The 224,991-nt window shown below is 69.1% G+C and carries 219 protein-coding genes, 1 tRNA gene, 1 pseudogene and 3 riboswitches (2 of these 224 running past the window's edge); of the genes and pseudogenes, 76 read left to right on the forward strand and 145 right to left on the reverse strand.

Annotation, left to right across the window (positions count from 1 at the left end; genetic code table 11):
• Together ACFYRU_RS23935 and ACFYRU_RS23940 are read right to left on the reverse strand one after the other, a co-directional pair.
• Window positions 1-524, reverse strand: partial view of a hypothetical protein gene (locus ACFYRU_RS23935; RefSeq protein ID WP_387662482.1) — the 5' portion only. The gene continues 283 nt to the left of window position 1, outside the view; 524 of the gene's 807 nt are visible here — the first part of the coding sequence; it begins with the start codon at window positions 522-524; its stop codon lies beyond the left edge, outside the window.
• Entirely contained in the window at window positions 521-907 is a 387-nt protein-coding gene (locus tag ACFYRU_RS23940) for a VOC family protein (protein ID WP_387662484.1), read from the reverse strand. The genes ACFYRU_RS23935 and ACFYRU_RS23940 overlap by 4 nt, the downstream gene beginning before the upstream one ends.
• 57 nt (window positions 908-964) lie before the next feature.
• Here ACFYRU_RS23940 and ACFYRU_RS23945 point away from each other — a divergent pair, with 57 nt between their 5' ends.
• The gene (locus ACFYRU_RS23945) at window positions 965-1,465 is read left to right on the forward strand and encodes a GNAT family N-acetyltransferase (protein ID WP_387662485.1); all 501 of its coding nucleotides are present in this window, start codon (window positions 965-967) and stop codon (window positions 1,463-1,465) included.
• Here ACFYRU_RS23945 and ACFYRU_RS23950 read toward each other — a convergent pair.
• Both ACFYRU_RS23950 and ACFYRU_RS23955 read right to left on the reverse strand, forming a co-directional pair.
• On the reverse strand, window positions 1,462-3,045 hold the full coding sequence (locus ACFYRU_RS23950) for a DNA polymerase Y family protein (protein ID WP_387662487.1): 1,584 nt from the start codon (window positions 3,043-3,045) through the stop codon (window positions 1,462-1,464). The genes ACFYRU_RS23945 and ACFYRU_RS23950 overlap by 4 nt on opposite strands.
• Before the next feature lie 136 nt (window positions 3,046-3,181).
• Window positions 3,182-4,066 carry a hypothetical protein gene (locus tag ACFYRU_RS23955; RefSeq protein WP_387662489.1) on the reverse strand — a complete coding sequence of 295 codons (885 nt, stop codon included), beginning with the start codon at window positions 4,064-4,066 and terminating at the stop codon, window positions 3,182-3,184.
• A gap of 76 nt (window positions 4,067-4,142) precedes the next feature.
• Here ACFYRU_RS23955 and ACFYRU_RS23960 point away from each other — a divergent pair, with 76 nt between their 5' ends.
• From ACFYRU_RS23960 to ACFYRU_RS24020, 13 genes are all read left to right on the forward strand, one after another.
• On the forward strand, window positions 4,143-4,664 hold the full coding sequence (locus ACFYRU_RS23960) for a hypothetical protein (protein ID WP_387662491.1): 522 nt from the start codon (window positions 4,143-4,145) through the stop codon (window positions 4,662-4,664).
• Between the two features lie 46 nt (window positions 4,665-4,710).
• Complete coding sequence (locus ACFYRU_RS23965) at window positions 4,711-6,204, forward strand: recombinase family protein (RefSeq protein WP_387662493.1); 1,494 nt, start codon at window positions 4,711-4,713, stop codon at window positions 6,202-6,204.
• On the forward strand, window positions 6,201-6,572 hold the full coding sequence (locus ACFYRU_RS23970) for a hypothetical protein (RefSeq protein ID WP_387662495.1): 372 nt from the start codon (window positions 6,201-6,203) through the stop codon (window positions 6,570-6,572). The genes ACFYRU_RS23965 and ACFYRU_RS23970 overlap by 4 nt, the downstream gene beginning before the upstream one ends.
• Before the next feature lie 92 nt (window positions 6,573-6,664).
• Window positions 6,665-6,916, forward strand: coding sequence for a hypothetical protein (locus ACFYRU_RS23975; RefSeq protein WP_387662497.1), 252 nt, complete (start codon window positions 6,665-6,667; stop codon window positions 6,914-6,916).
• Entirely contained in the window at window positions 6,917-7,264 is a 348-nt protein-coding gene (locus tag ACFYRU_RS23980; protein ID WP_387662499.1) for a hypothetical protein, read from the forward strand.
• A complete protein-coding gene (locus ACFYRU_RS23985) occupies window positions 7,261-7,476 on the forward strand; it encodes a hypothetical protein (protein ID WP_387662501.1) in 216 nt (71 codons plus the stop codon). The genes ACFYRU_RS23980 and ACFYRU_RS23985 overlap by 4 nt, the downstream gene beginning before the upstream one ends.
• 38 nt (window positions 7,477-7,514) lie before the next feature.
• Window positions 7,515-8,012, forward strand: a complete 498-nt coding sequence (locus ACFYRU_RS23990; protein ID WP_387662502.1) for a hypothetical protein — start codon at window positions 7,515-7,517, stop codon at window positions 8,010-8,012.
• Window positions 7,991-8,161: a hypothetical protein gene (locus tag ACFYRU_RS23995; protein ID WP_387662504.1), complete on the forward strand. Its 171-nt coding sequence runs from the start codon at window positions 7,991-7,993 to the stop codon at window positions 8,159-8,161. The genes ACFYRU_RS23990 and ACFYRU_RS23995 overlap by 22 nt, the downstream gene beginning before the upstream one ends.
• Window positions 8,162-8,270: 109 nt before the next feature.
• Window positions 8,271-8,621, forward strand: a complete 351-nt coding sequence (locus tag ACFYRU_RS24000; protein WP_387662506.1) for a P27 family phage terminase small subunit — start codon at window positions 8,271-8,273, stop codon at window positions 8,619-8,621.
• A gap of 145 nt (window positions 8,622-8,766) precedes the next feature.
• On the forward strand, window positions 8,767-8,973 hold the full coding sequence (locus ACFYRU_RS24005) for a hypothetical protein (RefSeq protein WP_387662507.1): 207 nt from the start codon (window positions 8,767-8,769) through the stop codon (window positions 8,971-8,973).
• A gap of 247 nt (window positions 8,974-9,220) precedes the next feature.
• Window positions 9,221-9,745, forward strand: a complete 525-nt coding sequence (locus ACFYRU_RS24010) for a hypothetical protein (protein WP_387662508.1) — start codon at window positions 9,221-9,223, stop codon at window positions 9,743-9,745.
• A gap of 212 nt (window positions 9,746-9,957) precedes the next feature.
• Window positions 9,958-10,305 carry a hypothetical protein gene (locus ACFYRU_RS24015; protein ID WP_387662510.1) on the forward strand — a complete coding sequence of 116 codons (348 nt, stop codon included), beginning with the start codon at window positions 9,958-9,960 and terminating at the stop codon, window positions 10,303-10,305.
• A 145-nt stretch (window positions 10,306-10,450) separates the two neighbouring features.
• Window positions 10,451-13,591 (forward strand): hypothetical protein, encoded by a 3,141-nt coding sequence (locus ACFYRU_RS24020; protein WP_387662512.1) that lies wholly within the window; start codon window positions 10,451-10,453, stop codon window positions 13,589-13,591.
• 78 nt (window positions 13,592-13,669) lie between these two features.
• Here the strand turns inward: ACFYRU_RS24020 and ACFYRU_RS24025 are convergent, their stop codons facing one another.
• The 3 genes from ACFYRU_RS24025 to ACFYRU_RS24035 form a co-directional block, all read right to left on the reverse strand.
• Window positions 13,670-13,936: a hypothetical protein gene (locus tag ACFYRU_RS24025; RefSeq protein WP_387662513.1), complete on the reverse strand. Its 267-nt coding sequence runs from the start codon at window positions 13,934-13,936 to the stop codon at window positions 13,670-13,672.
• A gap of 149 nt (window positions 13,937-14,085) precedes the next feature.
• A complete protein-coding gene (locus ACFYRU_RS24030; RefSeq protein WP_387662515.1) occupies window positions 14,086-14,247 on the reverse strand; it encodes a hypothetical protein in 162 nt (53 codons plus the stop codon).
• Complete coding sequence (locus tag ACFYRU_RS24035; protein WP_387662517.1) at window positions 14,244-14,507, reverse strand: hypothetical protein; 264 nt, start codon at window positions 14,505-14,507, stop codon at window positions 14,244-14,246. The genes ACFYRU_RS24030 and ACFYRU_RS24035 overlap by 4 nt, the downstream gene beginning before the upstream one ends.
• 86 nt (window positions 14,508-14,593) lie before the next feature.
• Between ACFYRU_RS24035 and ACFYRU_RS24040 the strand changes: the two genes are divergently transcribed.
• Together ACFYRU_RS24040 and ACFYRU_RS24045 are read left to right on the forward strand one after the other, a co-directional pair.
• Window positions 14,594-15,058: a PPOX class F420-dependent oxidoreductase gene (locus ACFYRU_RS24040; protein ID WP_387662519.1), complete on the forward strand. Its 465-nt coding sequence runs from the start codon at window positions 14,594-14,596 to the stop codon at window positions 15,056-15,058.
• On the forward strand, window positions 15,058-15,786 hold the full coding sequence (locus ACFYRU_RS24045) for a PIG-L deacetylase family protein (RefSeq protein ID WP_387662520.1): 729 nt from the start codon (window positions 15,058-15,060) through the stop codon (window positions 15,784-15,786). The genes ACFYRU_RS24040 and ACFYRU_RS24045 overlap by 1 nt, the downstream gene beginning before the upstream one ends.
• Here the strand turns inward: ACFYRU_RS24045 and ACFYRU_RS24050 are convergent.
• From ACFYRU_RS24050 to ACFYRU_RS24110, 13 genes are all read right to left on the reverse strand, one after another.
• Complete coding sequence (locus tag ACFYRU_RS24050) at window positions 15,749-16,441, reverse strand: GntR family transcriptional regulator (protein ID WP_387662522.1); 693 nt, start codon at window positions 16,439-16,441, stop codon at window positions 15,749-15,751. The genes ACFYRU_RS24045 and ACFYRU_RS24050 overlap by 38 nt on opposite strands.
• A gap of 104 nt (window positions 16,442-16,545) precedes the next feature.
• Complete coding sequence (locus ACFYRU_RS24055) at window positions 16,546-17,448, reverse strand: alcohol dehydrogenase catalytic domain-containing protein (protein ID WP_387662523.1); 903 nt, start codon at window positions 17,446-17,448, stop codon at window positions 16,546-16,548.
• Window positions 17,449-17,554: 106 nt separating this feature from the next.
• Window positions 17,555-18,454, reverse strand: coding sequence for an amidohydrolase family protein (locus ACFYRU_RS24060; RefSeq protein WP_387662525.1), 900 nt, complete (start codon window positions 18,452-18,454; stop codon window positions 17,555-17,557).
• A 1-nt stretch (window position 18,455) separates the two neighbouring features.
• On the reverse strand, window positions 18,456-18,845 hold the full coding sequence (locus tag ACFYRU_RS24065) for a cupin domain-containing protein (RefSeq protein WP_387662527.1): 390 nt from the start codon (window positions 18,843-18,845) through the stop codon (window positions 18,456-18,458).
• Window positions 18,842-20,401, reverse strand: a complete 1,560-nt coding sequence (locus ACFYRU_RS24070; protein ID WP_387662529.1) for an FAD-dependent monooxygenase — start codon at window positions 20,399-20,401, stop codon at window positions 18,842-18,844. Before ACFYRU_RS24070 ends, ACFYRU_RS24065 begins: the two co-directional genes overlap by 4 nt.
• Window positions 20,402-20,404: 3 nt before the next feature.
• Window positions 20,405-21,130, reverse strand: coding sequence for an SDR family NAD(P)-dependent oxidoreductase (locus tag ACFYRU_RS24075; RefSeq protein ID WP_387662531.1), 726 nt, complete (start codon window positions 21,128-21,130; stop codon window positions 20,405-20,407).
• Window positions 21,127-21,825, reverse strand: a complete 699-nt coding sequence (locus ACFYRU_RS24080; RefSeq protein WP_387662533.1) for a GntR family transcriptional regulator — start codon at window positions 21,823-21,825, stop codon at window positions 21,127-21,129. Before ACFYRU_RS24080 ends, ACFYRU_RS24075 begins: the two co-directional genes overlap by 4 nt.
• Window positions 21,822-22,655: a fumarylacetoacetate hydrolase family protein gene (locus ACFYRU_RS24085; protein ID WP_387662534.1), complete on the reverse strand. Its 834-nt coding sequence runs from the start codon at window positions 22,653-22,655 to the stop codon at window positions 21,822-21,824. Before ACFYRU_RS24085 ends, ACFYRU_RS24080 begins: the two co-directional genes overlap by 4 nt.
• 40 nt (window positions 22,656-22,695) lie before the next feature.
• Complete coding sequence (locus ACFYRU_RS24090; protein ID WP_387662536.1) at window positions 22,696-23,091, reverse strand: RidA family protein; 396 nt, start codon at window positions 23,089-23,091, stop codon at window positions 22,696-22,698.
• Window positions 23,091-24,179, reverse strand: a complete 1,089-nt coding sequence (locus ACFYRU_RS24095; RefSeq protein ID WP_387662538.1) for an Ldh family oxidoreductase — start codon at window positions 24,177-24,179, stop codon at window positions 23,091-23,093. The genes ACFYRU_RS24090 and ACFYRU_RS24095 overlap by 1 nt, the downstream gene beginning before the upstream one ends.
• Window positions 24,176-24,955 (reverse strand): ABC transporter permease, encoded by a 780-nt coding sequence (locus ACFYRU_RS24100; protein ID WP_387662539.1) that lies wholly within the window; start codon window positions 24,953-24,955, stop codon window positions 24,176-24,178. The genes ACFYRU_RS24095 and ACFYRU_RS24100 overlap by 4 nt, the downstream gene beginning before the upstream one ends.
• Window positions 24,952-25,770 (reverse strand): ABC transporter ATP-binding protein, encoded by an 819-nt coding sequence (locus tag ACFYRU_RS24105; RefSeq protein WP_387662540.1) that lies wholly within the window; start codon window positions 25,768-25,770, stop codon window positions 24,952-24,954. Before ACFYRU_RS24105 ends, ACFYRU_RS24100 begins: the two co-directional genes overlap by 4 nt.
• A gap of 33 nt (window positions 25,771-25,803) precedes the next feature.
• Window positions 25,804-26,826, reverse strand: coding sequence for an ABC transporter substrate-binding protein (locus tag ACFYRU_RS24110; protein WP_387662541.1), 1,023 nt, complete (start codon window positions 26,824-26,826; stop codon window positions 25,804-25,806).
• A gap of 372 nt (window positions 26,827-27,198) precedes the next feature.
• Between ACFYRU_RS24110 and ACFYRU_RS24115 the strand changes: the two genes are divergently transcribed.
• Both ACFYRU_RS24115 and ACFYRU_RS24120 read left to right on the forward strand, forming a co-directional pair.
• A complete protein-coding gene (locus ACFYRU_RS24115; protein ID WP_387662543.1) occupies window positions 27,199-28,467 on the forward strand; it encodes a sensor histidine kinase in 1,269 nt (422 codons plus the stop codon).
• Between the two features lies 1 nt (window position 28,468).
• Window positions 28,469-29,119, forward strand: coding sequence for a response regulator (locus tag ACFYRU_RS24120; RefSeq protein ID WP_387662545.1), 651 nt, complete (start codon window positions 28,469-28,471; stop codon window positions 29,117-29,119).
• Here the strand turns inward: ACFYRU_RS24120 and ACFYRU_RS24125 are convergent.
• Entirely contained in the window at window positions 29,116-29,664 is a 549-nt protein-coding gene (locus ACFYRU_RS24125) for a MarR family winged helix-turn-helix transcriptional regulator (protein WP_387662547.1), read from the reverse strand. The genes ACFYRU_RS24120 and ACFYRU_RS24125 overlap by 4 nt on opposite strands.
• Before the next feature lie 127 nt (window positions 29,665-29,791).
• On the opposite strand from ACFYRU_RS24125, the gene ACFYRU_RS24130 reads away from it, so the two are divergent.
• A complete protein-coding gene (locus tag ACFYRU_RS24130; protein WP_387662549.1) occupies window positions 29,792-30,457 on the forward strand; it encodes an FMN-dependent NADH-azoreductase in 666 nt (221 codons plus the stop codon).
• Between the two features lie 35 nt (window positions 30,458-30,492).
• Here ACFYRU_RS24130 and ACFYRU_RS24135 read toward each other — a convergent pair whose 3' ends face one another.
• The 11 genes from ACFYRU_RS24135 to ACFYRU_RS24185 all read right to left on the reverse strand — a co-directional run bounded on the left by ACFYRU_RS24135 (window position 30,493) and on the right by ACFYRU_RS24185 (window position 42,023).
• A complete protein-coding gene (locus ACFYRU_RS24135; protein ID WP_387662550.1) occupies window positions 30,493-31,323 on the reverse strand; it encodes a putative RNA methyltransferase in 831 nt (276 codons plus the stop codon).
• A gap of 5 nt (window positions 31,324-31,328) precedes the next feature.
• Complete coding sequence (locus tag ACFYRU_RS24140) at window positions 31,329-32,201, reverse strand: ABC transporter permease (RefSeq protein ID WP_387662551.1); 873 nt, start codon at window positions 32,199-32,201, stop codon at window positions 31,329-31,331.
• Window positions 32,188-33,123 carry an ATP-binding cassette domain-containing protein gene (locus ACFYRU_RS24145; protein WP_387662552.1) on the reverse strand — a complete coding sequence of 312 codons (936 nt, stop codon included), beginning with the start codon at window positions 33,121-33,123 and terminating at the stop codon, window positions 32,188-32,190. Before ACFYRU_RS24145 ends, ACFYRU_RS24140 begins: the two co-directional genes overlap by 14 nt.
• An 8-nt stretch (window positions 33,124-33,131) precedes the next feature.
• Complete coding sequence (locus ACFYRU_RS24150; RefSeq protein ID WP_387662554.1) at window positions 33,132-34,196, reverse strand: outer membrane lipoprotein carrier protein LolA; 1,065 nt, start codon at window positions 34,194-34,196, stop codon at window positions 33,132-33,134.
• Window positions 34,197-34,373: 177 nt separating this feature from the next.
• Window positions 34,374-34,970 carry a hypothetical protein gene (locus ACFYRU_RS24155; protein ID WP_387662556.1) on the reverse strand — a complete coding sequence of 199 codons (597 nt, stop codon included), beginning with the start codon at window positions 34,968-34,970 and terminating at the stop codon, window positions 34,374-34,376.
• Window positions 34,967-36,310 (reverse strand): 5,6-dimethylbenzimidazole synthase, encoded by a 1,344-nt coding sequence (bluB, locus tag ACFYRU_RS24160; RefSeq protein ID WP_387662558.1) that lies wholly within the window; start codon window positions 36,308-36,310, stop codon window positions 34,967-34,969. Before bluB ends, ACFYRU_RS24155 begins: the two co-directional genes overlap by 4 nt.
• On the reverse strand, window positions 36,307-37,761 hold the full coding sequence (locus tag ACFYRU_RS24165) for a cobyrinate a,c-diamide synthase (RefSeq protein ID WP_387662560.1): 1,455 nt from the start codon (window positions 37,759-37,761) through the stop codon (window positions 36,307-36,309). Before ACFYRU_RS24165 ends, bluB begins: the two co-directional genes overlap by 4 nt.
• Window positions 37,758-38,372 carry a cob(I)yrinic acid a,c-diamide adenosyltransferase gene (gene cobO, locus ACFYRU_RS24170; protein ID WP_387662562.1) on the reverse strand — a complete coding sequence of 205 codons (615 nt, stop codon included), beginning with the start codon at window positions 38,370-38,372 and terminating at the stop codon, window positions 37,758-37,760. The genes ACFYRU_RS24165 and cobO overlap by 4 nt, the downstream gene beginning before the upstream one ends.
• A complete protein-coding gene (locus tag ACFYRU_RS24175; RefSeq protein WP_387662564.1) occupies window positions 38,372-40,351 on the reverse strand; it encodes a putative cobaltochelatase in 1,980 nt (659 codons plus the stop codon). The genes cobO and ACFYRU_RS24175 overlap by 1 nt, the downstream gene beginning before the upstream one ends.
• 92 nt (window positions 40,352-40,443) lie before the next feature.
• Window positions 40,444-40,511, reverse strand: a riboswitch (cobalamin riboswitch).
• Between the two features lie 57 nt (window positions 40,512-40,568).
• Window positions 40,569-41,267, reverse strand: a complete 699-nt coding sequence (locus tag ACFYRU_RS24180) for a FadR/GntR family transcriptional regulator (RefSeq protein WP_387662565.1) — start codon at window positions 41,265-41,267, stop codon at window positions 40,569-40,571.
• 54 nt (window positions 41,268-41,321) lie between these two features.
• Entirely contained in the window at window positions 41,322-42,023 is a 702-nt protein-coding gene (locus tag ACFYRU_RS24185) for a FadR/GntR family transcriptional regulator (protein ID WP_387662567.1), read from the reverse strand.
• A gap of 131 nt (window positions 42,024-42,154) precedes the next feature.
• On the opposite strand from ACFYRU_RS24185, the gene ACFYRU_RS24190 reads away from it, so the two are divergent.
• From ACFYRU_RS24190 to ACFYRU_RS24210, 5 genes are read left to right on the forward strand one after another with little or no spacing between them, the layout of a single operon-like run.
• Window positions 42,155-43,768 (forward strand): ABC transporter substrate-binding protein, encoded by a 1,614-nt coding sequence (locus tag ACFYRU_RS24190; RefSeq protein ID WP_387662568.1) that lies wholly within the window; start codon window positions 42,155-42,157, stop codon window positions 43,766-43,768.
• 3 nt (window positions 43,769-43,771) lie between these two features.
• Window positions 43,772-44,731 carry an ABC transporter permease gene (locus ACFYRU_RS24195; RefSeq protein WP_387662570.1) on the forward strand — a complete coding sequence of 320 codons (960 nt, stop codon included), beginning with the start codon at window positions 43,772-43,774 and terminating at the stop codon, window positions 44,729-44,731.
• Complete coding sequence (locus ACFYRU_RS24200) at window positions 44,731-46,680, forward strand: dipeptide/oligopeptide/nickel ABC transporter permease/ATP-binding protein (RefSeq protein WP_387662572.1); 1,950 nt, start codon at window positions 44,731-44,733, stop codon at window positions 46,678-46,680. Before ACFYRU_RS24195 ends, ACFYRU_RS24200 begins: the two co-directional genes overlap by 1 nt.
• A complete protein-coding gene (locus tag ACFYRU_RS24205) occupies window positions 46,677-47,696 on the forward strand; it encodes an oligopeptide/dipeptide ABC transporter ATP-binding protein (protein ID WP_387662573.1) in 1,020 nt (339 codons plus the stop codon). Before ACFYRU_RS24200 ends, ACFYRU_RS24205 begins: the two co-directional genes overlap by 4 nt.
• A complete protein-coding gene (locus tag ACFYRU_RS24210; protein ID WP_387662575.1) occupies window positions 47,693-48,634 on the forward strand; it encodes a dihydrodipicolinate synthase family protein in 942 nt (313 codons plus the stop codon). The genes ACFYRU_RS24205 and ACFYRU_RS24210 overlap by 4 nt, the downstream gene beginning before the upstream one ends.
• Here ACFYRU_RS24210 and surE read toward each other — a convergent pair.
• The 6 genes from surE to ACFYRU_RS24240 form a co-directional block, all read right to left on the reverse strand.
• Complete coding sequence (gene surE, locus ACFYRU_RS24215) at window positions 48,624-49,127, reverse strand: 5'/3'-nucleotidase SurE (RefSeq protein WP_387662576.1); 504 nt, start codon at window positions 49,125-49,127, stop codon at window positions 48,624-48,626. The two genes, ACFYRU_RS24210 and surE, sit on opposite strands and share 11 nt — an antisense overlap.
• Window positions 49,076-49,369, reverse strand: coding sequence for a 5'/3'-nucleotidase SurE (locus ACFYRU_RS24220; RefSeq protein WP_387662578.1), 294 nt, complete (start codon window positions 49,367-49,369; stop codon window positions 49,076-49,078). Before ACFYRU_RS24220 ends, surE begins: the two co-directional genes overlap by 52 nt.
• A gap of 12 nt (window positions 49,370-49,381) precedes the next feature.
• On the reverse strand, window positions 49,382-53,077 hold the full coding sequence (cobN, locus tag ACFYRU_RS24225) for a cobaltochelatase subunit CobN (protein ID WP_387662580.1): 3,696 nt from the start codon (window positions 53,075-53,077) through the stop codon (window positions 49,382-49,384).
• A 54-nt stretch (window positions 53,078-53,131) separates the two neighbouring features.
• Window positions 53,132-53,200: riboswitch (cobalamin riboswitch) on the reverse strand.
• A 26-nt stretch (window positions 53,201-53,226) separates the two neighbouring features.
• Window positions 53,227-54,195 carry a DUF3500 domain-containing protein gene (locus ACFYRU_RS24230; RefSeq protein ID WP_387662582.1) on the reverse strand — a complete coding sequence of 323 codons (969 nt, stop codon included), beginning with the start codon at window positions 54,193-54,195 and terminating at the stop codon, window positions 53,227-53,229.
• A 36-nt stretch (window positions 54,196-54,231) separates the two neighbouring features.
• Window positions 54,232-54,915 (reverse strand): phosphoglycerate mutase family protein, encoded by a 684-nt coding sequence (locus ACFYRU_RS24235; RefSeq protein ID WP_387662584.1) that lies wholly within the window; start codon window positions 54,913-54,915, stop codon window positions 54,232-54,234.
• Window positions 54,906-55,898, reverse strand: a complete 993-nt coding sequence (locus ACFYRU_RS24240; RefSeq protein ID WP_387662585.1) for a cobalamin biosynthesis protein — start codon at window positions 55,896-55,898, stop codon at window positions 54,906-54,908. Before ACFYRU_RS24240 ends, ACFYRU_RS24235 begins: the two co-directional genes overlap by 10 nt.
• 43 nt (window positions 55,899-55,941) lie before the next feature.
• Between ACFYRU_RS24240 and ACFYRU_RS24245 the strand changes: the two genes are divergently transcribed.
• The 3 genes from ACFYRU_RS24245 to ACFYRU_RS24255 are packed head-to-tail and all read left to right on the forward strand — an operon-like array spanning window position 55,942 to window position 58,693.
• Window positions 55,942-56,769, forward strand: a complete 828-nt coding sequence (locus ACFYRU_RS24245) for a serine hydrolase (protein ID WP_387662587.1) — start codon at window positions 55,942-55,944, stop codon at window positions 56,767-56,769.
• On the forward strand, window positions 56,766-57,830 hold the full coding sequence (locus ACFYRU_RS24250; protein WP_387662589.1) for a mandelate racemase/muconate lactonizing enzyme family protein: 1,065 nt from the start codon (window positions 56,766-56,768) through the stop codon (window positions 57,828-57,830). The genes ACFYRU_RS24245 and ACFYRU_RS24250 overlap by 4 nt, the downstream gene beginning before the upstream one ends.
• Window positions 57,827-58,693 (forward strand): C40 family peptidase, encoded by an 867-nt coding sequence (locus ACFYRU_RS24255; protein WP_387662590.1) that lies wholly within the window; start codon window positions 57,827-57,829, stop codon window positions 58,691-58,693. The genes ACFYRU_RS24250 and ACFYRU_RS24255 overlap by 4 nt, the downstream gene beginning before the upstream one ends.
• A 50-nt stretch (window positions 58,694-58,743) precedes the next feature.
• Here ACFYRU_RS24255 and ACFYRU_RS24260 read toward each other — a convergent pair whose 3' ends face one another.
• The 8 genes from ACFYRU_RS24260 to coaE form a co-directional block, all read right to left on the reverse strand.
• Window positions 58,744-59,748, reverse strand: coding sequence for a TerC family protein (locus ACFYRU_RS24260; protein WP_387662592.1), 1,005 nt, complete (start codon window positions 59,746-59,748; stop codon window positions 58,744-58,746).
• A 354-nt stretch (window positions 59,749-60,102) separates the two neighbouring features.
• Window positions 60,103-60,471, reverse strand: coding sequence for a VOC family protein (locus tag ACFYRU_RS24265; protein WP_387662594.1), 369 nt, complete (start codon window positions 60,469-60,471; stop codon window positions 60,103-60,105).
• Between the two features lie 171 nt (window positions 60,472-60,642).
• Window positions 60,643-62,745: an excinuclease ABC subunit UvrB gene (gene uvrB, locus ACFYRU_RS24270; protein ID WP_387662596.1), complete on the reverse strand. Its 2,103-nt coding sequence runs from the start codon at window positions 62,743-62,745 to the stop codon at window positions 60,643-60,645.
• A gap of 47 nt (window positions 62,746-62,792) precedes the next feature.
• Window positions 62,793-63,557 (reverse strand): hypothetical protein, encoded by a 765-nt coding sequence (locus tag ACFYRU_RS24275; RefSeq protein WP_387662597.1) that lies wholly within the window; start codon window positions 63,555-63,557, stop codon window positions 62,793-62,795.
• Window positions 63,558-63,586: 29 nt separating this feature from the next.
• Window positions 63,587-64,483, reverse strand: coding sequence for a hypothetical protein (locus tag ACFYRU_RS24280; protein WP_387662599.1), 897 nt, complete (start codon window positions 64,481-64,483; stop codon window positions 63,587-63,589).
• Window positions 64,480-65,514 carry a PT domain-containing protein gene (locus ACFYRU_RS24285; RefSeq protein WP_387662601.1) on the reverse strand — a complete coding sequence of 345 codons (1,035 nt, stop codon included), beginning with the start codon at window positions 65,512-65,514 and terminating at the stop codon, window positions 64,480-64,482. Before ACFYRU_RS24285 ends, ACFYRU_RS24280 begins: the two co-directional genes overlap by 4 nt.
• Window positions 65,511-66,665, reverse strand: a complete 1,155-nt coding sequence (locus ACFYRU_RS24290; protein WP_387662603.1) for a PrsW family glutamic-type intramembrane protease — start codon at window positions 66,663-66,665, stop codon at window positions 65,511-65,513. The genes ACFYRU_RS24285 and ACFYRU_RS24290 overlap by 4 nt, the downstream gene beginning before the upstream one ends.
• 168 nt (window positions 66,666-66,833) lie before the next feature.
• Complete coding sequence (gene coaE / locus ACFYRU_RS24295; protein WP_387662604.1) at window positions 66,834-67,451, reverse strand: dephospho-CoA kinase; 618 nt, start codon at window positions 67,449-67,451, stop codon at window positions 66,834-66,836.
• 84 nt (window positions 67,452-67,535) lie between these two features.
• Here coaE and ACFYRU_RS24300 point away from each other — a divergent pair, with 84 nt between their 5' ends.
• Window positions 67,536-68,129: a hypothetical protein gene (locus tag ACFYRU_RS24300; RefSeq protein WP_387662606.1), complete on the forward strand. Its 594-nt coding sequence runs from the start codon at window positions 67,536-67,538 to the stop codon at window positions 68,127-68,129.
• Window positions 68,130-68,184: 55 nt separating this feature from the next.
• Here the strand turns inward: ACFYRU_RS24300 and rpsA are convergent, their stop codons facing one another.
• Together rpsA and ACFYRU_RS24310 are read right to left on the reverse strand one after the other, a co-directional pair.
• Window positions 68,185-69,663: a 30S ribosomal protein S1 gene (rpsA, locus tag ACFYRU_RS24305; RefSeq protein WP_131293342.1), complete on the reverse strand. Its 1,479-nt coding sequence runs from the start codon at window positions 69,661-69,663 to the stop codon at window positions 68,185-68,187.
• A 251-nt stretch (window positions 69,664-69,914) separates the two neighbouring features.
• Window positions 69,915-70,781, reverse strand: a complete 867-nt coding sequence (locus ACFYRU_RS24310) for a phosphotransferase family protein (RefSeq protein WP_387662608.1) — start codon at window positions 70,779-70,781, stop codon at window positions 69,915-69,917.
• A 24-nt stretch (window positions 70,782-70,805) separates the two neighbouring features.
• On the opposite strand from ACFYRU_RS24310, the gene ACFYRU_RS24315 reads away from it, so the two are divergent.
• Both ACFYRU_RS24315 and ACFYRU_RS24320 read left to right on the forward strand, forming a co-directional pair.
• A complete protein-coding gene (locus ACFYRU_RS24315) occupies window positions 70,806-71,597 on the forward strand; it encodes a class I SAM-dependent methyltransferase (protein ID WP_387662610.1) in 792 nt (263 codons plus the stop codon).
• Window positions 71,594-72,637: an acyltransferase family protein gene (locus ACFYRU_RS24320; RefSeq protein ID WP_387662611.1), complete on the forward strand. Its 1,044-nt coding sequence runs from the start codon at window positions 71,594-71,596 to the stop codon at window positions 72,635-72,637. Before ACFYRU_RS24315 ends, ACFYRU_RS24320 begins: the two co-directional genes overlap by 4 nt.
• On the opposite strand, the gene ACFYRU_RS24325 is transcribed toward ACFYRU_RS24320, so the two are convergent.
• On the reverse strand, window positions 72,544-75,222 hold the full coding sequence (locus ACFYRU_RS24325; RefSeq protein ID WP_387662612.1) for an alpha-(1->3)-arabinofuranosyltransferase family protein: 2,679 nt from the start codon (window positions 75,220-75,222) through the stop codon (window positions 72,544-72,546). The genes ACFYRU_RS24320 and ACFYRU_RS24325 overlap by 94 nt on opposite strands.
• Before the next feature lie 103 nt (window positions 75,223-75,325).
• Between ACFYRU_RS24325 and ACFYRU_RS24330 the strand changes: the two genes are divergently transcribed.
• Complete coding sequence (locus tag ACFYRU_RS24330) at window positions 75,326-76,597, forward strand: polysaccharide biosynthesis protein (protein WP_387662614.1); 1,272 nt, start codon at window positions 75,326-75,328, stop codon at window positions 76,595-76,597.
• On the opposite strand, the gene ACFYRU_RS24335 is transcribed toward ACFYRU_RS24330, so the two are convergent.
• Genes ACFYRU_RS24335 through ACFYRU_RS24345 form a run of 3 tightly spaced genes read right to left on the reverse strand, consistent with a single transcriptional unit; the run spans window position 76,584 to window position 80,204 of the window.
• Window positions 76,584-77,555 carry an ABC transporter permease gene (locus ACFYRU_RS24335; RefSeq protein ID WP_387662616.1) on the reverse strand — a complete coding sequence of 324 codons (972 nt, stop codon included), beginning with the start codon at window positions 77,553-77,555 and terminating at the stop codon, window positions 76,584-76,586. The two genes, ACFYRU_RS24330 and ACFYRU_RS24335, sit on opposite strands and share 14 nt — an antisense overlap.
• Window positions 77,556-77,559: 4 nt before the next feature.
• Window positions 77,560-78,456 (reverse strand): carbohydrate ABC transporter permease, encoded by an 897-nt coding sequence (locus ACFYRU_RS24340; protein WP_387662618.1) that lies wholly within the window; start codon window positions 78,454-78,456, stop codon window positions 77,560-77,562.
• On the reverse strand, window positions 78,453-80,204 hold the full coding sequence (locus ACFYRU_RS24345) for a hypothetical protein (protein WP_387662619.1): 1,752 nt from the start codon (window positions 80,202-80,204) through the stop codon (window positions 78,453-78,455). Before ACFYRU_RS24345 ends, ACFYRU_RS24340 begins: the two co-directional genes overlap by 4 nt.
• Before the next feature lie 239 nt (window positions 80,205-80,443).
• Between ACFYRU_RS24345 and ACFYRU_RS24350 the strand changes: the two genes are divergently transcribed.
• Window positions 80,444-80,920: an NUDIX domain-containing protein gene (locus tag ACFYRU_RS24350; protein ID WP_387662621.1), complete on the forward strand. Its 477-nt coding sequence runs from the start codon at window positions 80,444-80,446 to the stop codon at window positions 80,918-80,920.
• Here ACFYRU_RS24350 and polA read toward each other — a convergent pair.
• The gene (polA, locus tag ACFYRU_RS24355; protein WP_387662623.1) at window positions 80,917-83,640 is read right to left on the reverse strand and encodes a DNA polymerase I; all 2,724 of its coding nucleotides are present in this window, start codon (window positions 83,638-83,640) and stop codon (window positions 80,917-80,919) included. The two genes, ACFYRU_RS24350 and polA, sit on opposite strands and share 4 nt — an antisense overlap.
• 47 nt (window positions 83,641-83,687) lie before the next feature.
• Here polA and ACFYRU_RS24360 point away from each other — a divergent pair, with 47 nt between their 5' ends.
• Window positions 83,688-84,116, forward strand: coding sequence for a hotdog fold thioesterase (locus ACFYRU_RS24360; RefSeq protein WP_387662625.1), 429 nt, complete (start codon window positions 83,688-83,690; stop codon window positions 84,114-84,116).
• On the opposite strand, the gene ACFYRU_RS24365 is transcribed toward ACFYRU_RS24360, so the two are convergent.
• Window positions 84,079-84,669, reverse strand: coding sequence for a GNAT family N-acetyltransferase (locus ACFYRU_RS24365; protein WP_387662626.1), 591 nt, complete (start codon window positions 84,667-84,669; stop codon window positions 84,079-84,081). The genes ACFYRU_RS24360 and ACFYRU_RS24365 overlap by 38 nt on opposite strands.
• A gap of 115 nt (window positions 84,670-84,784) precedes the next feature.
• Between ACFYRU_RS24365 and ACFYRU_RS24370 the strand changes: the two genes are divergently transcribed.
• Window positions 84,785-85,525, forward strand: a complete 741-nt coding sequence (locus ACFYRU_RS24370) for a DUF554 domain-containing protein (RefSeq protein WP_387662628.1) — start codon at window positions 84,785-84,787, stop codon at window positions 85,523-85,525.
• A gap of 19 nt (window positions 85,526-85,544) precedes the next feature.
• Here ACFYRU_RS24370 and ACFYRU_RS24375 read toward each other — a convergent pair whose 3' ends face one another.
• The 7 genes and pseudogenes from ACFYRU_RS24375 to ACFYRU_RS24405 all read right to left on the reverse strand — a co-directional run bounded on the left by ACFYRU_RS24375 (window position 85,545) and on the right by ACFYRU_RS24405 (window position 92,472).
• Complete coding sequence (locus ACFYRU_RS24375) at window positions 85,545-86,261, reverse strand: ABC transporter ATP-binding protein (RefSeq protein ID WP_387662630.1); 717 nt, start codon at window positions 86,259-86,261, stop codon at window positions 85,545-85,547.
• A complete protein-coding gene (locus tag ACFYRU_RS24380) occupies window positions 86,261-87,205 on the reverse strand; it encodes an ABC transporter ATP-binding protein (protein ID WP_387662632.1) in 945 nt (314 codons plus the stop codon). The genes ACFYRU_RS24375 and ACFYRU_RS24380 overlap by 1 nt, the downstream gene beginning before the upstream one ends.
• Window positions 87,202-88,917, reverse strand: a complete 1,716-nt coding sequence (locus ACFYRU_RS24385; RefSeq protein WP_387662634.1) for a branched-chain amino acid ABC transporter permease — start codon at window positions 88,915-88,917, stop codon at window positions 87,202-87,204. Before ACFYRU_RS24385 ends, ACFYRU_RS24380 begins: the two co-directional genes overlap by 4 nt.
• Window positions 88,914-89,618 (reverse strand): branched-chain amino acid ABC transporter permease, encoded by a 705-nt coding sequence (locus tag ACFYRU_RS24390; RefSeq protein ID WP_387662948.1) that lies wholly within the window; start codon window positions 89,616-89,618, stop codon window positions 88,914-88,916. The genes ACFYRU_RS24385 and ACFYRU_RS24390 overlap by 4 nt, the downstream gene beginning before the upstream one ends.
• A 273-nt stretch (window positions 89,619-89,891) precedes the next feature.
• Window positions 89,892-90,230 (reverse strand): annotated as a pseudogene (locus ACFYRU_RS24395) (branched-chain amino acid ABC transporter permease); the annotation flags it as partial.
• 84 nt (window positions 90,231-90,314) lie between these two features.
• Entirely contained in the window at window positions 90,315-91,544 is a 1,230-nt protein-coding gene (locus tag ACFYRU_RS24400) for a branched-chain amino acid ABC transporter substrate-binding protein (RefSeq protein ID WP_387662636.1), read from the reverse strand.
• 337 nt (window positions 91,545-91,881) lie between these two features.
• Window positions 91,882-92,472, reverse strand: coding sequence for an ANTAR domain-containing response regulator (locus tag ACFYRU_RS24405; RefSeq protein WP_387662949.1), 591 nt, complete (start codon window positions 92,470-92,472; stop codon window positions 91,882-91,884).
• Between the two features lie 67 nt (window positions 92,473-92,539).
• Between ACFYRU_RS24405 and ACFYRU_RS24410 the strand changes: the two genes are divergently transcribed.
• A tRNA-Leu gene (locus ACFYRU_RS24410) sits at window positions 92,540-92,615 on the forward strand.
• A 226-nt stretch (window positions 92,616-92,841) separates the two neighbouring features.
• Here the strand turns inward: ACFYRU_RS24410 and ACFYRU_RS24415 are convergent.
• Window positions 92,842-93,825 (reverse strand): integrase core domain-containing protein, encoded by a 984-nt coding sequence (locus ACFYRU_RS24415; protein ID WP_387662638.1) that lies wholly within the window; start codon window positions 93,823-93,825, stop codon window positions 92,842-92,844.
• 458 nt (window positions 93,826-94,283) lie between these two features.
• Complete coding sequence (locus tag ACFYRU_RS24420) at window positions 94,284-96,485, reverse strand: hypothetical protein (protein WP_387662639.1); 2,202 nt, start codon at window positions 96,483-96,485, stop codon at window positions 94,284-94,286.
• 817 nt (window positions 96,486-97,302) lie between these two features.
• Between ACFYRU_RS24420 and ACFYRU_RS24425 the strand changes: the two genes are divergently transcribed.
• Window positions 97,303-97,581, forward strand: coding sequence for a hypothetical protein (locus ACFYRU_RS24425; protein WP_387662641.1), 279 nt, complete (start codon window positions 97,303-97,305; stop codon window positions 97,579-97,581).
• A 329-nt stretch (window positions 97,582-97,910) separates the two neighbouring features.
• Here ACFYRU_RS24425 and pyk read toward each other — a convergent pair whose 3' ends face one another.
• The 4 genes from pyk to gltB all read right to left on the reverse strand — a co-directional run bounded on the left by pyk (window position 97,911) and on the right by gltB (window position 107,108).
• Complete coding sequence (gene pyk, locus ACFYRU_RS24430; RefSeq protein ID WP_387662643.1) at window positions 97,911-99,362, reverse strand: pyruvate kinase; 1,452 nt, start codon at window positions 99,360-99,362, stop codon at window positions 97,911-97,913.
• 99 nt (window positions 99,363-99,461) lie between these two features.
• Window positions 99,462-101,012, reverse strand: coding sequence for a metallophosphoesterase (locus ACFYRU_RS24435; protein ID WP_387662645.1), 1,551 nt, complete (start codon window positions 101,010-101,012; stop codon window positions 99,462-99,464).
• Window positions 101,013-101,103: 91 nt separating this feature from the next.
• The gene (locus ACFYRU_RS24440; protein ID WP_387662647.1) at window positions 101,104-102,570 is read right to left on the reverse strand and encodes a glutamate synthase subunit beta; all 1,467 of its coding nucleotides are present in this window, start codon (window positions 102,568-102,570) and stop codon (window positions 101,104-101,106) included.
• Window positions 102,570-107,108 carry a glutamate synthase large subunit gene (gene gltB / locus ACFYRU_RS24445; protein ID WP_387662648.1) on the reverse strand — a complete coding sequence of 1,513 codons (4,539 nt, stop codon included), beginning with the start codon at window positions 107,106-107,108 and terminating at the stop codon, window positions 102,570-102,572. The genes ACFYRU_RS24440 and gltB overlap by 1 nt, the downstream gene beginning before the upstream one ends.
• Before the next feature lie 242 nt (window positions 107,109-107,350).
• Between gltB and ACFYRU_RS24450 the strand changes: the two genes are divergently transcribed.
• Complete coding sequence (locus tag ACFYRU_RS24450; protein ID WP_387662650.1) at window positions 107,351-108,154, forward strand: phosphotransferase; 804 nt, start codon at window positions 107,351-107,353, stop codon at window positions 108,152-108,154.
• Window positions 108,155-108,190: 36 nt separating this feature from the next.
• Window positions 108,191-109,060: a phosphotransferase gene (locus ACFYRU_RS24455; RefSeq protein ID WP_387662652.1), complete on the forward strand. Its 870-nt coding sequence runs from the start codon at window positions 108,191-108,193 to the stop codon at window positions 109,058-109,060.
• A gap of 28 nt (window positions 109,061-109,088) precedes the next feature.
• Here ACFYRU_RS24455 and ACFYRU_RS24460 read toward each other — a convergent pair whose 3' ends face one another.
• Window positions 109,089-109,259: a hypothetical protein gene (locus ACFYRU_RS24460; RefSeq protein ID WP_387662653.1), complete on the reverse strand. Its 171-nt coding sequence runs from the start codon at window positions 109,257-109,259 to the stop codon at window positions 109,089-109,091.
• A gap of 26 nt (window positions 109,260-109,285) precedes the next feature.
• On the opposite strand from ACFYRU_RS24460, the gene ACFYRU_RS24465 reads away from it, so the two are divergent.
• Window positions 109,286-110,308, forward strand: coding sequence for a 1-aminocyclopropane-1-carboxylate deaminase (locus ACFYRU_RS24465; RefSeq protein ID WP_387662655.1), 1,023 nt, complete (start codon window positions 109,286-109,288; stop codon window positions 110,306-110,308).
• Here ACFYRU_RS24465 and ACFYRU_RS24470 read toward each other — a convergent pair whose 3' ends face one another.
• The 13 genes from ACFYRU_RS24470 to hisI all read right to left on the reverse strand — a co-directional run bounded on the left by ACFYRU_RS24470 (window position 110,309) and on the right by hisI (window position 120,400).
• Window positions 110,309-111,073 (reverse strand): hypothetical protein, encoded by a 765-nt coding sequence (locus ACFYRU_RS24470; protein WP_387662656.1) that lies wholly within the window; start codon window positions 111,071-111,073, stop codon window positions 110,309-110,311.
• Window positions 111,074-111,143: 70 nt separating this feature from the next.
• On the reverse strand, window positions 111,144-111,869 hold the full coding sequence (locus tag ACFYRU_RS24475; RefSeq protein WP_387662658.1) for a VIT1/CCC1 transporter family protein: 726 nt from the start codon (window positions 111,867-111,869) through the stop codon (window positions 111,144-111,146).
• Window positions 111,866-112,921: a prolipoprotein diacylglyceryl transferase gene (lgt, locus tag ACFYRU_RS24480; RefSeq protein WP_387662660.1), complete on the reverse strand. Its 1,056-nt coding sequence runs from the start codon at window positions 112,919-112,921 to the stop codon at window positions 111,866-111,868. Before lgt ends, ACFYRU_RS24475 begins: the two co-directional genes overlap by 4 nt.
• Window positions 112,922-112,982: 61 nt before the next feature.
• On the reverse strand, window positions 112,983-113,678 hold the full coding sequence (locus ACFYRU_RS24485) for a DsbA family protein (RefSeq protein ID WP_387662662.1): 696 nt from the start codon (window positions 113,676-113,678) through the stop codon (window positions 112,983-112,985).
• Complete coding sequence (locus ACFYRU_RS24490) at window positions 113,675-114,145, reverse strand: DoxX family protein (RefSeq protein ID WP_387662664.1); 471 nt, start codon at window positions 114,143-114,145, stop codon at window positions 113,675-113,677. Before ACFYRU_RS24490 ends, ACFYRU_RS24485 begins: the two co-directional genes overlap by 4 nt.
• Window positions 114,142-114,798, reverse strand: a complete 657-nt coding sequence (locus ACFYRU_RS24495; protein WP_387662666.1) for an SCO family protein — start codon at window positions 114,796-114,798, stop codon at window positions 114,142-114,144. Before ACFYRU_RS24495 ends, ACFYRU_RS24490 begins: the two co-directional genes overlap by 4 nt.
• Before the next feature lie 7 nt (window positions 114,799-114,805).
• Window positions 114,806-115,627, reverse strand: a complete 822-nt coding sequence (trpA, locus tag ACFYRU_RS24500) for a tryptophan synthase subunit alpha (RefSeq protein ID WP_387662668.1) — start codon at window positions 115,625-115,627, stop codon at window positions 114,806-114,808.
• The gene (gene trpB / locus ACFYRU_RS24505; protein WP_387662670.1) at window positions 115,624-116,832 is read right to left on the reverse strand and encodes a tryptophan synthase subunit beta; all 1,209 of its coding nucleotides are present in this window, start codon (window positions 116,830-116,832) and stop codon (window positions 115,624-115,626) included. Before trpB ends, trpA begins: the two co-directional genes overlap by 4 nt.
• Window positions 116,833-116,912: 80 nt before the next feature.
• Window positions 116,913-117,719, reverse strand: a complete 807-nt coding sequence (gene trpC, locus ACFYRU_RS24510; RefSeq protein ID WP_141862110.1) for an indole-3-glycerol phosphate synthase TrpC — start codon at window positions 117,717-117,719, stop codon at window positions 116,913-116,915.
• A 13-nt stretch (window positions 117,720-117,732) separates the two neighbouring features.
• Complete coding sequence (locus ACFYRU_RS24515; protein WP_387662672.1) at window positions 117,733-117,978, reverse strand: HGxxPAAW family protein; 246 nt, start codon at window positions 117,976-117,978, stop codon at window positions 117,733-117,735.
• 67 nt (window positions 117,979-118,045) lie between these two features.
• Window positions 118,046-118,576 carry a Trp biosynthesis-associated membrane protein gene (locus ACFYRU_RS24520; RefSeq protein ID WP_387662673.1) on the reverse strand — a complete coding sequence of 177 codons (531 nt, stop codon included), beginning with the start codon at window positions 118,574-118,576 and terminating at the stop codon, window positions 118,046-118,048.
• 7 nt (window positions 118,577-118,583) lie between these two features.
• Window positions 118,584-120,074 (reverse strand): anthranilate synthase component I, encoded by a 1,491-nt coding sequence (locus tag ACFYRU_RS24525; protein WP_387662674.1) that lies wholly within the window; start codon window positions 120,072-120,074, stop codon window positions 118,584-118,586.
• Complete coding sequence (gene hisI / locus ACFYRU_RS24530) at window positions 120,071-120,400, reverse strand: phosphoribosyl-AMP cyclohydrolase (protein ID WP_387662676.1); 330 nt, start codon at window positions 120,398-120,400, stop codon at window positions 120,071-120,073. Before hisI ends, ACFYRU_RS24525 begins: the two co-directional genes overlap by 4 nt.
• Before the next feature lie 106 nt (window positions 120,401-120,506).
• Here hisI and ACFYRU_RS24535 point away from each other — a divergent pair, with 106 nt between their 5' ends.
• Both ACFYRU_RS24535 and ACFYRU_RS24540 read left to right on the forward strand, forming a co-directional pair.
• Window positions 120,507-120,641 carry a hypothetical protein gene (locus ACFYRU_RS24535; RefSeq protein ID WP_387662677.1) on the forward strand — a complete coding sequence of 45 codons (135 nt, stop codon included), beginning with the start codon at window positions 120,507-120,509 and terminating at the stop codon, window positions 120,639-120,641.
• A 12-nt stretch (window positions 120,642-120,653) separates the two neighbouring features.
• On the forward strand, window positions 120,654-121,766 hold the full coding sequence (locus ACFYRU_RS24540) for a dipeptidase (protein ID WP_387662679.1): 1,113 nt from the start codon (window positions 120,654-120,656) through the stop codon (window positions 121,764-121,766).
• Here ACFYRU_RS24540 and ACFYRU_RS24545 read toward each other — a convergent pair.
• Window positions 121,763-122,617, reverse strand: a complete 855-nt coding sequence (locus tag ACFYRU_RS24545; RefSeq protein ID WP_387662681.1) for a GNAT family N-acetyltransferase — start codon at window positions 122,615-122,617, stop codon at window positions 121,763-121,765. The two genes, ACFYRU_RS24540 and ACFYRU_RS24545, sit on opposite strands and share 4 nt — an antisense overlap.
• Before the next feature lie 104 nt (window positions 122,618-122,721).
• Between ACFYRU_RS24545 and ACFYRU_RS24550 the strand changes: the two genes are divergently transcribed.
• Window positions 122,722-123,036 carry a Fe-S cluster assembly protein HesB gene (locus ACFYRU_RS24550; RefSeq protein WP_130379542.1) on the forward strand — a complete coding sequence of 105 codons (315 nt, stop codon included), beginning with the start codon at window positions 122,722-122,724 and terminating at the stop codon, window positions 123,034-123,036.
• A 105-nt stretch (window positions 123,037-123,141) separates the two neighbouring features.
• Here the strand turns inward: ACFYRU_RS24550 and ACFYRU_RS24555 are convergent, their stop codons facing one another.
• Window positions 123,142-124,938 (reverse strand): ABC transporter ATP-binding protein, encoded by a 1,797-nt coding sequence (locus ACFYRU_RS24555; RefSeq protein ID WP_387662683.1) that lies wholly within the window; start codon window positions 124,936-124,938, stop codon window positions 123,142-123,144.
• Entirely contained in the window at window positions 124,935-126,704 is a 1,770-nt protein-coding gene (locus ACFYRU_RS24560; protein ID WP_387662685.1) for an ABC transporter ATP-binding protein, read from the reverse strand. Before ACFYRU_RS24560 ends, ACFYRU_RS24555 begins: the two co-directional genes overlap by 4 nt.
• A 148-nt stretch (window positions 126,705-126,852) precedes the next feature.
• Here ACFYRU_RS24560 and ACFYRU_RS24565 point away from each other — a divergent pair, with 148 nt between their 5' ends.
• Window positions 126,853-127,494, forward strand: a complete 642-nt coding sequence (locus ACFYRU_RS24565) for a TIGR03085 family metal-binding protein (protein WP_387662686.1) — start codon at window positions 126,853-126,855, stop codon at window positions 127,492-127,494.
• Here ACFYRU_RS24565 and ACFYRU_RS24570 read toward each other — a convergent pair.
• The 4 genes from ACFYRU_RS24570 to ACFYRU_RS24585 form a co-directional block, all read right to left on the reverse strand.
• A complete protein-coding gene (locus ACFYRU_RS24570) occupies window positions 127,480-128,067 on the reverse strand; it encodes a DedA family protein (RefSeq protein ID WP_387662687.1) in 588 nt (195 codons plus the stop codon). The genes ACFYRU_RS24565 and ACFYRU_RS24570 overlap by 15 nt on opposite strands.
• Entirely contained in the window at window positions 128,064-128,822 is a 759-nt protein-coding gene (locus tag ACFYRU_RS24575) for an MBL fold metallo-hydrolase (RefSeq protein ID WP_387662950.1), read from the reverse strand. Before ACFYRU_RS24575 ends, ACFYRU_RS24570 begins: the two co-directional genes overlap by 4 nt.
• Window positions 128,823-128,830: 8 nt before the next feature.
• Entirely contained in the window at window positions 128,831-130,936 is a 2,106-nt protein-coding gene (locus ACFYRU_RS24580) for an alkaline phosphatase family protein (protein ID WP_387662689.1), read from the reverse strand.
• A 66-nt stretch (window positions 130,937-131,002) separates the two neighbouring features.
• Window positions 131,003-132,298 (reverse strand): family 43 glycosylhydrolase, encoded by a 1,296-nt coding sequence (locus ACFYRU_RS24585; protein ID WP_387662690.1) that lies wholly within the window; start codon window positions 132,296-132,298, stop codon window positions 131,003-131,005.
• 148 nt (window positions 132,299-132,446) lie between these two features.
• Between ACFYRU_RS24585 and dacB the strand changes: the two genes are divergently transcribed.
• From dacB to ACFYRU_RS24600, 3 genes are read left to right on the forward strand one after another with little or no spacing between them, the layout of a single operon-like run.
• Entirely contained in the window at window positions 132,447-134,015 is a 1,569-nt protein-coding gene (dacB, locus tag ACFYRU_RS24590; protein ID WP_387662692.1) for a D-alanyl-D-alanine carboxypeptidase/D-alanyl-D-alanine-endopeptidase, read from the forward strand.
• Window positions 134,016-134,059: 44 nt separating this feature from the next.
• On the forward strand, window positions 134,060-135,010 hold the full coding sequence (locus ACFYRU_RS24595; RefSeq protein ID WP_387662694.1) for a GNAT family N-acetyltransferase: 951 nt from the start codon (window positions 134,060-134,062) through the stop codon (window positions 135,008-135,010).
• 8 nt (window positions 135,011-135,018) lie between these two features.
• Entirely contained in the window at window positions 135,019-136,038 is a 1,020-nt protein-coding gene (locus ACFYRU_RS24600; RefSeq protein ID WP_387662696.1) for a GNAT family N-acetyltransferase, read from the forward strand.
• Here ACFYRU_RS24600 and ACFYRU_RS24605 read toward each other — a convergent pair.
• Window positions 135,986-136,615, reverse strand: a complete 630-nt coding sequence (locus ACFYRU_RS24605; RefSeq protein WP_387662698.1) for a hypothetical protein — start codon at window positions 136,613-136,615, stop codon at window positions 135,986-135,988. The two genes, ACFYRU_RS24600 and ACFYRU_RS24605, sit on opposite strands and share 53 nt — an antisense overlap.
• A 76-nt stretch (window positions 136,616-136,691) precedes the next feature.
• Here ACFYRU_RS24605 and ACFYRU_RS24610 point away from each other — a divergent pair, with 76 nt between their 5' ends.
• Window positions 136,692-137,294, forward strand: a complete 603-nt coding sequence (locus ACFYRU_RS24610; protein WP_387662700.1) for an ArsR/SmtB family transcription factor — start codon at window positions 136,692-136,694, stop codon at window positions 137,292-137,294.
• Window positions 137,291-138,544 (forward strand): MFS transporter, encoded by a 1,254-nt coding sequence (locus tag ACFYRU_RS24615; protein WP_387662702.1) that lies wholly within the window; start codon window positions 137,291-137,293, stop codon window positions 138,542-138,544. Before ACFYRU_RS24610 ends, ACFYRU_RS24615 begins: the two co-directional genes overlap by 4 nt.
• Here ACFYRU_RS24615 and ACFYRU_RS24620 read toward each other — a convergent pair.
• The 9 genes from ACFYRU_RS24620 to priA form a co-directional block, all read right to left on the reverse strand.
• On the reverse strand, window positions 138,541-140,136 hold the full coding sequence (locus ACFYRU_RS24620; RefSeq protein WP_387662704.1) for an MDR family MFS transporter: 1,596 nt from the start codon (window positions 140,134-140,136) through the stop codon (window positions 138,541-138,543). The genes ACFYRU_RS24615 and ACFYRU_RS24620 overlap by 4 nt on opposite strands.
• The gene (locus ACFYRU_RS24625; protein WP_387662706.1) at window positions 140,136-140,645 is read right to left on the reverse strand and encodes a MarR family winged helix-turn-helix transcriptional regulator; all 510 of its coding nucleotides are present in this window, start codon (window positions 140,643-140,645) and stop codon (window positions 140,136-140,138) included. The genes ACFYRU_RS24620 and ACFYRU_RS24625 overlap by 1 nt, the downstream gene beginning before the upstream one ends.
• Before the next feature lie 80 nt (window positions 140,646-140,725).
• Entirely contained in the window at window positions 140,726-141,175 is a 450-nt protein-coding gene (locus ACFYRU_RS24630) for a MarR family winged helix-turn-helix transcriptional regulator (RefSeq protein WP_387662951.1), read from the reverse strand.
• 2 nt (window positions 141,176-141,177) lie between these two features.
• Window positions 141,178-141,939, reverse strand: coding sequence for an imidazole glycerol phosphate synthase subunit HisF (hisF, locus tag ACFYRU_RS24635; protein ID WP_387662708.1), 762 nt, complete (start codon window positions 141,937-141,939; stop codon window positions 141,178-141,180).
• An 88-nt stretch (window positions 141,940-142,027) separates the two neighbouring features.
• Window positions 142,028-142,960 carry a lysophospholipid acyltransferase family protein gene (locus ACFYRU_RS24640; RefSeq protein WP_387662710.1) on the reverse strand — a complete coding sequence of 311 codons (933 nt, stop codon included), beginning with the start codon at window positions 142,958-142,960 and terminating at the stop codon, window positions 142,028-142,030.
• A complete protein-coding gene (locus tag ACFYRU_RS24645) occupies window positions 142,960-144,513 on the reverse strand; it encodes a lactate racemase domain-containing protein (protein WP_387662712.1) in 1,554 nt (517 codons plus the stop codon). Before ACFYRU_RS24645 ends, ACFYRU_RS24640 begins: the two co-directional genes overlap by 1 nt.
• Window positions 144,514-144,574: 61 nt before the next feature.
• On the reverse strand, window positions 144,575-145,774 hold the full coding sequence (locus ACFYRU_RS24650; protein WP_387662714.1) for a zinc-binding dehydrogenase: 1,200 nt from the start codon (window positions 145,772-145,774) through the stop codon (window positions 144,575-144,577).
• Window positions 145,771-148,074, reverse strand: coding sequence for an HAD-IB family hydrolase (locus tag ACFYRU_RS24655; protein WP_387662716.1), 2,304 nt, complete (start codon window positions 148,072-148,074; stop codon window positions 145,771-145,773). Before ACFYRU_RS24655 ends, ACFYRU_RS24650 begins: the two co-directional genes overlap by 4 nt.
• Complete coding sequence (gene priA, locus ACFYRU_RS24660) at window positions 148,071-148,808, reverse strand: bifunctional 1-(5-phosphoribosyl)-5-((5-phosphoribosylamino)methylideneamino)imidazole-4-carboxamide isomerase/phosphoribosylanthranilate isomerase PriA (protein ID WP_387662718.1); 738 nt, start codon at window positions 148,806-148,808, stop codon at window positions 148,071-148,073. Before priA ends, ACFYRU_RS24655 begins: the two co-directional genes overlap by 4 nt.
• Before the next feature lie 121 nt (window positions 148,809-148,929).
• Between priA and ACFYRU_RS24665 the strand changes: the two genes are divergently transcribed.
• Entirely contained in the window at window positions 148,930-150,042 is a 1,113-nt protein-coding gene (locus ACFYRU_RS24665; protein ID WP_387662719.1) for a cytochrome P450, read from the forward strand.
• A 104-nt stretch (window positions 150,043-150,146) separates the two neighbouring features.
• Here the strand turns inward: ACFYRU_RS24665 and ACFYRU_RS24670 are convergent, their stop codons facing one another.
• Window positions 150,147-150,923 (reverse strand): sulfite exporter TauE/SafE family protein, encoded by a 777-nt coding sequence (locus ACFYRU_RS24670; protein ID WP_387662720.1) that lies wholly within the window; start codon window positions 150,921-150,923, stop codon window positions 150,147-150,149.
• 92 nt (window positions 150,924-151,015) lie between these two features.
• On the opposite strand from ACFYRU_RS24670, the gene ACFYRU_RS24675 reads away from it, so the two are divergent.
• The 3 genes from ACFYRU_RS24675 to ACFYRU_RS24685 are packed head-to-tail and all read left to right on the forward strand — an operon-like array spanning window position 151,016 to window position 153,439.
• A complete protein-coding gene (locus ACFYRU_RS24675; RefSeq protein ID WP_387662721.1) occupies window positions 151,016-151,816 on the forward strand; it encodes a hypothetical protein in 801 nt (266 codons plus the stop codon).
• Window positions 151,817-151,841: 25 nt separating this feature from the next.
• Window positions 151,842-152,231, forward strand: coding sequence for a YciI family protein (locus tag ACFYRU_RS24680; protein WP_387662722.1), 390 nt, complete (start codon window positions 151,842-151,844; stop codon window positions 152,229-152,231).
• Window positions 152,228-153,439: an RNA polymerase sigma factor gene (locus ACFYRU_RS24685; protein ID WP_387662724.1), complete on the forward strand. Its 1,212-nt coding sequence runs from the start codon at window positions 152,228-152,230 to the stop codon at window positions 153,437-153,439. The genes ACFYRU_RS24680 and ACFYRU_RS24685 overlap by 4 nt, the downstream gene beginning before the upstream one ends.
• Here ACFYRU_RS24685 and ACFYRU_RS24690 read toward each other — a convergent pair.
• A complete protein-coding gene (locus ACFYRU_RS24690) occupies window positions 153,403-154,758 on the reverse strand; it encodes an FAD-binding oxidoreductase (RefSeq protein WP_387662726.1) in 1,356 nt (451 codons plus the stop codon). The genes ACFYRU_RS24685 and ACFYRU_RS24690 overlap by 37 nt on opposite strands.
• A 153-nt stretch (window positions 154,759-154,911) precedes the next feature.
• Here ACFYRU_RS24690 and ACFYRU_RS24695 point away from each other — a divergent pair, with 153 nt between their 5' ends.
• A complete protein-coding gene (locus ACFYRU_RS24695) occupies window positions 154,912-156,042 on the forward strand; it encodes a DUF11 domain-containing protein (RefSeq protein ID WP_387662728.1) in 1,131 nt (376 codons plus the stop codon).
• A 162-nt stretch (window positions 156,043-156,204) separates the two neighbouring features.
• On the opposite strand, the gene ACFYRU_RS24700 is transcribed toward ACFYRU_RS24695, so the two are convergent.
• The 6 genes from ACFYRU_RS24700 to ACFYRU_RS24725 form a co-directional block, all read right to left on the reverse strand.
• Window positions 156,205-157,968 (reverse strand): proline--tRNA ligase, encoded by a 1,764-nt coding sequence (locus ACFYRU_RS24700; protein WP_387662730.1) that lies wholly within the window; start codon window positions 157,966-157,968, stop codon window positions 156,205-156,207.
• 106 nt (window positions 157,969-158,074) lie between these two features.
• Window positions 158,075-159,121, reverse strand: coding sequence for a M14 family zinc carboxypeptidase (locus ACFYRU_RS24705; RefSeq protein ID WP_387662732.1), 1,047 nt, complete (start codon window positions 159,119-159,121; stop codon window positions 158,075-158,077).
• An 88-nt stretch (window positions 159,122-159,209) separates the two neighbouring features.
• Window positions 159,210-160,034, reverse strand: a complete 825-nt coding sequence (locus ACFYRU_RS24710; RefSeq protein ID WP_387662734.1) for a GNAT family N-acetyltransferase — start codon at window positions 160,032-160,034, stop codon at window positions 159,210-159,212.
• Between the two features lie 48 nt (window positions 160,035-160,082).
• The gene (locus ACFYRU_RS24715; protein ID WP_387662736.1) at window positions 160,083-161,342 is read right to left on the reverse strand and encodes an MFS transporter; all 1,260 of its coding nucleotides are present in this window, start codon (window positions 161,340-161,342) and stop codon (window positions 160,083-160,085) included.
• Between the two features lie 40 nt (window positions 161,343-161,382).
• A complete protein-coding gene (locus tag ACFYRU_RS24720) occupies window positions 161,383-162,015 on the reverse strand; it encodes a VOC family protein (protein ID WP_387662738.1) in 633 nt (210 codons plus the stop codon).
• Window positions 162,012-162,176, reverse strand: coding sequence for a CopG family transcriptional regulator (locus ACFYRU_RS24725; protein ID WP_387662739.1), 165 nt, complete (start codon window positions 162,174-162,176; stop codon window positions 162,012-162,014). The genes ACFYRU_RS24720 and ACFYRU_RS24725 overlap by 4 nt, the downstream gene beginning before the upstream one ends.
• A gap of 52 nt (window positions 162,177-162,228) precedes the next feature.
• Here ACFYRU_RS24725 and ACFYRU_RS24730 point away from each other — a divergent pair, with 52 nt between their 5' ends.
• Window positions 162,229-162,591 carry a VOC family protein gene (locus tag ACFYRU_RS24730; RefSeq protein WP_387662741.1) on the forward strand — a complete coding sequence of 121 codons (363 nt, stop codon included), beginning with the start codon at window positions 162,229-162,231 and terminating at the stop codon, window positions 162,589-162,591.
• A gap of 37 nt (window positions 162,592-162,628) precedes the next feature.
• The gene (locus tag ACFYRU_RS24735) at window positions 162,629-163,006 is read left to right on the forward strand and encodes a nuclear transport factor 2 family protein (RefSeq protein WP_387662743.1); all 378 of its coding nucleotides are present in this window, start codon (window positions 162,629-162,631) and stop codon (window positions 163,004-163,006) included.
• Here ACFYRU_RS24735 and trxA read toward each other — a convergent pair.
• The 7 genes from trxA to ACFYRU_RS24770 are packed head-to-tail and all read right to left on the reverse strand — an operon-like array spanning window position 162,989 to window position 168,869.
• Window positions 162,989-163,324, reverse strand: a complete 336-nt coding sequence (trxA, locus tag ACFYRU_RS24740; RefSeq protein WP_387662745.1) for a thioredoxin — start codon at window positions 163,322-163,324, stop codon at window positions 162,989-162,991. The two genes, ACFYRU_RS24735 and trxA, sit on opposite strands and share 18 nt — an antisense overlap.
• Window positions 163,321-163,686, reverse strand: a complete 366-nt coding sequence (locus tag ACFYRU_RS24745) for a MerR family transcriptional regulator (protein WP_387662747.1) — start codon at window positions 163,684-163,686, stop codon at window positions 163,321-163,323. The genes trxA and ACFYRU_RS24745 overlap by 4 nt, the downstream gene beginning before the upstream one ends.
• A 54-nt stretch (window positions 163,687-163,740) precedes the next feature.
• Window positions 163,741-164,289, reverse strand: coding sequence for a nucleosidase (locus tag ACFYRU_RS24750; RefSeq protein ID WP_387662749.1), 549 nt, complete (start codon window positions 164,287-164,289; stop codon window positions 163,741-163,743).
• A gap of 38 nt (window positions 164,290-164,327) precedes the next feature.
• A complete protein-coding gene (gene ispG / locus ACFYRU_RS24755) occupies window positions 164,328-165,470 on the reverse strand; it encodes a flavodoxin-dependent (E)-4-hydroxy-3-methylbut-2-enyl-diphosphate synthase (RefSeq protein ID WP_387662751.1) in 1,143 nt (380 codons plus the stop codon).
• A gap of 7 nt (window positions 165,471-165,477) precedes the next feature.
• Window positions 165,478-166,785, reverse strand: a complete 1,308-nt coding sequence (locus ACFYRU_RS24760) for a M50 family metallopeptidase (protein ID WP_387662753.1) — start codon at window positions 166,783-166,785, stop codon at window positions 165,478-165,480.
• The gene (dxr, locus tag ACFYRU_RS24765; protein WP_387662755.1) at window positions 166,782-167,993 is read right to left on the reverse strand and encodes a 1-deoxy-D-xylulose-5-phosphate reductoisomerase; all 1,212 of its coding nucleotides are present in this window, start codon (window positions 167,991-167,993) and stop codon (window positions 166,782-166,784) included. The genes ACFYRU_RS24760 and dxr overlap by 4 nt, the downstream gene beginning before the upstream one ends.
• A 42-nt stretch (window positions 167,994-168,035) precedes the next feature.
• Window positions 168,036-168,869, reverse strand: coding sequence for an FHA domain-containing protein (locus ACFYRU_RS24770; protein WP_387662757.1), 834 nt, complete (start codon window positions 168,867-168,869; stop codon window positions 168,036-168,038).
• Window positions 168,870-168,957: 88 nt separating this feature from the next.
• Here ACFYRU_RS24770 and ACFYRU_RS24775 point away from each other — a divergent pair, with 88 nt between their 5' ends.
• The 4 genes from ACFYRU_RS24775 (at window position 168,958) to ACFYRU_RS24790 (ending at window position 171,843) form a co-directional block, all read left to right on the forward strand.
• Window positions 168,958-169,650: a type 1 glutamine amidotransferase gene (locus ACFYRU_RS24775; RefSeq protein WP_387662758.1), complete on the forward strand. Its 693-nt coding sequence runs from the start codon at window positions 168,958-168,960 to the stop codon at window positions 169,648-169,650.
• Between the two features lie 37 nt (window positions 169,651-169,687).
• Window positions 169,688-170,263: a DUF1707 domain-containing protein gene (locus tag ACFYRU_RS24780; RefSeq protein WP_387662760.1), complete on the forward strand. Its 576-nt coding sequence runs from the start codon at window positions 169,688-169,690 to the stop codon at window positions 170,261-170,263.
• Window positions 170,264-170,308: 45 nt separating this feature from the next.
• Complete coding sequence (locus tag ACFYRU_RS24785; RefSeq protein ID WP_387662762.1) at window positions 170,309-171,472, forward strand: acyl-CoA dehydrogenase family protein; 1,164 nt, start codon at window positions 170,309-170,311, stop codon at window positions 171,470-171,472.
• 68 nt (window positions 171,473-171,540) lie between these two features.
• A complete protein-coding gene (locus ACFYRU_RS24790; RefSeq protein ID WP_387662764.1) occupies window positions 171,541-171,843 on the forward strand; it encodes a DUF6458 family protein in 303 nt (100 codons plus the stop codon).
• On the opposite strand, the gene ACFYRU_RS24795 is transcribed toward ACFYRU_RS24790, so the two are convergent.
• Window positions 171,822-172,313, reverse strand: coding sequence for a GNAT family N-acetyltransferase (locus ACFYRU_RS24795; protein WP_387662765.1), 492 nt, complete (start codon window positions 172,311-172,313; stop codon window positions 171,822-171,824). The genes ACFYRU_RS24790 and ACFYRU_RS24795 overlap by 22 nt on opposite strands.
• A 45-nt stretch (window positions 172,314-172,358) precedes the next feature.
• Between ACFYRU_RS24795 and ACFYRU_RS24800 the strand changes: the two genes are divergently transcribed.
• Window positions 172,359-172,793, forward strand: coding sequence for a group II truncated hemoglobin (locus tag ACFYRU_RS24800; protein WP_387662766.1), 435 nt, complete (start codon window positions 172,359-172,361; stop codon window positions 172,791-172,793).
• 3 nt (window positions 172,794-172,796) lie between these two features.
• Here the strand turns inward: ACFYRU_RS24800 and rny are convergent, their stop codons facing one another.
• From rny to recA, 7 genes are all read right to left on the reverse strand, one after another.
• Entirely contained in the window at window positions 172,797-174,437 is a 1,641-nt protein-coding gene (rny, locus tag ACFYRU_RS24805; RefSeq protein WP_387662768.1) for a ribonuclease Y, read from the reverse strand.
• A 549-nt stretch (window positions 174,438-174,986) separates the two neighbouring features.
• Complete coding sequence (locus ACFYRU_RS24810) at window positions 174,987-175,475, reverse strand: hypothetical protein (protein WP_387662770.1); 489 nt, start codon at window positions 175,473-175,475, stop codon at window positions 174,987-174,989.
• Between the two features lie 216 nt (window positions 175,476-175,691).
• Complete coding sequence (locus tag ACFYRU_RS24815; RefSeq protein ID WP_387662772.1) at window positions 175,692-176,036, reverse strand: antitoxin; 345 nt, start codon at window positions 176,034-176,036, stop codon at window positions 175,692-175,694.
• Window positions 176,037-176,192: 156 nt separating this feature from the next.
• Window positions 176,193-176,585 (reverse strand): MmcQ/YjbR family DNA-binding protein, encoded by a 393-nt coding sequence (locus ACFYRU_RS24820; RefSeq protein ID WP_387662774.1) that lies wholly within the window; start codon window positions 176,583-176,585, stop codon window positions 176,193-176,195.
• A 365-nt stretch (window positions 176,586-176,950) separates the two neighbouring features.
• Complete coding sequence (locus ACFYRU_RS24825; protein ID WP_387662776.1) at window positions 176,951-177,445, reverse strand: regulatory protein RecX; 495 nt, start codon at window positions 177,443-177,445, stop codon at window positions 176,951-176,953.
• Between the two features lie 341 nt (window positions 177,446-177,786).
• Window positions 177,787-178,299, reverse strand: coding sequence for a hypothetical protein (locus tag ACFYRU_RS24830; protein WP_387662778.1), 513 nt, complete (start codon window positions 178,297-178,299; stop codon window positions 177,787-177,789).
• A gap of 761 nt (window positions 178,300-179,060) precedes the next feature.
• Window positions 179,061-180,134, reverse strand: a complete 1,074-nt coding sequence (gene recA, locus ACFYRU_RS24835; protein ID WP_387662780.1) for a recombinase RecA — start codon at window positions 180,132-180,134, stop codon at window positions 179,061-179,063.
• Window positions 180,135-180,383: 249 nt separating this feature from the next.
• On the opposite strand from recA, the gene ACFYRU_RS24840 reads away from it, so the two are divergent.
• Both ACFYRU_RS24840 and ACFYRU_RS24845 read left to right on the forward strand, forming a co-directional pair.
• Window positions 180,384-181,175, forward strand: coding sequence for a hypothetical protein (locus tag ACFYRU_RS24840; RefSeq protein WP_387662782.1), 792 nt, complete (start codon window positions 180,384-180,386; stop codon window positions 181,173-181,175).
• Window positions 181,176-181,215: 40 nt separating this feature from the next.
• Window positions 181,216-181,776 carry a GrpB family protein gene (locus ACFYRU_RS24845; RefSeq protein ID WP_387662784.1) on the forward strand — a complete coding sequence of 187 codons (561 nt, stop codon included), beginning with the start codon at window positions 181,216-181,218 and terminating at the stop codon, window positions 181,774-181,776.
• A gap of 32 nt (window positions 181,777-181,808) precedes the next feature.
• Here the strand turns inward: ACFYRU_RS24845 and ACFYRU_RS24850 are convergent, their stop codons facing one another.
• Together ACFYRU_RS24850 and ACFYRU_RS24855 are read right to left on the reverse strand one after the other, a co-directional pair.
• Window positions 181,809-182,003, reverse strand: a complete 195-nt coding sequence (locus ACFYRU_RS24850) for a DUF3046 domain-containing protein (RefSeq protein WP_387662786.1) — start codon at window positions 182,001-182,003, stop codon at window positions 181,809-181,811.
• A complete protein-coding gene (locus tag ACFYRU_RS24855) occupies window positions 182,000-183,184 on the reverse strand; it encodes an LppM family (lipo)protein (RefSeq protein ID WP_387662788.1) in 1,185 nt (394 codons plus the stop codon). The genes ACFYRU_RS24850 and ACFYRU_RS24855 overlap by 4 nt, the downstream gene beginning before the upstream one ends.
• A 121-nt stretch (window positions 183,185-183,305) precedes the next feature.
• On the opposite strand from ACFYRU_RS24855, the gene ACFYRU_RS24860 reads away from it, so the two are divergent.
• From ACFYRU_RS24860 to ACFYRU_RS24870, 3 genes are all read left to right on the forward strand, one after another.
• A complete protein-coding gene (locus ACFYRU_RS24860; RefSeq protein WP_387662790.1) occupies window positions 183,306-187,940 on the forward strand; it encodes an ATP-dependent helicase in 4,635 nt (1,544 codons plus the stop codon).
• A 4-nt stretch (window positions 187,941-187,944) separates the two neighbouring features.
• Complete coding sequence (locus tag ACFYRU_RS24865; RefSeq protein WP_387662792.1) at window positions 187,945-188,730, forward strand: Fpg/Nei family DNA glycosylase; 786 nt, start codon at window positions 187,945-187,947, stop codon at window positions 188,728-188,730.
• Between the two features lie 100 nt (window positions 188,731-188,830).
• A complete protein-coding gene (locus ACFYRU_RS24870; RefSeq protein ID WP_387662793.1) occupies window positions 188,831-189,292 on the forward strand; it encodes a DUF4262 domain-containing protein in 462 nt (153 codons plus the stop codon).
• Between the two features lie 8 nt (window positions 189,293-189,300).
• Here the strand turns inward: ACFYRU_RS24870 and ACFYRU_RS24875 are convergent, their stop codons facing one another.
• Complete coding sequence (locus ACFYRU_RS24875; RefSeq protein WP_167213467.1) at window positions 189,301-189,591, reverse strand: helix-turn-helix domain-containing protein; 291 nt, start codon at window positions 189,589-189,591, stop codon at window positions 189,301-189,303.
• 163 nt (window positions 189,592-189,754) lie between these two features.
• On the reverse strand, window positions 189,755-190,249 hold the full coding sequence (locus ACFYRU_RS24880; RefSeq protein WP_387662795.1) for a CinA family protein: 495 nt from the start codon (window positions 190,247-190,249) through the stop codon (window positions 189,755-189,757).
• A 182-nt stretch (window positions 190,250-190,431) separates the two neighbouring features.
• Here ACFYRU_RS24880 and ACFYRU_RS24885 point away from each other — a divergent pair, with 182 nt between their 5' ends.
• A complete protein-coding gene (locus tag ACFYRU_RS24885) occupies window positions 190,432-191,553 on the forward strand; it encodes a DUF2332 domain-containing protein (RefSeq protein ID WP_387662797.1) in 1,122 nt (373 codons plus the stop codon).
• A gap of 385 nt (window positions 191,554-191,938) precedes the next feature.
• Here the strand turns inward: ACFYRU_RS24885 and pgsA are convergent, their stop codons facing one another.
• The 7 genes from pgsA to ACFYRU_RS24920 form a co-directional block, all read right to left on the reverse strand.
• Window positions 191,939-192,562 (reverse strand): CDP-diacylglycerol--glycerol-3-phosphate 3-phosphatidyltransferase, encoded by a 624-nt coding sequence (gene pgsA / locus ACFYRU_RS24890; RefSeq protein WP_387662798.1) that lies wholly within the window; start codon window positions 192,560-192,562, stop codon window positions 191,939-191,941.
• Window positions 192,559-194,505, reverse strand: a complete 1,947-nt coding sequence (locus ACFYRU_RS24895; RefSeq protein WP_387662800.1) for a radical SAM protein — start codon at window positions 194,503-194,505, stop codon at window positions 192,559-192,561. Before ACFYRU_RS24895 ends, pgsA begins: the two co-directional genes overlap by 4 nt.
• Before the next feature lie 365 nt (window positions 194,506-194,870).
• Window positions 194,871-195,620, reverse strand: a complete 750-nt coding sequence (locus ACFYRU_RS24900; protein ID WP_387662802.1) for a RodZ domain-containing protein — start codon at window positions 195,618-195,620, stop codon at window positions 194,871-194,873.
• A gap of 126 nt (window positions 195,621-195,746) precedes the next feature.
• The gene (locus ACFYRU_RS24905) at window positions 195,747-196,313 is read right to left on the reverse strand and encodes a hypothetical protein (RefSeq protein ID WP_387662803.1); all 567 of its coding nucleotides are present in this window, start codon (window positions 196,311-196,313) and stop codon (window positions 195,747-195,749) included.
• A 4-nt stretch (window positions 196,314-196,317) separates the two neighbouring features.
• On the reverse strand, window positions 196,318-198,732 hold the full coding sequence (locus ACFYRU_RS24910) for a DNA translocase FtsK 4TM domain-containing protein (protein WP_387662953.1): 2,415 nt from the start codon (window positions 198,730-198,732) through the stop codon (window positions 196,318-196,320).
• A 249-nt stretch (window positions 198,733-198,981) separates the two neighbouring features.
• A complete protein-coding gene (locus ACFYRU_RS24915) occupies window positions 198,982-199,749 on the reverse strand; it encodes a DUF4184 family protein (RefSeq protein ID WP_387662805.1) in 768 nt (255 codons plus the stop codon).
• A gap of 3 nt (window positions 199,750-199,752) precedes the next feature.
• Complete coding sequence (locus ACFYRU_RS24920) at window positions 199,753-200,283, reverse strand: DinB family protein (RefSeq protein WP_387662807.1); 531 nt, start codon at window positions 200,281-200,283, stop codon at window positions 199,753-199,755.
• Window positions 200,284-200,392: 109 nt separating this feature from the next.
• A riboswitch (SAM riboswitch) is annotated at window positions 200,393-200,506 on the forward strand.
• 16 nt (window positions 200,507-200,522) lie between these two features.
• Here ACFYRU_RS24920 and ACFYRU_RS24925 point away from each other — a divergent pair.
• Window positions 200,523-201,887 carry an aminotransferase class V-fold PLP-dependent enzyme gene (locus ACFYRU_RS24925; RefSeq protein ID WP_387662809.1) on the forward strand — a complete coding sequence of 455 codons (1,365 nt, stop codon included), beginning with the start codon at window positions 200,523-200,525 and terminating at the stop codon, window positions 201,885-201,887.
• Between the two features lie 10 nt (window positions 201,888-201,897).
• On the opposite strand, the gene ACFYRU_RS24930 is transcribed toward ACFYRU_RS24925, so the two are convergent.
• A complete protein-coding gene (locus tag ACFYRU_RS24930) occupies window positions 201,898-203,946 on the reverse strand; it encodes a prolyl oligopeptidase family protein (RefSeq protein WP_387662810.1) in 2,049 nt (682 codons plus the stop codon).
• A gap of 37 nt (window positions 203,947-203,983) precedes the next feature.
• Between ACFYRU_RS24930 and ACFYRU_RS24935 the strand changes: the two genes are divergently transcribed.
• Genes ACFYRU_RS24935 through ACFYRU_RS24945 form a run of 3 tightly spaced genes read left to right on the forward strand, consistent with a single transcriptional unit; the run spans window position 203,984 to window position 207,289 of the window.
• On the forward strand, window positions 203,984-205,822 hold the full coding sequence (locus tag ACFYRU_RS24935; protein WP_387662812.1) for a LuxR C-terminal-related transcriptional regulator: 1,839 nt from the start codon (window positions 203,984-203,986) through the stop codon (window positions 205,820-205,822).
• A gap of 49 nt (window positions 205,823-205,871) precedes the next feature.
• Entirely contained in the window at window positions 205,872-206,606 is a 735-nt protein-coding gene (locus tag ACFYRU_RS24940; RefSeq protein WP_387662814.1) for a disulfide bond formation protein DsbA, read from the forward strand.
• Window positions 206,603-207,289 carry a maleylpyruvate isomerase family mycothiol-dependent enzyme gene (locus ACFYRU_RS24945; RefSeq protein ID WP_387662816.1) on the forward strand — a complete coding sequence of 229 codons (687 nt, stop codon included), beginning with the start codon at window positions 206,603-206,605 and terminating at the stop codon, window positions 207,287-207,289. The genes ACFYRU_RS24940 and ACFYRU_RS24945 overlap by 4 nt, the downstream gene beginning before the upstream one ends.
• A gap of 18 nt (window positions 207,290-207,307) precedes the next feature.
• Here the strand turns inward: ACFYRU_RS24945 and ACFYRU_RS24950 are convergent, their stop codons facing one another.
• Complete coding sequence (locus ACFYRU_RS24950; RefSeq protein ID WP_387662818.1) at window positions 207,308-208,825, reverse strand: alkaline phosphatase D family protein; 1,518 nt, start codon at window positions 208,823-208,825, stop codon at window positions 207,308-207,310.
• 109 nt (window positions 208,826-208,934) lie between these two features.
• On the opposite strand from ACFYRU_RS24950, the gene ACFYRU_RS24955 reads away from it, so the two are divergent.
• Window positions 208,935-209,981 (forward strand): fatty acid desaturase family protein, encoded by a 1,047-nt coding sequence (locus tag ACFYRU_RS24955; protein ID WP_387662819.1) that lies wholly within the window; start codon window positions 208,935-208,937, stop codon window positions 209,979-209,981.
• Between the two features lie 10 nt (window positions 209,982-209,991).
• Complete coding sequence (locus ACFYRU_RS24960; protein WP_387662820.1) at window positions 209,992-210,843, forward strand: hypothetical protein; 852 nt, start codon at window positions 209,992-209,994, stop codon at window positions 210,841-210,843.
• On the opposite strand, the gene ACFYRU_RS24965 is transcribed toward ACFYRU_RS24960, so the two are convergent.
• The 4 genes from ACFYRU_RS24965 to ACFYRU_RS24980 form a co-directional block, all read right to left on the reverse strand.
• A complete protein-coding gene (locus ACFYRU_RS24965) occupies window positions 210,797-211,828 on the reverse strand; it encodes a LacI family DNA-binding transcriptional regulator (RefSeq protein WP_387662822.1) in 1,032 nt (343 codons plus the stop codon). The two genes, ACFYRU_RS24960 and ACFYRU_RS24965, sit on opposite strands and share 47 nt — an antisense overlap.
• Window positions 211,829-211,864: 36 nt before the next feature.
• The gene (locus ACFYRU_RS24970) at window positions 211,865-213,559 is read right to left on the reverse strand and encodes a ribonuclease J (protein WP_387662824.1); all 1,695 of its coding nucleotides are present in this window, start codon (window positions 213,557-213,559) and stop codon (window positions 211,865-211,867) included.
• Window positions 213,556-214,482 (reverse strand): 4-hydroxy-tetrahydrodipicolinate synthase, encoded by a 927-nt coding sequence (gene dapA / locus ACFYRU_RS24975; RefSeq protein ID WP_387662826.1) that lies wholly within the window; start codon window positions 214,480-214,482, stop codon window positions 213,556-213,558. Before dapA ends, ACFYRU_RS24970 begins: the two co-directional genes overlap by 4 nt.
• A gap of 196 nt (window positions 214,483-214,678) precedes the next feature.
• Window positions 214,679-215,497 (reverse strand): metal-dependent hydrolase, encoded by an 819-nt coding sequence (locus tag ACFYRU_RS24980; protein ID WP_387662828.1) that lies wholly within the window; start codon window positions 215,495-215,497, stop codon window positions 214,679-214,681.
• Window positions 215,498-215,668: 171 nt separating this feature from the next.
• Here ACFYRU_RS24980 and argG point away from each other — a divergent pair, with 171 nt between their 5' ends.
• Window positions 215,669-217,102, forward strand: a complete 1,434-nt coding sequence (argG, locus tag ACFYRU_RS24985; protein ID WP_387662830.1) for an argininosuccinate synthase — start codon at window positions 215,669-215,671, stop codon at window positions 217,100-217,102.
• Window positions 217,103-217,172: 70 nt separating this feature from the next.
• Here the strand turns inward: argG and ACFYRU_RS24990 are convergent, their stop codons facing one another.
• The 6 genes from ACFYRU_RS24990 to paaA are packed head-to-tail and all read right to left on the reverse strand — an operon-like array spanning window position 217,173 to window position 221,353.
• On the reverse strand, window positions 217,173-217,784 hold the full coding sequence (locus ACFYRU_RS24990) for a hypothetical protein (RefSeq protein ID WP_387662832.1): 612 nt from the start codon (window positions 217,782-217,784) through the stop codon (window positions 217,173-217,175).
• A gap of 27 nt (window positions 217,785-217,811) precedes the next feature.
• Window positions 217,812-218,897, reverse strand: coding sequence for a 1,2-phenylacetyl-CoA epoxidase subunit PaaE (gene paaE / locus ACFYRU_RS24995; protein WP_387662834.1), 1,086 nt, complete (start codon window positions 218,895-218,897; stop codon window positions 217,812-217,814).
• Window positions 218,897-219,430: a 1,2-phenylacetyl-CoA epoxidase subunit PaaD gene (gene paaD / locus ACFYRU_RS25000; RefSeq protein WP_387662836.1), complete on the reverse strand. Its 534-nt coding sequence runs from the start codon at window positions 219,428-219,430 to the stop codon at window positions 218,897-218,899. Before paaD ends, paaE begins: the two co-directional genes overlap by 1 nt.
• Entirely contained in the window at window positions 219,427-220,161 is a 735-nt protein-coding gene (gene paaC, locus ACFYRU_RS25005) for a 1,2-phenylacetyl-CoA epoxidase subunit PaaC (protein ID WP_387662837.1), read from the reverse strand. Before paaC ends, paaD begins: the two co-directional genes overlap by 4 nt.
• A complete protein-coding gene (gene paaB, locus ACFYRU_RS25010) occupies window positions 220,158-220,439 on the reverse strand; it encodes a 1,2-phenylacetyl-CoA epoxidase subunit PaaB (protein WP_387662839.1) in 282 nt (93 codons plus the stop codon). Before paaB ends, paaC begins: the two co-directional genes overlap by 4 nt.
• On the reverse strand, window positions 220,436-221,353 hold the full coding sequence (gene paaA / locus ACFYRU_RS25015) for a 1,2-phenylacetyl-CoA epoxidase subunit PaaA (protein ID WP_387662841.1): 918 nt from the start codon (window positions 221,351-221,353) through the stop codon (window positions 220,436-220,438). The genes paaB and paaA overlap by 4 nt, the downstream gene beginning before the upstream one ends.
• A gap of 165 nt (window positions 221,354-221,518) precedes the next feature.
• Here paaA and ACFYRU_RS25020 point away from each other — a divergent pair, with 165 nt between their 5' ends.
• Window positions 221,519-222,715 carry a DUF418 domain-containing protein gene (locus tag ACFYRU_RS25020; RefSeq protein ID WP_387662843.1) on the forward strand — a complete coding sequence of 399 codons (1,197 nt, stop codon included), beginning with the start codon at window positions 221,519-221,521 and terminating at the stop codon, window positions 222,713-222,715.
• 18 nt (window positions 222,716-222,733) lie between these two features.
• Window positions 222,734-223,336, forward strand: coding sequence for a GNAT family N-acetyltransferase (locus ACFYRU_RS25025; protein ID WP_387662845.1), 603 nt, complete (start codon window positions 222,734-222,736; stop codon window positions 223,334-223,336).
• Window positions 223,337-223,433: 97 nt separating this feature from the next.
• Here the strand turns inward: ACFYRU_RS25025 and ACFYRU_RS25030 are convergent, their stop codons facing one another.
• The gene (locus tag ACFYRU_RS25030; RefSeq protein WP_387662847.1) at window positions 223,434-224,018 is read right to left on the reverse strand and encodes a TetR/AcrR family transcriptional regulator; all 585 of its coding nucleotides are present in this window, start codon (window positions 224,016-224,018) and stop codon (window positions 223,434-223,436) included.
• Window positions 224,019-224,105: 87 nt separating this feature from the next.
• Here ACFYRU_RS25030 and ACFYRU_RS25035 point away from each other — a divergent pair, with 87 nt between their 5' ends.
• On the forward strand, window positions 224,106-224,991 hold the 5' portion of the coding sequence (locus ACFYRU_RS25035; protein ID WP_387662849.1) for a Gfo/Idh/MocA family protein. It continues 203 nt past the right edge of the window; 886 of the gene's 1,089 nt are visible here — the first part of the coding sequence; the start codon lies at window positions 224,106-224,108; its stop codon lies off the right edge, out of view.

The following is a 224,991-nucleotide window of genomic DNA, read 5'->3' on the forward strand; positions in this document are numbered from 1 at the left end:
TCGGCGAGCGAGTACTGCGGGAAGAGTTCGGCGGTCAGCGCCGTCGCGAAGCCCTCGCTGTAGACGTCCTGCCCGAGCGGTCCTTGGTCGGGCCATGGGAGTTCGGGGAGCGGTGCTTGCAGGGCGTGGGCGATCTCGTGCGCGGCGAGGATCTCCGCGGCACGTTCGTCCGGGATCAGCTCGACGGCAAGATAGAGCGTGCCGTCGGCGACCCAGCCGTTCGAGGTGGCGAGGCCGACCATCGCGACGCCGTTGATGTCGACGTGGGTTGCGTCGAGGAGCGGTACGACGCGGGCGGCCGCCTCCTCGATCCAGCGGGCGGCGTGGGGTGCGTTGGCGCGGATGCGGTCGGCGTACCGCTCGTACGCCGCGAACGCCTTCTCCCGTTGGGCCGGCTGTACCGTTCGCCCGGATCGGGTCAGGTCGTTGAGGACCTCCGGGTGCTTCGCGACGTACCCGTCCCAGTCACCGCCCGCCCGGTACTCGAGGAACGCCGGCACGAGGTCCCGGACGGTAACGGTCATTCGCCCTCCCAGACGGTTGCGTGTTGTTCGAAGTGCTGCGGGTCACTGTGGACCGGGATGACGCAGAGCAGGTGGCCACCCGGAGCACGGAGGGTGTGGCAGCCCTGCCAGTCGGCGAGCTCGACGGCGCCGAGACCGGTCAGGCGCGCGACCTCGGCGGGGACGTCGTCGGTCTCGATGTCGAGGTGGTAGCGGGCTTCGCCGTCGATCGCCTGTATCGCGGTCACGTAGCCGGGGACCGCGTCGTGCAGGCTGACGAACTGCGGCTCGCCCTCGGGGGACGACGTACGTACGCCGAGCGCCTTCGACCAGAACGTGGTGGCGGCCGCCACGTCGTCCCGGTGGGTGTCGATCAGGAACGTGGACACACGGCTGCGATGCATGACTGCAAACCTAGTTCCGGACGGTGGTCGTCCGGTACTGGGTTTACCGTGCTGACCATGCAGGTGATCGAGGAGACACAGGTGCGCGTCGTACCGGCCAACGAGGCTCCGTGGGAGGACCTGCAGGCGGTCTTCGGTACGGCGGACGCGGGGCAGTGCACCAGTGGTCTGATCGCGTACGTCGACGGCGAACCGGCCGGGTGGGCCGCGGTCGAGCCACGGACGGCGTACCCGAAGCTGCGGACGTCGCGGATCCCGTGGGCCGACCGCACCGAGGACAAGGACGACGAGCAGGTCTGGTCGGTGACCTGCATGGTCGTCCGCAAGGGCTTCCGCGGCCGCGGCCTCACCTACCACCTGGCCCGCGCCACGATCGACCACGCCCGCACCCGCGGCGCCCGCGCGCTGGAGGCGTACCCGATGCGCACCCAGCCCGGCAAGACCATCACCTGGGGCGAACTCCACGTCGGCCCCCACCAGGCCTTCGAAGAAGCCGGCTTCCACCAACTGACCCACCCCACCATCCGCCGCACCGTAATGCGCATCGACTTCTCCTAGTCGTACGTCGCCTGGGCCTGCCAGGTGTTGCGGGTGAGGGTGAAGAGCCAGGCGCGGGTGTCGGCGGTCTGGAACTGGAAGCGGGCCTGGCGGGACTCGGTGGCCGGGTCCCACCAGCGTTCCGCGGTCAGCCAGGGGCCGGCCCAGGAGCTGATCGGGTACAGCTTGTTGCTGTCGGCAACTTGAACGCCGGCGCCCCGGGCCGGTTGGAGCGCGAACGCGCTGGGCGCACCGGACAGCTCGCCGCGGGCGGTGACCGAGACCAGGGTGCCGTCGGCGGCGAACACCTTCGCCGGGATCGGCTCCGGGAAGATCGTGGTCGGCGCCAGCGCCGGCCAGCGTTTCGGATCGGGGCCGGTGACCGCTCCCGGCCACGGCTGGTCCAGAGGCCGGGCCGGTACCGCCGGGTCGCCCCACGGGATCAGTGTCTGCCGCTCGGCGAACCCGCGCCCGCCGCCGATCACCACCGACACGACCGCGCCGTGGCCGAGCATGCTCTGCACCCGCGACAGCGCCCGGTGGATCCGCTCGTCCGGACCGCCGCCCCACAACCCGTCGGCATGTGCCCCGACCGGATCCGCCTGGTCCGGGACCAGCCGGATCCGGACCACCGGTGAGGTCAACTCGCTGGTCGCCGTCCCGCTGCCCTGGAGCTGCCAGCGGACCCGGTCGACCACGTCCGCCGCGGTGAACCAGCGCGGGTGCAGCCACTCCCGCTCGTGCACCCGGCCGGACTCGGTGCCGACCTCGACCCGCAGCGTCGTACACACCAGGCCGAGCTCGGTCAGCCGGACGATCAGCTCGTCGGCGATCGAACGGACCGCGAACGCGACCTGGTCGACCCGGTCCACGGACGGCTCGAAGTCGAGCGTCCGGGTGAGCTCCGGCGGGATCTCCCGGCCGGTCACCGGGCGGTCGTCGCGGCCGCGGGCCAGCCGGTGCGCGAACGCGCCGTCCGGGCCGAACCGGGTCAGCACCTCGGTCGCCGGCAGCGCGGCGAACGCGCCGAGCGTCCGCAGGCCCAGCCGGCGCAGCAGGTCCGTGAGCGTCGGCTGCTCGAGGAGGTCGATCGACAGCGGCGCGAGGAACCGCGGCGAACCGCTGGGCGGCACCACGTGCACCCGGGTCCGCGCGGAACTCACCCGGGCCGCCTGCTCCGCGGCGAACGGGCCGTCCGCGATCCCGATCCGGCTGCCCTGCACGTCGTACGTCTCCAGGCGGTCGAGGAGCTTCTCCGCGGCCGCCTCCTCGCTGCCGTAGAACCGGGCCGGGCCGCGGGCCTTCAACGCGCACATCCCCGGGCGGATCACCTGCACGCCGGGCGTGATCGCCTCCAGGCAGGAGATCACCGGGTCGAACGCGCGGGCGTCGAGCACCGGGTCGTACTTCAGCACGACCAGCTCCGGGCACCGCGACTGCGCGTCCCGGGCCCGCTGCCCGCGGCGCACCCCTTCGGCTCGCGCGGTCGCGGAGGTGGCGAGCACCTTGCCCTTCTCCAGCACGGCGATCGGCTCCTCCGGCGCCCGCCCGCTCGCCCCCGCGGCCGCCACCACCGGCCAGTCCGGCACCCAGATCACCATCGTCCGAGTCAGCCCCCGCCCACCCACCGTCAACCACCACCCCAGCTCGCGCCACCACCCCAGCTCGCGCCACCACCCCAGCTCGCGCCACCACCCCAGCTCGCGCCACCACCCCAGCTCGCGCCACCACCCCAGCTCACCCCACTGCTCCGATCTGCTCGGGCCACTCGTCTGCCAGGGATGGTTCCTCCCAGCTCGTGGGGCGCTCTGCCCACTGTCCCGAGCGGACTGTTTCCACTCGCTCGTCCCCAGCGACCGTCCGGCTCTCGAGCAGGTCGGCGGTGCGGATCTCGCCGTCCGCTGCCGGCAGCCAGAGCTCGTGCTTGCGGGGGTGGACGGCGGCGCGCCGGCCCGAGACGGCGACCGTCGCCCGGCGCGCAGTGAGCAGGCCCTCACCGTCGCCCAGACCGCTCCAGCTGCTGCTCTCGATCTCGAAGCGGGCCTCGCTGCCCGGCCAGGACCCGTACGCGATCAGCATCGCGCCGCGGGTCCGGAGCCGGGCCGCGAGCCGGGACGCCTCCCCCGGTGTCACCTCACCGGGCGGCCGGACCACGACCACGGTCAGCGCGTCCACCAGCGCCGCGACGACGCTCAGCCACTCCCGCCCCGGATCCGGCACCAGCACCAGCCGCTCCAGGTCCACCCCGAGCCCGCGCGCCGCCTCGGCCCCGAACGACGGCACCCCGACGACACCGCACCAGGCCCCGTCCGCGGACGGCCCGGCCATCAACGCCATCACCAGCGCCGCACTGCCACGCACCGAGTACGCCGAGCCGCCGCGCAGCCCCGCGCCGGCCAGCAACTCCCGCACCGCCGGATGCGTCGGCAGCTCCCGCTCCACCTCCGCCGTGTCCAGCGCCTGCTGCACCCGCGCCACCGAAAGCACCCGGCCACCACCCAGGGCAGGCCGCACCTCCGCCGACTCCTCCGCGGCGGCTTTCTGGGCTTTGGCCTGGGCGAGGAGCGTGCGGGCCTGGTCGAGTGCTGTGACTCGACTTCCGGCCGCCTCGGTCCCCGTCATAACTCCATGTTCGAACACCTGTTCGAACATGTCAATCCGGTCGTCCACAGGCCCCCGGCTGGCTAGAGTCCGGGGCATGCGACGCACCGATCACCCTCGGTTCAACACCGCCGTACGGCAGGTCGAGGACAGTATCGACGCCGCCTGGGACAGTTTCCGCGCGGCGTCCGGCGTACCCCCGGAGCAGGCCCGCGAGCTGGCCGAGATCGTCCTGCAGGACACCTCCGAGTTCGACTGGCGGGTCGTCGACGGCGCGCTGAAGCAGCTCACCTGCCCGGACTGCGGCGCCCAGCTCGGCGCGGGCGACCTCGGCTGCCCGGGCTGCGACCGCGCGAACGGTTTCCGGTTCGCGGCCCGGGAGACCGACCGCCCCGGCGTACCGCCCGGGAACGAGCACGCGATCCGGGTGTCCTCGGCCGTCGCCCGTACCCGCCACCGGTACACCCCACGCGCCCGCGCCGGGTACGAACTGCTCCTCCCCGGCCTGCTCGACGGCGCGCTCCCCACGACCGCACAGGCCCAGCGCGCCAAGCACCTGATCAACCAGCTCACCGACGAAGAACTGGAACACCTCGTCGACCCGGCCGACATAGGGTGAGAGGCATGCCAATGAAAACCTTCCGCTGACCTGTACAGTACATGCCATGGTGGAGAACGCAACACCCCTCCGCGCCGGCGTCTATGGTCGCGAGAGCAAGGGCAAGCAGAAGTCGGTGGACGACCAGGTCCTCCTCGGCCTCCAAGCGATCGAGGATCGGCCCGACTGGGTATTCGCCGGGCAGTACGACGACGGCTCGTCGGCAAGCCGGTTCGCGACGAAGGCCCGCAAGGACTGGGCGCGGCTCGCCGCGGACCTGGCGGCCGGTCTGCTCGACGTGCTGGTCGTCTGGGAGGTGACGCGTAGCAGCCGGGTCCTCGCGGACGGGGCCATCTGGCTTGACCTGTGCCGGGACAACGGCGTGCTGATCTACGTGCTGTCCGAGGAGGAGCTGTTCGCTCCACGCAAGACCCGCCACTACGACGCACTCGCGAGAGAGCTGCTGAAGGGCGTCACTGAGTCGAACACGATCTCAGACCGCGTGAAGCGTGGCGTACGGCTCGCCGCGGCACGCAAGGAGGGCGCGATCCCCCACGGCAAGGTCCCGTACGGCTTCCTCCGCCAGCTGCGGAACCCGAACACCGTGCTGCGTCCGGACAACATGCCATGGGACGAGTTCCTGGTGCAGCTGCCCGACCCTGTGACGGCGCCTGTGGTGGTCGACCTGTTCCGCAGGATCGGCAGGTCCGAGCCGATCATCCACATCATCAGGGACCTGACCGAGCGTGGTATTCCTGGACCACGCGGCGGCAGGTGGCACGCGGGCACGCTCCGGGCCTTGATCCGGAACAAGGCCTACATGGGTAAGCGCGACCACGAGGGGAAGACGTACAACGGCGTGTGGCCTGGGCTCGTGACCGAGCTCGAGTGGCATGCCGCCAACCGTGTTCTCAACGACCCTGACCGGCGTACCTCGAAGCCGGGGCAGAAGAAGTGGCTCCTGTCGTACACCAGCGCTCATGCGAAGTGCGGAGGCGCCATGTACGCGGTGCCGGCGCGCGAAGGCAGGACCACGAAGTACGTCTGCTACGTCAACGGCTGCACGGGCATCGGGCAGTGGGAACTCGACGAGTTCGTGACTCGGCTCATCGAGAGAAGGCTTCTGCGCGACGACGCTCGAGACCTCTTGGTTCGCGGCGACACGGAGGGGCAGGAGGCGGCCGAGCATCTGGCCGCTCTTGAGCAGCGCCTCGACGAGTGGCGCCGGTCCGGTGCTCGCGGCGAGACCTCACCGGCGTCGCTCGCGCTCATCGAGAGCGAGCTCTCACCGCAGATCGAGGCCGCGAAGCTCCGGCGATCATCGGTGGCCGTACCGGCCGCCCTGGTCGACCTGGTGAACGCGGACAACTTCCGGACGGCATGGGAGCAACTGCCGGTCACGGGCCAGCGTGAGGTGGTCCAGATCCTGTTCGAGGAGATCCGCATCGGGCCGAGCACGACCAACCTTGGCCGCTGGTCAACCGACGATGACCGCCTGCAGGCCACGGCCGATCGAGTCACGATCGTATGGCGGGGCGAACCGGAAGGCGGGGCAGCATGAGCGACCCCAACGCGTACGGCAAGCTCTCCTACGGCCGTACGACACCGGGCGAGCGGCAGGCTCGAGTTCGGAAGAACCCTGAGCTTCAAGCGATCCCGGCGAAGGATCGGCTACTGACGATCAACTGCTCTGCCACTCGCGGCAACCAGCCGTTCCTGCTCGCCGTCGTCACGTGGGATGAAGTCCTGACCGACTGGTCCGCGAATGGCACGCAGCTGCCTGCGGCAGGGCGAAATCACATCAGGTGCGGCTGCGCCGCGGTCTCGCACGAGATCGACCTCAGCAAGGTGTACGAGGCCTTGGACCGGTTGCGACACCAGTCACAGAAGGCGCGTGTCGTTGACGTGGAAGCGTTCCTATACCGCTAAGGTTTAGGGCAACTCGATACGAGCCCACCGGTACAGTTCAGCCGACCGACGCTAGGGCAGCGCTAACCCCTTGAAAGTGGGGTGGCTGCAGCATGTCGAGTCTTTCCAAGCCTCGCCGTCAGGCACGGGCCAAGGTCGGGTCCGCCGCCGCGTTGCTCGCGAAGAACCCTGATGATCCTGAGCTCGCGCAGGTCGTCGAGGAACGTCGTCGTGAGTACCAGGTCGTCACGCTCGAGGAGCACATCAGGTCTGTCGTTGACCAGGCTCCGCCGTTGACCGCGTCCCAGCGAGACAAACTAGCCGCGCTGCTCCGTCCTTCGTACGACGGACCGGAGGCGGCCTAGATGGAAACCACAAAGAGAATCCGCCCGGCCACCAACCGAGCGGACTCCAGGAACTTCAGCACCACAACCGAGATCAGCGTACCGCTCAACACCACCGGAACCGTGCTAGTGGACCTTCGGCGCGTAGCGGACGACCGCCTCCGTCATCTCGTCGCTGATCTCGAGTCCGCCCCGGACGGCGCGCGGGTGGTGGTGCTCATCGGCGACCGCTGGCTCGTCGACTACGAGGCGGCCGCGGACCTTCGGCGGTACGCCGAGCGACTGTACGTGGACGTACAGGGCACCGCGCGGGCGGTGGCTCGCTGGCTGCAGGTGATCCGTACCGGGCACGCCGGGTGGTCCGTGTGACCCCGCAGACCTTCATCTGGGCGGCCGTCGATCAGGAACGTGATCTCGCGCTGCTGACCGGCCGCGGCGTCGGCGGACTGCTGGCGGACGCCGGCATCACCAAGCGCTGGTCGGCGTCCGGCAAGGGGTATGTCGTCACGCTACCTGAGCTGTCGGATATCGCCTGCTGGTGTACCGAAGAGCGCATTCCATACCGCGAGCGTGCGAGATGAGACCGCGGCTTGATCGCCGTCCCCGATGGAAGGCCGCGGTGTACGCCAAGCGCCCCGGCATGACTGACGGGTGTCGGGTGTTGCTGCTGCGGCTGCTCGACGACATGGGGCCTGACGGCATCGTGTCCATCCCGCGCAGCAAGCTGGCCGCCGAGCTCGGAGTGGCACCGCCGCGTATCAGTGAGCGTGTCAAGCTGGCGCGCGCGCTGGGGTTCCTGGACATCGTGCGGCGTGCCAGACCGAAGGTGACTGCGGTCTATCAGGCCACGATCCCAAGCCCTGCTAGAGGTACGGAATCTGTACCTCAGACATGGAACGACGGTTACCTCTCAGAGGTACGCCCAGCAGTACCTGTCACAGGTACGGAATCCGTACCCCTGTCCACGGTGTCAGAGGTACGCATGTACCCCACCCAAGTAGTAGGCACCTTGGCTGCCGAACCTGGCACTTCGCCACGTGGCGAAAAGCGCAGCGACAAAGGCGACATCGACAACTACGTGTACGACGACGACGCATGGCTGAACGGAACGAGATGAACGAGCAGCAAGCGCAGTGGCGCAAGGCACTCGCCGAAGCAGCAGCACAACGACGCCGCCGTGGTGGCCGTCGACGCAGCGATCAGTACACCAAGGCGCAAGGCGTGAGATGGGTGCCGCCGGCAACTGACCAGCAGGCGACGCAATGACAAGTCGTAATCAGATGGTCGCTTTTTGTGACCGGGACCGCCCTGACCCGCCTGTCATCTCTTTCCTCCCCGTACGTCCAACCACTTCCGGAAATCACTAGGAGTAACCATGGATGAGACACCCCCGCCGCCTGGCTGTGGCACGGTCGGCGCGCGGCTGTGGACTGCGGTTATCGACGAGTTCGATCCGTCGGAGACCGAGCTTGTCGTGCTCGCCGCGGCCTGCCGCTGTGCGGATACGGTCGCTGAGTTGCAGGCCACGGTCGATGCCGAGGGTCTGGTCATGGAGACGAGACTCGGCGAGAAGAAGATCCATCCCGCTCTGGTCGAGTTGCGTTCGCAATCGCTGACCTTGGCGCGCTTGCTGGCGGTTCTGGGGCTTCCGGCGGCCGCTGTGGACGAGGACATGTCGTTGCCGCGGGCACGCCGTCCGCGGGGTGTCTACGGGCGTGAGTCGTGAGGCGCCGGGGCGTGGGTCCTGAGGTCCCTGACGAGGTGCTGGACGAGTACGTGCCGGGGTCCGGTCTGCGTGAGTTCTGCCGGCGGCACGGGGTGTCTGTGCTGGCGCTGCTGCGCGCGTCTGCGGACAGGAAGCGGGGCCGGCGATGAAGCGCCGTAGGCCGCCGAGGCCGCAGGGTGCGCCACCGGACCACCTGTTGCGCTACGACCCGGCCGATTGGCCTGGTGGCTGCCATCCGACGTGTCAGTTCTGGGCGGCGTGGGATGTGTGGCACGCCGAGCATCCGGAGTACGAGGGTCTGGCCGAGATCGAGAACCCGCCGGACTGCGCCTGGCATGAGGAACTGATCTGATGACGCCGGATCTGCGGGTCGGCAGGGCGATCCTGCTGCTGCGCTGGTTGGTCCGTGAGATGGCGCGGGAAGGGTCGAATCTTTCCCACGTCCCGGGAGAGGTCGCCGACGCGCTACTGAGGCAGGACGGCAACTGCTCCTTGTGCGGTGGACCTTTGCCTCTCCCCGTGGGTCGTGGTCGGCCAAGGTCACGATGCCTGGACTGCTCACCGCGCCGTAAATCCACCGTAAATAAGAGGATCGCAGCATGAAGCACGAACCGCGAGTCACATTGGCCGAGCTCGGCCTGGAGCGGATGGCCGCCGCCGAGATCAAGGCCTGGTCGGGATTGACCAGCGTCGAGGTGCTGCCGGACTTCCTGGACAGGCCGAGCGTCTCACTGGAGGCGGCGTACGCAATCGCCGAGAAGCGCCGTGCGGCCGAGCGGGCGTATGCCGAGTCCGAGCAGCGCCGTCGGGTTGAGCATGCGGACGCGGTGAAGGCGCTCCAGAAGCGTGTTAATGACGAGTTCGACCGTGCTCGGAAGACGTTCGCGGCCGAGCATGCCGGTCAGCCGTGGTTCGGCGGCGCCGACGAGGCGGCGGGAGCAGCAGTGAACTGGGGCTTGGAGCAGGCCCGTGCGGCCTGGGCCACGGCACCGGCCGAGATCCGCGACGAAGTGCAGACCGTCACGTATGACTCAGCCGGGGCGACCGAAACTATCCCGCTGAATTGGTCGTTGCCATTGGCAACGATCAACGAATACGCGGCGAGGGCCGCGCGGAAGCGCTAGGAGGCAGCGATCGGCGATGTAGAAACGGCGGCACAGCGCCACGGTGGGGACTTTCCGGCGGGCTGGGGTGAGCCTCCGGGCACCCGGTTCAGTGAGGAGCGTGCCGCCTGGGTCCGTTCCAAGGTGAAGACCCACCAGGTCGAACAATGGCTGACCCGCGGCGGCAACGCGCGGGCGGCGTTGGCCGTCGTGCGGGCGCTGCGGGAGGATTCATGACTGCCATCGCCACCGGCGCAGTATTCACCGGCACCATCACCGCAGCCGGTAACACCGCGACCGCGTCGGTTCAGCCGTTCGGCAACGTCGGCGGTCCCGTGTACGCGGCCGTCGCCATCACCGCCGTGTCGGGTACGACTCCGACCCTGGTGCCGAAACTGCAGTTCTCCGTCGACGGCACGACCTGGCTCGCCGCCAACAGCGACGAGACTTTCCCGACCTTGTCGGCGGTGGGTGTCACGCTGCTGACGGTGCCTTCGCGCGCCATCTACGCGCGTGTGTCCTGGGCGCTGCCGGGCGGTACGTCTCCGAGCTTCACGACCGCGGTTGCGATCTGGAGCTGATGATCTTGTCCGGGTTCGGCGTCAACGTCGCCCCTCGCGGTTCTTCTCCATTCGCCGCGGATAGGGCCGAAGGCGGCCCAAAGGCCAGTCGAGTGGCCGGCCGACCTGCGCCGACCCGGGCAAACCCTTCATGGAAGGACTGCCGATGAGCTCGACCCTCGCCATCGACATCGTTGCCCGTGGCGCCGACAGCACGGCGGCGCAGTTCGCGAAGGTTGCTGCCGCGTCGGACAAGGCGGGTTCTTCGATGAAGAAGAACTCGAAGATCTCCGCCGAGGCCGCGAAGGCTTCTGACGCGTTGACGAAGGCACACAACGCCGAGTCGAACGCACTGGACAAGGTCCAAGTGGCCGAGGCGCGTCTTGCTGATGTGCGCAGCAACGCGAAGGCAAAGGCGGCGCAGGTTGTTGCTGCGGAGAAGGGTCTCAGCAAGGCGCGCCGTGAGGCCGCCATCGCCGGCGATGCGACGCTGAAGGCGTCGAAAAGCCTCGGGGACGTCCTCGACAACGAGGCCAAGAAGGCGGGACCTGCTGCGCTGCGGGCCGTCAAGTCGATTGCGCGCTGGCTGGGCGCCGGGGCCAAGGACTTCGAGAAGGCCGGCCAGGAAGGCGGCGAACTCTTCAGTTCCGGCTTGCAGGGCGCCTTGAAGACTCCGGTGGTCGGTCCGGCGCTGATTGCCGGCATCATCGCCACCGTAGAGGCTGCCGCAGTCCCTGCGGGTGCGGTCGTTGCCTCCGGCCTCGTTGCGGGTGCAGGCGCGGGGCTGTCCGCGATCGGGCTGAAGTTCGCGGCCGAGTCGCAGGTCGTGAAGCAGGTTTGGTCCAAGACGGCTTCCGACCTCGGCGCGTCGATGCGCACCATCTCGAAGCCATTCGAGGCATCGCTCGTAGCGATGAGCATGGTCGCCCGCCGGACCTTCGCGACCTTCAAGCCAGAGCTGGCCGCAGCCTTCAAGACCCTGGGTCCGGCGCTGGCCGGTTTCGGCGATCAACTGGGGCGCGCGCTCGGCAAACTGGCCCCGGCGATCCAGCCGCTAGCAGGCGCTTTCAAGGCTGTGCTCGGCGCATTGGGTCCGGCACTGAACGACGTGTTCGGGAAGCTGTCGACGAGCTTGATCAAGCTGAGTGACTCGGTGCAGAAAAGCCCGACCGCGCTGGCCGACTTCGCCCGTGCCGCCGGGAACATCGTCGGTGACCTGCTGCACCTGGTCACGTCACTGAACGATGCCGACGCGGCGTTCAAGCGGCTCACCGGTATCTCGGCGGTGACGGCGGCGATGGGATTCCTGCGTGGCGCGGTCCAGTTGGTGATCGGTCCGCTCGATCTGCTGTCGCAGGGGCTCGGCAAGGTTGCGGACGGCATCAAGTGGGCGATCGATCGCCAGTTCCCCGGACAGGCCAAGTCGGCGGCCACATCCACCACGACGTTCGCTAGCGCGCTGTTCACCACCGCCGCCGCGATCAAGGCCGCCACCGGACCCTCCGCGGTGCTGGCCACAACGTTCGCACGCCAGAGCGCCGCGACCGACCGGCTGATCGGCGGACTGAACCGGATGTCCGGTCTGCTGCTGACGCTGTCGGGTGCTCAGGTCGACTACGCACAGGCGGTCGCTGACGCGACGGCGGCCGTCAAGGCGAACGGCAAGACACACGATCTCCTGACCCAGAAGGGCCGCGACAATCAGCGGTCACTGCTCGCGGTGGCCCAGGCGGCAGGCGCCCAGCGTGACGCGATGCTCAAGGCCGGTGACGGCAACGTCAGGGCAGCCCAAGCCGCGACGACGGGGCGTGCCGCGTTCATCAAGCTTGCGACCCAGATGGGCTACACGATCCCGCAGGCGCGTGCGATGGCGGCCAGCATGATCGCCATTCCAAGCGTGACGCGGACCGCGAAGCTGCAGGCGAACAAGGCCGACCTCGAGGCCAAGCTGAAGTCCGCCAAGGCGCAACTCGCGGATCCGCACCTGACGGCGACGAAGCAGGCGCAGCTCAAGGCCAGGATCGCGGACCTTGAGGCGGGGATCGCGAAGGCGAAGGCCGCGCTGGCGTCGGTACCGGCGAGCAAAACGACGACGATCACCATCACCACGGTCTACAGCACCAAGGGCGTCAACCTCACGAACCCGTCAAGTGTCGGCCGCCGTGCCTCTGGTGGCCCTGTGAGCGCCGGGAAGCCGTATGTGGTGGGTGAGCACGGCCCGGAGCTGATCGTGCCCAGGAAGGCCGGTTACGTCCTAACTGCGCGCGCTACACGCCAGATCCGTACAGAACTCAGCCACGGCTTCGCGAGTGCCGGTGCTGCGGGTACCGCGAGCGACATCGCTCGGGAGTCCGCCGTTGTCGCCGCGATGATCAAGGCCGTCACCGGTGGCGACAAGAAGCTCGCCAACGCGCTGGCCGCCGGCACGAAGCGGCTCGAGGTCTACGCCAACCTGCGCGCCAAGGTCGCCGGACAGCTGGCGGCGGCACGCGACAGGCTCGCCGCTGCCGTACAGGTGCGCGACGATTTCAAGAAGCAGATCACCGATGCCGCGATGAGCTTCAACAACATCGCGGGTGTGCAGGCTCCGGAGGGTGGGCAACTCACCGCATCCGGGATCATCGCGCAGATGACCGAGAACCTGCGCAGGACCCAGCAGTTCGCGGCCAACCTCGCTCAGCTCAAGAAACGCGGACTCAACAACACGACGTACCAGCAGATCGCCGAGGCAGGTGTCGAGCAGGGTGGCGGCATCGCTGCGGCGCTGCTGTCCGGCAACGCCAACACCTTCAACACGATCAACCGGTTGCAGTCGAACATCAGCAGCGCCGCTGCGGGCCTGGGAGACGCCACCTCGAAGAACTTGTACCAGGCAGGCGTGAACGGCGCTCAGGGCCTCGTGAACGGCCTCCTGGCCAAGACCAAGGCGCTCGACGCGGCGTCCGCGAAACTGGCCGCCCAGATCGTCACCAGGATCAAGCACGACCTCGGCATCCACTCGCCGTCCAAGGTGCTCGGCTGGCACGGCTCAATGGCGACACTCGGGTTCGCCGGTGGCATGGTCCGCGAGCTGCCCACCGTCGGCAAGGCTGCTGCACAACTCGCGAACACGGCGCTACCGGGATCACGGATGCAGCGGCGAGGCGGAGTTCCTGGTGCCGGTGTCGGCGCCGGTGCGATGGTGATCCAGAACGTCACCATCAACATCGACGGCGCGAAGAACCCCATGACCACCGCCGTCGAGGTCCAGCAGGCGCTGCTACGGCTGAAGCGCCTCAATGGTGGTCGGCCGCTCGGGTTCGACTGATCCCCCCCGACCTACACGCATGAGACGGCCCCCGTGGCGGTATACCAGGGGGGCCGTCTCATGCGTGTAGTGATCCAGCTAGGCCCTGGATAGCTTGAACTTCCGGGACGTCTCGCCGGCCTCTCCGCGGTCTTCATCGAAGCTCTCAACCTCCCAGCGGCCGACCGGCTGGTACCCCTGCTTGATGAGGTAGCCGGTCATCTCCCGCTGAGCGCCACGCATCGAGAGTGAGTTCACGTCCAACTCCTGTGTGGACTCGTCTTCGTGGACGACCGTGCAGTCGATCGCCATGTTTCGTTGCCGCAGCCAGACCTCGATCGGGCTTGCCTTCTCAGTGTTCGTCATGTCGTTAGTGTGTCTTAGTGTTCTTAGTGCGTCAAGTGCTCACTACTGCCCGCGGGTCCACCAGCCTCCGAAGAAGCCGGCGACGAACGCGCCGCCGATGATCAGCACCTGCTCGAGCAAGGTCATGCTGACCCGGATCACCTCGCCGATCATCGGGGTTCCTCGTAGCCCGGTCCGCTGCCGGTGTCGGTCCACCTCGGCGGCTCGGTGGTCTCGCGCCCGATCAGGCCGTCCAACTCGGTCAGCGCCTCCTGGATCAGCTCGCGTACCCGTGACAACTCCCCTCGAGTCACTGTGACCTCGGCGCTCATTGCCCGGCCCTCAGATCCGCGAGCAGCCTTCCCATCTCGGCGATGAGCTTGCCCATGGCGTCCTCGAGGCCGTCCAGTTCGGCCTCACGCATCCGCCAGCCTTCCTCGACGCCCAGGTCGTACCCGAGCGGGTAGGTCTCCTCGGCGGCACAGAACTCGTTCTCCGGGTTGCCGCACAACCGCCGGCCGTCCGGGCACGGCGCCCCGCAGGCGTCGCACTTGCTCATCAACTTCTCGGTGTTCGGTAACGTCTGACTCACGTCGGACCCTCCAGTCCGTCGAGGGACCGTCCGGAGGTTGTAGCTCCTGGCGGTCCCGCTCACTACTTCTAAGTGGAGCGGACGGAATGCCAAGGACAATCGCCACCAACACGAAGGTCGAGCTGGACGGGCTGCTGGAGTTCGTGCGGCCGCGTCACCACATGCTGCTGATGACGACGAGAGCGGACGGGACGGTGCAGGCGTCGCCGGTCTCGGGCGGGGTGGACACCGAGGGCCGGATCGTCATCTCGTCGTACCCGGAGCGCGCGAAGAGCACGAACGTGAAGCGGGCCGGCAAGGCCAGTGTGATGGTGCTGTCGGACGAGTGGAACGGCGCCTGGGTGCAGGTGGACGGCAGCGGCGAGGTGATCGAGCTGCCGGACGCGGTGGAGCCGCTGGTCGACTACTACCGGGCGATCTCCGGCGAGCACCCGGACTGGGACGAGTACCGCGAGGCCATGGTGAAGCAGGGCAAGTGCCTGATCCGGATCACCCCGGAGCGCTGGAGCCCGATCGCCACCGGCGGGTTCCCCGCTCGCCTGGCTGATTGATGCGTACGGCCCTGGTCGTCCACGCACATCCTGACGACGAGGTGTTCGCCACTGGAGCGGCCACCTCGGTGCTGAACGAACAGGGCTGGCACGTCGTACTGCGTGTTGCCACCGCCGGTATGCACGGAGCGTCGGACCACCTCTCCACTTCCTGCGCACTACTAGGTATCGCCGAGTGGGACTGGCTCGGCGCAGCGGACCAGTGGATCGACGACGGTGGCCGCAACAGCTCACGCACGCTGGCAGCCGCACCGCTCGAAGAGGTGGCCGCAGCAGTCGAGACTGCGGCCAAGGAGCTCCAGCCCGAGCTGATCCTCACTGTGGGCCGTGACGGCCTGACAGGTCACCCGGACCACATCGCCATCTCACAAGCAGTCCAACGCGTCCCGTACCGAGCACTGGGCGCACGCCTCAGAGCGCAGGACGTACGAGCAGGTGAGCAGCTCGTCCAGCAGCTCGCACCAGGTCAGCAGGTCGGCTCAGGGCACGTCAAAGGCTGCGACGTAGCACTGGAGGAGATCAGTGGAGCCTCCGAGCAGCGCAGACGGCAGGCACTGGATGCGTACTACGACGGCCTGGGCAGCCAGCCGCTCCGAGAACTCCTGAAAGCACACAGGGCAAGCAGCGACGGTCTGTTGTTGCGGGCAGTGTTCGACGCGACCGGCTGGCAGCAGGACCGGTTCGAAGAGCTCACTTCTTGGCCGAGCGACGTTCCATCGTCTCGGTGATGCGCTGCATGGCTCCTTCGAGATGTTCGCGCAGGGCGGTCTCGGCGCGGTCCTCGTCGTGGGCCAGGCACGCGTCGAGGATCGCCTGGTGCTCACGCCGGGTCTGCTCGATCCGGGCCTTGGTCTGCCTCGAACCGAACCGGTAGCGCTCACTGTTCTGCCACACGGGCTCGATCGCCCGCGGCAGCCAGCGCGAACCGCCGGCCCGGTAGATCGAGAAGTGGAACTCGGTGTGCGCCTGCCGGGAGGCGATGTTGTCGCCGAGCTTCGACAGCCGGACGTGTTCGGCCAGCGCCTTGCGGGCGGCCGTCGCGTCGGCGTCGGAGAACCGGGTCGCGGCCGCGCGGACCGCCAGCGACTCGAGCGCCAGGCGGGTCTCGTGGGTGTCGCGGAGGTCCTCCATCGACAGCTCGCGCACCCATGCGCCCTTGTGCGGAACGATCTCGACCAGTCCGAGTGCCGCCATCCGGCGCAGCCCTTCGCGGATCGGCATCTGGCTCATGTCCAGGCGTTTGGCGAGCTCCTCCAGCCGCAGCGCCGTACCGCTGGGCAGCTCGCCGGACAGAATGAGCTCGTGCAGCTCGGCGGCGGCTTCCTCGGCGAGCGTACGACGGCCGGTCGGCCCCCCAGGCGTGAGCTCGAGTCGTCGGATCATCAGTAGCGGGCTGCCTCTCTCCTATTCAGCTCTGGAGGTACCGTAGCTGCCCACTGGGTATCTGCGGCCTTTCGACGACGGATTGCCCAGCAAATACAAGTGGTCTAGCCCACCGGGAGTGCCGTCAGGTCGAGCAGGACGCGGCCCGCCTGGCGGTCCAGCACCTCGCCGATCCGGTCCGCGCCGACCACGTCGTAGTCCGCTCGCCAGGTCGCCGAAGCGATGTCGGCCAGGGCCTGTCCGACCGCGTCCGGAGCCAGCGACGTGCGCTGCAGGTTCACCGGCAGTACGCGCAGGTCCCGGCCGATCAACTGGTGCAGGTCGATCGTGGTGAACTCGCCGGCCTTGAAACCGAGTACGGCGATCCGCCCGCCGGGCGAGACGTTCCCGAGCACTCCGCCGGTGACCGGACCGCCCATGGTGTCGACGACCGCGTCGCACCAAGGCATCTCCCGGCCCACCTGCCCCAGCCCGTCCACACGGACGATCTGGTCGACCAGGGCCGTCGCAGTGTCGACCGAGTCGTCCACCCAGACCAGACCGATCACCTTGGCCGCTCCCGCAGCCCGTGCGACCGCAGCACACATCCGCCCGACCAGACCGGATACCCCGGTCACAACGACGGTCTCCCCCTCCAGTACGCCGGCTACTCGACGTACCGCGGTATGAGCCGTCAACGCAGGCGTCAGCAAGGCAAGCGCCGCAGCAGGCTCCAGCGACGACGGGAGTGCATGGACCGCGGCGTTCGGTACGACGGCGTACCTGCCCCACACGCCCTGCCGGGTCAGGCCGACGCCCTCACCTCGTACGACGACAGCCGCACCGGGCTCGGCCACGTCCGAGCTGAGCACGACGCCGGTGCCCTCCGAGCCCGGAACGAACGGCGTGCACGGCAACTCACCGGCCAACGTCGAACGGTCCAGTGGAGTCACCGCGGCCAGCCGCATCTCCACCAACGTCTCACCCGGTCCCGCGGTCAGCTCGACCTCTTCGGTCTTCAGCTGCACCCTAGGCCCATGGCTTCGTAACACAGTCCCCCGTGCACTCACAGCTCTACCCCGTTCCCCACGATTTGATATCTGATCACAACCCCGACCAGACGAACAGCGCGTCTCACTCCGCGGAGACCTCCTTCGCCAGCGGCCGGGTGAGTTCCCCAGCCGCTGCGGACCGCGCAGCAGACACCTGGTCGGTGCCCATCGGGAACGGCCAGTCGCTCCCGGCCAGTACCCGCTCGGCACCGAACGTCGAAGTCAGCAGTTCCAGTACGGCGTCGTCGTGCACCAGGTCGTCGACGTAGAACCGGCGCAGCGCCTCGGCCACCGGCAGGGACACCGGCCGGACGCCCGGCCGGGCCGTGTCGATCCCACGCTGCCACCGGCCGGCAACGGCCGCCGTCACACCACCCCCATGACACAGGCAGAACCGGATCCCCGGAAACCGCCCCGGCACGTCCGCGAAGACGAGCGAAGCCGCCGCCACTCCGGTCTCGTACGGATTCCCCAACAGGTTCGACAGGTAAAACGAATCAAGCCGCTCGTCGTCACTGGCACCCGGATGAATCAGCGTGAACGCTTCGGCGGCGTCCAGCACACGCCACACCGGATCCAGCCCGGCGTAGCTCGGCGTACCGATGGCGAAGCCACTGAAGACACCCTCGCCCGCCAGCCCGGCAGCAACCCCCGGCGCAGCCGGGTCGAGCAGTGGGAGGTGCCCCAGCACCCGTAGCTGGGGTGTGGCGAGCTCCCGGAGCCCCTGGTTCACCAGCTCGACCCACTCAAGCCCAGCGTCGTACCGGTAGAGAGCCGGCGGCACGGACACCACTGCACCGTCCAGGCCCTGTGCGGAGATCCAGTGCAGCAGTGCGGCCGGGTCGGCGAGCTTGCCCAACGGCAGGCGGTCGCTGCCGACGACCAGCGAACCGCTGTCGACGGACAGCCCGTACTCACCCCGATGCGCCGCCGCGAGCACGGTCGGCGGAATCAGGTGGGTGTGGACGTCCCAGCCGGCCATGTCAGCGCGCGTCCTCGTCGTTGTCGTAGAAGTCCGGACGCTCCGGGTAGTGCGGACCGTCGTACACCTCGAGCAGCACGGATGTCTCCTCCGCCCGCGTCGGGCCGTGGACGACGCCCTTCGGGTTCCAGTAGAAGCTGCCCTTGGTCAGCGTCGTCCCGGTCGGCAGGTACACGTACCGGCCGGACAGGCAGAACATGAACTGGTTCGAGGCATGCTTGTGCTCCGACGGGATGCCGGCCCCCTGCTCGAACCGCACGAGCGCGATCGACGCCTCGGTCTCCGGGTCGCGCCACAGCATCTTGTGGGACAGGCCGTCCAGCGACTTCTCCACCCACTCGAGGTCGTCCGTCTGCAACAGGATCTCCCGCAGCGGTACGTCGAAACTCATGGCACCTCCCGACCCGTGACGTGCTTGTACAGTTCCTCAGCCACTCCCGGGCCGAGAGGGGCCACGGCGGCGATGTGGCCGTCCGGCCGGATCAGTACGACGCTCTCGGGCGGTACGCCGTACCGGTTGGTGGTGACACTGCCCGGGTCGAACAGGGCCCGGTCACGCAGACCGGAGTCGTGCGGAGCGTCCCACCTGGACACCGCGTAGTGCCGCAACGCCGGCGAACCGTTCGCCGGGATCTCCGGGCGACGGCGTACGTCGGTGAAGTAGAGCGCGACGAACGAGTCCTTGCAGAGGTCGTGGATCGTCGTACGACCGGTCGGGCTCTGCAGCACCAGGTCCGGCGCCCTGTCGCCGGCCCGAACCACGGGCGGCGCAGCGGACGTGGCCACCATCGACCAGTCGCCGACGCCCTCGACGTCGAGCCGTACGCTCAGCAGCGTCCGGTTGTACGCCGTGGCCCAGGCACCGGTGTTCTCCGTGACAGCACCGCGCTGGAAGGACATGTACTTGCGAGCCGCTTCCGCCATCTCGCCCGAGCCTTCGATCGCCACCGGCCGCTGCTCACGCTCGTACCCGTCCAGCAACTCAGGAGACGCCCAGCCGCGCAGAACCCAAGCCAGCCGCCACGGCAGGTTGGACGCGTCCAACGCACCGGTGTTCAAGCCGAGCGCCCACATCGGTGTGATCAAGTGCGCGGCATCGCCCATCAGGAAGACCCTGCGGTCGACAGTCCACTGCTCCGCGACCCGGTGGTGCACGTTGTAGACGACGGAGCCCAGGAGCTCGATCCGGTCCACCTCGCCGATGAACTGCTTCACCTTGACCAGCAGGTCCTCGTCGTCCGGTGCGTCCGCACCCGCGGCCAGCGGGAACAGGAACCGCCAGTTGTCCGGCTGCCGGATCAGCACCATCCACTCCGACCGGTCCGCGAAGTACGCGAGGTACGGATAGTCCCTGGCGTTGTCGACGTCCAGGTCGACCACGACGTCGATCAGCATGTACCGCTCGGGCAGGGTCTCCCCCACGACCTTCACACCGAGCGCGTCGCGGACCCGCGAGCGTCCGCCGTCACAGGCCAGCAGGTGCGACGCCTCCAGCTCCTGCGGCCCGTCCGGTGTCTCCAGTTGCAGTACGACGCGGTCGTCGCGGACCTCGAACGACGTCATCCGGTGCTGCGTCCGTACCGGCTCGGACAGGGCTTCCGCGAGCAGCGGCTCCATCTTCTGCTGCGGCAGGTTGATCACGAACGGGAACTGCGTGTCGTTGACCAGCTCGGCGAGCTGCACCGAGGCCCGCGGCGTGTTGGTGGCCCGGTCGATGTCGCCGATCTCGTCGATCCGCAGCGCGGCACCGAGGATGCGGTCGACGGCGCCGTACCGGTTCCAGATCTCCAGCGTCCGGCTGAGCGTCGTACCCGCCTTGGTGTCGGACGACAGCGTGGCGTCCTCCTCCAGCAGCACGTACGGGATGCCGTAGTGCTGCAGACCCAGTGCGGTGGTCAGGCCGATCGGCCCGGCACCTACTACCGCCACAGGAAGCTGTTCAGTCACAGATCACTCCACAAAGTCCGTGAGCTTGGCAAAGGCACGTTCCCTGGTCAGTACCGACCCGGTCATCGCGGCGGCGTCCGACAGCAGGAACAGCAACGGCCCGACGACGTCGTCGGGGTCGCCGATACCTATGGTGTCCTGCCAGTGCTCCCGGTCCGCACCCGCGTTCGCTCCCCGGAACTGCTCGGTGTCGATCACGCCTGGCGCGACCACGTTCACCCGGACCCGGTCCGCGGCCACCTCGGCCGCCAAGGTCTTCGCGAACGCCACCAGCGCCGCCTTGCTCGCCGCGTACGCCGCAGCGCCCGGGTAGCCCGTCGACGCCATCCCGGACGTGAACACCACCACCGAGCCGGACCGCCGCTCGACCATGTGCGGTACGACCGCCTGGCACGCCCAGACGACCCCGTCCAGGTTCACCTGCAACGTCCGCGTCCACTCGGCCGCATCCAGCTCCAGCACCAGCGAGCGCGGCTGCACCGCGGCGCCGGCCACCAGCCCGTCGATCCGCCCGTACTGCGACAGCACCTGAGCGACGGCCTCCGTGACCGCCGCCCGATCCGCGACGTCGACCTCGACGTGAGCGACGCCCTCAGGTGGTACGGCGACGTCCAGGACCACCGCAGTACCGCCGGCAGCGTTCACGGCCTTCGCCAGCGCCGCACCGATACCCTGCGCACCGCCCGTGATCACCACGACCTCACCGCTCGCGTCGAAGGTCGCCTTCATGACAGGTCCTTCTGCTTCGAGGTCATGGTCTCGGTGATGCGCTGGAACGCACCTGCCAGATGACTGCGCAACGCCTGTTCCGCCGCGTCCGGGTCGCGGGCCACACAGGCATCCAGGATCGCCTGGTGCTCCTGCCGGCTCCGCTCGATCAAGAACGCGGTCGGGCGACTGCCGAACCTGTACCGCTCGCTGTTCTGCCAGACCGGCTCGATGGCCCGCGGCAACCACTGCGAGCCACTGGCCCGGTAGATCGCGAAGTGGAACTCCGCGTGCGCATCACGAGCACCCGCAGAGTCCTCAGCCCGCGAGAGCCGCAAGTGCTCGGCCAGGGCAGCCGCTGCCTTTGCCAGGTCCTCTTCGGTGAAACGAGCAGCAGCTGCACGTACGGCGAGACTCTCCAACGCCAGCCGCGTCTCATGCGTGTCCCGCAGGTCCGCCAACGACAGGTCGCGTACCCACGCACCGCGGTGCGGGATGATCTCCACCAGCCCGAGCGCCTCCAGCCGGCGCAGCCCTTCACGCACAGGCATCTGGCTCATCTCCAGCCGGCTGGCCAGCTCCACCAGGCGCAACGGAGTACCGCTGGGCAGCTCACCGGACAGGATCAGCTGGTGCAGCTCGGCAGCCGCATGCTCGGCGAGCGTACGACGTCCACTCTTGCCACCACCTGGCAGGAGTTCCAACGGACCACTCATGCGCGGACCACCTTGTTGCGCAGCTCTCCCAGCTTGTCGGAGCGAGTGACGACCAGATCGCCGTCCTGCAGGAACACCTGCGGTTCACGGGCGTTGCCGATGCCGGCCGGCGTACCGGTCAGCAACAGGTCACCCGGGCGCAACGTCATACCGAAAGACAGTTCACTGATCAGCGTGGCGACGTCGTACGCCATCTGCCTGGTCGACGCGTCCTGTCGTACCTCGCCGTTCACCAAGCACTGCAGGTGGACGTCCTGCGGGTCGCCCACCTCGTCGGCGGTCACGATCCACGGGCCGAGCGGCATCGTGTCGTCGATGCTCTTGCCCTTCAGCCACTGTCCGCCGTGCGCACGCTGGAGGTCCCGCTGGGACACGTCGTTCGCGAGCGTGTAACCCCAGACGTGGTCGAGCGCTTCGGCCACGGGGATGTTCTTGCCGGTCTTGCCGATCACCAGCGCAACCTCGGCCTCGTAGTCCCACTTGGCGGAGATCGCGGGGTCCCAGGCGATGTCGTCGTACGGGCCGATCACCACGTCCGGGCCCTTGGTGAAGAACGTCGGGTGCTCCGGACGGTCCACGTCCTGGCCCTCGCGTTTGCCCTTGCTCTCCTCGAAGTGGTCCCAGTAGTTCCAGCCGGTACACAGGATGTCCCGCCGGAACCGCCGCAACGGGGCCCGCAGATCCGCTTCCCGATAAGGGATCTCACCCAGCACAGAAACGTCGCCGCCGATCAGCTCCGTCAGATCAGTTGCCGCCAGCAACTTGACGGAATTCCCGGCGAGCACGCCGGGCACCACAGCCCCGGCATGCTCGACCATCACGTACTTCATCTCAGGTCCACTCGACACCGCGCACGAACATCACCCCCGGTCATGAGACCACCGCGATCGCGGAGATCTCGATCAGATAGTCAGGATCGGCGAGCTTGCTGACTTCGACCATGGTCGAGGCCGGCAAGGGTTCGGTGAAGTACTGCGCCCGGATCTCGTGGATCTTGGCGAAGTCCTCCATGTTGCGGACGTACACGTCGACCCGGCACACGTCCTCGAGGGTGCCGCCGGCCGCCTCGACCGCCGCCTTCACGTTCTCGCACACCTGGCGGGTCTGCTCCCGGACGTCCCCGATCCCGGCGATACCGCCGTCCGGCCGGCGCGCGGTCATCCCGGACACGAACACCAGCCGTCCGGTCGCCTCGACCGTGGTCGCCTGCGAGAACACCCCGTTCGGGCTCCGCAACGCGTCGGTGGAAACCTGCGTCTTCGGCATCAGCTCAACACCCCTCCCGCCGGTACGACGGCACCGACCGCGCGCGCGGCCGCCAGCAGCCCGTCGAGTCCCGACCTCTCGATCAGTACGCCGTTCCGCCGTTGCTGCGCGGCCCGTTCGGCCTCGATCTCGCCCGGCAGGTACAGCCGGTTCACGCCCGGCGCGGTCGCGCTCCCCCGGACCCGGGCTGCGAGCCCGGACGACCGGCGGCGGAAGTCCTCGACGCCACCCATCAACTCCGGGTCGATCGCCAGGAACAGGTGGGCACAGTCGTTCGGCCGGTCCGGCTCCCGGTACAGCGGGCGGACCTGGTCGCCCCAGCCGCCACCGCTGAGTACGCCGGTGAGGACGTCGATCATCAGCGCCAGACCGAAACCCTTGTGGCCCGCGGCCGGCAGCAGCATGCCCAGGACGGCCTCGTCCGGGTCGGTGGTCGGCGTACCGGACGGGTCGGTCGCCCAGGTGTCCGGGATCGGCCGCCCGGCCGACGCCGCCAGCCGGATCTTGCCCAGGGCAACGGCCGACAAGGCCATGTCCAGCACGATTTCCACGCCGCCCGTGGTCGGCACGGCGATCGCCAGCGGATTGTTGCCGACCAGCCGCTCGGCGCCGCCTGGCGCGGGCATCAACGGCGTGGTGTTCGACATCGCGATACCGATACACCCGGCCGCGCCCGCCTGCATCGCCCAGCGGCTGGCGGCGCCGAAGTGGTGCGCGTTGCGGACCGACACGACGCCGATCCCGTGCCGCCCGGCGCGCTCGATCGCGTGCCCCATCGCCTGCGGGCTGGACAGCTGGCCCATCCCGCCGCGGGCGTCCACCACCATCGCGGCGCCGGCGTCGAACAGCACGTCGAGCTCGCGTTCCCGGGTGACACCGCCGGCGTTCAGGCGTTCGACGTACATCGGCACCAGCATCACGCCGTGCGAGCTGACGCCACGCAGATCCGCCTCGACCAGCGCGGCCGCGATCTCGCCGGCGTCACCGGAGTCGAACCCGACCGCGGTGAACACGGCGGCGACAGTGGCTTCCAACCACTCCGGCCGCACCAGCACGCGACGATCCGCGTCCGAGGCCTGAGCCGTCATCGCTTCTCCTGTGCCCACGGGAGGAGCAGGTGCTCCAGGAGGGCCAGGGCGTAGAAGAGGACGATGCTCATCACGCTCAGCAGCGTGATGGCGGCGAACGCCAGCGTCGTGTCGGCGCTCGCGCCGGACTGCTGGATGACGTACCCCAGACCCTTGGTGGCACCAACGAACTCGGAGATCACCGAGCCGATCACCGCGAGCGAGATCGCCACCTTGAACCCGGTGAAGATCTGCGGCATCGCGTACCGCAGCCGGAGCTTGAAGAACTCCTGCGCCCGGCTGGCGTTCAGCGACCGCATCAGCTCGACCAGCTCGGTCGGCGTCGACTTCATCCCCTGCGCCGTCGAGATGACGATCGGGAAGAAGCACATCAGCAGCACCATCACGACCTTCGGCCACTGCCCGAAGCCCATCCAGATCACCAGCAGCGGCGCGACCGCCACCTTCGGGATCGAGTTCACCATCAGCAGCAGCGGGTACACCAGCCGCTCGAGGATCACCGAGCGGACGATCACCAGCGCGATCGGTACGCCGATCACGATCGCCAGCAGGAAGCCCTCGATCGTCTCGAGCAGCGACGTACCGGTGTGCGCCAGCAGTTCGCCGGGCTGGTCGAAGAGCTTGACCACCACGTCCCACGGCGTCGGCAGCAGGTACGACTGGATCGAGAACACGATCGTCGCGCCCCACCACAGCCCGATCGCCGCGAGCAGGCCGACGACCGGCAACAGGACGGCCGCCGCCGGGGAGGCGGTCAGCCAGGATTTCCGCTTCATCGCGCCCGCACCTCGTCCACCGGGCGCCCTTCCTGCGGGGCCGACGGCGCCTTCTCGGCCAGCAGTGCGTGCAGCCGGCCGCTGATCTCGGCGACCTCGGTGAGGTGCGCGTTCTGGCCGAGGTTGCCGAGACTCCGTGGCCGCGGGATGCCGATGTCGACGACCTCCCGCATCCGGCCGGGCCGCGGTGTCAGCACGACCACCCGGTCGGCGAGCACCACGGCCTCCTCGATCGAGTGCGTGACGAACACGATCGTGGTCGACAGTTCCATCTTGATCCGTTGCAGTTCCTCGGACAGCTCGGTCCGGGTGAGCGCGTCGAGCGCGGAGAACGGCTCGTCCATCAGCATCACCTGCGGGTCGCGGATCAGCGACCGGCACAGCGACACCCGTTGCTGCATACCGCCGGACAACTCGTGCGGGAGCCGCCGTTCGAACCCGTGCAGGCCCACCAGTTCGAGCAGCTGGTGGGCACGGTCCCGGTACGACGCCTTGTCGCGGGTCCCCCGGTCGATCTCGACCGGGAGCATCACGTTCGACAACACCGAACGCCAGGGCAGCAGCGCCGGCCGCTGGAACATGAACGAGACGTCCTGGCGGGGCCCGGTGACGGGCTCGCCCGCCACCTGGACCGTGCCGGACGTCGGCGGGAGGAGTCCCGCGATCAGCCGGAGCAGCGTGGACTTGCCACAGCCGGACCGGCCGATCAGCGTGACGAACTCGCCGCCGCGAACGTGCAGGTCGATCTTCTCGAGGGCGGTCACCCGGCCCTCGCGTCCGTCGAAGACCTGTCCCACACCGTCCAGGCGAATCATCCGGTTCCAGTACTCCTTACCGCAGCTCTGCCGTCAGCTCTTGGGAGCCAGGCTCATCGTCACCAGGTCGTCCGGCCTGATCGAACCCATCGGGATGTTCGACTCCTTGAGCAGCGAGATGATCTTCTGCACCCGCTCCTGCGTGACGTCGCCCAGCGGACCGTCGAAGTTCTTCGGCTTGATGTAGGTCTGCATGATCTTGAGTTCCTGGGTCGCCACGTCCAGGTCCATGTCCGGCACGTACTTCTTCATGATCGCGGCCGCGGCGGCCGGGTCGTCCAGCGTGTCCTGCAGGCCCTTGAGCAGCGCGTTGGTGAACTTCTTCACCTGGTCCGGGTGGTCCTTGGCCAGGTCCGTGCGGGTGATGATCGTGTTCCCGTACAGGTCCGGCACCTTGTCGCCGTACGGCAGCGTGATCACCTTGCGGTGCTTCTCCTTGTCGGCCTTCGCGATCAGCGGTTCACCGACCACGAACTGGCCGATGCCCTGCACCTTGCCCGACGCCAGCAGCGTCGGCAGCCCCGGCGGCGGCGACGGCAGGAACGTGACCGACTTCGCGTCGATCCCGACCGCCTTGGCGTAGACCGGGAACATCACCGTGTTGGTGGAGCCCGGCTGGTCGCCGATCGTCTTGCCCGGCAGGTCCTTCGGCGTGTTGATGCCCAGGCCCTCCAGCGACATGATCGCCGCCATCGACCGCTGGTGGATCATGCCGACCGAGGTGACCGGGAGCTTCTGCTTGGCGAGGGTGATCGCGAACGCGGTGAAGTCGCCGATGCCGTAGTCGGCCTGACCGCCGGCCACCAGCTTCATCACGTCGACCGTTCCGCTGCCGGGCGTGATCTTGACGTCGAAACCGGCGTCCTTGAAGTAACCCTTGTCCAGCGCGACATACGCGTACGCCTCGCGACCGAAGGTGTTGAACGACGTCAGGTAGCTGACCTTCTGCAACCCGTTGTCGCCGCCCGACGCCTTGTCGTCACCGCCGCCGCACGCACTCACCACGGCGAGCCCCAGGACCGCCATCAGGGCGATGACGGAACGCCTCAACCTCATATCGACCTCTCTCGTCCCGATATTTGATCAAACATCAAATGCAGAAAGGTGGTCAATCCGTCCGCGGGGACTTCACGGGGTCTTAACGTCCGCCGCACCGGGTCCTCGCAGTCCTTTGCCGGCCACCTGTCCTGGAGCTCCCCCATACCTGTCCGTAGCCGGACGGGCACCCGCCCCGACCACAGACCGTACCTGCCTGAGCAGCAGATCGCGACGCCCACGACGGCCGAACCCGGCGTGCCCGCGTCAAATTTGCGTAAACACTCAACTTTCCGGTGACTCAGCCCACGTCCCGGGCCGGCGATCGAGGGTTTCCCTGCGCTCACTCCGGGGAGGGAGGCCGCGACGCGCGGACTTTGACAGGATGTACCTGTGCGGGTGATCAGTCAGCTCTGGCGGCCGGCGACGTACCTGCGCTGGGTCTACCTGCTGCTCGGCGCCGCGCTGGTGCTCGCGTTCATCCTGGTCGACAGCGCGCTCGGCGCGGTGGTCGCCGACCTGGACCTGCCGAAGGTTGCCACCGGCATCCTCTGGGTGGTGCTCGGCCTGTTGCCGCCGGTCGCGCTCGGCCTGCTGCCCGCGGTCCGCGAGGTCGAGGGCATCGCGGTCGAGTCGTTGCTCGCGGTCCGGTTCGAGGAACGGCCGCTCGGGCCGTCCCGGACCTGGGCGCAACGGCGGCGGACGACGGTGTGGTTCTGCCTGCACCTGCTCGCCGGCGGGCTGATCGGCGTCCTCAGCACGATCGTGTTCGGCCTTGGCGCGATCTGGCTCGCGGCCCCGTTCCGCTCCCCCGGCGCACGCGACGTCGTACCGGGCTGGAAGTACGACGTCCGTGGCGACTGGACCGACCTGTGGATGCCACTGGCGGCGATCGGCATGCTCGCGGCACTGTTCCTGCTGGCGGCCGCGGTCGGCGCGCTGCTCGCGTACCTGGCGCCGCAGGTGCTCGGGCCGACCGCCGCGGAGCGGATCGAGCTGCTCGAGAAGCAGACCGCGACGCTTGCCGAACGCAACCGTCTCGCCCGCGAGCTGCACGACAGTGTCGGGCACGCGCTCAGCCTGGTCACGATCCAGGCCGCCGCCGCGCGCCGGGTGCTGGCCAGCGACCCGGCGTTCGCCGAGACCGCACTGGCCGCGATGGAGACGTCCGCGCGGGCGGCGCTCGCGGACCTCGACCACGTCCTCGGCCTGCTCCGGGACGACCGGCGCCCGGGCGCCCGGACCGCACCGCAGGCGACGCTCGGCGGCTTGGACCGGCTGGTCGAGGCGACCCGCGCGGGTGGCATCACGATCGACGTCGAACGCTCCGGCGACCTCGGCCAGCTGCCCGCCGCGGTCTCCCGCGAGGCGTACCGGATCGTCCAGGAAGGGCTGACGAACGCGATCCGGCACGCGGGCCGCCCGGCCGGCGAACTCGCCGTCCGCCTGTCCATCTGCCTCGACGCCTCCGGCCTGCGCCTGGCCGTGACGAATCCGGTCAGCGGCAGGTCCGACCACTCCGGCGGCGGCCGGGGCGTGGCCGGGATCCGTGAAAGAGTCACCGTACTGAGAGGCTCCGTCGACGCGGGCCCGATCGACCTCCCGGACGGCCCGGGCTGGCAACTGGCCGTACGGCTGCCGGTCAGCATGACGAAGGGGTGACATGAGCCTGTCCGTGGTTGTCGTCGACGACGAGCCGCTGATCCGGAGTGGTCTGCGCGCGATCATCAACGCCGAGGAGGACCTCGCGGTCGTCGGCGAGGCGGGTGACGGCGCGGAGGTGCTCCCATTGGTCCGGCGGACCGGGGCGGACGTCGTACTGATGGATGTCCGGATGCCCGCGGTGGACGGGATCCAGGCGACCCGGTTGCTGCTGGACAACCTCGACCCGGCGCCGCGGGTGCTGGTCGTGACCACGTTCGAGAACGACGACTACGTGTACGACGCGCTGCGCGCCGGGGCGTCCGGGTTCCTGCTCAAGCGGACGCCGCCGGACGAGATCATCGCGGCGATCCGGACCGTCGCGCGGAGCGAGTCGCTGCTGTTCCCGGAGGCGATCCGGACGCTCGCGCTCGCCCACGCCGGTACGCCGGCGCCGAGCGGACTCGACCAGTACCAGCTGACCGAGCGCGAGCAGGAGGTCCTGCGGTTGATGGCCCGCGGGCTGTCCAACGCCGAGATCGCGGCCGAGCTGATCCTCGGTCTGCAGACCGTGAAGACACACGTCGCGAATGTGCTGTCGAAGCTCAACGCCCGCGACCGCACCCAGGCCGTGATCCGAGCCTACGAGTCAGGCTTCGTGCCGCTGCATTAAGTGTTCGCGGGGTCGTCCGCTTCGGCGAGGGTACAGGCGTTGTGCAGCGGGTCGATGGCGTTCGCCTTCATCGCCAGCCGCTGCAGGAGCATCCGGAAGCTGGCCCGCTCCGACTCGTCGAGGATGCCGAGCATCTGGTCCTCGGTCGCGCGGAGCTTCCGCTCGAGGTCACAGAGCGCCTCGTGCCCCTGCTCGGTCGGCGCGATCAGCCGCGCCCGCCGGTCCGCCGGGTCGGGCCGGCGCTGCACGAGGCCTGCCTTCTCCAGGTCGTCGAGCAGGTAGGTCATCACGGTCCGGTCGACGCCGAGCTGCGCGGCCAGGTCGAGCTGCCGCTTCGGGCCCTCGGAACTCGTCGTCGCGAGGATCTGGTACCCGCGCGGCCCGCCGGGCAGGCCCTCGAGCGCCGCCGCGGACGCCTTCGCGTACTGCCGGAAGACGACGCCCAGCGCCCAGCCGAGATCGGCCTCCACCGGCGCACCACTGGCCGCCTCGGGCTCGACTCCGCGCGTACCACGGGTCGCGACCTCGGGCGAAGTACTGGACATGTCCCCATCCTACGTGGCGTACGCCACCCGGAATACGTTCTGACTTGAATATGTTCTGCTTCACAGATTATCTTCGGAGCAGCTCAACTCCGAGCTCGCCCCCTCAACCTGATGGAGACAGACCGATATGAGCACCCTGCTACGCGTCGACGCCAGCATCCGGCTGGACGGTTCGGTGTCCCGCGCGCTGGCCGACAGCGCGGAGGCCGCCTGGAAGGCGGAGCACCCGGACGGTGTCGTGGTCCGGCGTGACCTCGGACAGCACCCGCTGCCGGCGACCCTGTGGCCGACGTTGGCCGGCGCCCAGGTGGGCCAGGAGCCGGTCGCCGGCTCCGAGCGGATGCCGCTCGCGGACGCCAAGGCGCTGGCGGCCGAACTGTCCGCCGAGGTACGCAACGCCGACGCGATCCTGCTCGCCGTACCGCTGTACAACTTCGGCATCGCCCAGAACGTGAAGTCCTGGATCGACGTCCTGCTGATCGACCGTGAGCTGTCGGGCAACGCCGAGCTCAAGGGCCGGCCGGCCATCTTCGCGCTCGCCCGGGGCGGCGGCTACGGCCCGGGGACCCCGCGGCACGGCTGGGACCACGCCACGCCGTACCTGGAGCGGATCTTCGGTGACGTTTTCGGGATGAACATCCGGACCGCGGCCGCCGAGCTCACCCTCGCCCCGGTCACCCCGGGCATGGAGGAACTGATCGACGCCTCCAAGGTCTCCGAGTCCGCGGCCCACGTCGAGGCCGACAAGCACGGCACCACCGTCGCCCGCGAACTCATCGGCAACGCAGCCTGAGCTGACAGCTCAGTGGTGCCGAGCTCGAGCCGGCATCACTGCGGCCGCCAGGTCGACAGCGTGACCGAGAGCGTGACGATTGTGGGTTCCGGCAAGACTGCGATCTGCTGCAGCAGATCGCGGTAGTTCAGGTGCCGGGCGCTCGGCGTCATCAGCACCAGCTGTTCCACCGCGGTCCGGTCCAGCGACATCGTCTCCTCGACGACCTCGCTGCCCGTCCGTACGAACGCTCCGTCGAGCGAGTCCTGCAGGCGGCGCTCCTTGTCCTCGTCGACGCTCACCATTCCGAGTACGTCGACCAGCTCGGCCAGGTGCTGCTGGTTCGGGGTGACCACGAGCAGCCGGCCGTCCGGTGCGAGGATCCGCGCCATCTCCTTCGCGTTGCGCGGAGCGAACACGTTCAGCACCACCTGGGCCGATCCGTCGACGACCGGCAGCTCCTTCCACGCGTCGCACACCACCGACGCGATCCGCGGATCCACTTTCGCGGCGCGGCGGGCGGCGTACTTCGACACGTCCAGGGCGATCCCGCGCCGGCGGTCCGACGTACCGAGAACTCCGGCCAGGTAGTAGCCGGTACCGGCACCGACCTCGACGACAAGGTCGTCTGCGCCCAGTCCGGCCGCGAGGATCAGCGCGTCCCGGATCGCGACGTAGTAGCCGGTGCCCAGGAAGACCGTACGGGCGCCGACCATCGCGGCCGAGTCGCCCTCGATCCCGTTCGACGCCGCGGGCAACAGGTTCAGGTAGCCCTGCTTGGCCAGGTCGTACGCGTGTCCCTGCGCGCACCTCGCCGTACGGCCGTCCAAGGCGAGCCGGTCCGCGCAGACCGGGCAGCGCAGTACGGAGACGAGGTCTGGGTTCACCGGGCCTAGGTTATGTCGCGGCTGGTGATGCGTGCCCAGGCGGCCGAGTAGAAGACCACGACGTAGCCGGCCTGGAGCAGCAGGTTGCGGGCGATCTCGTGGTAGTACGGCGGATCTCGGAGCAGGTCGGCGAACGACTGCCAGCGGAAGACCAGCAACCACGGGTGGATCGCGTGCAGCTGCGGGATCGCGGTCAGGATCCCGAGGATCACGAAGGTGCCGAACGTGGCCGCCATCGCGGCCAGCGGGGTCGACGTCAGCGACGACACGAACAGGCCGATCGCGGCCAGCCCGAGCAGCGACAGCGAGATCAGCACCGCGATCCCGAACGCCCGGAGCAGTCCTTCGCCGAGCGAGACCGTCGTGCCGGACAGCAGCAGCACGTCGCCGACCGGGAACAGGACGAAGCCGACGATGAAGCCGGAGATCCAGATCGTCATCGTCGCCGCGAAGCAGAACACGATCAGCGCGACCATCTTCGCGGCCAGCAGCCGGGACCGGCCGGCCGGTGCGACGAGCAGGTTGCGCAGGGTGCCGAGGCTGGCCTCACCGGCCAGCGACTCACCCGAGATGACCGTCACCGCGGTCGGCAGGAAGAACGGCATCGACAGGCCGAGGCTGCCGACGATCAGGAACAGGCCGTTGCCGGCGATCTGCCCGAGGAAGCCGTCGGTGCCGCCGTTGGAGTTGGCGATCTTGATCGCGACGCCGATCAGCAACGGCACGGCGGCGAGCACGCCGAGACCCACCTGGGTGCGGGTGCGGCCGAAGACGAGCTTCAGTTCGGACCGGAACAGCGCGAGCGTGTGCCGGCCGGCGCTCGGCCGCTGGACGACTGTGCCGGTGACCGGCTCGGCGACCGCTTCACTCGGCGACATCGAAACCCTCCCCGGTGAGTGCCACGAACGCGTCCTCCAGGCTGGGCCGCTCCAGGCCGAAGCCGTGGATGCGGACGTCGGCGGCGACCAGCGCGGCCGCGAACTTCTCGATCGGGAGCTCGCCGGGATCGCCCTCGACGGTCTCCTCGGACGTCTTCAGGTCCGTGACGCCGAGGCCCTGCAACGTGTCGGCCGCCTGGGTGAGGTCCGGCGTCCGGACGACCAGTCGCGGCCGGAGCTCCGAACGCAGGTCGGCGACCGTGGACTGGCGGAGCAGCTTCCCACGGCTCATCACGGCGGCGTGCGTGCAGACCTGCTCGACCTCGGCCAGCAGGTGGGTCGAAGTGAACACCGTCGTCCCGTCGCTCGCGAGGTCACGGATCAGGTGCCGCACCTCCCGGGTGCCTTGCGGGTCCAGGCCGTTCGTCGGCTCGTCGAGCACGAGCAGCTCGCGGCCCTGCATCAGCGCGACCGCGATGGCGAGCCGCTGGCGCATGCCGAGCGAGTACGCTCGCACCTTCTTGTTGGCCGCGTTGGACAGGCCGACCCGTTCCAGCGCCTCCCCGGCGCGCGCCTTACGGGTCTTCGGGTCTGCCGTCCGGTCGGCGGCGTCGAACCGCAACAGGTTCGCCTGACCGGTCCAGAACGGGTAGAACGCCGGGCCTTCGACGAGTGCGCCGACCCGCGGCAGCACCCGCAGGTGCGCCTTCGGCATCGGTTCGCCGAGCAGCTCGACCTGGCCCGACGTCGGCGCGATCAGGCCGAGCAGCATCCGGATCGTGGTGGTCTTCCCCGACCCGTTCGGGCCGAGGAAGCCGAACACGCTGCCGGCCGGCACCTCCAGGTCGACCGCGTCCACCGCGACCTGTCCGCCGTGGAACCGTTTGGTCAGCCCGCGGGTGACGACCGGCGCGCCCGCCATCTCGGTGCTCAGCGTGGGGCCTTCGCGGCCGCGGCCTGCAGGGTGTCCGGGGTGACCAGACCGGCGAACACCCGGCCGTCGTCGGTGATCAGCGCGCTCACCATCTTGCTGGTCAGTACCTTGCCCTTGCCCCACGAGCCCTGCACGGTCGGCGCCTTCGCGAGCAGTTGCGCGAGCGGACCGTTCCCGGTCAGGCCGCTGGTCCCGGCGCCCTTGATCATCACCACGCTGTCCCAGCCCTTGCCGATCACCGTCGGCTTCTCGGCACCCGGCCCACCGGGCTTGCGCGGCAGGACCCGGTTCGGCACGACCTGCTTCGGGATCTGCTTCTGGCCCGGGTTCGCCGGGACCTTCTCGTCGGTGACCTTCACGCCCTTCGGCGGGGTGAAGGTGAACGAACTCGCGGACGGCACGTCGAACGACACCGACGTGAAGCCCACCTCGAGGGCCGGCTTGCTACCGGACCGCTGCATCACGGTCACGTCCAGCGGGACCCACGTCTTGGAGTCGATCGCCAGCGTCACCGAACCGACGGTGGTCTTGTCGGTCTTCGGCACCAGGCGCAGCTTGTACGCGTCCCGGCCGGCGACCTTCTCGGTGCCGCTGACCGCGACGTTCGTGGTCGGGTCGATGGCGTCCAGGAACTGCTTCGCGACGGCCTGCGGGTCGTACGACCGCGGCGCCGTCTGCTCAGGCTTCCCGGGCTTCACGTTCTTGTGGGAGGGCAGCGTCAGCTTGGTGGCCTCGAGCTTAGACGAGTCGTACGCCCACGCGGACGTACCGTCCGTGGTCCAGAGCCGCTCGGCCTGGTTGTCGAGCACCGACACGCGCGCCTTGTCCGGCGTCGCGAACGCGACCCGGGCGGTGTGCTGACCGCTGAGCATCTCGGTGAGCTGGCTGTTGCCGCGGTCGCCCAGGCCGGGGATCGCCGGCAGGCCGAGGTCGGCGCTCGAGCTGACCGTGCCGCTGAGGCCGTCGACCTTCGCCGTCTGCACCTTCGCGAGCAGGTCCTGCGCGCTGATCGTCGGCAGCTTCGGCGAGGCGTCCGCCATCGCCGGGCCGAGTGTCCCCACCCCCGCCACCACCGCAACCGCCGCGACCGGAACCGTCCACCGTTTACTCCGCTGCGCTACACCCATGACTACAGCCTCGCACCGGGCGGGGACGGAACCAAGGGTCCTCAGGGTAGGTTCACCCGAAAGAGTGAGTGCGGCGTACGACCATGGTCGTACGCCGCACTCAGATTCCGCTCAGCGGGACTGCAGAGCGTCCAGCGCGACCGTCATCGCGGCCGCCACCCGGAAGTCCAGGCGCTGGTCCTGGACGGTGATCCGGTACCGGTCCCGGATCGACACCTTCCGCTCCACCGACAGCACAGGCCGGCCGCTGTTCCGCTCGGTGAAGTCGAAATGGAAGATGAACGGCAGCGGGATCTCCCCGACGAACGGGACGAACTCCCAGACCCGGCGCAGGATCGCGATCGTCGGGTTCCGCTCGGTACCGTCCGCGTCGACGCCCGGCGCGGACAGCTGCCAGCTGGACCGGAGCAGACTCTTGCCGAACTCCTTCTTGAACCAGCCGATCGACTGCCCGCCGGCGTCGTACACGTCGTAGCCCGAACCGAGGTCGATCGTCTTGCGGGCCTTGAACGAGAACACCGGCTGCGCCTTGGTGTCGTCGGTGTAGAACGTCACCTGCTCCTTGAACGCCATCCGCTTCTGTTGCGCGAATGCCAGCAGCTGCCCGTCGCTCCCGTCCGGATTGGTGGCGATCAGCTCGTACTTGTTCGCCATCATCGTGATCCGCTGCTTCATCGAGAAGGCGGGAACGTACATCGGCTCACTCATGCGCAGGAGTGTGTCAGACCACAGGCCGACGCACCTGTCCGCAGACCTTCCGCGAGGGCTTTCGCTGCCGGTGAGCCGTCGTTCAGAACTATGTCGAGGTGGCCGGCGCCTTGCAGGGCGAGGTCGCGGGCGATCTCCACGCCGTACTCCTCCGCTTCCGCCGGTGTGCGGGCGGGGCGCCAGAGTACGCCGAAGTCGTGGCCCGGCCTGTCCTCGTGGAGATCCACCACGAGCGCCTCAGCCTGTCGAAGGTGCGTGGCGTCGCCGCCGACGATCACTCGGATGCGCTGGCCCGTTGCCGGTGCCGCGTTCTGCGCCGCTTCGTGCGCATCGTCGACGATCGAGGTCGTACGGCGGCCCCATTCCTCGTCGTGGATCGCCCACGAGAGCGGCCGGCGCTTGGCCCAGCCGGACCGTACGAGCTCAGGAGCCGGTGCGAAGTGGTCGACGTACCCGACACACAGGTAACCGACCAGCTCGATGTGCGGCGGCAGACCGAGTACTTGCGCGACCTCCTCCGGGCCGAAGAACGAGACCCAGCCGACGCCGAGCCCTTCGGCGCGGGCCGCCAGCCAGAGGTTCTGGATCGCGATCGCCGCGGAGAACCAGGTAGTGCGCGGGTCCGCATGCCGGCCGAGTACGTGCCGGCCGCCGCGCCCCGGGTCGCAGGTCACCGCGATGTTGAGCGGGGCGTCGAGGATCGCCTCGATCTTCAGGCCGTCGAACGCCTGCCGTCGCTCGTCGGGCAGCGAGGCCGCGAACACGTCCCGCTGACGCACCGCGAGCTCGTGCACCTTCGTTCGAGTGGTCAGGTCCCGAATCAGCAAGAAGTCCCAGGGCTGGCTGAGTCCCACGCTGGGCGCCCGATGTGCCGCTTCCAGCACGCGTGTCAGTTTCTCCTCGTCGATCGGGAGCTGCAGGAAGCCCCGGCGTACGTCCCGCCGCTCGGCGATCACCCGCTGCACGGTCGCCCGCTCCTGCGCCCCGTAGCCATCGGCCGGCAGACGTCCGACCGCCACGGTGGCGTTGTCGGTCTTGTACTTCGGTACCAGGAGCTCGGCGCCTGCTGCTGACACGGCTGCTTCGGCAACGCTCGGAATGCCTTTGAGTCTGTTGACCTGTTCGCTCGGATTCGGCACCGGCTGCCTCGCCAGCTCGTCCTTGGTGAACGTACGAACCTCGGCACCGAGGTGGTCCGCGAGTTGCTTGAACGCAGGCTCGGTTTCGCGGCCCTGCAGGGTCACGATCAGCTCGACCGGACCGGGCAGGTCGGCGACGGCGCCTTCGAGCTCGGCGTACGGCGTACCCGCTCGGAGCCCGATTCCGACGACGAGCCTCATCCCGCGTACTCCCGCGCAGCCGCGACGAACCGCGCCGCGACGTCCGGCATCGCGCTCCAGTGCAGGTGCAGGTACGACGCGTGCACGTTGGGAAGCACCACGCCTTCGACCCCGCCGGGCAGATGCCAGGCGGGTCGTACGCCCTCGTCGAACTTCACCGCGGTCCGGTGGAACTCGTGCCCCCGGACCCGCCGTCCCTCGTCGAAGGACGCCGAGGAGGTCGCGGCAACCGCCGTACGGTACCCAAGCGTCAGCCGCCCGGTCATCCGAGCGGTGGCCGGCAACACCCCGGTCATCGGATGGCCGTCGAGCTCCCGGCACAGGTAGAGCAGTCCCGCACACTCGGCGATCACCGGAAGCCCGTCCGCGACGGCCTGCGCCACCTGCCGGCGGAGCTCGACGTTGGCGGACAACCCCTCGGCGTGCAACTCCGGGAAGCCGCCGCCGAGGTAGAGCGCGGCGGTTGCCTCGGGCAACTTATCGGTCAGCGGGTCGAAAGTTACCACCTCGGCCCCCGCCGCGGTCAGCAGCTCAGCCGTCTCGGTGTAGTGGAACGAGAACACTGGACCGCCCGCCACAGCAATCGGCGGCGGCTCACCTGGGACGGCGTACCGACGAACGGGCAGTGGTCCCGTTTGTCCGGCCCCGGCTCGGCGCGGCACGCTCACCTGCCGACCGGTGGGCCGGCCACTACCCGTGCTTCGGTACGCGGCGGTCTCGGTGGTCGGGTTCCACGGCGCTGCCTCGGTGGGTGCCGCGGCGCAGGCGACGGCTACCACGGCTTGGAGGTCTACGCTTTCGCGGACCAGTTCGGCGGCGGCTGTTACGGCGTCCTCGGCCTGGGTGCGTTGTTCGTTGGCGGGGACGAGGCCCAGGTGCCGGCTCGGGACCGTCAGGCGGGGGTTTCGGTGCAGGGCTCCTAGTACGGGGATGCCGGTCGGCGCGATTCCGGCGCGTACTTCGGTCTCGTGCCGGACGGACCCGATCTTGTTCAGGATGACGCCGACGATGCGTACTTCGGTGTCGTACGCAACGAAGCCCTGGACGACGGCGCCGACGCTCCGGCCGGCGGCGGACGCGTCGACGACGAGGATGACCGGCGCCTTCAGGAGTTTGGCGACGTGCGCGGTCGAGGAGAACCCGTCCGTCCCGAGCGCGCCGTCGTACAACCCCATCACGCCTTCGACCACGGCCAGGTCCGCATCGGCGGAGCCGTGGGCGAAGAGCGGCGCGACGAGATCCTCGCCGGACAGCATCGGGTCCAGGTTGCGACCCGGGCGAGCGGTGGCGACGGCGTGGAAGCCGGGGTCGATGTAGTCCGGTCCGACCTTGAACCCGGCGACCTTGTGACCCGCCCGCCGCAGCGCCGCCATCAACCCGACCGCGATCGTCGTCTTCCCCGCGCCCGAAGACGGCGCGGCGATCACCACTCGCGGGATCAAGCGGGTCACCACTCGATACCCTTCTGGCCTTTCTGGCCGGCGTCCATGGGGTGCTTGAGCTTGGTCATCTCGGTGGCGAGGTCCGCGGCTTCCAGCAGCTTCGGATGCGCGTCGCGGCCGGTGATCACCACGTACTGATGACCGGGACGGTCCACGAGCGTCGACACGACCTCGTCGACGTCGATCCAGCCCCACTTCATCGGGTACGTGAACTCGTCGAGGACGTACAGGTCGTGGGTCTGCGCCGCCAGCCGACGCTGGATCTCGCGCCAGCCTTCCAGCGCGTCGGCGGCGTGGTCCTCCTCGGTACCCGCCTTGCGGGACCAGCTCCAGCCCTCGCCCATCTTGTGCCATTCGACCGGGCCGCCCTGCCCGGTCGACCGGTGCAGCTCGCCGAGGGCCTTGAAGGCGCTCTCCTCGCCGACCTTCCACTTCGCGCTCTTCACGAACTGGAAGACACCGAGGTTCCACCCCTGGTTCCAGGCGCGCAGCGCCATCCCGAAGGCGGCGGTCGACTTCCCCTTCATCTCACCCGTGTGCACCATCAGCAGCGGACGGTTCCGGCGCTGGCGCGTGGTCAGTCCGTCGTCCGGTACGGCGCTCGGCTGTCCCTTCGGCATCAGGCGACCTTCCGCTCGGTCACGGTTCTGATGAGGTTGCCTGCGGCAACGTCTCCGAGGTCGAGGTACTCCGCGCCGAGCTCCGCCGCCAGTTCCGCGGCCAGCCCGAGCCGGATACCGCGGCGCGGTTCGCAGTCGACGACGACGGTCGCGATCCCATGCTGGGCGAGCCGGCCGGCCGCTTGACGGGCCCGGTCGAAGGCGTTGTCGCCGTACGTCGCGCGTCCGTCGGTGACGAGTACGAGCAGCGGGCGCCGGCGCGGGTCGCGGATGACCGCGATCCGCAGTACGTCGGCCGCCTGCAGGAGACCTTCCGCGAGCGGGGTACGACCGCCGGTGGGAAGGGATTCGAGCCGTCGTACGGCGGTCTCGACGCTGCCCGTCGGCGGCAGCGCGACCGTCGCCGCGGGACCGGCGAACGTGACCAGCCCGACGGTGTCGCGGCGCTGGTACGCGTCCAGCAGCAACGAGACGATCGCGGTCTTCACCTCGGTCATCCGCTTCTTCGTGCCCATCGAACCGGACGCGTCGACGCAGAACAGCACGAGGTTTCCCTCCCGCCCTTCCCGCACCGCGAGCCGTACGTCGCCGGCACGCACCACGAGTCCCGGCCCGGTCCGGCCACGAACCTTCTGGTACGGCGCCGCGCTCCGCACCGTCCCCAGCAGATGCGGCCGCCCCGCCTCCCGCCCGACCCGGGCCCGCTCCCCCACAACCCGCCCGACCTCGGTCACCGCCCGAGACCGCCGCCCCGCAACCCCGGCCCCCGCCGTCCGCACACTCAACAACCGAGCCTTGTACGGCTGAGAGCTGTTTGCGACGTCACCGCTCGGCGCGGGACCCGGCTGTTCTCCATCAGAGGAGGGAGCCGGAGCCGCCGAGTCAGTCGAGTCTGTGCTCGCCTCCGGCTTGTCGCCTCCACCTGGACCGTTCGGGTCGTCGTCGGGGTCTTCTTCTGACGGGGTGCTGTTGTTGATGGCCTCTTCCAACTGCTCCTGGTCCAGGCCGGGGGCGTCGAAGGGGTTTCGGCGACGGCGGTGTGGGAGGGCCAGTTTGGCGGCTGCCCGTACGTCCTCGACCTCGACGACCGTCCGGCCGGACCACGCGGCATGTGCGACGGCTGTGCGGGCGGTGACGAGGTCGGCCCGCATGCCGTCGACGTCGAAGGAGGCGCAGATCTCCGCGATCTGCCGGAGCGCCGCGTCGGTCAGGATCACCTCGGAGAGCAGGTCGCGCGCCTTCACGATGCGTTCGGCGAGCTCGCGCTGCGGACCGTCGTACCGCGCCACGAAACCGTCCGGATCCGCCTCGTACCCGAGCCTCGCGCGCATCACCTCGACGCGGACGGCCGGGTCGCGGCTGGCGACGACGTCGACGGTCAGGCCGAACCGGTCGAGGAGTTGCGGGCGGAGCTCGCCCTCCTCCGGGTTCATCGTGCCGACGAGGACGAACCGCGCCGGGTGGGTGACCGACACGCCGTCACGTTCCACGGTCGCGCGTCCCATCGCGGCGGCGTCGAGCAGTACGTCGACCAGGTGGTCGTGCAGCAGGTTGACCTCGTCGACGTACAGCAGTCCCCGATGCGCGGCCGCGAGCAGCCCGGGCTCGTACGCCGTGACGCCCTCGGCGAGCGCCTTCTCCAGGTGCAACGACCCCAGCACCCGGTCCTCGGTCGCCCCCACCGGCAACTCCACCAACCGCGCCGCCCGCACCACCCGCTCCCCCGCGTGCGGACCGTCCGGGCAGGTCGGATCGGGGCGTTCCGGATCGCACGAGAAGCGGCAGCCGGGTACGACGTCCACCGGCGGAAGGATCTCCGTCAGCGCCCGGACCGCGGTCGACTTGGCCGTACCCTTCTCGCCGCGGATCAGCACCCCGCCGATCGCTGGCGAGATCGCGGCCAGTACGAGCGCGAGCTGGAGCTCGTCCATCCCGACGACCGCGGTGAAGGGGAAGGAGTTCGGTACTGCAGCCCGCATCGGCGGTCGCCCTTTCGTCGAGCGGGTGTCCACGCCCGCTACGGCACTGGTACGCCTGCCCGCGTGACCGCAGGCCTGCGGACGACCGTGGATGTCCTGGCTCCCAAGGCCGCAGCCTCGGTCACAGTGGCGGGACCGCCCCGGATTCGCACCGGTGTTCCTCCACAACCGTCGCGCCGATCATGGCACACCCGCCCGCAGCTGCCCGCGACCAGGCTCACACGCGAGGAGGCTGACTTCCGTACGGCCCGGCGCCGAGGCGGCCGCGGACCTCCTTGAAGTGCAGGTGGACCGCTTCCTCGGCACGCTCGGCGTCACCGGAAGCGATCGCGTCGACCACCTGCTGGTGCAACACGGCGGTCTCCGAAGCCGGCACGGCGACGGCCTCCAGGTCGACGGCCCGGTACACGTCCCAGAACAACCCGACCAGCTCGCGCGCCAGCGGGACCCCGGCCGAGTCACAGATGTGTTCGTGGAACTCGCGATCCGCGGCCGGCGCGTCGGCGCCACCGCCCCGCATCCGCTCGACACATCCGAGCAGCTTCTCCCGCAGCGCGGCATCGTCAAGGCCCGCTGCTCTCCGGGTGAGCTCGGTCTCGAGGATTTCCCGGATCTCCAGCAGCTCCCGTAGCCGTTCGGTACTGCTGCCGGACCGCGTCCGGAACAACAACCACGGCTGCAAGGCCGACGAACTCGCCGACCCCACGAACGTCCCGTACCCGTGCCGGATCTCGACGATCCCCAGCGCCTGCAGGGCTTTCAGGGACTCCCGGACCGAGTTGCGGCTCACGCTGAAGTCCGCCATCAGCACGCTCTCGGGCGGCAACGGCGCGCCGGGCCCGAGGTCGCGTTCGATGATCAGGTCGGCGATCGCGTTCGCCAGCTCGTCGCTGCGCTTCGGCCGGGTCACTGCCACGCCCGACATCCTACGACCGGCGCGCGACCTCCGACGCGCCACGACGCGGCGTACCTACGGCGCGGCGATCGTGAGTCGCCGCCGGACACCGGCGAAGTGCCCCGCCATTGCGGTCGCCGTCGCGGCCGGGTCGCCGGCAGCGATCGCGTCGTAGATCGCGCGATGCTGCTCGAGGATCGCCGCCGCGGGTTCCTCCGGCGGAGTCAGCTCGGGTTCGAGCTGGTGGTACGAATCCCAGAATGCCCCGAGCAGCCGGTTCACCAGCGTGTTGCCGAGCGGCCGGAACAGTACCTCGTGGAACCGCCGGTCGACGGCCGGCGAGATCCGTCCGGCCCGCGCCTCGGCCGCCATCGTCTCGAGTACGTCGGCCAGGCCGCGCAGGTCAGGCCCTGGTTCGAAGGCGATCATCCGCTGCGCCAGGCCCGACTCCAGCGCCTCCCGTACCTCGGTCAGCTCGGCCAGGCCGCTGCGCCCGTCGCGCAGGCTGATCCTGGTGTGGAACGTCATCTCGTCCACGAGCGCGCCGAGCGACATCGCGCCGACGTACATGCCGAGGCCGCGGCGTACCTCCACGATGCCGATCGCCTGCAGCGCCTTGATCGCCTCGCGGACCGAGTTCCGGCCGACGTCGAGCCGGGCGGCGAGCTCGGCCTCGGTCGGCATCGGGTCGCCCGCGGCCAGGTCGAGCCGCAGGATCAGGTCCTTGATCCGGTCCTGCACCTGCTGGGTTCCGCTGGGTCTCGGTACGCGATCCATCGACAGCTCCTGGGCTCTTGACCGAACGAAGCCGGTCTCCTAAGGTCGCCGGACATAGGACGTAGGATGTGGGACAACCCACAACCTACCTGCTGCAGAGCTCCGCCACATCCCCTGCCGCTGGAGGCATCGTGAACCAACCAAACGGGTTCGAGCGCCGCTCGTTCCTGAAGTACTCCGGTGCGCTGGGCGCAGCCGCGACGATCACTGGTGGATTGTCGGCCTGCACCAGCGGCCCGGCCTCGACCGGAGCCGTCGGCGCCGGCGCGGACACCGGCCTGGTCACCGCGGTGATCGGCTACGGGAACAACCAGAGCTGGGACCCGACGCTGACCGCGTCCGCCTTCACGATGGCGGCGATGCAGCACATCTACGAGGGTCTGGTCGACACCGACCCGATCACCCGGCAGCCGTACGCCGCCCTCGGCACCGAGGTTCCGGCCGACCCGAACGCCACCTCGTGGAAGTTCACCCTGCGGGACGGCGCGAAGTGGCACGACGGGCAGCCGGTCACCGCCGACGACGTGGTCTTCACCTTCCAGCGGATCCTCGACCCGAAGCTCAAGGTGCTCACCTTCAACTTCTTCGCGAGCTGGCTGAAGGAGGTCCGCAAGACCGGCGACAAGTCCGTCGAACTGGTGCTGAACTTCCCGTTCCCGGACGGCCTGCCGCGGCTGACGATCGCGAAGATCCTGCCCAAGCACGTGTTCTCCCAGCCCGGCGCATGGGACCTGGCCAAGAACGGCAAGGCCGTCGGCTCCGGTCCGTACAAGCAGACCTCGCACCAGCCGAAGTCGAACACCACCTTCGAGGCGTTCGCGGACTACAACGGCCCGCGGCCGCCGGCGTTCAAGAAGATGAACTGGCTGAGCATCGTCGACTCCTCCGCCCGGGTCGCGAAGATCTCCGGCAGCAGCGCGGAGGCGCAGATCTCCGACAACATCCCGTACGCGAACATCGACCGGCTGAAGACGTCGGGGCTGACGGTCGAAGGCGGCAAGGGGATGAACCATCTGTTCCTGATGTTCAACACCGCGAACAAGCCGTTCGACGACGTCCGCGTCCGGCAGGCGCTGTTCATGGCGATCGACACCCAGAAGATGATCGAGGTCGCGCTCAAGGGCCGCGGCAAGGCGAGTACGTCGTTCCTGAACGAGGAGAACCCCTCGTACGCCAAGGCGAAGACGGTGTACAGCTACGACCCGGCGAAGGCGAAGGCACTGCTGACCGCCGCCGGTGTCACGAACCTGTCGATCAACCTGCTCGCGGTCAACGTGAGCTGGATCGTCGACTGCCTGCCGACCATTGCCGCGTCCTGGAACGCGATCGGCGTGAAGACCACCTTGGAGCCGCAGGACACCGCCGCGGTGTTCACCAAGATGGACCAGAACGCCGACTACCAGGTCGTCGCCGCCGCGTCGAACCCGAACCAGTTCGGCGCCGACGCCGACCTGATCCTGCGCTACAACTACACGCAGGGCGGGTCCTGGATGAAGTACACCCGCTGGGAGAACAGCGCCGGCGCGAAGGCGATCTTCGCCAAGATGGACCAGGCGATCCGGGCCACCGACGCCGATACGCGGCTGAAGCTCACCCACGAATACCTCGACCTGGTCGCGGAGCAGGCCGTGCTGTACCCCGTCGTCCACACCGAGCTGATGACGGCCTGGGACGGGAAGAAGCTGACCGGGATCAAGGCGCAGCCCTACCCGGGGATCAACCTGCTGCAGGCGAAGCGGGCCTGAGCTGTGGCTGTCGTCGTCCGCATGCTGCTCCGCCGGCTGTTGCTGCTGGTTCCGTTGCTGCTCGGCATCATCGCGTTCGTCTTCCTGGTGATGCGGTTCTCCAACAACGATCCCGCGGTCGCGTACTTCCAGGGCGCGAACCCGACCGAGGAGCAGCTGCACATGTTCCGGCAGGAGAACGGCCTGCTGGATCCGCTGCCGCTGCGCTACGTGCACTTCGTCGGCGACCTGTTGCACGGCGACCTCGGTACCAGCGTGCTCACGAAGGCGCCGGTACTGCAGTCGGTCACCACCGCGATGCCGTTGACGTTCCAGCTCACCCTGCTGGGACTGCTGATCGCGCTGGTACTGTCCTTGGTCCTCGGCGTCACCGCAGCGATCTTCCGCGATCGTTGGGTGGACCAAGCGATCCGGCTGATCTCACTCGTCGGAGTCGCGGCGCCTTCGTTCTGGCTGGCGCTGCTGATGATCCAGTACCTCGCGGTCGACCGCGGCTGGTTCCCGCCGAGCGGATACGTGAACCCGGTCGACGGGTTCGGGCCGTGGTTGCGGACGATGACGCTGCCGGCGTTCGCGCTGTCGCTGCCGGTGGCGGCCCAGCTGACCAGAATCATCCGTACGTCGGTCGTCGAGGAGCTCGACAAGGACTACGTCCGGACCGCCATCGGCAGCGGGTTGCCCCCGGTGGTGGTGGTCGGACGCAACGTCCTACGGAACGCGTTGATCAACCCGCTCACCGTGCTCGGCCTGCGGATCGGGTACCTGCTCGGCGGCGCCGTCGTGATCGAGCAGATCTTCACCCTGCCCGGGATGGGCACGCTGATGATCAACGCCGTCCGCGACGGCGACCCGGCCGTCGTACAGGGCGTCGTACTGACGATCGCGATCGGCTTCGTGGTGGTCAACCTCGTCGTCGACGTGCTGTACCTGCTGGTCAACCCGCGACTGAGGAGCGCTGCCTGATGCGTGCACGACTGGCTGAGCGGCTCTCCCGCCCAGGCATCAACTTCAAGCGCCTGCCGCCGGCCGCGTGGATCGCCGTCGCGGTCCTCACGGTGGTGATCCTGGCGGCGATCCTCGCCCCGCTGCTCACGCCGTACGACATCCTCACCCAGGAGGACAGCGGCGGCGGTCCATCGGGCGCGCACTGGTTCGGGCTGGACAGCGCGAACCGGGACATCTTCACCCGGCTCGTGTACGGTGCCCGCTGGTCGCTGATGATCGGCCTCGGAGCGACCGCGCTCGCACTGACCGCGGGCGCGGTCGTCGGGTCGATCGCAGCGACCTCACGCAAGGCCGTCGACGAGACCGTGATGCGGGTCCTCGACGTCGTCATGGCGTTCCCGGGGATCGCGCTGGCGGCCGTACTGGTGGCCGTGTTCGGCGGATCGATCCCGGTCCTGGTGATCGCGATCGCCTTCCTGTACACGCCGCCCGTGGCGAGGGTGGTCCGCGCCAACGTACTCGCGCAGTACGGCGAGGACTACGTGGTCGCGGAGAAGATCATCGGCGCCCGGACCCCGCACATCCTGCTCCGGCACGTGGCGATCAACTGCGCCGCGCCGGTACTTGTGTTCTGCACGGTGATGGTGGCCGACGCCATCGTCTTCGAGGCGTCGCTGTCGTTCATCGGCGCCGGGGTCCGGCCGCCGGAGCCGTCCTGGGGCTCGGTGATTGCCGACGGCAAGAACATGGTCCTGCTGGGCGGCTGGTGGGCGACGGTCTTCCCGGGCCTGCTGATCCTGATCACCGTGCTCGCGCTGAACATCCTGTCCGAGGGCGTCTCCGACGCCTGGGCCGCGCCGGGCGTCCGCCGGGTCGAGGGGAAGAAGCAGGAGAAGGATGCGCTGGAAGCCGCCCAGCCGGGCTCCGGTGAACTCGTCGAGCTGCCGGGTCTGGACCTGGCGGCGACGCGGTTGCGCGAACGGGCGCGGCCGCTGCCGGAGGGCGAGCCCGTACTGTCCGTGCAGGGGCTGGCGATCGGGTTCGAGGGCCGGCACGACGGGGTCGACGTCGTCGACGGGATCAGCTTCGAGGTACGGCCCGGCGAGGTGCTCGGCCTGGTCGGTGAGTCCGGTTGCGGCAAGTCGCTGACCGCGCTCACCGTGATGGGCCTGGAACCGCGCGGCGCCCGGATCCGCGGCCGGATCCGGTTCGACGGCAAGGACCTGCTGAGCCTGCGGCGCTCCGAACGGCGGCGGTTGCTCGGTCACGACATGGCGATGATCTACCAGGACGCCTTGTCCTCGCTGAACCCGGCGATGACGATCAGGGCCCAGCTCAAGCAGCTGGCTCGCCGGGGTGGCCGGCGTACTCCGGCAGAGCTGCTGGAACTGGTCGGCCTGGATCCCGAGCGGACCCTGACCAGCTACCCGCACGAGCTGTCCGGTGGTCAGCGGCAGCGGGTGCTGATCGCGATGGCGTTGTCCCGCGACCCGAAGCTGATCGTCGCCGACGAACCGACCACCGCCCTCGACGTCACGGTCCAGGCACAGGTGATCGAGCTGCTGCTCCGGCTACGCGCCGAGCTCGGCTTCGCGTTGATCCTCGTGTCGCACGACCTCGCGTTGGTTGCCGACGTCACCGATCGGGTCGTGGTGATGTACGGCGGCCAGATCGTTGAGACCGGAGTCACCGCCGACCTCGTCGGCGAGCCGGCGCACCACTACGCGCGCGGCCTGCTCGGCTCGGTCCTGTCGCTGGAGTCCGGCGCGGCCCGGCTGACCCAGATCCGTGGCGTCGTCCCGTCGCCGGCCGACTTCCCCGCCGGCTGCCGGTTCGCCGACCGTTGCCCGATGGTCACCGATCTCTGCCGCAGTACGGCTCCCGAGCTGGCCGGCCGGTCGACGCAGCATCTGGTGGCCTGTCATCACCCGGCAGTTGTCCTGGTCGAGAAGGAGGTGCTGCTATGACCGAGACGGTGCTGGAGCTGTCCGACGTACACGTCGTACACCGGGCCAGGTCCGGCGGGCTCTTCAGGCGGGACCGGGTGTACGCGCTGACCGGCGCCGACCTGACGGTCGCGGCCGGGGAGACCGTCGGTATCGTCGGCGAGTCCGGCTGCGGGAAGTCGACGCTGGCCAAGGTGCTTGTCGGCGTCCAGCGACCCACCGCCGGTACGGCGTCGTTCCGCGGCCACGACATCTGGTCGATGAAACCGGCCGAACGCCGCGAAGCGATCGGTACCGGGACCGGGATGATCTTCCAGGACCCGTCGACCGCGCTCAACCGCCGGCTGCCCGTCCATCGGGTGCTGCGGGACCCGCTCGACGTGCACCACCGCGGTACCGTTGCCCAGCGCAACGAACGGGTCCGCGAGCTGATGGCGCTGGTCGGGCTGCCGCGGAGCGTCGCGGACGCCGTACCCGGCCAGCTGTCGGGTGGTCAGCGGCAACGGGTCGCGATCGCCCGGGCCTTGGCTCTCGAGCCGTCGCTGCTGGTGGCCGACGAACCGACCAGTGCGCTGGACGTGTCCGTCCGGGCGCAGATCCTCAACCTGCTGCTCGACCTCAAGGAACGTCTCGGCCTGGCGATGGTGTTCGTCTCGCACGACATCCAGACCGTCCGCCGGATGAGCGACCGCGTCATCACCGTGTACCTCGGCCGGATCGTCGAACAGGCGCCCGCGGCCGGCATCGCCCAGCAGGCGCGGCATCCGTACACCCGGGCGCTGTTCTCCGCGACCCCCGGCCTGATCTCGCCGATCGACCCGATCCCGCTGGTCGGCCCGGTGCCGTCGGCGACCCGGCCGCCGAGCGGCTGCCCGTTCCGGACCCGCTGCTGGAAGGCCGACGACAGCTGCGCCGCCTCGATGCCCGGGTTCGAGTCCGACGCCGCCGACGCCACGCACCGGTTCCGCTGTCATCACCCCGTGGTCGCGCGGGAATCCACTGTTGACCTGATCACCCAAGCATTGGAGCGTTCATGACCTTGCCTGCCCGCCTGACCGGTGTCATCCCGCCTGTCTGTACGCCGCTGACACCGGATCACCAGGTGGACACCGCCTCGCTGGTCCGGCTGATCGACCACCTGATCGGGGGCGGCGTGAGCGGACTGTTCGTGCTCGGCTCCACCTCCGAGGTCGCGTACCTGCCGGACGGGCACCGCAAGGTCGTACTCGACACGGTCGTCGGGCACGTCGCCGGCCGGTTGCCGGTGCTGGCCGGCGTCATCGACACCGCGACGTTGCGGGTGATCGACCATGTCCGTACGGCGGTCGCGGCCGGCGTGGACGGCATCGTCGTCACGGCGCCGTTCTACACCCGTACGCATCCCGCCGAGATCGACAAGCACTTCCGGATGGTGTCGGCGGCCGCCGGCCTACCGGTGTTCGCGTACGACCTGCCGGGATCGGTGCACTCCAAGCTCGGCGCCGACCTGCTGCTGCAACTCGCGGCCGACGGCGTACTGGCCGGGTTGAAGGACTCCAGTGGTGACGAGGGCGGTTTGCGGAACGTGATCCTGAGGGCGCGCGACCGCGGCGACATCACCGGCTTCAGCGTGCTCACGGGCTCTGAGCTGACCGTCGACAACGCGCTGTGGATGGGCGCCGACGGAGTGGTCCCGGGGCTCGGCAACGTGGATCCGCACGGGTACGTCAAGCTGTACGGCCACGCGGTCGCCGGTGAGTGGGCGGAGGCGCGGACCGAACAGGAACGACTGGTACGGCTCTTCGAACTGATCGGGGTCGGTGACCCGGCGCGGATGGGGATGAGCTCGTCCGCCCTCGGCGCTTTCAAGGCGGCACTGCAGTTGCGCGGCGTGATCGAGCACGGCGTGATGGCCCCGCCGCAGATCCCGTTGGACCCCGACGAGATCGCCCAGGTCGGCAAGTACCTGGCGGCGGCCGGTCTGCTCAGTCAGTGAGGCGTTTGGCGAGGGCAGTGGCGGCGGAGTCGTCGCGGACCTCGCGGATGCCGACGATGGGGGTCACCGTGACGAAGCCCTCCCGGAGGAGCGCCTCATCGGTGCCCGGGACCGGGGTGGCGTCGGTGCGTTGGAGGGTGATCATCGGCTCGCCGGTCGGGGCCTTCGCGCCGAGCAGGACCGTCCGGCGGGGTACGGCCAGCGCGGCGTGCCGGACACCGGCCAGCTGATCCAGCGGGCGGTCCGGCACGTTGATCGTGAGCGCCGTACCGGCCGGCTCGTCGCTGATCCAGCTCAGGGCCTCGCCCGCGACCGTCGCCGCGGTCGGCCAGTGGCCCGGGTCGTCGGAGTCGATGCTGACCGCGACCGCCGACACGCCCATCCCGGCCGCCGTCAGCGCCGCGGCGACCGTGCCGGAGTGGAAGATCGTCACGCCGATGTTCAGGCCCCGGTTGATCCCGGACAGCACCAGGTCCGGCCGCGGCCCGAACACGCCCGCGTCACCGCGAGCGCCGGCGTCCCGTCGATCCCGGTGAACGTGACGCCGTGCTCCTCCTCCGCCGCGGTCCGGATCGGGCGGTCGATCATCCTGGCCCGGGCCGACCCGACCCCGCTCTCGTCGACCAGCGGCGCGACCACGAGCACGTCGTACCCGAGCTGGGCGATCGCCGGTGCGAGGGCGCGGATTCCCGGGGCGAGATAACCGTCGTCGTTGGTGATGAGGACCCGTGGCATACCTCAACCCAATCAGGCGCGGTCCTCGATGTCACCCTCCGTCTCAAGGACTGCATTCCGCAGTGTCTCCAGCGCCTCGTCCGACGGCTCCGCCCACAGACCACGCTGCGCGGCCTCGAGCAGGCGCTCCGCGATCCCGTGCCGCGCCCACGGGTTCGACTTGCGGAAGAACTCCGCCATCTCCGGGTCCGCGACGTACTCCTTGGTCAGCGACTCGTACATCCAGTCGTCCACCACGCCTGCGGTCGCGTCGTACCCGAACAGGTAGTCGACGGTGGCGGCCATCTCGAACGCGCCCTTGTACCCGTGCCGCCGCATCGCCGCCATCCACCGCGGGTTCACCACCCGCGCGCGGAACACCCGCTTCGCCTCCTCCTCCAGCGTGCGGGTCTTCACCTGCGCAGGGACGGCGGAGTCGCCGACGTACGCCTTCGGGTTCGCGCCGGTCAGGTGCCGGACCATCGCGATCATGCCGCCGTGATACTGGAAGTAGTCGTCGGAGTCCATGATGTCGTGCTCGCGGGTGTCGGCGTTCTTCGCGGCGACCTGGATCCGGGCGTACGCGCGCTCCATCGACCCGCGGGCCTCGGCGCCGTCGAGGCCCTTGCCGTACGCGTACCCGCCCCAGACGGCGTACACCTCGGCGAGCTCGGCGTCGGTACGCCAGTTGCGCGCGTCGACGAGCGGGAGCAGACCGGCACCGTACGAGCCCGGCTTGGAACCGAACACCCGGGCGGTGGCCTGCCGTACGTCGTTGCCCGCAGCAACGTCCTCGTCGACGTGCGCCTTGAGGAAGTTGTCCGCCGCGGTCTCGTCGAGGGCAGCGACGGTACGTACGGCCTCGTCGAGCAACGCGACGACGTGGGGAAACGCGTCCCGGAAGAACCCGGAGATCCGGATCGTCACGTCGATCCGCGGCCGGCCGAGCTCCTCGAGCCCGACGACCTCGAAGCTCGTCACCCGTCGCGACGCCTCGTCCCACACCGGCCGGCACCCGAGCAGCCAGAGCACCTCGGCCAGGTCGTCACCCTGCGTTCGCATCGCCGACGTACCCCAGATCGTCAGCCCCACCGACCGCGGGTACTCCCCCGTCTCCGCCCGGTGCCGCGTGAGCAACGAGTCGGCCAGCGCGACGCCGACATCCCAGGCGTTCCGGCTCGGAATCGCCTTCGGGTCGACCGCGTAGAAGTTCCGCCCGGTCGGCAGCACGTTCACAAGCCCCCGAGTAGGCGATCCCGACGGCCCCGCCTCCACAAACCGCCCATCAAGCGCCCGCAGCACGTTCGCCAACTCATCCCCCGTCCGCCCCAACCGCGGCACCACCTCAGTGGCAGCAAACCTCAGCGACCGCTCAACCTCTGGGCAGTCCCGGGCCAACACCTCGCTGACGACTACCGGGACCTTCGTCTCGTCCCACCCGAGCGTCTCCATCCCGAGTACGAGCTTCCGCGCGACCGCCTCCAAGATGTCCACCCCGTCAGCGGCAGTCACAGCCGGCAGGTCGACGAGTGCTGCGAGATCAGCGAGATCGACTGAGGCCCCAGGACTGGCAAGCAGCGAGGACTCATCGACACCGAAGGCGTTCCCCAGTGCCGTCCGCAGCCCGGGGATCGAGTACGAACCGCCCCACAGCTGCTTCGCCCGTAGGACCGCGAGCACGAGGTTGACCCGTGCTTCGCCGGTCGGTGCACCACCCAGCACGTGCAACCCGTCCCGGATCTGCACGTCCTTGATCTCGCACAGGTACCCGTCCAGATGCAGCACGAACTCGTCGAACTCCTCGTCCGACGGCTTGTCGGACGTCTGCAGGTCGTGGTGCAACTGCGCCGCCTGGATCAGCGTCCAGATCTGCGCCCGCAACGTCGGCACCTTCTCCGGATCGAGCGCGGACACCGTCGCGTACTCGTCCAGCAGGTACTCCAGCTTCGCCATGTCGCCGTACGTCTCCGCCCGGGCCATCGGCGGCACCAGGTGGTCGACGACCGTCGCGTGCGCCCGCCGCTTGGCCTGCGTACCCTCACCCGGGTCGTTGACGATGAACGGGTACACCATCGGCAGGTTCCCGAGTACGGCGTCCGGCGCGCAGTCGGCCGCCATCCCGATCCCCTTGCCCGGCAGCCATTCCAGCGTCCCGTGCTTGCCCAGGTGTACGACGGCCTGCGCCCCGAAACCGCCGTCCTCCGGCGGAGCCTCGAGCCATCGGTACGCCGCCAGGTAGTGGTGCGACGGCGCCATGTCCGGGTCGTGGTAGATCGCCACCGGGTTCTCGCCGAACCCGCGCGGCGGCTGGATCATCAGCACCACGTTCCCGAACCGCAACGCGGCCAGCGCGATCGCCGGCTCGTCGCCGGACGTGTCGACGTACAGCTCGCCCGGTGCCTCGCCCCACGCCTCGATCATTGCCGTACGCAACGATTCGGGCGTCCGGCCGAACCACTGCGCGTACGTCGACAGCGGCACCTTCGCGACCGCGGCCGCGAGCTGCTCGTCGGTCAGCCAGTCGACGTCGTGTCCGCCGGCCGCGATCAGCTGGTGGATCAGCCCGTCGCCTTCGAGTGAGCTCACGTCGAGGTCGCCGAGGTCGTACCCCGCGTCCTTCAACTGCCCGAGCAGTACGACCGCTGACGCCGGCGTGTCCAGCCCGACCGCGTTCCCGATCCGCGCGTGCTTCGTCGGGTACGACGACAGCACCAGCGCGATCCGCTTCTCGGCCACCGGTACGTGCCGCAGCCGCGCGTGCGCGACCGCGATCCCGGCCAGCCGCGCGCACCGTTCCGCGTCCGGCGCGTAGCGTGCGAGCCCGTCGGCGTCGTACGACTTGAACGAGAACGGCACCGAGATCAGCCGCCCGTCGAACTCCGGGATCGCGACCTGCGTCGCCGCGTCCAGCGGGCTGACCGCCGCGTCGCTGTCCACCCACTGCTCGCGCGTCGAGGTCAGCGCGAGGCCCTGGATCAGCGGGATGTCCAGCGACGCCAGCGCACCGGCGTCCCACGCGTCGTCCGCACCGCCGGCGCTCGCGTCGGCCGCGACCGATCCGCCCGCGGCGAGCAGCGTCGTGACGAGTACGTCGCACTTCCGGAGCAGGTCGAACAGCCCGGCGTTCTCGTCGCTGGTCGGGTCGAGTCCGCGCAAGGTCCCGCAGTACACCGGCAGCGGCTGCGCGCCGGCTTCGATGACGGCGGCGGCGAGCGCGTCGACGAAGGCGGTGTTCCCGGAGATCTCGTGGGCGCGGTAGTACACGATGCCGACGACGGGCCGGTCGTCCTCGACGTACGTGCCACGGACGCCGTACGCCGGGAGCGCGCGCGGCGGCTCGAACTCGTCACCGGTCAGCAGCAGCGTGTCGCGGAGGAACCCGGCGAGGTTGCGGAGGTTGTCGGCTCCGCCCTCCCTTAGGTACGCGAGCGCCTCGGTCACCGCACCGGCCGGCACCGTCGAGAGCGACATCAGCTCCGCGTCCGGCGCCGCCTCACCGCTGACGACCACAGCGGGCTTCCCGGACGCGAGGACCGCGTCGAGCCCGTCCTCCCAAGCCCGCCGCCCACCAAGCAGCCGCACCACGACAACCTCGGCCGCGTCGAGCAGGCTGCCCAGCTGGGTCAGCTCAAGCCGAGCCGGGTTCGCCACCGCCCAACCCGCGCCCGCCTCCGCTGCAGCCAGCAGGTCGGTGTCAGCAGTAGAAAGCAGCAGAAGATTCGCAGCCACGACAGCACAGTCCTTCCCGGGGTATCCACGCCCCAGCTACAGGTACGACGGCGACAGTTCCTGACTCCCCCTACTCGGGGTCACAGTGGCGGGACCGCCCCGGACTCACACCGGGTTCCTGCTGATGCCGTCGAATGACTGTGCTGACTCTAGCTGTGCATCGCGTAGTGGGCAGCCAGTAGGTCAGTACCCCAGTCGTTGCGAAGGTCACGCCAGACGGAGTGGATGTGGTTCGCGTTGTCCTGGGTGTTGTCGTACTCCGCGAGGAACGTCGGCCCGGCGATCGAGTAGTAGTGCCGGTGGCCGACGCCGGGCTGGGTCTCGCCGGCCCAGGCGAAGGTCAGGTGCTCGATGCCCTGTTCGGTGATGTCCTGCCACGTCTGCAGACCGATCGGGCCGGCGGCGCGTCCGACGTACTGGCCGATCAGAAGGCTCAGGAGCTGACGCTGCTGCTCGTCCATGTCCCCGTACGGCAGGCCGCGGTGGAGGAGGGACGCGTCGGCGACCGGGTCGTGGCGGGTCAGGATGTCGTCGGGAGCGTCCGGTGAGACCAGTGCGACCTCGAGCTGGCCCGGCTCCAGTGCATGGAGCAACTGGAAGCCCAAGTCCTGTTCCGCGGCCAGGAACCGGCGTCCGGTCTGCGGGCCGGTCAGCACCTCGGCCGGGTTGGAGCCGATGAACTGAGGCGTGAACGAGACCGCACCGTCCACGAACGTGACGTGCAACGCCAGGTGGTGCCCGTTGAGCCGCCAGGCCCACGGACCGGTACCGGACGGGTCGCCCAGTACGCGCAGGAAGAACCGCTCGCCAAGCACCGAGCCCTGCCAGTCGCCGGAATCCGGCAGCGCCGGGATACCGCGCAGGATCACCTCTGCGTCGAGTACGGCCCAGGAGTCGGCCGCACCGCGTTCGCTGCACGCCAGCTCTACCAGCCGCTTTGCCAGCAGCTGCTGCGCCGGTGTGAGCTCGCCCAGCGGCAGACCGGCCCGGTCACCCGGCAGGTACGTCCACTCCTTGTGGTCCGGGGTGTCGAACGGCGCCTTGAGCTTGTCGAGCTGAGCGGGCGACATGCTCGCCAGCAGGTCGAGTACGGCGTCCTGCGTCTGCGCTACAACCATGCCGGTCGCTCCCGTTCCGTCGGTCTCACTCGCTACCTACTTCTGCCAAGCTTGACGCTCTTGGTCGGTCGGTTCGTAGTTCGTCCACTGTTCGAACGGCCGATCCAGCTTGTACCGGAAATCCGGTTGCCGCAGCAGGACGCGTGTTTCCGCGTTGGCCGGGTTCCGCAGCGACTCGAAGAACCGTACCGACCAGTGGAACCAGCGCATGCAGAACAACCGCATCGTGAGCCCGTGCGACACCAGCAGCACGTTCTTCGGCGCGTCCGGTGTCTCGAAGTCGCGGTGCATGGTCTCGAGGAACGTCGACACCCGGTCGTACACGTCCGCGCCCGACTCACCGTGGGTGAACCGGTAGAAGAAGTGCCCGAACGCGTTCCGCAGCTGCTCCTGCTGCTCGATGTCCGCGGTGTCCTGCAGGTTCGCCCAATCCTGCTCTCGCAACCGCGGCTCCTCCCGCGGCAGCTGAACCAGGTCGTCCAGCCCAAGCGAATCCAACGTCTGCCGAGCCCGCAGGTACGGCGACACGTACACCCGAACCGACTCCCCCTCGAACAACTCCCGCAACTGCCGCCCGGTCGCGGCCGCCTGCTCATGCCCGCGCTCGGTCAGCGGCACCGCGTGATCCGGCACCCGCTCGTAGATCGTCTTGTCCAGATTCGCCTCGGACTCCCCATGCCGAACCAACACAATCCGCAACGGCCGATGGCTCAACCCCACAGCTCCCCCTTCCGACCTGCCCCGCCCCGCTCCGCGTGGCGGGAGGCGGGCGTAGCCCGGCGAGCGAGCAGCGCGGCGAGCGCTGCCACCCCGGCAGCTGCAACGCCGACCCTTCTCGCGAGGGTTGCTGTGCGGCGGATGTCCGGGACGGTCGGGGGCGAGCCGTCGCCGAGGGTTCCGCGGTTCTCGGTGTAGGTGCCGTAGGTGTTGGTGCCGCCGAGGGTGAGGTCGAGGGCGCCGGCGAACGCTGCTTCGACAGGGCCGGCGTTCGGGCTCGGGTGTTTCGGTGCATCCCGCCGCCAGACCCGGGACGTTTCCCGCGGCCTGCCTGCGACGAGTCCGGTCAGCAGTGCGCACGCCCGCGCCGGCAGGAGATTCAGTACGTCGTCCAGCCGCGCGGCCGCCCAGCCGAAGTTCTCGTATTTCGGCGAGTGGTAGCCGACCATCGCGTCGAGCGTGTTCGCGGCGCGATAGCCGAGGAGACCGGGGATGCCGAACAGCCCGCCCCACAGGAGCGGTGCCACGCAGGCGTCGGAGGTGTTCTCGGCGATCGACTCCACCGTGGCGCGGGCCAGTTCGTCTGCCTCCAGGTTGGTGGCGTCGCGGGCGCAGAGGTGGCCCAGGCGGTCCCGCGCCCCTTCGATGTCCTTCGCCTCGAGGAGCGCGGCCATGGCTTCTGCTTCGCGTTCGAGGCTGCGGGCGCCCAGGACGGTCCACGTGGCGCCGGCGGTTACCGCGGTGTGGAGGAGCGGATGCCTTCGGGTCAGCCGCTCGACCGCGAGGCCCAGGACTGTGGTGGTACCTACGAGGACAGCTGTGTGGGCGGTGCCCGCCTGACGGCTGTCGGCGTACAGGTGCTGCTCCAGCCGCGACGCGGTGCGGCCGAAGCCGGCGACCGGGTGGTAGCGGCGGGGGTCGCCGAGGAGGCGGTCGGCGGCGAAGCCCAGGAGGATGCCGAGAGCCCTGGTGTATGCGCTGGACACCCTGGGAAGTCTGCCAGGTGAACAGTTGTGATTGGGTGACCGCATGGGAATCGCGGAGCTGCTCCAGCAGGTCGACGGGAGCGGGGAGTTCGGGGTCTGGCTCGGCCGGCTGGACGGTAAGCCGGTGTTCGTGCACGAGGCGGAGCGACCGCACTACTCCGCGAGCACGATGAAACTGCCCGTGGCGATGGCGATGATGCGCAAGGTCGACGCCGGTGAGCTCGTGCTCGACCAGCCGGTGACCGTACACAACGACTTCGAGTCCGCGGCCGGCGGCCGGTTCGGCGTGAACCCGGACGAGGACGAGGCACCCGCGACCTGGTCCCGGCTGGGCGAACAGGTACCGCTCGGCTGGCTCGCGACCGAGATGATCACCCGCTCCAGCAACCTGGCCACCGACCTCGTCCTCGAACAGGTCGGTGTCGCCGCCGCACATCAGGCGCTTGCCGAATCCACCCTCGGGTCGTCCCCGCAGCCCGCCTCGAAGATCCAGCGCGGGATCGACGACGGGGCCGCGCAGCGGGCCGGGATCAGCAACCTGATGAGCCCGGCCGGGCTGGCCGGCGTACTGGTTGCGGTGGGCAACCAGGAAGGTGCCTCCGGCGACTACCTGCGTGACCTGCTGGCCGGCAACCAGTGGAACGGGGAGATCCCGGCCCAGTTGCCGCCCGGCACCCGGGTCGAGCACAAGAACGGCTGGGACACCCGGATCCGGCACGACGGCGGCATCGTCCGGCCGGCCGATGCGGACCCGTTCGTACTCGTTGTTTGCACTACCTCTGACCTGCCGGATGCCGACGCGCAGAAGCTGATCGCGGCGATAGCCCTGGAATGCTGGAACAGCAGGCACGATCTCGGAGCGGTGCGGTGAAGCTCACCACTCATTTGGTGTCGGCGCCGCTGCACACACCGTTCGTCACCGCGCTGCGTACGGCGACGCACGCCGAGTCGCTGCTGGTGGAGATCAGCGACGGAGAGTTGAGCGGTTGGGGTGAGGCGCCGCAGGTGTGGAAGGTGACCGGCGACTCGCTCGCCGGTTCGCGGGCGTGCATCGAGGGACCGATCACGGCCGCCCTGGACGGGCTCGGGCCGGACGACCTGACCGAGGCGCTGCGCCGGGTGCAGGGTGCCGCGGTCGGCAACTTCGGCGCGAAGGACGCGGTCGACGTCGCGCTGCACGACCTCGCGGCCCGGCGCCGCGGGCAGCCGCTGCACGGGTTCCTCGGCTCGACGGTCGACGTCGTCCGTACCGATATGACGCTGTCGGCCGGCGACCCGGACGCGCTCGCCGACGCCGCGAAGGCGCGGATCGCGGACGGGTTCGACGTACTCAAGGTCAAGGTCGGTACCGACGCCGCCGGTGACGTCGAGCGGGTACGCCGGGTGCGGGACGCGATCGGCCCGGAGCCGCGGCTGCGGCTGGACGCGAACCAGGGCTGGACGCGCCGGGACGCGGTGACCGTGATCCGCGCGCTCGAGGACGCGGGGTGTGCGATCGAGCTGGTCGAACAGCCGGTCGCCGCGGCCGACCTGGACGGGATGGCGTGGGTGACGGACCGGGTCGGTACGCCGATCCTCGCCGACGAGTCCGTGTACGGCGTTCGCGACCTGGTGGCGGTGATCCGGCGCAGTGCGGCCGACCTGGTGAACGTGAAGCTGGCGAAGTGCGGCGGGCTGGCCCCGGCGCGGACGCTGCTCGAACTCGCCCGCGAGCACGGGCTGGGCGCGATCGTCGGCTGCATGATGGAGGGCCACGTCGGTGTCGGCGCGGCGGCCGCGCTGGTGTCGGCGTACCCGACGACCGCGGTCAACGACCTGGACGCCGCGTGGTGGTTGCGCGAGCCCGCGGTGATCGGTGGGATCCGGTACGACGGCGCGCGGATCCACCTGCCTTCTGCTCCCGGACTGGGCGTGACAGGCTTGAGGACATGAAGTTAGCCGCCACCAAGGTCCCGATCAGTACGGTCTGGACGTCGCCGGACGCGCCGCGAGACATCGACGCGCCGGCAACTGCCGACCTCCCGGACGTCGCCGCGTGGGCGAAGTCGATGGACACCGAGACCCGGCTCGGCCTGCACGGCCGGACCCTGACCCAGCTGCTGTTCGCCGAGCCCGTGCTGGTGCGGTCCGAACGCGACGGGTGGTCCGAGATCGCGGCGCCCTGGCAGCCGTCGTCGCAGGACGAGCTCGGATACCCGGGGTGGGTCCGGTCGAGCCACCTCGGTGAGCTGCCGACGAGTGCGTCCGATCCGGTCGCGATCGCCGTACCGTCCGCCACGCTCTTTGCCGAGCCCGGCGAGCGTCCCTTGGCCGAGCTGTCGTTCGCTACGGTGCTGGCTTCTGTTGAGCACGCCGACGGTCATACGCGAGTGGCGACGCCTGACGGCGGGTACGGCTGGTTGCAGGACGCCGTACTGCGTTCGGTGGTGGAGCCGTCGGACCCGGACGAGCGGTTGCGGCTGGGCGAGCAGTTCCTCGGGCTGGAGTACCTGTGGGGCGGTACGTCGGCGTACGGGCTGGACTGCTCCGGCTTGGTACACACGGTCAGCCGCGTGCTCGGACTGCGTACCCCGCGAGACGCCCACGACCAGGCGGACGAGCTGCCGAACATCCCGGTCGACGACGTCCGGCCCGGCGACCTCTACTTCTTCGCCCGCGACGGCAAACCCATCCACCACGTCGGCTTCGTCTCCCCCACCGGCATGCTCCACGCCTCCGAAACCGGCAAACGCCTGGAAAACACCCCCCTAACCCCCGACCGCCGCTCAACCCTGACAACAGCAGCCCGGTTTTAGACACCCGAGGCCGCCCCTGACCCGTTGAAGGTCAGGGGCGGCCTCGGTTGTCAGGACTCGTTTGGGTGGAGTTCTGGGTGGTTTGCGTTTGTTTTGCGGGATTTGTGGAGGCTTAGGACTGTGGTGATTCCTAGGGTGATGATGATGAAGCCGAGGGAGAACCAGATGGGGATCTCGGGGGCCCAGGTGATGTGGTGGCCGCCGTTGATGAACGGGAGTTCGTTGACGTGCATGGCGTGCAGGACCAGCTTCACGCCGATGAACGCGAGCACGACCGACAGCCCGAGCGACAGGTAGACCAGCCGCTTCAGCAAATCACCGAGCAGGAAGTACAGCTGTCGCAGCCCCATCAGCGCGAACACGTTCGCGGTGAAGACCAGGAACGGCTCCTGCGTCAGCCCGTAGATCGCGGGGATCGAATCGAGCGCGAACAGCAGGTCCGTCGTACCGAGCGCGATGATCACGATCGCCATCGGGGTGACGAGCCGTTTGCCGTTCTTCACCAGGGTCAGCTTGACCCCGTTGTACTCGTCGGTGGCGTTCAGCCGCTTCTTCGCGAACCGGATGACCGCGTTCTCCTTGAAGTCGTCGTCGTCGTTCTCACCCTGCTTGGCGAGGTGGACCGCGGTGTACACCAGGAACGCGCCGAAGATGTAGAAGACCCACGAGAACTGGTTGATCGCGGCCGCGCCGACGGCGATGAACACCCCGCGGAACACCAGCGCCAGGATGATCCCGATCAGCAGCGCGGTCTGCTGGTACTGCCTGGGCACCTGGAACCTGGCCATGATGATCAGGAAGATGAACAGGTTGTCGACGCTCAGGCTGTACTCCGTGAGCCAGCCGGCGAAGAACTCCCCGGCGTACTGCCCGCCGGAGAACCACCAGACGCCAAGCCCGAAGACCACGGCGAGGCCGATGTAGAACGCGATCGCGGTGGCCGATTCGCGGGTGCTCGGCTCGTGCGGCCGGCGGCCGATGACGAAGACGTCGAAGGCCAGCAGCGCGAGCAGCAACCCGACGGTGATGTACCAAACGTAGTCAGCAACGTGCACAGAATCCTCCGGAGTTCAGACGAGAACATCAACTCCGAAGGTCTCTTCCGCCGCACCGTGAGTGACCGGTGCGACCGGGGGCACCGGGCCTGGGACGAACCCCGGCCGTGATGACGATGCCGCCGCGAAAGGAATACTCCCCTTCTCAGCACCTATTCTGACGGTTCGGAGTCCGAGATACCAAATCCCCACCCCGCAGCGTTGATCACAACCCCGTCAGAACCCCGTCACAGCCGGTGGTGACCACCCGTTCACCCCACCTTCGCCACCGTGTCCCCGTCCCACGGCTCGTCCGGCCAGGCGCCAGGCTTGCCCAGACAGTACTCGCGCGGTCCGTCGCCGGTCAGCCGCCTCTCAGGCATGCGTGACGACTTCCACGTTGTTGCCGTCCGGGTCACGGAGAAACACGGCGTAGTACCCAGGGTGATACTCAGGCCACTCCTTCGGCTCGTGCAGCACCTCGGCCCCGAGCTCCACGCCGGCCCGATGCACGGTCTCGACAGTCGCCCGGTCGGGCGCGGTGAACGCCACGTGGATCTCTCGCTGCACCCCGCCGGTGGTCTGCGTCCCGAGCCAGAACTTCGGTACGCCGTCGCTCGCCGACAATCCCAGCACATCGCCGAAGTCCATCGCGACACTGACACCCAACGGCCCCAGCACGGCTTCGTAGAACCGTCGGCTGGCGTCCAGGTCATCGCACTGCAACGACAGGTGGTCGAACATCCGTGTCCTCCCTAGGTGACTCTGGATCGCACAGTAGACCCAACGACCGACAGATCCGGAACGCGACGTCAGTCCCGACCGCGGAAACGACGTGCCAGCAGAACGTCGAAAGGATGCAGCTGTCCCGGTGGACCAGCGCCGAGACCCACGTCGGCGACTGCGCCGGCGCGGCTACTTCGCGCCGGCGTTGGTCATCTGGCGGAGCTCCTTCTTCAGTTCGGAGATCTCGTCGCGGAAGCGGGCCGCCACCTCGAACTGCAGCTCGGCGGCCGCGTTGTGCATCTGGTCGGTCAGCTGCTGGATCAGGTCGGCCAGGTCCGACGACGGCAGCCCGCCGGCCAGCTCCTTCGCCTTCTCCCCCGCCTTCTTGCCGCCACCCGGGACCGGCGCCTTGCCGCGCGACTGCGTCCGGCCGGACCCGAGCAGCTCGGCGGTGTCGGCGTCCTCGCGGGCCAGCATGTCGGTGATGTCGGCGATCTTCTTCCGCAGCGGCTGCGGGTCGACCCCGTTCGCCTCGTTGTACGCGATCTGCTTCGCGCGCCGCCGGTTCGTCTCGTCGATCGCCTGTTCCATCGACGGCGTGATCTTGTCGGCGTACATGAACACCTGGCCGGACACGTTCCGGGCCGCGCGGCCGATGGTCTGGATCAGCGAACGTCCCGACCGCAGGAAGCCTTCCTTGTCCGCGTCCAGGATCGCGACCAGCGACACCTCAGGCAGGTCCAGGCCCTCGCGCAGCAGGTTGATACCGACCAGGACGTCGAACTCGCCCATCCGCAGCTCGCGGAGCAGCTCGACCCGGCGCAGCGTGTCCACCTCGCTGTGCAGATACCTGGTCCGGATCCCCATCTCCAGCAGGTAGTCGGTCAGGTCCTCGGACATCTTCTTGGTCAGCGTGGTGACCAGCACCCGCTCGTCCCGCTCGACCCGGAGCCGGATCTCGTGGATCAGGTCGTCGATCTGCCCCTTCGTCGGCTTCACGATCACCTCGGGGTCGACCAGACCGGTCGGCCGGATGATCTGCTCGACGAACCCGTCGGACTTGTCCTGCTCGTACTGCCCCGGAGTGGCGGACAGGTACACCGTCTGGCCGATCCGCTCCAGGAACTCCTCCCAGCGCAGCGGCCGGTTGTCCATCGCGGACGGCAGCCGGAACCCGTGCTCGACCAGGGTCCGCTTGCGGGACATGTCGCCCTCGTACATCCCGCCGATCTGCGGGACGGTCACGTGCGACTCGTCGATCACCAGCAGGTAGTCCTCGGGGAAGTAGTCCAGCAGGCAGTGCGGCGCCGTACCGGGCTCGCGGCCGTCGGTGTGCCGGGAGTAGTTCTCGATCCCGGAGCAGGTCCCGATCTGGCGCATCATCTCGATGTCGTACGTCGTCCGCATCCGCAGCCGCTGCGCCTCCAGCAGCTGGCCGTTCCGCTCGAGCTCGGTGAGCCGCTCCTCGAGCTCCGCCTCGATCGAGGTGATCGCGCGCTCCATCCGCTCCGGTGCGGTCACGTAGTGGGTGGCGGCGCCGATGTAGACCTCGTTCTCCTCGGACAGCACCTCGCCGGTGACCGGGTGCAGCGTCATCACCCGCTCGATCTCGTCGCCGAAGAACTCCACCCGGACCGCGAGCTCCTGGTACACCGGGAAGACCTCGAGCGTGTCGCCACGGACCCGGAACGTGCCGCGGGTGCCGGCCAGGTCGTTGCGCGCGTACTGCACGCCGACCAGCTTCCGGAGCAGACCGTCGCGGTCCATCTCGGTGCCGACCTTCACGTGGATCATGCGGTTCAGGTACTCGTCGGCGGAGCCCAGACCGTAGATGCACGAGACGGTCGCGACCACGACCACGTCGCGCCGCGTCAGCAGCGACCAGGTCGCCGAGTGCCGCAGTCGCTCGACCTCCTCGTTGATCGAGGAGTCCTTCTCGATATAGGTGTCCGTCTGCGGGACGTACGCCTCGGGCTGGTAGTAGTCGTAGTACGACACGAAGTACTCGACGGCGTTGTCCGGGAAGAACTGGCGCAGCTCGTTCGCGAACTGGGCGGCCAGGGTCTTGTTCGGCTGCAGGACCAGCATCGGGCGCTGGATCTTCTCGGCCAGCCAGGCGACCGTCGCGGTCTTACCCGTACCGGTCGCGCCGAGCAGCACGACGTCCTGCTCGCCGGCGTTGATCCGCCGCTCGAGGTCCGCGATCGCGGCCGGCTGGTCACCGGCCGGCTCGAACTCCGACACCACCTTCAGCGGGGCGACCATCCGCTGCAGATCCGACACCTGTCTCATGCCCCCCACCGTACGGGGCCACGCCGACAGTTTCTAAAAACCCCAGGTCAGAAGCTTTTTATGAGGGTGCTGTTCATGTACTGGAGTTCGTTGACCCGGCGTTTGTAGACGCGGGTCTCGAGGGCGGCGTCGGTGGCGGTGACGCGGTCGAACTTGTCCTGGTAAGCCGTGACGAAGCCCTGCATCGAGACGTGTTTGCCGTTCTTGGCGACCCAGTCACCGGTGTACGTCAGCGCGTAGCAGGCCTTGATGTTCGGGTTGGCCGGTTTGCACTCGGCGCCCGTGCCGATCCGGACACCCTGCATCCCGTTCGACTCGACGTCGACCAGGTGCTCGGCGAAGCCCTTCGCGTCGTACAGCTCGGTCTGCCGCACCCAGTAGTACCCGTCGATCAGACCGCGGGCGTTGAACTGCTGGAGGATGTAGTTCTTCCCGGCCTTGGTCTTGTCCCAGTCCGGCAGCCAGCCCTTCGACGGCGTGAACCAGACGCCGTACCCGACCTCGACACCGACGTCGTTCGGCCCCTTGGAGTCGTCCGGGGTCGGCGTCGGCGACGGCGTGTACATGGTGCCGAGCGGCTCCGGCGACTGCTGCGCGGTGGACTTCTTGTCGTCCTTGCCGGTCACCAGCAGTACGACACCGATCGCCACCAGCAGCACCGCGACGATCGCGGCCGCCATGATGATCCACGGCGTCTTGCTCGACCTCGGCCTCGGCGGGCGGACCGGGCGGGACGGCCCGGGACCCCAGCCGCCCGGAGCCGGAGCGGACACCGGCGGCGGGCCAGGCGGCGGACCGTACTGCTGACTCATAGTCGTCGTTTCCTCGTGCTAGTTCTGGGTCACATGCTGTCGATGACGGACTTCTTCATGGTCGCGGCGTCCGCCTCGGCCTTCGGGGCGAAGTCCGCGTTGGTCCGGAAGTCCAGCGCGGTCACCACACCGTCCTTGCGCCGGTACGCCTCGATGGAGCCCTTGACCTTCGCCTCGACACCGTTCTTGGTGAAGGTGGAGGTGTAGTCGATCGCGACGCACTCCACCAAGACGTCCTTGGGGCATGGCAGGTTCCGTACCGCGCCGAGCTGGGTGATCTCCTCCTCGGTCTCCCCCTCGACGATCCCGAGCAGGTACGCGTTCGCGGTCACGTCGCGCTTCTGCCGGACCCAGAAGAACGCCCGCGCGTCCGCCGTGGTGTTCGGCGGGTAGATCGCGACCTGCTTGCCGGCCTTCTCCTTGGTGTAGAGGGTCCACCCCGGCGCCGGGACGAGCGAGACGCCGAAGCCGACCTGGATCGCGTTCGGCGGCGGCTGGTACGACGTCTTCGGCGCCGCCGGCGTACTCGCCGGCGTGCTCGGCGGGTTCTGCGCGGTCTTGTCGTCACCGCCGGACAGTGCCACCAGGACGACCGCGACGATCGCCACGACCAGCAGCCCGGCGCCGATCGGGATCATCAGCGGCGGCAGCTGGAAGCCCTTCTTCTTCTCCGGCGGCGGCCGGCGCAGCGACGGCGGGCCGACCTTGTCACCCCAGGCCGACGACGTCTCGGTCGCCGGCCCGGAACCGGGACCGCCGGGGCCGTTCCCGGGCGCGGCAGAGCCGCCCCACGGTGCCGGGGGCGGCTGCACCTCGAGATTCCAGGGCGACGGCGGGAGCTGCTCCTCCGGCTCGTCGTCCGGGTCCGGTCCGGGCTGGTTGACCCAGGGGTTACCGCCGGTCCCTTTGTCTCGCTTTCCGCTCACTGACTCTCGAGCACCGACTTCAGCATCGCCGTCGAGTCCGGGTCGAGCGTGGCGAGCTTGTCCTTACGCCCGTACGCCTGTGCGACGGTGATCACGCCGTCGTTGCGCTCGATCACGGCGACGAACCCGACCGCCTCGAAGCTACCGCTCTGCGAGGTCCTGACGCCGGAGTACGCCTGCGACATCAGGACCTTCACCGGGGTCTTGTCGTCCGGACCCGGCGTCACGGTCTTGACCTGCTTGGTCTGGACCGAGGACAGAGACTTGGTGTTGGCCTTGACTACAGCGGACAGGATCGACTCGCTCGACTCGGTGGTCTTCGCGGCCGCGACCATGAAGATGCCCTCACCTTGCTTGACCAGGAACACGCCGGTGTAGCCGTCCAGGCTCTGCCGGACGTAGCCGTTGGCCGGCTTCACGTAGATGCCCTCGGCAACCGCGATGCCCTCGTCCCCGCCGGTGCTCGGCTGGGTCGTCGGCTCGGCCGTCGGGGACGCCGTGGGCTCACCGGTCGGCTGTTCCGTGGGCTGACCGGTCGGCTCGCCCGTCGGCTGCGCGGTCGGCGCACCGGTCGGGGTCGGCGTCGGGTCGGCCTGGTCGTCGCCGCCCTTGAAGATCAGCGCGAGGACGACACCGATGATCGCGACGAGTGCGAACGCACCGCCGGCGATCAGCAGGGTCTTGCCGCTGCCGCCACTCTTGCGCGGCGGCTGCTGACCACCCCACGGCTGCTGGCCACCGTACTGCTGCTGACCCGGGAAGCCCGGCTGCTGACCGGGGTACCCCTGCTGCGGCTGCTGGTACTGCTGCTGGCCGGGGTAACCCTGCTGCGGCGGCTGCTGCTGCGGGTACTGACCGCCGTACCCAGGCTGCGGCTGGTACTGACCAGGCTGCTGTTGACCAGGCTGCTGCTGGGGACGTGCCTGCTGCGGGGGCTGCTGACCGGGCTGGCCGTAACCAGGCTGCGGCTGCCCTCCGTACGGCTGCTGTCCGCCTTGACCACCGTACGGCGGCTGCTGCTGGTTGCTCATGCCTGCGTCTCCCCAGTCGTCGCAGCGGTCGGTGCTGTCACCCCGCGGGCGGACTTCGGTACCGAACGCACCGAGTTGCCGCAGGCGGAGCAGAAGTCGGAGTGCGGGAGCAGCGGCATCTCACAGCGCGAGCAGAACGCCAGCTCGCCGGACGCGTGGTTCGAACCACCGCGGGCGGCCGACTCCAACGCTGCCTCCAGCAGGCCCTTGTGCAGCACGGTCCGGACCCGGATGATCAGCGCTCCGAGTAGTACCAGACCCCAGACGACGCCGAGGACCGCGCCGACCGTGGAACCGCGGCCGCCGACGAATCCGAGCAGGTAGACGCCGCCCTGGAACAGGGCGTTCACCACCATCGCCTGGAGCAGGCCGCCGACCCAGCGCGGCGTGAAGCCGTCGTACCCCTCGCCGAGGCCGGAGAACTCCGCGCCCGCGAGGCCCGTGGCCGAGCCGTACACCAGCGGCTTGATGAAGCCGTGCAGTACGACGATCGAGATCCATGTACCAGCGCTGCTGCCCGGACCGGCGAAGCCGCCGCTGATCCAGCCCCAGTGCAGGACGAGGGTCTCGAAGCACGCGTAGCCGACACCGGCGACGACGCCGAACGTGAAACCGTCCATCAGGTCGTCGTACCGCGGCCGGGAGGCCAGGTAGAGCGGGCCGATCTGGCGGATCAGCTCGGACACGACCGGTACCAGCAGGAGCAGGATCAGCAGGTCCCGCAGCGACGGCCCGGTGGAACCGTTGCCGATGGCGTCGAGGCTGAGCCCGATCTTGTCCGACCAGATCCAGGTGAACAGGGCCGCGAGGACACCGGTCAGCACGAAGGCCGCGGCGACCACCGGGATCGGCTCGTCCTCCCACAGGTTCACGTCGTACAAGTAGATGATGTAGACGATCGGGATGGCGAAGGCCGCGATCATGATCGCCACCGGAAGCGCTCCGAGCGCCGCCGTCAGTACGGTCAGCAGCAGGGCGATGCCGAGCGCGACCTTGTAGGTGTACGGCTGTTTGCCGGATCCCTGCGGCATGATCGTCGAGACCAGTTTGAACGACGCCACCGGCTCGTCCGGCCTGGCGGCGTACGCGTTCTTCCGCTCGTTGTCCCCGGCGCGCAGGTCGTTGCCACAGTGGTGGCAGAAATGCGACACATCGGGGACGTCAGAGCTGCAGCGCGGACAAACCACGCCATCCTCCCAACCTCGGACGTCCGGACCGGAGCGGGGCGCACCGGCCGTGCCCGGCCGTGTGCACCACGGGCCGGACCGGGACAGATTCTCGTACAGGGGGTCCCGGAAGCATCATTTACCGCGCAAGGGTCATCTTTTCGTGTCCGGACCGTGGCCCAGCCGGTGTTCGAACGTGGCCCAGACCTCGTCCAGCCGGCGATCCAGGTCGGCCAGGCTGCCGGAGTTGTCGACCACCACGTCCGCGACCGCGAGCCGGTCCGCGCGGGACGCCTGGCTGGCGATCCGCTGCCGGGCCTCCGCGGCGGCCATCCCGCGCTGTGCGGTCAGCCGCTCGACCTGGGTCCCGACCGGTACGTCGACCACCAGCACCAGGTCGAACTTGTCCGCCTGGCCGGTCTCCACGAGCAGCGGGATGTCGTGCACGACGATCGCGTCCGCGTCCGCCGCCGCCTCGATCTCCGCGGCCCGGGCCCGCACCCGCGGGTGGATGATCGCCTCGAGCCTGCGCCGGGCGGGTTCGTCGCCGAACACGATCTTCCCGAGCGCGGGCCGGTCCAGGTCACCGTCCGCGGTGAGGACGCCGGGACCGAACGCCGCGACCACCTCGGCCAGGCCGTCGGTCCCCCGCGCCACCACCTCGCGCGCGAGCACGTCGGAGTCGATCACGACGGCCCCGCGCGCGGCCAGCCGCGCCGACACCGCACTCTTCCCGGACCCGATCCCGCCGGTCAGTCCCACTCTCAGCACGCCAGCACCCTATCCAGGCGCCTAGCATGGCTTATGGGGTGGTGGCGGCGCAGGCGTGCGGAGGAGCTGCGGCACGTTCGGGTGATGGCCGAGGAGGACGTGGTTCTCTTCGGGGAGGAGCTCGGGCGGCTCGGTGAGTTGCTGGACGGCGTCGACCTGGACGCGGAGACGCGGCACGACTACCAGGCCGCGCTGGACGCGTACGAAACCGCCGAGCGGCTGGTGGACCGGCTCAGTACGTTCGACGCGATCAGTGCCGTCGTGGACACGCTGACCGGCGGGCGGTACGCGCTCGCCTGCGTCCGGGCCCGGGTCGCGGGCGAGCCGCTGCCGGTACGCCGTACGCCCTGCTTCTTCAACCCGCAGCACGGACCGGCCGCCGTCGACGTGGTCTGGACGCCGCGCTCGGGCCCGACCCGCCGGGTGCCGGCGTGCGCGCAGGACGCAGCCCGGGTCCAGGCGGGCGAGGACCCGCCGCTGCGGACCGTGCGGTACGGCGAGCACGACGTACCGGCGTGGGAGGCCGGCGCGCCGAACGAGCCGTACCGGATCGGCTTCTTCTCCGCGAGCGGCGCCCGCGCACAGGTGGTCGAGCTCAAGCTCCGGCTCAAGGGCGAGGGCCGCGGCCAATGGGGCACCGACCTCGGCAAACCCCGCATCCGGCGGCCTTACGACTGAACGTACGAAACCCTCGCACCCGGAGCGGGTGCGAGGGTTTCGAAGGGTCGAACTATCAGCCCTGGCCGGTCAGCTTCTCGCGGAGGGCCTGGAGCGCCTCGTCGGAAGCGAGCGCACCCTCGACGGGGGCGTCGTCCTTCGGGGCAGCGGCCGAGGAGTACGTCGAGGCCTCGCCGGCCTCGACGTCCGCCGTCTTGGCGTCCTCGATCTGCTTCTTGTGGGCCTCCCAGCGCGTGTGGGCCTCGGCGTACTGCCGCTCCCACTCCTCACGCTGCGCGTCGAAGCCCTCGAGCCACTCGCCCGTCTCCGGGTCGAAGCCCTCCGGGTAGATGTAGTTGCCCTGGTCGTCGTACGTCGCCGTCATGCCGTAGAGCGTCGGGTCGAAGTCGTCCGAGACCGGGTCGACACCCTCGTTGGCCTGCTTGAGCGACAGCGAGATCCGGCGCCGCTCCAGGTCGATGTCGATGATCTTGACCATGACGTCGTCGTTGACCTGGACGACCTGCTCCGGGATCTCGACGTGCCGCTCGGCCAGCTCGGAGATGTGCACCAGACCCTCGATGCCCTCCTCCACGCGGACGAACGCACCGAACGGAACCAGCTTGGTGACCTTGCCGGGCACGATCTGGCCCATCTGGTGGGTCCGGGCGAACTGCTGCCACGGGTCTTCCTGGGTCGCCTTCAGCGACAGCGAGACGCGCTCGCGGTCCATGTCGACGTCCAGCACCTCGACGGTGACCTCCTGGCCGACCTCGACGACCTCGGTCGGGTGGTCGATGTGCTTCCAGGACAGCTCCGAGACGTGCACCAGGCCGTCGACGCCGCCGAGGTCCACGAACGCACCGAAGTTGACGATCGAGGAGACGACGCCCTTGCGGATCTGGCCCTTCTGCAGCTGGGTGAGGAAGTTCATCCGCACCTCGGACTGGGTCTGCTCCAGCCAGGCGCGGCGGGACAGGACCACGTTGTTGCGGTTCTTGTCCAGCTCGATGATCTTCGCCTCGATCTCCTGGCCGACGTACGGCTGGAGGTCGCGGACCCGGCGCATCTCGACGAGCGAGGCCGGAAGGAAGCCACGGAGGCCGATGTCGAGGATGAGACCACCCTTGACGACCTCGATGACGGTGCCGGTGACGACGCCGTCCTCTTCCTTGATCTTCTCGATCGTGCCCCAGGCCTTCTCGTACTGGGCGCGCTTCTTCGAGAGGATCAGGCGGCCTTCCTTGTCCTCCTTCTGGAGAACGAGGGCCTCGACGTGATCGCCGACGTTGACGACCTCGTTCGGGTCGACGTCGTGCTTGATCGACAGCTCGCGGGACGGGATCACGCCTTCGGTCTTGTAACCGATGTCGAGCAGGACCTCGTCCCGGTCGACCTTGACGATGGTGCCCTCGACGATGTCGCCGTCGTTGAAGTACTTGATGGTCTGATCGATCGCCGCGAGGAAGTCTTCCTCCGACCCGATGTCATTGACCGCTACCTGCGGGGTGTTGCGCACTGCGGGGTCGAGGGGAGCCTCGATGCTGGCCGTCATGTGGTGGGTTGCTCCGTGGACTGGTGGTGTCGTGCGGTTGCGCCATGTTCCTTTGGATCGCACCAAACCGCGGGATTGCCAGAAGACGACAGATTCACCACCGAGCTGCTGCGAGTCACGAGCCTGCTCCGTCCGAGGTCGCGCGGGCCCATAGCGCATCTCACAGAATACCGGTCTTGACGAAGGCAGCACAACCTGGGGCACCCGTCGTCAGCGGGCGCCCGCCGAGGTACCCCGACGTGCCATTGCTCTCAATGTACGACGTCCAGCTCCGGACGGCCGCCCGCGAGCGTGCCCGTGTCCGCCATTCGGGAGGCCAGCCGGTGCGCCGCAGCTGCCACCTCGTGCTCGGCGGCGCGGCTCGCGAGGTCGAGCAGCGCCCACAGGTCGGCCGCCCGACCGAGGTCCACGAGCGGCTCCCCCACCCACCGCAACTCGTCCAGTACGGCGCGGGCCAGCACCGGGTCCTCGCAGAATCGGAGCAGGTTGCCGAGGTCAGCGTACGGCGAGCCTGCGTGCGAGAACTCCCAGTCGATCAGGCCGGTGATCCGCGCGGTCTCCGGGTCGACCAGCAGGTTCTTCGGGTTGAAGTCGCTGTGCACCAGGCAGACCCGGTGTACACCTCCTCCGAGCAGCTCCTCCGCCTCGTCGATCACGTCCGCGAAGCCGTCGCTCAGCCCGAGCTCCAGGCCGGCGACGTACTCGGACAGGTCCCCGAGCCCGAACGGTTCGATCCCGAGCTCGTCGTCCCGGAACATCCCCGCGCGCAGGAACGGCATCCCGCTCAACCGGGCCAGCAACTCCCCCAGCTGCGTCCCGACCGTCCGTCGCTGCCGGTCGTCGGCCGTCTCCAGGAACACCTGCAGGTTGACCCCCGGCAGCCGCTCCGTCAGCAGGTACGGCGGCTCGTCGTACGACCCCTCCCGCTTCAACTCCAGCACCCGAGGCACCGGCAACAGTCCGCGCACCAACTCGAGCAACGCCGCGTCCACCACCGCCCGCGCCGGATCCTTCGCGTAGAACTTGATGACCGCGTCCTCACCACCGGCGCTCACTGCGAACGTCTGCCCGCCGTACCCACCTGTCAACGGAACGGCACTGGCTGCGAAGTCGGTCATGCTCCCGACACTAGAGTGTGCGGCGTGAACGAGCCGGTGCGGGTTGAGCTGACCGAGGCGGAGACCTCGCGGGCCAGTCGCACCTACTGGGACGAGGTCGCCGACGAGTACCTCGCCGAGCACGGCGAGTTCCTGGGCGAGGACCGGTTCATCTGGTCGCCGGAGGGCGTCGACGAGGCGGACGCTCAGCTGCTCGGCCCGGTTCGTGGGCGGCGGGTGCTGGAGGTCGGGTGTGGCGCCGCGCAGTGCTCGCGCTGGCTGGTGACGCAGGGCGCCGACGTGGTGGCGTTCGACATCTCGGTCGAGCAGTTGCGGATCGCGAAGACGCTCGACGAGCGGACCGGTACGGCGGTCCGTACGGTCGCCGCGGACGCGGTCGCGCTCCCGTACCGGGATGCCTCGTTCGACATCGTCTGCTCGGCCTTCGGCGCGCTCCCGTTCGTGGCCGACGCCGGTACGGCGTTCCGCGAGATCGCCCGCGTACTGCGGCCAGCCGGCACGCTCGTCTTCTCCGTGACGCACCCGTTCCGCTGGACGATGCCCGACGACCCCTCACCGGCCGGGCTGCGGATCACCCACTCGTACTTCGACCGCCGGCCGTACGTCGAGGTCGACAGCTCCGGTACGCCGGTCTACGCCGAGCACCACCGCACGACCGGCGACTGGATCCGCGAGCTGACCGGCGCGGGCTTCGTCGTCGACGACCTGCTCGAACCGGAGTGGCCGGCCGGGCACGAGCTGATCTGGGGCGGCTGGGGCCCCGAACGCGGCCCACTCGTCCCCGGTACGGCGATCTGGACGGCACACAAACCATGAGACAAGCACGCTTCCCCGCAGTCGACGGACTGCGCGTGATCGCCGCTCTGGCGGTCCTGGTCTCGCAGGTCGGTCTCCACACGCATGCACCGCTCGCAGGAGTCGTGTCGCGGCTCGACGTGGGCTGGGCGATCTTCTGTGCCCTGTCCGGCTTCCTCTTGTACCGCCCACACGTGCTGGCGTGGTTCTCGGCTACTGAGCCGCCGCTGACGCTGCCGTACCTCCGTAGCCGCGCCCTGCGCATCCTGCCTGCGCTGCTGATCGCAGTGGTGCTCTCCGTCGTCTTCGTCCCGCACCCCGCGACCACCTACCTACGCTGGGCCGCCCTGACGCCTCTTCCCTTCTACCTACTCCTCCCCGGTCTAGGCCGACTGCTCACCGGGTACGAGCGCCCGACCCGGCGCAGCGTCCGCTGGCGGCTGCTCGTACTGGTCGCACTGACCGCCCTGGGACCGGTGTGGATGGCAGCTGTGATGGCAACCGGCCACCCGGGCGCGGCCCTCTGGCTGCCTGGCTACCTCGGCTGGTACGCCGTCGGCATGGGCATGGCCCTCTGGCAGGTCTCCCGCGCCACCGGACGTCTGGGCCCGTCCACGCTCGACACACTGACCCGCGTCCCCGGCACGCAGTGGGGAATCGCCGCGGCGCTCCTCCTGATCGCAGCCACACCCATCGCCGGTCCGTACGGCCACTCCGTGCCCACACCGGCACAGGCGCTCGTCAAGAGCCTCCTCTACACAGTGGCCGTCGCCTGCGTGCTCTTCCCAGTACTGACCCCAACGGCCGGCACGGTCCGAATCCTTGGCGGACGGACAGCGCGACTGGCGGCCAAGCTGTCGTACGGCGTCGTGGCCTATCAGTTCGTCGTACTAGGACTTCTGCACGGCCCGTTCGCAGTACAGCTGCCTGTGACGCTGCTGGGCGCCGCCCTGATGGCAGCCGTCAGCTACCGCTTCGTGGAACGTCCGATAGCAAAGAAGAGCGCAGCGCCCAAGACCGAGAGCAAGGCGACCAAGCCGAGCAGCAGCGCTGCTCTGTAGGTGCGGTCCGGCATGAACCGGGCCGTGACGACCTGCTCCGGTCCGGCCGGTAGGAGCCAGCCCTGCTGCCAGCCGCCGACCCGGATCGGCGTGAGCTTCCGGCCGCTGCCGTCGTACGCCTCCCAGCCGTCGGTGTAGTTCTGCGCGACCGCCAGCACGGACTGCTCGGTCGTACCCGGCGCCTCCACCGTCAGCTCGGTCGGGTTCGGGCGCCACACCTCCACGCCCTGCACCGGTGTACCGGTCCCGTTGCCGAACCCTGCCTTGGCCAGCGTGGTCTCGATCGGTACGAGCCCAGCGTTGGCGTGGACCTCCACCTGGTGCCGCCCAGACCGCAGCGGGACGGCCGGGATCGTCCCGCACAGTGCGAACGGCACGGGCCGCCGCTGCAGCAACTGCTGCATGGTCGCGGAGACCTGCGTGCGCATCGGTACGCCATCGATCCGCACCGCCGGCCCGTTGCCGCAGTACGCCGGGACGCGCCGCTGCGGATCGACCGCCTTGCGCAGTTCGTCGGTGCCGAGCACCTCGACCTCGTCCACCCCGACCGGGCTGGTCTGCGCGTCCTGCAACGGCTTCGTCGCGGTGAAGTCGATCTTGATCGTCCGCGTGGAGCGTGTGGCAAACCGGACGTACCCGGCCGTGTCGACGGTGGCCTTCACCGGCACGCTGTTGTCGAAATGCACGGTCACCGCGGCCGGCCGGGATCCGTTCAGGTACGGGTCCGACCGGAACCGCAGGCCCTGCACGTTCCTTGCCATCGGCAACGTCAAGGTCAGGCTCGGCGCCGGGTCGTCCGCGGCGGCCGTCCACCCGGTCCCGAGGTCCCGGTCGACCGCGGCCCCCGGCCGGCCCTCCGGCGCGGTCACGGCTCGCGACGACGCGGTCGCGGTGATCGCCCCGGGTACGGTGAGCAGCTGCTCGAGCGTCTCCCCGTCCTTGGCCAGCGCAGTCCCGCGCAGCTGGTACGACGCCGCCTGCGGGAGCTGGATGGTCCGCGAGAGGCCGTTCGGCTCGGCGGAGTTCACCACCTGGTCCGGACTGCACAGCGCCCGGCCCCCCACGTGCAGGCACCCGGAGCGCCCGATCTGGGTGTTCCGCAGGACGACCGCACTGGGCTCCACGTCAGCCTGATCGACCGTCTCGGCCACCGGCAGCCCGTCGAGCTTGCCGTCCGCGTCGGCTCGCAGTACAGCCGCCCCACTACCGCCGAGCGCAGTCACCACGGCCGGTACGTCGGCTGCGCTGCCACCGAGCGCGAACAGCCGGGACTCCGGGATCAGCCGGCCCGGCGTGGTCGCACCGACGTCGTAGATCTCGACGCTCGGGTACGGCAGCCTGGTCGGCCCGGCCGGGCCGAAGTATGCCGTCCGTGTGATGCCCGCGTCGGCCAGGCTGTCGTGAATCGCGAGCGACGGCGTACCGTCCTCCTGATCGTTGCGCACGACGACGTAGCGGACACCGTCCCGGTTCAGCTCCTGCCGCAGCGTCTGGTCACCGACACCGGAGTCCACCCGGCTCCGCATGTCGTCGGTGTACGTCGCCAACGGCCGCTTCACGAGGGCCGCGAGCGGCTCGGTGGAGGACGAGAGGACAAGCACACTGCCCGGAGCAGTCTGATTGTCCAACCAGCGCGCAGCCTGTTGCCAGTGCGTCGGGATCACGGCGAACGCACCAGCAGGCCGAGTGAGGACCACAGGTAGTGCAGCAGCCACAGCGAGGCTGGTGACCAGGACGGGTACGACGCGACGGTGGACGCCGCTCGCTACAGCCAGGTTGGTCAGCCGGCGGAGGTAATGCGCCGCAGCGAGTGTGAGCGGCAGGCCGATTACGGCACCCGCCACGGGCAACCAGCGCGGCGTCGGCGGCGCAGCGCCGTACCTGATGAGCATGAGCAGCGGTACGAGCCACCAGATCGAGGCTGCGACCACGAAGGCGAGCCACGCGAGCGTGAGCTTCACCCTGGCGCGCGTGATCAACCAGACGGCTGGCAGGACGAGTACTGCGGCACTACCGGCTGGGTTGGCACCACCGATCAGTGCGAACGCGACAGCCGACCAACTGGCTCGCCACCATCCAGAGCGAACACGTGGCGCGACGAGAGGCAGCAGCACCCAGGGAGCCATGGCCATCGGCCACACCTCCGTGGGGAGCTCACCGAAGGCCCGTGGCACCAGGGCATAGAGCAGCGCGACCGCGAGACGCGTCCAGGGCACGCCGTACTGCAGGACGTTGCAGAGCTTCCAAACGCCGAGGAACGCGACGCAGAGAACCAGCGACCACCACAGGCGTTGCGCGATCCAGTCCGGTACGGAGAGCGCAGCGAACAACCAGTGGAACGGCCCCATCGGCAGCAGATAGCCGTACGTGTCGTTCTGCAGCTGACCGAAGCCGGTGTGCGGGTCCCAGAGGTGCATCGCCCGGGAGAGCAGGCCGCCCGGTCCGGCCGTCAGCTCGAGTTTGCGGTCCGGGACGATCAGGCCCGGGGCGTGCTGGAAGCAGAGGGCGATCAGCGCGAGGCAGCCGAGGACGAGACGTGCCCGCCACACGACCTGCTCCGTACTCCCTGCCGTCAGCCTCCTCACCGGCGGGACATTAACGGATCCGGCGGCTCCGCAGTGGCATCGTTGCCGTACCGTGAGGTCCGGCAAATCTCACACCGGCATCGACGCACCCGAGGCAGCACGCATGACTTCTGGCACCACCCCGGCGCCGCAACCACAGGCCCCGCGCAAGAGCTTCCTGCGCAGCGCCACGGTCGTCGCCGTCGCGATGGCGATCATGAACGTCGCGGCGTACGGCTTCACGCTGATCGGGTCCCGGCGGCTGGAGCAGGACCAGTTCGGCGCGATCACCGCGCTGCTGGGGCTGCTGCTGATCGGCAACGTCGCGTCGCTCGGCCTGCAGGCCACCGCCGCGCGGCAGCTCGCCACCCACAGCGGCGACGGTGCGGCGACGTTGGCCGACGCGATCCTGCGGGCCGGCCGCCGCTCGGCCGCCGGCCTCACCGTGCTCTGCCTGGTCCTGACGCCGGTGTTCATGTGGCTGCTGCACGTCGACTCGGTGGTCGCGATCCTGCTGCTCGCACCGACGCTCGGCGGCCTCACGCTGATGGGCTCGCAGCTCGGCATCCTCCAGGGCAGCCACCGCTGGACCGAGCTCGCCGCCGTCTACACCTCCGCGGGCATCGGCCGGCTCGTGCTCGGCGGTGGCGCGCTGTTCGTGCACCCGTCGCTCGACTGGGCGATGGCCGGTCTGGCCATCGGTGCCGCCGTCCCGGCCGCGCTCGGGCAGTTCTTCCTGCGGCGGTCGACCGGCTCGACCCGCGAGCAGGTCAAGGACGTACTGCGGGAGACCGTGCACGGCACGCACACCCTGCTCGCGTTCTTCGCGCTCGCGAACGCCGACATCCTGTTCGCCCGCGCCCTGCTCGACGAGAAGGACAGCGGGTACTACGCGGCCGGCCTGATCATCGCGAAGGCCTGTCTGTTCCTCCCGCAGTTCGTGATCGTGCTGGTGTTCCCGTCGCTGGCCAACTCCCCCGGCGACACGGTCCGGCTCCGGCGCGCGATCTTCGCCGTCGCCGGCCTCGGCGCGTGCGCGGTCGCCGGTACGTTGATCCTGCCCGGGATCGTGGTCGAGGTGATCGGCGGCAAGGAGAAGTACGCCGAGCTCGGCCCGTACACCTGGCTGTTCGCCGTCGCCGGTTCCGCGTACGCCGTCCTCCAACTCGTCGTGTACGCCGCGATCGCGCAGCAGGAGAAGCGCGCCGCCCTCGGGATCTGGCTCGGCCTCGTCGTACTCGCCGCGGCCGCCGGCATCATCCTCGGCACCGGCACGGCAACCGGCCTGACCGGCGTGAAGGTGCTGGCCGGGATGACCAGCACCTGCGCGCTCCTGCTGTCCGCCGGCCTCGCAACCGGCCTGCACCGCCAGTCCGCCGAGGTCACCACAAACTAGACTTCGCGAACCGCCTGGCGAACGTGTTCGCCAGCACCAGCAGCACCAGCCCGATCACCGACCTGAACAGCCCGATCGCGGTCGCGTAGCTGAACTGCGGGACCGCCGACGCCAGACCGATCTTGTAGACGTAGGTGTCGATCACCTCGGCCACGTCGAGGTTCAGGTTGTTCTGCATCAGCAGCACCTTCTCGAACCCGACCGACAGGATCGAGCCGATGTTCAGGATCAGCAGGATCACCGCCACCGGCACGATCGCCGGCAGGTCGATGTGCCACATCCGCCGCAACCGGGACGCGCCGTCGACGATCGCCGCCTCGTGCAGCTCGGGTGGCACGCTGGTCAGCGCCGCGAGGTAGATGATCGCCGAGAACCCCATCGTCTGCCACGCGCCGGACCAGACGTACAGGTGCCGGAACAGGCCGGAGTCGCCCATGAAGTCGACCGGGCCGAGTCCGAACAGCCCGAGCAGTTGGTTCGCGACGCCGGTGTTCGGGTTGGTCAGGACGACCAGCAGGCCGACGACCACCACGGTCGAGATGAAGTGCGGCGCGTACGTGATCAGCTGCGCCGAGCGGCTGAACCACTTCCGCCGGACCGTGTTCAGGCAGAGCGCGAGCACGATCGGCAACGGGAACGTCGCGACCAACTCGTACACGTGCAGGAACACCGTGTTCCGGATCAGCCGCCAGAACTGGTACGAGTCCACGAACCGCTCGAAGTGCTTCATCCCGACCCACGGGCTGCCCCAGATCCCGGACACCACGTTGTAGTCCTTGAACGCGATGATCACCCCGTACATCGGCCAGTAGGCGAACACCGCCAGCCAGATCAACGGCAACGCGAGCATCGCGTACAGCTGCCAGTTCCGCCGCATCCGCAACCCGAGCCCGACCGCCGACTTCGCGGACCGCTCTCGCTTGTGGGCCGCCGTTCGTTCTGCGTTCAGCACAGCCATGGACCTATCCCTTCAGGGAGCCGATCATGGCTCCCTTGACGAAGTGCTTCTGCACGAACGGGTAGACCAGCAGCGGCGGGATCATCCCGATCACGATCAGCGAGTACTTCAGCTGCTGCTGCAGTTCCTTCAGCTGGATCAGCTTGCTGGTGTCCGGCATCTGCGACGGGTCGACCTTCGACTGGATCAGGATCTGCCGCAGGATCACCTGCAGCGGGAACAGCTGCTCGTTGGTCAGGTAGATCAGCGCGTTGAAGAACGAGTTCCACTGACCGACCGCGTAGAACAGCAGGTTCACCGCGATGATCGGTTTGCTCAGCGGCAGCACGATCCGCCAGAAGAACCCGAAGTCGCTGCAGCCGTCGACCTTGCCGGCCTCGACCAGCTCCTCGGGGATCGTCACCATGAAGTACGTCCGGGTGATGATCACGTTCCAGACCGCCAGCGCGGCCGGCAGGATGATCGCCCAGCGGGTGTTCAGCAGCCCGAGCTGGTCGACCACCAGGTATGTCGGGATCAGCCCGCCGCTGAACATCATCGTGAACACGAACGCCGCCATGATCAGGCCCTTGCCCGGAAGGCCCTTCCTGGACAGCGGGTACGCCGCCAGCAGCGTGAGGACCGTCGCCACGACAGCACCCACGACCGCGTAGTACACCGAGTTGCCGAAGCCGCTGACGATCGACTTGTAGTCGAAGATCGCCTTGTACGCGTCCAGCGTGAAGCCGACCGGCCACAGCCAGACCTCGCCCGCGGCGACCTTCTTCGTGTTGCTGACCGACGCGCTGAGGACATAGATGATCGGATAGAGGACGGCCAGACAGAACAACCCCAACGCCGTGTAGATGCAGGCGGAGACGATCTTGTCCGAACGGGTGTCCTGGGTAGCAGCAGTGCTCATGAGTTGTACGTCTCGTAGGCGGCCTGCTGCAGGTCCACGTACGGCTTCACGCCGATCTTGGCGACCCGGTCCTTGTAGTCGTTCCACGCGCCGTCGTCGTTCGGGTCGAGCTGCCCGGTGACGAACCGCGACATCGACTGCGAGACCTCGTTCTTGAGGTTCGTCTTCAGTTCCGACTCCTGCGCCGCCTGGTCCTGGTCCAGCGTCACCGGCGGGAACTGCATCTCCTGCGGCTGCTTGTACGGGAAGTAGCTGTCCACGGTCTGCTGGTAGAGCGGCTTCTCGAAGGTCAGGTCCTTCGGGTTCACCCGCTCACCGAGCCGGAAGTCCTGCGACCGGTACATCGCGTTGTCCTGGCTCCAGCTCTGGCCGTTCTGGCTGTTCCAAGTCGCGTCGAAGCCGTAGATCGCCTGCTTGCCGTTGATCCCCAGTTCGCCCTTCTTCGCCCAGGCGAAGTGCGGACCGCCGTACGCCCGCAGGATCGCCTCGAGCTCCATCTGCGCGTCGGCCCACTGCACCATCAGCTCCGGCTTCGCACACTTCTTCGTGATCACCAGCTTGGCCACGTCCACGCCGACGCCGAGGTAGTTCCAAGCGGCGTACCGGACCTTGTTAGGGCCCTCCAGCGGCGGGACGGCCTGGTACTTGCGCCACCGCGCGTTCGGGTCCTTCTGGTCGATGTCGACGAACCCGCCCCAGTAGTACGAGCGGGCGCCGCCGATGATCGGCTTGCCCGGCGCGTTGCCGTACCGCTCCATCTGGTCCTGGTCGGCGGTGAACACGTCCTTGTTGATCAGGCCCTCGCCGTACAGGCCGTGCAGGTACTTGAGGCCCTCGCGGAACTCGTCCTTGTCGAACGTGACGTCGACCTTGCCGTCGTTCACGACCAGCCACGGGTCGCCCGGGTTGTAGAGGAACGCGTTCATGAAGTACGTGTCCAGCGCCGCGTCCTTGTAGCCGGCGAACGGGATCGTCTTGCCGTTGCCGCCGAGGTCCGCCTTCTTGAACGCCCGCAGTACCTCACGGAACTCGTCGGTGGTCTTCGGGATGTCCAGGCCGACCTGCTGCAGCCAGTCGGTGTTCAGGAACGTCCGGCCGTTGCTGGCGCGGCAGTGGTAGCAGTCGTTGATGCTCGGGTACGTGTAGATCTTCTTGTCCGGCGCCTGCACCAGTTTGCGCGTGTCCGGGTAGTCCTTCATCGCCTGCTGCAGGTTCAGCGCGTACGCGTCGATGTACTGGCCGACGTCGGTGAACAGTCCCTGCTGGCCGTACAGGAACAGCTGCGAGCGGGTGAAGGCGACGCCCATGAAGGCGTCCGGGATGTCGCCGGCCGCGATCATCGCGTTCACCTTGGTCATGATGTCGTCGGCGGTGCCGCCGATCTGGTTCCACTCGATGTGGACGTTCGTCTTCTGCTCGAACCACTTCGTGAACTGGTTGGTCTTCCAGTCCCCGATCGTCACGTCCTGCGGTACGACGATCTTGAACGTCACCTTCTCGCTGGTCAGCGGCTTGAGCTCGCGGGCGACCGGGCCGACGTACCCCTCCGGGTACTGCACGGTGGTCAGCTTCGGGCCGAGCGAGACGCTGGGCGCCACGTCGCCGCCTCCTCCGGCGGCCTTGCTCGCGCTGCTCGAACCACTGCAAGCGCTGAGCAGGCCGCCGCCGGCGGTCGCCGCAGTCAGCCCGAGCGCTCCGGAGATGAGTGACCGGCGACTGAGTCCTGGGCGTGCGTGATCGTTCGGCATGGTTCCTCCTAGGCGGCTGGGTCGGAACGAAGACGAAATATCCGATTGCGATATCCAATAGGATCTCGGATCTTGCCCGGGAGGATGACATAGAAAAACAGCCGTTGGAAGGGGTCGCCGGACACTGACCGGGATCAGTCGATCACTGTCGGTATCTTGCAGGCAAGCGTTTGCCGCTTAACGTTTCACAGCTGGTTTCTTGCGCGGGAAACGCTCGGCGCTGTCGGTAGGGTCGAGGTATGCCGACACCGAAGTTCATCCTGGACCTGCGCGCGAAGATCGGGCACGACCTGCTCTGGCTGACCGGCCTGACTGGCGTCGTACTGAACGACCAGGGCGAGGTGCTTCTCGTCCGGCGCGCCGACAACGGCCGCTGGAGCCTGATCGGCGGCATCCTCGAACCCGGCGAGCAACCGGCCGTCGCCGTGGTCCGCGAGATCCAGGAAGAAACCGCGGTGGTCGCCGAGGTCGACCGGCTGCTCAGCGTCGAGACCACACCCCCGGCCGCCTACCCGAACGGCGACCGGGTCCAGTTCCTCGACCTCGCCTTCAGCTGCCACGCAGTAGGCGGCGAGGCCCAGGTCAACGACGACGAGTCCACCGACGTCCGCTGGTGGCCCCTCACGGCACTCCCCGAGGACCTCAGCCCCCGCGAACACACCTGCATCCGGCGGGCCCTCTCCCCCACCGAGCAGCCGAGCTACCTCACCTCTTAGTGGGCGGCCTCGTGCCAGGTGCGGCCGATGCCTACTGAGACGTCGAGGGGGACGGCCATGTCGACGGCGTGGCCCATGTCGTGGCGGACCAGCTCTTCGAGGGCCTCGCGTTCGCCGGGGGCGATCTCGAAGACGAGTTCGTCGTGGACCTGGAGCAGCATCCGGGACTTGAGGCCGGACGAGCGCAGCGACGCGTCCACCTTCAGCATCGCCATTTTGATGACGTCCGCGGCCGAGCCCTGGATCGGGGCGTTCAGCGCCATCCGCTCGGCCATCTCGCGGCGCTGGCGGTTGTCGCTGGTCAGGTCCGGCAGGTAGCGGCGGCGGCCGAGGATGGTCTCGGTGTACCCGGTCTTGCCGGCGTCGATCACGATCGAGCGCAGGTAGTCCCGGACCCCGCCGAAGCCCTCGAAGTACTCGTCCATCAGGCCCTTGGCCTCGTCGACGCCGATCTTCAGCTGCTGGCTCAGCCCGTACGCCGACAGGCCGTACGCGAGGCCGTAGTTCATCGCCTTGATCTTCGCCCGCTGCTCCTGGGTCACGTCACCAGGCTCCACCGAGAACACCCGGGACGCGGTCACCGAGTGGAAGTCCATCCCGGAGTTGAACGCGTCGATCAGGCCCTGGTCCTTGGACACCTGCGCCATGATCCGCATCTCGATCTGGCTGTAGTCCGCCGACATCAGCGACTCGTTGCCCTCGCCGACCACGAACGCCTGCCGGATCCGGCGGCCCTCCTCGGTCCGGATCGGGATGTTCTGCAGGTTCGGCTCGGTGGAGCTGAGCCGGCCGGTGGCCGCGATGGTCTGGTTGAACGTGGTGTGGATCCGGCCGTCGCGCGGGCTGATCGTCTTCAGCAGCCCCTCGACCGTCTGCCGCAGCCGGGTCGCGTCGCGGTGCGCCAGGAGGTAGGCGAGGAACGGGTGCTCGGTCTTCTCGAACAGCGCCTGCAGCGAGTCGGCGTCGGTCGTGTACCCGGTCTTGGTGCGCTTCGTCTTCGGCATCTGCAGCTCGTCGAACAGCACCACCTGCAGCTGCTTCGGCGAGCCGAGGTTGATCTCCTTGCCGATCACCTCGTACGCCGCGGTGGCGGCTTCCCGGACGCCGGTCGCGAACCGCTCCTCGAGCTGCTCGAGGTACGGCCGGTCGACGGCGATCCCGTCGCGCTCCATCGCCGCGATCACCTGGATCAGCGGCAGCTCGACGTCCGCGAGCAGCGCCGTACCGGCCTGCTTCTCGAGCTCGGCGTCGAGCGTGTCGGCCAGGTCCGCGATCGCGCGGGCGCGGAGCATCGTGTGGTCCGCGGCCGGTCCGCCCTCGACGTCGTCGAAGCTCAGCTGCCCGTTGTCGGCCTCCTCGTTGCGCAGCTCACGCTTGAGGTAGCGCACGGTGAGGTCGGCGAGGTCGTACGCCCGCTGGTCCGGGCGGACCAGGTACGCACTCAGCTGCGTGTCGGAGCTCAGCCCGCCGAGGGTCCAGCCGCGCTCGAGGAACCCGAGCAGCGGACCGTTCACGTCGTGCAGCGCCTTCGGGATCGCCGCGTCCGCCAGCCAGACCTTCCAGGCCTCCTCGTCGTCCGGCGTCAGCGCCTCCGGGTCGAACCAGGCCGCCGCACCGGTGGTGTTCGCGAGCGCGAGCCCGGTGATCTGACCGGTGCCGCCGCCCCAGCTGCCCTGCACCGCGACACCGACCCGCTCGCCGCCGCTGACGTGCTCCTTCAGCCAGGCCGCCAGCTCGCCCGGCTTCAGCTGCACGCCCGCCAGGTCGAAGCCGTGGTCGACGGTCGCGTCGACCTCCTCGTGCTCGGCGACCAGCCGCTCGCGCAGCACCCGGAACTCCAGGCTGTCGAACAGCGTGTGCACCTTGTCCCGGTCCCAGGCGACCCGGGCCAGGTCGTCGACCGACACCTCGAGGGTCAGGTCGCGGACCAGCTCGTTGATCTGCCGGTTCCGGATCACGTCGGCGAGGTGCTCGCGCAGCGACTCGCCGGCCTTGCCCTTGATCTCGTTCACCCGGTCGACCACGTCGTTCAGCGAACCGAACTGGTTCAGCCACTTCGCCGCCGTCTTCGGGCCGACGCCGGGGACGCCGGGCAGGTTGTCGCTCTGCTCCCCCACCAGCGCGGCCAGGTCCGGGTAGAGCCGGGGGCCGACACCGTACTTCTCCTCGATCGCGTCCGGGTCCATCCGGGCGATCTCGGAGACCCCACGCTTGGGATACAGCACGGTGATGTTCTCGTTGATCAGCTGGAACGAGTCCCGGTCACCGCTGCTGATCAGCACCTCGAAGCCCTGCTCGTCGGCCTGGGTGGCGAGCGTCGCGATGATGTCGTCGGCCTCCCAGCCGTCGATCTCCGTGGTAGGGATCCGGAGCGCCTCGAGCACCTCCTTGACCAGCGAGATCTGCCCGCTGAACTCGTCCGGCGACTTCGAGCGGCCGGCCTTGTACTCCGCGTACTGCTCGGTGCGGAAGGTCTTGCGGGACACGTCGAACGCGACGCAGATGTGGGTGGGCTGCTCGTCGCGGAGCATGTTGATCAGCATCGAGGTGAACCCGTACACCGCGTTGGTGTGCTGGCCGGTGGTGGTGGAGAAGTTCTCCACCGGGAGCGCATAGAACGCCCGGTACGCCAGCGAGTGTCCGTCCAGCAGCAGGATCCGCGGGCGACCTGTCGCCGTGGAGTCCTTGGTCAACGTCGAAGTCTGAGTTTCTGGAGCCACACACCGACTCTAGTGGGTCCCACGGACAGTTCTGACACACTGCTCCTGTGACTGACAGGACAGATGAAACGAACCTCGGGCCAGGCATGAGCATGGAGGGCACCCTCCTGCAGACCATGGGCATCGTTGTCAGCGAGGCGGCGCCGGACCGGGTGGTCGCGACCATGCCGGTCAAGGGCAACACCCAGCCGTACGGCCTGCTGCACGGCGGCGCGTCCTGCGTACTCGCCGAGAGCCTCGGCTCGATCGGCTCCGCCCTCCACGCGGCCACGTACGGAAAGGTCGCGGTCGGCGTCGACATCAACGCCACCCACCACCGCGCCGTCCGCGACGGTGTGGTGACCGGCGTGGCGACGCCGGTCTACCTCGGCCGTACGACGACGTCGTACGAGGTGGTCATCACCGACGACCGCGACAAGCGGGTCTGCACCGCGCGGATCACTTGCCAGCTGATTCAGGCTCCGCCCGGGAGCTGACTGCCCGGCGGGCGAAGGCGGAGCGGCGCGAGGAGAGCAGGGCGAGCAGGTTCGGGGCGTGCTCGGCGGCGAGCCGGCGGCGGACGGTCAGCGTGTTCGCGAACCGCAGCACGCCTGCCTGGCCGAGACCGAGCCGGGCCAGGAACCGGTTGGCCTCGCGGGCGATCGCCGGCGCGACCACGGCCAGGTGTGCGCAGCTCTCGTGCTCGGCCCAGGCGACGGCTTCGGCGATCAGCGCCTTGCCCAGGCCGTGCCGGCGGGCGGCGTCGCTGACGTGCAGGTACTCGACGGTGACGGTGGTGTCGTCGTGCAGTGGGCTGACCGCCGTACGGCGCAGGTAGGCCATGCCGTGCACGTCGCCGTCCAGCTCGACCACCAGCAGCCGGCCCAGCGGGTCGTCGAGGTGCTTGCTGACGGCAACCTCCGCGGCCGTGACCGACGGCGGCGCGGGCAGCCGCGAGGGCAGCCCGGCGGCGGTGCTGAGTTCACGCCACAACCCGACCAGGGCGTCCGCGTCCCCCGGCTGGGCGTCCCTCACCTCGATGGCTGCCACCACAGCGACCTCCCGGTCCGGTCCACCCCCGAGGTGAACAGACGGGCCGATACGCTCGTCCGAGCGCAACAGTAGGCCCTCGGGGGTCACCTGCAAAGTCGAGTGGGAGACCAGTTTGTTCATCGGAATCGGCACCGTCGTGAACGTCGCGACGGTGCTCGTCGGTTCGGTACTCGGCGTACTCGTCGGCCACCGGCTCAGTCACCGCACCAGGGATCTGGTCACCGACGCGATCGGCCTGGTCACACTGCTGATCGCGATCTCCTCGGCACTCACCGTCGGCGACAAGGCACTCAGCGACGCGGTCGGCACCAGCGCACCGGTGCTGATCGTGCTCGGCGCGATGCTGATCGGCGGCATCATCGGCTCACTGCTGCGGATCGAGCAGCGGCTGGAGGGCTTCGGCGCCTGGATGCAGCACCGGTTCGACCGCGGCGAGGGCGAAGGCAAGTTCGTCGAGGGCTTCGTGTCCGCGTCGATGGTGTTCTGCGTCGGCCCGCTGACGTTCCTCGGCGCGCTCTCCGACGGCCTCGGCCGCGGCGCCGACCAGCTGTTCCTGAAGGCGGTCCTCGACGGCTTCACCAGCATCGCCTTCGCCGCCTCGTTCGGCTGGGGCGTCGCCGCGTCCGCACTCGTCGTACTCGTGGTCCAGGGATCGATGACCGCAGTAGGAGCAGTACTGGGCGACGTACTGCCGGACGCTCATGTCACCGCACTCGGCGCCACCGGCGGCGTGATGCTCATCGGCGTGGCGCTCAGACTCCTGAAACTCAAGCAGGTAGCCGTCGCCGACCTGCTCCCCGCATTGATCGTCGCCCCGCTGCTGGTCCAGTTGCTGATTGCCATCCGCAACTGAACCAGCAGCGACGAGCGCGTCAGTCCTCGCCCAGATAGGCCTTCCGGACCGAGTCGTTCACCAGCAGGTCGCGACCGGTGCCGGACAGCACGATCTTCCCGACCTCGAGCACGTACCCGAAGTCGGCCCGCTTCAGCGCCGCCTGCGCGTTCTGCTCGACCAGCAGGATCGTCGTGCCCTGCTTCTGCAGCTCGGTCACCGTCGACATGATCCGCTTCATCATGATCGGCGACAGCCCCATCGACGGCTCGTCCAGCATCAGCAGCTTCGGCCGGCTCATCATCGCCCGGCCCATCGCCAGCATCTGCTGCTCACCGCCGGAGAACGTACCGGCCGGCTGCTTGCGCCGCTCCCCCAGGATCGGGAACAGGTCGTACGCCGCCTGCAGATCGGTGCGCACCCCTGCCGGATCCTTGCGGGAGAAGGCACCCAGCATCAGGTTCTCCTCGACCGACAGCCGCGGGAAGATCCGCCGGCCCTCGGGCGAATGCGCCAGACCGCGGGTGACGATGTCGTGCGCCGCCACCTGGTCGATCCGCTCGCCCTGGAACCAGATCTCCCCCGACGTCGGCCGCAGCAGCCCGGAGACCGTCTTCAGCGTGGTGGTCTTGCCGGCGCCGTTGGTGCCGATCAGCGACACCACCTGCCCCTGCTCCACGCTGAAGCTGATCTTCTTCACCGCAACGATCTTGCCGTAGGCAACTTCCAGGTCCTTGACCTCGAGCATCGCGCTCATCAGGCCTCCTCTCCCGGTGCGTCGTCCTGCGGCCGCGCGTCCGCTTCCTCGTCGTCCTCGCCGGTGCCGATGTAGGCCTCGATCACCCGCGGGTCGGACTGCACCTCGGCCGGCGAGCCCTCGATCAGGGCCTCGCCCTGGACCAGGCAGAGCACCCGGTCGCAGAGGTTGAAGATGAACCGCATGTCGTGCTCGATGACCACCACCGACAGGCCCGAGTCCCGGATCTTGAAGATCAGGTCACTGGCCTGCCGGGTCTCCTGCGGGTTCATACCGGCCGTCGGCTCGTCCAGCAGGATGAGCTTCGGGTCGGTGGCCAGCGCGCGGGCGATCTCGAGCCGGCGCTGGTCGCCGTACGGCATGTTCCGGGCCAGGTGCTCCGCGGACTTGCCGAGCCCGACGAAGTCGAGCAGTTCCTTGGCCCGCTTCCGGGTGGCCGCCTCCTCGTGCCGGAACTTCGGCCCGTGCAGTACCGAGGTGACCGCACCCGCGCTGGTCCGGCAGTACCGCCCGACCATCACGTTCTCCAGCGCGGTCATGTTCGCGAACAACCGGATGTTCTGGAACGTCCGCGCCATCCCGGCACGCACCACCGCGCGCGGCTTCGGCGGCAACGGTGTCAGCGGCGCGAGCGGCTGCACCTCCACCGCGTCGGACTCGTCCGCCGACAGCGTCGACCGCTTCGGCGCCTTGGGGGCCTTCCGCGGTACGCCGGCGAACCTGACCTGGCCGCTGGTCGGCTTGTACAGACCGGTGAGGCAGTTGAAGAACGTCGTCTTGCCGGCACCGTTCGGGCCGATCAGACCGACGATCTCGCCCTGCTTCACGCTCAGGTTCACGTTGTTCACGGCCAGCAGACCACCGAACCGCATGGTTACACCGGTGGCCTCGAGGACGGTTTCACCGGTCACCGGCGGCCGGACGGTTTCCTCGACGGCGGTCATCTCGCCTCCTCCACGGCCAGGCGTTCCTCTTCGACTTCGACAGCCAACGCCTCGTCCTCCTCGTGGAACTCCAGCAGCCGGCGCCGGTTCGCGACCAGACCCTCCGGCCGGAACCGCATCATCAGCACCAGCAGCAGACCGAACATCAGCAGCCGGTACTCCGAGAAGAACCGCAGCTTCTCCGGCAGCAGTTTCAGGATCGTCGCGCCGAGCAGCACACCGGCGATGGTGCCCATACCGCCGAGCACGATCGCGGCGAGCAGGAACGCCGACTCGATGAACTGGTACTGGTCCGGGCTGACCGCGGCGTCCTGGTGGGCCTTGATGGTGCCGGCCAGACCGGCCAGGAACGCGCCGACCGCGAACGCGAGCAGCTTCAGCCCGAACACGTTCACGCCCATCGCCTCGGCGGCCTTCTCGTCCTCGCGGATCGCCACCCAGCCGCGACCGATCCGGCTGTTGTTCAGCCGGGCGAAGACCAGGATGACGAACCCGATCAGGATCAGCAGCAGGAAGTAGTAGTTCGAGAACCTGCCCAGCTCGATCCCCGCGACCGTGTGCGCGTCGCCGAAGTTGAACCCGCCGATCGACAGGTCCGGGATGCCCGGGATGCCGTTCGGCCCGTTCGTCAGGTTCGGGCCGTTGTTGCCGTCCAGGTTGCCCATCGAGAACCGGAAGATCTCACCGAAGCCCAGCGTCACGATGGCCAGGTAGTCACCCGAGACCCGCAGCGTCGGCGTACCGATGATCAGGCCCAGGGTCGCGGACACGGCCGCACCGACCAGCATCACGACCAGGAACGGCGGCTTCCAGCCGACCGTGGCGAACGCCGAGTTCGACAGCACCGCGGCCGTGTACGAACCGGCCCCGAGGAACGCGATGTACCCGAGGTCCAGCAGGCCGGCCAGACCGACCACGATGTTCAGGCCCATCGCGGTGGCGCCGAAGATCAGCACCTGGTTCGCGATCGACATGTTCGCGTCCGACCCGTTCTGCGTGAACGGGAACAGGAACGCCACCACGAACGCGGCCAGCGTGAGCACCTTGCGGTGCCGCTGCCCGACGTGACCGACGAAGCTCATCACGCCGGTCCGGAACAGCGCCGTCGCGATCACCGCGATGAACACGAGGCAGAGGATGAACGACCAGGCGTCCTGCAGGCCGAGCGCGTACGCCGCGGCGTACAGCACCGCGCCCATCAGCACCGCGATCGTCAGGATCTCGGCCCAGCCCGGCAGCCTCGCCTCACTCATGTCCCGCAGTTGCCGCAACGGCAGCATCCACGCCGACACCGCGAGCAGCAGTGCACCGGCCAGCGACACGTAGCCGCCCGGGTTCACGTTGATGAGACCGTCGGACTCGGTACCGATCGCGATCACGATCAACACCATGTACAGCGCCATACCGGTACCGAGCATCCGCAGGCCGACGGTCGCGTCCAGCCAGGTGCCCAGCTTGGTCAGCGGACCCTTCTCGGCGAGCAACAGCACCAGGCACAGCACCGCGCCGATGATCGCGAGGATCTGCAGGCCGCCCGGGTAGAAGTTGATCGACAGGTCGTTCAGGATCTGGCCGTCGTAGCTCCAGGACAGGAACGAACCGACGATCAGCAGCGCCGCACCGGCGAGGCCCAACGGCCACGCGATCGGGTTGCCCGGCTTCGACACCGCGGTGCCGATTTCGTTGTCCGCAGGCGTTTTCACATCGGTCATGCCCGGTCCACCACCCTCGCGCCGAGCAGGCCCTGCGGCCTGAAGACCAGAACCAGAATCAGGATCACGAACGCCCAGACGTCCTTCCAGGTGCTACCACCGAACTGACCCGGGATGTACTGCGTGGCCATCGCCTCGACGACACCGAGGACCAGACCACCGACGACCGCGCCGTAGACGTTGCCGATACCACCCAGAACCGCGGCGGTGAACGCCTTCAGGCCGGCCAGGAAGCCCATCCGGAAGTCGATGTTGTTGTTCTGCAGGCCCTGCGAGACACCCGCGATCGACGCGAGCACCGCACCGAGGGCGAACGCGACCACGATGATCCGGTCCACGTTGATACCCATCAGCCGAGCGGTGTCCGGGTCCTGCGACACCGCCTGCATACCGCGGCCGAGCCGGGTCCGGTTGATGAAGAACCACAGCAGTACGGCGCAGACCGCGAGCGCGGCGACCGTGAAGATCGCGGACCGCTGGATGATCACGCCGCCGACCTGCAGTGCTTTGCCGGTCACCACGTCGAGCTGCGGGAACGGAATACGTGCCTTCGCACTCGGCCATTCGACCTTGTTGATCAGCACCTTGAACAGCACCCAGCCGACCTCCGCGGTGACCGCGGCCACCCCGGCGCTGACGGCCACGGCACGTACGCCGACCTGGGCCCGCGCGTGCGACTTCGCCGCCGCGCCGACGGTCATGCCGACACCCGTACCGACGATCGCACCGCCGACGATCGCGGCCACGATGTACACCGCGGAAAGGTCGGAGTCGATCACCAGTACGACGATCCAGAGCGCCACCGCGCCGGCGCCACCGCCGAGCAGCGGAGCCCGGTCGTACCACTTGCTGACCGGGTGGTTCAGGTTCGCGTCGGTCTGCCGGCTACCGACCAGGTATCCGGCCGCGATCGCCAGCCCGGCGAACACCACCACGGTCCAGATCGGGCGCTCGTAGAACAGCCGGACGAACTCCTGCAGGAACACGGAGATACCGATCGCCGTGATCAGCGGTGCGAGTCGTGGCGCGTTCCGCAGGGGACGGTACGCGACACGTTCCATCAGCACCGCGGTACTGACCGACGCGATCATCGCGCCGATGATCATCACCGGCAGGATCCACACGCTGGTCTGACCGTTGAAGAACAACAGGTACGTCGTCAGCGCGCCGAACGCGCCGATCATGAACACCTCGCCGTGGGCGAAGTTGATGAGCTGCACGATGCCGTACACGACCGTGTATCCGACCGCGATCAGGGCGTACAGCGAGCCCAAGGTCAACCCGTTGACGAGTTGCTGGAAGAACTGGTCCACGTCGACCTCCCATCTGCCTCGGTTGTGACATGCCAGGGGGGTGGGAGGATCACTCCCACCCCCGAGACATGAGGTCGACCCTGCTTACTTTTCTTCGAACGCCTTGGTCTCGACGGTGGTCCACTTGCCACCGGCAACCTTGTAGACGGTCAGCACCTTGGAGGTGGTGTCACCGTACTGGTCGAAGGCCACCTTCCCGGTCACGCCGTCGAAGGAGACCTTGCCCAGGGCATCGATCGTCGCCTGGCGCGCGGACTCGACGTCCTTGGCGTCCTTCAGCGAGACCTTCAGCGCGTCGATGATCGCGTTGGCCGCGTCGTAGGAGTAACCGCCGTACGCCGCGTACGGCTCCTTGAAGCCGGCCGCGTTGTAGTCCGAGACGAACTTCTTCGCCGAGTCCAGCGCCTCGACCGGGGCGCCGACCGAGGTGGCCAGGTCGTTGTCGCTGGTCTTACCGGCAAGGGTGATGTACTTCGGGTCGTAGATACCGTCGCCGCCCATCAGCGGGACGTTCAGGCCGGCGGCCTTGGCCTGCTGCGACAGCGGACCCGCCTGCGGGTACTCACCGCCGTAGTAGATGGCCTGCGGGTTCGACGGCTTGATCGCGGTCAGCGCGGCGTTGTAGTTCGAGTCGTCCGGGTTGATCGTCTGGGCCGCGACGACCGTACCGCCGAGCTTCTTGAACTCCTCGGTGAAGGTGCCGACCAGGCCCTGGCCGTACGCCTTCTTGTCGTGGATCGTGGCGACCTTGGTGATCTTCGCGGTCTCGTACAGGTACCGGGCCGCGAACGGGCCCTGGACCGCGTCCGTGGTGCAGGTACGGAAGTACGTCGGGTACGGCCGCTTCGGGTCGGTCTGCCAGTTCGCGCCCTGGGTCAGGCCGGGGCCGGTGTTGGCAGGCGACACCTGGACGATCTTCGCCGCGGCGAGGACCGGCTGGACCTGCTGGCTGACGCTGGTGTTCAGCGTGCCGACGACGCCGATCACGTCCTTGTCGCTGGACAGCGCGGTGGCCGCGTTCTTACCGGGGTCCGGCTTCGCCTCGTCGTCCTTCGGTACGACCTCGAGCTTCCAGCCCGGGATCGCGTTGGAGTCGTTGGCCTGCTTCACAGCCAGCTCGACGGAGTGCTGGATACCCAGACCCAGTGCCGACAAGTCTCCGGACAACGGCGCGATCACGCCGATCTTGGCCGTCTTCGTCGCGCTTCCGGAATTCCCCCCGGAGCTGCCGCCACTGCGAGAGCCGCAAGCAGTCAGGGCCAACGACGCCACGAGCAGCGTCGCACCGACCCGTACTACGGAACGCTGGTGCACTGTTCCTCCAATGTCTGGATAGTCCCAGCGAAATCCGGGACTCTCGCGCATTTGCCGCGAGCACCGGCAGGTTAGACCCGGCGATGGTTCCAAGCGAACAGCGCACCCGCTGTGTTGTGAGGTCGTTACCCCGGTAAGTATCGTCCGTTCACCTGGATACTGACCCCTCAACTGTGTCAGTGACGGAACGTCAGCGGACGGACTTCCTCCGTGAGATTTCGCGCCTGTCAACCGGGGTGACTGTCACGATTCGTCACGAAGCCGCCAGCACGTTCACCTCACCGTCACGACACGCCGGTACGACCTGCGCGGACGCCGGATCGGAGGCAGGGGGCGCTCAGGAATCCCCGGCTTCGTTCACGACCAGTTCGGCCACCTGGCGCATCGAGACCCGTTTGTCCATTGCGGTCTTCTGGATCCACCGGAACGAGTCGGGCTCGGACAGTCCGAACTTGGTCTGCAGGATCGACTTCGCCCGGTCCACCAGCTTGCGAGTCTCCAGCCGCTCGGCCAGGTCCGCGACCTCACGCTCCAGCTCGGCGAGTTCGACGTACCGCGACGCCGCGATCTCGATCGCCGGCAGCAGGTCGGCCTTGGAGAACGGCTTCACCAGGTACGCCATCGCCCCGGCATCCCGGGCCCGCTCGACCAGCTCCCGCTGCGAGAACGCGGTCAGCATCAGCACCGGCGCGATCCGCTCCCCCGCGATCTTCTCCGCCGCGCTCAGCCCGTCCAGCTTCGGCATCTTCACGTCGAGGATCACCAGGTCCGGCCGCTGCTCGATCGCCAGCCGAATGGCCTCCTCGCCGTCCCCCGCCTGCCCGACGACGTCGTACCCCTCTTCCGCGAGCATCTCAGCCAGATCCATCCGAATCAAAGCCTCGTCCTCAGCGATCACCACACGCTTAGCAGTCACACCCGACACCATATCGATCCCCACCCGATGACCGATGCACAGTTCACCGATGTCGATGGGCTAGGATTTTCCTCCGTCGGCCCTGGTACTCCAACGGCAGAGAGAGCGCACTCAAACTGCGTACAGTGTGGGTTCGAATCCCACCCAGGGCACCATTGTGATCCCGGACAGGTGAACCCACGATTCGTGGGTTGACCTGTTTCTTTTGGGGATGGGTCCGGGTATGTCTGCCGGTGGGCTGGTAGTCCTTGGTGGGGTCGAGGGTGAGTTCGAGCAGGAGTTCGCCGGTGGCGGCATCGACAACCCGGATATGCAGGTCCTGGGCCAGGAGGTGCGTTCGGGCGTGGATCCACCCGATCCCGATGTGGTGCAGCCGCCCGTTCACCCGCAGGGCGACCACGCCGGTTCCATGAATGCGGTCGGCGCGGCCCCGGTGGTGAACCTCGCCGGTCCGGTCGATGCCGGGTCCGGCTCTCGGGCGGCCGTGGCAGGCGGCCGCTGGGGCGGCTCGGTGGGACGGCTGGGTGGAACGGCTCGGCGGGGCAGGGACCGGTGCGGTCTGCGGTGGTTGTACTGGTCGACGAAGTTGTCGAGCAGCGCCTGGAGCTGGGTCAGGGTGCCCGGCTGGACGGGTTGGGCCCGGAGCCACTTCTTCATCGTCTGCTGGAACCGCTCCGCTTTCCCGCAGGTGGTGAGGTGGTTGGGCCGGGAGTTCTTCTGGACGATGTTCAGGCGGCCGGGTCCGGTCTCAAGTCCCTTGCGGCCGCCCTTCCCGGCCGACAGCCGGGTCGTGTAGACCATCCCGCTGTGGGTCAACGTGGACGCTGGAACCCCGTGCTGGGCAACGGTTTCGCGGAACGTGACCGTCATGATCGAGCCGGTGATCCAGGCGTGGCCGGTGACGTGGAAGGCGTAGCGGGAGTGGTCGTCCAGCCAGGTGATGATCTCGACATCCGCGCCGGGTGAACCGTGTGGCAGGGTGAAACGGTAGTGGGTGAAGTCGGACTGCCAGCACTCGTTGGGCTGGTCGGCCGCGAACCGCAGGTACGACGACTTGGGCCGCTTCCCCGGCTCCGGGACCACGGCGCCGGCCCGGGTCAGGACCCGGTGGATCGCCGCCCGCGAGACCGTGGTCTGGTGGTGGTGCTGCATGTGCCAGCCGATCGTGTCCGCGCCCGCATCCAGCCCCGCCTCAACCAGCTCCTTGCGCAACCGCAAGACCAGCTCGGCCGTGACCGCCGCGGTGGCACGCGGCGAGGTCTTCGGACGCCGTGACCGGGGCTCGAACGCCGCCTCCCCCTCCAGACGCCACCGGGCCAGCAGCTCATACACCCACGACCGCGCCACACCGTACTGCGCGACCACCTAGCCTCTCCACCACCGTGATCACGGTGATCACCAACCGGGCCTTCGACATGCCCGAACACCAACACCCCGTCCGGCATCACCTGAGACATCAGTCCGGTATGTCGCGAGACACCCGTCCGGGATGTGTTGAACCACAACACCATCCAGGGCACCCAGGGTACAGAAGTCCTCGTCTGGCGCGGAGGTGCCGGACGGAAGTCTGGGGAGGATCGCATGCCGATCCGGGTAGAAAACCCTCCCCGAGCCGTGCGACTGGGCGCGCAGTCCGCATGCGACGAACAACTCCAACGGTCAGTGGTTGAACCCTGTCCGCCGGGCGGTCGAGAACCGACGGAGGAGCGGGCCGACTCGCGAACTGTGGCGGAAGAACTGTCGGCCGGAAGATCTGACGCGACCGGCGCGCCGACTTCGGCCGGCCGCGGAATCTGTTGCTGGGCAGGCCGTGGCGAAGCCCCTTAGAACGGTGGCGGTTCGCCGCCGAATGGTGCGACTGAGGGCGCGGCAGGACCGCGCGCGGGTGGGATTGTGGTGTAGCGGTGGCCGGTAGGCGCGGTCAGGGTGACAGACCCGTCGGAGTGGTTGATGGTGGACCAGCCCCAGGCAGGGGTGTCCTTGATCAGGTGGTGGTATTCGCAGAACGGCGCAAGGCCGGCCAGGCGGGTTTCGCCAGATCGGGCGAACGGCGTGCCGTGATCGCGATCGCATTCGCGAGAGACCCGGTTGCAGCCGGGCCATGCACAGACGGGGTGTCTGGCGAGGAGGGTTTCGGTGACGACCGCACCGGGATCGTGCCGGGTGGTGGAGGCTTCCACCACAGTTCCGTTGGTGGGATCGGTCAGCAGGCGTCGCCAGGTGCCACCGGCTGCGATGCGGCGGGCCATGGAGGCGGGGATCGGACCATAGCCGGCCAACTCGGCCGGGTCGTCGTCCATCCCGAGCAAGGTCGTGATCGGGATCAGCACCTCGATGTGGGGTCGTCGCCGGTGCTGGTCGGGGAGTCGACGGCCGAGCCAGTCCAGTCCGTTGTGCAGCATGTGTTCGAACACATCACTCACCGCATCTGCCCGCCGTTGTGGCGCAATCCGCTCATCCCTCCCCGCCCCGCTCACCCCGCTGGCCGCACCCGACCCAGCCGACACGATCAGCCCACTAGCGGCATCGGTCGCGTCCCTGGCATCGGCGGCAGAGCCGCCGGTGGCGGTGGCGCCCGTGGCGCCGGTGGCGGTGGCGCCCGTGGCGCCGGTGTCGGTGGCGGTGGCGCCCGTGGCGCCGGTGCCGGTGGTGCCGGTGGCGGTGGCGTCGGCGGCGGAGCCGTCGGTGGCGGTGGCGGTGGCTGCGGCGGTGGCGCCCGTGGCGGCGGTGGCGGTGGCGTCGGTGGCGGTGGCTGCGGAGGTGGCGGCGGCGTCGGTGGCGGTGGCGTCGGTGGTCGCGTCGGCACCTGCCGTCCGGCGTGCTGGGATGGTAGGCGGCCCGCTCGCGGTGTGTGCGGCTGCATCGCTGGCAGCTGCATCGGCTGCAGCGGCAGCAGCGGCAGCAGCGGTGGGTGGAGGGCTGGTCGGGTTGGCGTCAGTTGCGGGACTGGCAGGCGCGGTGGGGGTGCCGCGTTTGGCGAGGTCGGCCATGGCTTGGATGACGATCCACATTTGCTGGATCTTGTCGGCGGTGTGGACGACCCAGAGTCCGGCCATGCCGTCGGCGAGCGGGACGATCTTGCAGGTGCGGTCGGCGATGGCGGCGCGGTGCTTGTCGGCGTCTTCGCGGACGGTGTGTTTGGCGACCTGGCGGCGCAGGGACTGGTTGAGGTTGCGGTGGGTCTGGCCTGCGGCGCGGCGCAGGACATGGGCCTGGACTGCCTGCGCTGCGGCGGGTGGCAGGGCGCGGGTGGCTTCGGAGATGGCCAGCGCCTTGGAGAACGTGAGCGCGCCGCAGCGCAGCGCGGCATGGGTGGCGCTCAACGTGCCGGTGAGGTGGAGTGCGGTGTCGATGTGGCGGGCGGCGGTGTCCTTGGACAGGTGCAGCGCGGCTCCGATCTCGGCGGCCCAGGATCGTTCGGGGTCGATCGGGCGGCCGGTGGAGTCGATCTGACTCGGGCGCGGGATCTCGGCGAGCTGGGCTTTGCGCTGGCGGACGAACGAGGCCTGCGCGGCGGTCCTGATCGATGCCGCCCAGGCCTCGATCCGGGCCGCAGCCTTCATGGCCTCGATCAACGCGATCGGTGACTCGCACTGCGGCCGCAGCGTCTCCAGTTCCGCGGCCAGTTCGGCTCCGGGTGGCAGAAACACCCAGGCTGGTGCCTTCAGGCGCAGCATCTCCCGTTCGGCCTGGTCTTGTTCGACGCCGGCCCACTCCTGCCACTCCAGCCAGTCGACCCGCGACATCGGCGGCAGATCATCGTACGGATCGCCGTACGGATCGCCGTACGGGTTGTCTTGGTCGAGGTCGCGCGGCGCGCGCGTGCTGTCGGCGTCGTACAGGTCGTACAGGTCATCGAGGTCGTAGGAGTCGTCCGGCGGCTGATCCGGCGGCCACCGATCCGGCGGCAGCGGATCATCCAGCAACACGTCACGCGGCAGCGACTCGGTGAGCAGGGCGGCGCACCCGCCAGGCGAAGCCAGCCGCGCGGCAGGCTTCTGCCGGGCTGGGCCGGCGCCGATCACCGCTCTCGTCATGTACCTATAATAGAACAAATGTTCGATCCAACAAAATCCTCCGACCGCTCAGGCTCTGTCATGTCGCAGGACATAGGTGACGGTTCTGTGTCAGGACATCGGTGACGAGTTTGGTGCCGCGAGTCCGGTCGATCGCTTCGGAGTCGAAGTACGAGCCGGTTGACCCTCGTGTCCAGCTCGCGATAGTCCCGTCGCCCGATGACGCGCCGCCTAGCGGGTGGCTCCGGAACGGCAGGATCCCGGTACGACGGTGCTGTTCCGGCACGTGCCAGTGCTAAGAGGGATGCCCCGCCGGATGACGATCAGGTGATCCCGCTCGCCGCCCCTGGCCTGTACGGAGCGTGTCAGGCGACCCGCACACTTGCCACCATGTCGAACTGGTGGGATACGGCCGCGCCGCTCGTCGGGGTCGTCCTGGGCGCCCAGCTCACGATGATGAACGAGCGGCGGCGCGAACGCAGGCACGCGCGGGTCGCGGCACTTCCCCCGGATCTCGCTCGTGGACGCCTCTCCCAACGTCATGGCGCTGACCGACGAGAAGCTGCTCGAGATCCGCGTCGCCTTCGCTGACACCGAGATTCGCCCGAACGTGTGGGAGGCCGCAATGGGGCAATCCAATCGTGCAAAGACTTCTACGACCTCCCCCAGAATCGAGACGACCCCTGGAATACCCGACACTGGGGCAACGTCCCGCTGATCGCGATAAGTCACACCCTGCCTGACCTGCTGCAGGACGAGGTGCTCCATCCGCAGCGGGCCCGATGGCTCCGGCGCAAACGGCTGCGGACGCTGAACGACTCGTCGCGTGACCTTCGAGCCGAAATCGAATCAAGCCTGCCTCAGAAGGGGACCTCGAGCGGCGGGGGTTCGGCGTCCCGACGCTGACCGAGGCTTCCAACAGGTCCTCGTGGTCACCAACGGCGACGACATCACCATCACCGACCTCCTAGGCGAGATCCTCATCGAGCACGTCAGGCCCGCACTCTGTATCACCGACGTCGGCAACGCCCGCATCCGCGACGCACGCCAAGACACCTCAACCGCCACCGAAGTCCTGACACATCGAGTCACACCGATGTCCTGATGCAGAACTGTCACCTATGTCCTGAGACATCACACCAGTCGCTCGGGCTCCGGGAGAGGATCCGCGATCCTCATCACCTTCGGTTTGTTCTTCCTCCGAGCGTGGTTGAGGCGGGCAGTCAGCCGACTGTCCGCCTCAACCACTTCTCTACAACAGTTCTTGTTTCCTGTCCTGCCTTTGAGCGCCACCGAGCTCGCTCTGCCGACCCGTGCTCGGACGCCTGAGCCGGGCACGGCTCTTGATCTGGGTTTGCTGTGCTTGCTTTGGAAAATGGTTGAGGCGAACGGTCGGGTGGCCGTTCGCCTCAAGTACTTCTGCTGCGGGGCTTGTTACGGGTTGGGGCTTCGGTAGGCGGGGGCGGTGCCGTCTATGGCGTCGCCCATGCGGTGGACTCGGAGGGCGTTGGTGGAGCCGGGGATGCTGGGCGGGGAGCCGGCGACGATGACTACCAGGTCGCCCTTGTCGACGATGCCGAGTTCGAGGAGGCGCTGGTCGACCTGGCGGACCATCTCGTCGGTGTGTTCGACGGTGGGGACGATGTGGGTGGTGATGCCCCAGACGACGCTCAGCCAGGAGCTGACCGACGGGACCGGGGTGAACGCCAGCAGCGGGACCTCGGTGCGGTAGCGGGCCAGCCGGAGCGCGGTGTCACCGGACTGGGTGAACGCGATCAGGTACTTCGCGTCCAGCCGCTCGGCCACGTCGGCGGCCGCGCGGGCGATCACGCCGCCCTTGGTCTTCGGCTCCCACTCGATCTCCTGGACCCGGCTGAGGCCGTGCTCCTCGGTGGACTCCACGATCCGGGCCATCGTCTTGACGGTCTCGATCGGGAACCGCCCGACGCTGGTCTCTCCGGACAGCATCACCGCGTCGGCGCCGTCGAGGACGGCGTTCGCGACGTCGGAGGCCTCGGCCCGGGTCGGCCGCGGCGCGGAGATCATCGACTCCAGCATCTGGGTGGCGACGATGACCGGCTTCGCGTTCAGCCGGGCCTGATCGATGATGAGCTTCTGGACCAGCGGGACCTCCTCGAGCGGGAGCTCCACGCCGAGGTCGCCGCGGGCCACCATGAACCCGTCGAAGGCCTCGATGATCTCGTCCAGGTTGGCGACCGCCTGCGGCTTCTCGATCTTGGCGACGACCGGGAGCCGCAGCCCCTCCTCGTCCATGATCTTGTGCACCAGCTGGATGTCGGCGGCGTCCCGGACGAACGACAGCGCGATCATGTCGGCCGGCAGGTGCAGCGCCCAGCGCAGGTCCTCGGCGTCCTTCTCGGACAGCGCCGGGACGCTCACCGAGACGCCCGGCAGGTTGATGCCCTTGTGGTTGGAGACCGGCCCGCCGACGGTGACCCGGCAGATCACGTCGGTCTCGGTGACCTCCTCGGCGACGAGCGCGATCCGGCCGTCGTCGATGAGCAGCTGGTCACCCGGGTTCACGTCGCCCGGCAGACCGTCGTACGTCGTTCCGCAGATGGTCTGGTCGCCGGGCACCTCCCGGGTGGTGATGGTGAAGCGCTCACCGTAGGTCAGCGTCGCCTTCCCCTCGGCGAACTCCGCGAGCCGGATCTTCGGGCCCTGCAGGTCGACGAGGATGCCGACGTTGCTCCCGGCCTCCGCAGCGGCGGTACGGATCCGCTGGTAGATGCGCTCATGCTCGGCGTGGGCGCCGTGGCTCAGGTTGAGCCTGGCGACGTCCATACCGGCTTGGACGAGTTCCATGATGCGCTCCGGGGCGGCCGTAGCCGGGCCGAGCGTACAAACGATCTTTGCGCGACGCACGTCACAAAACCCTACTCCTGCAAACCACTGGTCCCGCTGGTCCACCCCCGTTACTGGACAGTTAACAGTGGACGACAAGCGATGACAGTGCCTGAATCGTCAAGAGGACAACGGGGTGTAGGCCCCGACGGTGATGTCGCCGGTGAGCTCGGCGGTGACCGTCTGCAGGCCGACCGGCTTGCCTTTCAGGTACGTGATCAGCGTGACCTCGCCCGGCCGGCGCAGCGTGTACCCGAGGGCGAACGCGTACGCGGCTCCCCCGGTCGTGCCGTTCGTGTACGTGGTCACCGGCTTGCCGTCGACGACCTTCGTCTCCGGCCCGACCTGCCGGTGCAGATGCCCGGACAGCAGCAGCGTCGCGCACCCTCGCTCGGCGGTGGCCGCGAACGAGGACGGGTCGTGGACGACGAACGTCTCGATCCGTTTGTCCTCCGGCTGCGAGCAGGCGACGTCGGCGAGCCGTTTGGACTGGTGGTCGACGGTCTCGTCACCGGGCTCGTCCGCGCTGCCCAGCCCGGTCTTGGTCGGGTCGCTGTCGCCGAGGAAGCGGATGCCGTCGACCTCGACGGGCTTGCTGTCCAGGACGGTGAAGCCGCTTTTGCGCATCGCCGCCTCGACGTGCCCGCCGGCGTCGTGGTTGCCGGCCACCGCGACCACCTTGAAGTCCTTGAAGTGCTGGCGCAGCGAGTTGATGCTGAACAGCTCCCACTCCTGCCCCGACGACGTGTCGTCCCCGGCGTCGATGAGCAGCTTCGCCCCGGCCACCTTGGCGACCTCGGCCGCGAACGGGTCCATACCGATGTTGTCGTGCCGGTCGTTGACCTGGATCGCGACCGTCTCTTCCTTGCCCGGCTGGTGGATCTCGTTCTTGACGTCGCCGACCTTGTCCTTGAGCTGGCCGTAGAACTGCGTCGACCGCTGGTACGTCTGGACCGCGGTCTTGATCACTCCGACGCCGCCGGTGGTGGAGAACCCGGACGCCACCTCGACGCCCTGGAGCTGCTTGTCCAGGTCGAGCTCCGGCAGCAGCTTCGCAAGCGGCGTCCACTGCGTCGGCGGTGCCTCCACGCCACGGATCCGGCCCGGTCCGAAGATCGAGGCGATCGTGATCAGCATCGCGACCAGTACGACGATCGCCCGGTGTTCGACCCGTCGTTCGTGCCGGTGGACGAGGTGCCACAGCTCCTGCCGCCGCCGGACGCCGATCATCGTCCACAGCGTGGCGACCACGACGACCACGAGCAGCCCGGTACCGGCGCCGGCCAGCGCGTCGTCGACAGCCATCTCCTGGACGGCCTGGCTGATCCGCGCGATCTCACCTTCGGGCTGGGCCGCGATCAGCGCGTCGCGGTTGATCAGGTCGGTGAGGTTGCTGGCGTTCGTCTCCTGGACGTCGATGTTGACGCCGAGGCCGAACGGGACGTTGCTGGCCATCCGCAACCGCGGCAGCACCGCGCCGAGGTCGAGGGTCGCGTGCCCGTCGAACGTCGGCGACACAGTCGCCGCGTGCGCGCCGATCGTCACCCGTTCGGAGTCGTTCACGAACACCAGCAGCCCGACCACGGCCGAGGTCACCGCGAAGAGCAGGCTCAACGCCACCCAGGGTGCGACGACTCGCAGCCGTTCCTTCGTCACCAACCGTGTTGCCACAGCTCCAACCTATCCAGCCGGACCGCCTCGGGCACCGACCAACCGTCGCGACGCGCGTTTTCCGGTTGGCGGGTGCCCAAGGTGCGTCTGGTCAAACAGCCAGCGGCCGCGCGGTCGGCGGGATGGGGGTGGGGAGGGTGGAGGAGCCCGTCAGGTGGGCGTCGACGCCGCCGGCGCAGGACCGGCCCTCGGCGATCGCCCAGACGATCAGCGACTGACCGCGGCCCGCGTCACCGCAGGCGAACACGCCTTCGACCGAGGTCTGGTACTGCTTGTCCCGCTTGACGTTGCCGCGCTCGTCGAGCTCGACGCCGAGCTGCTCGAGGAAGCCCTCGCGCTCCGGGCCGAGGAAGCCCATCGCCAGCAGTACGAGCTGCGCGGGGATGGTCCGCTCGGTCCCTTCGACCGGCGCGAACCTGCCGTCGGCGAACTTCACCTCGACCAGGTTCAGCCCCGAGACGTTGCCGTCGGCATCGGCCTCGAAGTTCACCGTGGAGACGGCGTACACCCGGTCGCCGCCCTCCTCGTGGGCGGAGGCGACCCGATAGATCATCGGGTACGTCGGCCACGGCTGCCCCGCCGGACGCTCGTCCGAGGGCCGCGGCATGATCTCCAGCTGGGTGACCGAGCGGGCCCCCTGGCGGTGCGCCGTACCGAGGCAGTCGGCGCCGGTGTCGCCGCCGCCGATGATCACCACGTCCTTGCCGGTGGCAACGATCTGGCCGTCGACGGCCTGGCCCAGCGCGACCCGGTTCGCCTGCGGCAGGTACTCCATCGCCTGGTGGATCCCGCCGTACTCACGGCCCGGTACCGGCAGGTCCCGCGCCGCGGTGGCGCCGGTCGCGATCACGACCGCGTCGTAGCGCTGCTTCAGCTGGGTACCGGTGACGTCGACGCCGACGTTGACGCCGGAACGGAAGACCGTACCTTCGTCCTTCATCTGCCGGATCCGGCGGTCGACCTGTTCCTTCTCCATCTTGAACTCGGGAATGCCGTACCGCAGCAGGCCGCCCGGGGCGTCGGCGCGCTCGTACACCGCGACCGTGTGCCCCGCCCGGGTCAGCTGCTGCGCGGCGGCGAGACCGGCCGGGCCGGACCCGACGACCGCGATCGTCTTACCGGTCAGCCATTCCGGCGGCTGCGGCTTGACGTCACCGGTCTCCCAGGCCTTGTCGATGATCGCGACCTCGACGTTCTTGATCGTCACCGGGTCCTGGTTGATGCCGAGTACGCAGGCCGTCTCGCACGGCGCCGGGCACAGCCGCCCGGTGAACTCCGGGAAGTTGTTGGTCGCGTGCAGCCGCTCGATCGCCGAGGACCAGTCGTCCCGCCAGACCAGGTCGTTCCACTCCGGGATCAGGTTGCCCAGCGGGCAGCCGTTGTGGCAGAACGGGATACCGCAGTCCATACAGCGGCCGGCCTGCTTGCCGATGATCGGCAGCAGCGCCTTGCCCGGCCCGCCCGGGTAGACCTCTTTCCAGTCCTGCACCCGTTCGCCGACCGGACGCCGGTCGGCCACCTCGCGGCCGGTGGTCAGGAATCCCTTGGGATCAGCCATCAGATGGCCTCCATCATCGCTCGCGTGGTGGCGTCCTCGTCCAGGCCGTCGCGCTCGGCGGCCGCCTTGGCCGCCAGCACTCGGGCGTAGTCGCGGGGCATCACCGTGGTGAACCGGGCCGCGGCGGCAGGCCAGTCGGCGAGCAGCTTGGCCGCCCGTTCCGATCCGGTCTCCTCGAAGTGCCTGCGGACCAGGTCGTGCAGCAGTTCGGACTCGTCGGTGGTGACCGGGTGCAGATCCACCAGTTCCGGGTTCACCAGGGCCGGGTCCAGGTCGAGCACGTGGGCCACGCCGCCCGACATGCCCGCCGCGAAGTTCCGGCCGACGGCGCCGAGTACGACGACGCGCCCACCGGTCATGTACTCGCAGGCGTGGTCGCCGACCGCTTCGACGACCGCGGTGGCGCCGGAGTTCCGGACGCAGAACCGCTGGCCCGCACCGCCGCTGATGAACAGTTCGCCGGACGTCGCGCCGTACGCGATCACGTTGCCGGCGATGATCTGGTCGGCGGCGTCGAACCGGGCCCGGCGGTCCGGCCGGATGACGACCCGGCCACCGGACAGGCCCTTGCCGACGTAGTCGTTGGCGTCACCCTCGAGCCGCAGGGTGACCCCGCGCGGTACGAAGGCGGCGAACGAGTTGCCGGCCGAACCGGTGAAGGTCAGGTCGATCGTCCCGTCGGCGAGACCGGCGGCCTTGTACCGCTTGGTGATCTCGTGGCCGAGCATCGTCCCGACGGTCCGGTTCACGTTCCGGATCGCGACCTGGGCGCGGACCGGTTCGCCGTTGTCGAGCGCCGGCCGGCAGATCCGGATCAGCTCGTTGTCGAGCGCCTTGCCCAGACCGTGGTTCTGCTCGACGGTCCGGTGCAGCGAAGCGCCCTCGGGCAGCGCCGGTACGTGCAGGACCGGCGACAGGTCGAGCCCGTCGGCCTTCCAGTGGTCGACCGCGCGCTGGATGTCCAGCACCTCGGCGTGGCCGATCGCCTCGTCCAGGGTCCGGAAACCGAGCTCGGCCAGGTACTCCCGGACTTCCTCGGCGATGAACTCGAAGAAGTTCACCACGAACTCGGGCTTGCCGGAGAACCGCTCGCGGAGCACCGGGTTCTGGGTGGCGACGCCGACCGGGCAGGTGTCCAGGTGGCAGACCCGCATCATGATGCAGCCCGACACCACCAGCGGCGCGGTGGCGAAACCGTACTCCTCGGCGCCGAGCAGGGCCGCGACGATCACGTCCCGGCCGGTCTTCAGCTGGCCGTCGGTCTGGACCACGATCCGGTCCCGCAACCCGTTCAGCAGCAGGGTCTGCTGCGTCTCGGCCAGGCCGAGCTCCCACGGACCGCCCGCGTGCTTCAGCGAGGTGAGCGGCGCCGCACCGGTACCGCCGTCGTGGCCGGAGATCAGTACGACGTCCGCGTGCGCCTTGGAGACACCCGCGGCGATCGTGCCGACGCCGACCTCGGAGACCAGCTTCACGTGGATGCGAGCGGCCGGGTTCGCGTTCTTGAGGTCGTGGATCAGCTGCGCCAGGTCCTCGATCGAGTAGATGTCGTGGTGCGGCGGCGGCGAGATCAGGCCGACGCCGGGCGTCGAGTGCCGGGTGTTCGCCACCCACGGGTACACCTTCGGGCCGGGCAGCTGCCCGCCCTCGCCGGGCTTCGCGCCCTGCGCCATCTTGATCTGGATGTCGTCGGAGTTCGTCAGGTACTCCGCGGTGACGCCGAAGCGCCCGGACGCGACCTGCTTGATCGAGCTCCGCCGGGCCGGGTCGTACAGCCGGTCGGCGTCCTCGCCGCCCTCACCGGTGTTCGACTTGCCGCCGAGCTGGTTCATCGCGATCGCCAGCGTGGTGTGCGCCTCGGCGCTGATCGAGCCGTAGCTCATCGCACCGGTGGAGAACCGCTTCACGATCGCGCTCACCGGCTCGACCTCGTCGATCGGGATCGACTGCCGGTCGGACTTGAACCCGAACAGGCCACGCAACGTCATCAGCCGCTCGGACTGCTCGTCGACCTTCGACGTGTACTGCTTGAAGATGTCGTACCGGCCGGTGCGAGTGCTGTGCTGCAGCCGGAACACCGTGTCCGGGTCGAACAGGTGCGGCTCGCCCTCGCGGCGCCACTGGTACTCGCCGCCGATCTCGAGCTTGCGGTGCGCCGGCAGGATGCCGTCCGCCGGGTACGCGCGCAGGTGCCGGCGGCGTACCTCCTCGGCGATCTCGTCCAGGCCGACGCCGCCGATCCTGGACGACGTACCGGTGAAGTAGATGTCGACCAGGAACGGGGACAGCCCGTTCGCCTCGAAGATCTGGGCACCCGTGTACGACGCGACGGTCGACACGCCCATCTTCGACATCACCTTGAGGACGCCCTTGCCGAGCGACTTCACCACGTTGCGGATCGCCTGCTCGGGCTCGATGCCGGGCAGGTACGTGCCCTGGCGGCACAGGTCCTCGACGGACTCCAGCGCCAGGTACGGGTTGATCGCGGCCGCGCCGTACCCCATCAGCAGCGCGACATGATGGACTTCGCGCACATCTCCCGCTTCGACGACCAGGCCGACCTGGGTCCGGGTCTTCTCCCTGACCAGGTGGTGGTGGATCGCGGACGTCAGGAGCAGCGACGGGATCGGCGCGCTGTCGGCGTTCGAGTGCCGGTCAGACAGCACCAGGATGCGGGCGCCTTCGTCGATCGCGGCGCTCGCCTCGGCGCACAGCTCGTCGAGCCGGGACCGCAGTGCCCGTCCGCCGCCTTCGACGTCGTACACGCCGCGGAGGACCGTGGTGGCCAGGCCGGGCATGTCGCCGTCGAGGTTGATGTGCCGGAGCTTGGCCAGCTCGTCGTTGGTGATCACCGGGAACGGGATCACCACCTGCCGGCACGACGCCGGGCTCGGGTTCAGCAGGTTCGACTCCGGGCCGAGGCTGGACGACAGCGAGGTCACGAGCTCCTCGCGGATCGCGTCCAGCGGCGGGTTCGTGACCTGGGCGAACAGCTGCGCGAAGTAGTCGAACAGCAGCCGCGGCCGGTCGCTCAGGACCGCGATCGGGGTGTCGGTGCCCATCGAGCCGATCGGCTCGGCGCCGCTCTTGGCCATCGGGGTGAGGATGACGCGGAGCTCTTCCTCGGTGTACCCGAACACCTGCTGGCGCCGGGTCACCGACGCGTGGCTGTGCACGACGTGCTCGCGCTCGTGCAGGTCCTCGAACCGGATCAGTCCGCCGTGCAGCCATTCGTCGTACGGGTGCTCGTTCGCGAGTGCGTTCTTCACCTCGGCGTCGGTGATGATCCGGTGCGCGTCGACATCGACGAGGAAGATCCGGCCCGGCTCGAGCCGGCCCTTCTCGGTCACCGTGGCCGGGTCGATGTCCAGGACGCCGGCCTCGGAGGCCAGTACGACGAGGCCGTCGTCGGTCACCCAGTACCGCGAGGGGCGCAGGCCGTTGCGGTCCAGCACCGCGCCGACCTTCGTACCGTCGGAGAAGACCACGGACGCCGGGCCGTCCCACGGCTCCATCAGCGTCGAGTGGAACTCGTAGAACGCCCGCCGCTTCGGGTCCATCGTGGCGGCGTTCTCCCAGGCCTCCGGGATCATCATCAGCATCGCGTGCGGCAGCGAGCGGCCACCGAGGTGCAGGAGCTCCAGGACCTCGTCGAACGACGCGGAGTCCGACGCACCAGGCGTACAGATCGGGTACAGCTGCTCGAGGTCGCCGGGGATCAGGTCGCTGGCGAGCAGCGCCTCGCGGGCCCGCATCCAGTTCCGGTTGCCCTGGACGGTGTTGATCTCACCGTTGTGGGCGATGTACCGGTACGGGTGGGCCAGCGGCCAGGACGGGAACGTGTTGGTGGAGAACCGGCTGTGCACGACGCCGATCGCGGAGGCGAGGTCGGGGTCGGTGAGCTCGGGGAAGAACTTGTCGAGCTGGTCGGTGGTCAGCATCCCCTTGTAGGTGATGGTCCGGCCGGACAGCGACGGGAAGTACGTCGCGGTCTCCTTCTCGGCGCGCTTGCGCAGCCGGAAGGCCATCCGCTCCAGCGCCAGGCCGAGCACGCGGCCGGCCTGCGCGGTGACGAACAACTGCCTGAACGTCGGCATCACCGAACGCGCGGTCGCGCCGAGCAGGTCCGGCGTGGTCGGGATGTCCCGCCAGCCGACGACGTCCAGCTGCTCCTCCGCGGCCAGCTCCTCGATCCGGGCGACCGCCTTCGCGGCGTCGTCCGGGTCGGCCGGCAGGAACGCGATACCGGTCGCGTAGCTGTGCGGCGCGGGCAGCTCGAAGTCGCACGCCTTCCGGTAGAAGGCGTCCGGAACCTGGATCAGGATGCCGGCACCGTCGCCGGAGTCGGGTTCGGCACCAGACGCGCCACGGTGCTCGAGGTTCCGCAGGGCGGTCAATGCCTTGGCCACGATGTCGTGGCTCGGTTCACCGGTCAGGGTCGCGACGAAGGCAACACCACAAGCGTCGTGCTCGTGCCGTCCGTCGTAGAGACCCTCGCTCGGGCGGTGCCAGTCAAAGATGGGGGGGCGACCATACATTCAGGAGCTCCCGTCGTCCTACGGTCAAATACAACTGGCCGCGGGACAACACTGGCCCAAGCCGGGTGTCCCGAGACTACCTCATGACGCCCGCCAGTTGGACTTTTTGTCCACCGCGCAACGCCTTGATGACCCTCAGTAAGCAAGCGCTCACTACTAGCCTCCCATCTTCCCAGCCGGGCGGTCCCCCAACCACCCACAGGCCCTGAAATTCACTTGCTGAGACTGATAGGCCGGTCGGTATGACCTGGCAGCCCGAATCCGACTGGACACCACTCACCGCCGGCACCGGTCAGGCGACCGGCGGGGTGTGGCGTGCGCCGTCCGGGACGGTGGTGAAGCGGCTGGTGCCTGGTGTTGCCGATCCGCGTCACCACGCCTATTGGGAACGGCAGGCCCTGGTGGCCGAGTCGGGTGTCGTTGCTCGTACGGCGGGGGTGCGGGCGCCCCGGTTCCTGGGGCTGGAACGGGACGCCGGCGGGATCACGCTGCGGATGGCGGAGGTGGCGCCGGTCATGTGGGCTCCGGAGGCGTTGGCTGCGGCTCTGGGGCGGTTCGCGGCGTGTTCCGTGGCTGAGCCTGCCTGGGGTGCCCGGGACGTACTCCGCGACCGTCTGAAGACCGTGGAACGCCGCGGCGGCTGGTCCTCGCTGGGCGCCCACCCGACGATCGAGCAGCTTTGGAGACGCCGGGAAACCGCCCTGGACCTGCTGGACGCGCTCCCGCAGGTCCCGACCCACGGCGACGCCCACCCAGCCAACCTCCTCGGCCGCGACGCCGACACCGCGATCGCCATCGACTGGGAGCAGTTCGGCCTGGGCCCCATCGGCTTCGACCTGGGATACCTGCTGCTGGCGACGCAGGCCTCGCTCGATGACCTGGTAGCGGCATACGGAGGTGGGCGGTGTGGGGCGGTTCTGGTGGCGGCGTACACCGGGGTGTCTCGGGCGGCTTGGGCTGTGGGGCGGGTGGGGGCGGGCGAGCACCTGGAGCGGTTGGGGTGGTTGGTGGGGGTGGTGGAGGAGGCGGTTGATTACGTGTCGTGAGGGGGAGGTGATCCTTCGGAGTGGTAGACCTGCGCGATGCGATGGGTACCTGGGGACGGCTGGGTCTTGCTGGCGCCGGCGAAGGGGGTGGCGCACGGTGGGGTGTGGCGGACTCCGGACGGGACCGTGGTCAAGCGGCTGGTGCCGGGAGACGAGCGGCCGGGGCGGTACGGGTACTGGCGGCGGCAGGCCGAGGTGGCTAGTAGCGGCGTACTCGAATGGACCAAGGGGCTGCGGGCACCGCGAGCCGTGAAGGTCGAGACCGATCCGGACGGGATCACGCTCTGGACCGAGGGTGTCGTACCGGGTCCTGTCTCGGTGGACGAGGCCGCGGCGGCGCTCGGGCGGTTCGGGCTGAATCGGGTCGAGCCGGCGAACTGGTTCGCGCGGCGGATCCTGCGCGACCGGCTGGACGACGACGCCGCGCACGGTGGTTGGGCCGGCTGCGCGACCGCCGACGTACTGCCGGCCGACGTACGGCGACTGTGCGGCGAGCTGTGGACGCGCCGGACGGACGTCCTGCGGGAGCTCGACCGGCTGCCGCACCAGCTCGTGCACGGCGACATCCACCCGCCGAACCTCCTCCGCCGTGACGGCGACGACCTGATCGCAGTGGACTTCGACCAGTTCGGCATCGGCCCCCTCGGCTTCGACCTCGGCTACCTCCTGCAGTCCACCCGCGCACCGATCGCCGAACTCGTCGCGGCTTATCAGGCGGGCAGTTCAGAGGCGTGGTCGGCGGCAGACGTACGACGAGGCGCCGTCCTGACGGCAGCGATCACGCTGGTCGCCCGGGCCGCCTGGGCGCTCACCCAGCCCGACCCAGGCGAGCACCTCGAACGCCTGGTCGCTCAGACACCGATCGTCGACGAGGCCGTCCGCCACGCGTCGTACAAGGCCGAGTAGCTGCCGAACCGGGCAGTCGTCGCCTCGGTCAGAACGCCCACCAGCACCGACGACGGCTCAGGCAACAGAAGTACCGGGCGGTGGCGGTCTCGACGCCGTACGAGACGTTGCCGGAGTGCTGGGTGGTGAAGCGGGTGAAGATGGTGCCTAACTGGTCGAGGTACGTGGCGGGGAGGACGTCGATCGCGCCGGGGAACATCCCGCCGACCCTAGTGGAGGAACACCATGGCACTCAGCGATTTTCCGCGGTACCCGTTGCTGTTCGGGCCGAGCCCGGTGCATCCGTTGGAGCGACTCAGCGGGTACCTCGGCGGCGCGAAGATCTGGGCGAAGCGCGAGGACTGCAACTCGGGGCTCGCGTACGGCGGGAACAAGACGCGCAAGCTCGAGTACCTCGTTCCGGAGGCGATCGCGCAGGGCGCCGATACGCTCGTGTCGATCGGCGGCTACCAGTCGAACCACACCCGCCAGGTCGCGGCGGTCGCGGCGAAGCTGGGGATGAAGGCGGTGCTGGTGCAGGAGAAGTGGGTCGACTGGCCGGACGCGCTGAACGACCGGGTCGGGAACATCCTGCTCAGCCGGATCATGGGCGCCGAGGTACGACTCGACCCGGCCGGGTTCGGGATCGGGTTCAAGGACAGCTGGAAGCAGGCGCTGGCGGACGTGGAGGCGCGCGGCGGTACGCCGTACGCGATCCCGGCCGGCGCGTCCGACCACCGGCTCGGCGGGCTCGGGTTCGCGAACTGGGCGTACGAGGTCGAGCAGCAGGAGCAGGAACTCGGCGTCTTCTTCGACACGATCGTGGTCTGCTCGGTGACCGGCTCGACGCACGCCGGGATGATCGCGGGGTTCGCGGGCCAGGACCGCCCGCGCCGGGTGATCGGCATCGACGCCAGCGCCAAACTCGAGGAGACCCGCGACCAGGTGGCGCGGATCGCCCGCAACACCGCGGAGCTGATCGGCCTCGGCCGGGACCTCCGCGACGACGAGATCACGGTCCTCGAAGGCTGGGCGGGCGACGAGTACGGCGTACCGGTCGAGTCCACCCTCGACGCGATCCGGATCAGCGGTCAGCTCGAGGCGATGATCATCGACCCCGTGTACGAAGGGAAGTCGATGGCCGGCCTGATCGACCTGATCCGTACCGGCGACATCCCGAAGGACTCGAACGTCCTGTACGCGCACCTCGGCGGCCAGCCCGCCCTGAACGCGTACAGCAGCCTGTTCACGCAGACGCAGCCGATCTGATCACCAGCCGCCGGCGAAGAACATCTCGAGACCGTGCAGCGGGTGCGCCGCGGTGGTCGCATTCGCCACCACGACCACCGCGAGCGCCAGCGCCAGCACCGGTACGAACACGCCGTATCCGGCGAGTACCCGGCGCGCACGCCCCTCCGCGCGGCTGAACCACCGCCACAACAGCACGGCCAGTACGACGAGCCCCGCGACCACGATCGCGCCCTCGACCGCCATGACCGCGTGGAACAGCACGTAATCGCTCGTGATCATGTCGAGCGGCCCCGACTGCTGCCCCGCGGCCAGTTGCTGCCTGACCTGACCCAGTGTGTCGTCCAGCGGCCCGGCTGATGATCCGAACAACATCGGCAACAACGACCCGAACGGCGCCGCCGTCCCGTGAACGTTCGCCATCACCGCCGCGAGCGACACCACCGCCAACGCGGTCGCGACCACCCCACCCGCCGCCAACCCGACAGCCCGAAGCCCCCGCGTCCGCACGAACGCCCGCCAGACCATCACCCCGAGCACGATCAACACAACCAGCAACGCGGCCGCCAGCACCCCCTTGGCAATGTGGTACCGAAACCAGTAGTCCACCACCCGCTGCATCCCCGGCTCGAAGCCCCGCTCCCCCGAACCCCAGTACGTCACGAACTCACCGCGAAACGTACCGGCGAGCCGCCGCTCGCCGTTCAGGTCGGCCGGTGCCCCGAGGCCCGGAACCACGACGAACGCGACGATCAACCCCACCGCCAGCAAGGCAAGCCTCTTCATGTGGCTGAACCTAGACGTCGGCAGGACCCCGAACCACCACGCCGGGGCGACCCCTGAGGTAGCGCTCGCGCTACCCGATTCCAGGTCCGACGAGGGTGCCGACGAAGTAGGTGAGGCCGGCTGCGGCGGCGCCTAGGAGGAGTTGGCGGAGGCCGGAGTACCACCAGGTGCGGCTGGTGACGCGGGAGACGACGGCGCCGCAGACGAAGAGTGCCGTGAGGGACAGGATGAGGGCCGGGACGACGCTGCCGGCGCCGAGCAGGTACGGCGCGAGCGGGATGAAGGCGCCGACGGCGAAGCAGACGAAGGAGGAGGCTGCGGCGATCACGGGGTTCGGGAGGTCGCCGGGGTCGATGCCTAGTTCTTCGCGGACGTGTTCTTCGAGGGCCTGTTCCGGGTCGGCGTGGAACTGCTTGGCGACCTTGCTGGCCAGGTCTGGGTCGAGGCCTTTGGCCCGGTACGTCTCGGCGAGTTCGATCTCCTCGTCGATCGGGTGTTTCTTGATCTCGGCGCGCTCGACCTCGATCTCGGCGCGCGCGAGTTCGCGCTGGGAGGCGACGGAGGTGTACTCGCCCGCCGCCATCGAGAACGCGCCCGCCGCCAGGCCGGCGAGTCCGGCCAGGACGATCAGCTTGGAGCCCGAGTTCGTACCGCCGTCCATGCCGGCGATCAGCGCGAAGTTCGAGACCAGGCCGTCCATCGCGCCGAACACCGCTGGGCGCAGCCAGCCGCCGTTCACATCACGGTGCCGGTGGTCTCCGTGATGCTCCGGCGAGACTGCAGGTGTTTCGCTCACTTCAACCGCGGGCCGGTGTGGTGCGTGGGGCCCGGAGTGTCCGGTTGCGCCTCGGCAGCCGGCCCCCCAGCCGGCTCCGCCGAGGCGGTTGGCCGGTCAGCCCCAGTTTCTGTGGTGGGGGTCCCGGGCGCGTCGTCCGTCTCCTCGTCGGCCGTGAGCGGGCTGTCGGTGTCCGGGCTGGTTGCGGGCTTGGGGTCGCCGGCGGCGGGGCCGGTGGTGATGTCTTCCTGGCCGGGGCGGGTGCGGGCGCTGATGACGAAGGCGACCACTGCGAGGACGAACAGGATGATTGCGGTCCAGACGTTCAGCCGGAGGCCGAGGAAGTGGTTCACGGTGTCGATGCGCATGTTCTCGATCCACGCGCGACCCGCGGTGTACGCGGCGACGTACAGGAAGAACGCCCGCCCATGACCGAGCTTGAAGCGCCGGTCGACAATCAGCAGCAGCCCGACCACACCGAGGTTCCAGACGGCCTCGTACAGGAACGTCGGATGGAAGGTCGCGAAGTCGGCGTACCCGACCGGGCGGTGCTCCGGCGAGATCTCCAGGCCCCACGGCTTGGTGGTCGGCCGGCCGAACAGTTCCTGGTTGAAGTAGTTCCCGAACCGGCCGAAGATCTGCGCCAGCGCAATCCCCGGCGCCATCGCGTCCGCGACCGCCAGGAACGGCACCTTGGCGCGCCGGCAGGCGATCCACGCCCCGAGCGCGCCGAACCCGACCGCACCCCAGATCCCGAGTCCGCCGTGCCAGATCTTCAGCGCGTCGATCGGGTGCTTGCCGGCGCCGAAGTACAGCTCGGCGTCGGTGACCACGTGGTAGATCCGCGCGCCGACCAGGCCGAACGGGATCGCCCAGAACATGATGTCGGCCAGCACCGGCGCGGAACCGCCGCGGGCCACCCAGCGGCGGCGGCCGAGCCAGTAGCCGGCGAAGATGCCGGCCAGGATGCACAGCGCGTACGCACGGATCGGCAGGCCGAGGACGTGCCAGACGCCCTGGCTCGGGCTGGGGATGAACGCCGGCACACCCACGGCAAGACTCAGACTAGACATGGCAAGGGGGAACGCTACTCGACCTGCCAGGGCACGGCCACAAACGCCCACGAATGCATGGTCACGATGCAGCCTCAGCCACGGCCTTCTGCAGGCCTTCAGGAGTCAGCTGGTCGGTCGGCAGTTGCTTGCCGTTCACGTACGCGGTCGGCGTCCCGGTCACTCCGCGGTCGTCGGCGGCCTTGCCGACGGACTCCAGCCAGCTCGCGTACGTGTTGTCCTGCAACGCCTGCTGGTACTTGGCGTCGCCGACGCCGAGTTGCTTGCCGAGCTCGATCAGCTGGTCCGAGGTCCAGGACTTCGAGAAGTCGCCGTACAGCTCGTCGGCGAAGCTCAGCGCTTTGCCGTTCGCGGCCGCGGCGGCGAACGCGTTCGCCAGCCGGGGCGAGGAGTCCGGGTTCACGAACTGCAACGGCCAGTACGTCAGCGTCGCCGTACCGTCCTCGACGAGCTTGTCGACGGTCGCGCCGCTGTCCTTCTCGAACTCCGCGCAGTGCGGGCAGCGGAAGTCCAGGTACAGGTCGATGTTCACCTTCGCGCCGGCCTTTCCGACCGTGACGCCCTTTCCAGACGTGCCCGGGCCGGTGATGACAGCCGGTTCGGTCCGGCCGTTCGAGTTCACCTCGACCTTGGAGTGCCCGCGGTAGTACTGCACGCCGACGCCGCCGGCCAGCGCCAGTACCAGGACGATCACCACCACGATGCCGGGTGAGATCCGGCGCTTCGGCTGCTGCAACAGGGGGTTGGTGCTGCTCACGACGCGGTGACTCCTTGTGCTTCGGATACGACGGCGAACTTACTGGCGGGGTACAGCCACAGCCAGCCGGCCAACGCCAGCAGGCCGGCATCGCGCAGGATCTCCTGCAGGTACTTTGTCTGCCCCGGCGCGACCTGACCGCCGCCACCGAAGCAGCCGCAGTCGATCGACAGCCCTCGCGCCCACGCGGACGCCACCGCGACGATGAACACGATCATGAAAACACCCGCGGCCGCGGCGGAGGCCCGGACACCGAAGCCGACGACCAACAGCAACCCGATCGCGATCTCCAGGAACGGCAGGCCCCACCCGACCGGCTCGACCAGCGCCGACGGCAACAGTTCGTACGCGCGAACCGCCTGCGCCGCCGTCGCCGGGTCGCTCACCTTCAACGCGCCCGCGACCAGCATCACCGCTCCGAGCACGAGCCGCGCGACCAACGACACCCAGGGGAACCAGTTCCTCACTGGTTGTCCTCGACCAGCTTTCCGAAGTCGTGCGCGAGGTCGCCGATCGCGGCGTTCGACAACCAGATCACGTTCGCCTTGTCGTTCTTGCCGAAACCGATCACCTGCGCTCCGTGACCGACCTCGTACCCGCCCGACGGCAGCTTCTGCATCCCCTCGACCGGTACGCCGACCGCCTTCGCGATGTCCTTGATCGACGTCAGCGAGCCGGTCAGCCCGACGAACGACGGGTCGAACCGGTCCAGGTACTTGCGGATCACCGGCCCGGTGTCCCGGGCCGGGTCGGTGGTGATGAACAGCAGCTGAATCTGGTCCTGCACGGACTTGTCGAGCTTGGTCAACGCGGACGCGACATCGGCCATCACGGTCGGGCACACGTCCGGGCAGTTCGTGTACCCGAAGAACACCAGCGTGACCGGCTTCTTGGTCGACGTGACCAGGTTGAACGGATTCCCGTCGGTGTCGGTCAAGGTGGCCGCGGGCATCGAGTACGGCCGGTCGAGCGTCGCACCGCGGATCCCGTTCGGATCCTGGCTGCTCCGGATGATCGCCCCGCCGGGGTTGTCCGCCTTCTGCTGATTGCCACTGCAGCCCGCGAGGGCGAGCAGAGCCACCGCCGCCAAGAGCAGGGCAGCGTTCCTGGTTCGACTCACGGCAGCTCTAACGAACGGAGAAGGCGCGGGGTTCCCGGCGGACGCCTGCGGAGAGGTCCTCCGCCAGCGCGCGGACACCGGCTGGGCCGTTGTCGCCGAGGGCACGCACCAGTGCCGCGCCGACGATCACCGCGTCCGCGAACGCGCCGACGCCGGCCGCCTGGTCACCGTTGGAGATGCCCAGGCCGACGCCGACCGGTAGACCGGTCACGGCGTGCGTCCGGGCGACCAGCGGCGCCGCCAGGTCCGACGGCTTGTCCCGCGCGCCGGTGACACCCATCACAGCGGTCGCGTACACGAAACCGCGGCAGTTCGCCGTGGTCATCGCGATCCGCTCGTCGGTCGACGACGGCGAGACCAGGAACACCTTGTCCAGTTCGTGCTTGTCGGCGGCCGCGATCCACTCCGCGCCCTCGTCCGGGATCAGGTCGGGCGTGATCAGCCCCGCTCCCCCGGCGGCGGCGAAGTCCGCTGTGAAACGGTCCACGCCGTACCGCTCGATCGGGTTCCAGTACGTCATCACGAGCACCGGCACGTCGGAGTACGCCGCGAGTTTCTCGACCGTGCTGAGCACGTCCCGGGTCCGCAGCCCGCCGGCGAGCGCGATCTCGGTGGCCCGCTGGATCGTCACGCCGTCCATCACCGGGTCGCTGTACGGCAGGCCGAGCTCGATCACGTCGGCACCGCCGTCGACGAGCGCCTTCAGCCCGTCGAGCGCGCCGTCGTAGGTCGGGAAACCGGCCGGCAGGTACCCGATGACGGCCGCCCGGCCCTCGTCGTTCGCCTTCCGGATCGCGGCCCCGGCGTTGCCCAGGGCAAGTTCGCTCATTCCCCGGATCCCTTCTCGCCCAGCCCGAACCAGGTCGCGGCCGTGTCCATGTCCTTGTCCCCACGACCGGAGAGGTTCACCAGGATGGTTGCCTCAGGCCCCAGTTCGCGAGCGATGTCCAGTGCGCCCGCGACCGCGTGCGCGGACTCGATCGCCGGGATGATGCCCTCGGTCCGGGACAGCAGCCGGAACGCGTCCATCGCCTCGGCGTCGGTGATCGGCCGATACGAGGCCCGCCCGGTCTCGGCCAGCCACGCGTGCTCCGGGCCGACGCCCGGGTAGTCCAGTCCGGCCGAGATCGAGTGCGACTCGATCGTCTGCCCGTCGTCGTCCTGCAGCAGGAACGACCGCGCACCGTGCAGTACACCGACCTGCCCCGCGGTGATCGTCGCCGCGTGCCGGCCGGTCTCGAAGCCGTCGCCGCCCGGCTCGATGCCGTACAGCTTCACGTCCTCGTCACCGATGAAGGCGGTGAACAGGCCGATCGCGTTCGAACCGCCGCCGACGGAGGCGACCGCGGCGTCCGGGAGCTTGCCGGTCAGCGCGAGCGTCTGCTCGCGGGCCTCGTCGCCGATACCGCGGACGAAGTCGCGCACCATCGCCGGGAACGGGTGCGAACCGGCCGCCGTACCGAGGATGTAGTGCGTCTTGTCGACGCTGGCGACCCAGTCGCGGAGCGCGTCGTTGATCGCGTCCTTCAGCGTCCGGCTGCCGGTCTTGACCGCGATCACCTCGGCGCCGAGCAGCTTCATCCGGGCCACGTTCAGCGCCTGCCGCTCGGTGTCGACCTCGCCCATGTAGACCACGCACTCGAGGCCGAGGTACGCACAGGCGGTCGCGGTCGCGACACCGTGCTGGCCGGCGCCGGTCTCGGCGATCACCCGCGGCTTGCCCATCCGCTTGGTCAGCAGCGCCTGGCCGATCGCGTTGCGGATCTTGTGCGCGCCGGTGTGGTTCAGGTCCTCGCGCTTCAGCAGGATCCGCGCACCGGCCACGTCCGACAGCCGGGTCGCGTCGTACAGCAGGCTCGGGGCGCCGATGTAGTCGCGCAGCATCCGCTCGAACTCACCGGTGAACTCCGGGTCCGCCATGGCGTCGCGCCAGGCCTGGGTGAGTTCGTCGAGCGGCGCGATCAGCGCCTCCGGCATGAACCTGCCGCCGAAACGGCCGAAGTGCCCGAACTGGTCGGGCAGCACAGTACTCATCCGACAAAACCTTCCAGACCCGGCCCGTACGGCGCGGGAGAGTTGCTGTCCCGGGTGCCGTTTGGACCGGCCCGGATGTGCTAGTGCCGCTGCTGGATGGCGGGGTGCGATCCGGCGGCGACGAGGTCGGCGACCGAGGCGCGGGGATCGCGGCCGGTCACCAGGGTTTCACCGACGAGGACGACATCGGCCCCGGCGCGCGCGAACTCGATTACATCATGCGGGCCGCGGACACCGGACTCCGCCACCCGGACCAGCTCGGTCGGGATCGTCGGCGCGACCCGGGCGAAGGTGTCCCGGTCGACCTCGAGGGTCTTCAGGTTCCGGTTGTTCACGCCGATGAGCTGGGCGCCGGCGTCCACCGCACGCCGCGTCTCCTCCTCGTCGTGCACCTCGACCAGCGGGCACAGGCCGATCGACTGGGCCCGCTCGATCAGCGAGACCAGCGCCTCCTGCTCCAGCGCCGCCGCGATCAGCAGCACCATGTCGGCGCCGGCCGCCCGCGCCTCCCAGAGCTGGTACGACGAGACGATGAAGTCCTTGCGCAGCACGGGCACGTCGACCCGGCCGCGGACCGCCCGCAGATCGTCCAGGCTGCCGTTGAACCGGCGCTCCTCGGTCAGCACCGAGATCGCCGCGGCGCCACCGAGCTCGTACTCCCCGGCGAGTGCGGCCGGGTCGGTGATCTCGGCCAGCTCGCCCTTGGACGGGCTGGACCGCTTCACCTCCGCGATCACCGCGATCCCGTCGCCACGGAACACCGGCATCGGGTCCTTGGCGTCAGGCTTGCGCTGGGCCTCGAGCTTCAGGTCGTCCAGGCTGACCCGCGCCTGGCGCTCCGCGAGGTCCTCCCGGACCCCCGCGAGAATGTCGTCAAGCACAGTCATGTCCGTCCGCCCTTCAGTGGTGGCCGTCGGTCGGGACCCCGAAGCCCAGCAGCTGCAGCACCTTGCCGGCCAGCGCACCGAGCACCGCGATACCGACAGAGATCCAGAACAGCACCCAGTTCGGGCCGAGCACCATCGCGATGGCACCGATCGTGAAAGCGACCAGCACGATCGCCACCGCGGTCCACGCCGCCGGGCTGTTGCCGTGCAGATCGTGCGGAGCTTCCTCCTCGACCCGGCTTGCCCCTTGATCCGCCACCGTATTGTCCATAGTTGGCGCCACTCCTCCTCTGTGTCCGTCCTATTGTGGCGGTAGCCCGCCGCGATCAGAGAGTCGGGTCCTCCCCGGCGTCGATCGCCTTCCACTGATCGGCCGGTGCGGCGGCCGGATCACGCTCGTACCGCTGCGTAGCCCGCCGCCACCGCTGCGCGGTCAGTACGGTCAGCAATCCCGCCACGACCAGCGCGATCCCTCCCGCGAGCGCCAGCCACGGCGCGGGCCCGAGCGTCTGGGTCACCTGGTTGGCGAGCACGTCACTCAGTTCAGGCCTCAGCCTGCTCAGTTCAGGGCCATCAGGACGGACCGTCAAGGCAACGACGACCGCAGCCACTCCGAGCAGCACCACCAGAGCGCCCAGAACTCTCCGTAAAACTGTTCCGCCGAGCTTCATCACCACGACAGCGACCACCGCGGCGAGCGCCAGCGTCACGGGCGCCTTGGTGATCGTGTAGCCGTTGAGGTGGACGTCCACGCGTCCGTTCCCAGGATTCGCGGACACCCAGGTCAGGTAGCCGGACAGTCCGAGCAGCACGAGCGCCACCAGGGCGAGCAGGTCGACCAGTCGTTGGGGCTTCATACTTCCCTCATATGTCACTGAACGTTCCCGCGACCGCGATCGCGTTCAGTACGGCGGCCGCCTTGGTGCGGCACTCCGCGTCCTCCGCGGCCGGGTCCGAGTCGGCCACGATTCCGGCGCCGGCCTGGACGTACGCAGTACCGCCCCGGAGCACCGCGGTCCGGATCGCGATCGCGGTGTCGGCGTCGCCGGCGAAGTCCAGGTAGCCGACCACGCCGCCGTACACGCCGCGCCGGGTGACCTCGAGCTTGTCGATGATCTCCATCGCCCGCGGCTTCGGTGCCCCGGACAACGTTCCGGCCGGGAACGCCGCCGTGAGCGCGTCGAACGCCGTCATCCCGGCCTTCAGCTGACCGGTGACGGTGGACTCCAGGTGCATCACGTGGCTGTAGCGGCGGACATCCATGAAGTCGACCACCTCGACCGTGCCCGGCGCGCAGACCTTGCCGACGTCGTTGCGGCCGAGGTCGACCAGCATCAGGTGCTCGGCGCGCTCCTTCACGTCCGCGCGCAGCTCCTCCTCCAGCGCGTGGTCCTCCTCCGGCGTCGCGCCGCGGCGGCGGGTGCCGGCGATCGGGTGCAGGATCACCTTGTTCTCGGTGACCTTGACCAGGGCCTCGGGGCTGGAGCCGACGATGTCGAAGCCGTCCAGGCGGACCAGGTACATGTACGGGCTGGGGTTGGACCTGCGGAGCACCCGGTAGATGTCGAGGGCGCTCGCCGAACTCTGCAGCTCGAACCGCTGCGAGACGACGATCTGGAACGCCTCGCCCGCGCGGATCTCCTCCTTGGCGTGCTCGACGGCCTGCCGGTACTCCGCGCTGGACCGCTGCCGGTGCGGGTCGGGCTGCGCCTGCCGGTCGGCGCGGACGACGTACGACGGGGTGGGCCGGGCGAGGTCGCGCTCCATCGCGTCCAGGCGGCGGACGGCGTCCGCGTACGCCTCGTCGACGCGTTCGTCGGAGTCGTCCCAGTTGACCGCGTTCGCGATCAGCCAGATCTCGCCGGTCTCGTGGTCGAGCGCGGCCAGGTCGGTCGCGAACAGGAACGTCAGCTCGGGCAGGCCGAGGTCGTCGGTCGTTGTGTCGGGCAACCGCTCCAGCCGCCGGACGGCGTCGTACCCGAGGAAGCCGACCATGCCGCCGGTCAGCGGAGGCAGGTCCGGCAACCGGGGGGTGTGCAGGATCTCGAGGGTCTCGCGGAGCGCCCGCAGCGGGTCACCGGTCTGCGGGAGGCCGACCGGCGGGTTGCCGGTCCAGACGGCCTGGCCGCCCTGTTCGGTCAGCGTCGCTGCGGAGCGGACGCCGATGAACGAGTACCTGCTCCAGACGCCGCCGTTCTCGGCCGACTCCAGCAGGAAGGTGCCCTCGCGCTCGGCGGCGAGCTTGCCGTACACGCCGATCGGGGTTTCGGCGTCGGCGAGCAGCCGGCGGGTGACCGGGATGACCCGGCGGTCCTTCGCGTACTCGCGGAACGTCTCCAGCTCCGGTGCCGTCACGCCGCCACCTCGATCTCACCGTGCTCGAAGCAGCTCCGGGTGCCGGTGTGGCAGGCCGGCCCTTCCTGGTCGACGAGTACCAGCAGCGTGTCCGCGTCGCAGTCGACGAGCACCTGCTTGACGTGCTGACGATGGCCGCTGGTCTCGCCCTTGACCCAGTACTCCTGCCGGCTCCGCGACCAGAACGTACTCCGCCCGGTCGCCGCGGTCCGGCGTACTGCTTCGGCGTTCATCCAGCCCACCATCAGGACCTCGCGCGTGTCGTACTGCTGCACCACCGCCGGGATCAGCCCAGCCGCATCGAAGGTCAACTCGTCGATGTTCACCCGCCTATTGTCTCCGATAACGACGAGTGCCCCGACCACGGGAGGCCGCAGTGGCCCGGTCCGATCGACGCCGCCGACCTCAGCACGCTCGTCCGGGACGCCGACGGTGGCCGAGCACCTGGTGGTGCAGGCCGGTGCGGCCGTCGGGTACGACGAGTTGGCCGAACTGGATGTGCTCGGTGTCCTGCGGCGGGTGGTGGACACGTTTGCGGTCCCGAGAGCGAGTTACGAGCAGGCCTGACAGGATGGCGGGATGACTACTGGTGAGGCGCGGGTTCGGGCGGTGCTGGCGGAGCATCCGGTGATCGACGGGCACAACGATCTGCCGATTGCGTTCTACGAGTTGTGTGGGTACGACCTGGACGCTCACGACCTGGCCGGGTCGGTTCCGGAGCTGAACACGGACCTGCCGCGGTTGCGGGCGGGGCGGGTCGGGGGTCAGTTCTGGTCGTTGTGGGTGCCGCAGGACGAGCACGCCGTACGGCGGACGTTCGAGCAGCTGGATTTCGTCCGGCGGCTGGTGCAGCGGTTCCCGGACGACCTGCAGCTCGCGGACACCGCCGACGACGTGGAGTCGGCGATCAAGGCGGGGAAGGTCGCCTCGTTGATGGGCATGGAGGGCGGCCACTCGATCGGTGAGTCACTCGGCGTGCTGCGGGTGACGCGGGCGCTCGGCGTGCGGTACATGACGCTGACGCACAACCACAACGTGTCCTGGGCCGACTCGGCGACCGACGAGCCGGTGCTCGGCGGGCTGAACGAGTTCGGCGAGGAGGTCGTCCGGGAGATGAACCGGATCGGCATGCTCGTCGACCTGTCGCACGTCTCCGCCGACACCATGCGGCACGCGCTCCGGGTGACGAGCGCGCCGGCGATCTTCAGCCACTCGTCGTCCCGCGCGGTCTGCGACGTACCGCGGAACGCACCCGACGACGTGCTCGAGACGCTCGCCGCGAACGACGGCGTCTGCATGGTCACCTTCGTCCCGTACTTCGTCTCCCAGCAGTACGTCGACTGGGTCGCCGGTGCCCGCGCCGCCGCCAAGGACCAGGGCCTGGACCCGCTGCGGCCCGAGAACCAGGCGAAGCTCGCCGAGCTGTACGGCAAGCCGAAGCCCGAGGTCACCCTGGCCGACGTCGTCCAGCACGTCGAGCACGTCCGCGAGGTGGCCGGCATCGACCACATCGGCGTCGGCGGCGACTACGACGGCTGCCCGGAGTTCCCGGTCGAGCTGCCCGACGTCGCGTCGTACCCGGTGCTGTTCGAGGCGCTGGCCGACCGCGGCTGGAGCGACGAGGACCTCGGGAAGCTTGCCGGCGGCAACATCCTCCGAGTCCTCCGGGCCGCGGACGACGTCGCGGTCTAACCCTCGCGGTACTGCGACCGGATCTCGTCCAGCGGCTGCATTCCGGCGGCCTGGTACGTGGCGATCGCACCGACGTTCGTGCCCGGGGTGACTGTGTAGACGCTGGACGAGCCCAGCTCCCGCAGCGCCCGCGCACAGGCGAGGACCATCGCGGTGCCGTACCCGCGGCCGCGGTGCAGATTGTGGACGCCCATCGGCTCGATGTAGCCGGGGCGTCCCTCCCCGGCCGACCACACGGTCGCCGCGGCCACCGACTCGCCGAGCTTGTTCCGCAGCACGAGACACTGCGCATCCGCGTACGGGATCCCGTCCGACATCGCGAACCACCGCTCGTCGGTGAACGTCGACCCGTCGAACGAGGCCCGCTGGACGGCGGTCCGCTCGTGTGCCTCCTCCGCGCCGATCACGTCGACCCGCGCGCCGGGGTCCGGCACCGGGTCGGCCAGGTCGCGGCGGATCGGCACCCACGGCGCGTCCGCGTTCCAGCCGTCCTTGAACAGCAGGTCCTGGACCAGCGCGCCCATCGGCGTCTCCACATACACCTTGCCCTCGACGAGTACACCGGGGACGTCGGCCACGATCTGCCGCGCCAGCTCCTCGTCGCGCTGGAGTTCCGGTGCGATCGACATCCGCAGCCAGTCCGGCTCGTCGAGCATCCCGATCGCGACGATCTTCCCGTCCCGCCGCCAGACCCGGGTCGCGGCCGCGGTCCGCTCGATCCCGAACCGCCAGAACCACCCCAGGTCCCCCGGATGCAGCTGCAACGGCACCCCCTCCCGGGTCCACTCCCGCAACACCTGCACCACATCGCCCAGCCCGTCGGCCCCCGGAGTACTCAACGCAATCGCCATGCCACTGATCACACACCATCGGACGGACAGTCCGCACACAGGTTTGTGATTCGGCGGGGCGGGCACGGGGCGGGGGCTATGACAACCGACGGATGGAGTGGGCTGTGCTGACCCTGACTGAGAACGCGACGCTGGTGATCAAGAGCATCACCGGGGTCGAGGGCGCGCCGGACGGGGCCGGGGTTCGGATCTCGCAGGAGAACCCGGCGGATCCGGCGCTCGCGGTGACCACGACCGAGGCTCCGCAACCAGGTGACCAGGTCGTCGAGGAGGCGGGTGCCCGGGTCTTCCTCGAGCAGAACGCCGCGAACGCGCTCGACGACAAGATCCTGGACGCCGCGGTCGACGACAAGGGCGGTGTCGAGTTCCTGCTGGTGCCGCAACCCGGGCCGAGCAACGGAGCCGCACCGACACCCTGATCCCGTACCGAAGAACGGGTAGTACTGGCCGTCCTCGCCCGCCGGCAGGTCACGCTGAGCGTGACCGCACCTCCCGGCGGGGAGGACTACCCGTTCTTCGGTACCTCACACCGCGCTGCGCTGGGCGATCCAGCTGTCGTGCAGGCGGGTGTAGACGCCGCCTGCGCCGACCAACTCCGCGTGCGGACCGCGTTCCACGATCGCGCCCTCGTCGAACACGAGCACCTCGTCCGCGGCCTCCGCGGTGGACAGGCGGTGCGCGATGGTGACCGACGTACGGCCGGCCATCAGTCGCTCGAGCGCCGCGTTCACGCGGACCTCTGTGCCGGGGTCGACGGCTGACGTCGCCTCGTCCAGCACGAGCAGGTCGGGGTCCGCGATGTTCGCGCGGACCAGTGCGACCAGCTGCCGCTCCCCGGCCGACAACGACTCGCCGCGCTGACCCACCGGCGACTCCAGCCCGTCCGGCAGCGACTCCAGCCAGTCGGTCAGCCCGAGCGCCTCGAACGCGGCCAGCAGCTGCGCGTCGGTCACCTCCGGCCGCCCGAACCGCACGTTGTCGGCCAGCGACGCGTCGAACAGGTACCCGTCCTGCGGCACCATCACCACCCGCTCCCGCAACGACTCGAACGAGATCTCCCGCGCGTTCACCCCGTCCAGCCGGACCGCGCCGGACGTCGGGTCCATCAACCGGGTGAGCAGCTTCGCGAACGTCGTCTTGCCCGACCCGGTCTCCCCCACGACCGCGACCCGCCGATGCGGCGCGATCCGTACGTCGACGTCGCGCAGCACCAGTTCCCCTTCTGGATAAGCGAAATCGACGTCGTCGAACTCCACCGTGATCGGCCCGCGGGCCTGCTTCACGCCCTCGTCGCCCGGGTCCGCGACGTCGGCCGGCGTCGCGATCACGCCGAGCACCCGCCGCCAGCCGGCGAACGCGCTCTGCGCGTCGGTCAGCACCTGCGTCGCGATCTGCACCGGGTCGGAGAACAGCGACACCAGGAACATGAACGCGAGCAGCTCGCCCAGCGTCGCCTTGCCGTCGACGCCGAGCAGTACGCCGACCGTCAGCACGCCCGCGTTCGCGAGACCGGCGGCCAGACCGCCGATCGAGAACGTCAGACCGGTGATCGCCTGCGCCTTGGTCGCGGTCTTGCGGTAGTCCTCGATCGAGGCGTCGATGCGGTCCTGGGTGCGCTGCTCGATCGCGTACGAGCGGACCACCTGCGCGCCGACGACCGGCTCCGAGATCGCCGACAGCATCTCGCCGACCTTGGCCCGGACGATCCCGTACGCCTTCGACATCGCGCGCTGCAGGTACTTCAGGCTGGCGAACAGCGGGACGAAGCAGACCAGTACGACCAGCGCGAGCTGCCAGGAGTAGAAGAACATCACGATCGTCGCGAGGAGCATCTGCCCGAGGCTGACCAGGAAGATGAACCCGCCGAACTGCAGGAACTGCGACACCGTGTCGACGTCTGACGTGACCCGGCTCACCAGCGCGCCACGCCGCTCGGTGCTCTGGGTCAGCACCGGCAGGTCGTGGACGTGCCGGAACGCCTTGATCCGCATCGTCGCCAGGCCGTGCTCGGAGTTGACCGCCAGCCGTACGGTCGTCAGGTACGACGCGCCGGCGGTCAGGATCACGCCGAGCGCGCACACCAGGCACATCCAGGCGACGTACGACATGTCCGGACCCTTCGGCCCGGACAGCCCCTTGTCGATGGTCTGCTGGACAGCGATCGGTACGACGATCCGCCCGGCGGTCATCGTCAGCGCGAGGATCCCGGTCAGCCACCACCCGCGCGCCAACTCGGGCGAGACCTTCAAACCGTCACGAAGGGTCTGCAGTCCGCCCGCGTTGTCGCCGTGGTCAAGCCGGCTCGCTTCCGCCGCACTCACGCTGATACCTCTTCCTGCTCCTCGGCGCGGCGTTCCGCGTCCTTCTCGTAGGCGTCGACCAGGTCCCGGTACGCGGGGGTCGACGCCTGCAGTTCGGTGTGGGTGCCGTGCGCCTGGATCCGGCCCTCGTCCAGGAACAGCACCTCGTCGGCGAGCGAGATCGTCGCCTTCCGGTACGCGATCACCAGCACGGTCGTCGCCGCGCCGGAGTCCTCCTGTACGGCCGACCGCAATCCGGCCAGGATGCGCGCCTCCACCTGCGGGTCGACCGCGCTGGTCGCGTCGTCGAGGATCAGCAGCCGCGGCCGGCGGACCAGCGCGCGGGCGAGTGCGATCCGCTGCCGCTGCCCGCCGGACAGGGTCGTACCGCGTTCGCCGACCTTGGTGTCGAGCCCGTCCGAGAGCGCCTTCACGAACCCGTCGCCCTGCGCGATCCGCAGCGCGTCCCACACGTCGTCGTCGGTGTAGTCGCCACCGAGGGTGATGTTGCCGCGGATCGTGTCGTCGAACAGGAACGCGGTCTGGGCGACCAGCGCGACCGATCCGGCCAGCTCGTCGCGGGCGAGCTCGCGCAGGTCGATCCCGTCGACCTGCACCGCACCCTGCTCCGGGTCGACCAGCCGGGTCAGCAGCGTGGTCATCGTCGACTTCCCGGACCCGGTCGGTCCGACGACCGCGACGGTCCGCCCCGGCTCGACGGTGAAGTCCACCCCGGCCAGTACGTCACGCTCCGGGAGGTACCCGAACCGCACGCCCGCCACCTGCAACCGGGCCGCTGAAGCCGACGTCAGCCGCGCCTGGCCGTACTCCATCCCGCCCTCGGCGGTCAGTACGCGCTGCACCCGGTCCCAGCCGACGACCGAGCGCGGGAGCTCGCCGAGCACCCAGCCGAGCGCGCGGATCGGGAACCCGATCAGCGTGAACAAGAACGCGACCTGGACGACATCACCCGCGTCCGCGCCGCCCGACTTCACCCGGCCGACCCCGACCAGCAGCACGGCGAGTACGCCCAGCCGCGGCAGGCCGTCGATCACCGGGTCGAACATGCCCCGGGCCTTGTTCACCGCGATGTTCGCGTCCCGGAGCGCGTACGTCGGCTCGCGGAACCGCTCGGTCTCGGCCGCCTCCCGGCCGAGCGTCTTCACCACCAGCGCGCCGTCGAACGACTCGTGCGCGACCTCGGACACGTCCGCGCGGAGCTGCTGCGCGCGGGTCGCGAGCGGCTGCAGGTAGCGCTGGAAGATCACGTTCGCGACGAACACCAGCGGGAACACCAGGCAGCCGACCAGCGCCAGCCAGACGTCCGCGGCGAACATCGCGATCGTCGCGAACACCAGCATCGCGATCACGCCGATCGCCATCGGCAGCGGCGCGATCACGAACCAGGTCGACTCCACGTCGGCGTTCGCGTTCGACAGCAACATGCCGGTCGAGTGCTGGTGGTGCCACTCGAGCGGGAGCTTGAGGTACTGCCGGGTGACGCGGCGGCGGTACGTCGCCTGTAGCCGGAACTGCATCACGCCGGCCCCGAGCCGGCGCCCGACGACCCCGATCGCGTTCAGGATCGCGATGCCCATGAACAACGAGATCAGCGCCGCGATCGCGCCGCCGCTGACGTCACCGCGCTCGAACGCGGGCCGGATCAGGTGGTCGGTGGACCAGCCGAGCGCCCAGCCGCCGGCCACGGTCATGCCGCCGTACAGCATGCTGGCGAGCACGGCGAACGCGAAGATGCCCGGCTCCTCCCAGATCGCGACCCGCAGCACCCCGAAACCTCTCCGGGTGACACTGCCCTTGTCTGGGACTCTCGGGACAGGCAAGACAACGCTCCAGGGCAGTCAGGTGCATAAACCAGGCATGGGAATGACAACGATTGACATTCTGCCACTAGGCGCGGACAACTACGATCGAGTTGTGACCGACTACAGCCGGGTAGAACGACTCGCTCTGTGTGAACTGTTCGACCAGGTCGGACCCGCCGCCCCGACGTTGTGCGAGGGCTGGGACGCGTACGACCTCGCCGTCCATCTGTACGTCCGGGAGGCCGATCCGATGGCCGGGCCGGGGCTGGTGATCTCCGCGCTGGCCGACACCACCGAGCGGCGGATGAAACGGGCGAAACAGCGCTACGGGTTCGCCGAGGTGGTCGACAAGGTCCGCAACGGCCCGCCGCGGGCGTCGCTGTTCGCAGTCCCGAAGCTCGGCGCGCAGATCAACACCGCGGAGTACTTCATCCACCACGAGGACGTCCGCCGCGCCCAGCCGTCGTACGAGGTCCGCACGCTGCCGGCCGGCCAGCAGGAAGGGTTGTGGAAGGGGATCAAGCTGGGTGCGAGGTCGATGGCCCGCAAGTCACCGACCGGCCTGGTGCTCGCGCGTCCGGACGGCACGAGCGTCGTCGCGAAGCAACCGACGACGCTCGGCTCGGTCACCGTGGAGGGCGAGCCCGCGGAGCTGACGTTGTTCTGCAGCGGGCGGCAGGCGGTGGCCGACGTACAACTGGACGGCGACGCGGAGTCTGTGGAACAGCTCCGCAATGCGTCATTCGGCCTGTGATTTCGAGCGCCGGCGGGCGCGCTGGATCAGGCTGCTCACCACGGTGGTCAGGATGACGAGCACGATCGCGGCCAGTACGCCCTGCCACGGCTCGTCGAAGAGCGCGTAGCCGAGCAGACCGATCGCCATGTAGACCGCCGCCCACAGCGACGACGCTGTCAGGTCGACGAGCGCGAACCGCTCCCACCGGTACCCGGCGAGGCCGGCGGCGAGCAGGACCGGGACGCGGCCGCCCGGGATCAGGCGGGACGTGAGCAGCACGCTGATCTCGTGTTCGGCCAGGCGTTCCTTGAGTGCCTCCAGCGAGGCGTTGTCGCGCAACCACCCGATCCGTTTGGCGAGCCGTTCGCCGCCGAACCGGCAGCCGGCGTACACGATCAGGTCCCCGGCGTACGCCCCCGCCGCGCCGGCGATCAGTACGCCGACCAGGCCGATCGGGTTGCTGTGCGAGGCCAGTACGGCACCCGCCGACACCGCCGCGCCCGTCGGCAGCACAGGCAGCACCGCCCCGATCAGCACCGCACCGGCCAACGCGAACAAGTACCAGACGTCGAACGTCGCATCGCCGGTCATGCGGGCACCTCGAGCGACTGACCGGGGACGAGGACCTCGACCTTCACCGCGGGGTCGGTCTCGGTCATCGCGGTCTTGAACCTCTCCCCAGGTGGCAGGAACAGCTCCGGCTTGATCCAGTCGCAGCCGATCGGCCAGAACGTCCCGAAATGTACCGGTACCGCGGTCGCCGCACCGACCCGCCGTACCGCTTCCGCGGCCCGCACCGGATCGAGGTGCCCGGGACCGAGCGACGGCCCCCACCCACCGACCGGTACGAGGGCGAGATCGACCTGCCCCGCCTCGGCCGCGAGACCGTCGTACAGGTCGGTGTCGCCGGCGAACCAGACGCTCGGCGAGCTGTCGATCCGGTAGCCGAGCGCCGGCGCGGAGTACGACGACCACGGCAGCCGCCGCCCGTCGTGGTGCGCGGTGACTGCGGTGATCTCGAGCGACCCGATCTTGATCTGGTTGCCCGGGGCAACCTCGATGCAGCGGTCCGAGTACAGCGGGCCGCTGTCGGCGTGGATCAGCTTCGCGGCCCCGCGCGGCACCACCAGCGCGGCGTCCGGCGAGACGAACGGCAACGAGGTCAGGTGCAGGTGGTCGGCGTGCAGGTGCGACACCAGGACCGCGTCACAGTCTCCCGCCTCCGGCGCCGGCATCGGGCCGCGGCGCCGGCGCAGGTGCGCGATCCGCGAGGTCAGCACCGGATCGGTCAGCAGTCGCGTACCGCTCGCCTCGATCGTGGTAGTGGCATGACCCCACCAGGTCACTCGCAAGCTCAGGCCTCCACCTTCGACTCGACCGGTTCCCGCTGGTCCTTGCGCTGCCCCAGCTTCTCCAGCCAGCCGATCAGCACCTCGTGTACCGCATCCGAGCCTACGGGAGCCTCGTCCAGGACCCAGCGGCTCGGGTGTACGAGCACCGCGTCCGTCTGCCAGCCGCCGATCCCGCCATGGCAGCCCACCAGTTCCTCGAACGCCGCCACCTCGTGGGTGTACTCATCCAGCCGGCTGACCACGACGAGGTCGCCGTTGTGCGGCATCTCGGCCTGCCGGAGCATCGAGGCGGCCGCGAGTTCGCCGTACCGGGCGAGCGGGTCCTCGCCCTCGATCCGGCCCGAGCGCAGCACCCGTACCCCGGCGGCGCCGATCGCGACCGGGCCTTCGGCGAGCGAGTCGACCACCACGAACCCGATCCCGGGATGGGTGGCGAGACCGGGGACGAGCTTCGGGTGCAGCAGCTCGATCTCCTCCAGCGGCACCCGCCCGGGCGTGGTGGCGAGGTAGATCAGGGCGAGGTTTCCGGACGCCGTGACGACCATCTGCTCGTCGGCGGCGACCGGCGGCTCGCAGTCCTTCGGGCCGAGCTCGACCTCGCCGCTCTTCACGTGGAAGGCCTTCCGGGTCACGGTCCCGGCGACGCTGCGGCGCATGGTGAGCTCGGTGAGGAACGCGTTCACCGGGCCCCAGCCCTCGGACTTGCCGACCGCCTGGACCGGTTCCTTGGTGGTGTCGACCAGGTCGTCGACGACCTCGGCGAGGGTCCGGCCGTAGCGCTGCAGGAAGGTCGAGCCCTGGCTCTGGCCGTGGTCGGACAGCACGACGATCTCGTACGAGTGCGGAAGGATGTCGATGATCCGCTGCAGCGCGCCGAGCACCCGGTCGAGGCCCTCGAGGGTCTGCAGCGACTCGGCGCGGGTCGGGCCGGCGTGGTGCGCGACCTCGTCGTAGTCGACGAAGTCGCAGTAGATCACCGGCGTGCCCTTCACCAGTTCGTCGGTGACCAGCGAGACGTTCAGGTCGCGGAGCAGGACGTTGGTGATCGCGCGCAGGAAGATGTACCCACCGCCGCGCTTCACCCGCGGCACCAGGTGCCGGACGCGCTGCCGGCGGGCCTGGTGCAGCTCCTTGATCATCTCCGCGACGCACAGGATCAGGCCGCGGGCGGCGCCCTGCGGGCTGGAGAAGAACCGGACGTACCCGCGGCTGCGGCTGTCCGGCAGGCCGGCCCGGCTGAACACCAGCTCACATCGCTCCGCGTCGCCGGACCAGTTGTTGCTGATGCTGACGCCGCCGTCGGCGAGCAGGCCGCGGCCGGTCGACATCCGGGACTCGAGCTCCGCCGCGTCCCGGCCGCGGTTCGTGACCATCACCCGGCCGGTCTCCTTCTCGTACCACCGGAAGGCCGGGATGTGCTTCGAGCCGCCGTGCAGGATGCCTGCCTGGCTGGCCGGCGTGGTCGCCGGGACACCGGTGTGCCAGGACAGCATCGAGTGGTTGCCGTCCCGGATCCAGCCGCCGAGGTTCGGCAGGTTGCCGGCCAGCACCATCCAGTTCAGCAGCGGGGCGGACAGGCCGTCGATCTGGATCACCAGCATCCCGGTCTTCGGCGCGGGCTGGATCCGCCGGGCGCGGCGGTGCACCACGCGCATCACCTCGGCGACGTACGCGTCGTCACTGCCCGCGTACGCGACCCAGCCGACGAACGCGCTGATCGACGACATCACGATCGACACCAGCACCGGCGCCTCGACGCCGCCGTGCAGGTCGACACCCGGGTCGACGGTGATCCCGAGGTAGACGACCGCGAACTGCGACAGCAACCCACCGACGAGGACGCCGATGGATCCGATCAGCACCGCGATCCCCGCGAGGATCCAGCGCATCAGCACCGAGAACACCGCCAGCAGCACGACCAGCCGGAAGATCGGCAACCGGCCGTCGCTGCTGACCTGCGGCAGCAGCCAGAACGTGATGATCAACGTGATCAGCGACGCGAGCCCGCCGTACAGCATCGCTCCCAGGCCACGTCCGGTGCGACGGAGATCCAGCCATACCGGACGTCGTCGCCGGGTTTTCGAGACCTGTTCCGGTGGTTTCGCCATGCGATAGACAGCCTACTTCCCCGTAGTACTTGTGCAGTACGAGACTACGGGGTCGCGGCGACAGGTTTACTGCACCTCCAGGTAGTCGACCTCCGTGTACAGCGTGCCCTTGGTCAGCCGGATCGTGTTCCAGCCGGCGTTCAGCGTGATCGGCACCGCGCTCTCGTGCCAGTTGTCCCAGCCCGTGACCGGATAGCTGACCGAGCCCGCGTTGTTGCCGTTGACAACGAGGCCGTGGCTCGCGGTGGACGCGGAACCGTTGGCGTACCCGACGTACAGCGTGTAACTGCCGGACACCGGCGCGAACACGGTGTTCTCCACCCACGAGTCGGCGTAGTCGATGTACGCGACCACCTTCCCGTCCGAGGCGCCGGCCGCGTTCGACCGGACCGAGCAGTGGTTGAGTGTGCCGCGCTCAGCTTCGTACCGGACCCGGCTGCCGCGGACCACCGGGTAGTCGTTCGCGTACCCGACGTCGGCGACGTACAAGTGCCGGTCGCCGTTCACCCAGCCGTGCAGGAACACCTTGTCACCGACGAAGTCCGCTCCACCTGGGCCGCAGACGTGATTGTCGAATGTCGCGGTCGTCATCAACGGTCGGTACGCCGTCGTCCACGGACCGCTGAGGCTGGTCGAGGTGGCGTACGACGTCAGGTAGTTGCAGTCGCTGTACCCGCCGCCGGAGAAGTAGAGCACGTACTGCGAGCCGCGCTGCACCAGGTCGGGCGCCTCGATGATGCCGCTCGACGTCAGCATCGCCGTGTTCCCGCCGACCAGCGTCCGGCCGTTGTTCGAGGTCTTCGTCAGCCACAGCGTCGACGGTTGACTGATCGCGTTGCCGTCGTTCTTCCAGACCAGGTAACGGGTGCCGTCTCCTGCGACGAACGTGTTCGGGTCGATCGCGCCGCCCAGGTCGAGCGGGCAGATCAACGGCGCCGTACCGACCGGCTGGAACGGGCCGAGCGGGCTCGTGGCCGTGGCGACGCCGATGCACTGGCGGCCGGAGGCCTTGTGCCACGCGGTGTAGGTGAGGGTGTAGGTGCCGTCCGGGTTCGGGTAGACGTCCGGCGCCCAGGTACGTCCCGGTTGCGCCCAGTCCGCGGACGGGCCGCCGGGCATCGCGTCGCCGCGGATCGTCCACGGGCCGTTCGCGCTGGGCGCGCTCGCGACCGGCACGGTGCCGCGGCTGCCGTTGGTGGCGTACGCGTACCAGGTGCCGTTCTGCTCGAAGACGTCCGGGTCGGGGAAGTTCTCGCCGATGATCTCGCTCGGGAACACGGGGCCGGTGTCCGCGTGGGCGGGTACGGACAGGAAGGTGGTCAGGCTCAGGGCGACGACCAAGGCCGCCAGAAGTCGTCTCATGGGTGACTCCTCAGGTGGGGGCGGATACCTGTGGACACCACTTTTACATCGATTCACCTGAAGCGCCATGCCGCAATCACTGGACCCTGCAGTTCTGGAGGTGGAGACTCCCGCTAGTTGATTTCCGCCTGGATCAAGGGAGTATCTCGTGAGTCTTTTACCGAGAGTGTCGGGACGCGGGATGATCGCCGCCGTCGCCGCGGTCGCCGCCGTGGCCGGTGGTTTCGTAGGACAGTCGGCCGCGGCGCCGACCGCAGTACAGGAGACAGCTCTGCAGCAGCGGCTGGACAGCCTGCTGAACGACAGCCGGTACGACGGCTCGCAGGTCGCGCTCGTGGTGCGTGACGCGACCACCGGCGAGACGCTGTACGACAAGAACGGCGCCGAGCGGCTGCTGCCCGCGTCGAACACCAAGCTCTTCACCTCGACGGCCGCGATGCACACGCTCGGCCCGTCCTACCGCTTCCACACCGACGTGCTCGCGACCGCACCCGTCCGCGGTGGACAGCTCCTCGGCAACCTCTACCTGAAGGGGTACGGCGACCCGACGGCGCTCGAGTCCGACTACGCCGGGCTGGCTCAGCAGCTCAAGGCTGCCGGCGTACGGCGGGTTGTCGGCAACCTGATCGCCGACGATACGTACTTCGACCACGTCCGGCTCGGTGACACCTGGTCCTGGGACGACGAGCCGTACTACTACAGCGCCCAGATCTCCGCGCTGACGCTGGCGCCGAACACCGACTACGACTCCGGTACGGCGATCGTCGAGAGCCGGCCGGGTGCAGCCGCGGGTGCTCCGGTGCAGCTCAACCTGGTACCCGCGAACGGCGTCCTGAAGCTGGTCAACACCGCGACCACCGGCGCGGCCGGTTCCGCGAACACGATCAGCGTCGACCGCGACCACGGCACGAACGTCGTCCGGATCACCGGGTCGATGCCGCTCGGGTCGGCGGTCGAGCAGGACTGGGTGACCGTCTGGGAGCCCGAGCTGTACGCCGCCGACGTCTTCCGCCGGCAGCTCGCCGCGCAGGGCATCACGGTGCTGGGGAAGATCGAGAACGCGGCGACACCATCCGGCGCGGCCCGGCTCGCGCGGGACGAGTCGATGACGGTCGGCGAGCTGCTCACGCCGTTCCTCAAGCTCTCGAACAACATGCATGCCGAGACGCTGGTGAAGACGATGGGCGCGGTCGCCGAGGCCGACGGCAGCTGGTCGGCCGGACTCGACGTCGTCACGAACTACGCGAAGACCCTCGGCGTCGACACCAGCCGGATCCGGTTGTCCGACGGCTCGGGCCTGTCCCGCAAGGTGAACGTCACCGCGGACTCGATCACCGACGTACTGATCGGTGCGCAGAAGGAGTCGTGGTGGAAGCAGTGGTACGACGCGCTGCCGATCGCGGGTAACCCGGCACGGTTCGTCGGTGGAACGCTGCGCAGCCGGATGCAGAACACACCGGCCGCGAACAACCTGCACGGCAAGACGGGGTCGCTCACGGGCGTGACGTCGTTGTCCGGGTACGTGACGAACAAGGACGGCCGCAAGCTGGTGTTCTCGATGATCAGCAACAACTACCTGAGCAGCCCGCGCTCGATCGAGGACGCGGTCGGCGTCACCCTCGCCTCCTGGTCCGACCAGGCTCCGCCACCCGCCGTCGCCGCACCACTGAAGGCCGCGTCGACCACCTGTGAGTCGGAGTGGAACAAAGCCTGTTAGTTAATGGTTTGGACAGTACGGCGGTCATCCGTGACGATGCGTGAATGACCGCCGTACTGCCGGAGAAGTACACCGTCCGCCCACCGTCGATCGAGGACGCGCAGGCGCTGCTCGACCTGGTGTCCGACTACAACACCTCGGTCGTCGGTTTCGCCGACTACACGCTGCAGGACGCGGAGGACCAGCTCACCGAGCCCGGCTTCGAACCCGCGACGGACGGCTGGCTGGTGTTCGACGGGGATCGCCTGGCCGGGTACGCGGCGGTGTTCGGCAAGGGCGACCACTCCGTGGTGGACGCCGACCTGGTCACCACCGACCTCGCTGTCGAGACCTACCTCCTCGACCACATCGTCAGGCGTACGGAGGAGTTCGCTCGAAGCTACGGGCATTCGTCGGTCCAACTCGACGCCGTCAACTACCGAGCCGACACCGCCCGCGCGGAACGCCTGTCCAGCTACGGATTCGCTCCGGGTACGACGTTCCACCGGATGCGGATAGACCACACCGGGCCGGTGGTGGCGCCGGAGGTTCCTGCGGGTGTCGTGGTCCGGCGGGGTGCGTACGACGAGGCGAGCCGGCGGGCGGCGCATGCGGTGCTGAACGCTGCCTTCGAAGGGCAGTTCGGGTTCACGCCGCGGTCGTTCGAAGAGTGGCAGACGGCGCAGGAGAACCATTCGGCGTTCGACTGGTCGCAGTTGACGTTGCTGGAGGTGGACGGCGAGGCGGTCGCGATGCTGGCGAGCAACGACCAGTTCGTCGAGGACGAGGACTGCGGGTACATCGGGCGGCTCGCCGTACTCGAGAAGGCGCGCGGGAAGGGGCTCGCCAAGTTCCTGCTGCGGGATCAGTTCGCGGTGGACGCTGCGGCTGGGCGGGCCGGGACGATCCTGCACGTCGACACGAACAACCCGACGCCGGCGCTCGGGGTCTATCTGTCGGTCGGCATGCAGGCGGTGCTGGTAATGGAGGTCTGGCGGCGCGAGGTAGCAGCGTGAGAGATGGTGTGAGCCTGCCAGACGGCTACACCTGGCGGCCGATGCGGCTCGACGACGCCGCGCTGATCGCGGAGCCGTCCGCGGAGTACACGTCGGCCTTGCTCGGGTTCGCCAAGCACAGTCCGGAGGATGTTGCGAACTATCTGCGCGACCCGGGGACGAACCCGGAGACCGACGGGTGGGTCGTCTTCGGTCCGGACGGCTTCGTGGGCTCGGCGACGGCGGTCCCGATCACCGGCGGGTCGCACGTGAACGTCGACATCCTCAGCACGGAGCCAAGCGTCCTGACCTGGCTGCTGAAGCAAGCAGAAGCCCGCGCAAGCGCGGCCGCCGCCTCCGCCACCTCCGCCACGAACGCCGCGGCACCGGCGGGGCTCGAACGGCACGAACCGCCGGCCGGGCATCCGGGCGTGGTGATGCGGGTGGGCGTGATTCGGCAGGACGAGTTTACGGCTGGGGTGCTGGGGGCGCGGGGGTATGTGGTCGGCACCTCGGTGCAGCGGATGCGGATCGGCTTCGGCGGGGCGGTGGTGGAGCCGGTCGTACCGGACGGGGTTGTCGTACGGCGCGGCGCTCTGGACGAGACGAGCCGGCGGGCGGCGCATCGCGTACTGATGGAGGCGTTCGCGGACCAGCCCGCGACGCTGCCGCGACCGTACGACGAGTGGACGGCGTCACGGGAGAGCCGGTCGACGTTCGACTGGTCGCAGGTGACGATCGTCGAACTCGACGGGCAGGCAGCCGGGATGACCGAGTGCAACGACAACTTCGTCAGCACGGACAACTGCGGGTACGTCGGGCGGCTGGCCGTCGTACCGTCGGCGCGCGGGCGCGGGCTCGCGAAATACCTGCTGCACAACGCGTTCGCGGTCGACTCCGCGGCCGGGCGTTCCGGCACGATCCTGCACGTCGACACGAACAACCCGACCCCCGCGGTCGCGCTCTACGCCGGCGTCGGCATGCGCCCCGACCTGGTCAGCGACATCTGGCAGCGAACGATCCGGCCGGACGGCAACTGCGCCCTTTGAGCACGACGCGCTCCCCCGCGGTCCCGGCGTACACCGTGCGGTTGCCGAGCGGACTCCCGAGGTCGAGGCGGAGGACGGTCGGCGCGGGACCGCGGTTCGCGCACTGGTGACCCTCGTTCTGGTCCGGGCCGATGCCGTAGCGGTACGCCGCGATCCGGACCGAGCCGCCGTCCTGGGCCAGGATCCGGACCACCGTGTTCGGCAGGCAGGGCTCGATCGCGACCCCGTCGGGCTCGACGCCGACGTCGAGGACAGTCAGGTGATCCGGGTCCAGCTGCGCCGACGTCACGGCGATCTCGCCGCGCAGCAGGATGACGGTGGAACCGAGCTTGTACTGCTGCGGCGCCGGCCCGTCCACCGCGTACGCAGGCTGCTCGATTCCGATCGTCAGCTCGGGCGCGGCCCGCGGGATGCCCGGCCGGGTGGCGATCGCGGTCCCGATCAGTACAACGGCAACCGCGACGGCGGCGGCAGCCATGGCGTACGGCCGCCGTTTTCGTTCGGGATCTTCCAGCGAGGGCGGGTCGGCCCGCGTCAGCGTGTCGCCGTACTCGGTGACCGCGCCGTCGTCCCGCACATCGTTCAGTGTCGCGCCAGGCCCCGGGCGACGACAGAGGTTGCCGCCGGGAGATCTGAGAGATTACTCTCGAAACATGTCTCTCAGGAATCCGTACGGCGATTTCGAGATCACCGACCCGCAGGCGATGCGCGCCCTCGCGCACCCGGTCCGCCTCGCCGCGCTCAGCTACCTGCAGAAGAACGGGCCGTCGACGGCGACCCAGTTGTCCGAGCACGTCGGTGCGTCGCCGTCGGTGACGAGCTGGCATCTGCGGCATCTGGCCGAGTTCGGCCTGGTCGTCGACGTACCGCCGCCGAGCGGTACGGATCGCCGGCAGCGCTGGTGGAACGCGGTCGCGCGCGGGTTCCGGTACGAGATGCCGGACACGCCGGACGGCGCCGCGGCCGGACGACTACTGCGGACCGAGATGTTGAACCAGGCGCTCGAGGCGGCGCAGCAGTGGCTGGTCCAGACCGAGCCGAACCTGGACGCGGAGTGGAGCCGGCTGGCCGGTTCGGCCAACACCACGCTCGCGATCACGACCGCCGAGGCCGAGGCGATCGAGTCCGCGATCGAGGAGCTGCTGGCGCCGTACGTCCAGCGCCGCGACGCGGGCGGCACCCCCGACGACGCCCGCGCGGTCCGGTACCTGCGAATCACGTTGCCTGAAGCAACGGAAGCAACGGACGCGTCGTGAGCACGCTCGCCGCCCCGAGCCTGTGGCGGGACCGCCGGTTCCGCCGGTTCTGGTCCGCGCAGGGCGTGTCCGAGTTCGGTGACCGGATCACCGAGCTGGCGCTGCCGCTGATCGCGGTCACGATGCTGGACGCCTCCCCGAGCCAGGTCGGGTTCCTGACCGCCGCGGTCTGGCTGCCGAACCTCGCTTCGTTGTTCATCGGCACCTGGGTCGACCACCGCCGCGACAAGCGGCCGCTGATGATCGCCGCCGACCTCGCGCGGACGGTGCTGCTGCTCACGCTGCCGGTCGCCTACTGGTGCGGTTTCCTTGCCCTCGGCCACTTGTACGCGATCGCGGTGCTTGCCGGTACGGCGCATGTCCTGTTCAACACCGCGAACGCGTCGTTCTTCGTCCGGCTGGTGGATCGCGAGCAGTACCTGGAGGCGAACAGCAAGCTGTCCGCGACCCGGTCGATCTCGTTCATGGGCGGGCCTGCCCTGGCCGGCCTGCTGGTGCAGTGGCTGACGGCGCCGGTTGCGATCTTCGTTGACGCACTCACGTTCGTGTTCTCGGCGGTGCAGCTCGGCCGGCTGAAGCTCGAACCGGGCCCGGCCGAGGATTCCGGCGAGCCGATCCTGCGCCGGGCGGCGGCCGGGATGCGTTACGTACTGAAGCATCCGTACATCAGCCGCAGCCTGGGCTGCGCGACCACGGTGAACTTCTTCAACCTGATGAGTACGGCGCTGCTCGTGCTGTTCGCGAGCCGCATCCTCGGGCTGTCCGCGGGCGTCATCGGCCTGGCGTTCGGCATCGGTGCGTCCGGCGGCCTGCTCGGCGCGGTCACGGCGTCCCCGCTCAGCCGCCGCTTCGGCGCCGGTCCGGTGATCGCGTTCGGCGCGGTCGTCTTCCCGAGCTCGATCGCGATCGCCGCGGTGTCCGGCGGACCGACCTGGCTCAAGGCGACCTCGCTCGCGGTCGCGGAGTTCGTCGGAGCGTTCGCGGTGATGTGTTTCGACGTACCGCTCAACGCACTACAGGCAGCCGTCTGCCACGATCACATGCGCAGCCGGGTGGCCGGTGCGTTCAGCAGTATCAACTACGGGATTCGACCTCTGGGTGCAGTAGTAGGAGGGCTTCTCGGCACCTGGGTAGGTGTCCGGGAAACCCTCCTGATCTCAGCAGCCGGCGGCCTGTTGTCGGTCCTGTGGCTGATCGGCTCCCCGATCATCCGGACCCGCGACCTGACCGGCCTGGAGCCGCCTGCTTAGTCCTCGACGAACTCCTCGACCGGGGCGACCTTGTTGACCGTCTTGCGGAGCGGTACTTCCTTGATGAACATCACTGCGATCAGGCCGACGACGGCGCAGGCGGCGGCGATCAGGAAGATCCGGCCGGTCGCGTCGCCGTAGGAGTGGCGGACGAGGGCGGCGAGCTGCGGCGGGAGGTGCTTGACGTCCAGCAGGCTGGTCCCGCCTCCCTGGAGTTTGCTGGCCGCCTCGGCGCCGTTCGGGCCGGCCAATAGGCCGGCGACGATCAGGTCCTTGACCCGGGCGGCGAGTACCGCGCCGAGAGCCGAGACGCCGACCGCACCACCCAGGCTGCGGAAGAACGCGACGGTCGCGGACGACGCGCCGATCTGCGTGACGTCGACGGTGTTCTGTACGGCGAGCACCAGGTTCTGCATGGTCATACCCATGCCGAGGCCCATCGCGAGCATGCCGAGTCCGACGTACCAGTACGGCGTGCTGTGGTCGATCGTGCCGAGGATCAGCAGACCACCCAGCAGCAGGACGCCGCCCGACACCAGGTACCGCTTCCACTTCCCGTACCGGGTGATCAGCTGACCCGATCCGGCCGAGCCGACGAACGAACCGAGCATCATCGGGATCGTCAGCAGGCCGGCCTCGGTCGGGCTGTAGCCGCGGGCGATCTGGAAGTACTGGCCGAGGAACAGCGCGCTGCCGAACATCGCGACACCGACCGACAGGCTGGCCACGATCGCCAGCGCGGTGGTGCGTTCGCGGACGACCTTCAGCGGTACGAGCGGCTCGGCGACCCGGTTCTCGACGAGTACAGCGACGAAGCCGACCAGCAGCGTGCCGCCGACGAACAGCGCGGACTGCCAGGACATCCAGGCGAAGTCCGTACCGGCGAAGGTGACCCACAGCAGCGGCAGGCTGGCCGCGATGCTGATCAGTACGGCGCCGACGTAGTCGATCTGGACCTTGCGCTTGAGCACCGGCAGGTGCAGGTACTTCTGCAGGATCACCAGGCTGACCACGGCCAGCGGGACGCAGACGTAGAAACACCAGCGCCAGCCGAGCCAGGACGTGTCGACGATGACACCACCGATGAGCGGTCCACTGACGGTCGCGACCGCCATCACGGCACCCATGTAACCGGAGTACCGGCCCCTGCTCCGGGGCGGAATGGCGGCGCCGATGATCGCCTGGGCGAGGGCCATCAGGCCGCCCATCGCGAGTCCCTGCAGCACCCGGGCACCGATCAGAAACGGCACGTTGTGGGACAGGCCGGCCAGCGCGGAGCCGATCACGAAGACCGAGATCGCCAGCTGGACCAGCAGTTTCTTGCTCACCAGGTCCGAGAGCTTGCCCCAGATCGGGGTGGACACCGTAGTGGCCAGCAGGCTCGCGGTGAGGACCCAGGTGTACTGCGTCTGGGAGCCTTCGAGGTCGGCGATGATCGTCGGCAGGGCGTTGCTGACGATCGTCGAGCTGAGCATCGCCGTGAACAGCGCGGCGAGCAGCCCGATCAGGATCTCGAGGATCTCGCGGTGGGTGAGTTCCGGCGCGGCTTGCCCAGAGTTGGGCACCTGCGACCGGGTCTCGGTGACAGTCATTACTCTCCAGTCCTGGGCGTTTGCCTCACGAGCTTGTTGGCCTCGGTGATCGCGACCGCGACGCGCTGCAGGGTGGCAGCGGCCGCAACCATCGCGTCGTCGTCGAGGTCCGACAAGGCGGTTCTGAGTTGCTGGGTGTAAGCGGAGTACATGGCCTCCAGCCGGGCCTTGCCCTGCGCCGAGAGGCTGACCAGCCCGACCCGGGCGTCGGCGGGATCCGGCCGGCGGCTCACCAGTCCGTCGGCCTCCAGCGCGGTCAGCTGCCGGCTCACCACCGACGCGTCGACACCGAGCTTCGCGGCGATCTCCCCGCCGCGTTGCTCGCCGTCCTTCATCAGCACCTTCAGCACGCTCGCGTCCGACCGGCGCAGAGCACCGTCGCCGCCGCTGAGGTGCCGGTGCTCGATACAGCGCACGGCCCGGATCAGGGAGGAAACCCCCTCGAGCAGCTCCTGAGCCGCCGCATCCCGCTCTACCCCGGGGACAAGGGGTTGCTGAGCTAGTTGCATAACCCAACTATATACACAAATAGTTGGTTTTCACAACCATATGCGCAGGGTGTGGGTAAGTGGTTACTACCTGTGAAGCGTCAGCCCAGGTCGGTGTTGAGGCGGGCCAGGAGGCGGCCGAGGTCGGCCAGGTCGGTGGGGTTCCAGCGGTCCAGGATGGCGCGGAACTCGGTCTGGCGTTGGGTGCGCATCGCTTCGTAGCGTTCGGCGCCGGTGGTGGTGAGACGGAGCAGGCGGGCCCGGCCGTCGTCCGGGTCGCCGATGCGTTCGATCAGGCCGAGGTTCTCGAGCTGGCTGATGCCGCGGCTGACCGTCGACTTGTCGAGGCCGAGAACCTGCGCGACATCGGAGGCACGGACGCCGGCTCCCGTACCGAGCTCGATCTGGGAGATCAGCGCGTAGCCGGCGGCGTCCATGTCGGGATGGACCCGGCGGGCCAGGCGCAGGGACGCCGAACGCGACCGCCGGAAGAGCGCGGACAGCTCGTGCTCGATGGCGGCGACCAGCTCTTCCGACCGTTCGACCTGCATGCTCACCGGACCACGATCCCCGCGTCGCGGAGTGCCTGCTTCACGTCGGCGATCCGGAAGTCGCCGAAGTGGAACACGCTCGCGGCGAGGACGGCATCCGCGCCGGCCTGTACCGCGGGCGGGAAGTGGTCCGGCGAACCCGCTCCCCCGCTGGCGATCAGCGGTACGTCGACGACCGCGCGGACCGCCTTGATCAGCTCGAGGTCGAACCCCTGCTTCGTACCGTCGGCATCCATCGAGTTCAGCAGGATCTCCCCGGCGCCGAGTTCGCACCCGCGCTGCGCCCACTCGATCGCGTCCAGCCCCGCGGACCGCCGCCCGCCGTGGGTCGTCACCTCGAACCCGCTCGGCTGCTCGGCGGACCGCCGTACGTCCAGGGACAGCACGAGCACCTGGTTGCCGAAGCGGTGCGCGATCTCGCGGATCACCTCCGGGCGGCCGATCGCGCCGGTGTTGATCCCGACCTTGTCGGCACCCGCGCGCAGCAGCCGGTCGACGTCGGCCACCTCGCGGACACCGCCGCCGACGGTCAGCGGGATGAAGACCTGCTCGGCGGTCCGGCGGACCACGTCGTACGTCGTCTCGCGGGAACCCGAGGACGCGGTGATGTCGAGGAAGGTGAGCTCGTCCGCACCCTCGGCGTCGTACACCTGCGCCATCTCGACCGGGTCGCCCGCGTCGCGCAGATCGGCGAAGTTGACGCCCTTGACCACGCGCCCGGCGTCGACGTCCAGACAGGGAATGACTCGTACGGCAAGACTCACGCGGCCAAGCGTAGCGTTCGAGCGACGACAATCAGGCCGAAGTCCACGGGACCGTGAACAGCACAGCTTGTTCACGGTCCCGGAGGCGTTACTTCCAGGCGCGGCGGCGGTTGTCGGTCGATTTCATCGGGCGGGTGGATTCCCAGACGCGGCGCCAGCGGGCGGCGTCGGGGCCGGTCTGGGCCGGGGAGGCGCCGACGGCGGCGCGGCGGCGGGCCTCGTACCAGGTGGTGGATTCCTCGTCGAGGAGGGCCGAGACGGCGGCGGCGATCCGCGGCGCGAAGTCGCGGGCGCTTTCACCCTCCATCGGGCGGAGCGGGTCGCCGTACCGGACGTGCACCGCGGGGCGACCCGGGACGGGCCAGCCGCGGCCGCGGGGCATGGCGGCGAAGGAGCCCTTGATGCCGACGGGGATGATCGGTACGTCGTGCTCGACGGCGAGGTACGCCGCACCCATCCGGAACCGCTGCACCCAGCCGTCGGGCGACCGCGTGCCTTCGGGGAACACGACGACGTTCCATCCGTCGGCGAGCAGGTCGCCCGGTGTGGAGCTCATCTTCCCGCCGCGCCGTTCGATCGGGAACGTGTTGAACACGATCGCCGACCCGGCCGCCCGCCACCACGTGTCGAAGAAGTAGTCCGCCGCGGCCGCGAACGCCGTCCGGCGACGCATCGCGTCCGGCAGCGACAGCAGCAGCAACGGGGTGTCGAGGTGCGACGAGTGGTTCGCGACGATGATCGCGGGACCGTCGAGCTTGAGCAGCGAGTCGAGGCCGCTGACCTGCGGGCTGACCTCGAAGTTGAGGACCGCGTTCAGCGGACCCTTCTGGATCAGGTCGCGGACCGCGATCGCGGCCGGCGTCCGGGCCCACTTGGTCGGGAAGACCGTGGACTCCTTCGGGATCACGTACGGCTCGGCGGTCCGCGGCACCTGCGGCCGCCGGCCCCACCGCCAGCCGCGCGCGACCTGCTTCACGTCCCGCGCGGTGTCGCGGCCGAACTTCACCAGGCTGGTACCCATCAGCGCACGTCCGCGAGCAGGTGCGGAGGGTTGTGCAGGTACGTGATCGACGGCGACCGGCCGACCGAGTGGCTGACCATCTCGAGCGCGTCGGACAGCGTCGACGCCGACCGGAAGCCCATCCGCTCGACGGTCTTGCGGTTCGCCCCGACCCAGACGATGTCGCCGCAGTGGTCCAGCGCGTGCGAGATCCAGTACCACATGTAGAACGGGTGCACGCCGTGGTACGCGTACGAGGTGCGGTACAGGTGGATGTACCACGGGTCCTCGGCGTACTGCTTCTCGAACTTCGCCTCGATCGTCGCCGGGTCGGTGCTCTCGGCAAGTACTTCCTCGAAGAAGTCGACGTACGACGGGTGGTGCAGCTGACTGAACTCGTAGTCGACGGGGTGGTAGAGGATCACCGCGCCGTCCTTGCGGACGACCGGGTTGCCGCGGTACGAGTTGAAGTAGTACCCGAGGCCCATGCAGGCGGCCAGGATCGGGTTCATCACCGAGTTCACGTTGTACGGGCCGATGAACGGCACGCCCATGATCGCGACGTCGGACTGGCCCTGCACCTCGACCAGGTGCTGGCGGTGCACGTTCTCCAGCGTCTTGTCGTGCACCGGCTCGATCTTGCCGGCGTGCACCCCGGTCAGGCCGTACGTCGACCGGACGTCGGTGAAGATCTTGTGCCGCAGCTTGGCCGGCGCCGCGGCGAGCGCGCGCTTGGTACCGAGCATCGAGGCCTGGTCCTTGAGCGACCACTCCCACTCACGCTTCTGCAGGAACTCCAGCGGCCCGCCGAAGATGTCGTTGTTCAGCGTCGTCTCGATCTGGAACACCTTGACGTGCTGGGTCAGCACCTCGCCCATCCGCCAGGCCGACTCGTGCATCTTCGACCGCTTGTGGTCCATGAAGGAGCGCGAGTGGATCATCGTGTGGCTGTTGTGGTGGTGCTTCAGCGACTTGTACGACGCCAGCCCGATCGACGTCGACTTGTGGCCGCCGTCCATCGCCACCAGGTTCACGTTCACGTAGACGAGCAGGTCGGACTCGGCCGCCCGCTTGGAGATCTCGACGTCCTCGCCGTGCCTGGTCTGGCCCAGGTGGGTCAGGTTCGCGCTGTCCTCGGCGTCGAAGTTGTAGAGCTTGCCCTCGGGGAAGAACGAGCGGAACACCCGCTCGCCGACGATGTCCCGCAGCTCGTTCGGGGTCAGCCGGCGGTGCAGCGCGTTCGCCGAGATCAGCTCGACGTCGTCGACGCCGGCCTGCGCGGCCAGCTCCAGCACGGCCTCGATGATGCGCTGCCGGATGTCCGGCTTCTTCATCGGCGGCAGCGGGATCGAGATGTCGTCGAACGCGATCGTCAGCCGCATCCCGGCCCGCAGCAGCTCGGGCAGCGGCTCGGACTCGATCGGGTTCAGCAGCGCGTTCTGGATCGCTTCGTCGACGTCCCGCACCGGCGGCAGTGCCTCCGGCGGGTACACCACCCGGGTGCCGAGCGGGAACCGCTCCAGCAGGAAGCCCTCACCGTTGTGCACGAGCAGCGGCGGGGTCCGGTCGTCCACCTCAAGCACAAAACCTGGCCGAGACATGTTCAGAACCTCTCTCGTCGTACGTTCAGCGCCCTCATGAGGCCCTCACATCGAATGCGACCTTGACTGTTCCCAGCCGGCCGGCGGAGTGCGCGTGGTCGAGCGCCTCACGCCAGCGGTAGAGCGGGTACCGGGCCCCGACGATCCCGTCGAGCGGGGCGCGGCCGGCGAGTTCCAGCGCGGTCTCGAACGCCGGCCGGCCGTTCGGTTCCTGCCGCGCGGAGGCGTACGTGCCGGTGACCTCGAGTTCGCGGAACCAGACCGGCGACAGGTCGGCGCCGCCGGCCGGCATCCCGGACAGGACGACGCGGCCGCCGGCCTTGGTGACCCGCAGCACGGTGTCGATCGAGTCCTTGCTGCCGACCGCGTCGACGGCGACGTCGACCCCGCCGAGCAGGAACTCAGGCGCGCCGAACTCGGGCTTCAACCGGAACGCGCCGGTCGAACGCCGGACGCCGCGGAACACCTCGTCGGGTGCGACGACGTCGCTGGCACCGAAGGCACGGGCGAGCTCACGCTGCTTGGCGTGCTTGGCGACGACCGTGATCCGGCCGGCCTGGGTCAGCTCGCGCAGAGCGAGCGTGGCGAACAGGCCGACCGCCCCCGCGCCACTGACGAGCACCGACTGCCCGGGCTGCACCTGAGCGCGGAGCGCGGCGTGCACCGCGCCGGCCAGCGGCTCCACGAGTACGGCCCGCTCGTCGGACATCCCGTCCGGTACGGCGTACAGCTGGCTGCGGTGGGCGACGAGCATGTTGCCCCAACCGCCACCGGTGTCCTGGCAGAACCCGGTCTGCAGACCCGGCGCCACGTGGCCGACCGTGATCCGGTCGCACCGGTTGGTGTTGCCGGCCACGCAGTTCTCGCACGGCTCGACACCGCGCGCCGTGCAGGTCAGGACGCTGTCCATCACGACCCGGGTGCCCTTCGGCAGGTCCTCGCAGTCGTCGAGCAGTTCACCGACGATCTCGTGACCGGGTACGAACGGCAGCGACACGACGGCGGAGAAGTACAGCTTGGTGGAGCCGGTGACCATGCCGAGGTCGGAGCCGCAGATGCCGGACAGGATCGGCCGGATCCGCGCCCAGCCGTCCCGCTCGGCCTTCGGCTCGTTGATCGTGACGAGCCGCAGCGGCGCGGCCGGTCCGGTCAGGATGCCGGGGATCCGGCCGCCGACCGCCTTGGCCGCCAGGAACTTGGCCGGCGACCGGTACATCTCGAGAGCGAGCATCATCGAGCCAAACCTCCAGAACGCTGCACCCCAGGGAGCTCCAGACGGGACGAGGTGGACGGGGTCTTCCAGTCGACGATCTGCCAGCGCGCGGCCCGGGCGGCCCGGAACAGCGACACGTCCGGCGACACCGCGACCGGGTTGCCGACAGTCGACAGCATCGGGAGGTCCGAGTGGCTGTCGGCGTACGCGAACGACTTCGACAGGTCGACGTTCTCCTGCCGTGCGTGGTGCTTGATCCACGCGGCCCGGGACTCGCCGACCAGCGGCGGCCCGGACAGGAACCCGGTGCAGCGGCCGCGGTCGTCGACGGCCAGCTCGGCCGCGACGATCTCGTCGAACAGCGGCTCCAGCGGGCGGGTCAGCGGCCGGACGGCGCCGGTGATCAGGATCGTCTTGTGCCCGGCGGCGCGGTGCTCGCGGATCCGCCGGACGGCGGCACCGCTCAGACGCTCCAGTACGTGCTCGGCGAGGATCTCGTCGACGATCTGGTTCAGCTCCTCCAGGTCCGCACCGGCGTAGCGGCGGTAGATCGTCCGGAGGAACGTGCCGCGGTCCTTGCGTTCGGCGGCGATCAGCTTCGGCAGCTTGCGCAGCATCGCGCCGATCTCGCCGGCCCGCTGCGGACCGTCCAGCTCGGGCAGCCGCATCCACAGGTAGGTCTCGATCACGTTCGAGGACAGCAGCGTGCCGTCCATGTCGAACGCGGCGATCACCTTCGCCTCGGAGGGCTCGACCTTCTTCAGTACGCCGGCCGACGCCGCGAGCGCCTTGTTCCGCTTCTTCCGCACGACGTCGAGGCGGCGCATCGAGTCGGTGACGCTCGGGCAGTGCACTTCCTGCAGGTAGTGCTGCCAGTCGACGACCGCGGTGTCGCAGGCGAACTTCTCCTTGTCGTCACCCTCGAGCGCGTTGTGCAGGGCCAGGACGTTGTCGTCGACGAACTGCAGTTCGGCCTGCGCGTACTCGGAGTACAGGTCCATGTAGCGGCGGAGGAAGTCCAGGCGGCGCTTCTGGACGTCGAGTTCGCGCGCGTACTTGCGGGTCCGCTCGCCGCGCGGGACCCGGGTGATGACGGCGTCGGCGATCTTGTGTGCCTTCTCGCCGTACCGCAGCATCGTCTCGACCGAGTCGCCGCCGGGGAACTTCCACACCGGCAGCCGGACGGCGCCACGCTCGCCGAGGTCGAACGGGTGCTTGGAGAAGTACGCGCGGACGCCGGCGTACAGTTGCTCGAACGTCAGCGGGTTCCGGGCGCCGGAGCCGATGTGGTAGTACTCCGGCTTGCTCAGCTCCGGCTCGGTCGCCATCACCGCGCAGATCGCGCCGACCACGTGGTCGACCGGGATGATCTCGATCACCGAGTCCGGACTTGCGGGGAACTCCGGCAGTTCACCACGGCCGTACGCCAGGATCAGCGGCTCGGCCATCTTGAAGCCCTCGATCCAGCCCGGGTGCGGGGACTGGACGGCGGACTCGATGATCGCCGGCCGGACGATCGACGTCGGGAGCGTCTTCGAGAACTCCTCGACCACGCGCTCGCCGAGCGCCTTCGTGAACGTGTAGCAGTCGGTCCAGCCGAGGCTGCGGGCGCGTTCGGTACCGGTCTCGACGAGCCGCTTCGCGACCCACTCGATCCGGCGCCGCTCGGTGTCGGCCGCGGCGGTCAGGTGACCGGCCCGGCGGTGCAGCTTCTCGGACTCCTTGCGGAACTTCGCCAGCATCGGCGCGGACCGGGACTGCTCCTCGACCCGGGCCTTCATCGCCATCCCGGCCTCGGCCTCGGTCCGCCAGTCGACGAAGTGCTCGACCGGGGCCTCCGGGATCGCACCGCGCCGGCGGCCGGCCGTGTACGCGGTGGAGATGTGCACGTAATGCACGGGCTTTTGAGTTTCGACGATCCGCTCGAGCAGGCTCTTCGTACCGAGCACGTTGGTCGTGAACGCCTCGTGGATCGGCGGGTCGAAGCTCACGTCACCGGCGCAGTGCACGACGATGTCGAGATCCTTCGGCAGCTCCGGTACGTCGGACAGGTCGCCCTCGACGACCTGGATCCGGGCCGCGGTCAGCGCCTCGGCGTCGGCGTACGGGGTGCCCTCGCCGTAGAACGGCTTGAAGATGTCCTTCTTCAGCAGCTGCGCCATCCGGTCGACACCGGTCAGCGAGCCCTTCGGCCGGATGATCGCCGCCACGGTGGTACCGGGCAGGTCACCGATGATCCGGTGCAGCAGGGCCTCACCGACGAAGCCGGTGACGCCGGTGACCAGGACCTTCTTGTCCTTGAGCTTGTCGGCCAGACTCACTGGTCGCCTCCACGCGTGAGTTCGAGTGCCTCGGTCAGGGTGAACGCACCGGCGTACAGGGCCTTCCCCACGATGACGCCCTCGACGCCGTCCTTGACGAGCGTGCTCAGTGCTTTGAGGTCGTCAAGGCTGGAGACGCCGCCGGAGGCGATGATCGGCTTGTCGGTGCGTGCGCACAGGTCGCGGTACAGGTCCAGGTTCGGGCCCTGGAGCATGCCGTCCTTGGTGACGTCGGTGACCACGTACCGCTCGCAGCCGGCCGCTTCCAGCCGGGCGAGCACCTCGTACAGGTCGCCGCCTTCCTTGGTCCAGCCGCGGGCGGCCAGCGTCCGGCCGCGGACGTCCAGGCCGATCGCGACCCGGTCGCCGTACTGCTGGATGATCCGGTCGCACCACTCCGGGTTCTCGAGCGCCGCGGTGCCGATGTTTACCCGGCGGGCACCGGTGGCGAGGGCGGCTTCCAGCGAGTCGTCGTCGCGGATGCCGCCGGACAGCTCGACCTGGACGTCGAGCTTGCCGGTCACCTCGGCGAGCAGTTCACGGTTGCTGCCCCGGCCGAACGCCGCGTCCAGGTCGACGAGGTGGATCCACTCCGCCCCCGCCTCCTGCCAGGCCGTCGCCGCCGCCAGCGGATCGCCGTACGACGTCTCGCTCCCGGCCTCGCCCTGCACGAGCCGAACCGCCTGCCCGTCCGCCACATCGACGGCAGGCAGCAGCACCAGGTTGTCTGACATGGCCCACACCCTAGAGGGCCAAGCTGAGAGATCCGTAACCCGGAGCCCTCCTGAGTCGTTTGAAATCGATCTGTCTCAGCAATACCAGTATAGTCACTGGTCTTACGCCTAGGCTGGTCGCGTGACCACCGTCGAGCAGCTCGCCAACGACCCGCATCCGGTCCTCGCCAGCATCCGCCCGGTCGGCTGGGTCGAGGCTCTCAACAGCTGGGTCGTTACCGGCCGCTCCCTCGCGGTGCAGGTCCTCCGCGACCCGGAAACGTTCACCGTCGACGATCCCCGCTTCTCGACCGCCCAGGTCGTCGGCCCCTCGATGCTCTCCCTCGACGGCACCCCTCACAAAGCCCACCGCGACCCGTTCGAGTCCCCCTTCGGCCTCGCCGAAACCCGCCGCCGCTTCGCAGGACCGGTCCAGCAGACGGTCGCTGACCTGATGTCCGCTGTGAGTTCGCCGGCCGATCTACGGACGGCGCTGGCCGGACCGCTGTCGGTGGCTGTGGTCGCCTACTCGTTGGGCTTGCCGCCTGCTTCTGCACCCACAGTTCTGGGTTGGTACTCCGCGATCTCCGAGTCCGTGTCGGGTGTATCCGCCGGGCGTTCTGTGACGGACGCCGGCGGGGCCGCGTTCGCCGAGCTGCACAAACATGTTGCCTCGGGCATCGATGGGTCGGACTCGTTGCTCGCCGCGGCCGCGCACGCCGGGCTTGGTGTGGACGAGGTGGTGGCGAACGCGGCCGTGTTGATGTTCGGTGGGATCGAGACGACCGAGGGGATGATCACCAACGCGCTCTGGTACCTGCTGAACCACCCGGACCAACTCGCACTCGTACGGAACGAGCCGGAACTCCTGGCGAACGCCGTCGAGGAATCGCTCCGGCTGGAACCGGCCGCCGCGGTCGTCGACCGGTACGCGACCCGCGACATCGAACTCGCCGGCCACCGGATCCGCCGCGGCGACATGGTGACCGTCTCGCTCGCGGGCGCCGGGCGCGACCCGCAGGTCTTCGACGACCCGGACACCTTCGACGTACGCCGTCCGAACGCCCGCCGTCATCTCGCCTTCGCCAGCGGCCCGCACATCTGCCTCGGCATGCACCTGACCCGCCTCGAAACGCTGTCCGCCCTCGAAGCAGTCCTCGAACTCCCCGGCCTCCGCCTCGAACCGGACTCGCCCGCACCGTACGGCCTCGTCTTCCGCAAACCGCCCGCGCTCAACGTCAACTGGGACGCCTGAGCACCAGCATCGTCACCGGGTAGACCGGCATCACCCGATCCGGATCGACCGCCGCATCCACCGCAAACCGCGCGAACCCAGCGCCCGCCCTACGGGCGCGGGCGTCAGCCGAGGAACACGTCGTAGGCGAGTCGCAGGATCAGGGCGGAGACGACGAGCAGGAAGACGACGCGGACGAAGCGGCTGCCGCGGGCGACGGCGGTGCGGGCGCCCAGCAGTCCGCCGAGCATGTTGGCGGCACCCATGATCAGCCCGAGACCCCACAGCGGTGCGCCGTGCAGGGCGAAGACGAGGATCGCGCCCAGGTTCGTGGCCACGTTGGCGATCTTGGCCTTCGCGCTCGCCTGCAGGAAGTTGTACCCGAGCAGGCCGACCAGCGCGAAGATCAGGAACGAGCCCGTGCCCGGACCGACCGCGCCGTCGTAGAACCCGATCAGTACGCCGACCCCGCTCGCCGCCAGGTAGTGGTCGCGGCCGTCGAAACGCAACGCGGTCCGCGCGCCGAGCGACGGCTTCAGCGCGGTGTAGATCGCGACGAGTACGAGCAGTACCAGCACGATCGGCTTGAACCACGACATCGGGATCTTCGTCGCGACGACCGCACCGGCCGCCGCGCCGAGCCCGGCCAGAATCGCCAACGGCAGCACGGTTCTACGGTCCGGACGCACCTTGACACCGAACGTGACCGCGCTGGTGGTCGTACCGCACAACGACGAGATCTTGTTGGTGGACAGGATCTGCGCTGGCGACGCGTTCGGCAGCCCGAGCAGCATCGCGGGCAGTTGCAGCAGTCCGCCGCCGCCCACCACCGCGTCGATCCACCCGGCCGCGAACGCCGCCACCACCAGGAACAGCAACGTCAGCAACGAAACATCAGGCACAGGCCCCGATGATCCGGTAAGGGCGTAGTACGACTCAACCCTTACACCGTCAGCTGAGAGACAAACCACATCCGGAGTGCCACCCTGAGGCCATGGCGTCCTCGATCCTGCCGCCGGAAGGTGAGCAGCTCGCTACCGGCTGGGAGCCGGACCTCGCGCCGGCGGACTCATTGATCCGCCAGGCCGTGCTCGCCCACGCGTCCTGGGCGGTCGACGCCGCCCGCCGGGCCGGCAAGCCCTGGTACGACGGCGACACCTGGGCCGGCAGCATCCTCGGCGAGCGTGGCGCGTTGACGAACTGGGTGGTCCTGAAGCAGCCCGTGGACCCGGCCGAGGTCGTCGCCGAGGTCGCCCGCGAACTGCCGGGCGACGCCCCGTACCTGTTCGTCAGCCCGTGGCCGACCGGCGACCTGCGCCCGTCCGGACTCGGGCTGGCCGGACATCCGCCGCTGATGCTCCGGCTCCCGCAGACCGCAACCACTGCGCCGGCGACCGATCTGGACGTCCGCCGGGTGCTCGACACCGACGGCCTGGCCGACGCCGAACGGGTGCTGGTCGAGGGCTATCCGCTGCCGGAACTCCTGCCCTTCAAGCCCGGCGCCCTCTACGTACCGTCCTTTCTCGACGCCTCCGCGGTCTGGGTCGGCTACGACGACGGCGTACCGCTCGCGACGTCGGTGGCACACAGCGCGGCCGGCCTCACCCTCGTCGAGAACGTCGCGGTGATGCCCGCTGCGCGCGGTCGTGGCGCAGGTGCGGCCGTGACCTGGGCGGCGACCACGACGTACGACGGTCAGCCCGCGGCACTGATCGCGTCCGACGACGGACAGCCCGTGTACGAACGCCTGGGCTACCTGCGGCTGGAGCGGTGGACTGTCTGGGTCCGCGCGTGACACCCCGTCCGGGAGAATGGGCCGGGTGAAGTTCCTACTGCTGATCCACAACAACCTCGAGGCGCTCAAGGGGCTCGGTGAGGACGAACTGACCGAGCTGGCCGGCGGTCGTGAGCAGGTCGCCGCGACGGCGCGCGAGCTGTTGAAGACCGGCGAACTCGTGTCGGTCCTCGGGCTGCAGGAGCCCGGTACGGAGAAGGACATCCAGCTCGTCGCCGGTACGCCGGTGATCTCGGACCGGCCGCTGCTGGAGACGAAGGAGTACCTGGCCGGCGCGATCGTGGTGCACTGCGCGTCGGTGGAGCGCGCGCTCGAACTCGCCGCACTCATCCCGCTGGCGAAGTTCCGCCGCGTCGAACTGCGGGAGATCCGGCTCGACCAGGACGACTTCTTCGCGGAGCTCGACGACTTGTGAGCGAGGTCGAGGCCACGATCCGGGCCGCCGCACCGCGGGCGCTCGCCGCGCTGGTCCGGCGGTACGACGTGTTCGACCAGTGCGAGGACGCGGTCCAGGAAGCCCTGCTGGAGGCGTTCGTACGGTGGCGCGAGAACGGCGTACCCGAGCAGCCGACCGGGTGGCTGATCAGCGTCGCGACGCGGCGGATGATGGACGGCTGGCGGCGGGACAACGCGCGCCGGCAGCGTGAGCTGAACGACTTCTTCCGGGCGGCCGATCCGGATCCGGAGGACTACCACGAGGACTCCGACGACACCGTCCGGCTGCTGGTGCTCTGTTGCCATCCAGCGCTGACCCCGGCCTCGCAGATCGCGCTGACGCTCCGCTCGGTCGGCGGTCTCACCACGGCCGAGGTCGCGGCCGCGTTGCTGGTCAGCGAGACGACCGTGGCCCAACGGATCAGCCGGGCCAAGCGGATGATCGCCGGCGCCCGCTTCGAACTACCCACAGCCGGCGAGTACGACGTACGCCTCCGTGCCGTCCTGCAGGTGCTCTACCTGATCTTCAACGAGGGCCACACCGCGAGCGGCGGTTCTGAGTTGCAGCGGGTCGATCTGGCCGCGGAAGCACTCCGGATCACTCGATTGCTGGAGCAGGCCGTCGGCGGACGGGGCGAAGTCACCGGCCTGCTCGCGTTGATGATCCTCACCCACGCCCGCCGTGATGCACGGACCGGACCGGGCGGCGACCTGATCCCCGCCGACCGCCAGGACCGGTCCCGCTGGTACGCCGACGAGATCGCGGAAGGCACCCGCCTGGTCGAGGACGTACTGCGGACCGGTGCCGTCGGCCCGTACCAGCTGGAAGCCGCGATCGCGGCCGTACACAGCGAGGCCGACTCGGTCGAGACCACGGACTGGGCACAGATCGCCGGCCTGTACAAGCTCCTCGAACGGGTCGACCCGAGCCCGATGGTGACGCTGGGATCCGCCGTCGCGATCGCGATGACCGACGGCCCGGACGCCGGCATCGCGGTCGTCGAAGGACTCGCCGGCGACCGCTACCTCGGCGACCACCACCGGCGGTTGTCCGTCCTCGCCCACCTGCACGAACTCGCAGGCAGACCGGACCTGGCCCGCGCCAACTACCTCGCCGCGCTGGAGCGCACCCGGAACACAGCCGAGCAGAACTACCTCCGCGAACGCATTGCCCACCTCATCAAGTGACGGCGGCCGCCGGTCCATTCCGGGCGCGGCGGGACGCTGAGTGCGTTGCGGAACACGTGGCCTGGATCGACCGTCTGCTTGAGTACGGCGAGCCGCGTCCGGTGTGCCTCCGGGTAGCAGGCGTCGAGGTCGGCGTCGGTCGGGTCGGACAGGAAGTTCAGGTACGCGCCGTCCGGCTCGAGCGATCGCCAGAGCGCGTCGAAGGCCTCGGGCTGCCTGCCTTGCTGTTCGGGCGTCCCCATCAGCACCGAGTTGACCATGAAGCGCGCATCGCGGTGCGCAAAGGCGGTCGCGTCCGCGGGCATCGCGCCGTACGCGCCGCCCAGTGAGCGAATCTCGATCGCGAGACCAGGGATCCGCGGGCGAGCCGCCAGCAACTTCTCGGCCAGGCCGTCGGACCACGTGTCGTAGAAGCCGTTGCGGATCCGCGGACGCCAGTCGGGCGGCATGGTCATGTCGCTGAAGACCTCGGCGTACGGAACTTCCGCGACCTGCTCGCTGATCAGCGGGCCGAGGTGGCGCAGCGGCTCGAGGACCTCGGTGGTCGTCGCGCACACCTGGACGGCGACGGGTACCTGCCGGTCCGCCATCATCGTCGGCGCCAACTGCAGGCTCGCCGTCAGCTCGTCGGGAGCATCGGGCAGGTACTCCGCCCACGCGCGGATCACCTGTTCGGCCTGCGTCCACGGATACAGCAACGTGCCGAAGTACACCGTCGGCCGGCGGATGGCGCTGATGTCGTACGACGTGACCACGCCGAGGCTGCCCGCCGCGCCGCGGACACCCCAGAACAGCTCCGGTTCGGTGGCGGCGTCGACCCGGCGCACCGCACCGTCCGCGGTCACCACTTCGGCGGACACGACGTTGTCGATCGCCAGCCCATGCTTGCGGACCATCCAGCCGATGCCGCCGCCGGCCATCAGCCCGCCGACGCCGACGCTCGCGGTGTCACCCGACGAGATCGCCAGTCCGACCTTCCCCAAGCGCGCGGCGACCTCTCCCCACGTCGCCCCGGTTTCGACCCGTACGACGTCGTCCGGCAGCACCCGTACCTCGTCCATCGGCCGTACGTCGATCACCACGCCGCCGTCGCTCGTCCCGAACCCGGCCGCATGATGCCCGCCGCTCCGTACTGCGATCGGCAGATCCTGCGCCTCGGCGTACTTCAACGCCGCCACGACGTCCGCCGCGGTCGCACACCGGACGACCACAGCCGGCCGCCCCACGGCCGTCATCGTCCGCCCGGCCGCCTCGAACCCCGCGTCACCCGGCACCAGGACGTCTCCCGCGACCACTCTACGCAGTTCCAGTTCCTGCATCTCACTCCCTCGATCCCGGCGCCCCCTCTGGCGCCTCACCCCCAGATCGCAGCCGGCCGCGCATCCTCGACATCCGATCCGCACGACGTTGACCGGAGGTTGCGCCGGGCGTAGACCTGAAGAGGTTCTGCTGCGCATCGTGGGGGTGGGGTCATGGGCAGGATGTCGCGGGTCTGCGCAACTGCGGGCCGCCGGGCGGTGGCCGCCGGCACGGTGCTGGCGCTGGCGGCGGCGTTGATGATCACCGCCGGGGCCCCGGCCGCGGCCGATCCCAAACCGAGGCCGGGGAAGCTGACCACGGTCGTGCTCAGCCCGGCGACGGCGACGATCGGGCCGGGCGGTACGCAGGCCTACAGTGCGCAGGGTTTCGACGCGGCAGGTATCTCTCTGGGCGACCTGACGTCTCAGGCCACGTTCACGATCAGCCCGGCCGGCAGCTGCACGGGTCACCTCTGCACAGCCACCACTCTGGGCGCCCACACCGTCACCGGAACGGTCAAGAAGATCAGTGGGACCGCGACGTTGACGGTCGTGCAGGCCGACCTGGCGACGACGCAGACCGTCAGCAACCCGTCGCCGTACTACTACGCGCCGATCACCTTCACCACCACGGTCACCAACACGAGCAGTACGACGACCTCAACCGGCGTGACAGCGTCCGTGAACGTGCCGGCGGCGGTCGTGACTCCCACGGTCACGCCTAGTACCGGTGGTTACGCGGCCGGCACCTGGACGATCGGGTCGTTGGCCCCGGGCGCGAGCGCGACACTGACCATCTCCGGTGTCGCCGGAGACGTCGTCGCAGGTCTGCAGACTGTCACCGCATCCGTGACCGCGGCGACGTTCGACCCGAACCCGGCCAACAACACCGCGGCTGCGTCCGAGGCATCCCAGCCCGCACCACTGTTGCCGGTCCTCACCGGCCCGTCGGGTACCGTGAACGTCTGCCCGCCCACGGTCACCGTCAGCTGGGTCCCGTCGATGGTGAACCTGATCAACCCGGCCGCACCCACCCTTGCGCCGGGCACGTTCAGCTATGTCATGGGCTGCCAGAACCTCGCCAGTGGAACGTGCCCGTCGCCGACCAGCCCACTGGGGAACCAGTCGTTCATCTCGTTCAACAACACCGATTTCGTGGTCGGCGCCGACTATCTGATCTCGCTCACCATCTTGCCGGCGTTCGGAGCCAACCCGAACTATCAGGACAGGGCGGTGTCCATCAACGTAGGTGGTCTTCCGCCGTACGACACCGCCCCCGTCTTCTCCGGGGTCTGTCTGGACTAGGGCCTGTCTGGTAATCCAGCGCCGTCGCGAGGAGGTGCTCGGTGCGGTACCTCGGCGTGCGGGGGCGAAGGACTCGATGCGGATCCATCGTGGCCTTTGCCCCCGTGCGGCGAGGTGCCGTGCCGAGTGCCCCGCAGTAGGCGATGGATTGCCAGACAGGCCCTAGCCGCGAACCGTGCTGACCAGGTGGTCGACGACGTCGGCCACCTGGACGTCGGCGCGGTCGCCGGAGCGGCGGTCCTTGACCTCGATGGTGCCGTCTGCGAGGCCCTTGCCGACCACGGCGATGGTCGGGACGCCGAGCAGCTCGGCGTCCTTGAACTTCACGCCCGGCGACACCTTCTCGCGGTCGTCGTAGATCACGCTCAGCCCGCGCGCCTCCAGCTCGGCGGCGAGCTCGGCGGCCTTCTCGAACACCTCGGAGTCCTTGCCGGTGGCAACCAGGTGGACGTCGGCCGGGGCGATCTCGCGCGGCCAGACCAGACCGAGCTCGTCGTGGTTGCCCTCGGCGATCGCGGCCACCGCGCGGGTGACGCCGACACCGTACGACCCCATGGTGACCGTGACGAGCTTGCCGTTCTGGTCGAGAACCTTCAGGTCGAGCGCCTCGGCGTACTTGCGGCCGAGCTGGAAGATGTGGCCCATCTCGATCCCACGCGCGGTCTCCAGCGCACCCGATCCGTCCGGTGCCTGGTCGCCGTCGCGCACCTCGGCGGCCTGGATCGTGCCGTCGGCGGTGAAGTCGCGGCCGTGCACCAGGTTGATCACGTGGAACCCGGTCTTGTCCGCGCCGGTCACCCACGCCGAGCCCTCGGCCACCCGCGGGTCGAGCAGGTACCGGATCTTCGAGGCGTTCTCCGACCCGAGCACGCCCGGGCCGATGTAGCCCTTGGCGAGCGACGGGTGCTTCTCGAAGTCCGCCTCCTCGAACGCAACCACCTCGGCCGGCTCCACCTGCGCGCCGAGCCGCTTCTCGTCGATCGCGCGGTCGCCCGGCACGCCGATCGCGAGCGGCTCGCGGGTCCCGTCCGGGTGCACCAGCATCACGAGCACGTTCTTGAGCGTGTCCGCGCCGGTCCACTCGCGTCCGTCGGTCCGCGGGTGCTTCGCGTTCAGCGCGTCGACCAGCGTGTCGATCGTCGGCGTGTCCGGCGTGTCCACGACCTCGGCGGCCGGCACGGCGGACGCGTCGACGGGCGCCGCCTGCGGCACCACGACCGCCTCGACGTTGGCGGCGTACCCGCCCGGCGACCGGACGAAGGTGTCCTCGCCGTTCTCCGCGATCGCGAGGAACTCCTCCGAGCGCGAACCACCCATCGCGCCGGACATCGCCTGCACGATCACGTAGTCGAAGCCGAGCCGGTCGAAGATCTTGATGTAGGCGTCGCGGTGCTTCTCGTACGACGCCGCGAGCCCGTCGTCGTCCACGTCGAACGAGTACGAGTCCTTCATCACGAACTCGCGCCCGCGGAGCACGCCCGCCCGCGGCCGGGCCTCGTCGCGGTACTTGTTCTGGATCTGGTAGATCGACAGCGGAAGGTCCTTGTACGACGAGTACAGGTCCTTCACGACCAGCGTGAACATCTCCTCGTGCGTCGGGCCGAGCAGCATGTCCGCGCCCTTGCGGTCCTTCAGCCGGAAGATGTTCGGGCCGTACTCGGTCCAGCGGCCGGTCGCCTCGTAGGGCTCGCGGGGCAGCAGCGCCGGGAAGACCAGCTCCTGCGCGCCGATCGCGTCCATCTCCTCACGGACGATCCGCTCGACGTTGCGCAGCACCCGCAGGCCGAGCGGCAGCCAGGTGTAGATGCCGGGCGCGGCGCGGCGGATGTAGCCGGCGCGGACGAGCAGCTTGTGGCTCGGGACCTCCGCGTCCGCCGGGTCCTCGCGAAGGGTGCGGAGGAACAACGACGACATACGCAAAATCACGGGAGTCTCCAAGCGTGCAAAATCTGGAACCAAGGACAACACAGAGAATATCGGTCCTGCGGTGATGATCGGACCAGGTTATCCACAGCCCCACACGGGCCGGCTGTCAGGGCAGTTGCCGGTACGGCGCGGCGGCCGCCCGCGCCGCGTAAACCAACGCTGGTTTCAGCAGCGGCCAGAACGTCGACGACACGCACGGGTACGGCGGCAGGAATCCGGCGCACCCGCCGGTCCGCGGCCCGATCTCGAAGGTGTACGACGGCACGCCACGGGTCCCGTACAACCAGTCGGTGGTCGAACCCGGCGTGAGGTACCCGATCCCGCCGTCGCCGGTGAACACCGGATAGCCCGTGAAGGCGCTCATCTTGTTGCCTAGGGCCACCAACGCGGCCCGGTCCGGCGCCGCCGTCCGGGTGTATCCCCACGGCGCCAGGATGTCGTTGCCGTAGCTGTGCAGCGTCAGGAAGACACCCGACGTGAACGGGGCCGCCGGCTCGTCCACAGCGCCCTTCGTGTCGGGAAAGATCGTCGCCAGCAAGCCCTGGATCGCTACCGTCTCCGGTTCGGACCCGGCCTTCGCCCCTGGGTACATCTCGGTGCACGGACCGCCCTCGTCCGGGTCCCAGTGGAACGACGAGTTGCGGTTCAGGTCGACCCCGGCGTACCCCGACAGGCATTCGCCCGCGCTGTCGTCGACGTTCTTGCGCTGCAGCAGGGGCCGCGCCGGATTCGATGCGACCACGTCGACGCCGTCCGGGTTCGCGATCGGTACCACCCACAGTTCGCGGGAGTCGAGCAGCGCGGTGATCTCCGGGTCGGCGCCGTACGACGAGACGAGCAGGTCGATCCACCGGTACGCGATCTCGCCGGTCACGATCTCCCGTGCGTGGATCTGCGCGTGCAGGACGAACTTGGGTTTCTTCCCGGTGCTGTTCAACGCGCAGTCGCCGGGCGTCAGCTTGGTGATGCACAGGGCCTGGATGTCGTGCCCGCCCTGTCCCTGCGTCTTCTTCCACGAGTCGCCGATGTCGTACAGCTTCACCAGGTCCGGGTGGGCGGCGGCGACGGCCGCGTTGTGCTGCTCGTGCCCGGCGGTCGTGTGGTAGCCGCCGTAGTAGGTCAGCGCCGGCGAGGAGTACGCAACCGAGGACATCAGCAGCATGACAGCGCTGCACAGGAGAACGGCGACCCTTCGCACGCCGACCAGCCAACCATCGGCGTATCACAGAGAGTAAGCGGTATCAGAACAGAATCGTCGCGAACGTCTCGATCGTGCGGAACCCGACCCGCTCGTACGCCGACCGCGCGGGCCGGTTGAACGCATTCACATAGAGCGTGACGACGGGCGCGATCCGGCGCGCGAGTTCCACCACGGCGGCCATCCCCGGCGCGGCGAGCCCGCGGCCGCGGTACTCCGGATCCACCCAGACGCCCTGGATCTGGCACACCCCGGTACCGACCGAGCCGACCTCGGCCTTGAACACGACCCGGCCGTCCTCGATCCGCGCGAACGCCCGCCCGGCCCGGATCAGCTCGGCCACCCGGGACCGGTAGAAGGTCCCGTCCGGCCCGGTCTGCGGCGGTACGCCGACCTCCTCGGTGTACATCGCGACACACGCCGGGTACAGGATCGGCAGCTCGACCGGCTCCACCGCGCGGACCAGCGGATCCGGCGCGATCGCCGGCGGGCCCTCGACCACCATGAACGGCTGGTCGTCGCGGACCTCGCGGGCCGGGCCCCAGTGCGGTTCGAGGATCTGCCACAGCTGGTCGACCGCGCGCGCCTGGCCGAGGATCTGGAAACAGTTCCGCCCGCGGCGCAGCGCGTACGCCGCGAACGCCCGCAGCGCGGCGTCGTCGGCGCCGACCGGGACCATGTTCCCGCCGGCGTGGCACAGTGCCTCGAGGGTGCCCTTGTCGACGTACCCCCAGACCTCCGCACCGCGCCGCGGGTCGAGTCCGGAAGCCTGCACGAGACTGTCCACGAACACGTTCACCACCGGATCGCGGGCGATGACCGCGCGCGCCGCCGCGAGGTCACGAGGACCGAGAACCCGTACGCCCACGCGCAGAACCTAGCGGATGGGACGCCGTCCCGTATGCAACGGGGCCGGTCAGGCGGTCCGTGGTTCGTGGCCGGCGGCGATCCGGCGCAGCGGTGAGGTCCAGGCGAACACGACGCCGAGGCATCCGAACAGGCCCATCAGAACCATCCCGGTGCGCGGACCGAACGCGTTGCCGAGCAGTCCGCCGAGGACAGACCCGAGTGTCCAGCCGACACCCCAGGACAGCATCCGGCCGGCCGTGTTGACGCGGCCGAGCAGGTGCTCCGGCGTCACCTGCTGCCGGTACGAGACGGCGTTCACGAGCACCAGCACGTACGCCGAACCCCAGACGAGCAGCGCCAGCGCCGCCACGATCCAGTGCGGCGACAACGGCGCCAGTACGCCGAGCAACGCCGACACCGGCAGCGCGTACAACGTGATCGCCGCCGGCGGCATCCGCTTCAGCAACCGGGGCAGACTGAGCGCGGCGATCAGCCCGCCGATCCCCCACACGCCCCAGACCAGTCCGAACCGCAGCCCCGACGTACCGATGTGCAGCACGCGGTCGCACCACACCACGATCAGCGCCATGAAGCCGCCGCCCGCGAAGGACTGGATGCTGCCGATGGCCGTCATCGTCCGGACGCCGGCATGTTGGACGAGGTACCGCAGACCGTCGCCGATGTCGTTCAGTACCACCCGCGGGCGCAGCGGCGGCTGCCCGTCGCGGGACTCCGACATCGCCCGGACGATCCCACGAACGGCGAACGCGGACGCCGCGAAGCTGAGCGCGTCGAGCGTGAGCAGGCTGGCCGGATCGAATACGCCGAGCATCAGACCGGTCAGCGGCGGTACGAACAACTCGATCAGGCTCGACGCCGTCCAGACCGCCGAGTTCGCCTGCGCCACCCGGGCGCGGCCGACCAGGACAGGCAGCGCACCGAAGTTCGCGCCGTCGAAGAACGTGTAGACGGCCTGGACGGTGAACGCGACCACCAGCACTTGGGCGACGGTCAGTACGCCGAGTACGTGTGCGAGCGGGACGGATCCGACGAGTACGGCGTTGACGCAGTCCGCGGTGATCATCGTGCGCCGGCGGTTCCAGCGATCCGCGAGCGCGCCGGCGAACAGGCCGGCCAGAAGGTACGGCGCCGACTCGAGCGCGGTCACCACGGCCGTCAGTACGGTCGACCCGCTGAGGCGGTAGACGAGTACGGGCAACGCGATCGCCGTGACCATCGACCCTGTGACCGAGAGCGCCCGCGCCAGCCAGTACCGCCGGAAATCGCTGTCGTCCCGCAGCCGCTGAGGCGCCCCCGTCGTCGTCATGCCGAGCATCTTGCAACCTCAGGTGCGGTCGAGGTCAAGCTCATTCGTGCACCACCACGAGTTGCCCGTCCGGGTCGGTGAGCTCCAGTCCACTGCCGGTGCGGGTGCCTGGTACGCGGTTCTGTACATCGGCCAGGTCCTCGGTCGTGGTGAGGTCGAGGCGTACGGCGAACTCGGCGCCCGGGCCGAACCGGACGGTCGGCGCGATGCCGAGCGCGGTCAGGAACCGCTGCCAGGCGGGCTCGTCCGCGCCGGTCAGGTACGGGGTGACGGACCAGCGTTCGTCCGGGTTCGCGGTGTGGAGCTTGTAGCCGTACAGGTCTTCGGCGCGCTCGTCGATCCAGACCACGACGCCGTCCGGCGCGGTCACCGACAGCACCCGCCCGTACGCCTCGTCGAACACCGTCGCATCGCCGAACCCGGCCTGCTCCAGCGGCTCGATCAGCACGTCGATCTCGTCGGCCTCGAAGGACAGGCTGGTCTGCCCGGCCTTGCCGCCGGTCGTGCTGGTCGCCGCGTCGTGCAGTGCGACCATCCCGTTGCCCGTCACCATGTCCACCCACCCGCCGCGCTCGGACTCGATCCGCGACCGCAGCCCGAGTCTCTCCAGGAACGCCCGCATCGCGTCCACGTCGTCGCTGAACCGCAACGGCCTGATCACCACGCCGTTCATCCCTTGGCCTCCCCATGGTTGTCGAGATACTCCGCCAACGCCTGCTCCACCAACGCGGACAAACTCGCCCCGTCATCGATCGCCTTGTGCTTCACCCGCCGCACCAACCCCGGCGGCAAATACACGTTGAACTGCACCTTCTTGCCACCCTCATCCACCATAGCTATATTGCTAGCATCCTAGACAACTACCAGTCAACAAGGGAGACGGCACATGACCATCCGGTTCGACCACCTGGGCCTGCTGACCGACAGCCGCGCGAAGAACCAGGAGATCGCCGACTTCTTCGCCGGCGTCCTCGACCTGGAGGTCTCGGGCAACGCAGGCGAGGGGTACGCCGAAGTCGCCGCCGGGGCGATGACGATCGCACTACACACCGGCGCGATGACCGACTTCGACCCGCTCGGCGGGACGTTGCTGCAGTTCAGCACTGACGACGTACACGCCGAGATCGAAGCGATCCGTGGGCGGGGTGGGAAGGTCGTACTGGAGCCCGTGGAGACCGACTGGGGTACGACGTCGGCCTACGTTGCGGGGCCGCACGGCGTGTTGGTGGAGATATACAAGTTCAACTAGGACCCGGATCGTCCTAGGTGGTTGGCACGGTGTGGGTGTGTCAGTTGATGAGGAGCTTTTGGGGCTTGAAGAACTGTTGTGGAAGGCGAATCGGGAGGGCGATGGGGCGTTCTACGAGAAGTACCTGCGTGAGGACGCGATCGCGGTGAGTCGGTTCGGGATCATCGACAAGGCGACGGCGGTCCCGGGGATCACCGCGAATCACAATCCGTACCTGAAGACCGACCGCACCGAGGAGCGGGTGATCGTCGTCGACGAGCACACCGCGATCGTCACGTACCACGTCGCCGTCACGGTCCTTGTCGACGGCAACGAAGTACAGGCGCCGTCGTACGCGAGCACCGTCTGGACGAACGCGTCCGGCGAGTGGCGGGTCGCCTTCCACCAGCAGACAGCGCTATACGGCGGTCAGTAGCGCGTCGTCCAACTCTTTGAGCAGCTTGTGCTTCGGCCGGGCGCCGACCACGGACCAGATCAGCTCGCCGCGGTGGAAGAGAGCGAGCGTGGGCAGCGCCATCACCCGGTAGTTCGCGGCGATCGCCGGGTTCTCGTCGGAGTTGAGCTTCACCACGGTCAGCTGGTCCTCGCGTTCGGCGCCGATCTGCGCGAGGACCGGCGCGATCTGGTGGCACGGCGGGCACCACTGCGCCCAGAAGTCCACCAGCACAGGCTTTTCGGAGCGCAGCACCTCCTGGTCGAAGGTGGTCTCGTCGACGGTGCGCAGCTCGGTCATGTTCGGTTCCTCCAGCTCTCGGCATCGGACAGGAGGTCGGTCAGCCGCGCCCGCAGGTCGGTGAGCTCGGCGATCCGCCGGTCCACCTCCTCGATCCGCGTCCGGTACGCCGTCAGCGACGCCGGGCAGACGTCCGCCCGCTCGTTGCCGGCGCGCAGGCACTCGATGAACGGGTACGTCTGCTCCGCGGTCAACCCGAGGCTCAGCAACGCCTTCACCTCACGCACCACGACCACGTCGTCGGCCTCGTACGCCCGGTACCCGTTGGCCTCGCGCCGCGGCTTGAGCAACCCCTGCGCCTCGTAGTACCGCACGGCCTTGACGGTCACACCCGCCTCGGCTGCCAAGTCACTGATCCGCATCCCGCCTCCTGCCCCGACGCTAAACCTTGCCCCCAGGGTAAAGGTCAAGCCGGATCAGCGGAGGTGATCGGTGACCCATTCGCCCAGCGCCTTGGCGCTTGCGTCGACCAGCGCCGGCCAGTCGAGGGCTGCCTCGTCGGCGGAGTCCGACACGTGCTTCACCACGCGGACCGGTACGCCGTACGCGCGGCAGGCGTACACCACGCCGTACGCCTCCATGTCCACCAGATGCGCCCGCTCCGCCAGTCGCGCCCGGACGTCCGGGTCGGCGACGAACACATCTCCCGACGCGAGCACAGTCCCGTCCCCACCCTCGATCGGAAGCTCGTCCTGCGGATCCAGCCCGATCGCCCGTACGGCGTCCGCGTTCACGTCGTGGTTGATCACAGTGCTCGGCAAGAACAACCCCGACAACCCGTCCCGCAACGCCCCGGTGGTCCCCACATTCAGCACCACCAGCTCCGTCGTATCCCGCTCCCCCAACGCCCGACTGACCGCCACCGCCGCCGCAGTCTTCCCAACCCCGGTCACCACCACCGGCACCCCGCCCGGCACATACCGAGCCTCCCCAGCAACAGCACTGACAACCAGATACTCAGTCACGCGAGCAGGGTAGCGCCACCGGAGGATTCCACCGCAGCTCAGCTGACGGTGACGGTGGGTTCGCCGGTGGCTTCCATTTGTTCGGCGATGCGCATGGCCTCTTCGATCAGGGTTTCCACGATGGCGGACTCGGGGACGACCTTGATGACCTCGCCCTTGACGAAGATCTGGCCCTTGCCGTTGCCGGAGGCGACGCCGAGGTCGGCCTCGCGGGCCTCGCCGGGGCCGTTGACGACGCAGCCCATGACGGCGACCCGGAGCGGGACCTCCATCCCCTCGAGGCCGGCCGTGACCTGCTCGGCGAGGGTGTAGACGTCGACCTGCGCCCGCCCGCACGACGGGCAGGAGACGATCTCGAGCTTGCGCTCCCGCAGGTTCAGCGACTGCAGGATCTGCAGACCGACCTTGACCTCCTCGACCGGCGGCGCGGACAGCGAGACCCGGATCGTGTCGCCGATCCCCCGCGACAGCAACGCACCGAAGGCGACCGACGACTTGATCGTGCCCTGGAACGCCGGCCCGGCCTCGGTGACGCCGAGGTGCAACGGCCAGTCGCCGCGCTCGGCGAGCATCTCGTACGCCTGCACCATCACGACCGGGTCGTTGTGCTTGACCGAGATCTTGAAGTCGTGGAAGTCGTGCTCCTCGAACAGCGACGCCTCCCAGACGGCCGACTCGACCAGCGCCTCCGGCGTCGCCTTGCCGTACTTCTCCAGCAGCCGCTTGTCCAGCGAACCAGCGTTCACACCGATCCGCAGCGACGTACCGTGGTCCTTCGCGGCCTGCGCGATCTCCTTGACCTGGTCGTCGAACTTGCGGATGTTGCCCGGGTTCACCCGGACCGCGGCGCACCCGGCCTCGATCGCCGCGAACACGTACGACGGCTGGAAGTGGATGTCGGCGATCACCGGGATCTGCGAGTGCTTCGCGATCTCCGCCAGCGCGTCGGCGTCCTCCTGCCGTGGGCAGGCGACCCGGACGATGTCGCAGCCCGCCGCGGTCAGTTCGGCGATCTGCTGCAGCGTCTTGTTGACGTCGTTGGTCGGCGTGGTCGTCATCGACTGCACCGACACCGGCGCGTCACCGCCGACCAGCACGCTGCCGACCTTGATCTGCCGCGTCTTGCGCCGCGGGGCGAGCGTGGGAGGCGGCAATGCGGGCATGCCCAGGTTGATGCTCATGTGTCCTTTATCCGTTGAACAGCTTGATGGGGTTCACGATGTCGGCGATGACGAGCAGTACGCCCATCACCACGATCACACTGGCCGCGACGTACGCGATCGGCAGCAGCTTGGCCACGTCGACGTACCCGGGGTCCGGCCGGCCGAAGAGCTTGGCCAGGCCGCGCCGGATGCCTTCCCAGATCGCGCCGATCATGTGCCCGCCGTCCAGCGGCAGCAGCGGGATGAAGTTGAACAGGGCAAGGAACAGGTTCAGCGACGCGAGCAGCAGGATCAGCGTGGCGGCCTTCGCGCCGACGTCGAGGTTGCTGGCCGCGATCTCGCCGGCGACCCGGCTGGCGCCGACGACGCTCATCGGGCTGTCCGCGTCCCGCTTGCCGCCGACGATCGACTTCGCGACACCGACCAGCTTCTCCGGGAACCGGCCGAGCGCCTGCACGGTGCTGACCGTGTACGTGCCCATCTTGTCGAGCGCGTACCCGACGCTCTGCCGCTCGAGCTTGTTCACCGGCGAGACGCCGAGGAACCCGACCGACACGTACTTGTCGGATCCCGGCGTGTCCAGCACCTGGTTCACGATCGTGTTGGTGTGCAGGGTGAGCTGCTGACCGTTGCGCTCGACAACGATCGTGGCGGCCTTGTCGGTGTTCGCCCGGATCAGCGGGGTGAGCTGGTCCCAGCTGGTGATCGCGGTGCCGTTGAACGCGACGATCTTGTCCCCGACCTGGAAGCCGGCCTCCTTGGCCGGTGAGACCTTGTCGCCGTCCTGGCACTTCCGGTCCGGCGTGGCCTGGTCGGCGGGGATCACGCAGTCGGTCACCGTGGAGATGGTGGTCTGCGGCACGCGGTCGCCGTACAGCGTGAAGAGGCCGGTGAACAGCACCGCCGCGATCAGTACGTTGACCAGCGGCCCGGACGCCATCACGATCAGCTTCTTCCACCACACCTTCTGGTAGAAGAGCCGGCCGTTGTCCTCGGGCGCGATCGTCTCGTACTCCGCGGTCCGCGCGTTCTCGACCATCGACTGGATCGGGCCGGTGTTCGCCTTGCGGACCTTGGTGGGGTCCTGGCCCTTGGCGGGCGGCATCATCCCGATGATCCGGACGAAACCACCGGCCGGGATCGCCTTGATGCCGTACTCGGTCTCGCCCCGCTTCACCGACCAGACGGTCCGCCCGAAGCCGACGAAGAACTGCGTGACCTTCATCCCGAACGCCTTCGCCGGGATCATGTGGCCCAGCTCGTGCAACGCCACCGAGATCAGCACCCCGAGCACGAACAGCACGATGCCGAGGATGGAGAGAAGCACGCTCATGCCTGGTGGATCTCCTGTACGCCTGTGATCTCACGAGCCCGGGTTCGAGCCCACGCGTCCGCGCCGAGCACGTCGTCGACGGACAGTTCCTCATACGAGGGTACGTCGTGATCGGTCACGACCCGGGCCACCGTGTCGACGATCTTGGTGAACGGCAGCCGGCCGTCCCGGAACGCCTGGACGCAGACCTCGTTCGCCGCGTTGTACACCGCCGGCGCCGTACCGCCGCGGGCACCGGCCTCGCGGGCCAGCTCGACCGACGGGAACTCGGCGTTGTCGACCGGCTGGAACGTCCAGGTGCTCGCTTCGGCGAAGTTCCACGGCGGCGACGCGTCCGCTATCCGGTCGGGCCAGCCGAGCGCGAGCCCGATCGGCACTGTCATCGTCGGTACGCCGACCTGCGCGATCGTGGCGCCGTCGGTGAACTCGACCATCGAGTGGATCGCCTGCTGCCGGTGGATCACCACGTCGATCCGGTCCATCGGGATGCCGAACAGCAGGTGCGCCTCGATCAGCTCGAGGCCCTTGTTGACCAGCGTGGCCGAGTTGATCGTGACGACCGGGCCCATCGCGAAGTTCGGGTGGTCGAGGGCCTGCTCGACCGTGACGTTCGCCAGTTCGCTCCGCGGCCTGCCGAGGAACGGGCCGCCGCTCGCGGTCAGCAGCAGCTTGCGGACCTCGTCCGGCGAGCCGCCGCGCAGGCACTGCGCGATCGCGCTGTGCTCGGAGTCGACCGCGACGAGCTGGCCCGGCTTGGCGCGCCGCGTGACGATCGGGCCACCGATCACCAGCGACTCCTTGTTCGCGAGCGCAAGCGTGTTCCCGGCGTCCAGCGCGGCCAGCGTCGCGTGCAGACCGACCGAGCCGTTGATGCCGTTGAGTACTACGTCACACTTCATCGCCGCGAGCTCACTCGAAGCATCCGGCCCGGTGAGGATCTTCGGGATCCGGAACTCGCCCTGCGCATACCCCTTCCGTTGCGCCTCGGCGTAGAACGCCAACTGCAGGTCCTGCGCGACCGTTGCCTTCGCCACCGCGACGACCTCGACGCCGAACTCGAGCGCCTGCTCCGCGAGCAGCGCGACGTTGTCGCCGCCGGCGGACAGCGCCAGCACGTGGAAGCGGTCCCGGTTCCGTCCGATCAGCTCCAGGGCCGTAGTACCGATCGAGCCGGTCGAGCCGAGGATGACGACGCTGCGCGGGTTCACGCCGCCATTGTTCCAGGTCAGGCGGACAACAGGTGTGCCCGGTCAGCCGAGCAGTAGGCGGAAGGGGAGCGCTCCGAGCCGGATCTCGTCGCCGTGGACGACCGGAGCGGTCTGGATCGGTTCGCCGTTCACCTGCGTCCCGTTCGTCGAGCCCAGGTCCCGCAGCTCGTAGCTGGTCGCGTCGATACGCAGCAGCTCCGCGTGGTGCCTGCTGATCTCCTGGCGATCGAGGATGAGGTCACAGTCCGGGGCGCGGCCGATGCGGACCAGGTCCAGCAGCGGTACGACATCACCGTCAATGCTGGCCAATGCGGACTGCGGGCCGGTCTCCAGTGCCGCAGCGATCTCCGCCACGCCCGCGGTCCGGATGGAAAGCGAGACGATCAAGTCGTCGCCCTTGTCCACGTGCAGGTTGTGCTGAGCTCCGTACCCCTGCAGGAGATCGCCGTGCTCGTCTATGACCACCGCAGACACGTGGTAGTAGCCCGGGGGCAGTTGCGCGTACGTCGCTGCGCCGAGCGAGGTCGTCAGTACTACGGCGTCGTACTCGCGGTGGCTCACGTCGGTGATCGTGACGAGCACCGGGTTGTTCGCAGTGAGGTGTGCCTCGGCCCCGGTGTCTCCCGGGGTGAACTCGACAGTGATCATCGGCGCCGGACGGATCTCGTCGAGCCCGACGAGCCGGCCGACTGCGGGCACAGTACCGGTGGGGACTGCGAGCGGTACGTACTGGCCGTGCGACCGGACGAGCAGGTCGAGCTGCGGCCGTGCGAGCCCGTTACGGCGGGCAAGCAGGTACGCAGCGACCATGCCCTTGCCGAAGATGAACGTCACATCTCCGACAACGGCGCGCACGAATCCACTGACAGGCTCCATCGGCACCCCCAGTGCATCAGTATCCAGGAATCACGACTCCGGTAGGCCTGTCGGCAGCGTGTCACAGCAGCCGCCGTACCGTTGCCGGGTGACCTCAGTGCTGATCATCGAGAACGACCGCGAGAGCGGCCCAGGTCGACTGCTCGACTGGCTGGACGCCAAGGCCCTCTCCCCGGTTGTCGTACGGGCTTGGGACGGGGACCCCGTACCCGCGACCGTCGACGGACATGCGGCACTGGTACTGCTCGGCGGCGGCATGCTTCCGGACGAGGACGAGCGGTCGCCGTGGCTGCCGGCTGAGCGTGCACTGCTGCGTGACGCGCACGGGCAGGTGCCTGTGCTCGGGATCTGCCTCGGTGGGCAGTTGTTGGCACATACGTTCGGTGGAGAGGTGCGGGGGAAGTACGGGCTGCCGGAGAAGGGTGTGACGTCGCTGACAGTGCTACCGGCTGCTGCGGACGACGTACTACTTGCTGGGCTTCCTCCTGTGGTGCGGGCTGTGGAGAGCCACCAGGACCAGATCACGCGGCTGCCGTCGGACGCGGTGCTGCTGATGTCCAGCGAGCGCTGCCCTCACCAGATGCTGCGGATCGGACAGAGCTGGGGCGTGCAGTTCCATCCGGAAGTCTCGGCTGCACGGGTGCACCAGTGGAGTCCGGAGCGGTTGCGTTCGCTGGGGTTCGACCCTGCGCAGGTGGTGGCCGACGCGGAGCAGTACGCCGTGGAACTCGACAAGACCTGGTCCACCGTCGTCGGGCGTTTCCTCGACCTCGTCCGGTAGTTCTGCTCGGACCTGTAGCGGCGCTACCTTTGGGAGCATGAGTCTGGAGCAGCCGCCGCCCGGTCATCGGGCATCCGACAACGACCGTGAGCGTGCCGCCGCCGTGGTCCAGGAAGCGCACACCGACGGGCGGCTGGACTTCGAGGAACTCGACGAGCGGCTCACCCAGATCTACACCGCCAAGACCCAACTGGAGCTCCGCAACGCGACCGCCGACCTGGTGCCCGTCGCGCACGGCAGCTCGCAGGAACTCACCCTTCGGGCCCGGCACAGCGCACAGAAACGGGAGGGCGCCTGGGTGGTGCCTGAACGACTGACCGCGATCGCCGAGCACTCCTCGGTCAAGCTCGACTTCACCGACGCCACCGTGCACTGGTCCGACATCCACGTCGACGCCCAGGCGATCCACAGCTCGGTCGTGATGGTCATCCCCGAGGGTTGGAGCGTGGACATCGACCAGGTCGAGTCCAACCACAGCAGCGCCAAGAACCGAGCCGTAGCGCCCCGGCCCGGCGGAGTCCGCCTGCACGTCACCGGCCGGGCCCACCACGCCAGCGTCGTAGTCCGCCACCCGCGCAAACGCCACTGGTGGTGGCCCTGGTACCGCAAGTGAGTTGCTACACAGCCTCACCGGCGCTGTAGCCGCTAGCGTGAGCGCATGGGTGTTTCGCTGGATGTTGTCGACGTCGACTCGCTGCTGACTGCGGAAGAGGTCGACGTGCGCGCCGCGGCGCGGCGGTTCGCGGACGAGCGGTTGCGGCCGTCGTTGCCGGAGTGGTTCGAGAGTGCGTCGATTCCGGCGCGGGAGTTGGCGAAGGAGCTCGGCGCGCTCGGGTTCCTCGGCATGCACCTGACCGGGTACGGATGCGCCGGCCTCGGACCGGTCGCGTACGGGCTGGCCTGTCTTGAGATCGAGGCAGCCGACTCCGGCATGCGTTCGCTGGTGTCGGTGCAGGGCTCGCTGGCGATGTACGCGATCTGGAAGTACGGCAGCGACGACCAGAAGAACGAGTGGCTCCCGCGGATGTCCGCCGGCGAAGCGATCGGCTGCTTCGGGCTGACCGAACCCGACTTCGGCTCGAACCCGGCCGGCATGCGCACCAACGCCCGCCGCGACGGTGATGACTGGGTGTTGAACGGCTCGAAGATGTGGATCACCAACGGCTCCGTCGCCGACGTCGCGGTGGTCTGGGCACGCACCGACGACGGCGTCCGCGGCTTCGTCGTACCGACCTCGACGCCCGGCTTCTCCGCCCCCGAGATCAAGCAGAAGATGTCGCTCCGCGCGTCCGTCACCGCAGAGCTCGTACTGGACGACGTACGACTCCCCGCCGCCGCGATGCTGCCCGAGGCGCGCGGTCTGTCCGGCCCGCTCGGCTGCCTGAACGAGGCCCGGTTCGGCATCATCTTCGGCGCGATGGGCGCGGCCCGGGACTGCCTGGAAACGGCGATCAGCTACGCCGGCGAGCGGATCGTGTTCGACAAGCCGCTGACCGCGTACCAACTGACCCAGGCGAAGATCGCGGACATGGCTGTCGAACTGAACAAGGGCATCCTGCTCGCGGTCCACCTCGGCCGACTGAAGGAGAAGGGCGCGCTGCGTCCCGAACAGGTCTCGGTCGGCAAGCTGAACAACGTCCGCGAGGCGATCGCGATCGCCCGCGAGTGCCGGACGATCCTCGCCGCGAACGGCATCAGCGGCGAGTACCCGATCATGCGGCACGCGAACAACCTCGAGTCGGTGCTGACCTACGAGGGCACGTCGGAGGTCCACCAGCTCGTCATCGGCCAGGCGCTGACCGGTGAGTCGGCGTTCCGCTGACGAATGACATCGGCTCGACCTGGGCACGGGGAGTAAGCAACCAATTCCCGTACCCAGGAAGGAGCATCATGCGGATCGGCCCCGGAATCACGCTCATCGTGGTGGGCGCCATCCTCGCCTTCGCTGTCCGTGATCACTTCAGCGCCGTCAATCTGACGGCCCTCGGAATCATCATCATGCTCGGCGGTGCCGCCGGGATCTGGCTCTCGTACCGCCTGGCGAACCAGCGCCGTCGTGCCGACGAGAAGGTCATCGAGCCCGAGGTCGAGCGCCAGTACCGCACCACGCCACCGCGGGAGCGCATCGCCGACGAACCGATCGACGTCACGCCGCTGCAGCACCGCCCGGGCTACAAGCGCTTGAGGAGATAGTCGCACTCGTCCGCGTGTCTACGGACCACCGTGCCGTCGGCGGCCTGCTCAGTCCACCGGTCGACGACCCGCGGCCCGGACCACAGTACGTACCCGAGCCGCTCGTACAGCCCGCGTGCCCGCGAGTTGTCAGGCTCGACGCCCATCCCGATCGCGGTCCGCTCCCACTCCACCGCGACCGCCTCGGCGGCCCGGATCAGCGCCGTACCGACGCCCTTTCCTCGCACGAACGCGTGCAGCGCATTGATCTCGACGGGATCCGCGTCGGCGCGCACCTCGTCATACTTCGAACGCCGCAACACCATGGTCCGCCCAACGATCTCAGCGCCCTCGACGGCAACCAGCTGGACGCCTTCGTCCCGTTGTTGGACGTCCCAACGATCACGGACGTGGTACTGGGCCGCCGGGTAGCCGTCCAGCTCCGCGATCATCCGCTCGACGTCGTCGCGCGTCGCGGGTGCGATTTCCATCCGCCGAGTCTAGACCGTGAACCGGCGCAGCGTAATCATGTAAGCATGACGTCGATCTACGACCACCTGGGCGGACACGACGCGCTGCACCGCGCCGTCGACATCTTCTACTCGTCCGTGCTGGCCGATCCGCTCCTGCAGCCGCTGTTCGGCGCGGGCCGGCCGGAACACGTCGAGCACCTGACCGCGTTCATGGCCGAGGTGTTCGGTGGGCCGTCGCAGTACACCGACGACTTCGGCGGATTCGATCACATCGTCGCCACCCATCGCGGGCTCGGGATCGCGGAGCCGCAGCGGCAACGGTTCGTGGAGCTGATGATCGCCGCCGCGGACAAGGCCGGGCTGCCCACGGACGACCGCTTCCGCGCCGCGTGGAACTCGCACGCGGAGTTCGGCTCGCAGGTGGCGATGCAGAACTCCAACGCGACGACCGACGACGAACTGCACCCGCTCCGCGAGATGCCCCGCTGGACCTGGTGATCCCTACTTCGCGACCTCGGTAGCCCGCGACTCCCGTACGACGGTGACGCGGATCTGCCCCGGATACGTGAGCTCTTCCTCGACCTGCTTCGCGATGTCGCGCGCCATCACCTGCGCCGCGATGTCGTCGACCGCGTCCGGCAGCACCATCACGCGGATCTCGCGACCGGCCTGCATCGCGAACACCTTCTCGACCCCGTCGTGGTGCATCGCGATCTCCTCGAGCCGTTCGAGCCGTTGCACGTACGCCTCCAGCGACTCCCGCCGCGCGCCCGGCCGGCCACCGCTCACCGCATCCGCGGCCTGCGTCAGCACCGCCTCGACGGTACGGACCTCGACCTCGTTGTGGTGGGCCTCGATGCAGTGCACGACGTCGTCGTTCTCGCCGTACTTCTTCGCCAGCTCCGCGCCGACGATCGCGTGACTGCCCTCGGACTCGTGCGTCAGCGCCTTCCCGATGTCGTGCAGGAACGCGCCGCGCTTGCACAGCTTCGGATCCAGCCCGAGTTCGGCCGCCATCATCCCGGCGATGTGCGCGGACTCGACGAGATGCTTCAGGACGTTCTGCCCGTACGAGGTCCGGTACCGCAGCAGGCCCATCGTCCGGACCAGCTCCGGGTGCAGATCGGTGATCCCGACATCGGCCATCGCGTCCTCGGCGGCGCGCTCGCACAGCTCGGCGACCTCACCCTTGGAGCGCTCGTAGATCTCCTCGATCCGGCTCGGGTGGATCCGCCCGTCGAGCACCAGCGAGTCGAGCGTCAGCCGCGCCGTCTCCCGCCGTACCGGGTCGAAGCACGACAGCAGCACGGCCTCGGGGGTGTCGTCGATGATCAGGTTGACGCCAGTGGTCTGCTCGAACGACCGGATGTTGCGCCCCTCGCGCCCGATGATCCGGCCCTTCATGTCGTCGCTCGGCAGGTGCACGACCGACACGACCGACTCGCTGGTCTGTTCGGACGCGAGCCGCTGCACCGCACCGGTGATGATCTTGCGCGCCTTCGTCTCACCCTCGTCGTGCGCCTGCCGCTCGATCTCGCGGACGATCGCGTGCGCATGCCGCTTCGCCTCGTCCTCGATCGACGCGACCAGCTCGGTCTTGGCCTGCTCGGTGGTGAGGTTCGCGACGCCTTCGAGGATCCGGCGGCGCTCGTCCTCGAGGTCCTTGATCTGCTGCTTGCGCTGGTCGAGCTCGGCGAGCTGGGCGGTCAGCTCGGTCTGGCGCTCCTCGATCGCGCGGTGCTGCTCGTCGAGCCGCTCCTCGCGTTCGGTCAGCCGGTGGTCGCGGCGTTCCATCTCCAGGCGCTGCTCGCGCAGGTCGTCGCGGATCGACTGCGCCTCCGCCTCGGCCTCGCGGCGTACGTCGGACGCCCGCTGCTCCGCGTCCCGCCGTACCTCCGACGCCCGGTCCTCCGCGGTCCGCCGCACCTCCTCGGCGCGGCGCTCGGCCGTCTCGGCACGGGCCCGCAGTACGGCCGCGTCCTCCTCGGCCTGCCGGCGTACCTGCTCCGCGGCGGCCTCGACCTCGTGATGGACGGTGGCGGTGTCGACGGCCTTCCGGCGGGAGAGAGTGAGGCCGATCCAGGCCAGCAGTCCGGCGATCAGCAGTCCGATCAGGGTCAGCCCAACGTACATCGCGGTCATCGGCGTCTCCCCTCTCCTTCGAGTCCCACGCGGGACTGTGGCCATCGGTCGAAGGGGGAATCCGGAGACGGTACGGCGAACTGGGGGTACGGCGGTGCCTGCACCGTGCTTTCAGGGTGCCTTCACCGGCGGAACCACACCGATGACTCGGGGTACGCACGATCCGCGGACCCCCGTCCGCCAACGCGCTTACTTGCTCACTGTGCGTCGCCGCTCAATCCTCGGCGACCACGCGGGCCCGCGCATTTCACGCTCTGCGGGTCCTGCCTATTCGACGGCGTTTCGCGGCGCCGTCGCCCTTCCTCCAGCTCGGTCGAGCGTGTTTTGCGTTCTGTTCCCGGCGGCCGTCTCACTGGCCCGCCGACCCGTATGTCCGCCACCGAAACGGTGGATTCATCCCTTCCTGATGCCGAGGCTAGGCGCGCCCCACCACCCGGTCAAGACGGACACTCACGCCTCAACCCTCGGATCTCGCACCGGACCACGCCGCACCATGGTCTGCTCCACATTGTTATCTCGCGACTTACCCCCGCGGCGTACCACCGCGACTTACCCCGCGACGAAGTCCCGAACGACTCCGACCAAAGCCACGACGAAGCCGGCGATCGTGAGAGCAGCAGTCATCCGCTCGTAACCGGGACGGGCCGCTCTCGCCGTAACGGCCCGCCCAGGAACGGGTTGCGGCTCAGCGCGCGTACTCACGACGCCATCGAAGTGATCTCGTGGCCACATGAACGTCGGTAGACCCGTGAACCCACGTCCGCGCACCAAGCGCGGCAGCCCCCGCTTGTATCCCACGTGGTAGTCGCAGGTGCCGATCGTCCCCCGAACCAGCCAGCCGCACGGGAGGTGCTTGGTCGTCTCCACCCGGCACCGCGTCAGCTTGAGCGTCGCGACGTACACGACAAGGATCCCCAGCCAGACGGCAAGGGCGGTCCATTGATGCGCAGTCCCCGACAGCACAGCGAGAGCGGACAGCAACACGCCCCACGACCTGAACTCGCCGGACCGTCGCCTGCGCCGCCGCTTCCTCCCCATGCCACCTCCCCGTCGGGTGACAGTCTAGAGTTGGTCGCTCACACAGTGCGACGGTTCTCGGCGCGCCTCCTTGACTTCTCCCACTGATTCGTTCCTCACGACACGCCTAAGTGGCCCGTGAGAAGGCGGCCGACTCACCTGCCGATGCTCTGGCGAGTCGGCTCGTCTCGTACTCGGCGACCTTCAGTGTCGCCGAGCTCAGATCCCCCGCTCGAGTTAGGCGCTCGGCCCGGACGTCTTCGTATCGGTGCTGCCACCTGCCGACGGCGCCTCCGGAGACTCGTCGCTCACCGGCGGGCTCGGCGGCTCCGCCTTCGGCTCGGCTTCTGGCGTGTCCGTCGTCGCGTCAGCTGCGGACGACTGAGGGCTCGCTCCATCGGTCTGCTTGTCGACGAACGTACCGACCTTCTGCTGGACCGCGTCGACCTTCTCCGCGTACTTCCCGCCGGTCTGCTTGTCGATCAGGTCGCCGGCCTTCTCCACGCCGGCCTTGATCTTGTCCGGGTTCTGCTTGACGACATTCCGGAGCCAGTTCTTCGCCTGTTCCTGGAAATCGTTCATTGCACCCTCCGCGGTGTCTGGGGCGGATCGACGGAAAATCCCAGCCTACGGACCAGCCCAAATACCGGTCCTACTTCGGATAACACACCGTCACGCCGCACCCGTCAACGCCCCTCGCCGCGCCCCACTCGGCGAACCCGCTAACTCTCCGTAACGTCAGCTCTGCTTCAGGTGCGCTTTCGCGACCTCAGCCGGCGCATGAACCAGCCACGCGTCGAGCAGCGCCTCCTCCAGCACGCTCTCCGAGACCTTGTCCAGCTGCACGAGTACGGCGGCATACCCGTTGAAATGCGGAATCGTGAAGAACCCGTCTCCCGCCCGCGCCGCCAGCACAGCCTCCTTCTCCGCCAGGTCCTCCACCGACAACGCCAGAATCGGCCCCTCCGGCGGCACCTCGTCCCCGAACCGCTTCAAATCCGCCTTACTGAACGGCCGCACCCACGCATAAGCCTTCCCCCCAACTGCCCAACTCTGCCTCCCGTACCGAGCCACTTCCTCAGTCCCCGGCAACCCCGCCACCACCCGCTCCACATCCCCCAAACTCACCATGCCCTCACGCTACTCCCGCCGCCCCCGGTCCCGCCCCACAGCCAAGTCCCCACACACCGCACAAACCCAGCCCGCAAGTAGAAACCCGCCGCGTCCTCATCCAGCGCCGACACAAACACCACCTCGGCCCCCACCTCCGCCAACCACTCCCGGCACGCCCGGCCTCCGGCGTCGCGGAAATGCGACGGGTTCTCAAGCCCATCACGTACGGCTGTCCAGACAGCAGGAGTGCGGCACGCGCACGCGCTCAGGCAGGTGCGCCTGTTGCAGAAGGCAACAACTCACGCGAGATCCGGCAGACACGATCACCGCCGGCGATCCCGACCCGATCGGCCGTCGCGCGGTTCCCATCGCAGCCCGGCGGGCTACTCCAGCTCCAGCCCTGAAGAGTCCAGCAGAGGGGCTTCGTCGTGGTCTGCGTCGAGTTCCTGTTTGACGATGGTCATGGCCAGGCCGCCCGGATATCCCTTGCGGGCAAGCATTCCGAGCAGTCGGCGCATCGCCACCTGGCGGTCGAGTGAACGCATCGAGCGCAGCTTCCGCCGTACCAGCTCCCGAGCCGTCTGCTCCTCCTGCTCGGGATCGAGCTCCTCGAGCGCATCCCGCGCCAACTGGTCGTCCACCCCACGCCGCCGAAGCTCCTGCGCGAGCGCACGCTTCCCCAACCCGCGCCCGCGGTGTCGCGACTCCACCCAAGCGTTCGCGAACGCCGCGTCGTCAATCAGCCCGACATCAGCGAACCGATCCAGCACCGCGTCCGCAACCTCGTCGGGAATCTCCCGCTCAGCCAACACATCTGCCAGTTCCGCCCGAGTCCGCGGCTGCCCGGTCAACTTGTCCAGCAAGATCGTCCGAGCCACCGAATACGGATCCGCGTCCTCGTCAACCCCCGGATCCGCCTCAGGCTCATCCCCCGTCCGCGACCTCCGCCGCCCAAATCCCCCACCAAACCGCCGCCCCGAACCACGCCGCCCCGAAGCACCCCCCTCCGTCCGCCGCCCCGCACCGGCCTCCGCCGAACCCGCCGAACCCGCCGAACCCGCCGAACCCGCCGAACCCGCCGAACCCGCCGAACCCGCCGAACCCGCCGAACCCGCCGAACCCGCCAACGAACGGTCACTGTGCGGGCTGCTCTCGTCAAGAGGCGTCCGGCGTACGGAATCCGCAACTCGCCCCGGCTCTTCCTCAGCCGCCTCGAATCTCAGCTCACCTGCCCCCGACGCAGACACCACGCCCCGAGCACCACGTGAACCACCCTCGTACTGCCCCGAAGACGCACGGTCCTCGGACCGACCTGAAGAGCTCCCGCCCGCAGCCGCATCCTCCGAATCCGCCCACGGATCGAACGCCGACTCAACCGCCCCGCCCCGCACCCCGCCGGACCCCCCACCACGCCCGCTGGACGACGACGCAACCGCAGCTGCACCCCCGCCGGAACGAGCAGACCGACCAGCTCCAGCGGCGGGAGCGGCTCCAGCAGTTCCACCGGCTCCAGCAGCTCCAGCAGTTCCACCGGCTCCAGCGGCTCCAGCGGCTCCAGCGGCTCCAGCGGCTCCAGCGGGATCGTCTGCGTCGGCCCACGGGGCGACGTGGTCTGGCTCGATGGGGTTGCTGTCTCGACGGTCGCCTGCGTCGTCATCGTGAATGCGTCCTGCCTGGTCGCGCCGCGCCGACGACGCCTGATCGTCAGAAGCGTGTGCGGATCGCGAGACACCAGCCTCAGCGGATGGCGTGCCCCACGCCTCGTCAGCACTTGTGGCTTCCGACTCAACGGAATCGCCGCGGTCGGACCCGTTGCTCGTGAAGGGTTCGTCGTCGGCGAAGGCGCGGGCTTCGGCTAGGCGGTCCTCGGCTTGTGCCTTGAAGGTTCGCGTGGTCTGGGCGTCGTCGTCGCCCCACGGGTTGGTCAGATCCACTTCCGGCCCGCCCCGACGACCCGCAGGCCGAGCATCCTGCTGCTCCGGCGATGACCCCCAGAGATCCTGCTGTCCCGGGTCCTTCCGACGTCGTGCCCCGGCATCCTGGCGGGCAGGGTCATCGCGGCGGCGCGACTTCCGCCCAATGCGTTCACCCGTCTCCGGAGCGTCATCGGGAGAAGGCTCGTCCCACGGATCGACATACCCGACGGTTCGTCTGATGGAGCCAGGACGTCGACGCGCCGTACTCCCGTCACCGTCCTCAAGGAAATCCTCGGAGTCCGGCGTCTCTGCACCACGGCTGCGCGCGTCTGCACGGCCAGTAGCGACCTGTGGAGTGTCGGCCGATCCCCTCGTTTCGCGTTCCTCGGCTACCCGGCGCGACGTCGTACGCCGGTACGACGTCTGCTCTCGCGCGGGAGCCGGTGCGGATGTGCCCTCGGCCAGGAGCTTGCGGGCCAGGGCGAGGCGTTCGTCGTGGGGCAGAGACAGCGCCGCGGGGGCAGCGTCGTCGGCAGCTGAGGGCTGCCGGGGGACGCCGCCACCCGCGGAGGGTCGATCAGAAGTCGACATCGACCTCGGCCGCGGCCTCGTCAGCCGGCTTGTCGACGGTCACGCCGATGCCCATCTTCTCCATGATCTTCTTCTCCAGCTCGTTCGCCAGATCGGGGTTGTCGCGCAGGAAGTTCCGCGCGTTCTCCCGGCCTTGGCCGAGCTGGTCGCTCTCGTACGTGAACCAGGCGCCGGCCTTGCGGACGAAGCCCTGCTCCACACCGAGATCGAGCAGGCTGCCCTCGCGGCTGATGCCCTGGCCGTAGATGATGTCGAACTCGGCCTGCTTGAACGGCGGGGCCACCTTGTTCTTCACGACCTTGACCCGGGTCCGGTTGCCGACGACGTCGGTGCCGTCCTTGAGCGACTCGATCCGGCGGACGTCCAGCCGCACCGAGGCGTAGAACTTCAGCGCCTTACCACCGGTCGTCGTCTCCGGGGAGCCGAACATGACACCAATCTTCTCGCGCAGCTGGTTGATGAAGATCGCGGTCGTGTTCGTCCCGCTGACCGCACCGGTCATCTTCCGCAGCGCCTGGCTCATCAGCCGGGCCTGCAGACCGACGTGGCTGTCGCCCATCTCGCCCTCGATCTCGGCGCGCGGCACCAGCGCGGCCACCGAGTCGATCACGACGATGTCGATCGCGCCGGAGCGGACCAGCATGTCGGCGATCTCCAGGGCCTGCTCACCGGAGTCGGGCTGCGAGACCAGGAGCGCGTCCGTGTCCACGCCCAGCTTCCGCGCGTACTCCGGGTCGAGGGCGTGCTCGGCGTCGATGAACGCCGCGATCCCGCCTGCTCGCTGCGCGTTCGCGACCGCGTGCAGGGCGACGGTCGTCTTACCGGAGGATTCCGGGCCGTAGATCTCCACCACGCGGCCGCGCGGCAGACCGCCGATCCCGAGCGCGATGTCGAGCGCGATCGAGCCGGTCGGAATGACCTCGATCGGAGGCCTGTTCTGCTCCCCCAGGCGCATCACCGAACCCTTGCCGCACTGCCGCTCGATCTGCGTCAGCGCAGTCGCGAGCGCCTTCTCGCGATCGCTCGCCGCGCGCTCCGCACTCGCCGTTGCACCAGCCATCTGACTGCCACCTGACCCATCTCATAATCGGGGCCGCTTCCCAGCCGCCCGGAGGACTTCTCGTGTCGCCAGAGAAGGTATCCGTCACGTCCGACAGTTTTCGCCGCCACTTCGGATCTGTGGACAACCCGGCTGCCGGAACACCTTCCGGGGACCAAAGTATCCCGAACACGTGTTCGAATCACAACTGACACGCCGAAGCCTGACCGGACAGCCGTTCTGACCCGGGAAATCCCTACCCTTGCGGGCGTGACAGACCGGCCCGACGTCCCCGATTCCGCCGTCGTCCTCGCGATCAGCCGCGTGGAACTCGGTATCGACCACGTCCTCGACGCGCTCCGGACCCAGGACCCGTTCGGCATCCGCAGCTACCTCACCGAGTACTCCGAACAGGAGAAGCCGAACCTCGCCGAGAAGGGCCTGATCCTCGCGATCGACCGCCTCCTGCAGATGAAGGTACCCGGCCACGAGGAGTGGCCGACCCTCCCGCTCGCCGACCGCTGTGACTGGTGGGTCGAGCGCCTGGGCGGCTTCGCCGCGGTGGTCGCCGGACTCCCCCGGCTCAGCGGCGCGGCCGCGGACCGGCTGCCGATGAAGGACACCCTCGGCGCCGCGGTGCAGGCGATGGTGATCGGCGCGGTCTGCCGCGAGTACGGCGTGGAGGAGCACGCCGACCGTACGGCGATCATCGCCCGGGTGCTGACCGACCGGCCGATCACACCGGACGAGGTCCTCAAGTACGACGACCCCGAGGTCGCCGGCAAGGACGTCGCCGAGCAGCTGGGGTTAGACGATGCCTCGAAGGACATGGGACTGCGCAAGGGCGTCCGGCTGGTGTGGCGGCTGAGCAAGCTGTTCGGAGGGCTCAGCGAGGTGTTCGAAGAGCGCCCGCGGGGCAGTCTCGGCGCCCGGTTCATCGGGAAGCTGCCGGGCGTCGGCGTCGTCGGCGGATTCTTCGACGAGCGCAAAGGCATCAAGAAGGCCGCGTACGAGGCCGCGGAGCTGCTCACCAACAGCGCGTTCCGGGTCAAACCGATCTGACTCCTGGGCCGCTCGCCTCGATCCTGAGATGATTCTGAGCATGACTGGGATCGTCATCGTGCGGCCCGATGAGACCTGGCCCGCGCAGTACCAGAAGACTGCGTACACGATCGGTGGTGTGCTCGGCGACCTGGCGCAACGGATCGACCACATCGGGTCCACCTCGGTGCCAGGCCTCGCGGCCAAGGACATCCTCGACATCCAGGTCACGGTGGCCGAGGAGCCAGAGCTCGACGAAGTGGCACAGCGGATGGTCGCTGCGGACTGGGAGCTCCGGCCGCCGCGGCGCGACCACCGGGTACCAGGCCTCCCCAGGGAGGAGAGCCAGTGGGTGAAGCGGATGCTCGTCGAGCCGATGTACCGGCGCCGGGTCAACCTGCATATCCGGGTGGCGGGTCGTGCGAACCAGCGGTACGCACTGCTGTTTCGTGACTACCTGCGCAGTCACCCGGAGACGGCTCGCGCGTACGGGGCGTTCAAGCAACACGCTGCGACGCTGCGGCTCGAGACCGGCGACTACAGCGACCTCAAGGACCCGGTCTGCGATCTCGTCTATCTACCGGCCGAGGAGTGGGCCGCTCGCACCGGATGGACCGGATAGCGGGCGGCACACCACGTTCGTTGCCTTGGGCATCAACGTTCGCTGGGCGGAAGGTTCAGATGCGCCCACACGGCACGCCACACCACCTTGGCGGCCTCACCGTCGGCCAGGGCCTCGTCGACCGTACGGCCGTTGAGCTCCTGGACCACCTGGGTCTCTGCCCAGGTCCGTGCATACGCGGGCCCGAGATGGTGCTCCATCCGGGCCCAGAACTCCGTCAGTCTCATGCCTGCCCGTCGTCATCCTTCGGCGGTCCCCATCCGCCCTGCTGACCCTGCTGGGGCGCCGAGGGACCACCTTGCTGTTGCTGCTGACCCCAACCGCCTTGCTGCGGCGGCTGTTGCTGCCCGTACTGCGAACCCTGCTGCGGCGGCTGGCCCTGACCAGGCTGACCCGGCCCGGGCTGTCCTTGGCCTGGTTGCTGGCCCCAACCACCCTGCTGCGGCGGCTGCCCCTGCTGAGGTGGCTGCTGCTGCGGACCCCACTGCCCCTGCTGAGGCTGCCCAGGGTACTGCGGTTGACCAGGCTGACCAGGCTGACCGCCGTACGGCGGCTGCCCCTGCTGCGGCTGGCCCGGGTACTGCCCCGGCTGACCACCGTACTGACCTGGCTGCCCCTGCGGACCGCCGTACTGCTGAGGCTGACCCGGATACTGCCCACCGGGCCCAGGCTGCCCGTACTGCTGCTGCCCGTACCCTTGCGGACCACCGTACTGACCAGGCTGGCCCGGGTACTGCCCTGGGAACGGCTGGCCGTACCCCTGCTGCCCCTTGCCCTTCCGGCTGCGAAGAACGAAGAACACGACCGCAGCGATCACCAGCAACAGCACCACGATGATCAGGATCAGAGCCCACGCCGGGAAACCGCTGCTGGCCTCAGAGGTCAGCGAGATCTTCCCGAGCTTGTCGAGGCTGTCGTACGTCGCCGTCCGGCCGCTGACCTTCGCACCGTCGTCGTGCTCGAGGATCTTGCCCGGCATGGTGATCTTGAGGTTCACCTGCGGCTGGCTGCTGCCCGACGGCAGGTTGCCGACGTTGCCGCCGTTCACCTTGACCGTGACCTTGTCGCCGTCCTTGTGGAAGCCGACGCCGTCCTCGCTCGCGCCGCCCATCTTGTCGAAGGGCACGTTCGAGAACGTGCAGTCCGAGCCGACGTAGTTGCTGTCGTCGTACGACTTGCAGGTGACGCCCTCGGTCGCGGACGACTTGATGCTGCTCTCGATCTCCTGGCGGATCTTGTCCAGGGACTGGCCGCTGGACTGCAGCAGCTGCTTGTCCACGCCGATCTTCATCGAGCCCGAAACCGTCTCGTTCGACCCGACCTTGAGGTCGCCGTCGATCTTGACGCACCCGGTCAACCCGATCAGGCAGGCCACGACGACGAGGGCTGCGCGTACGCGGTTCATCATGTCGCCGATCATTCCAGACGACGGGGACAATCGGCGCACCGGACGGAAAGCGCCTGCTCACGGTCGGCGACGGAGACCCGTCGGAGCCGGCGTGTGAAAACTGTCGGCGGCACCCGGCAAGATGGTCGGCGTGAAGAAAACCAGCGCGTTGAGCCGGTTCTCGCCCGCGACCCGGGCGTGGTTCGGCGACGTCTTCGAGGCGGCCACCCCGGCCCAGCTCGAAGCGTGGGACGCGATCACCGCGGGCCGGGACGCGCTGGTGGTCGCCCCGACGGGCTCAGGAAAGACGCTGGCGGCCTTCCTGTGGGCGCTCGACCGGCTGGCGACGACACCACCGCCGGACGATCCGAAGCTACGCTGCCGAGTGCTGTACGTGTCGCCGCTGAAGGCCCTCGCGGTCGACGTCGAGCGCAACCTGCGCGCGCCGCTGATCGGCATCCGTGAGACCGCCCGCCGGCTCGGTGAGGCGCCCATCGAGGTCGAGGTCGCCGTACGCTCCGGCGACACCCCGGCGAACGAGCGACGTCGGTTCGCCACCCGTCCGTCCGACGTACTCATCACGACGCCGGAGTCCTTGTTCCTTCTCCTCACCTCGCAAGGCCGCGAGTCATTGCGAGGTGTCGAGACGGTCATCGTCGACGAGGTGCACGCAGTCGCCGGGACGAAACGGGGCGCCCACCTGGCCTTGACGCTCGAGCGGCTCGACGAGTTGCTGCCGAAGCCGGCGCAGCGGATAGGCCTGTCCGCGACGGTCCGGCCGGTGGAGGAGGTCGCGCGATTCCTCGGCGGCGAGCGGCCGGTCACGGTCGTGCAGCCCAAGTTCGCGAAGCAGTGGGACCTGAGCGTCGTCGTGCCGGTCGAGGACATGGCTGAACTCGCCGCGACCGAGGTGGAGACCTCCGGCTCGGCCGCCGGTCCGCAGCAGCACGCCTCGATCTGGCCGCATGTGGAGGAGCAGGTCTTCGACCTGATCAGTCAGCACAAGTCCACGATCGTCTTCTCGAACTCACGCCGTCTCGCCGAGCGCCTGACCGCCCGGTTGAACGAGATCGCTGCCGAGCGCGCCGAGCTGGAGCTGCCGGAGCTCGGCTCGCCGGCTCAGCTGATGGCGCAGTCAGGCGGATCGCTCGCGGCGCCGCCGTTGATCGCGCGCGCCCATCACGGCTCCGTGAGCAAGGAGCAACGGGCCCTGATCGAGGCCGATCTGAAGTCGGGACGGCTGCCGTGCGTGGTCGCGACCAGCAGCCTCGAGCTGGGCATCGACATGGGCGCGGTCGATCTGGTCGTCCAGGTCGAGGCGCCGCCGTCGGTCGCGAGTGGGCTGCAGCGCGTCGGCCGAGCGGGTCACCAGGTCGGAGCGGTGTCGCGGGGCGTGCTGTTCCCGAAGTTCCGCGGCGACCTGATCGACACCGCGGTCGTCGTCCAGCGGATGCGCGACGGCCTGATCGAGAGCCTGCACATCCCGGCGAACCCGCTCGACGTGCTCGCCCAGCAGATCGTCTCGATCGTGTCCCTCGACTCGGTCGACGTGGACGAGCTCTTCGCTCTGGTACGGCGTTGCGCGCCGTTCGCGACACTTCCGAGGTCGGCGTACGACGGCGTCCTCGACATGCTGTCCGGGCGCTACCCGTCGGACGAGTTCGCGGAGCTGCGGCCGCGGATCGTGTTCGACCGGGTCAGCGGCGAGATCTCGGGACGGCCGGGTGCCCAGCGGCTCGCGGTGACGAGCGGCGGCACGATTCCCGATCGCGGCCTGTTCGGCGTCTTCCTGGTCGGCGAGTCGACCAACCATCGCGTCGGCGAGCTCGACGAGGAGATGGTGTACGAGTCGCGCGTCGGCGACGTGTTCACGCTCGGCGCGTCGAGCTGGCGGATCGAGGACATCACCCATGACCGGGTGCTCGTCTCCCCCGCGCCTGGTCAGCCGGGCCGGCTGCCGTTCTGGAAGGGCGACGCCGTCGGGCGGCCGGCAGAGCTCGGTGCCGCGACGGGCGCGTTCGTCCGGAAGATGGCGTCGTTGCCCGCGGGCAAGGCCGTCGAGCGCGCGCGGGCCGCAGGCCTCGACGAGTACGCCGCCAACAACCTCGTCTCGTACCTTGCCGAGCAACGTGACGCGACCAGCCGGGTGCCCGACGACGTGACGATCGTGGTGGAGCGCTTCCGCGACGAGCTCGGCGACTGGCGCGTCTGCGTGCATTCGCCGTACGGCGGTCAGGTGCACGGGCCGTGGGCGCTGGCGATCGCCGCGCGGCTCCGCGACCGGTACGGGATGGACGCGCAGTCGGTCTCGGGTGACGACGGGATCGTGCTGCGGCTGCCCGAGACGGACGAGGCGCCGCCGGGTGCGGAGCTGGTGCTGTTCGATCCGGCCGACATCGAGGATCTGGTGACCACTGAGGTGGGCGGGTCGGCTTTGTTCGCGGCACGGTTCCGGGAGTGTGCGGCGCGCGCGTTGCTGCTTCCGCGACGCAACCCGGGACGCCGGTCACCGCTGTGGCAGCAGCGTCAACGCGCGTCGCAACTGTTGAGTGTGGCGAGCAAGTTCGGGTCGTTCCCGATTGTGCTCGAGACACTGCGCGAGGTCTTGCAGGACGTGTACGACCTGCCCGCGTTGAAGGATCTGCTGACCGGGATCAGCGAGCGCCGGATCTCCGTGGTCGAGGTCGAGACCTCCGAGGCATCCCCGTTCGCCAAGTCCTTGCTGTTCGGCTACGTTGGCGCGTTCATGTACGAGGGCGACAGTCCCCTCGCCGAGAAGCGTGCCGCGGCGCTCGCGCTCGACCAGAGCCTGCTGGCCGAGCTACTCGGCCGGACCGAGCTGCGTGAGCTGCTCGACGCCGAGGTCGTACTGCGCACCGAGGCCGAGCTGCAACGCCTGGCCGAGGACCGGCGCGCGCGTGATGCCGAGGGCCTGTTCGACGTGTTGCGGATCGTCGGGCCGCTGTCGTTGCCGGAGGCGATCCAGCGCTGTGTGAACGGTTCGGACGCCGAGAGCTGGCTGACGTCGCTGGCCGCCGCGCGCCGCGTCGTGCGGGTCCGGATCGCGGGCGAGCACCGCTGGGCTGTCGTCGAGGATGTCGCGCGATTGCGCGACGCGCTCGGCGTACCGCTGCCGCCCGGGGTGGCCGAGGCGCATGCCGAGCCGGTCGCAGATCCGCTCGGCGACCTCGTCTCGCGGTATGCGCGGACGCACGGCCCGTTCCGGGCGATCGATCTCGCCACCCACCTCGGGATCGGTGTCGCGGTCGTCAGCGAGGCGTTGCGACGCCTGGGGGCGGCCGGACGGGTCGTCGAGGGCGAGTTCCTGCCGGGTGGGATCGCGCTGGAGTGGTGTGACAGTGAGGTGCTCCGGCTGCTCCGCCGGCGTTCGCTCGCCGCACTACGGAAGGAGGTGGAGCCGGTCGATCCTTCGGCGCTGGCTCGCTTCCTGCCTGCGTGGCAAGGCATCACGAGTGGGCGCGGACGTGGGTACGACGTACTCCTCGGCGCGGTCGAGCAGCTTGCCGGATGCGCCGTACCGGCCTCAGCCCTCGAGTCGATCGTGCTGCCGTCACGGGTGCCCGGGTATCAGCCGTCGATGCTGGACGAGCTGACGGCGACCGGCGAGGTGGTGTGGGCAGGCTCGGGTTCGCTGCCCGGGACGGACGGCTGGGTGTCGCTTCATCTGGCGGACAACTGCGACCTGACGTTGCCGGACCCGGATCCGGCGTTCGAGCTGAGCGAGACACATCAGGCCGTACTCGACGCTCTGTCGGGTGGCGGGGCGTTCTTCTTCCGGCAATTGAGCGACGTGGTCGGCGCCAGCTCCGGCGTGGTCGAGGACGAGGCGCTGGTCACCGTCCTCTGGGATCTCGTCTGGGCCGGATACCTCACGAACGACACGTTGACCCCGGTCCGATCACTCGTCGGCGGCGGTCGTGGCAGTCACCGGACTCGCCGAGCGACGCCTCGTGCGCGGCCGGGACGCCCGCGGCCAGGGCGACCGGCGATGCCGTCGCGGAGCGGTCCGCCGACGGCAGGTGGACGGTGGTCGTTGCTTCCGGCCCGTAGTTCGGACGCCACCCGGCGCGCGCACGCGGCGGCCGAGACACTGCTCGACCGGTACGGGATCGTCACGCGTGGGTCGGTCATCACCGAGCGCACGCCTGGCGGGTTCGCGGCCGTTTACAAGGTGCTCAGCGCATTCGAGGAGTCCGGGCGGTGCCGGCGCGGGTACTTCGTCGCCGGGCTGGGTGCGGCACAGTTCGCACTGCCGGGCGCTGTCGACCGGTTGCGCGCGCTTGCGGAACTGCCTACCTCCAGAGCGGACGAGCCGTTCGGTCCACCGGGACCGTTCCGACCCGGTGCGGGCGGAGCGAGCCGCGGGCGCAAGGACGACGAGTTGACCGTGCGGGCCGTCGTACTGGCCGCGTCCGATCCCGCGAACCCGTACGGTGCGGCGCTGCCGTGGCCCGAGCGGGAGAACGCCGGCGGACATCGACCGGGCCGCAAGGCCGGGGCACTGGTTGTCATGGTCGACGGGCAACTGATCGTGTACGTCGAACGTGGTGGACGGACCGTGCTGAGCTTCACCGAGGACTCCGACCTCTTGCAGCCGGCGGTCGACGCGCTGGCGTTGGCGATCCGGGACGGCCAGCTCGGCAAGCTCAGCGTGGAGACGGCCGATGGCGAACAGGTGCGGCACACGGCGTTCGGGGACGCGCTGGCCAAGGCCGGTTTCCATGCGACGCCGCGTGGGCTGCGGCTTCGAGCGTGAGTAGATGCCCGAGGGAGACACCGTTTGGCGGGCCTGCAAGCGTCTGAACCAGGCCCTCGCCGGACAGCAGCTCACCAGCACAGACTTCCGTGTGCCATCGCTCGCGACGACCGATCTGAGCGGCCGGACGGTCCTCGAAGTCGTTGCGCGTGGCAAGCACATCCTGATGCGGCTGTCCGGCGGGCTCACGTTGCACAGTCATTTCCGGATGGACGGGAGCTGGCATCTGTACCGGCCTGGCGAGAAGTGGCGCGGCGGCCCGTCGCACGAGATCCGGGTGGTGCTCACAACGGCACCTTGGACCGCCGTCGGTTATCGGCTCCCGGTGCTCGACCTGGTCGGTACCGACGACGAGGACACCGTGGTCGGGCATCTCGGTCCGGATCTGCTGTCGCCGTCCTTCGACCGCGCGACGGCGATCTCGAACGTCGAGTCCGATCCCGGGCGGACCGTCAGCGAGGCGCTGCTCGACCAGCGCAATCTGGCCGGAATCGGCAACTTCTACCGGACCGAGGTGTGCTTCCTGCTCGGCCTGCACCCGTGGCTGGCGGTCTCGGCTGTCGACGTACCGGCCGCGGTCGATCTGAGCCGGAAGCTGATGAAGGCCAACGTTCGCAACGGCGTGCAGGTGAGCACCGGGATCGATCGGCACGGACAGCGCTCCTGGGTGTTCGAACGCGCCGGCAAGCCGTGCCGCCGGTGCGGTACGACGATCCTCACTGGGTCGCTCGGCGAGCCGACTCGCGAACGCGTCACCTATTGGTGCCCGGCCTGTCAGCCCGAGGCCTGACTGCCGGAAATTGCCCTGTGGACAACCCGTCCGCGGCGGCCGAACGCGGATACCTTCTCTGACGCATCGAACAGACGTTCGAAGCGGAGAGGAGACGGCGATGTGCGACCTGTGCGGCGGCCTGACCGACGATGAGTACGCGCAGCAACTCGAGCAGAAGATCCAGACCTACGGATGGGCGATGGTGTACGTCTCGGGTGACGGCCACCGCAATCCCGCCTTCGGGTACACGCTCGGCCTCAGTCTGTACGAGCATCCAGAGATCATCGTCTTCGAGGACCAGCCGGCGTACGCGCACCTGAGCCTGAAGCCGCTCGCCTGGGCGGTGATGGAAGGTGCCGAGTTCGACGAGGGCGACGACCTGTCATGCTTCTTCCCGCCGCCGGACACCGCGCAGCTCCTGCGGTTCCCTGACTCGGCGACGCATCTGTTCACGGCGAACACGATGTTCCGGCAGCCGGGCCGGCCGCCGCTGCCCGCCCTCCAGCTCGTTTGGCCGAGCCGGACGGCATTCATGCGGCCTGCCGACAGCCGACGGACTCCCGGTGGAGGAGCCCGATGAACCACGACTCAGGCGGCCGAAGCCACGACCTCGGGCTCGATCGCCGGATGCGCCAGCACCAGCGCCTCTTCGCGGGCCAGATCCTCGCTCACCTCGGCGAAGACCGTCGACAGCGGTACGTCGAGCGCCATGCAGATCGCCGCCAGCAGCTCGCTGGAGGCCTCCTTCTGACCGCGCTCGACCTCGGACAGGTAGCCGAGGCTGACGCGGGCGTCGGCGGATACCTCGCGCAGAGTGCGCCCCTGGCGCAGCCGCTTACGCCGCAGCACGTCGCCCAGCAGGCCACGAACCAGCACCATGAGGTTTCTCCCTTCCGCCTGTCCGGCCGTGTCTACCCGCACGGTAGCTCGGCCGTAGGAACCAACGGTACCTGTTGCTGGGTCACTACCTCTCGCAATGTCCACCTTCGGTGCGCCGTGCCAGTCTTCCTTACCTGTCACCATGCTGGTACCAACACCCCGTTCAGTCGAGTTCTTCCGCCACAACCGCGGCGCCGAGTTCCAGGACGGCCCGCACGCTCCCCCGCCGGACAGCTGTCCGATTCCCGGCCAGCTGCAGCTTCCGCACCTGTACCGAGCGGGGTCCGGCCGCCGCGACGTACACCGTCCCGGCCTGGATGCCTGCCTGCGGGTCGGGTCCGGCCACACCGGTCGTCGCGAGGCCGTAATCCGCTTCCAGACGCTCCCGTACGCCGCTGGCCAATGCCGCGGCCGTGTCCGGATGTACCGGGCCCACAGCGGCCAGCAGATCCTCCGGCACGCCCGCGAGCTTTGCCTTCAGATCAGTCGCGTACACCACGACGCCGCCCCGATACACAGCCGACACCCCCGGCACATCCGTCAGAACCGCACCCACCATCCCACCCGTCAACGACTCAGCCGTCGCCAGCGTCACGCCACGTTCCAGCAACAACTCGACCAGCCGGCCGACTGCCGCATCCAGTTCGTCCCCAGCCACCTGCCACCTCCAGATCGCAACCAGTCCCTGTACTCAACACCAGACGCACTTCGGGGCCCAGGCGCCGCGCACCCTCGACGGACGTGTTTCCGGCACCCGCGCCGAGGGCTTGGTCTGCACTTTCGGGGGCGGCGGTCCGTCAGCTCAGGATTGGCGACGGGTGCGTGACTAGACTTTCCGGGATGCCTAGGGCGAGGACCGGCGAGACGAAGAGCGGCGGGCGCGGGCGGTCGCTCGCGCAGGTGTACCGACGGTTCGGGGAAGGCGAGGGCGCGAAGACTTCGCCGCTGTACGGGCGCATCGCGGTCGCGTTGAGCGAGTCGGCCGAGGCGCTCGATGTCATCGAGTCCGCTCCTGCCCGCAAGCGCCAGCCGGCGATTGTGCTCGCCGCTCTGCACAACCTCGTCCTCGCCGGGGAGGCCCTAGCCCTTGCTCGAGCATTCGCTGTCGCCAGCGACGCCGCCACGCGTGAAGCCGGGCTGGACCGCATTGGTGCGGCAGCAGTTGAGGCCGTGGTTGGGAACGCCGGGGCGGTTTTGGGGCGGGTTCATGCGCGGAAGGTTCGCCCGGACGAGGGCGGGCGGCACGCCGTGTTGTACCCGTCGATCGGTGAGGTCGCGCGACGGGTTGGAGCGGGATCGGTCGGGCTGATCGACGTCGGGCGCTCCGCTGGGCTGAATCTCACGGTGGACCAGGTTGGGATCGCGTACGGGAATGGGCAGTCGCTCGGGGATCCGGCCTCCGCGGTCCAGGTTGCGGCTTCGGTCGTCGGCGACGGGCAGCTGCCGCCGGTCGTGATACCGGAGGTCGTTGCTCGGGTGGCGGTCGGCGAGGACCTGGTTGATGTGACCGATGCGGAGGAGGTGCGGTGGTTGCGGGCGTGCGTACCGCCGGATCAGATCGAGCGGTTGGCGCGGCTCGAGGCTGAGTTGGAGCTGGCTGCGGGACGTCCTCCGGCGCTGGTCCCGGGTGAGGTCGTCGACGTACTGCCGGAGGCGATCGCGAAGGTGCCGGATGGCGTACTGCCGGTGGTGATGACGACGTGGGCACTCTCGAACCTGGATCTCGAAGGGCGGCTGCGCTTCCTGCAACGCCTCGACGAGGCGGCGACAAAGCGTCCGGTGGCATGGGTGTCGGTCGAGGGCGTCGGCGTTGCCCCCGGCATCCCGACGTACGGCGACCGACGAGCCTCGGGCCACAGCATCATCGGCGTGAGCGTGTTCGACCACTCGTCGTTCCACGCCACCGCAGTCGGCCGCTGCTGGCTCCGCGGCGAACTCCTCACCTGGCTCGCCGAGCCGTAGGTCACACGAGAGTCTCACCGGGCCCGCCGGCTAACCGAGAACACTGACCTTTTGGTCCGCCGACCGAAGTATCTGCCCACCCCGGGCGAGACACGGATAGCCCTGATTGGTGTTGTCCTGATGGACTGCTCGGCCACGGCGAAAGAGAGCCAGCGCTTTCCTCGCACGGTGCCGCGTCGCGAGCTGATCTGGATCGGCGTCTGTCGTCGTGCGCTACGGGCAAGGGCGGTAGTCGTCGACGGTGACGGGGAGCGGCGGCTGTCCTCGCGGGCGCAGGGAACGCGGCTGTCCTCAAGGAGCGCAGGAGTCGGTGGCTGTCCTCGAGAGCTGCGGAGATCGGCGGACTGTCATTCGCGCACCCCGGGTTCGGGCGGCTGTTCGTGGGTTACGGGAGGGGGCGTTTGGCGGCGGCTCGGAGGTGGAGGGCTCGGGAGAGGTAGTCGATGCCGGTGGCGACTGTGACCAGGACTGCGGCGGTCATGATTGCTGCGGCGGGCCAGTGGAGTATGGCCAGGTGGTGCCATGGGAGGAGGTAGAGACCGAGGGCGATGGCTTGGAGGACGGTTTTGAGCTTGCCGCCTCGGCTGGCGGGCATGACGCCGTGCCGGATTACCCAGAAGCGGAGGGCGGTGACGCCCCACTCGCGGACCATGACCAGAATCGTCACCCACCACGGGAGTTCGCCGAGGTAGGACAGGCCCAGGAAGGCGGCGCCGGTGAGGGCCTTGTCGGCGATCGGGTCGGCGATCTTGCCGAAATTCGTGACGAGGTTCCAGCGACGGGCGATGTCCCCGTCGAAGCGGTCCGTGACGATCGCGACGACGAACGCCGCCGTGGCGAGGAGGCGGTCGCCGGTGGCGTGACCGCCGTCGCGGAGCAGGAGCCAGACGAAGAGCGGAACCAGGACCAGCCGAAGTACGGTGAGCGCGTTCGGCACGTTCCAGGCGCTGGGCGCATGGAGCTGTCCGCCGGCTGCGCGCGGCGCCGGGTTGGTCGGCGGGTTGGTCACGCGGTCAGGTTAACTGCCGGGCGGGTGTCTGGCGTGTTCACGAGTGCCGCGAACTCGGCGATCAGGTCGACTCCGTCGCTCGCCACCACCTTCGCGGACACCAGATCGCCCACCCGGATCCCCTCCGGAAGACCCGTCACCGTCGTCGTACCGTCCACCTCGGGACCCTGATGCGCGGCCCGTCCCTCAGCCTTCACCCCGGCGTACGCATCCCCGCTCGCCGTGTCGTGCTCCCCCTCGCCCGCGACGTCCACCAGGTTGCCGTCCGCGATCGCGCTGAGCCCGGCGTCGGTGTCGGTGAGCTCGGGGTGCGTCGCGGGGGAAGTGGTCGGGGTCGGGTGGTTGGTGGTGCGGTCTAGGGACTCGACGAGGACCTCGATGAGTTCGCCGATCCGGGATTCGGCGCGGGCGGAGGTGAGGTCTTCGGCGAGGCGGGTGACGCGGTCGAGGCGGGCGGCGATCGTGTCCTCGTCGAGCTTGCCGTCGTACGTTTCGGCCTCGGTGCCGTCCTCGTCGGAGTAGCCGAAGACGCCGATCGCGTCCAGGCCGGCGCGGGTGAGGAAGTCGCAGAGGATATCGACGTCTTCCTCGGTCTCGCCGGGGAAGCCGACGATGACGTTGCTGCGGATGCCGGCGGTCGGGGCGGCGGCGCGGACCTGGGCGATCAGTTCCAGGAAGCGTTCGGAGTCGCCGAAGCGGCGCATGCGGCGCAGGAGCGGGCCGGAGGCGTGCTGGAACGAGAGGTCGAAGTACGGGACCACGCCAGGGGTGCCGGTCATCGCGGCGATCAGGGTGGGGCGCATCTCGGCGGGTTGCAGGTAGGAGACGCGTACGCGGGTGATGCCGGGGACCTGGGCGATCTCGCCGACGAGGGTCTCGAGCAGGCGGAGGTCGCCGAGGTCCTTGCCGTACGACGTGGAGTTCTCCGAGACGAGGAAGAGTTCGCGTACGTCGTTCTCGGCCAGCCACTCGGCTTCGCGGAGTACCTCCGCGGGGCGGCGGGACATGAAGGCGCCGCGGAACATCGGGATCGCGCAGAACGCGCAGCGGCGGTCGCAGCCGGAGGCGAGTTTGAGCGGGGCCATCGGTCCGCCGTCGAGGCGGCGGCGCATGACGCGGGGGCCGCTCGCTGGGGCGGTTGCCAGGTCCGGGGCATCGATCTTCAGCTCTTCCGGTGCACCGGTGACGAAGCGGCCCTTCAGCCCACCCGATGCCGACGCGGAGCCGGTCGGCCGGAGCGCGTCGGGAATGTGGTCGCCAAACCCTGCGTTCGCGGAAGCCGCGCCGCCGGTGGCGCCCATGTCGGCAGGCGAAGTCCCGACGCCGGCAACCGTCGGGGCGTCGGCTGAGGCGATGGTCGAGCCTGTGCCGACTGTGGACGCAGCCGCGGTGTCGGCGGCCCGTGGGACGGAGGCGGCTGGGGTGTCGGTGGGGGTTGTGGACGGGGTGGGTGCGGAGGCTGCTGGGGTGTTGCCGTGGCCGGGGAGGGAGATGGCGGGGGCGGAGTGGCGGTCGGCGGGGGCCAAGGGGAGGAGTTTGCGGCGGTCTCGGGGGGTGTGGGGGTGGTGCTTGTTGCCGGCGAGGATGGCTCGTAGGCGGTCCGAGATGTCGGTGTAGTCGTCGAAGCTGAGGACTGCGTCGGTCTCCGGGAGCGCTTCGGCGAGTTGTTCGCCGTAGCGCTCGGCGAGGCAGCCGACGGCGACCACTGCTTGCGTGCGGCCGGAGTCTTTGTAGTCGGCGGCGGCCAGCAGGGTGTCTACTGAGTCCTTCTTGGCGGCCTCGACGAAGCCGCAGGTGTTCACCACCACTGTGTCTGCCTCGGCGGCGTCGTCCACCAAGCGGAAGCCCCCGGCTTCGAGACGGCCGGCGAGTTCTTCGGAGTCGACGTCGTTGCGGGCACAGCCCAACGTGACCAGGGCGACGGTGGTGGGTGGCGTAGTCATCCCCACGAGTATGACGCGCCGTACACGTCGGTACCTAACTCAGTACGTCACACGCCCACGTCACACGGCTACTCACACATACCTGCCCGGTTGCCCGGCCCGCAGGCAGGAGTTCGCCGCAGTTGCGTTGGCGTCGGGGGGCAGGGGTTGGGTGGTGGCTTTGCTGGGTTGCCCCCTGCTGTGCGCGCCAAGCCCGTGGTGGTGGCCTGCGGTGCTCCCTCGGTGGGGTGCTCGCGGGTGGGGGGCACACGGTGGCGCGGCAGGCGGTGAGGCGGCGCGGGGTCGGAGCGGCGCGCGTTCGGGGGGCTCGCGGTGGGCGGCTCGCAGTGGGCGGCTCGCAGTGGGCGGCTCGCGGTGGGGTGGGGTTAGGTTTTGGTGAGGGTGCCGTTGGGGTGGGCGGTGAACTTGGTGAGGGTGGTGGGGATTCGTTTGCCGTTGAGGACGATGATCAGGTTGTTGGGGTTGCCTACCTGGACGCGGATGTCGCCGGCGCTGGTGACGGACTGGGCGATGCCGGGGCTGAGGCGGCCCTGGAAGATCTTGCGGTTGGTGCGGTCGCGGACCGTCAGGTAGGTGCCGTCGTTCCTCGCCGTCATCGTCAGCTCGGTCTTGAGCGCGGGCGGCTTCGCGGACGGCTTCTTGGTGGGCTTGGCGGTCGGCTGCGGTGTCGGCTTCGGGGTCGGCGTCGTGACGGTGGCGGTGGTGGTCGCGGTCTTGGACGCGTTCGCCTCGATGTCGCTGGGCAGCGTGAACAGGCGGACCATCCCCCAGCCCATCAGGCTGACGAGGATCGCGCCGACGACGACGGCCCAGCGTGGGCGGGCCGGGTTCAGCTTGGGTTTCTTGACCGCGGCGCGTTCCTCGCGGCGGGACTTCTCCTCCTCGGCGGCGTGTTCGGCGTCGAAGGCGGCGAGCAGCGGAGCAGGGTCGGCCTTGACCACGCGGGCGATCGAGCGGATGTGGCCGCGGGCGTAGAAGTTCCCGCCACAGCGGGAGAAGTCGTCGGCCTCCATCGCGATCAGCAGCCCGGTTCTGATCCTGGTCGCGGCGCTCAGCTGCTCGATCGTCATGTCGGCCCGCTCGCGGGCCGCCGTGAGATCGCTGCCGATGCTCACGTCCCACCGTCCTCTCTGTTTCGTCCGAGCTGCAAGATCAGGCCGTTCACAAGGTCGTCGGTCAGCGGACCGTCGACACCATGTCAATCAGGTCAACGGCCGCGGTACGGCGGGGTCACGCGCGCGTCAGAGTTGTTCCCTGACCGGGCACCGGGCGTCTGCGAGCATGTGCAGCGCCTGCACCACTTCCCCGTTCGACGGCCGCGCCGTCAACCCGAACGGTATCGCGAGTGAGGAGCCTGTCAGTCGGCGGTTCGCATCGGTCGTCTTACGGGTCGAGCTCGGCAGCGCGGCGAGGATCGGCCCAGGATCCTGCAGATGTACGGCGATCCGCCCGTCGTCGAGCGGATGCCGGCGCTGCAGCACCGTCACCTCTTCGATGTCCTCCCACCGGGTACCCACCCACTCGTCCCCGATGCGCAGCCGGATGCCGACCGAGTCGGCGACCAGCATGTCCCCCACCGTCAGCGCGCGGGCGCAGACGACGGCGAGGACGGCGAACGCGGCCGCGACGATCCAGCGCAGGATCCCGGTCGGGCTGGTCGACCCGGACGCGGCGAAGCCGATCGCGACCAGCGCCGCGCCGACGGCGAGGCCGCCGTGCACCTTCTGGGAGGCGCGCACGGTGAACGGCGTGGGCCCGGGGTCCACGTCGAATCGGTCCTGCCTGGGCAGTGCGCTCGCGGCGGTCACGGTCTCACTCTCCTCGCAGGGTGCTGATGAAGTCCTCTAGGTCGTCGGGTTTGACCAGGACGTCCCTGGCCTTGGAGCCTTCGCTGGGACCGACGACGCCGCGGCTCTCCAGGATGTCCATCAGCCGGCCGGCCTTGGCGAAACCGACGCGGAGCTTACGCTGCAGCATCGACGTGGAGCCGAACTGGGTGGAAACGATGAGTTCCGCCGCCTGTACGACCAGGTCGAGGTCGTCGCCGATCTCGTCGTCGAGGTCCTTGCTCGGCCCGGGTGCCGCGGTGACGTCCTCGCGGTACGTCGGCTGCAGCTGCTCCTTGCAGTGCTCGACGACGCCGCGGATCTCGTTCTCGGTGACCCAGGCGCCCTGGATCCGCATCGGCTTGCTCGCGCCCATCGGCAGGAACAGCCCGTCACCCTGACCGACCAGCTTCTCCGCACCCGGCTGGTCGAGGATGACCCGGCTGTCGGCGAGCGACGAGGTCGCGAACGCGAGCCGGGACGGGACGTTCGCCTTGATCAGACCGGTGACGACGTCCACCGACGGCCGCTGGGTCGCCAGCACCAGGTGGATGCCGGCGGCGCGGGCCAGCTGGGTGATCCGGACGATCGAGTCCTCGACGTCGCGCGGCGCGACCATCATCAGGTCGGCGAGCTCGTCGACGATCACCAGCAGGTACGGGTACGGCGTGAGCACCCGCTCGGACCCGGGCGGGGGCTTCACCTTGCCGCCGCGGACCGCCTTGTTGAAGTCGTCGACGTGCCGGAACCCGAACGCGGCGAGGTCGTCGTAGCGCATGTCCATCTCGCGCACGACCCACTGCAGCGCCTCGGCAGCCTTCTTGGCGTTGGTGATGATCGGCGTGATCAGGTGCGGGATGCCCTCGTAGTTGTTCAGCTCGACCCGCTTTGGGTCGACCAGGATCATCCGCACCTCGTCGGGCGTGGCGCGCATCAGGATCGAGGTGATCAGCGAGTTGACGAACGACGACTTGCCCGAACCGGTCGCACCGGCGACCAGCAGGTGCGGCATCTTCGCCATGTTCGCGACCACGAAGCCGCCTTCGACGTCCTTGCCCAGGCCCGCCACCATCGGGTGGTGGTCGTTGCGGGCGGTCGCCGAACGGATCACGTCGCCGAGGCTGACGATCTCCTTGTCGGTGTTCGGGATCTCGATACCGATCGCGGACTTGCCCGGGATCGGCGACAGGATCCGTACGTCGGCCGACGCCACCGCGTACGCGATGTTCTTCGACAGCGCGGTGACCTTCTCGACCTTGACCGCGGAGCCGAGCTCGACCTCGTACCGGGTCACTGTCGGGCCCCGGGTGTAGCCGGTGACCTGCGCGTCGATGCCGAACTGCTCGAACACCTCGGTCAGCCGGTCGACGACCTGGTCGGACGCCTTGGTGCGGGCCTTGTGCACCGAGCCGGGCTTCAGCATCTGCCCGTCGGGCAGCGTGTAGGTGATGTCGCCGGACAGACTCAGCTGTTCGACGCGCTGCGGCAGCGGGGTGTGCGGCGGCGGCTCGGGCGGCGGCGCGGACGGCTTGTCCGGCGCAGCGGCCGGCGCTTCGAAGGACCGCGCGGCGGCAGCCTCGTCGACGTCGTACGGCTCGTCCTCGTCCACGAGCGGCTTGGACTTGGTCTTGCGGCCGCGCTTGGGCGCTTCCTCGAGCACCGGCGAGTCGTACGGCCTGATGGCCGGGTCGTTGTCGTCCTCGAGTTCGGCTTTAGCCCGGCGCTGCTTGCGGGTGAGCCGAACCGTGTCGTCGGTCGGCGCGCCCTGTACCGACGGGGCGTCCGCGGGGAGCTCGGTCCGGCCCATCAGTACGTCGAAGGCCGCGCGGAACCGGAGCGGGATCGCGTACACCGGCGTGCCCGTGATCACGAGCGCGCCGAAGATCGACAGCAGCACCAGCAGCGGAGCGGCGACGTACTGCGTGAGCAGGTCGGACAGGAACGACGAGATGAAGTACCCGATGGCGCCGCCGGCGTCGCGGAGCGGGCCGTCGGCCGGGTTGTTCGGCCGGGGCAGGCCGTTGGCGATGTGGATCAGGCCGAGAACGCCGAGGCAGACGGCGGTCCACCCGATCACCTGCCGGCCGGCGGGACCGTTGCGGTCCGGGTGCCGCAGGGTACGGACGGCGATCACGACCAGCATCAGAGGCAGGGCCCAGCCGAGCATGCCGATGCTGCCGCCCACCACGGTCCGTACGCCGTTGCCGACCGAGCCGGGCAGATCCCACCAGATCGCGGCGGCCACCACGACAGCCAGGCCGATCAGGAATAGACCCGCGCCGTCACGGCGGTGCTCCGGCTCCAGGTCGCGGGCACTGTGGCCGATCCCCCGCACCAGGCTGCCGAGCAGATGGGCGATGCCGATCCAGACTTTCACCACCCCACGGCCGAGCGCGAGCATGGCGGCCGCGAACGGTCCTGGTCCGCTGTTCTTGGGCGTGCTGGTCCGCGCGGCGGATGATCCACCGCGCTTGGAGCTCTGCCCACGCTTCTGGGCACCGGACGGACGGGAGCGTCCACCAGCAGCCGAACGGGCCGTGCTGGGCCGCTTGGCTGCCGACTTCTGCGCCCGCGCCGGGGAAGACGTGCGGGTCGCCATATTGATCAGGCTACCCCGATTACCCCACGAGTCCCACGTGTCACACGCCGATCACACCGGCTCATCCGTAGCATCACGACTGCGCCGCAGCCGTCCCAGGTGCCACAGCACGACGTACCAGCCGAGCGCGGCCAGGCCGCCTGACACGAGCCCGGAGAGGATCAGCCGTACGGCGGTCTCGCCCGCAAGGCCACCGTCCGCCCGGCCTACTTCCACGACTGCACCGACGAGGGCGAAGAGGACCAGCGCGCCCAGTACGACGTACCGAACCCAGGCCGGCACCTTGTCACCAGGAGTGACCGCGGGAGGCGTACGGCGATACCAGTGGTACAGCCAGACCGCGAGAACCAGGCAGCCGCCGACAGTGCTGACGTACTGCAGGGGGCGGTTCACGTCGGCGAGCCCCGGAATCTCACGGACGAAGTAGCCGTCGCCGTGGGTGAACGAGTCCCACACGACGTGCGTCAGCGAGCCGATGACAGCGGACACGACCAACCAGACGACGTTGGGGAAACCCTTGCGAGCAGGTAGGCGCGCCGCGAGCGGAGGCGGCGCAAGCGCGATCAGCGGCCGCTTCAGCACGATGTTGAACACGGCAACGAGTAGCAGCGCCAGCAGCGGATCCAGCCAGAACGCGGACATGAACGAGTGGGTGAGTGTCAGCGTGAAGTTTCCGTTGATGTACCGCGTCGCGAGCCGGTAGAGCACGTCGACGTACAGCAGGTCGGGCGCCACCGCACCGGCCACCAGCGCCGACGCGACGAACGGCCGCCGGACCAGTGGGAGGACGGCCGCGGGATGGGCGAGCGTGAACGGCACCGGTCAGGCCCCCGTCACGCCGTCCAGCTGCTCCCGGAGCAGGTCCGCGTGGCCGCAGTGCCGTCCGTACTCGCCGATGAGGTGGATGTAGATCATCCGGAGCGTGGACTCGGTACCGCTGAAGGTGAACCGGTCGTCGAGCGAGTGCCCCGCGGCCGCGTCGTCGGAGAGCTTCCACTCGGCGATCAGACCGTCGTACGCCGCCTGCGCGCCGGCCGGGTCGATCAACTCGAAGTCGGCGTCCTTCCCCAGTTCGGGCGCGAACAGCGGCTCGGCCGGGTCGTCGGCGAAGTGGATGCGGAACCAGATCCGCTCGACCTTGGTCAGGTGCCGGATCAGGCCGAGCAGCGAGAGGTTCGACGGCGGCGAGGGCCGCGCGGCCAGCTGTTCCGCGGTCAGTCCGGCGCACTTGTACAGCAGCGTGGTCCGGTAGAAGTCGAGATATCCCTGCAGCAGTTCACGTTCGGGGGCGGTCAGCGAGCCGTCGGGCCGCTCGACATCAGGGGCGGTCCAGACCGCGGCGTTGGTCGTCACGAGGGCTATCCAACACCAGCGCGGTCTCGTCTCACTCCTCGTTCGAGGATCTCGGATCGTGAGATTCGCACTGGCGTGGGCCGTGGCCTGTTCGTTACCGTTCTCGGCAGGTCATGAGTGTCAGCGACAAGCCCCGGCTCGCTGGCCGGCAACCCTCCTCCGCGGTGGGGTGCCCCGGGTGAAGACCAGGCCGTGCGGATACCCCGCTCGGCAAGCGCGGACTTCCTGGGAGCAGCAGCATGTCGATCCTGTCCATTCTCGAACCGGCCGGCGCGACGACGGCGCGGCCGACCGTCGCCCGACACGTCACCGGCAACATCCCGGCCACAGTCGGCTCGGACCTGCTGGTCCCGCTCGCCGACGGCCGGGTCACCGACTACGCGAACTTCGACCACGGTGCGAGCGCGCCGTGTCTGGAGTCCGTCCGGGCCAGCGTCGAGGCCGCGCTCCCGTCGTACGCCTCGGTGCACCGCGGCAACGGCTACGCGTCCCGCATCACCACCCAGTGGTACGAGCGGGCCCGCGCCGAGGTCCACGCGTTCGTCGGCGCCCGCCCCACGGACCAGGTGATCTTCACCCGGCAGACGACCGACGCGCTGAACCTGCTGGCGCACGCGGTACCGGCGGACGCGACCGTGATCGTGTTCGAGTCCGAGCACCACGCCGCGCTGCTCCCCTGGGCCGCCGAGCGGACCGTCCGGCTGCCGGCGCCGGCCAGCCCGGCCGAGGCCGTCACGAACGTCGCCGACGCGCTCCGGCAGGCGCCCGAAGGTCCGCGGCTGGTCGTCGTCACCGGCGCCTCGAACGTGACCGGTGAGATCTTCCCGGTCGCAGAGATCGCCAAGGTGGCCAAGGCGCACGGCGCACGGGTCTGCCTGGACGCCGCGCAGCTCGCGCCGCACCGCCCGGTCGACATCACCCTCCTGGATGTCGACTGGGTGGCGGTGTCCGGTCACAAGCTCTACGCGCCGTACGGCGCCGGCGCGCTGATCGGCCGCTCGGACTGGCTCGACGCCGCTGACCCGTACCTGTACGGCGGCGGTGCGACCCACGCGGTCACCAGCGACACCGTGGTGTGGACGACCGGTCCGGCGCGGCACGAAGGCGGCTCCCCCAACGTCATCGGCGCGATCGCGCTGGCCAGCGCCTGCGCCGCGATCAGCAAGCACCGCGACGCGATCGAGCAGCACGAGCGCAGCCTGCTGGCCCGCCTGCGGACCGGACTCGCCCAGATCGACGGCGTCACGACGTACTCGATCTTCGGCGCGGACGCGGATCGCGTCGGCACGGTCTGCTTCACGGTGCAGGGACTGACCTCGACGCTGGTGTCCGCGGCGCTGAGCGCCGAGTACGGCATCGGCGTCCGCGACGGCAAGTTCTGCGCCCACCTCTTGGTCGGCCACCTGCTCAGCACCGGGAACGAGCACGGTACGGCCGTTCGCGCCAGCCTCGGTCTCGGGACGACGCGCGAGCACGTGGACCGGCTCGTCGCCGCGGTACGCACGCTGGCCACCACCGGCCCGCGGACGGAGTACGCGGAGACCGCGCACGGCTGTCAGCCGTCCGACGATCCCCGCGACCTCGACGCTCCGCGCATCTGGTAGCTCAGCCCTCCTACTGCTCAGGAGGTACGAGACCTACGTGGTGAGCAGCGAACGCCAGTAGGTCGGCCCATTCCGACGCGACCATCGCGGCAGGTTTGCCGAAGCCATGGCCGGTGTTGACCTCTACCCGGGTCAAGACGGGCTGCGGACCGGACTGGGCGTTCTGCAGCGCGGCGATGAACTTGTGGCTGTGCAACGGGACGACGCGGTCGTCGTGATCACCGGTGACCACAAGAGTTGCCGGGTACGCCGTACCGTCACTGACGCGGTGCAGTGGCGAGTAGGCGAAGAGATCCTCGAACTGATCGGGGTCATCGGGCAGACCGTAGTCGGACGCCCACGCTGCTCCGACTGTGAACAGGTGGAACCGCAGCATGTCCAGTACGCCCACGCCGGGCAGTGCGACCGCGAAGAGATCCGGGCGTTGCGTCATGACCGCACCGACGAGCAGCCCGCCGTTGCTACGTCCGTGAATCGCCAGCTGCGACGGTGTGGTCACACCGGTGTCCCTCAGGTGCTCTGCGACCGCGATGAAGTCGTCGAAGACGTTCTGCTTGTTCTTGAGTCGCCCTGCGTCGTGCCAGTCGCTGCCGTACTCGCCGCCACCGCGGAGGTTCGTGATGACCAGCACTCCCCCGGCAGCCAGCCACGCCGGCCAGCCAGGGCGGTAGTCGGCCTGGACCGGGATGCGGAAACCGCCGTACCCCCACATGAGCGTCGGCCTCGGCGCCGAGAAGTCGAGATCGGCCCGCGTGATCAGGAAGTACGGCACGGGGCCGTGCACTCGGGTCACGGTCACCTCCGGCGGCGTGAAGCCACCGGTACCGCGAACCAGTTCCGGTAGCGCGCGTACGCCGCCCGAGTCGGTGGCGACGACGTACGAGAGCGTGGGGTTCGTGGTTGTCGACAAGCCGATGAAGAGCTCGGCGTACTTCGGCCCTGCGTTGAATCCGACCACACCGCCACCGGGCACATCGACGACGCGCGCACCGGACCCGTCCAACGCGTACAGCGTCAGCACGGACTGGGCGTCGACGAGCGTCAACGTGGCCAGGCCGTCCGCGGTAGCGCGTACGGCCTGCAGCGTGGACTCCGCCTCCGGGATGAGGTCCGTGAACTCACCTGCCAGGTCCGACAGCACCACGCGACCGCGGGGCGCGCCACGGTCGGTCCGTAGTACCAGGCGGTCGCCGGACATCCGTACGAACGCGATCTCGTCCACGAACTCGTCGACGACCTTCACCGGCTCGCCGAACCCGTCACTGCTGATCGGGTAGACCCAGAGCCGCGTACTGGGGTCAGTGCCCTCGGTGATGTGCACGACGAGGTACCGGTCGTCGTCGGAGACCTCAGGGGTGATGAAGAACTGGTCTTTGCCCGGGAAGCTCAGCACGAGCTCGTCGTCGGACTGCGGTGTGCCCACGCGGTGCAGCATCAGCCGTCCGCCGGTCAGAGAGGTGGTCTCCGTGCCCTCGGCGCGTCCACTGGACGGGTAGTGCAGGTACAGGTACGCCGAGCTGTCCGGGAGCCACGTCGCCTCGCTGAACTTGGCCTCCGACACCACGTCGTCGACCGGCGTGCCGGTGGCGATGTCGAGCAGCCGGAACGTCGTCCAGTCGCTGCCGCTCTCGTTGATGCCGTACGCGAAGTACTTGCCGTCGGGGCTGACCGTGAACGTGCCGAGCGAGTCCGTGCCGTCCTCGGACAGCGTGTTCGGGTCGATCAGCACGCGGCCGCCGGACAGCAACTCGTCCAGCGACTCGGCCACGTAGATCACGTCCTGCGCGCGGGTGCCGTCGTTGCGGCCGACGAAGTACCAGCCGGCCTTCTTCTCGGGTACGCCGGCCCGCGGGCGCGCCAGGATCGCGGAGAGGGTGGTCCGGAACCACTCCCGCTCCGGGTAGCCGGACAACTCGGCCTCGGTGAACGCGTTCTGCCGGTTGACCCAGTCCTGGGTGTCGGCTGAGTCAGGGTCTTCCAGCCAGCGGTACGGGTCGGCGATCTCGCGCCCGTGCAACGTCTCGACCACGTCGTCGCGGCGGCTCTCCGGGTAGGTCATGCTGACAACCTATGCAATCGCCGGTCACACTGCGAGCGTGATTACCGACCTGCTGGGCGCGGCCGCGGTGGTTGGCGAGCGGGTACGTCTCGACGTACTCCAGGAACTCCTCGCCATGCCCTCCGACGAGTTCCTGTCGGCGGTCGACGCACAGGTCCGCGCCGGCACCCTGGTACTGGCGCACAACGGAGGCGAGGCCTGGTTCGCCAACGAGGCGGTACGGCGGGACGCTGAGGCCGGACTGCCCCTCGTGGTCCGCGCAGACCTGTGCCGACGGGCCGCAGCTGCTCTGGACGACGTAGAGCATTGGTCGGCGGCTGTGGCAATGACCCCGGAGCCCGCTGAACGCGCGAGGTTGCGGCTGAAGCTCGCCAAGGCAGCCGTACGGGCAGGTGAGCTCAAGACAGCTCACGCGGCCGTTACGGTGGCTGTTGCGTACGCCCGGAGCTCACCGGACCCTGAGGTGCTGGCTGAAGCCGCGCTGACACTGGAGCCGATCGGAGAGTCCACTTGGGACGGGGACATTCACCAGTGGTGCACTGAAGCGCTGGCACACCGAAGGAGCGCGCGGCTGCTGGCGCGGCAGAGTCAGGCGGCTACGTACCTTGGCCGCTGGGCTGAGGCCTTGGCAACTAGCCAAGAGGCTGTCCAGGAAGCGCCCGACGACCTAGATGCGCTGACGGCACGCCAGCTGGCCACCAGCGGTCCCGACGACGTCGACGAGCTGGCCGCGACCGCACAGCGCATGATCGAGGTCGGTGTATCGACCGGTCGTGCAGACGTCGAACTACGAGGACGGCTGTGGCGGGTCGACGCACTCTGGTATTCCGGTGATCTCGCCGCGATCGCTACCGAGCTCGCCCCGATGCACAGCTGCGCCGGACGCATCGACGGACCGCACGGGCATTGGCATGTACTGATGACCCGTACGTCGCTCGCACTGGCGCGCGCCGAGTTCGACGATGCGGTGGCCCTGCTCGACGAAGCGCTCCACGGCTTCCGGGAGATCGGGCACCCGGCCGTCCACGGTGCGGAGATCGCGACCAGGATGCTCATCGGTCACCACCGCGGCCACACCGCCGAGTTGCTCTCCCCGCACGCCTGGCAGTTCGGGACAGACGTCCGCTGGGATTTCGGCGCCCGGCTCGTGCGGGCGTTCGTACTCGCCGACGCCGGCCGGATCGACGAGGCCGCGGCCGCGTACCAGCGCTGCGGGCGACCGGACTCCTGGCCACGGATGCGCGCCGCCGAATTGTTGCTGGAGGCAATCGCCGCGCGGGTCGCGGCCGCGGTCGGCGCGATCGGCGACGTCCGCGAGCTGCGCGCGAAACTGGAGGGTCGCCGCGGGCGGTACGTCGTCGGTGGTGCGGGCGGGACGAACTTCCTAGGCCCGGTCGAACTGTCGCTCGGTATCAGCGCCGCCGCCCTCGGCGACTTGGACGCGGCCGTCGCGGACCTGACGACGGCAGCCCAGCGTTCCCGCGCGATCGGCGCGCCCGGCTTCGCGGTGGAAGCGGACTGTCTCCTGGCCGAGGTGTACGCGAAGGCAGGAGATTTCGCGCGGGCGGGCGCGCTGGCGGCCGCGACGCTGCCGCTGGCGAAGACGCTCGGGATGACGCCGTGGGTGGCACGCCTCGGCAAGCCGGCGAGAGCGAGCAAGCCTTCGACGGCGAGCAAGCCTTCGACGGCAGCCGACCCGCTGAGCCCGCGCGAGCGCGAGGTCGCAGAACTTGTCGCCCAGGGCTCGAGCAATCGCGAGATCGCCGCCCGCCTCGTCATCTCCGAGCGGACCGCGCAGAACCACGTACAGCACATCCTCACCAAGCTCGGCTTCGCGAACCGAGCACAGATCGCCGCTTGGATGAGTAGGCAATGAGCAATTCGCACGATGCGCCGGCCAGGCGGCCGCGCGGATCGTGTGAGGCATGACGGAGCAGGAGAACCTCTGGGACCGGGTCACCACGACCTACTTCGCGGAACGGACCGGCTGGACGCCGTCCACAGGGTTCAACCAACGCACGAGCCGCGCTCGTACGGCGCCGGGGGTGCGCCTTTACGTGGACCCGATCTGCCCGTACACCTGGGTCGTCGCCTGCTGGCTCCGCGAGGTGAGCCAGCACCGCGACCTGGACGTCCGCTATCACGTGATGAGCCTCGGAATGCTGAACGAGGGCCGGGACGACGACTACACAAGGAACCTGCACGCCGGTCCGTCTCGGGTGGCGACGGCGATCGTGGAGACCGAGGGCCGCGATGCCTTCCGCACCTGGCACGCGGCGTTCGGCGACCTGATCTTCGACGAGTGGCGCTACCCGGCACCCGAGGAGTACCGCGAGGCCTGTAGATCAGCACTCGCGGCAGCCGGTCTGCCCAAGACGCTCCTCGAGGCAGCCGACACGACCGAGTACGACGCCGCGCTCCGGCGCAGCCACGACGAGGGCACTCTCCCGGTCGGCGTCGACGGCGGTACGCCGGTCGTCCACCTGGACGGGGTCGCGTTCTTCGGTCCGGTGCTGAACGCGGTCCCCCGCGGCGACGACGCGCTCCGGCTGTTCGACGGCGTACGGCTGCTCGCCAACTCGCCGGACTTCTTCGAACTCAAACGCACCCGTTCCACACCGCCGGACGTGCGCTACCGTCCGACCAAGGGAGAGCTATGAACGACGACGAACTCTGGGCCGCGATCGACGCACAGCGTCTGCGTACCGCCGACCTGCTCGAAACGCTCACCGACGACGACTGGTCGCACCGCTCGCTGTGCGACGGCTGGACCGTCCGCGACGTCGCCGCCCACCTCACGCTCCAGCAGCTGACCCTCGGCGGCGGACTGAAACTCGCGCTCAAGCACCCGGGCAGCCTCAACCGGACGATCCAGGCCTCGACCCGCGCCAAGGTGCGCCGGCCGACCGCACAGCTGATCGCGGAGATCCGCGCGATGGCCGGATCACGTCGGCACAACTTCGGCGTCACCGCACAGGAGACGCTGATCGACATCGTCGTCCACGGCCAGGACATCGCCGTACCGATCGGCCGCTCGCTCCACGTCCCACCTGAGGCAGCGAGAACCGCCGCACAGCGGGTCTGGGAGTGCCGCGGCAGCAGACTGTCGAAGGTCTTCCAGCCGATCCCGTACGACGACCTGAACCTGCAGGCGACCGACATCGAGTGGAGCGTCGGCCACGGCCCCGAGCTGCGCGGCCCGATTCTCGGGCTGCTCCTGTTCCTGACCGGGCGCGCCGTCGTGATACCCCAACTCGACGGACCCGGCGTTCAGGCCCTGCAGAACACGTCGTCCTCACCGGCTCCGGTGGGCGGCATCCCGCGCAGGCGCCGGAGCCGGTGAGTCCGACTGGCCTCGACCTCAGGCCGGGGTGAGGTCCTTGGTCCACAGGACCTTGCCGAACAGGTTCCGCAGCGACACCGTGAACACGCCGGTCCGCGGGTCGATCCGGGTGTGCCCGAAGAACTGGTTGCCGGCCGCCGGCGACTGGCTCGGGAAGTCGGCCGCCTTCGACCACACGACCTCCGGGCCGAACGTGTTGTCGAGCGCGTTCGGGCCGAACGTACCGGCGTTGATCGGGCCGGCCACGATCTCCCAGAACGGGTCGAAGTCGGTGTACGCCGCCCGCGCCGGGTCGTAGTGGTGCGCCGCCGCGTAGTGCACGTCCGCGGTCAGCCAGATCGCGTTGCGTACCTTGCGCTTCTTGAACTGGCTGAGTACCCAGGCGATCTCGTGCTCGCGACCGCCCGGCGCACCCGGCAGCCCGTTCGCGACCGCCTCGACCAGATTGCCGTCCGGTACCAGCAGGCCGAGCGGCATGTCGCTGGCGATCACCTTCCAGGTCGCGCGCGACGCCGCCGCCTCACGCACCAGCCAGGCGGCCTGCTCGGCGCCGAGCATCGCGACCGGCCCGGCCGTCGACGGCACCGGGTTCGCGCCGCGGTACGTGCGCATGTCCAGGCAGAACACGTCGAGCAGCGGCCCGTAGCTGACCTTGCGGTAGATCCGGTCCCGGCCCGCGACGTGCTCCATCGGCAGGTACTCCAGGAACGCCTTCTTCGCCCGCGCAGCCAGTACGTCGACGCGCCGCTCGACGTACCGCGAGTCGTCGAGGATCTCCCCCGGGTACCAGTTGTTCAGCGTCTCGTGGTCGTCCCACTGCGCGACCAGCGGTACGTCGGCGTACAGCCCGCGAACGTTGGCGTCGAGCAGGTTGTACTTGTACCGGCCTCGGTACTCGGCCAGCGTCTCCGCGACCTTGGAGACCTCCTCGGTCACCACGTTCTTCCAGATGGTGCCGTCGGCAACCTTCAGCTCGGCCTGGATCGGGCCGTCGGCGTAGATGTTGTCGCCGGAGTGCAGGAAGAAGTCCGGGCGGGTGTCGTGCATCGCCTTGTACGCGATCATCCCGCCGAGGTCCGGGTTGATGCCGTACCCCTGGCCGGCCGTGTCGCCGGTGAACACGAACGACACCTCACGGTTGCGGCCCGGGGTGTGGAAGGAGCCGTCGAGGGTCTCGCCGATCCGTCCGTTCGCATCCTCGAAGCCGAGGCGGTAGTCGTACCGCTGGCCGGGGCGCAGACCGCGCAGCGGCAGCCGCGCGGTGAAGTCGTCGCCGGCGTCCGTCTTCGGGCCGCGCAGGCTGATCGCCCGGTCGAACCTGCCGTGGCTGGTCAGCTGGACGACGAGCCGGCCCGGCCGGTCGGCGCGCGCCCAGACGACGGCCGAGTTCGGAGTGACGTCGGCGCTCGCGATCCCGGAGGGCAGCGCGGCGCGGTCGCGACGGACAAGCGGGGCGGCAGACGCCACACCCGGCACGGCGAGAGATGCACCGGCGGCGGTGGTGGCGGCAAGGAGTTGGCGGCGACTCAGTTTCATGACCCGAAGGTGCGCTCCAGGAGTGACCGCCAGGTGACAGCCTGGCTAACTCGGCGGCAAATCGCCCTGGAGCCGTCGGCGGCTTGGATCCCGATGCCATGATGAGCGAGTGCCTGCGCAGCAGCAGTACGTCAGCCTCTACACCGACCTCCTCCAGACCGTCCGGGACCTCGGCCTGCTCCGGCGGCGGCAGGGGTACTACGTCACCCGGATGAGCATCGTGCTCGGTACGTTGCTCCTGATCGTCGGCGGCATGGTGTTGCTCGGGAACTCCTGGCACCAGCTGTGGCTCGCCGGCGCGCTCGCGCTCGTACTGGTTCAGGTCGCGTTCCTCAGCCACGACAGCGCACACCGGCAGATCTTCGACTCGAACGCCCGCAACGACTGGACCGCGCGGATCCTGGCCGGCGGCGTGCTCGGGATGAGCGTCAGCTGGTGGCGCAGCAAGCACAACAAGCATCACGCGGCGCCGAATCAGGCCGACCGCGACCCCGACGTACAGCTGAAGGCGCTGGCGTTCACGCCGCAGGCGGTCGCCGACCGCGGGCCGGTCGGCCGCTGGTTCGCCGCGCGGCAGGGCTGGTTGTTCTTCCCGCTCCTGACGCTCGAGGGCGTCGGGCTGCACGCGTCCAGCCTCAAGCACCTGCTGCGTCGCGGCGCGAGCCGTACCGAACGCGTCGAGGCCGGCGTCGTCGCGACCCGGATCATCGTGTACGTCGCTGCGCTCTACGTGCTCCTGCCGGCCGGGAAGGCAACCGCGTTCCTCGGCCTGCAGCTGGCGATCTTCGGTGTCTGTCTCGGCGCCGCGTTCGCCCCGAACCACAAGGGCATGCCGATCGTGCCGGCGGGCATGAAGCTCGACTTCCTCCGCCGCCAGGTCCTGACGTCCCGCAACATCCGCGGCGGCGTGTTCACCGACCTCGCGCTGGGCGGGCTCAACTACCAGATCGAGCACCACCTGTTCCCGAGCATGCCGCGGCCGACGCTTCGGCAGGTACAGCCGATCGTGCGCGAGTACTGCGAGCTGCACGGCATCGCGTACGCCGAGGTCGGCCTGTTCACCTCGTACCGGATCGTCGTCGGCTATCTCAACGACGTCGGCCTGCAGGCCCGCGACCCGTTCCAGTGCCCACTGGTGGTGCAGTACCGGACATAAGCTGACCCCCATGTGGTGGGGACTCGCAGGTGCCTCGGCGGCAGCCGTCGCGTACGGTCTGGCGTCGGTCCTGCAGGCCTCGGCCGCCGGGAGCTCACCCGACGCGGGCGCTGAAGCCGTTGTCCTCAAGCCGCGATTCGTGCTGGGCATGGGGCTGGATCTGGTCGGTTTCGGCGTACAGCTCGCGGCTTTGCAGGTGCTGCCCCTGTTCGTGGTCCAGTCCGCGTTGGCGGCCAGCCTCGCCGTGACCGCGGTCGCTGCCCGTGCGCTCGGCGTCCGGCTCGGACGGGCGGAGTGGCTTGCTGTCGGCGTGGTCTGCCTCGGGCTCGGCCTGCTCGGGCTGTCGGCCGGCGCCGAGGGCAGTCCGGTGGTCGGTCACGGCTTCAGGTGGGGACTCGGTGCTGCCGTCGTGGTGCTCGTCGTGGCCCGGCTGTCGATCCAGCTGGTACCGCGTCGTCTGCACGGCCCGCTGCTCGGTCTGATCGCCGGTCTCGGTTTCGGGGTGGTCGCCGTTTCGGGCCGGATCATCCCCAGCCTGCGCCCCGCGGACCTGCTCACCGAGTCCGCCACCTACACCGCGATCGCGGCCGGCGCGCTCGCGATGCTGTGCTACGCCGCGGCGCTGCAGCGCGGCGGGGTCACGACGGCCACCGCGATGCTGGTCATCGGCGAGACCGTACTACCCACGCTCGTCGGGCTGTTGCTGCTGGGCGACCGGGCCCGGCACGGCTACACGGTGCCGGCGCTCGCCGGTTTCGTCCTCGCGGTCGCGGGCGCCCTTGCGCTGGCGCGGTTCGGCGAACCGGGCCAGGCGGTCAGTTCGACGGCGGGATCTCGCCGGAACCGCGAATCGTCAGCTTGACCGGGACCCGGACCGTACGGCCGGGGCGGTGCGGTTCCGGGAGGCGTTCGGTCATCAGCTGGATCGCGGTCCGGGCCATCACGTCGGCCGACTGCGCGACCGCGGTCAGCCCGGGACTGAGCAGGTCGCCGAGCTGCAGGTCGTCGAACGACACCAGCGCGACCCGGTCCCGCCGGCCGGCCAGGCCACGCAGTACCTCAGCGGTGGTCATGTTGTTTGCCGAGAGCAACGCCGTCGCGGGCTCGGCGCGGTCCAGCACGGCCGACAGCGTGATCCCGATGCCCTCGGTGGTCGGCTCGGACAGGTGCACCAGGTCCTCGTCGACGCCGATCCCGTGCCGGGCCATCGCCGCCCGGTACGCGACCACGCGTTCGCGGGCGGTGAAGATCCGCTCGTCGTCACCGAGGTACGCGATCCGGCGGTGACCCTGCCGGACCAGGTGGTCGATCGCCTGGTCGATCCCGCCCGCGTTGTCCGCGAGTACGGCGTCCGCCTCGATCCCGTGCGCCGGCCGGTCGATCGTGACGACCGCCATGCCGGCGTCGACGTGTGGGGCGAGGTACTCCTGGGTCTCGCCGATCGGCGCCATGATCAGCGCATCGGGGCGCCGGGCAACGAACTCCAGGCAGACGTCCCGCTCCCGCTCCGGGTCCTCGTCGGTCAGGCCGATCATCACCACCGACCCAGACGACCGGGCCCACAGCTCGACCGCGCGGCCGAGCGAGGCGAAGAACGGGTCGCCGATGTCGCGGATCACCACCGCGATCGTGCCGGTCCGGCCGCGGCGCAGCATCCGGGCCGACTCGTTCGGGGTGTAGTTCAGCTCCTTGATCGCCGCCTGCACCTTGGCGGTCAGCTCCGGGCTGACGTTCGGTTCCTCGTTCACCACCCGGGACACGGTCTTCAACGCGACCCCGGCCCGGGCGGCGACCTCCTTCATCGTGGGCCGGCGCTGACCCGTCCCGTTCACCCCGCTGACACTCATCGCCGGCCACCCTTCGTATGCTCGCGCCGAAGGCTACTAGCTTTCGACCACCACTGGAATGATCATCGGGCGGCGGCGGTGGGTGTCGCTGACCCACTTGCCGACCACCCGCCGGATCACCTGCTGCAGCTGGTACATGTCGTCGACACCGCTGCCGATCGCCTTCTCGATCTCGGCCTCGATCCGCGGCTTCAGGTCGTCGAACACGGTGTCGTCCTCGGCGAACCCACGGGCCTGGATCTCCGGGCCGGCCGTCAGCTTGCCGGTCACCGAGTCCATCACCGCGATCACCGAGATGAAGCCCTCGTCACCGAGGATCCGGCGGTCCTTCAGCGAGGTCTCGGTGATGTCGCCGACGGTCGAGCCGTCCACGAACACGTACCCGCACTCGACCTTGCCGGCCACCACGGCCTTGCGGTCGATCAGGTCCACCACCACGCCGTCCTCGACGACGACCACGTTCTCCCGCGGTACGCCGGTCTGCACCGCGAGGTCCGCGTTCGCGTGCAGGTGCCGTACTTCGCCGTGCACCGGCATCACGTTGCGCGGCTTGACGATGTTGTAGCAGTACAGCAACTCTCCCGCGCTCGCGTGCCCGGACACGTGCACCAGCGCGTTGCCCTTGTGGATCACGTTCGCGCCGTGCCGGATCAGCCCGTTGATCACCCGGTACACCGAGTTCTCGTTGCCGGGGATCAGCGACGAGGCCAGTACGACGGTGTCGCCCGGCTGCAGGTGGACGACGTTGTGGTCGTTCGCGGCGATCCGGGACAGCGCCGACATCGGCTCGCCCTGCGAACCGGTCGAGACCAGCACGACCTGCTCCGGCGGGTAGTTGTCCAGGTCACGCATGTCGATCAGCGTGTCGCCGGGCACGGTCAGGAAGCCGAGGTCGCGGGCGACGCCCATGTTGCGGACCATCGAGCGGCCGACGTACGCGACCTTGCGGCGGTGCTTCACGGCGGCGTCCATCACCTGCTGGACGCGGTGCACGTGCGAGGCGAAACAGGCCACGATGATGCGCTGGTTCTTCGCCTTGGTGAAGACCCGGTCCAGCACCGGCGCGATGTCGCGCTCGTGGGTGGTGAAACCGGGCACCTCGGAGTTCGTCGAGTCGACCATGAACAGGTCGACGCCCTCCTCACCGAGCCGGGCGAACGCGCGCAGGTCGGTGATCCGGTTGTCCAGCGGCAGCTGGTCCATCTTGAAGTCGCCGGTGTGCAGCACGACGCCGGCCGGCGTCTTGATCGCGACCGCGAGCGCGTCCGGGATCGAGTGGTTCACCGCGACGAACTCGCAGACGAACGGGCCGATCTGGAGCTTCTCGCCCTCGACCACGATCTGCTGCGGCACGTTGCGGTGCCGGTGCTCCTTCAGCTTGCCCTCGAGCAGCGCGAGCGTGAGCTGCGACCCGATCACCGGGATGTCGCCCCGCTCACGCAGCAGGTAGGGCAACCCGCCGATGTGGTCCTCGTGGCCGTGCGTCAGGACCACCGCGACGACGTCGTCGAGGCGGTCCCGGATCGGCTCGAAGTCCGGCAGGATCAGGTCCACGCCGGGCTGGTTCTCGTCCGGGAAGAGTACGCCGCAGTCCACGATCAGGAGCTTGCCGTCGTACTCGAACACCGTCATATTCCGGCCGACCTCGCCGAGGCCGCCGAGCGGGATGACCCGCAAAGCGCCCGGAGCCAGCGGTCCGGGCGCGTCGAGATCTGGATGGGGATGGCTCATGCAATCAGTCCTGCCTGTTTGAGGTCGGTGGTGAGCCAGTCGGTTTGCTCCGCCGTCGCCTCGACCAGCGGCAACCGGAGGGTCGCGTGCTCGATGACGCCGGCCAGCTTGAGCGCGGCCTTCACCATGATGGCGCCCTGGGTCTTCGTCATGATCGTCTCGACGGCGGGCACCAGCCGTCGATCAATTTCCTGTGCGGTGGCGAGGTCGCCGGCCACCACGGCGTCGATCAGCTGCCGGTACTCCCGGCTCGCGACGTGGGCCACCACGCTCGCGATGCCGACCGCACCGATCGCCAGCGAGGCGAGGTTCAGCTCGTCGGCACCGCAGTAGTAGACCAGATCGGTGTTCGCCAGCACCTTGGTGGTCCCGGCCAGGTCGCCCTTGGCGTCCTTCACCGCGACGATCCGCGGGTGCGCGGCGAGCGCGATCAGCGTCTCGCTCTTGATCTCCACGCCGGCGCGACCGGGGATGTCGTACAGCATGTTCGGCAGGCCGGTGGCGTCGGCGACCGCGGTGAAGTGCGCGCGCAGCCCGTCCTGCGGAGGCTTGTTGTAGTACGGAGTGACGACGAGCAGACCGTCCGCGCCGGCGGCCTCGGCCTGCTTCGCGCACTCGATCGTGTGCGCCGTGTCGTTCGTACCGACCCCGGCGACGAGCTTCGCCCGGTCGCCGACGGCCTCGCGGACCGCCTGGATGACCTGGACCTTCTCCTGGTCGGAGGTGGTCGGCGCCTCGCCGGTGGTCCCGTTCAGCACGAGGGCGTCGTTCCCGCCGTCGACGAGGTACGAGGCGACCTTCTGGGTGGCGTCCAGGTCGAGGGAGCCGTCGGGCCGGAACGGGGTGATCATCGCGGTCGTCAGGCGGCCGAAGGGCAGTGCCTTCGACGGGGCCTGCGAGGGCGTCGTTACTGGCGAGGACATGAGCCTCAGATTACCGCTCCCGCGCCCTGAAGAAATGGGTAGGCCTGGTGGCTGTCCGCTCGGGGGTCCGGGCAGCCACCAGGCTCACTCGTCCTATCGGGCCGCACCCCGAAGTCGTTACAGCTTCCGCCAAAAAAGTCCGGAAAAACTTCTGCGAATACTGTCCGTAATGAATGCCTTGCTTTCCGTAGCATTTTCAGGACTGCCCGGCCAGCCAGACGGTCGTTGCGTCGAACAGGTGTTGGACCAACTGGACGGCGCCTGGGAGGAGCAGTACGCCGCCGATCGTCAGGATCGGGACGATGACTACGTGTTCGAACCAGTGGCCGGTGCTGAAGCGGAAAGGTTTCGGGAGGCGGAGTTCGTACCAGGTCTCGCCGCGGATCGGGAGCGGCCAGAGCCAGGGGCAGCCGGAGCGGGTCAGGCTGTCGCCGAGGCAGTGCACGAACATGCCCACGGTTACCGCGGCGCCGATCCAGCCGCCGATCTGCGTCAGGCCCGCTTGTACGGCGTCGGCTGGACCTAATCCGACTACGGACCAGCCTGCTGCGGCGAGGGCGGCCAGGACGATCCAGTCGCCCAGCGCGTCGGCAGCCAGGACGAGGCCGGTGACCGCTACTGCGAGTACGGCCCACTTGCCGCGGCCACCGAGGCTCGCGGCGAGGAAGCCGAGCAGTACGGCGGCTACCAGGGTGTGGGTGGCGTGGCGGTGTTTTCCGGTGCTCTCCTCGTCGCGTGGGCCCTTCGTCAGGTTGTAGAGCACGCCGGAGAACGCTCGTACGGCTCCTGACACCAGACGCGTGATCGGACCGAGCAGGCGGGACGCGCTGGCGCCTGGGTGGTCGAGGTCGGGCAACAGCGCGTACCCGGCGGTCGCCGCGGCGAACGGCACCACCTCCGCCACCGAGGTCAACCCGACCAGCGGAGCCACCGCCAACCCGGCACACCACCCCGACAAGGCATGCGACCGCCCCATCATCCGCCGCCTCACTCCCCTCACACGTCGGCGTCCCATCCTGCCCCACCGGCCCCACCAGCCTCCCGCGGCACGCGGATCCCCAGGCCATCACAATCGGGCAGGCCCCGCCCCTCCACGCTCGCCCGGCCGGCGCGGCGGCGATTGTGATGGCCTGGCGATCCGCCACCCCGCTTTGCATAATCATTCAGGGTGGTGCATACTCTTCCTGTGTCCAAGGTACTTACTTCTTTGCCGGTCGGTGAGCGGGTCGGGATCGCCTTCTCTGGGGGTCTCGACACGTCGGTTGCGGTTGCGTGGATGCGGGACAAGGGGGCGGTGCCGTGCACGTACACGGCTGACATCGGGCAGTACGACGAGCCCGACATCGCCTCGGTGCCCGAGCGCGCGACCGCGTACGGCGCGGAGATCACCCGGCTGGTGGACTGCCGCGCGGCGCTGGTCGAGGAAGGACTGGCGGCGCTCGCCTGCGGCGCGTTCCACATCCGCTCCGGCGGGCGGACGTACTTCAACACCACCCCGATCGGCCGGGCGGTGACCGGCACGCTGCTGGTCAAGGCGATGCTCGACGACGACGTGCAGATCTGGGGCGACGGCTCGACCTTCAAGGGCAACGACATCGAGCGCTTCTACCGGTACGGCCTGCTCGCGAACCCGCAACTGCGGGTCTACAAGCCCTGGCTGGACGCGCAGTTCGTGCACGAGCTCGGCGGCCGGAAGGAGATGTCGGAGTGGCTGGTCGCGCACGGCCTGCCGTACCGCGACAGCACCGAGAAGGCGTACTCCACCGACGCGAACATCTGGGGCGCCACCCACGAGGCGAAGACGCTCGAGCACCTCGACACCGGACTGGAGACGGTCGAGCCGATCATGGGCGTCGCGCACTGGGACCCGGCCGTGGAGATCCCGGCCGAGGACGTGACGATCGGGTTCGTCCAGGGCCGGCCGGTGACGATCAACGGCAAGGAGTTCGGTTCGGCGGTCGACCTGGTGCTGGAGGCGAACGCGATCGGCGGCCGGCACGGGCTCGGGATGTCCGACCAGATCGAGAACCGGGTCATCGAGGCGAAGTCGCGGGGCATCTACGAGGCGCCGGGGATGGCGCTGCTGCACGCGGCGTACGAGCGGCTGGTGAACGCGATCCACAACGAGGACACGCTGGCGTCGTACCACACGGAGGGGCGGAAGCTCGGCCGGCTGATGTACGAGGGTCGTTGGCTCGACCCACAGTCGTTGATGCTCCGGGAGTCGTTGCAGCGCTGGGTCGGTACTGCGGTCACCGGCGAGGTGACGCTGCGGCTGCGGCGCGGTGAGGACTACTCGATCCTCGACACGACGGGTCCGGCGCTCAGCTACCACCCGGACAAGCTGTCGATGGAGCGGATCGAGGACTCCGCCTTCGGCCCGGTCGACCGGATCGGCCAGCTGACGATGCGCAACCTGGACATCGCCGACTCCCGCGCGAAGCTCGAGCAGTACGCGAGCCTCGGCATGTTCGGCCAGTCGAACCCGGCGCTCGCGTCGTCCACCGACCTGATCGGCGAACTCCCCAAGGGCGGCGCCGAAGCGATCGCCTCCCGCGGCGAGGCCCCCGAACAAGAAGCCCTCCTCGACCGCGCCGCCATGGAGTCCGGCACCGACTGAGAGCTTCCGTCGCGGGCCGCGGTTAACGGCATCCGGTGAGATGCGACCGCGGCCCGCGCCGGCTCATGGATCAGCCCAGGGTGCGGGGTTGGCTGTTTCGGTCGACGGCGCGCGTGGTCGCCGCGGTTGTTGTTGCTGAGGTCGCGGAACCGGGTCGGCCGGTGCCGGGTGGTGTCAGGCCGGAAGTGGCTTGGCGTTGGACGTCGTCCACATCTTTCAACTGGTGGACGAAGCGGATGCGGTTGATCGCGCCGCCCAGGACCAGGCCCACTTCGGAGCCTGCAGTGTGTGCCAGGCTTGCGTACTGGCTGCTGAGAAGGCGGTCCGCTCCGCGGCCCGCCATTCGGCCCAGGCGGCTGTCGGCGGTTTCTACGGTCAGCTTGCCGTTCAGGGAAGTGGCTGCGGCGAGAGCGGCTCGTTCGGCGTATGCGGTGCGTTCGTCGGCAGGTAGGCCGTCGAAGAGGCGGCTGGAGTTCATCCGCGCTGCGATCGCCGTCTGCAGGCGTTGACCCGGAGCCGCCGCCGTCATCTCCTGCAACATGTCCGCGGCCGGCCGGTCCTTCGGGCCGAACTCCTCGGCGATGGCATTCAGGTACGCAGGGCGCAGCGTCTCCTCGACATCCGCGATGAACTCACGGTCCGCGGGGGTGATCGGCTCGGGCTTGCGGATGGCGTCGGTCATGCCGCGGAAGTCAAGCAGACAGCGGGGTCAGGCGTCGAAGTCCAGCGTGACGGTTGGTGTGGTCGGGTGGGACTGGCAGGTGAGGACGTAGCCGGCGCGGATTTCGTCGGGTTCGAGGGCCCAGTTGGTGTCCATGCGGACGTTGCCGTCGAGGACCTTTGCGCGGCAGGTGCCGCAGACGCCGCCCTTGCAGGCGAACGGGGCGTCGGAGCGTACGGCGAGGGTGGCGTCCAGGACCGCCTTCGAGTGCTCTCCCAGCGCGAACGTCGACCGCCTGCCGTCGAGGATCACCGTCACCTGGGCCGCGTCCTCGTCCGCCGCAGCCTCCTCGACCGGCGCCTTCGGGGCCTCGTCGCCGACGTGGAACAGTTCGGCGTGGACGTGTTCGCGGGCGACACCTTCGGTCAGCAACAGGTCCTGCGCGCCGACGACCATCGCGTACGGGCCGCACAGGAACCACTCGTCCACCGACTCCAGCGGCAGGATCGTCGCGAACATCCGCTGCAGCCGGTCGTTGTCGATCCGCCCGCTGAACAGTTCCACCTCGGTCGTCTCGCGCGACAACACGTGCACGAGGTGGAAGCGCTCCGCGTACCGGTCCTTCAGGTCGGCGAGTTCGTCGGCGAACATCACCGAGCCCGCGGTCCGGTTGCCGTACAGCAACGTGACGCGGCTGTCCGGCTCGACCGACAGCACCGTCGCGACGAGGGACAGTACGGGTGTGATTCCGCTGCCCGCGGCAACGAACGCGTAGTGCTTGGCGTTGGCCGCGTCGAGCGTCGTACCGAACCGGCCGAGCGGGGTCATCACCTCGAGTTCGTCGCCGACCTTGAGGTCGTAGGCGGCGTACGCCGAGAACTCGCCACCGGGGATCCGTTTGACGCCGATCCGCAGTACGCCGGAACCGGCCGGCGAGCAGATCGAGTAGCTGCGGCGGACGTCTTCTCCGGTACGGCGGATGGTCAGGTGCTGGCCGGCCTCGTACTCGTACTCGTCCTTCAGGTCCGGCGGGACGGCGAAGGTGATCGCGACGGCGTCGTCGGTGATGGGGTCGATCGCGGCGACCTTCAGGCTGTGGAAGGTGGCGCGGCGGCGGGGGGCGATGGTCGTCATCAGATCGCCTTGAAGTGGTCGAAGGGTTCTTTGCAGTCGTTGCAGCGCCACAGGCTCTTGCAGGCGGTTGAGCCGAAGCGGCTGAGCTCTGTTGTGTTGGGTGATCCGCACAAGGGGCAGCGGATGCTCAACTGCAGCAGGACTGGGGTGTTGGCCCGGGACTGGCGTGGAGAGCCGCGATCGAGTTGGACGGGCAGTTGGCGACCGGTCGCCGACGATTGGCCGGTTGGTGGGGCGATGCCGTAGGCCGTCAGCTTTGCTTTGGCTGTGTCGGTCATCCAGTCGGTTGTCCAGGCGGGCGACAGGACGGTTTCCACTCGGCCGTCGACGTGCAGGGACTGGAGGGTGAGTTCTACCTCGTGGCGGATCAGGTCCATGGCGGGGCAGCCGGAGTAGGTGGGGGTGATGGTTACCACCACCTGCTCGGCTTCGTGGCGGACGCCGCGGAGGATGCCCAGGTCGGCGATCGTGAGGACCGGGACCTCGGGGTCGAGGACCTCACCTACTGCTTCGAGGATGGCTTCGTCGGTCACCACGTGGCACCTGGGTGGGATCTGGCTACGTGCTGGAGTTCGGCCAGGAGGTAGCCCATGTGTTCGGTATGGCGTCCTGCGCGGCCGCCGGTGTGTTGATAGGAGGACGAAGGCCGATCGCAGGTGGACTCGTCGATGATTCCTAGAACTCGATCGTTCCACGCGTCTTGCAGCGTTGCGGGGTCTACGGCCGCGGGTAGGCGTTGGACGAGGTCGTCGGACTCGAACATCTCGGCGGTGTAGGGCCAGAGGGCGTCCAGGGCTGCCTGCATGCGGCGGTGGCTTTCCTCGGTGCCGTCGCCCAGGCGCAGGACCCACTGGGTCGCGTGGTCGACGTGGTACGCGACCTCTTTGACCGCCTTCCCCGCGACCCCGGCCAGCGTTTCGTCGGTGCTCGACCGGAGTTCGTCGTACAGCAGATGCTGGTACGTCGCGAAGTACAGCAACCGCGCCATCGCGAACGCGAAGTCCCCGTTCGGCAGCTCGCACAGCTGCAGGTTGCGGAAGTCGCGCTCGTCCCGGAAGTACGCGAGCTCGTCCTCGGTGCGCCCGGCCAGCGAGCCGGCGTACTGCAGCAGCGACCGCGCCTGCCCGAGCTGGTCCAGCCCGATGTTGCCGAGGGCAACGTCCTCCTCGAGCTGCGGGGCGGCCGCGATCCACTCGCCGGTGCGCTGCGCCGCGATCAGCGCGTCGTCACCGAGCCGGAGCGCATAGTCGTAGAGGTCGTTCACAGGTGCTCCACACCCTCCGGCACCTGGTAGAACGTGGGGTGCCGGTAGACCTTGTCGCCGGCCGGATCGAAGAACTCGTCCTTCTCGTCCGGCGACGACGCGGTGATGTCGGACGCCCGCACCACCCAGATCGACACGCCCTCCTGGCGCCGGGTGTACACGTCCCGCGCGTTCCGCAACGCCATCGTCGCGTCGGCGGCGTGCAAGCTGCCGACGTGCGTGTGCGACAGCCCGCGCCGCGATCGCACGAACACCTCCCACAACGGTTCGAGACTCATGCCGCACCAGCCTTCACCGATTGCTTCGAGGCATAGGCAGCCGCGGCCTCACGCACCCACGCGCCGTCCTCGTGCGCCTTGACACGACGAGCGAGCCGCTGCTGGTTGCACGGACCGTTGCCCTTGACAACTTCATAGAGCTCCGCATAGTCCGGCTCGGTGAACCGGTAGTGCCCGTCTTCGTACACCAGCCCGTCGTCCGGCACGCGGAGACCCAGCACGTCGGCCTGCGGCACGGTCATGTCGACGAACCGCTGGCGCAGCTCGTCGTTGCTGTGCCGCTTGATCCCCCACGCCATCGACTGCTCCGAATGCGTGGACGCCGAGTCCGGCGGGCCGAACATCATCAGCGACGGCCACCACCAGCGGTTCAGCGCGTCCTGCGCCATCGCCTTCTGTGCCTCGGTGCCCTGAGACAGCGTGTAGAGGATCTCGAACCCCTGCCGCTGGTGGAACGATTCCTCCTTGCACACCCGCACCATCGCCCGCGCGTACGGACCGTACGAGCAGCGGCACAGCGGCACCTGGTTGACGATCGCGGCGCCGTCCACGAGCCAGCCGATCGCGCCGATATCGGCCCAGGTCAGGGTCGGGTAGTTGAAGATGCTGGAGTACTTCTGCTTCCCGCTGTGCAGCAGGTCGAGCAGGTCGGCCCGGTCCACGCCGAGGGTCTCGGCGGCGGCGTACAGGTAGAGACCGTGGCCGGCCTCGTCCTGCACCTTGGCCATCAGGATCGCCTTGCGGCGCAGCGACGGTGCGCGGCTGATCCAGTTGCCCTCCGGCTGCATGCCGATGATCTCGGAGTGCGCGTGCTGCGCGATCTGCCGGATCAGGGTCTTGCGGTACCCCTCCGGCATCGCGTCCCGCGGCTCGATCCGGCCGTCGGCGTCGATGGTCGCCTGGAAGCTGTCCATGAGCACAGCATATGTGACACTTTTTCTCAGAATCAACAACAGGTGTCACAACAGTGGTGCTGGACCCACCCTGGGAAGTGGGCTTGACGCACTGGGGAGCCGTGATCCGCGAGACCAGGATGGAGTCATCCGTTCAAGGGCTGCACAGTTTCCCCGGAGGACCCCGTGACCACCACTCTGAACCCGACGACCGACCCCAGGACCAGCCACCGCGGTCCGGTCACCGGCCGCGAGCGTGCCCTCGCGCCGGACCTGATCCGCGGCGCGATGCTGCTGCTGATCGGCCTCGCGAACAGCGCGAACTTCGCGTTCGCCGGCCAGCCCGGCGTGGAGAGCACGCCGCACGGCTTCGAGCGCGTGCTGAACTTCCTCAAGCTCACCTTCGTCGACGCCCGCGCGTACCCCGTGTTCGCGGTGATGTTCGGCTACGGCCTGGTCCAGCTGGCCCGCCGCCAGCAGGCGTCCGGCGCGACCGCGTCCGCCGTCCGCCGGATCCTCGTCAGGCGGAACGCCTGGCTGATCGTTTTCGGCCTCGCGCACGCGACGTTGCTGTACTTCGGCGACTTCCTGGGCGCGTACGGCATCGTCGGCATCGTCTGCACGCTCGTACTCCTCAACCGGGGCGACAAGTTCCACCGGATTGTGCTGGCCCTGTGGGCGTTCATGGCGCTCGAGACGCTGTTCATCGCCGCCAAGGCCGTCGCCTCGATCGTCGGCAGTACCGGCCCCGCGCACGCGCTCACGAACTCCCCCAACCCGTCGCTGGCGGCCTCGTCGTACGTCGGCAGCCTGGTCGACCGCCTGCACGAGTACCCGCTGCACATGGCCAGCGTGATCCCGTTCATCGTCATCGTCTGGCTGGGCATCTGGGCCGCTCGCAAGCAGTTGCTGGACAACCCCACCGCCCACAGGACCCTGCTGACCCGCGTCGCTGCCGTCTGCCTCGGCATCACGTTCCTCGGCGGTCTGCCGCTCGCACTGATCGGCGCCGGATGGATGCACGTCGACCAGGCCGCGGTGGACTCGGCGAGCCTGCTGTCGCACGTGTCCGGCATGTTCGGTGGACCCGGGTACGTCGCGCTGTTCGGTCTGCTGGTGACACGGATCCGCAGGCAGTCGCTGCCGGTCCGCGCGATCTCCGCGCTCGGTCAGCGGTCGCTGTCCGGGTACCTGTTCCAGTCGGTGTCGTGGATGATCCTGCTCGCGCCGTTCACGCTGGACCTGCGGTTCGGAAGTACGGCGTACACCGCGGCGCTGGTGGCGATCGGGGTGTGGATCGTGTCGGTGCTCTGTGCGTACGCGATGAGCAGGCGGTCGTACCGCGGACCGGCGGAGACCCTGCTGCGCAAGCTCGTGTACTGACTTGGGAAGATGGCGACCATGAGTGACTTCGGCGTCCCGGAACCGGCCAACCTCTCGGATCTCTCGCAGGAGAGCCCGGTGGCCGAGACGAGTGTCCGGCTGGCGCTGCCGGCGGAGGCAGGCGAGATCGGCGAGATCCAGGTCGCGGCCTGGCGGTCGTCGTACGCCGGACTGCTGCCGGAGGACGTCCTCGCGGATCTGAACCCGGCGCAGTTCGCGGCCCAGTGGCGGGCCGCGCTGCTCGCGCCGGGTGAGGCGCGGAACCGGGTGATGGTGGCGCTGGCCGGCCGTACGTTGGTCGGCTTCGCGGCCATCACGCCGTCCGACGACCCCGACGCCGACCAGCAGCGGGACGCGTTGATCGCGGAACTCGCGGTCAGCCCGGAGGCGACCCGGGCCGGTCACGGTTCCCGGTTGCTGAACGCGGTCGTCGACACTGTCCGCGCCGACGGGTTCGGCCGGGTGACGGTCTGGGTGAACTCCACCGACGACGTACTGCGGGCCTTCTACACCGAGGCGGGCTGGGCGCCCGACGGCGCGCACCGCGAGCTCGACCTGTACGGCGACGAGTCCGTCCGGATCAAACAGATCCGCCTCCACACGGACCCCGGCACGGAATAGCGCGGCTCGGCCCGGCCCGACGCTTCCGGGGCGGCGCGGCCCGGCGCGGCGCTTCCGGGCCGGCGCGGCGCGGGCCGGCCGCCGCGGAGCTGCCTCGTCAGGGCGCTCGCAAGCCGTCCAGTACGATCCGTAGCGTCCTGCGCCACTGTGTGCGGTCCGCGGTCATGCCGAGCGTGCGGAGCTGCGGGACGACGCCGGCCAGCGCGAAGGCGACATCCCGGTACGTCACACCCGCCCGCAGCACACCGGCGAGCTGCAGCCGCCGTACGAGTGCGCGGAACTCCGTGCGGAACTCGTCGATCCGGTCGGCCAGGGCCAGACCTCCCGCGCCGCCGAGCGCCTCGTTCAGCCCGCAGCTGGTCGCGCGGAGCCGAACGTGGTCCGCGGCGAACGAACAGAAGGCCGGCCACGGATCGTCGGCCTTCGCCGCGGCGCGGGCGCGCTCGGTGAGCTCCTCGATCGCGACCGCCAGGACGGCCTCCAGCAGCGCCTCCCGGGACGGGACCCGGCGGTAGAACGTACCGATCCCGACGCCGGCCCGCCGGGCGATCTCGTGCGCGGTCACCGCGGTCCCCACCTCGTCCACCGCGGCCTGGGCGGCTGCCACCAGTCGTTCGACGTTGCGCCTTGCGTCCGCCCTCGGCGTCGGCCCGTCGAGCAACCTGTCCACCGCACTCTCCATGACACCCAGTCTAACCGGACTCCGGACGTCCGGTTAGACTCGATCCAGAAACGGACGCCGAAGGTCCGTTTAGACCGGAGGACGGGCATGCGGGTAGGAATCATCGGGGCAAGTCCGGAGCGCGGCTGGGCCCTGCGGGCACACATCCCCGCGCTGCGGATGCTGCCCGAGTTCGAGTTGGTTGCCGTCAGCACCAGTCGGGAAGCGACGGCGCGCCGGGCCGCCGAGGTGTTCGGCGTACCGTACGCGTTCACCAGCGCGACGGAGCTCGCGCGACATCCGGACGTCGAGCTCGTGGTGGTGACGGTGAAGGTGTCCGGCCATGCCGAGCTGGTCCGCGAGGCGGTCGCCGCGGGCAAGGACGTCTACTGCGAGTGGCCGTTGGCGTTGTCCGTCGCCGAGGCGGTCGAGTTGGAGCAGGCCGCGGCCGGCGTTCGCACCTTCACGGGTTTGCAAGGGCGCTTCTCCCCTGGCGTCGAGTACGCCCGGGCTCAGGTACGGGCGGGCTCGATCGGCCGCGTCACGTCCGTACGACTTACCAGCACGAGGTCGAAGGGGTCGACCCGGGAGGTACCCGGCTGGACGGCGTACACGTACGACGACACCGCGGGCGCCGGGCTGGTCGAGGTGCTTGGCGGGCACGCGCTCGATCTGGTCGAGCATGTCACCGGGCCGATCGCCGAACTGCTCGGCCGGCCGACGATCCAGCACCCCGATCACGTCATCGAGGAGACCGGCGAACCCGTCGAGGTCACTGCGCCGGACACCATCGATCTGATCGGCGGGCTCACCGGAGGCGCGGCGTTCGCGGCGCATCTCCACGACGGCGAAGCCGGTCTTCCCGGTACGCGACTGGACGTCTCCGGCACCGAGGGCACGCTGACCGTCGAGTCTGCGGCGGAGGACAACCCGTGGGCGGCGCAACTCCAGATCTCGGAGTTCACGGTCCGGCGCAACGGCGAACTGCTACGGA

The organism is Kribbella sp. NPDC004536 (assembly GCF_042873835.1).
Lineage (GTDB): Bacteria > Actinomycetota > Actinomycetes > Propionibacteriales > Kribbellaceae > Kribbella.

Bases quoted from the DNA above. Each gene is read 5' to 3' on its own strand.
- ACFYRU_RS23940 (WP_387662484.1), bottom strand. From the start codon at position 907: ATGCATCGCAGCCGTGTGTCCACGTTCCTGATCGACACCCACCGGGAC.
- ACFYRU_RS23945 (WP_387662485.1), top strand. From the start codon at position 965: ATGCAGGTGATCGAGGAGACACAGGTGCGCGTCGTACCGGCCAACGAG.
- ACFYRU_RS23950 (WP_387662487.1), bottom strand. From the start codon at position 3,045: ATGGTGATCTGGGTGCCGGACTGGCCGGTGGTGGCGGCCGCGGGGGCG.
- ACFYRU_RS23955 (WP_387662489.1), bottom strand. From the start codon at position 4,066: ATGACGGGGACCGAGGCGGCCGGAAGTCGAGTCACAGCACTCGACCAG.
- ACFYRU_RS23960 (WP_387662491.1), top strand. From the start codon at position 4,143: ATGCGACGCACCGATCACCCTCGGTTCAACACCGCCGTACGGCAGGTC.
- ACFYRU_RS23965 (WP_387662493.1), top strand. From the start codon at position 4,711: ATGGTGGAGAACGCAACACCCCTCCGCGCCGGCGTCTATGGTCGCGAG.
- ACFYRU_RS23970 (WP_387662495.1), top strand. From the start codon at position 6,201: ATGAGCGACCCCAACGCGTACGGCAAGCTCTCCTACGGCCGTACGACA.
- ACFYRU_RS23975 (WP_387662497.1), top strand. From the start codon at position 6,665: ATGTCGAGTCTTTCCAAGCCTCGCCGTCAGGCACGGGCCAAGGTCGGG.
- ACFYRU_RS23980 (WP_387662499.1), top strand. From the start codon at position 6,917: ATGGAAACCACAAAGAGAATCCGCCCGGCCACCAACCGAGCGGACTCC.
- ACFYRU_RS23995 (WP_387662504.1), top strand. From the start codon at position 7,991: ATGGCTGAACGGAACGAGATGAACGAGCAGCAAGCGCAGTGGCGCAAG.
- ACFYRU_RS24000 (WP_387662506.1), top strand. From the start codon at position 8,271: ATGGATGAGACACCCCCGCCGCCTGGCTGTGGCACGGTCGGCGCGCGG.
- ACFYRU_RS24005 (WP_387662507.1), top strand. From the start codon at position 8,767: ATGAAGCGCCGTAGGCCGCCGAGGCCGCAGGGTGCGCCACCGGACCAC.
- ACFYRU_RS24010 (WP_387662508.1), top strand. From the start codon at position 9,221: ATGAAGCACGAACCGCGAGTCACATTGGCCGAGCTCGGCCTGGAGCGG.
- ACFYRU_RS24015 (WP_387662510.1), top strand. From the start codon at position 9,958: ATGACTGCCATCGCCACCGGCGCAGTATTCACCGGCACCATCACCGCA.
- ACFYRU_RS24020 (WP_387662512.1), top strand. From the start codon at position 10,451: ATGAGCTCGACCCTCGCCATCGACATCGTTGCCCGTGGCGCCGACAGC.
- ACFYRU_RS24025 (WP_387662513.1), bottom strand. From the start codon at position 13,936: ATGACGAACACTGAGAAGGCAAGCCCGATCGAGGTCTGGCTGCGGCAA.
- ACFYRU_RS24030 (WP_387662515.1), bottom strand. From the start codon at position 14,247: ATGAGCGCCGAGGTCACAGTGACTCGAGGGGAGTTGTCACGGGTACGC.
- ACFYRU_RS24040 (WP_387662519.1), top strand. From the start codon at position 14,594: ATGCCAAGGACAATCGCCACCAACACGAAGGTCGAGCTGGACGGGCTG.
- ACFYRU_RS24045 (WP_387662520.1), top strand. From the start codon at position 15,058: ATGCGTACGGCCCTGGTCGTCCACGCACATCCTGACGACGAGGTGTTC.
- ACFYRU_RS24050 (WP_387662522.1), bottom strand. From the start codon at position 16,441: ATGATCCGACGACTCGAGCTCACGCCTGGGGGGCCGACCGGCCGTCGT.
- ACFYRU_RS24060 (WP_387662525.1), bottom strand. From the start codon at position 18,454: ATGGCCGGCTGGGACGTCCACACCCACCTGATTCCGCCGACCGTGCTC.
- ACFYRU_RS24065 (WP_387662527.1), bottom strand. From the start codon at position 18,845: ATGAGTTTCGACGTACCGCTGCGGGAGATCCTGTTGCAGACGGACGAC.
- ACFYRU_RS24075 (WP_387662531.1), bottom strand. From the start codon at position 21,130: ATGAAGGCGACCTTCGACGCGAGCGGTGAGGTCGTGGTGATCACGGGC.
- ACFYRU_RS24080 (WP_387662533.1), bottom strand. From the start codon at position 21,825: ATGAGTGGTCCGTTGGAACTCCTGCCAGGTGGTGGCAAGAGTGGACGT.
- ACFYRU_RS24085 (WP_387662534.1), bottom strand. From the start codon at position 22,655: ATGAAGTACGTGATGGTCGAGCATGCCGGGGCTGTGGTGCCCGGCGTG.
- ACFYRU_RS24090 (WP_387662536.1), bottom strand. From the start codon at position 23,091: ATGCCGAAGACGCAGGTTTCCACCGACGCGTTGCGGAGCCCGAACGGG.
- ACFYRU_RS24095 (WP_387662538.1), bottom strand. From the start codon at position 24,179: ATGACGGCTCAGGCCTCGGACGCGGATCGTCGCGTGCTGGTGCGGCCG.
- ACFYRU_RS24100 (WP_387662539.1), bottom strand. From the start codon at position 24,955: ATGAAGCGGAAATCCTGGCTGACCGCCTCCCCGGCGGCGGCCGTCCTG.
- ACFYRU_RS24105 (WP_387662540.1), bottom strand. From the start codon at position 25,770: ATGATTCGCCTGGACGGTGTGGGACAGGTCTTCGACGGACGCGAGGGC.
- ACFYRU_RS24110 (WP_387662541.1), bottom strand. From the start codon at position 26,826: ATGAGGTTGAGGCGTTCCGTCATCGCCCTGATGGCGGTCCTGGGGCTC.
- ACFYRU_RS24120 (WP_387662545.1), top strand. From the start codon at position 28,469: ATGAGCCTGTCCGTGGTTGTCGTCGACGACGAGCCGCTGATCCGGAGT.
- ACFYRU_RS24125 (WP_387662547.1), bottom strand. From the start codon at position 29,664: ATGTCCAGTACTTCGCCCGAGGTCGCGACCCGTGGTACGCGCGGAGTC.
- ACFYRU_RS24130 (WP_387662549.1), top strand. From the start codon at position 29,792: ATGAGCACCCTGCTACGCGTCGACGCCAGCATCCGGCTGGACGGTTCG.
- ACFYRU_RS24140 (WP_387662551.1), bottom strand. From the start codon at position 32,201: ATGTCGCCGAGTGAAGCGGTCGCCGAGCCGGTCACCGGCACAGTCGTC.
- ACFYRU_RS24145 (WP_387662552.1), bottom strand. From the start codon at position 33,123: ATGGCGGGCGCGCCGGTCGTCACCCGCGGGCTGACCAAACGGTTCCAC.
- ACFYRU_RS24155 (WP_387662556.1), bottom strand. From the start codon at position 34,970: ATGAGTGAGCCGATGTACGTTCCCGCCTTCTCGATGAAGCAGCGGATC.
- bluB (WP_387662558.1), bottom strand. From the start codon at position 36,310: ATGAGGCTCGTCGTCGGAATCGGGCTCCGAGCGGGTACGCCGTACGCC.
- cobO (WP_387662562.1), bottom strand. From the start codon at position 38,372: ATGCCGAAGGGACAGCCGAGCGCCGTACCGGACGACGGACTGACCACG.
- ACFYRU_RS24175 (WP_387662564.1), bottom strand. From the start codon at position 40,351: ATGCGGGCTGCAGTACCGAACTCCTTCCCCTTCACCGCGGTCGTCGGG.
- ACFYRU_RS24185 (WP_387662567.1), bottom strand. From the start codon at position 42,023: ATGGATCGCGTACCGAGACCCAGCGGAACCCAGCAGGTGCAGGACCGG.
- ACFYRU_RS24200 (WP_387662572.1), top strand. From the start codon at position 44,731: ATGCGTGCACGACTGGCTGAGCGGCTCTCCCGCCCAGGCATCAACTTC.
- ACFYRU_RS24205 (WP_387662573.1), top strand. From the start codon at position 46,677: ATGACCGAGACGGTGCTGGAGCTGTCCGACGTACACGTCGTACACCGG.
- ACFYRU_RS24210 (WP_387662575.1), top strand. From the start codon at position 47,693: ATGACCTTGCCTGCCCGCCTGACCGGTGTCATCCCGCCTGTCTGTACG.
- ACFYRU_RS24220 (WP_387662578.1), bottom strand. From the start codon at position 49,369: ATGCCACGGGTCCTCATCACCAACGACGACGGTTATCTCGCCCCGGGA.
- ACFYRU_RS24230 (WP_387662582.1), bottom strand. From the start codon at position 54,195: ATGGTTGTAGCGCAGACGCAGGACGCCGTACTCGACCTGCTGGCGAGC.
- ACFYRU_RS24245 (WP_387662587.1), top strand. From the start codon at position 55,942: ATGGGAATCGCGGAGCTGCTCCAGCAGGTCGACGGGAGCGGGGAGTTC.
- ACFYRU_RS24255 (WP_387662590.1), top strand. From the start codon at position 57,827: ATGAAGTTAGCCGCCACCAAGGTCCCGATCAGTACGGTCTGGACGTCG.
- ACFYRU_RS24265 (WP_387662594.1), bottom strand. From the start codon at position 60,471: ATGTTCGACCACCTGTCGTTGCAGTGCGATGACCTGGACGCCAGCCGA.
- uvrB (WP_387662596.1), bottom strand. From the start codon at position 62,745: ATGAGACAGGTGTCGGATCTGCAGCGGATGGTCGCCCCGCTGAAGGTG.
- ACFYRU_RS24275 (WP_387662597.1), bottom strand. From the start codon at position 63,557: ATGAGTCAGCAGTACGGTCCGCCGCCTGGCCCGCCGCCGGTGTCCGCT.
- ACFYRU_RS24285 (WP_387662601.1), bottom strand. From the start codon at position 65,514: ATGAGCAACCAGCAGCAGCCGCCGTACGGTGGTCAAGGCGGACAGCAG.
- ACFYRU_RS24300 (WP_387662606.1), top strand. From the start codon at position 67,536: ATGGCCGAGGAGGACGTGGTTCTCTTCGGGGAGGAGCTCGGGCGGCTC.
- rpsA (WP_131293342.1), bottom strand. From the start codon at position 69,663: ATGACGGCCAGCATCGAGGCTCCCCTCGACCCCGCAGTGCGCAACACC.
- ACFYRU_RS24310 (WP_387662608.1), bottom strand. From the start codon at position 70,781: ATGACCGACTTCGCAGCCAGTGCCGTTCCGTTGACAGGTGGGTACGGC.
- ACFYRU_RS24320 (WP_387662611.1), top strand. From the start codon at position 71,594: ATGAGACAAGCACGCTTCCCCGCAGTCGACGGACTGCGCGTGATCGCC.
- ACFYRU_RS24330 (WP_387662614.1), top strand. From the start codon at position 75,326: ATGACTTCTGGCACCACCCCGGCGCCGCAACCACAGGCCCCGCGCAAG.
- ACFYRU_RS24335 (WP_387662616.1), bottom strand. From the start codon at position 77,555: ATGGCTGTGCTGAACGCAGAACGAACGGCGGCCCACAAGCGAGAGCGG.
- ACFYRU_RS24340 (WP_387662618.1), bottom strand. From the start codon at position 78,456: ATGAGCACTGCTGCTACCCAGGACACCCGTTCGGACAAGATCGTCTCC.
- ACFYRU_RS24345 (WP_387662619.1), bottom strand. From the start codon at position 80,204: ATGCCGAACGATCACGCACGCCCAGGACTCAGTCGCCGGTCACTCATC.
- ACFYRU_RS24350 (WP_387662621.1), top strand. From the start codon at position 80,444: ATGCCGACACCGAAGTTCATCCTGGACCTGCGCGCGAAGATCGGGCAC.
- ACFYRU_RS24375 (WP_387662630.1), bottom strand. From the start codon at position 86,261: ATGAGCGCGATGCTCGAGGTCAAGGACCTGGAAGTTGCCTACGGCAAG.
- ACFYRU_RS24380 (WP_387662632.1), bottom strand. From the start codon at position 87,205: ATGACCGCCGTCGAGGAAACCGTCCGGCCGCCGGTGACCGGTGAAACC.
- ACFYRU_RS24385 (WP_387662634.1), bottom strand. From the start codon at position 88,917: ATGACCGATGTGAAAACGCCTGCGGACAACGAAATCGGCACCGCGGTG.
- ACFYRU_RS24390 (WP_387662948.1), bottom strand. From the start codon at position 89,618: ATGACCGTCGGCGCGGCGGCGAAGTCGCACGCGCGGGCCCAGGTCGGC.
- ACFYRU_RS24405 (WP_387662949.1), bottom strand. From the start codon at position 92,472: ATGGTGTCGGGTGTGACTGCTAAGCGTGTGGTGATCGCTGAGGACGAG.
- ACFYRU_RS24440 (WP_387662647.1), bottom strand. From the start codon at position 102,570: ATGGCTGATCCCAAGGGATTCCTGACCACCGGCCGCGAGGTGGCCGAC.
- gltB (WP_387662648.1), bottom strand. From the start codon at position 107,108: ATGTATGGTCGCCCCCCCATCTTTGACTGGCACCGCCCGAGCGAGGGT.
- ACFYRU_RS24450 (WP_387662650.1), top strand. From the start codon at position 107,351: ATGACCTGGCAGCCCGAATCCGACTGGACACCACTCACCGCCGGCACC.
- ACFYRU_RS24455 (WP_387662652.1), top strand. From the start codon at position 108,191: ATGCGATGGGTACCTGGGGACGGCTGGGTCTTGCTGGCGCCGGCGAAG.
- ACFYRU_RS24460 (WP_387662653.1), bottom strand. From the start codon at position 109,259: ATGTTCCCCGGCGCGATCGACGTCCTCCCCGCCACGTACCTCGACCAG.
- ACFYRU_RS24465 (WP_387662655.1), top strand. From the start codon at position 109,286: ATGGCACTCAGCGATTTTCCGCGGTACCCGTTGCTGTTCGGGCCGAGC.
- ACFYRU_RS24470 (WP_387662656.1), bottom strand. From the start codon at position 111,073: ATGAAGAGGCTTGCCTTGCTGGCGGTGGGGTTGATCGTCGCGTTCGTC.
- lgt (WP_387662660.1), bottom strand. From the start codon at position 112,921: ATGTCTAGTCTGAGTCTTGCCGTGGGTGTGCCGGCGTTCATCCCCAGC.
- trpA (WP_387662668.1), bottom strand. From the start codon at position 115,627: ATGAGCGAACTTGCCCTGGGCAACGCCGGGGCCGCGATCCGGAAGGCG.
- trpB (WP_387662670.1), bottom strand. From the start codon at position 116,832: ATGAGTACTGTGCTGCCCGACCAGTTCGGGCACTTCGGCCGTTTCGGC.
- trpC (WP_141862110.1), bottom strand. From the start codon at position 117,719: ATGACTGTGCTTGACGACATTCTCGCGGGGGTCCGGGAGGACCTCGCG.
- ACFYRU_RS24520 (WP_387662673.1), bottom strand. From the start codon at position 118,576: ATGAAGCCCCAACGACTGGTCGACCTGCTCGCCCTGGTGGCGCTCGTG.
- ACFYRU_RS24540 (WP_387662679.1), top strand. From the start codon at position 120,654: ATGACTACTGGTGAGGCGCGGGTTCGGGCGGTGCTGGCGGAGCATCCG.
- ACFYRU_RS24545 (WP_387662681.1), bottom strand. From the start codon at position 122,617: ATGGCGATTGCGTTGAGTACTCCGGGGGCCGACGGGCTGGGCGATGTG.
- ACFYRU_RS24570 (WP_387662687.1), bottom strand. From the start codon at position 128,067: ATGACCGGCGATGCGACGTTCGACGTCTGGTACTTGTTCGCGTTGGCC.
- ACFYRU_RS24580 (WP_387662689.1), bottom strand. From the start codon at position 130,936: ATGGCGAAACCACCGGAACAGGTCTCGAAAACCCGGCGACGACGTCCG.
- ACFYRU_RS24585 (WP_387662690.1), bottom strand. From the start codon at position 132,298: ATGAGACGACTTCTGGCGGCCTTGGTCGTCGCCCTGAGCCTGACCACC.
- ACFYRU_RS24595 (WP_387662694.1), top strand. From the start codon at position 134,060: ATGACCGCCGTACTGCCGGAGAAGTACACCGTCCGCCCACCGTCGATC.
- ACFYRU_RS24610 (WP_387662700.1), top strand. From the start codon at position 136,692: ATGTCTCTCAGGAATCCGTACGGCGATTTCGAGATCACCGACCCGCAG.
- ACFYRU_RS24620 (WP_387662704.1), bottom strand. From the start codon at position 140,136: ATGACTGTCACCGAGACCCGGTCGCAGGTGCCCAACTCTGGGCAAGCC.
- ACFYRU_RS24625 (WP_387662706.1), bottom strand. From the start codon at position 140,645: ATGCAACTAGCTCAGCAACCCCTTGTCCCCGGGGTAGAGCGGGATGCG.
- ACFYRU_RS24630 (WP_387662951.1), bottom strand. From the start codon at position 141,175: ATGCAGGTCGAACGGTCGGAAGAGCTGGTCGCCGCCATCGAGCACGAG.
- ACFYRU_RS24640 (WP_387662710.1), bottom strand. From the start codon at position 142,960: ATGGGTACCAGCCTGGTGAAGTTCGGCCGCGACACCGCGCGGGACGTG.
- ACFYRU_RS24650 (WP_387662714.1), bottom strand. From the start codon at position 145,774: ATGATGCTCGCTCTCGAGATGTACCGGTCGCCGGCCAAGTTCCTGGCG.
- priA (WP_387662718.1), bottom strand. From the start codon at position 148,808: ATGTCAGACAACCTGGTGCTGCTGCCTGCCGTCGATGTGGCGGACGGG.
- ACFYRU_RS24675 (WP_387662721.1), top strand. From the start codon at position 151,016: ATGGCGTCCTCGATCCTGCCGCCGGAAGGTGAGCAGCTCGCTACCGGC.
- ACFYRU_RS24690 (WP_387662726.1), bottom strand. From the start codon at position 154,758: ATGCAGGAACTGGAACTGCGTAGAGTGGTCGCGGGAGACGTCCTGGTG.
- ACFYRU_RS24695 (WP_387662728.1), top strand. From the start codon at position 154,912: ATGGGCAGGATGTCGCGGGTCTGCGCAACTGCGGGCCGCCGGGCGGTG.
- ACFYRU_RS24705 (WP_387662732.1), bottom strand. From the start codon at position 159,121: ATGTCCTCGGTTGCGTACTCCTCGCCGGCGCTGACCTACTACGGCGGC.
- ACFYRU_RS24715 (WP_387662736.1), bottom strand. From the start codon at position 161,342: ATGACGACGACGGGGGCGCCTCAGCGGCTGCGGGACGACAGCGATTTC.
- ACFYRU_RS24720 (WP_387662738.1), bottom strand. From the start codon at position 162,015: ATGAACGGCGTGGTGATCAGGCCGTTGCGGTTCAGCGACGACGTGGAC.
- ACFYRU_RS24725 (WP_387662739.1), bottom strand. From the start codon at position 162,176: ATGGTGGATGAGGGTGGCAAGAAGGTGCAGTTCAACGTGTATTTGCCG.
- ACFYRU_RS24730 (WP_387662741.1), top strand. From the start codon at position 162,229: ATGACCATCCGGTTCGACCACCTGGGCCTGCTGACCGACAGCCGCGCG.
- trxA (WP_387662745.1), bottom strand. From the start codon at position 163,324: ATGACCGAGCTGCGCACCGTCGACGAGACCACCTTCGACCAGGAGGTG.
- ACFYRU_RS24745 (WP_387662747.1), bottom strand. From the start codon at position 163,686: ATGCGGATCAGTGACTTGGCAGCCGAGGCGGGTGTGACCGTCAAGGCC.
- ispG (WP_387662751.1), bottom strand. From the start codon at position 165,470: ATGAGCATCAACCTGGGCATGCCCGCATTGCCGCCTCCCACGCTCGCC.
- ACFYRU_RS24760 (WP_387662753.1), bottom strand. From the start codon at position 166,785: ATGAGCGTGCTTCTCTCCATCCTCGGCATCGTGCTGTTCGTGCTCGGG.
- ACFYRU_RS24770 (WP_387662757.1), bottom strand. From the start codon at position 168,869: ATGGAGCCTGTCAGTGGATTCGTGCGCGCCGTTGTCGGAGATGTGACG.
- ACFYRU_RS24780 (WP_387662760.1), top strand. From the start codon at position 169,688: ATGAGTCTGGAGCAGCCGCCGCCCGGTCATCGGGCATCCGACAACGAC.
- ACFYRU_RS24785 (WP_387662762.1), top strand. From the start codon at position 170,309: ATGGGTGTTTCGCTGGATGTTGTCGACGTCGACTCGCTGCTGACTGCG.
- ACFYRU_RS24790 (WP_387662764.1), top strand. From the start codon at position 171,541: ATGCGGATCGGCCCCGGAATCACGCTCATCGTGGTGGGCGCCATCCTC.
- ACFYRU_RS24795 (WP_387662765.1), bottom strand. From the start codon at position 172,313: ATGGAAATCGCACCCGCGACGCGCGACGACGTCGAGCGGATGATCGCG.
- ACFYRU_RS24800 (WP_387662766.1), top strand. From the start codon at position 172,359: ATGACGTCGATCTACGACCACCTGGGCGGACACGACGCGCTGCACCGC.
- rny (WP_387662768.1), bottom strand. From the start codon at position 174,437: ATGACCGCGATGTACGTTGGGCTGACCCTGATCGGACTGCTGATCGCC.
- ACFYRU_RS24810 (WP_387662770.1), bottom strand. From the start codon at position 175,475: ATGGGGAGGAAGCGGCGGCGCAGGCGACGGTCCGGCGAGTTCAGGTCG.
- ACFYRU_RS24815 (WP_387662772.1), bottom strand. From the start codon at position 176,036: ATGAACGATTTCCAGGAACAGGCGAAGAACTGGCTCCGGAATGTCGTC.
- ACFYRU_RS24820 (WP_387662774.1), bottom strand. From the start codon at position 176,585: ATGGTGAGTTTGGGGGATGTGGAGCGGGTGGTGGCGGGGTTGCCGGGG.
- recA (WP_387662780.1), bottom strand. From the start codon at position 180,134: ATGGCTGGTGCAACGGCGAGTGCGGAGCGCGCGGCGAGCGATCGCGAG.
- ACFYRU_RS24845 (WP_387662784.1), top strand. From the start codon at position 181,216: ATGACTGGGATCGTCATCGTGCGGCCCGATGAGACCTGGCCCGCGCAG.
- ACFYRU_RS24850 (WP_387662786.1), bottom strand. From the start codon at position 182,003: ATGAGACTGACGGAGTTCTGGGCCCGGATGGAGCACCATCTCGGGCCC.
- ACFYRU_RS24855 (WP_387662788.1), bottom strand. From the start codon at position 183,184: ATGATGAACCGCGTACGCGCAGCCCTCGTCGTCGTGGCCTGCCTGATC.
- ACFYRU_RS24860 (WP_387662790.1), top strand. From the start codon at position 183,306: ATGGTCGGCGTGAAGAAAACCAGCGCGTTGAGCCGGTTCTCGCCCGCG.
- ACFYRU_RS24865 (WP_387662792.1), top strand. From the start codon at position 187,945: ATGCCCGAGGGAGACACCGTTTGGCGGGCCTGCAAGCGTCTGAACCAG.
- ACFYRU_RS24870 (WP_387662793.1), top strand. From the start codon at position 188,831: ATGTGCGACCTGTGCGGCGGCCTGACCGACGATGAGTACGCGCAGCAA.
- ACFYRU_RS24875 (WP_167213467.1), bottom strand. From the start codon at position 189,591: ATGGTGCTGGTTCGTGGCCTGCTGGGCGACGTGCTGCGGCGTAAGCGG.
- ACFYRU_RS24885 (WP_387662797.1), top strand. From the start codon at position 190,432: ATGCCTAGGGCGAGGACCGGCGAGACGAAGAGCGGCGGGCGCGGGCGG.
- ACFYRU_RS24895 (WP_387662800.1), bottom strand. From the start codon at position 194,505: ATGACTACGCCACCCACCACCGTCGCCCTGGTCACGTTGGGCTGTGCC.
- ACFYRU_RS24910 (WP_387662953.1), bottom strand. From the start codon at position 198,732: ATGCTCGCGCTCGGCCGTGGGGTGGTGAAAGTCTGGATCGGCATCGCC.
- ACFYRU_RS24925 (WP_387662809.1), top strand. From the start codon at position 200,523: ATGTCGATCCTGTCCATTCTCGAACCGGCCGGCGCGACGACGGCGCGG.
- ACFYRU_RS24930 (WP_387662810.1), bottom strand. From the start codon at position 203,946: ATGACCTACCCGGAGAGCCGCCGCGACGACGTGGTCGAGACGTTGCAC.
- ACFYRU_RS24940 (WP_387662814.1), top strand. From the start codon at position 205,872: ATGACGGAGCAGGAGAACCTCTGGGACCGGGTCACCACGACCTACTTC.
- ACFYRU_RS24945 (WP_387662816.1), top strand. From the start codon at position 206,603: ATGAACGACGACGAACTCTGGGCCGCGATCGACGCACAGCGTCTGCGT.
- ACFYRU_RS24950 (WP_387662818.1), bottom strand. From the start codon at position 208,825: ATGAAACTGAGTCGCCGCCAACTCCTTGCCGCCACCACCGCCGCCGGT.
- ACFYRU_RS24960 (WP_387662820.1), top strand. From the start codon at position 209,992: ATGTGGTGGGGACTCGCAGGTGCCTCGGCGGCAGCCGTCGCGTACGGT.
- ACFYRU_RS24965 (WP_387662822.1), bottom strand. From the start codon at position 211,828: ATGAGTGTCAGCGGGGTGAACGGGACGGGTCAGCGCCGGCCCACGATG.
- ACFYRU_RS24970 (WP_387662824.1), bottom strand. From the start codon at position 213,559: ATGAGCCATCCCCATCCAGATCTCGACGCGCCCGGACCGCTGGCTCCG.
- dapA (WP_387662826.1), bottom strand. From the start codon at position 214,482: ATGTCCTCGCCAGTAACGACGCCCTCGCAGGCCCCGTCGAAGGCACTG.
- ACFYRU_RS24980 (WP_387662828.1), bottom strand. From the start codon at position 215,497: ATGGGACGCCGACGTGTGAGGGGAGTGAGGCGGCGGATGATGGGGCGG.
- ACFYRU_RS24990 (WP_387662832.1), bottom strand. From the start codon at position 217,784: ATGACCGACGCCATCCGCAAGCCCGAGCCGATCACCCCCGCGGACCGT.
- paaE (WP_387662834.1), bottom strand. From the start codon at position 218,897: ATGACGACCATCGCCCCCCGCCGCCGCGCCACCTTCCACAGCCTGAAG.
- paaB (WP_387662839.1), bottom strand. From the start codon at position 220,439: ATGAGTCTCGAACCGTTGTGGGAGGTGTTCGTGCGATCGCGGCGCGGG.
- paaA (WP_387662841.1), bottom strand. From the start codon at position 221,353: ATGGACAGCTTCCAGGCGACCATCGACGCCGACGGCCGGATCGAGCCG.
- ACFYRU_RS25025 (WP_387662845.1), top strand. From the start codon at position 222,734: ATGAGTGACTTCGGCGTCCCGGAACCGGCCAACCTCTCGGATCTCTCG.
- ACFYRU_RS25030 (WP_387662847.1), bottom strand. From the start codon at position 224,018: ATGGAGAGTGCGGTGGACAGGTTGCTCGACGGGCCGACGCCGAGGGCG.